The organism is Candidatus Acidiferrales bacterium, assembly GCA_035934015.1.
In the GTDB taxonomy this organism is placed as follows: Bacteria; Acidobacteriota; Terriglobia; order Acidiferrales; family UBA7541; genus DAHUXN01.
On record DASYYH010000011.1, the window covers coordinates 288,358 to 487,115 of the forward strand.

General features: G+C 55.4%; 171 protein-coding genes, 7 tRNA genes and 2 pseudogenes (1 of these 180 running past the window's edge). 61 read left to right on the plus strand and 119 right to left on the minus strand.

The window, feature by feature from the left end; all coding sequences use genetic code 11:
* Positions 1-331, plus strand: the 3' end of a protein-coding gene (locus VGR81_06305) for a M48 family metallopeptidase (GenBank protein HEV2288551.1). The gene continues 680 nt to the left of window position 1, outside the view; 331 of the gene's 1,011 nt are visible here — the last part of the coding sequence; the start codon falls outside the window, past its left edge; its stop codon occupies positions 329-331.
* 106 nt (positions 332-437) lie between these two features.
* Here the strand turns inward: VGR81_06305 and VGR81_06310 are convergent, their stop codons facing one another.
* Together VGR81_06310 and VGR81_06315 are read right to left on the minus strand one after the other, a co-directional pair.
* Positions 438-740 carry a DUF507 family protein gene (locus VGR81_06310; protein HEV2288552.1) on the minus strand — a complete coding sequence of 101 codons (303 nt, stop codon included), beginning with the start codon at positions 738-740 and terminating at the stop codon, positions 438-440.
* The gene (locus VGR81_06315) at positions 740-1,021 is read right to left on the minus strand and encodes a DUF507 family protein (protein HEV2288553.1); all 282 of its coding nucleotides are present in this window, start codon (positions 1,019-1,021) and stop codon (positions 740-742) included. The genes VGR81_06310 and VGR81_06315 overlap by 1 nt, the downstream gene beginning before the upstream one ends.
* Before the next feature lie 127 nt (positions 1,022-1,148).
* On the opposite strand from VGR81_06315, the gene VGR81_06320 reads away from it, so the two are divergent.
* Positions 1,149-1,224, plus strand: a tRNA-Val gene (locus VGR81_06320).
* Positions 1,225-1,249: 25 nt separating this feature from the next.
* Positions 1,250-1,326: transfer RNA gene (locus tag VGR81_06325), tRNA-Asp, on the plus strand.
* Positions 1,327-1,332: 6 nt separating this feature from the next.
* On the opposite strand, the gene VGR81_06330 is transcribed toward VGR81_06325, so the two are convergent.
* From VGR81_06330 to VGR81_06340, 3 genes are all read right to left on the minus strand, one after another.
* The gene (locus VGR81_06330) at positions 1,333-2,514 is read right to left on the minus strand and encodes a tyrosine-type recombinase/integrase (GenBank protein ID HEV2288554.1); all 1,182 of its coding nucleotides are present in this window, start codon (positions 2,512-2,514) and stop codon (positions 1,333-1,335) included.
* Between the two features lie 263 nt (positions 2,515-2,777).
* Positions 2,778-3,464, minus strand: coding sequence for a hypothetical protein (locus VGR81_06335; GenBank protein ID HEV2288555.1), 687 nt, complete (start codon positions 3,462-3,464; stop codon positions 2,778-2,780).
* Between the two features lie 512 nt (positions 3,465-3,976).
* A complete protein-coding gene (locus VGR81_06340) occupies positions 3,977-4,573 on the minus strand; it encodes a CHC2 zinc finger domain-containing protein (protein ID HEV2288556.1) in 597 nt (198 codons plus the stop codon).
* 399 nt (positions 4,574-4,972) lie between these two features.
* Here VGR81_06340 and VGR81_06345 point away from each other — a divergent pair, with 399 nt between their 5' ends.
* Positions 4,973-5,524 carry a hypothetical protein gene (locus VGR81_06345; protein HEV2288557.1) on the plus strand — a complete coding sequence of 184 codons (552 nt, stop codon included), beginning with the start codon at positions 4,973-4,975 and terminating at the stop codon, positions 5,522-5,524.
* A 27-nt stretch (positions 5,525-5,551) separates the two neighbouring features.
* On the opposite strand, the gene VGR81_06350 is transcribed toward VGR81_06345, so the two are convergent.
* The 6 genes from VGR81_06350 to VGR81_06375 form a co-directional block, all read right to left on the minus strand.
* Positions 5,552-6,190, minus strand: coding sequence for a hypothetical protein (locus tag VGR81_06350; protein HEV2288558.1), 639 nt, complete (start codon positions 6,188-6,190; stop codon positions 5,552-5,554).
* Between the two features lie 182 nt (positions 6,191-6,372).
* Positions 6,373-6,654 carry a hypothetical protein gene (locus VGR81_06355; GenBank protein HEV2288559.1) on the minus strand — a complete coding sequence of 94 codons (282 nt, stop codon included), beginning with the start codon at positions 6,652-6,654 and terminating at the stop codon, positions 6,373-6,375.
* Complete coding sequence (locus VGR81_06360) at positions 6,651-6,842, minus strand: hypothetical protein (protein HEV2288560.1); 192 nt, start codon at positions 6,840-6,842, stop codon at positions 6,651-6,653. The genes VGR81_06355 and VGR81_06360 overlap by 4 nt, the downstream gene beginning before the upstream one ends.
* A complete protein-coding gene (locus tag VGR81_06365) occupies positions 6,839-7,351 on the minus strand; it encodes a hypothetical protein (protein HEV2288561.1) in 513 nt (170 codons plus the stop codon). Before VGR81_06365 ends, VGR81_06360 begins: the two co-directional genes overlap by 4 nt.
* Positions 7,348-7,773: a hypothetical protein gene (locus VGR81_06370; GenBank protein HEV2288562.1), complete on the minus strand. Its 426-nt coding sequence runs from the start codon at positions 7,771-7,773 to the stop codon at positions 7,348-7,350. Before VGR81_06370 ends, VGR81_06365 begins: the two co-directional genes overlap by 4 nt.
* Positions 7,774-7,775: 2 nt before the next feature.
* A complete protein-coding gene (locus tag VGR81_06375; protein ID HEV2288563.1) occupies positions 7,776-8,639 on the minus strand; it encodes a hypothetical protein in 864 nt (287 codons plus the stop codon).
* 273 nt (positions 8,640-8,912) lie between these two features.
* Here VGR81_06375 and VGR81_06380 point away from each other — a divergent pair, with 273 nt between their 5' ends.
* The gene (locus tag VGR81_06380; GenBank protein ID HEV2288564.1) at positions 8,913-9,662 is read left to right on the plus strand and encodes a pseudouridine synthase; all 750 of its coding nucleotides are present in this window, start codon (positions 8,913-8,915) and stop codon (positions 9,660-9,662) included.
* 2 nt (positions 9,663-9,664) lie between these two features.
* On the opposite strand, the gene VGR81_06385 is transcribed toward VGR81_06380, so the two are convergent.
* Positions 9,665-10,294: a hypothetical protein gene (locus tag VGR81_06385; protein ID HEV2288565.1), complete on the minus strand. Its 630-nt coding sequence runs from the start codon at positions 10,292-10,294 to the stop codon at positions 9,665-9,667.
* A 275-nt stretch (positions 10,295-10,569) separates the two neighbouring features.
* Here VGR81_06385 and VGR81_06390 point away from each other — a divergent pair, with 275 nt between their 5' ends.
* Positions 10,570-11,961, plus strand: a complete 1,392-nt coding sequence (locus tag VGR81_06390; GenBank protein HEV2288566.1) for an amidohydrolase family protein — start codon at positions 10,570-10,572, stop codon at positions 11,959-11,961.
* Between the two features lie 24 nt (positions 11,962-11,985).
* Here the strand turns inward: VGR81_06390 and hemL are convergent, their stop codons facing one another.
* From hemL to ccsA, 6 genes are read right to left on the minus strand one after another with little or no spacing between them, the layout of a single operon-like run.
* The gene (gene hemL / locus VGR81_06395; GenBank protein ID HEV2288567.1) at positions 11,986-13,302 is read right to left on the minus strand and encodes a glutamate-1-semialdehyde 2,1-aminomutase; all 1,317 of its coding nucleotides are present in this window, start codon (positions 13,300-13,302) and stop codon (positions 11,986-11,988) included.
* Positions 13,303-13,326: 24 nt separating this feature from the next.
* The gene (gene hemB / locus VGR81_06400; protein ID HEV2288568.1) at positions 13,327-14,304 is read right to left on the minus strand and encodes a porphobilinogen synthase; all 978 of its coding nucleotides are present in this window, start codon (positions 14,302-14,304) and stop codon (positions 13,327-13,329) included.
* Complete coding sequence (locus VGR81_06405; protein ID HEV2288569.1) at positions 14,301-15,200, minus strand: uroporphyrinogen-III synthase; 900 nt, start codon at positions 15,198-15,200, stop codon at positions 14,301-14,303. The genes hemB and VGR81_06405 overlap by 4 nt, the downstream gene beginning before the upstream one ends.
* Positions 15,190-16,125: a hydroxymethylbilane synthase gene (gene hemC / locus VGR81_06410; GenBank protein HEV2288570.1), complete on the minus strand. Its 936-nt coding sequence runs from the start codon at positions 16,123-16,125 to the stop codon at positions 15,190-15,192. Before hemC ends, VGR81_06405 begins: the two co-directional genes overlap by 11 nt.
* Positions 16,122-17,462, minus strand: coding sequence for a glutamyl-tRNA reductase (gene hemA / locus VGR81_06415; protein ID HEV2288571.1), 1,341 nt, complete (start codon positions 17,460-17,462; stop codon positions 16,122-16,124). Before hemA ends, hemC begins: the two co-directional genes overlap by 4 nt.
* Positions 17,462-18,277: a cytochrome c biogenesis protein CcsA gene (gene ccsA / locus VGR81_06420; protein ID HEV2288572.1), complete on the minus strand. Its 816-nt coding sequence runs from the start codon at positions 18,275-18,277 to the stop codon at positions 17,462-17,464. The genes hemA and ccsA overlap by 1 nt, the downstream gene beginning before the upstream one ends.
* Positions 18,278-18,500: 223 nt before the next feature.
* Here ccsA and hemE point away from each other — a divergent pair, with 223 nt between their 5' ends.
* From hemE to hemG, 3 genes are read left to right on the plus strand one after another with little or no spacing between them, the layout of a single operon-like run.
* On the plus strand, positions 18,501-19,583 hold the full coding sequence (gene hemE, locus VGR81_06425) for a uroporphyrinogen decarboxylase (GenBank protein ID HEV2288573.1): 1,083 nt from the start codon (positions 18,501-18,503) through the stop codon (positions 19,581-19,583).
* Between the two features lie 3 nt (positions 19,584-19,586).
* Positions 19,587-20,993 carry an oxygen-independent coproporphyrinogen III oxidase gene (gene hemN / locus VGR81_06430; GenBank protein HEV2288574.1) on the plus strand — a complete coding sequence of 469 codons (1,407 nt, stop codon included), beginning with the start codon at positions 19,587-19,589 and terminating at the stop codon, positions 20,991-20,993.
* A gap of 27 nt (positions 20,994-21,020) precedes the next feature.
* Entirely contained in the window at positions 21,021-22,397 is a 1,377-nt protein-coding gene (gene hemG, locus VGR81_06435) for a protoporphyrinogen oxidase (protein ID HEV2288575.1), read from the plus strand.
* A gap of 19 nt (positions 22,398-22,416) precedes the next feature.
* On the opposite strand, the gene VGR81_06440 is transcribed toward hemG, so the two are convergent.
* Positions 22,417-22,917: an acyl-CoA thioesterase gene (locus tag VGR81_06440; protein HEV2288576.1), complete on the minus strand. Its 501-nt coding sequence runs from the start codon at positions 22,915-22,917 to the stop codon at positions 22,417-22,419.
* A 131-nt stretch (positions 22,918-23,048) separates the two neighbouring features.
* Between VGR81_06440 and VGR81_06445 the strand changes: the two genes are divergently transcribed.
* The 7 genes from VGR81_06445 to VGR81_06475 all read left to right on the plus strand — a co-directional run bounded on the left by VGR81_06445 (position 23,049) and on the right by VGR81_06475 (position 30,339).
* Complete coding sequence (locus VGR81_06445; protein HEV2288577.1) at positions 23,049-23,390, plus strand: tetratricopeptide repeat protein; 342 nt, start codon at positions 23,049-23,051, stop codon at positions 23,388-23,390.
* Between the two features lie 64 nt (positions 23,391-23,454).
* Positions 23,455-24,072 (plus strand): LON peptidase substrate-binding domain-containing protein, encoded by a 618-nt coding sequence (locus VGR81_06450; protein HEV2288578.1) that lies wholly within the window; start codon positions 23,455-23,457, stop codon positions 24,070-24,072.
* 58 nt (positions 24,073-24,130) lie between these two features.
* Positions 24,131-25,657: a hypothetical protein gene (locus tag VGR81_06455; GenBank protein ID HEV2288579.1), complete on the plus strand. Its 1,527-nt coding sequence runs from the start codon at positions 24,131-24,133 to the stop codon at positions 25,655-25,657.
* 15 nt (positions 25,658-25,672) lie between these two features.
* On the plus strand, positions 25,673-26,209 hold the full coding sequence (locus tag VGR81_06460; GenBank protein HEV2288580.1) for an isoprenylcysteine carboxylmethyltransferase family protein: 537 nt from the start codon (positions 25,673-25,675) through the stop codon (positions 26,207-26,209).
* Between the two features lie 2 nt (positions 26,210-26,211).
* On the plus strand, positions 26,212-27,498 hold the full coding sequence (locus tag VGR81_06465; protein HEV2288581.1) for a VWA domain-containing protein: 1,287 nt from the start codon (positions 26,212-26,214) through the stop codon (positions 27,496-27,498).
* A gap of 704 nt (positions 27,499-28,202) precedes the next feature.
* Positions 28,203-28,697 (plus strand): TlpA disulfide reductase family protein, encoded by a 495-nt coding sequence (locus VGR81_06470; GenBank protein HEV2288582.1) that lies wholly within the window; start codon positions 28,203-28,205, stop codon positions 28,695-28,697.
* A 325-nt stretch (positions 28,698-29,022) separates the two neighbouring features.
* Positions 29,023-30,339 carry a glycosyltransferase family 39 protein gene (locus tag VGR81_06475; protein HEV2288583.1) on the plus strand — a complete coding sequence of 439 codons (1,317 nt, stop codon included), beginning with the start codon at positions 29,023-29,025 and terminating at the stop codon, positions 30,337-30,339.
* Positions 30,340-30,942: 603 nt separating this feature from the next.
* Here VGR81_06475 and VGR81_06480 read toward each other — a convergent pair.
* The gene (locus tag VGR81_06480; GenBank protein ID HEV2288584.1) at positions 30,943-31,902 is read right to left on the minus strand and encodes a hypothetical protein; all 960 of its coding nucleotides are present in this window, start codon (positions 31,900-31,902) and stop codon (positions 30,943-30,945) included.
* 655 nt (positions 31,903-32,557) lie between these two features.
* Here VGR81_06480 and VGR81_06485 point away from each other — a divergent pair.
* Positions 32,558-34,159, plus strand: coding sequence for a hypothetical protein (locus VGR81_06485; protein HEV2288585.1), 1,602 nt, complete (start codon positions 32,558-32,560; stop codon positions 34,157-34,159).
* Between the two features lie 169 nt (positions 34,160-34,328).
* On the opposite strand, the gene VGR81_06490 is transcribed toward VGR81_06485, so the two are convergent.
* The 3 genes from VGR81_06490 to VGR81_06500 form a co-directional block, all read right to left on the minus strand.
* Positions 34,329-34,427, minus strand: a tRNA-Sec gene (locus VGR81_06490).
* A 69-nt stretch (positions 34,428-34,496) separates the two neighbouring features.
* The gene (locus VGR81_06495) at positions 34,497-36,965 is read right to left on the minus strand and encodes a hypothetical protein (protein HEV2288586.1); all 2,469 of its coding nucleotides are present in this window, start codon (positions 36,963-36,965) and stop codon (positions 34,497-34,499) included.
* Between the two features lie 164 nt (positions 36,966-37,129).
* Positions 37,130-37,711: a hypothetical protein gene (locus VGR81_06500; GenBank protein ID HEV2288587.1), complete on the minus strand. Its 582-nt coding sequence runs from the start codon at positions 37,709-37,711 to the stop codon at positions 37,130-37,132.
* A 254-nt stretch (positions 37,712-37,965) separates the two neighbouring features.
* On the opposite strand from VGR81_06500, the gene VGR81_06505 reads away from it, so the two are divergent.
* Positions 37,966-38,214 carry a DUF5763 domain-containing protein gene (locus tag VGR81_06505; protein ID HEV2288588.1) on the plus strand — a complete coding sequence of 83 codons (249 nt, stop codon included), beginning with the start codon at positions 37,966-37,968 and terminating at the stop codon, positions 38,212-38,214.
* Here VGR81_06505 and tsaE read toward each other — a convergent pair whose 3' ends face one another.
* The 16 genes from tsaE to VGR81_06585 all read right to left on the minus strand — a co-directional run bounded on the left by tsaE (position 38,215) and on the right by VGR81_06585 (position 57,795).
* Positions 38,215-38,679: a tRNA (adenosine(37)-N6)-threonylcarbamoyltransferase complex ATPase subunit type 1 TsaE gene (tsaE, locus tag VGR81_06510; protein ID HEV2288589.1), complete on the minus strand. Its 465-nt coding sequence runs from the start codon at positions 38,677-38,679 to the stop codon at positions 38,215-38,217.
* A 1-nt stretch (position 38,680) separates the two neighbouring features.
* A complete protein-coding gene (locus VGR81_06515) occupies positions 38,681-40,270 on the minus strand; it encodes an NAD(P)H-hydrate dehydratase (GenBank protein HEV2288590.1) in 1,590 nt (529 codons plus the stop codon).
* 91 nt (positions 40,271-40,361) lie between these two features.
* Positions 40,362-41,105, minus strand: a complete 744-nt coding sequence (locus VGR81_06520) for an SDR family oxidoreductase (GenBank protein ID HEV2288591.1) — start codon at positions 41,103-41,105, stop codon at positions 40,362-40,364.
* 106 nt (positions 41,106-41,211) lie between these two features.
* Entirely contained in the window at positions 41,212-43,203 is a 1,992-nt protein-coding gene (locus VGR81_06525) for a PP2C family protein-serine/threonine phosphatase (protein ID HEV2288592.1), read from the minus strand.
* 179 nt (positions 43,204-43,382) lie between these two features.
* The gene (locus VGR81_06530; GenBank protein ID HEV2288593.1) at positions 43,383-44,870 is read right to left on the minus strand and encodes an amino acid permease; all 1,488 of its coding nucleotides are present in this window, start codon (positions 44,868-44,870) and stop codon (positions 43,383-43,385) included.
* Positions 44,871-44,917: 47 nt separating this feature from the next.
* On the minus strand, positions 44,918-46,453 hold the full coding sequence (locus VGR81_06535; GenBank protein ID HEV2288594.1) for an amino acid permease: 1,536 nt from the start codon (positions 46,451-46,453) through the stop codon (positions 44,918-44,920).
* Positions 46,446-47,123 (minus strand): thiamine phosphate synthase, encoded by a 678-nt coding sequence (thiE, locus tag VGR81_06540; GenBank protein HEV2288595.1) that lies wholly within the window; start codon positions 47,121-47,123, stop codon positions 46,446-46,448. The genes VGR81_06535 and thiE overlap by 8 nt, the downstream gene beginning before the upstream one ends.
* Positions 47,124-47,134: 11 nt before the next feature.
* Positions 47,135-48,487, minus strand: coding sequence for an acetyl-CoA carboxylase biotin carboxylase subunit (gene accC / locus VGR81_06545; protein ID HEV2288596.1), 1,353 nt, complete (start codon positions 48,485-48,487; stop codon positions 47,135-47,137).
* A gap of 30 nt (positions 48,488-48,517) precedes the next feature.
* Positions 48,518-49,063 (minus strand): acetyl-CoA carboxylase biotin carboxyl carrier protein, encoded by a 546-nt coding sequence (gene accB, locus VGR81_06550; protein ID HEV2288597.1) that lies wholly within the window; start codon positions 49,061-49,063, stop codon positions 48,518-48,520.
* On the minus strand, positions 49,060-50,112 hold the full coding sequence (locus tag VGR81_06555) for a Xaa-Pro peptidase family protein (GenBank protein ID HEV2288598.1): 1,053 nt from the start codon (positions 50,110-50,112) through the stop codon (positions 49,060-49,062). The genes accB and VGR81_06555 overlap by 4 nt, the downstream gene beginning before the upstream one ends.
* 80 nt (positions 50,113-50,192) lie before the next feature.
* Entirely contained in the window at positions 50,193-52,958 is a 2,766-nt protein-coding gene (pilQ, locus tag VGR81_06560; protein HEV2288599.1) for a type IV pilus secretin PilQ, read from the minus strand.
* Positions 52,955-53,632 (minus strand): hypothetical protein, encoded by a 678-nt coding sequence (locus VGR81_06565; GenBank protein ID HEV2288600.1) that lies wholly within the window; start codon positions 53,630-53,632, stop codon positions 52,955-52,957. The genes pilQ and VGR81_06565 overlap by 4 nt, the downstream gene beginning before the upstream one ends.
* Positions 53,633-53,652: 20 nt before the next feature.
* Complete coding sequence (pilO, locus tag VGR81_06570) at positions 53,653-54,321, minus strand: type 4a pilus biogenesis protein PilO (GenBank protein HEV2288601.1); 669 nt, start codon at positions 54,319-54,321, stop codon at positions 53,653-53,655.
* Positions 54,322-54,323: 2 nt separating this feature from the next.
* A complete protein-coding gene (locus VGR81_06575) occupies positions 54,324-54,950 on the minus strand; it encodes a PilN domain-containing protein (protein ID HEV2288602.1) in 627 nt (208 codons plus the stop codon).
* Positions 54,947-55,990 (minus strand): type IV pilus assembly protein PilM, encoded by a 1,044-nt coding sequence (pilM, locus tag VGR81_06580; GenBank protein ID HEV2288603.1) that lies wholly within the window; start codon positions 55,988-55,990, stop codon positions 54,947-54,949. The genes VGR81_06575 and pilM overlap by 4 nt, the downstream gene beginning before the upstream one ends.
* A gap of 338 nt (positions 55,991-56,328) precedes the next feature.
* Positions 56,329-57,795 (minus strand): menaquinone biosynthesis decarboxylase, encoded by a 1,467-nt coding sequence (locus tag VGR81_06585; GenBank protein ID HEV2288604.1) that lies wholly within the window; start codon positions 57,793-57,795, stop codon positions 56,329-56,331.
* 215 nt (positions 57,796-58,010) lie between these two features.
* On the opposite strand from VGR81_06585, the gene VGR81_06590 reads away from it, so the two are divergent.
* The 6 genes from VGR81_06590 (at position 58,011) to VGR81_06615 (ending at position 63,679) form a co-directional block, all read left to right on the plus strand.
* Entirely contained in the window at positions 58,011-59,339 is a 1,329-nt protein-coding gene (locus VGR81_06590; protein HEV2288605.1) for an efflux RND transporter periplasmic adaptor subunit, read from the plus strand.
* A gap of 5 nt (positions 59,340-59,344) precedes the next feature.
* Positions 59,345-60,565 carry an ABC transporter permease gene (locus tag VGR81_06595; protein ID HEV2288606.1) on the plus strand — a complete coding sequence of 407 codons (1,221 nt, stop codon included), beginning with the start codon at positions 59,345-59,347 and terminating at the stop codon, positions 60,563-60,565.
* Positions 60,558-61,160: a hypothetical protein gene (locus VGR81_06600; GenBank protein ID HEV2288607.1), complete on the plus strand. Its 603-nt coding sequence runs from the start codon at positions 60,558-60,560 to the stop codon at positions 61,158-61,160. The genes VGR81_06595 and VGR81_06600 overlap by 8 nt, the downstream gene beginning before the upstream one ends.
* Before the next feature lie 403 nt (positions 61,161-61,563).
* Complete coding sequence (locus VGR81_06605; GenBank protein ID HEV2288608.1) at positions 61,564-61,947, plus strand: hypothetical protein; 384 nt, start codon at positions 61,564-61,566, stop codon at positions 61,945-61,947.
* Between the two features lie 141 nt (positions 61,948-62,088).
* Positions 62,089-62,162 (plus strand) — tRNA-Gly (locus VGR81_06610).
* 95 nt (positions 62,163-62,257) lie between these two features.
* Positions 62,258-63,679, plus strand: a complete 1,422-nt coding sequence (locus VGR81_06615; protein ID HEV2288609.1) for a sialidase family protein — start codon at positions 62,258-62,260, stop codon at positions 63,677-63,679.
* 327 nt (positions 63,680-64,006) lie between these two features.
* On the opposite strand, the gene VGR81_06620 is transcribed toward VGR81_06615, so the two are convergent.
* Entirely contained in the window at positions 64,007-64,213 is a 207-nt protein-coding gene (locus VGR81_06620) for a cold-shock protein (protein HEV2288610.1), read from the minus strand.
* A gap of 360 nt (positions 64,214-64,573) precedes the next feature.
* On the opposite strand from VGR81_06620, the gene VGR81_06625 reads away from it, so the two are divergent.
* Positions 64,574-65,734: a serine hydrolase domain-containing protein gene (locus tag VGR81_06625; protein ID HEV2288611.1), complete on the plus strand. Its 1,161-nt coding sequence runs from the start codon at positions 64,574-64,576 to the stop codon at positions 65,732-65,734.
* A 7-nt stretch (positions 65,735-65,741) separates the two neighbouring features.
* Here VGR81_06625 and VGR81_06630 read toward each other — a convergent pair whose 3' ends face one another.
* From VGR81_06630 to kdsA, 4 genes are all read right to left on the minus strand, one after another.
* Positions 65,742-66,545, minus strand: coding sequence for an SDR family oxidoreductase (locus VGR81_06630; protein HEV2288612.1), 804 nt, complete (start codon positions 66,543-66,545; stop codon positions 65,742-65,744).
* A gap of 9 nt (positions 66,546-66,554) precedes the next feature.
* Complete coding sequence (locus tag VGR81_06635) at positions 66,555-67,109, minus strand: HAD hydrolase family protein (GenBank protein ID HEV2288613.1); 555 nt, start codon at positions 67,107-67,109, stop codon at positions 66,555-66,557.
* Between the two features lie 95 nt (positions 67,110-67,204).
* Positions 67,205-68,203, minus strand: coding sequence for a KpsF/GutQ family sugar-phosphate isomerase (locus tag VGR81_06640; protein ID HEV2288614.1), 999 nt, complete (start codon positions 68,201-68,203; stop codon positions 67,205-67,207).
* On the minus strand, positions 68,203-69,042 hold the full coding sequence (gene kdsA, locus VGR81_06645; GenBank protein HEV2288615.1) for a 3-deoxy-8-phosphooctulonate synthase: 840 nt from the start codon (positions 69,040-69,042) through the stop codon (positions 68,203-68,205). The genes VGR81_06640 and kdsA overlap by 1 nt, the downstream gene beginning before the upstream one ends.
* A gap of 71 nt (positions 69,043-69,113) precedes the next feature.
* Between kdsA and VGR81_06650 the strand changes: the two genes are divergently transcribed.
* The 3 genes from VGR81_06650 to VGR81_06660 all read left to right on the plus strand — a co-directional run bounded on the left by VGR81_06650 (position 69,114) and on the right by VGR81_06660 (position 70,767).
* On the plus strand, positions 69,114-70,025 hold the full coding sequence (locus VGR81_06650; protein ID HEV2288616.1) for a CPBP family intramembrane glutamic endopeptidase: 912 nt from the start codon (positions 69,114-69,116) through the stop codon (positions 70,023-70,025).
* A 199-nt stretch (positions 70,026-70,224) separates the two neighbouring features.
* Positions 70,225-70,437, plus strand: coding sequence for a hypothetical protein (locus tag VGR81_06655; protein ID HEV2288617.1), 213 nt, complete (start codon positions 70,225-70,227; stop codon positions 70,435-70,437).
* Between the two features lie 120 nt (positions 70,438-70,557).
* Positions 70,558-70,767 (plus strand): hypothetical protein, encoded by a 210-nt coding sequence (locus VGR81_06660; protein HEV2288618.1) that lies wholly within the window; start codon positions 70,558-70,560, stop codon positions 70,765-70,767.
* Between the two features lie 46 nt (positions 70,768-70,813).
* On the opposite strand, the gene VGR81_06665 is transcribed toward VGR81_06660, so the two are convergent.
* From VGR81_06665 to VGR81_06690, 6 genes are all read right to left on the minus strand, one after another.
* Positions 70,814-71,809 (minus strand): hypothetical protein, encoded by a 996-nt coding sequence (locus VGR81_06665; GenBank protein ID HEV2288619.1) that lies wholly within the window; start codon positions 71,807-71,809, stop codon positions 70,814-70,816.
* 6 nt (positions 71,810-71,815) lie between these two features.
* The gene (locus VGR81_06670; GenBank protein ID HEV2288620.1) at positions 71,816-73,474 is read right to left on the minus strand and encodes a CTP synthase; all 1,659 of its coding nucleotides are present in this window, start codon (positions 73,472-73,474) and stop codon (positions 71,816-71,818) included.
* 195 nt (positions 73,475-73,669) lie between these two features.
* Positions 73,670-74,281 (minus strand): PEP-CTERM sorting domain-containing protein, encoded by a 612-nt coding sequence (locus VGR81_06675; protein HEV2288621.1) that lies wholly within the window; start codon positions 74,279-74,281, stop codon positions 73,670-73,672.
* A gap of 403 nt (positions 74,282-74,684) precedes the next feature.
* The gene (locus tag VGR81_06680) at positions 74,685-75,491 is read right to left on the minus strand and encodes a glutaminyl-peptide cyclotransferase (GenBank protein ID HEV2288622.1); all 807 of its coding nucleotides are present in this window, start codon (positions 75,489-75,491) and stop codon (positions 74,685-74,687) included.
* A gap of 270 nt (positions 75,492-75,761) precedes the next feature.
* Positions 75,762-76,811: an amidohydrolase family protein gene (locus VGR81_06685; protein HEV2288623.1), complete on the minus strand. Its 1,050-nt coding sequence runs from the start codon at positions 76,809-76,811 to the stop codon at positions 75,762-75,764.
* Positions 76,812-76,987: 176 nt separating this feature from the next.
* Complete coding sequence (locus VGR81_06690; GenBank protein ID HEV2288624.1) at positions 76,988-78,235, minus strand: MFS transporter; 1,248 nt, start codon at positions 78,233-78,235, stop codon at positions 76,988-76,990.
* A gap of 462 nt (positions 78,236-78,697) precedes the next feature.
* On the opposite strand from VGR81_06690, the gene VGR81_06695 reads away from it, so the two are divergent.
* The gene (locus tag VGR81_06695) at positions 78,698-81,148 is read left to right on the plus strand and encodes a S9 family peptidase (protein HEV2288625.1); all 2,451 of its coding nucleotides are present in this window, start codon (positions 78,698-78,700) and stop codon (positions 81,146-81,148) included.
* Positions 81,149-81,701: 553 nt separating this feature from the next.
* Here VGR81_06695 and VGR81_06700 read toward each other — a convergent pair.
* From VGR81_06700 to VGR81_06725, 6 genes are all read right to left on the minus strand, one after another.
* Positions 81,702-81,845, minus strand: a complete 144-nt coding sequence (locus VGR81_06700; protein ID HEV2288626.1) for a hypothetical protein — start codon at positions 81,843-81,845, stop codon at positions 81,702-81,704.
* 136 nt (positions 81,846-81,981) lie between these two features.
* Positions 81,982-82,374, minus strand: a complete 393-nt coding sequence (locus VGR81_06705) for a hypothetical protein (protein ID HEV2288627.1) — start codon at positions 82,372-82,374, stop codon at positions 81,982-81,984.
* A 9-nt stretch (positions 82,375-82,383) separates the two neighbouring features.
* Positions 82,384-83,259, minus strand: coding sequence for a hypothetical protein (locus VGR81_06710; protein HEV2288628.1), 876 nt, complete (start codon positions 83,257-83,259; stop codon positions 82,384-82,386).
* A gap of 294 nt (positions 83,260-83,553) precedes the next feature.
* On the minus strand, positions 83,554-84,933 hold the full coding sequence (locus VGR81_06715; GenBank protein ID HEV2288629.1) for an RHS repeat-associated core domain-containing protein: 1,380 nt from the start codon (positions 84,931-84,933) through the stop codon (positions 83,554-83,556).
* 103 nt (positions 84,934-85,036) lie between these two features.
* Positions 85,037-85,852, minus strand: a complete 816-nt coding sequence (locus tag VGR81_06720) for a tetratricopeptide repeat protein (GenBank protein HEV2288630.1) — start codon at positions 85,850-85,852, stop codon at positions 85,037-85,039.
* A 69-nt stretch (positions 85,853-85,921) separates the two neighbouring features.
* Positions 85,922-87,232: an RHS repeat-associated core domain-containing protein gene (locus VGR81_06725; GenBank protein ID HEV2288631.1), complete on the minus strand. Its 1,311-nt coding sequence runs from the start codon at positions 87,230-87,232 to the stop codon at positions 85,922-85,924.
* Positions 87,233-87,551: 319 nt separating this feature from the next.
* Between VGR81_06725 and VGR81_06730 the strand changes: the two genes are divergently transcribed.
* A complete protein-coding gene (locus tag VGR81_06730) occupies positions 87,552-88,790 on the plus strand; it encodes a hypothetical protein (GenBank protein HEV2288632.1) in 1,239 nt (412 codons plus the stop codon).
* Between the two features lie 30 nt (positions 88,791-88,820).
* Here the strand turns inward: VGR81_06730 and VGR81_06735 are convergent, their stop codons facing one another.
* The 7 genes from VGR81_06735 to VGR81_06765 all read right to left on the minus strand — a co-directional run bounded on the left by VGR81_06735 (position 88,821) and on the right by VGR81_06765 (position 97,553).
* Entirely contained in the window at positions 88,821-90,743 is a 1,923-nt protein-coding gene (locus tag VGR81_06735; GenBank protein ID HEV2288633.1) for a heavy metal translocating P-type ATPase, read from the minus strand.
* A gap of 27 nt (positions 90,744-90,770) precedes the next feature.
* Positions 90,771-91,658, minus strand: coding sequence for a universal stress protein (locus VGR81_06740; protein HEV2288634.1), 888 nt, complete (start codon positions 91,656-91,658; stop codon positions 90,771-90,773).
* Between the two features lie 137 nt (positions 91,659-91,795).
* A tRNA-Pro gene (locus VGR81_06745) sits at positions 91,796-91,872 on the minus strand.
* Positions 91,873-91,971: 99 nt separating this feature from the next.
* Complete coding sequence (gene ogt, locus VGR81_06750) at positions 91,972-92,574, minus strand: methylated-DNA--[protein]-cysteine S-methyltransferase (GenBank protein HEV2288635.1); 603 nt, start codon at positions 92,572-92,574, stop codon at positions 91,972-91,974.
* 15 nt (positions 92,575-92,589) lie between these two features.
* Positions 92,590-93,315 (minus strand): endonuclease III, encoded by a 726-nt coding sequence (nth, locus tag VGR81_06755; GenBank protein ID HEV2288636.1) that lies wholly within the window; start codon positions 93,313-93,315, stop codon positions 92,590-92,592.
* Positions 93,316-93,385: 70 nt separating this feature from the next.
* On the minus strand, positions 93,386-94,831 hold the full coding sequence (locus tag VGR81_06760; GenBank protein HEV2288637.1) for a sialidase family protein: 1,446 nt from the start codon (positions 94,829-94,831) through the stop codon (positions 93,386-93,388).
* Positions 94,832-94,877: 46 nt separating this feature from the next.
* The gene (locus VGR81_06765; GenBank protein ID HEV2288638.1) at positions 94,878-97,553 is read right to left on the minus strand and encodes a putative Ig domain-containing protein; all 2,676 of its coding nucleotides are present in this window, start codon (positions 97,551-97,553) and stop codon (positions 94,878-94,880) included.
* A 322-nt stretch (positions 97,554-97,875) separates the two neighbouring features.
* Between VGR81_06765 and VGR81_06770 the strand changes: the two genes are divergently transcribed.
* Positions 97,876-99,042 carry an MFS transporter gene (locus VGR81_06770; protein ID HEV2288639.1) on the plus strand — a complete coding sequence of 389 codons (1,167 nt, stop codon included), beginning with the start codon at positions 97,876-97,878 and terminating at the stop codon, positions 99,040-99,042.
* Between the two features lie 13 nt (positions 99,043-99,055).
* On the opposite strand, the gene VGR81_06775 is transcribed toward VGR81_06770, so the two are convergent.
* The gene (locus VGR81_06775) at positions 99,056-100,429 is read right to left on the minus strand and encodes a cation:dicarboxylase symporter family transporter (protein ID HEV2288640.1); all 1,374 of its coding nucleotides are present in this window, start codon (positions 100,427-100,429) and stop codon (positions 99,056-99,058) included.
* 238 nt (positions 100,430-100,667) lie between these two features.
* On the opposite strand from VGR81_06775, the gene VGR81_06780 reads away from it, so the two are divergent.
* From VGR81_06780 to VGR81_06805, 6 genes are all read left to right on the plus strand, one after another.
* Entirely contained in the window at positions 100,668-101,681 is a 1,014-nt protein-coding gene (locus VGR81_06780) for a carboxypeptidase-like regulatory domain-containing protein (GenBank protein HEV2288641.1), read from the plus strand.
* Positions 101,682-101,713: 32 nt separating this feature from the next.
* Positions 101,714-102,271, plus strand: coding sequence for a YceI family protein (locus VGR81_06785; protein ID HEV2288642.1), 558 nt, complete (start codon positions 101,714-101,716; stop codon positions 102,269-102,271).
* Positions 102,272-102,447: 176 nt separating this feature from the next.
* Entirely contained in the window at positions 102,448-103,422 is a 975-nt protein-coding gene (locus VGR81_06790; protein HEV2288643.1) for an ABC transporter ATP-binding protein, read from the plus strand.
* A gap of 1 nt (position 103,423) precedes the next feature.
* Positions 103,424-104,209: an ABC transporter permease gene (locus VGR81_06795; protein ID HEV2288644.1), complete on the plus strand. Its 786-nt coding sequence runs from the start codon at positions 103,424-103,426 to the stop codon at positions 104,207-104,209.
* Positions 104,210-105,736, plus strand: coding sequence for a Gldg family protein (locus VGR81_06800; protein HEV2288645.1), 1,527 nt, complete (start codon positions 104,210-104,212; stop codon positions 105,734-105,736).
* A 6-nt stretch (positions 105,737-105,742) separates the two neighbouring features.
* Positions 105,743-107,068: a DUF4340 domain-containing protein gene (locus VGR81_06805; protein HEV2288646.1), complete on the plus strand. Its 1,326-nt coding sequence runs from the start codon at positions 105,743-105,745 to the stop codon at positions 107,066-107,068.
* Positions 107,069-107,102: 34 nt separating this feature from the next.
* On the opposite strand, the gene VGR81_06810 is transcribed toward VGR81_06805, so the two are convergent.
* Positions 107,103-107,363 carry a hypothetical protein gene (locus VGR81_06810; protein HEV2288647.1) on the minus strand — a complete coding sequence of 87 codons (261 nt, stop codon included), beginning with the start codon at positions 107,361-107,363 and terminating at the stop codon, positions 107,103-107,105.
* Positions 107,364-107,632: 269 nt separating this feature from the next.
* On the opposite strand from VGR81_06810, the gene VGR81_06815 reads away from it, so the two are divergent.
* The 4 genes from VGR81_06815 to VGR81_06830 all read left to right on the plus strand — a co-directional run bounded on the left by VGR81_06815 (position 107,633) and on the right by VGR81_06830 (position 109,375).
* Positions 107,633-107,860 carry a hypothetical protein gene (locus VGR81_06815; protein ID HEV2288648.1) on the plus strand — a complete coding sequence of 76 codons (228 nt, stop codon included), beginning with the start codon at positions 107,633-107,635 and terminating at the stop codon, positions 107,858-107,860.
* A gap of 127 nt (positions 107,861-107,987) precedes the next feature.
* Positions 107,988-108,061: transfer RNA gene (locus VGR81_06820), tRNA-Gly, on the plus strand.
* Between the two features lie 129 nt (positions 108,062-108,190).
* Positions 108,191-108,682 (plus strand): hypothetical protein, encoded by a 492-nt coding sequence (locus tag VGR81_06825; GenBank protein ID HEV2288649.1) that lies wholly within the window; start codon positions 108,191-108,193, stop codon positions 108,680-108,682.
* A 93-nt stretch (positions 108,683-108,775) separates the two neighbouring features.
* Positions 108,776-109,375, plus strand: a complete 600-nt coding sequence (locus VGR81_06830; GenBank protein HEV2288650.1) for an inosine/xanthosine triphosphatase — start codon at positions 108,776-108,778, stop codon at positions 109,373-109,375.
* A 17-nt stretch (positions 109,376-109,392) separates the two neighbouring features.
* Here VGR81_06830 and VGR81_06835 read toward each other — a convergent pair whose 3' ends face one another.
* The 10 genes from VGR81_06835 to VGR81_06880 form a co-directional block, all read right to left on the minus strand.
* A complete protein-coding gene (locus VGR81_06835) occupies positions 109,393-110,631 on the minus strand; it encodes an MFS transporter (GenBank protein ID HEV2288651.1) in 1,239 nt (412 codons plus the stop codon).
* 135 nt (positions 110,632-110,766) lie between these two features.
* A complete protein-coding gene (locus VGR81_06840; protein HEV2288652.1) occupies positions 110,767-111,258 on the minus strand; it encodes an arsenate reductase ArsC in 492 nt (163 codons plus the stop codon).
* Positions 111,259-111,344: 86 nt separating this feature from the next.
* The gene (locus VGR81_06845; protein HEV2288653.1) at positions 111,345-112,178 is read right to left on the minus strand and encodes an arsenite methyltransferase; all 834 of its coding nucleotides are present in this window, start codon (positions 112,176-112,178) and stop codon (positions 111,345-111,347) included.
* Positions 112,179-112,204: 26 nt separating this feature from the next.
* Positions 112,205-112,564: a metalloregulator ArsR/SmtB family transcription factor gene (locus tag VGR81_06850; GenBank protein ID HEV2288654.1), complete on the minus strand. Its 360-nt coding sequence runs from the start codon at positions 112,562-112,564 to the stop codon at positions 112,205-112,207.
* 261 nt (positions 112,565-112,825) lie between these two features.
* On the minus strand, positions 112,826-113,161 hold the full coding sequence (locus tag VGR81_06855; GenBank protein ID HEV2288655.1) for a PilZ domain-containing protein: 336 nt from the start codon (positions 113,159-113,161) through the stop codon (positions 112,826-112,828).
* 132 nt (positions 113,162-113,293) lie between these two features.
* Positions 113,294-115,063 (minus strand): chloride channel protein, encoded by a 1,770-nt coding sequence (locus tag VGR81_06860; GenBank protein HEV2288656.1) that lies wholly within the window; start codon positions 115,061-115,063, stop codon positions 113,294-113,296.
* On the minus strand, positions 115,060-116,169 hold the full coding sequence (locus VGR81_06865) for a tetratricopeptide repeat protein (protein HEV2288657.1): 1,110 nt from the start codon (positions 116,167-116,169) through the stop codon (positions 115,060-115,062). The genes VGR81_06860 and VGR81_06865 overlap by 4 nt, the downstream gene beginning before the upstream one ends.
* A gap of 233 nt (positions 116,170-116,402) precedes the next feature.
* Positions 116,403-117,068, minus strand: a complete 666-nt coding sequence (locus VGR81_06870) for a response regulator transcription factor (protein HEV2288658.1) — start codon at positions 117,066-117,068, stop codon at positions 116,403-116,405.
* A 1-nt stretch (position 117,069) separates the two neighbouring features.
* The gene (locus tag VGR81_06875; GenBank protein HEV2288659.1) at positions 117,070-118,458 is read right to left on the minus strand and encodes a sensor histidine kinase; all 1,389 of its coding nucleotides are present in this window, start codon (positions 118,456-118,458) and stop codon (positions 117,070-117,072) included.
* 913 nt (positions 118,459-119,371) lie between these two features.
* On the minus strand, positions 119,372-119,689 hold the full coding sequence (locus VGR81_06880; GenBank protein ID HEV2288660.1) for a hypothetical protein: 318 nt from the start codon (positions 119,687-119,689) through the stop codon (positions 119,372-119,374).
* 341 nt (positions 119,690-120,030) lie between these two features.
* Between VGR81_06880 and VGR81_06885 the strand changes: the two genes are divergently transcribed.
* From VGR81_06885 to VGR81_06905, 5 genes are all read left to right on the plus strand, one after another.
* Positions 120,031-120,106: transfer RNA gene (locus VGR81_06885), tRNA-His, on the plus strand.
* A gap of 716 nt (positions 120,107-120,822) precedes the next feature.
* On the plus strand, positions 120,823-121,725 hold the full coding sequence (locus VGR81_06890; protein ID HEV2288661.1) for a DUF72 domain-containing protein: 903 nt from the start codon (positions 120,823-120,825) through the stop codon (positions 121,723-121,725).
* A gap of 53 nt (positions 121,726-121,778) precedes the next feature.
* Complete coding sequence (locus tag VGR81_06895; GenBank protein ID HEV2288662.1) at positions 121,779-122,393, plus strand: hypothetical protein; 615 nt, start codon at positions 121,779-121,781, stop codon at positions 122,391-122,393.
* 259 nt (positions 122,394-122,652) lie between these two features.
* Positions 122,653-124,866 (plus strand): DNA polymerase domain-containing protein, encoded by a 2,214-nt coding sequence (locus VGR81_06900; protein ID HEV2288663.1) that lies wholly within the window; start codon positions 122,653-122,655, stop codon positions 124,864-124,866.
* Between the two features lie 323 nt (positions 124,867-125,189).
* Positions 125,190-126,770: a hypothetical protein gene (locus tag VGR81_06905; GenBank protein ID HEV2288664.1), complete on the plus strand. Its 1,581-nt coding sequence runs from the start codon at positions 125,190-125,192 to the stop codon at positions 126,768-126,770.
* 213 nt (positions 126,771-126,983) lie between these two features.
* On the opposite strand, the gene VGR81_06910 is transcribed toward VGR81_06905, so the two are convergent.
* From VGR81_06910 to VGR81_07020, 23 genes are all read right to left on the minus strand, one after another.
* The gene (locus tag VGR81_06910; GenBank protein HEV2288665.1) at positions 126,984-128,897 is read right to left on the minus strand and encodes a nucleoside-diphosphate sugar epimerase/dehydratase; all 1,914 of its coding nucleotides are present in this window, start codon (positions 128,895-128,897) and stop codon (positions 126,984-126,986) included.
* A 56-nt stretch (positions 128,898-128,953) separates the two neighbouring features.
* On the minus strand, positions 128,954-130,087 hold the full coding sequence (locus tag VGR81_06915; GenBank protein ID HEV2288666.1) for a DegT/DnrJ/EryC1/StrS family aminotransferase: 1,134 nt from the start codon (positions 130,085-130,087) through the stop codon (positions 128,954-128,956).
* A 48-nt stretch (positions 130,088-130,135) separates the two neighbouring features.
* On the minus strand, positions 130,136-131,065 hold the full coding sequence (locus VGR81_06920; protein ID HEV2288667.1) for a transketolase C-terminal domain-containing protein: 930 nt from the start codon (positions 131,063-131,065) through the stop codon (positions 130,136-130,138).
* Between the two features lie 2 nt (positions 131,066-131,067).
* Positions 131,068-131,892 carry a transketolase gene (locus tag VGR81_06925; protein ID HEV2288668.1) on the minus strand — a complete coding sequence of 275 codons (825 nt, stop codon included), beginning with the start codon at positions 131,890-131,892 and terminating at the stop codon, positions 131,068-131,070.
* A gap of 16 nt (positions 131,893-131,908) precedes the next feature.
* Complete coding sequence (locus VGR81_06930; GenBank protein HEV2288669.1) at positions 131,909-133,630, minus strand: sugar transferase; 1,722 nt, start codon at positions 133,628-133,630, stop codon at positions 131,909-131,911.
* A 25-nt stretch (positions 133,631-133,655) separates the two neighbouring features.
* Positions 133,656-135,725, minus strand: a complete 2,070-nt coding sequence (gene asnB / locus VGR81_06935; GenBank protein ID HEV2288670.1) for an asparagine synthase (glutamine-hydrolyzing) — start codon at positions 135,723-135,725, stop codon at positions 133,656-133,658.
* 1,033 nt (positions 135,726-136,758) lie between these two features.
* The gene (locus tag VGR81_06940; GenBank protein ID HEV2288671.1) at positions 136,759-138,186 is read right to left on the minus strand and encodes a hypothetical protein; all 1,428 of its coding nucleotides are present in this window, start codon (positions 138,184-138,186) and stop codon (positions 136,759-136,761) included.
* A complete protein-coding gene (locus VGR81_06945) occupies positions 138,150-138,905 on the minus strand; it encodes a hypothetical protein (GenBank protein HEV2288672.1) in 756 nt (251 codons plus the stop codon). Before VGR81_06945 ends, VGR81_06940 begins: the two co-directional genes overlap by 37 nt.
* Before the next feature lie 785 nt (positions 138,906-139,690).
* Complete coding sequence (locus tag VGR81_06950; GenBank protein ID HEV2288673.1) at positions 139,691-141,064, minus strand: oligosaccharide flippase family protein; 1,374 nt, start codon at positions 141,062-141,064, stop codon at positions 139,691-139,693.
* 152 nt (positions 141,065-141,216) lie between these two features.
* Positions 141,217-143,151, minus strand: a complete 1,935-nt coding sequence (locus VGR81_06955; protein HEV2288674.1) for an asparagine synthase-related protein — start codon at positions 143,149-143,151, stop codon at positions 141,217-141,219.
* Positions 143,152-143,284: 133 nt separating this feature from the next.
* On the minus strand, positions 143,285-144,433 hold the full coding sequence (locus tag VGR81_06960; protein HEV2288675.1) for an N-acetylneuraminate synthase family protein: 1,149 nt from the start codon (positions 144,431-144,433) through the stop codon (positions 143,285-143,287).
* The gene (locus VGR81_06965) at positions 144,411-145,028 is read right to left on the minus strand and encodes a glycosyltransferase (protein HEV2288676.1); all 618 of its coding nucleotides are present in this window, start codon (positions 145,026-145,028) and stop codon (positions 144,411-144,413) included. The genes VGR81_06960 and VGR81_06965 overlap by 23 nt, the downstream gene beginning before the upstream one ends.
* Positions 145,029-145,576: 548 nt before the next feature.
* Entirely contained in the window at positions 145,577-146,542 is a 966-nt protein-coding gene (locus VGR81_06970) for an SDR family oxidoreductase (protein HEV2288677.1), read from the minus strand.
* A gap of 11 nt (positions 146,543-146,553) precedes the next feature.
* Positions 146,554-147,378, minus strand: a complete 825-nt coding sequence (locus VGR81_06975) for an SDR family oxidoreductase (GenBank protein ID HEV2288678.1) — start codon at positions 147,376-147,378, stop codon at positions 146,554-146,556.
* The gene (locus VGR81_06980) at positions 147,375-148,145 is read right to left on the minus strand and encodes an NTP transferase domain-containing protein (GenBank protein ID HEV2288679.1); all 771 of its coding nucleotides are present in this window, start codon (positions 148,143-148,145) and stop codon (positions 147,375-147,377) included. Before VGR81_06980 ends, VGR81_06975 begins: the two co-directional genes overlap by 4 nt.
* Positions 148,135-149,382, minus strand: coding sequence for a DegT/DnrJ/EryC1/StrS family aminotransferase (locus VGR81_06985; GenBank protein ID HEV2288680.1), 1,248 nt, complete (start codon positions 149,380-149,382; stop codon positions 148,135-148,137). Before VGR81_06985 ends, VGR81_06980 begins: the two co-directional genes overlap by 11 nt.
* 63 nt (positions 149,383-149,445) lie before the next feature.
* On the minus strand, positions 149,446-150,480 hold the full coding sequence (locus VGR81_06990) for a Gfo/Idh/MocA family oxidoreductase (protein HEV2288681.1): 1,035 nt from the start codon (positions 150,478-150,480) through the stop codon (positions 149,446-149,448).
* Positions 150,477-151,055 carry a GNAT family protein gene (locus tag VGR81_06995; GenBank protein HEV2288682.1) on the minus strand — a complete coding sequence of 193 codons (579 nt, stop codon included), beginning with the start codon at positions 151,053-151,055 and terminating at the stop codon, positions 150,477-150,479. Before VGR81_06995 ends, VGR81_06990 begins: the two co-directional genes overlap by 4 nt.
* Positions 151,030-152,091: a Gfo/Idh/MocA family oxidoreductase gene (locus VGR81_07000; protein ID HEV2288683.1), complete on the minus strand. Its 1,062-nt coding sequence runs from the start codon at positions 152,089-152,091 to the stop codon at positions 151,030-151,032. Before VGR81_07000 ends, VGR81_06995 begins: the two co-directional genes overlap by 26 nt.
* A gap of 13 nt (positions 152,092-152,104) precedes the next feature.
* The gene (gene pseB, locus VGR81_07005) at positions 152,105-153,148 is read right to left on the minus strand and encodes a UDP-N-acetylglucosamine 4,6-dehydratase (inverting) (GenBank protein HEV2288684.1); all 1,044 of its coding nucleotides are present in this window, start codon (positions 153,146-153,148) and stop codon (positions 152,105-152,107) included.
* A complete protein-coding gene (locus VGR81_07010) occupies positions 153,148-153,765 on the minus strand; it encodes a UpxY family transcription antiterminator (GenBank protein ID HEV2288685.1) in 618 nt (205 codons plus the stop codon). Before VGR81_07010 ends, pseB begins: the two co-directional genes overlap by 1 nt.
* 229 nt (positions 153,766-153,994) lie before the next feature.
* Positions 153,995-156,322 carry a polysaccharide biosynthesis tyrosine autokinase gene (locus VGR81_07015; GenBank protein ID HEV2288686.1) on the minus strand — a complete coding sequence of 776 codons (2,328 nt, stop codon included), beginning with the start codon at positions 156,320-156,322 and terminating at the stop codon, positions 153,995-153,997.
* Positions 156,309-157,310 (minus strand): polysaccharide biosynthesis/export family protein, encoded by a 1,002-nt coding sequence (locus tag VGR81_07020; GenBank protein HEV2288687.1) that lies wholly within the window; start codon positions 157,308-157,310, stop codon positions 156,309-156,311. Before VGR81_07020 ends, VGR81_07015 begins: the two co-directional genes overlap by 14 nt.
* A 665-nt stretch (positions 157,311-157,975) precedes the next feature.
* On the opposite strand from VGR81_07020, the gene VGR81_07025 reads away from it, so the two are divergent.
* Positions 157,976-158,671, plus strand: a complete 696-nt coding sequence (locus VGR81_07025; GenBank protein ID HEV2288688.1) for a hypothetical protein — start codon at positions 157,976-157,978, stop codon at positions 158,669-158,671.
* 186 nt (positions 158,672-158,857) lie between these two features.
* Here the strand turns inward: VGR81_07025 and VGR81_07030 are convergent, their stop codons facing one another.
* The 4 genes from VGR81_07030 to VGR81_07045 form a co-directional block, all read right to left on the minus strand.
* Positions 158,858-159,883: an SIS domain-containing protein gene (locus VGR81_07030; GenBank protein ID HEV2288689.1), complete on the minus strand. Its 1,026-nt coding sequence runs from the start codon at positions 159,881-159,883 to the stop codon at positions 158,858-158,860.
* 50 nt (positions 159,884-159,933) lie between these two features.
* Entirely contained in the window at positions 159,934-161,658 is a 1,725-nt protein-coding gene (locus VGR81_07035; protein ID HEV2288690.1) for a D-aminoacylase, read from the minus strand.
* Between the two features lie 40 nt (positions 161,659-161,698).
* Positions 161,699-163,216: a serine hydrolase gene (locus tag VGR81_07040; protein HEV2288691.1), complete on the minus strand. Its 1,518-nt coding sequence runs from the start codon at positions 163,214-163,216 to the stop codon at positions 161,699-161,701.
* Between the two features lie 231 nt (positions 163,217-163,447).
* Entirely contained in the window at positions 163,448-163,816 is a 369-nt protein-coding gene (locus tag VGR81_07045) for a hypothetical protein (protein ID HEV2288692.1), read from the minus strand.
* Positions 163,817-164,017: 201 nt separating this feature from the next.
* Between VGR81_07045 and VGR81_07050 the strand changes: the two genes are divergently transcribed.
* The 4 genes from VGR81_07050 (at position 164,018) to leuD (ending at position 170,336) form a co-directional block, all read left to right on the plus strand.
* Entirely contained in the window at positions 164,018-167,317 is a 3,300-nt protein-coding gene (locus VGR81_07050) for a DUF3857 domain-containing protein (GenBank protein ID HEV2288693.1), read from the plus strand.
* Between the two features lie 556 nt (positions 167,318-167,873).
* Positions 167,874-169,289 carry a 3-isopropylmalate dehydratase large subunit gene (leuC, locus tag VGR81_07055; protein ID HEV2288694.1) on the plus strand — a complete coding sequence of 472 codons (1,416 nt, stop codon included), beginning with the start codon at positions 167,874-167,876 and terminating at the stop codon, positions 169,287-169,289.
* 10 nt (positions 169,290-169,299) lie between these two features.
* Positions 169,300-169,494 (plus strand): hypothetical protein, encoded by a 195-nt coding sequence (locus VGR81_07060; GenBank protein HEV2288695.1) that lies wholly within the window; start codon positions 169,300-169,302, stop codon positions 169,492-169,494.
* A 200-nt stretch (positions 169,495-169,694) separates the two neighbouring features.
* A complete protein-coding gene (gene leuD / locus VGR81_07065) occupies positions 169,695-170,336 on the plus strand; it encodes a 3-isopropylmalate dehydratase small subunit (GenBank protein HEV2288696.1) in 642 nt (213 codons plus the stop codon).
* Positions 170,337-170,355: 19 nt separating this feature from the next.
* On the opposite strand, the gene VGR81_07070 is transcribed toward leuD, so the two are convergent.
* The 7 genes from VGR81_07070 to VGR81_07100 form a co-directional block, all read right to left on the minus strand.
* Positions 170,356-170,964, minus strand: coding sequence for a methyltransferase domain-containing protein (locus VGR81_07070; protein HEV2288697.1), 609 nt, complete (start codon positions 170,962-170,964; stop codon positions 170,356-170,358).
* 174 nt (positions 170,965-171,138) lie between these two features.
* The gene (locus VGR81_07075; protein HEV2288698.1) at positions 171,139-171,798 is read right to left on the minus strand and encodes a MarC family protein; all 660 of its coding nucleotides are present in this window, start codon (positions 171,796-171,798) and stop codon (positions 171,139-171,141) included.
* Positions 171,799-171,937: 139 nt separating this feature from the next.
* Positions 171,938-172,528, minus strand: a complete 591-nt coding sequence (locus VGR81_07080) for a hypothetical protein (GenBank protein ID HEV2288699.1) — start codon at positions 172,526-172,528, stop codon at positions 171,938-171,940.
* A gap of 75 nt (positions 172,529-172,603) precedes the next feature.
* Positions 172,604-173,158, minus strand: a complete 555-nt coding sequence (locus tag VGR81_07085; protein ID HEV2288700.1) for a hypothetical protein — start codon at positions 173,156-173,158, stop codon at positions 172,604-172,606.
* Positions 173,159-173,187: 29 nt separating this feature from the next.
* Positions 173,188-173,499, minus strand: a complete 312-nt coding sequence (locus VGR81_07090; protein HEV2288701.1) for a PilZ domain-containing protein — start codon at positions 173,497-173,499, stop codon at positions 173,188-173,190.
* A gap of 153 nt (positions 173,500-173,652) precedes the next feature.
* Complete coding sequence (locus VGR81_07095; GenBank protein HEV2288702.1) at positions 173,653-175,050, minus strand: amino acid permease; 1,398 nt, start codon at positions 175,048-175,050, stop codon at positions 173,653-173,655.
* On the minus strand, positions 175,047-176,504 hold the full coding sequence (locus tag VGR81_07100; protein ID HEV2288703.1) for a sodium:solute symporter: 1,458 nt from the start codon (positions 176,502-176,504) through the stop codon (positions 175,047-175,049). Before VGR81_07100 ends, VGR81_07095 begins: the two co-directional genes overlap by 4 nt.
* A 96-nt stretch (positions 176,505-176,600) precedes the next feature.
* Between VGR81_07100 and VGR81_07105 the strand changes: the two genes are divergently transcribed.
* Both VGR81_07105 and VGR81_07110 read left to right on the plus strand, forming a co-directional pair.
* The gene (locus tag VGR81_07105; GenBank protein ID HEV2288704.1) at positions 176,601-177,536 is read left to right on the plus strand and encodes a BadF/BadG/BcrA/BcrD ATPase family protein; all 936 of its coding nucleotides are present in this window, start codon (positions 176,601-176,603) and stop codon (positions 177,534-177,536) included.
* Entirely contained in the window at positions 177,526-178,323 is a 798-nt protein-coding gene (locus tag VGR81_07110) for a hypothetical protein (protein ID HEV2288705.1), read from the plus strand. The genes VGR81_07105 and VGR81_07110 overlap by 11 nt, the downstream gene beginning before the upstream one ends.
* Positions 178,324-178,735: 412 nt before the next feature.
* Here the strand turns inward: VGR81_07110 and VGR81_07115 are convergent.
* The 3 genes and pseudogenes from VGR81_07115 to VGR81_07125 form a co-directional block, all read right to left on the minus strand.
* Positions 178,736-178,858, minus strand: a pseudogene (locus tag VGR81_07115) (BtuF-related (seleno)protein).
* Between the two features lie 108 nt (positions 178,859-178,966).
* Positions 178,967-179,617: pseudogene (locus VGR81_07120) on the minus strand (hypothetical protein).
* Positions 179,618-179,622: 5 nt separating this feature from the next.
* Entirely contained in the window at positions 179,623-182,058 is a 2,436-nt protein-coding gene (locus tag VGR81_07125) for an exo-beta-N-acetylmuramidase NamZ domain-containing protein (GenBank protein ID HEV2288706.1), read from the minus strand.
* Between the two features lie 227 nt (positions 182,059-182,285).
* Between VGR81_07125 and VGR81_07130 the strand changes: the two genes are divergently transcribed.
* The 3 genes from VGR81_07130 to murA all read left to right on the plus strand — a co-directional run bounded on the left by VGR81_07130 (position 182,286) and on the right by murA (position 187,334).
* Positions 182,286-185,039, plus strand: coding sequence for a glycoside hydrolase family 3 N-terminal domain-containing protein (locus tag VGR81_07130; protein ID HEV2288707.1), 2,754 nt, complete (start codon positions 182,286-182,288; stop codon positions 185,037-185,039).
* Positions 185,040-185,128: 89 nt separating this feature from the next.
* Entirely contained in the window at positions 185,129-186,064 is a 936-nt protein-coding gene (murQ, locus tag VGR81_07135) for an N-acetylmuramic acid 6-phosphate etherase (protein ID HEV2288708.1), read from the plus strand.
* Positions 186,065-186,071: 7 nt separating this feature from the next.
* Complete coding sequence (gene murA / locus VGR81_07140) at positions 186,072-187,334, plus strand: UDP-N-acetylglucosamine 1-carboxyvinyltransferase (protein ID HEV2288709.1); 1,263 nt, start codon at positions 186,072-186,074, stop codon at positions 187,332-187,334.
* Positions 187,335-187,478: 144 nt separating this feature from the next.
* Here the strand turns inward: murA and pnp are convergent, their stop codons facing one another.
* From pnp to VGR81_07170, 6 genes are all read right to left on the minus strand, one after another.
* On the minus strand, positions 187,479-189,629 hold the full coding sequence (gene pnp, locus VGR81_07145) for a polyribonucleotide nucleotidyltransferase (protein ID HEV2288710.1): 2,151 nt from the start codon (positions 189,627-189,629) through the stop codon (positions 187,479-187,481).
* 220 nt (positions 189,630-189,849) lie between these two features.
* Positions 189,850-190,116 carry a 30S ribosomal protein S15 gene (gene rpsO / locus VGR81_07150; GenBank protein ID HEV2288711.1) on the minus strand — a complete coding sequence of 89 codons (267 nt, stop codon included), beginning with the start codon at positions 190,114-190,116 and terminating at the stop codon, positions 189,850-189,852.
* 162 nt (positions 190,117-190,278) lie between these two features.
* Positions 190,279-190,890: a GTP cyclohydrolase I FolE gene (folE, locus tag VGR81_07155; GenBank protein ID HEV2288712.1), complete on the minus strand. Its 612-nt coding sequence runs from the start codon at positions 190,888-190,890 to the stop codon at positions 190,279-190,281.
* Positions 190,891-190,904: 14 nt separating this feature from the next.
* The gene (locus VGR81_07160) at positions 190,905-191,321 is read right to left on the minus strand and encodes a 6-carboxytetrahydropterin synthase (GenBank protein ID HEV2288713.1); all 417 of its coding nucleotides are present in this window, start codon (positions 191,319-191,321) and stop codon (positions 190,905-190,907) included.
* Entirely contained in the window at positions 191,318-191,731 is a 414-nt protein-coding gene (locus VGR81_07165; GenBank protein ID HEV2288714.1) for a 6-carboxytetrahydropterin synthase, read from the minus strand. The genes VGR81_07160 and VGR81_07165 overlap by 4 nt, the downstream gene beginning before the upstream one ends.
* Positions 191,728-192,747 carry a glycosyltransferase gene (locus VGR81_07170; protein HEV2288715.1) on the minus strand — a complete coding sequence of 340 codons (1,020 nt, stop codon included), beginning with the start codon at positions 192,745-192,747 and terminating at the stop codon, positions 191,728-191,730. The genes VGR81_07165 and VGR81_07170 overlap by 4 nt, the downstream gene beginning before the upstream one ends.
* Positions 192,748-192,848: 101 nt before the next feature.
* Here VGR81_07170 and VGR81_07175 point away from each other — a divergent pair, with 101 nt between their 5' ends.
* Positions 192,849-193,370 (plus strand): TlpA disulfide reductase family protein, encoded by a 522-nt coding sequence (locus tag VGR81_07175; GenBank protein HEV2288716.1) that lies wholly within the window; start codon positions 192,849-192,851, stop codon positions 193,368-193,370.
* A gap of 93 nt (positions 193,371-193,463) precedes the next feature.
* A complete protein-coding gene (locus VGR81_07180) occupies positions 193,464-193,811 on the plus strand; it encodes a metal-sensitive transcriptional regulator (GenBank protein ID HEV2288717.1) in 348 nt (115 codons plus the stop codon).
* Here the strand turns inward: VGR81_07180 and VGR81_07185 are convergent.
* Positions 193,793-193,915: a hypothetical protein gene (locus VGR81_07185; protein ID HEV2288718.1), complete on the minus strand. Its 123-nt coding sequence runs from the start codon at positions 193,913-193,915 to the stop codon at positions 193,793-193,795. The two genes, VGR81_07180 and VGR81_07185, sit on opposite strands and share 19 nt — an antisense overlap.
* A gap of 176 nt (positions 193,916-194,091) precedes the next feature.
* Here VGR81_07185 and VGR81_07190 point away from each other — a divergent pair, with 176 nt between their 5' ends.
* Genes VGR81_07190 through VGR81_07200 form a run of 3 tightly spaced genes read left to right on the plus strand, consistent with a single transcriptional unit; the run spans position 194,092 to position 198,098 of the window.
* Positions 194,092-195,291 (plus strand): hypothetical protein, encoded by a 1,200-nt coding sequence (locus tag VGR81_07190; protein ID HEV2288719.1) that lies wholly within the window; start codon positions 194,092-194,094, stop codon positions 195,289-195,291.
* 10 nt (positions 195,292-195,301) lie between these two features.
* A complete protein-coding gene (locus tag VGR81_07195; GenBank protein HEV2288720.1) occupies positions 195,302-197,818 on the plus strand; it encodes a heavy metal translocating P-type ATPase in 2,517 nt (838 codons plus the stop codon).
* Positions 197,819-197,870: 52 nt separating this feature from the next.
* Entirely contained in the window at positions 197,871-198,098 is a 228-nt protein-coding gene (locus tag VGR81_07200) for a hypothetical protein (GenBank protein HEV2288721.1), read from the plus strand.
* Positions 198,099-198,758: the final 660 nt, after the last annotated feature.

A 198,758-nucleotide genomic window follows, 5' to 3' on the forward strand; every position in this document is an offset into this window, starting at 1 on the left:
GTTTGAAAAGGTGGAGGCAGAAGAGAAGAAGCAGCCGGGCACGATCCCGAAGATCTTCGATACGCATCCCCCGACACCGGATCGCATCGAGGCGGCGCAGAAGGAAATTGCTACGATTCTGCCGCCGCGCCAGGAATACATCGTTTCCACGTCAGAATTCGATCAAGTGAAAGCGCGCATTATTCAGATCGAGTCAGGCGAGAAGATTCAGGAGCTCCACGACCAAAAGCCGACGCTGAAGACCAAACAGGAGCAGCAAAAGGCTCAGCAGCAAGGACAGCAGCAAGGCCAGGGCGATGATGCGCCGGTGCTGAAGCGCCGTCCGCAATAGGAACTCGATCTGATTGAATCAAAAGGCGATCCGCAAGGGTCGCCTTTTTGTTTTTGGATCAATCCGACGCAGATTGCAAACCGCGGATTAAACTCGGGATGAATCTCTAGCGGCGTTGTTCAGCGGGGACGTCGGCAACGCCCATGCGTTTGAGTGACTCGGCGTAATAGCGGCGATAAAGGATGTCCCATTCTTCGCTGCCTTCGAGGATTTCCTTCTTCTGAGAAGCGATTTTGGCGCGAACTTCCGCATCCACCTGCTCTTCCTGTTTCAGCAATTCCTGAAGAATAGTGACGATTTCCTGCCGGATGGTGTCGCGATCTTCGACGAAATCGAGGTCATCGATTGTGACCAAAAGCTCGATGATGCGGTGAGAGAGGCGTACCGTTTTTTCGCGGCTCAGTCGCATTACCGGAGGATCAACTTCCTCTGGCGTGCGAGCTCGCCTTTCACTTTCTTATACATTTCCTGATAGGAGGCGCCCACTTTGCGCATTTCATCGTTGTGCTGCGCGAGGATGTCGCGGACCTCTTCATTCAAGCGATCTTCGACGCCCAATTCGTCATTCATTGTCTGGCGGACACGCTCGGCGAGATGCTCCGGCGTCTTCGTCTCGATCATTTGACGCTCGACGAGGCGCTTGACGATCTCTTTCGACATGTATCCCACGTAATCGCGAGAGAGTAGCATACGTTTTTTTGCTGCGACATCGAGTGTACTTGGCGGGTATCTGAACGTCAAGTTGACCAGAAGAAATGTATTCGAGTCAGCGCTAGAGACTCGTTGACCCTCGCCAGCGCTTTGGATAACATAGTACGGGCGGTTAGCTCAGAGGTTAGAGCATCCCGCTTACACCGGGAAGGTCGTGCGTTCAAATCGCACATCGCCCACCAGTGTTCATCATTCCGCAGAACATGCGGGGACGTAGTTCAGCCGGCTAGAACGCTGCCCTGTCACGGCAGAGGTCGCGGGTTCGAGCCCCGTCGTCCCCGCCATTTAAGTTATTGAATCGGCAACTCTTCATTTACGACAACCTCTCCAACATCCCCGGATTTGGGAGCAAGCGGGAGCAAAACCCCGGCGATTTTGCTCGCCAACCGACGTTGCGCTTCCGGCTGTGGCTGCGTGTACACCGAGAGCGTCACCTTCGGGTCCGTGTGACCCAACTGATTTTGCAGCGCCTTGATATTCTCTCCGGTCGCATTGCCCCACGTCGCGTAAGTGTACCGGAAACTGTGCCAGCCCACGCGCGGAAGCCCGGCCCGGTCACATGCCGGATAGAGCACGCGAGCACGGACATTCTCCGGGTTAAGCGCCGTACCCCGGCCCGACGAAAAAACGTAGCCGTTTGGATCTAAAACTTCCGGCTGAATTTTCCGCAAGGCTTCGAGCACGACGGCATCCACGAACACGATGCGACGCGATGCGCGAGTCTTAGGCTGCGATTGCTCTCCGTGGTAGTTCGATTCGCAAACGAGAATCGAACCCTCAGCGAAATTGACGCTTTTCCATCGCAGCCCGAACAACTCCCCGCGCCGCAGCCCGGAGAGCACGGCGACCAGAGCCATCGTGCGATGCGGCTCCGGCAACTCTTCGAGCAATCGGCGCATTTGCTCCGGCGAGAGCACGATCTTCTCCCTCACGTCGGCCAGCGCGGGCAACTGGACATCATCGGCTGGATTCGATGCGATGTAACCCCAACTCTTCGCAACGCCGAACATTTTCCGCAGACGATTCCTGACCGACAAGACCGTGCGCGGCGCAATCCTCTTCGAGAGCGAAGAGAGAAGTACTTGCACGTCTGCCGTCCCGATCTCCGGCAGCGCCAGCTTTCCAAGCGCGGGAATCAAGTACGCCCGGATTGTCCAGCGATAGCCGTTCGCCGTGGAAACGCGCAACGTCGGATAGATGTTCGGCTCGAAACGCTCCAACGCGAAACGCTCGAACGAGAGCATCACTTCCGGCTTGTGTCTGCCCTGATTTATTTCGGCCAGCCGTTCCGACAATCGCCGCGACGCCTCGCGCTTGCCGAGGTCACGCACAGCGCCCAAGACTATCGAGCACTGGCGACGGCGACGCGAGCCATCATCGGCGATGTAATCTTTTCGGAATCGGCCAACCCACACGGGATTTTTCCTTCCCCTCTGAAAAATCCAACCACCTTGCCATCTCGGACGTGCCACGGATTCCTCTTTCTCCGCGGCCCGCCTTGCTTCTGCGGGGCGAATGGTAGCACGCGCGTCAAGGCCAGTTACCGCCCGTAGACAGTTAGATGTATTAGAACAGCGCGAATTAGCCGTGCCTGATGCGCCGGGAAGCCCGCTGAGCGATTTTTCAGGCAAGGGTAGGGGTAGAGGACGGCCCCTTTCGAGCATTTCGCCAGCACCAGACACACCATCGCGCCGCCGCCCCGCAGCTTGCGCCAGTCGAATTGTGCGAGTCAGCGTCACGGAGGCCCGGTCCCGGATGGATCGAACGCGACAGCAACTCGCGTTTCAAATTCGGCCATGCGAACACTGACGGATGCCCGAAGTTTTTCTATATCCTGTCGCCCCTCGCGTTCTAGGTCATCAGCAAAAAACCATCCGCGCTTACCCGAAGGCTCGCCGAGAAGCGAACGACAAATCGGGCATGTGCCATTGAGCAGGCCCGCATCGTCGCCCGGCTCACGTTCGATTTTCGGATTGTAGAAGGCAGCGACGGCATGAACTCTACGTACACGGTCAAACGCAACTTCCAGATCAACAAGGCGCGACGGCGAAGCATCGAAAAATTTGCTCGGATATTTCAGGCAATGAGAAAGCGCCGCCTCGAAAGAATCGGCACGCTTAATCGAGATGATGAACGAGCCATCAGCGCGAATCTCAGCCCACAGACGCGACAATTCCCTTTGGGGAATCCGCAGGCCACAGTAGACGGCGTGCGCGTGTAGGTTCTGATTCATGCGTCCGAACTCGCAGCACCACAATGCACCGTACTCTTTGCGCGAGATTCCGAATTTCTTTTCGATGGCCCGAAACAGTTTCCGCACATCACGGTTGAACTCGCGCACTTCCTCGCTCGTCGGCATCCGGCCCAGCTTCTTTGTCGTAATGTCCAGTTTCGCCAGCACGCGCTCCCGATGGTCTGCCACGGAATGCTGCAACAATCTCTCAACTACCACGGCAAGACGGCTGTGCTTATTGAACAGTTCGCGGAAACAAAGAGGCCCGCAGGTAGAGCAGTACCGATTGAAACATCGGCACCGCTGGAAAAATCGGTGCTGCCGATTCTCGACGCAATCCACTGGCCGCGCCAGAATCCCGCACCATGCCTGACGGCGTGCCTTTCCTTTGAGGCCATTTTCTAGGAGCAGGTGCGCGTGCTCACTTTGACGTGGAGAAATGCGCGATGCGAGATGCGGGAGCCATTGACCGTTCGCATCGAAAGCCTTCGGCGTCGCCCGATCAGGATTTCCCTTCGGTTTCGGATGTGCGCGGTCATATTTTGCATCTCGCTCGCGCTCAGATTCAGCCGAAACGTACTCGCCATCGTCTTGTTTCCGACGAGCGCGTGCGAAACGCATATTGCGAGCACGCTCCTGACTCAGCACGAAAGATGCGTCGTGCCAAAGTTGCTCCGAAGTGTGAATTGTGCTCGACACAGTTATCCTGTTGTCTCAAGTAAAGAAGCCCGGTCAGCCGCGCACGCTGGCGGCGGGAGCTTACCAACGGGAATTGCACGCGGCCCGGCGATCTGGCGCAGCGCGATGCGCTTTCCAATCATGCTACGGGCCTTCGGCCCTACTGCCTTGCTTCGCAAGGCAGGCTCAGCCGCCTTCGGCGGCTTCGCAAAAAACGCTCGAACCTTTGACCCCTCGACGCGCGGACATACTTCGCCCGGCTTCCAGCGAAGAGATAAGTCTGCTGGATTCAAGGCTGCGAACTCGGCCACGCGACGGATCGCATCGGGGAATGCGCAGCTTGAGCGCAGCATCTCGAACGTGAACACGTCGCCACCACGCGAACAGCCGAAACAGTAGAAGAGATTCAGGTCAGGCCGGACGGCGAATGACGGATGACGCTCAGAATGGAATGGGCAGCGCATCCACAGATTGCGCCCGCGTTTGCGAAGCCGGATGTTGAGCGATACTTCGATGTACTCGGCCAGCGAGACGCGGGCTTTGACTCGCGCCGCCGACAGCATAGGCGACGGCAACTTTGGGGTTGCGTCACCGGACGTTTTGCGGTAATCGTTTCGCATCGGATTCCGAACTTACGGGCCGGGCTAGCGTCTCAACTAGAGCTTCGCTGCCCGGCCCGTTCCTTTCAAACTTCAACGACGCCGCGATCTACGGCGCAATTCCTTCCGCAATTTCCGAGCGTATCGCCGAAGGCCCAAAACCAACTGCGGAGGCGTATGCCTACTTTTCGCGGCCAACTCAACGCCATGCAGCCTCTCTCGCAAGGTCAATTTGTGACGCGCCATTTAAGTACCCTCCACCGCTCCGAATCTCGGATTGCTCCCGACATAGCAAAAGTTTAGAGCCTTTCGCCACGGACGCAACTGTTTTTACATATGGCCCTATTAGAGCCACCTTGACATTTTGGCCCCTCAGTGGCCATAATGAGTTGCGCGTGTTTATGGCAAAGGGGATAGACCATGACTAAAAAACTAAGCACACAAGATGCAAAGAACCGAATCGCGGAAGCTCTTTCAGACGCAACGGCAGGTCTATTCGGAATATCAGACAAGAAAGCAGAACGTGACTTCCGGGCAGCCCTCCAAGGCGAACCGCAAAACGAAACCTCCATCCTACAGGCAGCGTTGATCTACACATTAAACAAAAGGCTCAAGCGGAACCTTCAGCGCAGCAAAGGACAACGCATGTACAGTGAAGAAGAAATAGAGACCGTATGCCGCAAACTGAAAAGCACCGTGCCAGAGATGGCGACAGCCATCAGAAAGGGGTTCAAAGATATGCTGAAAGGATTACCACGACGTGGAGGCCCAGGACGCGGAGAGATTCTAAGCGCCGCAGAAAAAATGGAAGCGTGCGACCAGATCACGTTCCTCTTGAAACGAAATGAAGTCAAGAGATGGAGAGACATTTTCGAGAGCGTAGCGGAGCAATTCCGAACACGAGGCAAGAACGTCAGCGCCCGAACAATCAAACGCGCATGGGAAAGCAGGGAAAATCTCTTTACTGATTAAGCCCGCCAGCAAAACCACGCCAGATTCCTAGCGCCCAAAGATGGCTATGCGCTCGCGCTCCCATTCCTGACGCTGACGCCATAACTCGCGGCGACACTCTTCCGCTGCCTGCGGCTCGAAGTCTGCGGGCATCTCCGCTGGCGCGTGCCCGTTCCCGTTCCCGTTTGGTTTCGGATTAAGCAAGCGCGTGAGCAAGCCCGGCTGCGCTTGCCGCTTCGCTTCGGCCAGTTCCGCGCGTAGGCGCATGTTCTCTTCCGTCAATCCTTCGCGCTCGCGGCCCGCTGCGATGGAATCGTACAACCAGTCGTACTCGGCTTTTCCGCGCTCGAATTGAAACTGTTCTCCCGGCGACGCCAGCCCGCTTGCGATTTTGATTTCTAGTGCGGAGAGAAAATGGAATTGCACGCGCAGCCTGTCCAGTTCCGATAGCTCGGCCAGGCCCGCGCTCGGCGCGTATCGCGCCAGTTCCCGCGACGGCTCCGGCTCGACGCGCTCGACGCGACGCGCCAGTTGCGCGGGACGCGGCGGCTCCGGCGCGATCTGCCTCGCCGTTTCCCCTTGCCTGATTCCGGTTGCCGCTGTCAAGCCCTGATGCACCCGGCGATAGTGTCGGCGAACATCGGTTGAGCGCTCGCTCTGGTACGGGCATTGAGTGCATCGAAACATGGGCCTATTTTACCGCCCTTTTGCCTTTATCGTGCGCAATCCGTGCGTACGCACCGTGCGTAATACTCAATGCTGTGCGTATCATACTATACACTAGGTTGCGCAAGTGCTCATTTCGTCCTTTTCCGTGCGTATTGTCCTCAGATGCTCAGCCTGAGCGTGCGTACGCACGCGCTCAGAACTCAGCGCATGTATTTTTCGAGCCATGCCAGCCTGCCCCGGCCCTTGCGCGTGATGCGCCAGTACCGCGTGCGATACCTCTGCCATCGGTTCTCTGTCCACCCGGCCCGCGCTCGGACTAGGCTCCATTTCGCATACGCGGCCAGAGAGTGCATCACGCTCTCATAATCGAAGAGCCTCAGCGCCGCGCCGATCTGCGCCGCCGTCCGCTCGACGCCATCGGCCAGAAGCCGAAGCACGCGAATCTTGCGGCAGTTCCGCGTCGGCCTCGGCCTCGCGCTCATTCCGCGTCATCCTCTGGCGGCAGAGTCCGTGCGCTGCCGAAGAAGTATACCAGCGCCGCGAAACCGACAAACGCGACTATCGGCAAGCCCTCGCTGAACAGCCACGCGAAGATGCGCTGCAAGGGATTCGATTGCGTGGGCTGCGACGTGCGCGTGAGCAAGTCATCCGGGTTGCGAAGCACCGTCATGCGCCGCCACCTTGAACCTGTAATTCAGCATCGTACAGCGCCGACCGCGCCCACAGCTTGCGCGGGCTGCGCGGCCATTGAATTTGCCCGCCTCCCGGCGCTATCAGCAATCCATCGGGCAGTTGCCCGCGCACGCTCTTGGTCAGTTCGGCCCACTCATCGGACACGACGATTAGGCCCCTGTCCCAAATTTTTCCGTTCGACGTGGCGTTAAAGTTGCCCGAATTGATTTTGAAACTGAACGTGCCAGCGCCGAATGAGATAAGCTGCCAAGCGCCGTTCAGCACGGCATCGGTGCCAGTGAAGCCCGCGATAAACACCCACGTTCCCACAATCTCTACGAAAATGAACCCCGGCAGCACGGTAAACGAGATAGTCGCTATCCCGCCTGTCACGCTCGCCGCCGTGGAAACCATCGTGTTCGGAGTCTGATTCACTAGCAGCAAGTCATTGTCGCGCTTGCCGAAGATTTCGGTTGGTGCCGAATCTGTGACCGCTACTTTGCTCATCGTTTGGCCCCTTTCGTTCGCATCTCTGCCGTGATGATTACAGTCTGTTGCTCCGGTTGCCCCTGAAGACTCGCGTTGTGCGCGGCAAGGATTCCGTTCGCCGCGATCTGCGCCACTTGCGGAAGCCACCATATTTTGCGCTCCCACTTGTGGCGAGAGTGCCGCATCTTCTGGCCCACGATGTCCAGCGAAAACGCCATCGCGGAACCTACGGCGAAGTACGCGGGACGCGGTAATGCGGTGAACGTCCGGGCCACGGGGTCAGCTTCCCGGTTTCCGTTGTCCAGCACATGCGCAGTCGTCACCATGTCAGCCCACGCTGCGGCTTGCCCGGCAACGTCCAGCACGATTCTCTTTTTCTCTTGCCCGCTGGCCGGGATTGCCAGCGCGAGAAACAGCGTCGCTAGGATGCCCGGTTTCATTTTCAGTAGATCACCTTCGCGTAGATTCTGTACTGCGGCACCGTCGAACATCCGGTTGACGCAAGAGTGCTGATAGCGCCAATACCAACCGCCGTCCCTGCCTTTGCAACCTGCTCGATTTGATCTGCCGTCGCTGGCGATGCTCCGGTGCCCACGGAACCATTGCCAGTAATCGAAACCTGACTAAAACTGCCGCTGTTGAATCCTCCGGTTACAGCGCCGATTGACCATTGCGGAGTCACCGTGTTGCTCGAAGAACTGCATCCCACGCCCGCCGTCACTTGCACTGGCCTTGCGTCGAAAAACACGATTCCATCGGACGGCAAGCTTGCTACCAGATTCGACGTGCTGACGCTTGCGCCGAAATTCGTTGCTGCGCTCACGAACACGCCGACGTTTGCGGGAGTCAGGCAATTCAATGCGTTGCCGCTGGCGTCCACGCCGCTTGCTGCGCTGCCCGCACCGCAATTCGTTCCCGCGCTCGCCAGCGCCGTTGCCGTCGCCGCGTTCCCGGTTGCGTTTCCGGTGCCGCCGTTCGCTGTCGGCAAGATGCCGCTGACGCCAGCCGTTAAGCTAATCGGCAAACTCGGAATCGCGTTCGCAACAGCGTCGGGTTGCAGCGTGATTACCCCTGTCGCCGGGTTGAAACATGCTTGCTGCCGAAATTTTCCCGTTGCCGGGTTGAGCGATTGAAAGCCCGGCATGACGGTGCTTCCCGATGGACAGGCCAGCTCGATCTGGCCGGGCGATTGCGCCAGCACGATTGCGCCTGCGCCCGGCCCCGCGCCGAACAGCAAGACGTAAGCCGCGAGCATCAGCACGATTGCCAGCACCGCGATGCTTGTCAGAATGATTTTCGCTTTCATGGGTTCACCTCGATTGAAAATTTGGGAGCAACTTGGGAGCAAAAACGGCCGTTTTTGCCCCTAAGAGGAAATGCTAAGTTGCAGAAAAGCAAGGCAGGCCACAGCTTAGATTTGGCCCTGAAAATTCTGTCACGGCAGAGGTCGCGGGTTCGAGCCCCGTCGTCCCCGCCATTTTCTCAAACGACTTTGGCCGATTCGTCATTTCCGCAGTTCTTTGCGTCCCTCTTCCTGTAAAATTGCGTTCCCGACCTGCGTATGCGCGGCACATATCGCTTGGCTCACAAAGACAAAATCCGGCGCGTCGGATTGGCGCGCGCGCTTTCCAAGATGGGCTATTGCTCGCGCTCGCGCGCGTTTGAGTTGATTCGGGCGGGGCGCGTGCGAGTCAATGACACCGTGAAACGCGATCCGGAGTTTCCAGTGCGGTTTGAGCACGATCCGATTGAGGTGGATGGAAAAGAGATCCGCGTCGAAGGCAGAGTTTACCTCATGTTGAACAAACCACGCGGGATCATCACAACGGCCGCCGATGAGAAGGGCCGCGAAACGGTCTATGCAAAATTAGCGGACGGAATGGCTTGGGTTGCGCCCGTGGGACGACTCGATAAAGCGAGCGAAGGGCTCCTGCTGCTGACGAACGATTCCGAATGGGCATCTCGCGTTACCGCACCGGAGACGCATCTGGACAAGACGTATCACGTACAGGTCAATGCCATAGCCGATGCGGGGATAATCGAAAGACTTAAAAAAGGCGTACGGAGCGAAAGCGGCCAACCGCTGCGCGTGAAACGCGCAGAGATTTTGCGGCGCGGAGAGAAAAATTCGTGGTTCATGATTGTGCTCGACGAGGGGAAAAATCGCCAGATACGAAGAGTCTTCGAAGCGCTGGGGATCGAAGTTTTGCGCCTTGTCCGTGTGGCGATTGGGCCGCTGGCTTTAGGAGAATTGCCAAAAGGAAACTATCGTTCGCTCACAACCAAAGAAAAGCAAATGCTGGACAGTGCTATGGAACGCGGTGACTGAGTCTAGTGCGTGTGCGCCGTGTTGTAAGAACCGCTGAGGAGGAATGTCGCTGTGGCGAGCGATTGCGGAACCCACCAAACATGGCGTGTCCAGCCGGAGCTGTGCTCCATGCGGCGCGCGACGTAATCCAGGCCAAAAGGTACGACCTGAATCGCGGCGTAAATCGCATTTGAATTCGCGAACGGGCGCATAAGAGGGTCCGTCTCGATGCGCCCCTGCGAAATGGCGCGCCGAGTCGACCAAGCGTCAAAGCCCGCAGCACTGTGTTCGGCCGCTCCCAGAAAGAGCCATGCGCGTTCGTTGGGAATGACAGTGGGTTCTTGCTTGGGGCGAAACGCCGGAGGAGGCGGAAGATAGTAGTCGTATAGCGCTGCAGTCGCGGCCGAGTCGGGCTGGGCAGCTGCGGAAGAAGTTGTTAAGGATGCCGGCGATTTGGACAATTGCCTGCCGCCGTCAGGGACGGGCTTGGGACTGGCGTTGGCAACGGAGGCCGCATGGGCAACGCCCGGTGTCGCAGGCGCCGAATTATTTGAAGCGGTAGTTGAAATGGCTGTGGAAGGGGTTTGGGATGCCCTAGGAGCAACCGTAGAGCCCGGGAACTGAAAGAGCATCAATGCGACTGCGAGAACCATTACCCAATGCCTCCCAAGGACATTTGACACGCCTGGCGAACAGCTGAGCAATGGTACAGCCAGGGCACAGAGCTAGTACGTGCGGCGCTTTCAGTGACTTACGAAAGTACTAGCGACTCGACAGTCGAAAAATACAGAAGTCTTTTGTTGAATTGAAGAAATGATTTTCCACTGGCGGGGCGGGCCTGTGTTCGGATTTCTTTGCTTAATCCCTGGCATCCCTTTGGATTAGAATCGGCGCGCCGCAAAGAGTATCAGGAGGGCCAATGCGCCGCATGACGGCAATACAACTTTCGTTGCTCATTTTTGTGGTTTTTCCGAGCATCAGTTCCGCGCAAACGCCGAGGGAGGAGTTTGTCCGCGCTGGAAAATTGGTAGACGTGCATTCGGGCCGAATTCTCGACAACATGACCATCCTGATTCAGGGAGACCAGATCGACCGTGTGGCGAGGGCTGACGAAATTACGATTCCGGAGGGTGCGACGGTCATCGACCTTTCTCATGCTTACGTCTTGCCCGGGCTGATCGACGCTCATGAGCACATCTTCCTGACCGGCGAAGACAATGGCCGCTACGACGAGCAGCTTCTGAAAGAGTCGTATCAGTACCGCACTATCGAAGCGATCAAAAACGCATGGCGCGACTTGGATGCTGGATTCACATCAATGCGCGATTGCGAAACCGAAGGCGCAATGTACAGCGACGTGGACGTCCAAATGGCAATTTTCCGCGGATTGATTCCCGGACCACGATTGTGGGTCGCCACGCGCGCGATGTCTGTCACGGGAAGTTACCCTTTGCTGGGATATTCGCCCGAGGTCAATGTGCCGAGCGGAGTTCAGATCGTCGACGGACCCGATGAAGCGCGCAAGGCTGTGCGCCAACAGATCAAATATGGTGCGGACTTCATAAAGGTATACGGAACCGGTGGTTATCGATTTACCGCGGAAGGAAAAATGGTCAGCACTCCCACGTTCACGCCTGAGGAGCTGCAAGCCATTGTGGGCGAGGCGCATCGTTGGGGGCTTAAAGTAGCGTGCCATGCCTATAGCGATCCGGGACTGCGCAATTGCGTGGACGCGGGCGTGGATTCGATTGAACATGGGCTCGACTTGAGCGATTACGATATTCAACAGATGAAAGCTAAAGGAATTTGGCTTGTGCCCACGCTTTATGTCTACGAGCTTATTGCGAAAGAAGACTTGAAACCGTCGGATGGCGCCGCGAGCCGGGCGAGCATACACGAAGCCAGTTTCAAAAAAGCTCTCGCCGCCGGAATTAAAATCGCATTCGGAACGGACGCGGGACCGTTTCCGCATGGCACACAAGCGAAAGAGTTCGAATCCATGGTGAAGTACGGAATGACACCGCTGCAAGCCATTCAAGCGGCAACGCTCGGCGCGGCCGAAGTGATGGACCCATACGAACCTTACGGCCTCGCCAACGGAAAACAAGATGATGAATACTCAAACCCTCGTTTCACAACACACCTTTGGTCGAAAAGTGTCGGGGCGATTGATCCGACCAAATACGCGGACATCATCGCCGTGGATGACAATCCGCTTGATGACGTCACACAGCTGGAACATGTGAAATTCGTGATGAAGGGCGGAGTAGTCTACAAGAATGATTTTGTGAACCCGCCTGTGGATAAACTGATCCAGTAGGACAGTGCGCAGGGCAGTTAGGCGTCACTCTGGGAGCGCCGCGACCGTCCTGAGTGACTCTTTCGTTGCAACCACAGCGCGTTGGAGGTCGGCATCGCTGTGAGCTGAGGAAACGAATAGCGCCTCGAATTGCGACGGCGCCAGGAGCATGCCGCGTTCCAGCATGGCGCGGAAAAACGCAGCATAATGGCGGGTGTTCGATTTTTTCGCGCTGGCGTAATCAGTGACCGGTTGCGAAGCGAAGAATACCGTTGCCAGCGTTCCGGCTGAGTTCACCCGCGCTGGTACACCAGATTCCTGTACGGTGCGGCGTATCTCATCCATGAATTTTGCCGCGTGAACGTTCAATTTCTCGTAGAACTTTGGCACTTTCAGGAGCTTCAAGACTTCGATTCCCGCGCGCATGGCCAGCGGATTTCCAGAAAGCGTGCCGGCCTGATATACGGATCCCAATGGCGCGACATGATTCATGATATCTGCGCGACCGCCATACGCAGCGACGGGCAATCCGCCGCCAATGATTTTGCCCAGCGTGGTGAGGTCAGGCTCTATTTTGTAAAGTGATTGCGCGCCCCCATAACACAGACGAAATCCAGTGATCACTTCGTCGAAAATCAGCAGCGCCTCGGCGCGCCGAGTGATGTCGCGCAGCCCCGCTAGAAATCCGGGCTCAGGCATACCGACGCCCATATTCGCCGCGATTGGCTCGACAATCACTGCAGCGATCTTGTTCTTATGCGTAACAAACATTTTCTCGACGGCCGCCAGATCGTTATAGGGAATGCTCAATGTTAGTGCAGCGAGCGCTTCGGGAACGCCAGCACTCGAAGCGATCCCGAGCGTCGCGAGACCCGAGCCGGCTTCGGAAAGGAAACTGTCCGCGTGGCCGTGGTAGCAGCCGTCGAATTTCAAAATCAAATCGCGCTTCGTAAAACCGCGGGCAAGACGCACAGCGGACATCGTCGCTTCCGTGCCGGAGCTGACGAAGCGAATTTTCTCGATGGAAGGGATCGCGCGTTTCACACGTTCGGCAAGCTCGATTTCCAATTCCGTGGTGACGCCGTAGCTCGTTCCACGCGCGGCTTGCTCTTGAATCGCAGCGACAATCGCCGGATGCGCGTGGCCCAAAATCAAAGCGCCCCATGAGCCGATAAAGTCTATGTATTCGCGACCATCGACATCCCAGATGTGTGCTCCTGAAGCGCGTTCCACAATCAGTGGGTCGCCGCCAACGGAGCGAAACGCTCGCACAGGGCTGTTTACGCCGTCGACGAGCGATGCTTCGGCACGTTGTATGAGTTCATTGGTTTTCGAAATTTTCATGTCGGGGCGAGAGGCCATCAGTTTCGCTTCGCGGCGCGCCTTTCAGCAGGCTTTCAGCCAGCGCGCCACGTCCTTGGCATGATACGTGAGCACAATCGATGCGCCCGCACGCTGAATGGAAGTGAAGATTTCGAGCACGACACGTTTTTCTTCAATCCACCCGTTGCGCGCCGCAGCCTTCACCATGGCATATTCTCCGCTCACGTTATAGGCAGCGACCGGTACGTCAAACGTTTCACGGACGCGATGGACGATGTCAAGATAAGGTAGCGCGGGCTTAACCATGATGATGTCCGCGCCTTCTTCTAAATCGAGCGCAACTTCCTTCAGCGCCTCGCGCGCATTCGCGGGATCCATCTGGTAACTGCGCCGGTCGCCCGATTGCGGCGCGGATTGCGCGGCTTCGCGAAATGGCCCGTAAAATCCGGAGCAATACTTCGCGGCATAGGAAAGGATTGCCACATCGGCAAAACCCGAAGCATCAAGCTTCTGGCGTATCGCTGCGACGCGGCCATCCATCATGTCCGATGGCGCGACGATGTGCGCACCGGCGCGAGCGTGAGAAAGGGCCATCTCTGCCAGCAAATCCAGCGTGGGATCGTTGAGAATTTCATGATTGCGGATCACGCCGCAATGGCCGTGGCTCGTATATTCGCAGAGGCACACATCGGTAATGACCACCAAATCCGGACGCGCCTTGCGAATCGCCTCGACGCCGCGCTGCACAACTCCGGAGGCGATATAGGCTTCACTTCCCTTCTCGTCCTTATGCTCGGGCAAACCGAAAAGAATGACCGCAGGAATGCCAAGGTCGGCGACTTCACGCGCTTCTTCGACGAGCTTATCCACCGATTGCTGTGCAATTCCGGGCATCGAACTCACCTCGGCCTGCACGCCCGTGCCGGGGCAAACGAACATCGGATAAACAAGACCAGTCGTCGAGGGCCGTGTTTCGCGCACAAGGCTGCGAATCGCTTCATTGCGGCGCAGGCGGCGCGGGCGATGCATTGGAAAACTCATGCGTATTTTGCTCCTTGCGAATTTGCGGATCGCGTCGAACGCCGGAAATATTCGGCAATTGCATCGATCAGTGCATTCGAATTCGATTCCGTTGCTTCAATGGCGCATGGCAGCCCGCTCACGCGAATCGCCGCTGCCGTCGTCGGGCCAATGGCCGCGAAGGCCGACTTCGTCCCGAATTGCCGAAGGGCTTCCGAATCGATAGCTTTTGCAAAGTTCTGAAAAGCGGAAGGGCTGGCAAATATGAAGCAATCCGCACCGTTTTGAAGGATACCATTCATCGCCGGGCCGGCGAGCGACTCAGGCATCGAGGTGCGATAGGCGACGACTGGCGTGACTTTCGCCCCAGCTTCCTCAAGCACTTCCATCCAGTCCGCGGCGGCGCGCTCTCGCAAGGCCAAATCGCTGCGCGGAACGAGAATTTTCATGCCCGCCAATCCCTGAACAAATTCCACCGCGGGATTTCTCGCTTCCATGCCGGCGACGCTGCGAACACAGTCTTTGAAATTCGCGGCAAAGGTACGCCCAGTGCCCGCAGGGGGCACGAAATCCACAGAAAATCCCTCGTTGGCGGCGGCTTCGGCTGTGGCCGGCCCAATTGCTGCAACGCGATGATGGCGCGAACCTGGGGGAGCAGGAGCTAAATTCAAAGTACGCATGCGGCGGGCAAAAAATCGCACCGCATTCTGGCTGGTGAAAAAAAGCCAATCAAATTGGTTCAACGAACGAATCACCTGATCGAGAGGATCCGCATCGCTGACCTCGCGAAATTCGACGCACGGCAATTCGATCACCTGCGCACCGGCCGTGCGCAGCATGATTCTCAGACCTTCGCTCTGGCCCGCAGCGCGAGTAATCACAATGCGCTTGCCCGCAAGCGGCCCCTTAGCCTCCACCGGCGATCCTCCCAGCAATACGCAGCAGACGATCAGCTCCCGCATCGAGGAGCCGGCGCGCCAGGTCCCGGCCGATATGCTCAGAAGCTTCGGGAGAACCCACTGCCTGACGATGAATGGATTCGGTGCCCTCGACGTTGAGTACGCGAGCATCCAATTTCATTTGGCTGTTCTCGATTCGCGCCCAAGCTCCCAGAGGAATCGTGCACCCTCCCTGTAATTCATCCTGCAAGGCGCGCTCGCAACGAACAGAGCAAACCGTCGGCCAATCTTCGAGCTTCTCCAGAAATGGTTTATACAAATTTTCCTGATCTGCGCAGAATTCAATACCGAGCGCACCCTGTCCGGGGGCGGGGAGCATGATCTCATGCGCCAGAATTTCCGTGATTCGCGGCGACAAGCCCAAACGCTCGATCCCCGCCTTAGCAACAACGACCGCATCGTATTCTGCTGCATCAAGCTTGCGCAGTCGCGTATCCACGTTGCCACGAAGCGGAACAATTTCAAGGTCCGGGCGAAAAGCCCTCAACTGTGACGCGCGCCGGACGCTGCTTGTGCCAACGCGAGCGCCGGGCCGGAGCTTGGCAAGCGTCTCCCCTTTCCGTGAGATCAAGCAGTCCCGGGAGTCTTCGCGTGCGAAACCAATCGAAATCCGGCATGCGCTACAAAAGTCAGTGGGCACATCCTTCATGCTATGCACCGCTATGTCGATTTGCCCGCTTAGCAAGGCCTCTTCAATTTCCTTGATGAAAACTCCCTTTGCTCCGATTTCCGAGATTCCGGAGGAAGCGAAGCGGTCGCCAGCAGTCTTGATCACCACAATCTCCGATTCGACATCTGTTTCTTCCCGCAGTTTGGCGCGGACGTGCTCTGCCTGCCAAAGCGCAAGCTTGCTGCCGCGTGTACCAATTCGCAGCGGTTTCATGATTTCGGCTCGTCGTCAGAATCGCCAAGACCGAAAACCTCACGCAAAGCGGCGAGGCCTTCGACGCGCCGGTGCAGCTTTCGCGCCTGACGCAGACGTCCGGAAGGAACCTGCACGATTCGCTGGATGAGGTCTTCCGTCAGTTTTTCTAGCCGCGCGCGATCGTTTTCCGTCATCTCGCCCGCATTGGCAAAGTGCGACGTGAGCAGAGAACGCCGTTCCGCTTCAAGGCGTGCGCGCAATGCATCGAGCAAATTGGCAGCCTCAAGGCTCGATTGCCAAGAAAGGAATTTATCCACATGCTCGGCGATAATCGCCTCGACACGCGGCACCTCGCCTTCCCGGGATTTCTTGTTCTGTTCGACGATTTCGCCGAGATGGTCGATGTTGAAGAGATAGAAGTTGTAGAGGCCCTCGGCTTCGGGCTCGACATTGCGCGGCACGCCCAAATCGATGACGAACATGGCCCGGCCGGAGCGCGCCGCCATGCCAGCTTCGATCATCGAGCGAGTGAGCACGTGCTCCGAGCCAGAAACGGAAGTCACGATGATGTCGGGCTGTTCGAGCTGCCGCTCCAGATTTGCCCATTCGTGCGCATGCCCGCCCATCCGCTGCGCTAATTCCTGCGCTCGTGAGAAGGTACGGTTGACCATTCGCAGTTCGCCGATTCCCCGCAGCCGCAGATGCTCCACCACTTGCTCGGCCACGGATCCCGCTCCGACAATCAAAGCCTCGCGGCCCTTCAAATCGCCAAAGATGCGCTCCGCAAGCCTGACCCCCGCAAGCGCCACAGACATGGGACGCGTTCCGATTTCCGTCTCTGAGCGAACGCGTTTGCCGACTTCCAAAGCGCTCTGGAAAAGGCGATTCAGAACCGGCCCCGTGGAACCATTTTCGAGCGCGCGATTGTAAGCCTCCCGAACCTGGCCAAGAATTTCGGCTTCGCCCAGCAAGAGCGAATCGAGCCCCGACGCAACGCGAAACAGATGCCTGATTGCCTCGGGTCCGGCGTAACGATAGAGGCGTCCGTCGAGATCCACGGTCGAAAGCTTATGAAACTCAGCCAAAAACGAAGCCAACGCGGTCGGCGTGGATTCGATCGATTCAGAGGTCACTCCATACAGTTCACTGCGATTGCACGTCGAGACGATCACCGCCTCTTCGATTAAACCCAGACCGCGCAGTTCCGAAGCCGCACGAATCGCCTGCTCCGGTGTGAAGGCAACTCGCTCGCGAAGCTCGACCGGTGCCGTGCGATGATTGCAGCCAATGAGCGCAATTTCGACCCGTCCACCTGCGCCGACTTCAGCTCTTCCGCGAATGGAATCAGTGGTCATCAGTAGAAGCGATGAAAACGAGTGAAATAGACATTCACAATCGTGTAGCTGAAGAGCACAAGCACAAAATTACATGCGCAAAGAAATGCGGCACGCGCTCCACGCCAAGCCGGCGCACGCAAAACCGAAAGGTAAATGGCATAGATGACGACAACTGCAAGCGTCACCAAGACCTTCGGGTCAGCCACGGCGAATTGGCCGGTGAGATGATGTTCCCAGACAAAACCTAGCGCTGTTCCAACAAGCAATAAAACCAGGCCGATCCAGACGCTGGAGCGGCTCATGCGTTCGAGAACTTCGAGCGGCGGAAAGCGCCAAAATGCCAGTCCCAGACGTCCGCCACGCAGGACGCGATTCTGAAAAAGGTAAACTAAGCTCAGCAAGAACGAGATGGCAAACGCGGCGTAGGCCCAAATACCAATGGTGATGTGCAATGCAAAGAGCGCCTCATCGCCGACAGGCGCATGATGAATTGCCGAGGGTGCCACCGCCACCGCAACCACTAGCCAAAAAATGACGAAGGGCACGACTAGAGATCCCACAGCGCGCTGCCGATGCAAAATTTCCAGACCCAGATACGTTAGAGCCACCAGCCACGCAAAAAGAGACATCGAACCATACAAATCATCATACGGAACCGCGTGAATTACACGCGAGCGCTCCAAAAGCGCGAAATAGTGGACGACAAGCCCCAAAATCAAGAGCAGCGTCGCCAGTCTCCCGATCCAACGGCGGTCGCGAAAGAGTCCACCGGCATAGCACGCGAAGCTGGCGGCATAAAGAACCAATGCGGTGAAGTCCATGGTGAGTCTCATGGAAGAAGGACAAACCTCGCAATTTGGCTTGGATTCACCGAGTCAAAAACTCCACGATGCGCTGCAAATAGTCATCTTAGCGCCGATTGCAAGGAGCCACAACAAGCGGCTATCGCGAAAATGGCGTCAACGCAAACCGCGCAAAGCGAAGCTCTCGAGCGGCTCAGGGTGCGTGCGACGCATACAAATTCTTCTGATAAAATAGAAATAGGGATACTGCTCTATGAGGTCAGTGCAGTCATCGACGACTACCAAGAAGGATCTTTTCCTTCAAGCCGCTCGCGGCGGGCGTCCCGAACGCGCGCCGGTATGGATCATGCGGCAGGCGGGGCGCTATTTGCCCGGCTACCAGAAACTTCGCGAACGATATTCATTCCTCGAATTGGCCAAGACGCCTGAACTAGCGGCTGAGGTTTCCGTCGAGCCGTATAACGTACTCGATGTCGATGCAATCATCGTTTTTTCGGACATTCTTGTTGTCGCTGAGGCGATGGGCGTGCATCTCGAAATCAATGATGATGGACCGAAACTTGGAAAGCTTGTTCTCAATAGCGACGGAGTCAAAGCACTGAAGACATTTGACGCGGAACGTGAAACGAAGTTTGTCGGCGACGCCATTCGCGTCATCCGGCTTAACGCGGGACCAGACGTGCCTGTTCTCGGATTCGCCGCGGCGCCGTGGACGCTGGCTTGCTACCTCGTCGAGGGGCGCACGCGCGGCGAGCTTTCCGTCATCAAGCGCATGATGTATACGGAACCCGCACTGCTTCGAGAATTGCTCTGCAAAATCGCGGATGTCACAGCGCGTTATCTCAAAATGCAAATCGATGCAGGAGCCACGGCAGTGCAGATTTTTGATACCTGGGCCGGCGAACTATCTGCGCACGATTATGAAGAGTTCGGGCTTCGCCCAACTCAAGTGCTCATCGAAAAACTCGATCCCGGAAATACGCCTGTAATTCTTTATGCGAAGAATGGGGCGCATTTATTGGGCGCTTTGGCGCGCTCGGGAGCTTCGGTATTGAGCGTGGATTGGCGGACGGACCTGGCTGAAGCGCGCGCGCGCTGCGGCCCGAACGTCGCTCTGCAAGGCAATGTCGATCCAACAGTGCTTCTGAGCACTGAGCAAAACATCCGGTCTGCAGTGCGAGATGCGTTGAGCAAGACAAATGGCACCGGCCACATTTTGAATCTCGGTCATGGTATTTTGCCCGCGACACCTGTTGAGAACGCCAAAGCTTTTGTGGCCGCGGCGCGGGAACACTGCCAATCGGATGCAAAACGTGCTGCAAGAAATGTGGAATGAAACATGGGCGCCATACACCTGAGCTACGAAATGCCGGACCTCGAAGTCAGCGAGGACTTTCTCGCCAAGTATAACCGGCCGGGGCCGCGCTATACGAGCTACCCGACTGCGCCAGTCTGGGACGAAAAATTTGGCCAGACGGACCTCGAAGAATCTTTTGCCAAATCCGACTCTGCCGCCTCGCCGGCCTCGCTCTATATGCACCTTCCCTTCTGCGAGAGCCTTTGCCTTTTCTGTGCCTGCAACGTCGTCATACAAAAAGACAAAAAAGCCGCTGTCCCTTATCTGGAATCGTTGAAGTCTGAAATCGACTACGTAAGCCACTTTGTTTCACGCGAGCGCGAAGTCGTGCAATTCCATTGGGGCGGAGGCACGCCCACTTATCTTTCACCGGAGCAGCTCGACGACTTGTTTTGCTACGCGCGCGACCGATTTTCCTTTTCGCGCAATTCGGAAATCGGCGTTGAGGTCGATCCGCGCGTCACTTCGCGCGCGCATCTGGAAATATTGCACAGGCTCGGCTTCAATCGTCTCAGCATGGGCATTCAGGATTTCACGCCTGAAGTGCAAAAAACGATTAACCGCATTCAGCCCTATGATCTCACGCGCGATTTGGTCGCGGCCGCACGGGAACTTGGCTTTGGCAGTATCAACGTCGATCTCATTTACGGCCTGCCTTATCAGACTGCGGCGTCTTTTTCAGATTCCGTCGACAAAGTGCTGCAAATCGGGCCCGACCGCATCGCTATGTTCAGCTATGCGCATGTTCCATGGCTCAGGAAACAGCAAGGCTCATTCCAGGGCCATTTGCCCGAGGGTATGGAGAAGTTTCGCATCTTCAAAGCGGGCATTCGTAAATTCACCGAGGCAGGCTACATCTACATCGGCATGGATCATTTTGCACGGCCGGCCGATGAGCTGGCCGTGGCGCAGCGAGAGCGCACGCTCTACAGAAATTTTCAGGGCTACACGACAAAGGCTGGAGCTGATCTCTACGGTATGGGCGTGAGCGCGATCAGCAGCATCGGCGCGGCCTATGCGCAAAATGATCGCGGAATCGGCGCGTACCAATCGCGCGTGGCGGAGCACGGCACCGCGACGATGCGCGGCTACCGGCTGAATGCGGATGACCTGTTGCGGCGCGAAGTCATCACAAAGCTCTTGTGCCACGCCGTGATCCACAAACCTGAGATTGAGGAGAAGTTCCGGATTCGGTTTGACGATGCCTTCTCGAATGAAATTCGCGAGCTTGAGCCAATGCGCGACGACGGCCTTGTAATTCTTGACCGCGATGAGATTCTCGTCACGCCGCTGGGTCGCATCTTCATTCGCAACCTTGCTATGCCTTTCGACCGCTACCTCCGCGAGCAAAAAATGGATGCGCGGCCGCTCTTTTCGAAGACGCTCTAATATGCGTGCAGACCCTACGGCGCTTTCATGACTTCACGACGCCAGGCAATCGTTGTCGGAGCAGGAATTTCAGGGTTGGCGTGCGCGCTGCGGCTCGCAGAAGCCGGTGCCAGTGTTCGCGTGCTTGAGGCTGTTGGCAAAACCGGCGGCTTGATTTCTACCGTGGAGCAAGATGGATTTCTCTTCGAGGCCGGTCCCCAAAGTTTTCAGATCACGCCAGAACTCCGTGAGTTGATCCATTCGGTCGGATTTGAAAATGAAATCCTCGAAGCGCCGCCGCAGACGCCGCGATATGTACTGCTCCATGGCAAGCTCCGGCCCGCTCCCATGTCCCCTCCTTCCGTGCTAACGACTTCCCTTCTCACCATGAGTTCGAAGGCGCGGATATTCGGAGAGGCCTTTGGCCATTCGAAGCCGCCTACGGAAGATGAGAGCTTCGCCGATTTCGTGCGGCGAAAATTCGGCACTGAAATTCTGGAACACCTTGCCGGACCATTTGTGTCCGGTGTGTTTGCCGGCGATCCCGAGAAATTGAGCCTCCGCAGCACGTTCCCGACGATGGCGCAGTGGGAAGAAGAGTATGGCAGCGTGCTGCGGGGCGCAACAAAGTCACGTAAGAGCGGGAGTAGCAAGAGCGAACGGCCCACGCTTGCCGGATTCAAGCGCGGAATGGGAAGTTTTCTAGCGGCGGTAGCGATGAAACTCGGCCACTCTTGCGCCACGGGAGTGACCGTCAAGTCCATCGCGCGTGCTGCGGATACTCCTGGCTGGAAAATTGACTGCTCTGAATCCAGCCAAGGCGGAACCCTGCACGCTGATGCCGTCGTCCTTGCGACGCCCGCGTATGAAGCGTCTCGGTTGATGCAGAAGCTCTCGGAACCTCTTGCCGCAGCTCTGGCAGGCATTCCGTATGCGCCTGTGGCAGTTGTCTCCGAGGGATATCGCCGTGAATTCGTCGGTCACACGCTGAATGGATTCGGCTTCCTCGTGCCCCGAGGAGAGAAAATGCGAACTCTCGGCACGGTTTGGAATTCTTCTCTCTTTGCGGGACGAGCACCCAGCGGGATGGTGCTGATGACCAGTTTCACGGGCGGAGCACTGGATCCTGCCATTGTGGAAATGGAAGAAACCGAGATCGCCGACCTGATTCGCAATGAACTGGTCAAAATACTTCAGATCAGTGGTCCGCCCGCGGCGCATCACGTATGGCGTCATCGGCGCGCGTTGCCGCAATACAATCTTGGGCATGCGCAGCGAGTGAACGCAATCCGCGACGGAGTCGAGCCTTTTGCCGGGCTCTTCATTACCGGCAATTACCTCGAGGGGCCATCCATTGGAAGTTGTGTGGCGCAAGGATTCCGCGCCGCGAAAGAGGTTCAGGAGTATTTTCTGAGTCCGCCGTAACGCTCGCCGCGTTGTGTTTCTAGGAATTTGATTTTTTGTAACGGTGCGCAAGGCGAATCTTGCGGCGCTCGCCAGCCTCTCGCCAGCGTCGGCGATCTTCTTCAGTTTCCAGCAGCAGAGGCGGGATCGCATGCGTTTTCAAGTTCTGATCGACCGCAACATAAGTGACATATGCGCTCGAAGTATGCTTGCGCTCGCGCGTAAGAATGTTTTCGGAAAAAACCTTCACGCCGACTTCCATTGACGTGTGAAAGACGCGATTCACTTGGGATTTCAGCACAATCAAATCGCCGACGTGAATCGGGCTTCGAAAATCGAGATAATCAACAGAGGCGGTAACCAGATAGCTCCCGGAATGACGGTGACCGGCAATAGCTCCGGCAATGTCGATCAAATGCATCACGCGTCCGCCAAGAATATAGCCCAGCGGATTTGCGTCGTTCGGCAGCACGGCCTCGAGCATTTCCGAACGGGACTCACTTACAGCCTTCGCGGCAAAGGTCGCGGTTGCCGGAGCCATTGCGTGCCCTTCCGCTTTAGTGTGCCGGGCTGGATGACGCGCGACGCGTCCAGTGTTCTCCTTCTTTTTCAAGACTCTCTCCTGTGGCGGATTTTGCTTACCGAATCGAGGCCATTATAATACGCGACGTTATGGATACGGCCAAAGCGGCAGAAGGTTCTGCCAGGAACCGGCGCCAGATGCTCGAAGAATTCGTCGCCCAGCATCCGACGGATGCGTTTGGCCGCTACGGCCTGGCCATGGAGTGCCTGAAGGAGAATGACGCCGCAGCTGCAGAAGAAAATTTCAAGCAGCTTCTGTCCGCAACGCCCGAATACATCCCTGCCTATTTTCAGTACGGACGTATGCTCGCAACGATCAGCCGCACAGAGGAAGCCCGCAGGGTTCTCGCTGAAGGCGTTGCACGGGCCTCGAAATCCGGAGACGCTCATGCTCTCAGCGAGATGCAAGCTGCGCTCGACGACCTCGGCTGATTTTCCCAGTTGCTTCAACACGCAAAATGGGATTCTGCTATGCTAGGCGCGGGGCGCCGCTGAAATGAAGCCAACGCGCATTCCATTGTTTCCTCTGGATATTGTCCTTTTTCCAGGCCTGCCCTTGCCCCTTCACATTTTTGAACCGCGTTATAAATTGATGATTCGGCGCTGCCTGACCATGAAACTGCAATTCGGCGTGATTCTCACGCAAAAAGACGGAATTGCCACAGTCGGCTGTACGGCGGCGATCTTCAATCTTTTGCGCCAGGATGCCGATGGCAAGATGGATATCCTGACGCGAGGCGAGATGCCGTTCCAGGTCAAGGAGGTCTTCGACGACAAACCGTACTTCGAAGCTGCGATCGAGTGTCTCGATGAATCGCCACTTTCGTATCCTGCCGCATCCAAGGAACTGATGGATGCTTACGAGCAATGCTACTGGCTGCTCTTCAATCATGCGCCGGATGCGCTCGCGCCGAAATCGAAGGTTTCTCCGGCATACGCGATGGCCGGGTCGCTGCCGTTAGAGGTGGACGAAAAGCAGGTGTTGCTCGAAATGCGCAACGAGGGGGACCGGCAGGCGCATCTCTTTGAGAGGCTGAAGGAGTGGCTGCCGCAATTGCTGTACTTGAACGAACGTCGCGAACGAGCCCGCGGCAACGGACACGCGCTGAATTAGCACGGCATCGGTGGCAAGGGCGGTCGCACAGCATTAAAATGCTCTATGGAGATACACTGTGGCCAAAGAAGCTGCGCGGCAGATGCGGCAAGAGAGTCCAGACAACATGCAGACAAGACCTGGTTCTTTCGGCGAACTGAAAAAGAGCTCATGGAATGAAGCGCGTTGCAGTCAGCGCACGGTGAAGGACGAACTGCGCGAAAACATGATTCGAAAATTAAGCGCAGGCGAAGAACTTTTTCCGGGAGTCCGTGGTTACGACGACACGGTAATCCCGCAAATCGTTAATGCCATTCTTTCGCGTCACCATTTCATCCTGCTCGGCCTGCGCGGGCAGGCGAAAACGAGGATTCTGCGCGCGCTCACAGGTTTTTTGGACGAGGCGATCCCCGTAATCGCTGGCTGCGAAATCAATGACAATCCTTATCGCCCCATTTGCCGCGCCTGCAGAGACCGCCTTCGGGCCGAGGGAGATGCAGCGCCAATCGCCTGGCTCCCGCGCGACCGTCGCTACGTCGAAAAGCTCGCCACTCCCGACGTGACCATCGCTGACATTCTTGGCGACGTGGATCCGATCCGCGCGGCGAAAGGCGGCCACGATCTTTCCAGTGAATTGACGATTCACTATGGCATGCTCCCCCGCGCCAATCGTGGCATTTTTGCCATCAATGAGCTTCCGGATCTGTCGGGAAAAATTCAGGTGGGTCTGTTTAACGTGATGCAAGAAGGCGACGTGCAAATCAAAGGCTACCCGGTGAGGATGCCTCTGGATGTCCTGCTCGCTTTCACGGCGAATCCTGAGGACTACACGGCGCGGGGAAAAATTATCACGCCGCTCAAGGACCGCATCGGATCGGAAATTCGCACGCACTACCCGGCCACAGTCGACGAAGGCATCGCGATTACCTCGCAGGAATCGTGGACGAGTCGCGACGGTGACATGCGAATCGCGATCCCGAACTACATTCGTGAAATAGGTGAAGAAATTGCTTTTCAGGCGCGCGAGGACAAGCGCGTGGACCGGCGCTCCGGTGTCAGTCAGCGGCTGCCGATTTCGTCGCTGGAAAATGCGGTGAGCAGCGCGGAACAGCGCGCGATCCGCAATCGGGAGAAATTGGCCGTCGTGCGCGTGGCTGATATTTACGCGGCGATTCCATCCATGACGGGCAAATTCGAGCTCGAATACGAAGGCGAATTGCGCGGTGCGGAAACGATCGCGCGCGAATTGATTCGCTCCGCTATCGGAAAAACGTTTACGAGGTACTTCGCCGATACGAATTTGCAGTCCGTCGTGCAATGGTTCGAAGCTGGCGGTGAATTGAAAGTAGCAGCGGCTGCGAAAACGTCCGAGCATCTTGCCGAGCTGGAAAAAATCGAGGGTCTGTTTGACCACACGGCCGCGCTTGGCATTGGGCCCAAGGATGCCCCCGCAGTGCAGGCGGCTGCCGCCGAGTTCGTACTCGAAGGACTGTGGGCGCACAAGCGGATCAGTCGCAGCGAGGAGCGCGGATTCTACGCAGAGCCTAGGAAGGTTCCTGAGTCGCGCGATGCGCAGAGCCGCATGCCACGCCGCCAGTTTAACTGAGGAAGGGGGATAGCCATGTCTGAATCAAGACCGCTCCTCACGCAAACATGGTTCAATGCTCTGCGTACGGTCCTCTACGCCTCTGGTTTCATCTTTTTCTTTGCATGGATTGCGCTGCAGGTGCGCGCTTACGACAGCAATTTCGGATTTGCGCTTCCTGCTGCAACCGTCGCCGTCGGCATGGTGCTAATGATTATTGGCGCGACTCTGGGCATTTCCTGCGTTGCAACATTCGTTGTTCGCGGCCGCGGCACGCCGGCGCCCTTCGATCCGCCGCGCCAGTTCGTCGCCGTTGGGCCCTATCGCTACGTCAGAAATCCAATGTACCTGGGCGGTTTCACGCTATTGCTAGGATTGGCTCTTGATCTGCGTTCCGTTTCGATCGTGCTAATGACCATCGTCCTTATGTTTGCGATTCATTTACTCGTCGTTTTGTATGAAGAGCCTATTCTCAAACGCAAGTTCGATGGCCCGTACGAAAGTTATCTGGCAACTGTCAGGCGCTGGCTGCCGCGCGTCCCTCGCACCAGTGCAAGCTCAACTGCTCTATAGCCATGAAATACGTTCGCTATAAAAAATACGCAGGGCAGGAAGCCGACGACATCGACTTGCAGGAGCTCATGAGCCGCCTTTCGGATTTCCTGCTTCAGAGCGGTTTCGAATCCCAGTTCTACGGCATCTCCGAAATGGACCCGGAGCGTTCTTCCGAGCGAATGATGGAGCAGTTGCGGCAAGCCATTTTGCGCGCCCTCGAAGAAGGCGATCTGCTTTCTCCGGAAATGATGGAAGAGCTACTCGAAAATCCTGACCTCGCCCAGAATCAAAAGTTGCGCGACCTGGTTGAACAGCTCGTTGAGCGGATGACGCAAGAAGGTTACATCTCTCCGCAGCCGCCGCAAGTCACGCCGCCGCCTCAGCAAACTCCCGGCGGAGAGGTTGGCCCTTCGGGGCAGCAAGAGATCTCAGCGCGTTTCGAAGTCACGGACAAGGCGCTCGATTTCCTCGGATTCAAGACGCTCCGTGACCTGCTCGCTTCTCTCGGCAAAAGCAGCTTCGGCCGCCACGACACTCGCGACCTGGCAACGGGAATCGAATCAGGCGGCACATCCCGCCCGTACGAATTCGGCGACACTCTAAATTTGGACATCCCGGAAACTTTGTTCCACGCCCTCCGCAGGCAAAGCGTAAATCACGAGCCGGCTGTTCCTTTGGAGATCGATTACCAGGATCTGATGGTCCACCAATGCGAATACCAGAGCTCCTGCGCCACGGTCTTGATGCTCGATTGCAGCCACAGCATGATTCTCTATGGCGAAGACCGCTTCACGCCCGCCAAGCGCGTCGCGCTCGCGCTGTCGCATCTGATTCGCTCGCAGTATCCCGGCGATTCACTGCATTGCGTGCTCTTTCACGACAGCGCCGAAGAGATCCCTCTCGGGAAATTGGCTCGCGTTCAAGTCGGTCCCTACTACACCAACACGCGGGAAGGTTTGCGGCTGGCGCAACGCATCTTGAACCGCCAGAAGAAAGACATGCGGCAGATTGTGATGATCACGGATGGCAAACCCTCCGCGCTTACTTTGGAAGATGGCCGCATTTACAAGAATGCCTTTGGGCTCGATCCTCTTGTCGTGACGCAGACAATGGAAGAAGTTGCCAAATGCCGTCGCGCGGGAATCCTGATCAACACGTTCATGCTGGCCAGCGACTACACGCTCGTCCATTTCGTGCAAAAAGTCACGGAACTCTGCCACGGCAAAGCGTATTTCACGACGCCGTATACCCTCGGCCAGTACTTGCTGATGGATTACCTGCAGAAGAAAACCAAGCACATTCACTGAGAAAAACCTGAGGGGCACTTAGACGGGCCGCTTCGGCTGAACTCTGGCGCGATGGCCTGGCGTGCAAGCCATGACTCCAGCGCCGGTCGTAAATCACTTACAACGGTTCAGTTGGGCCTGCCAGGCTGCGCGCAAAAGCTTGTCAAAAAGCGATCCTGAAACCACGTATGGATCGGGCGCACCCTGGACTATCGAATCCAAGTCTCGTGGGTCGGAATGGTGCAGCGCCGCGTTGCCAAGGCTGGCCTCGGCATTTTCTGCCCTGCTCGTCTCCGGACTATACGTGCGCACGTACACCCTCCACAAAATCTTCTAAGCGCTCGATGAACGCCTCGATGGGATTTTGGAATTCGTAGCACGAATCAGAGTAGAGTGCTACTGAACTGTTTCTGAATTCTTCCAAGTCGCCGCCTGTACACCTAACATATTGAAATCGGAGCACTAAAGACAGATGCTGAACCGCTCTATAGTTCCCAACCTTCGGCGGCAAGAGCCCCTCCCGGCTTCCCCAAATCGATTTCGCTCTGTAGATGGCTGTGATGTGCGCACAACGGTCTAAGCGAACAATCGCATACGTCCTTTGGTGCTACTTCTGCGCGACACGACTCCACATGGCTTTTGCACGCTGCATCCGCTTTGCTACAATCAAATTAATAATGAGTTTAATGTGGATGATCTTCGGGCGTACCGGGGGAGGCAAAATAATGTCGAAGATTCAGCCTGGACAAATCGCGCCAACGTTTGCGCTCTCCGGCATGGATGGCCGGAATTACTCTCTGGCCAGCGCTCTCAAGAAAGGGCCTGTGCTCGCGGCATTTTTCAAGATCAGCTGCCCGGTTTGCCAGTTCACATTTCCGTTCCTCGAGCGAATGTATGAAGACTATGGCGACGAAAAGATGAGCTTTTGGGGAATATCCCAGGATAACGCAGCCGACACGCAGGAATTCCTTGCCGAATACGGTGTGAAATTTCAGGCGCTGCTGGATTCGGATGGATACAAAATCTCGAAACTCTATGGGCTCACAAACGTGCCCACATTGTTTTTGATCCAGCCAGATGGCAAGGTTCACATGGCATGTGTCGGTTTCGTTAAGAACGACATAGAGAAAATGGCCGCGCAGGCTGCGGTTGCGTCAGGCAAGCCCCTACAGGCAGTCTTCCATCGAGGCGAAAAGATCCCGGAATACAGACCGGGCTGAGGCTCGAAGCGCTAGGTTCCGGTCGGAACCTATCCATTCTTCAGACGTAGTCGTCTTCGGTCAGCGGTTTTTTGTGTTTTGCAGGTTTCAGGCGGCGGTCCGGGACAACACGTCCCGCTGGCGGAGCGCCCACTTTTTCTCTCGCCATTCGGCGGGCTTCAGTTCCCTTTTCGAATCTGGATTTTCTCTTGCGACGAGCCATTCAAACCGCCTCAAGTTCACCAAAATCGCGATCATTCCTTGTTGGATTCTACACTCACCAGGTTGTGGTATCCAAACACGCTGAATTTGCGTCACAATTCCTGCCATGCCACGAGCCCACACGATGAAAACCAAGCTTCGCGGAGCAGCGACTTCTCTCTTGTTGATTTTATTCGTTGCCGCCGGCTTCCGTGTCGGTTTCGCGTGGAACAATGCGCTTCACAATTCCCGTCATGCGCTCAGCGTCGTGCCGTTTATGTTCGAATCCGGAGATATCGCCGTCTCGCTGGCGCAGGGTCGCGGATTCAGCTCTCCGTTTCGCGTTCCCACTGGCCCTACGGCTTGGATGACTCCGGTCTATCCTCTGCTCCTCGCGGGAGTGTTTCGAATCTTCGGCGTCTATACCTACAACTCCTATGTCGCGGCGACGGGATTAAACATTCTGCTCGCAACACTCGTTTGCATCCCGCTATTTTTTGTGGGCAAGAGAATCGGCGGCACAATTCTGGGCGCCAGCGCCGCTTGGTTATGGGCCATCTTTCCCAATGCGATTCTCATTCCATTTGAAAGCATGTGGGAGGCGTGCCTTTCGGCCTTGCTCGCAGCAACAATCCTCTGGGCCACCCTTGCGCTTGCTGATTCACGTCGCATTCGTGACTGGGTTGCGTACGGCTTCCTCTGGGGATTTACGTTGATGACGAATCCAACTTTGGAATCGTTGCTGCCCTTCCTGTTGATCTGGCTCGCCTACCGCGCGTACAAAGAGAAGCGCTCGTGGCTCGTCATTGCGCGCCCATTATTGGCGCTCGCCGTTGCCGTTTTCTGCTGTATACCTTGGACGGCGCGTAATTATGATGTCTTCCACGCTTTCGTGCCGCTTCGCTCTGTTCTCGGTTTGCAGCTCTGGATGGGAAACAACGCCGATGCCAGCCCCATCTGGCTCGGGCAGTTGCATCCCATCAATGATTCAGCGGAACGGGAAAAGTACATCGAATTGGGCGAAATTCGCTACATGCGATATAAAAGAGACCAAGCGCTCGCTTACATGCGCACGCACCCTCGCCGCGAAGCCTATCTGATTGGAAACCGTTTTGTCGCCCTCTGGGCGGGAGGAACACCAAATCCCATAACGGATTTTTTCCGTGTTCGCGACGCCTGGTTTCGCTATGTCCTGCTGTTCAACATCTGCGTGGCCCTGGGAGCACTGGCAGGTATCGTCCTGTTAGCATGGAGGCGTAGCATCTACACGCTACCGCTGGCCGTTTTCCCCGTCGTCTTTCCCTTCGCCTACTATTTGACGCTGGCGGCGCCGCGCTATCGTTTGCCGATTGATCCCGTCGTAATCTTGCTCACGGCCATCGCGCTCGTCGCGTGCTTTCATCGTTTGCGCGCTGCTGATTCGGACGCCAGCCCCAACCAAAGCTTGCCTGTGAGCGACTAACGCAGCGAGACATCGGTCATCGAATAACCAATGAATAGGAAAGAATTGGAAATGAATTGGAAATGCCGCGCTGTCAGGCTTCCGGCTTACGCCGTTTTGGCCCGAGGCGCAGGATTCAGATGCCGCCAGGGAACGACAATTGGCCGTTCAAAGTGGGGTTGAGATGAGGGGAGTCCATTGAAATCCCTGATTTCACTTGTCAGGTAAGGCGCTTCTCGGCCACAAGACATGCACCAGATCACAAACCGCCACGGCTCAGTTGCGCTCGTCCGATTTGCAGTTGTGGTCTGAAGATTTGCTTCCCGCTCTGCGACTTGAGGCATCAGCGGTATCGGTTCACCACAATGAAGACACGAAATTCCTCGAAAATGCGCCCCTCCCGTCCCTTCACTCATACGTGCCCCTCCAAAGCTGCGATTGGTTAGCTTGGGAGGCAAATCATAGCCTCGCGCATGAGCCGTGTCCAGAACCCGACGACGAAATACAGCGGCTATGAATGAAATTTCACATAGCCTGCCAAATTCACGCTATCTTCTATTGTATCAATGGAATGGATGTTGGGCGAACGCTCAAAAAACCACATTTCCACAGCCTCCAGCTCTGCTACTTTTGCGTCCTCTTCATTCGCGCCAGCTCTGTCTCCGAGCCAACAAACCCCCATGCATTCCACGCATTTCCGGTCACCACTTCCCTGAAAAGTTCAGTTGCCCGCTTAGGATCGTGATCGTAGAGGTGCCAATTGCCAACGCCGTACGTTACCGTGTCAAACGAAAGCTCCGCCTCCGTGTCGTTCGGGTCGGCAGGCTTTGCTGGCAACACGGCCTGCTCCGTCAGCGCACCCTGATAAAACCGCTCCAGCCGCAAATAAAAGAGCAGGTGCGGCTCCGTGTTCTTCACCTCCGGCGTGATCCGCGCGAGTGCCTGCGCCGCCTCTTTGGTCCGGTCCGCGCGCCGCAGCGAGACGTACAGCCAGTTTGTGCAGTCAATCAAGCTGTCATCGCTTTTCGCCAGCGCCGCTGCTTTGGCAAAGGCGTCCGCGGCCGCGCTGAATTGCCCCTGAAAATAGTGCGAAAGCCCCAGATGATAGAAAGCGTCAAGTTTAGTCGGGTCAAGCGTCGCCGCATGTGCCAGGTCGCGCTCTGCGCGCATGAATTCGCGCAATCCCAGCTCTCTGTGTCCGCGCTCGATATAAAGATCCGCATTCTTCGGTGCAAAAACCAGCGCCTTGGTGCAAGTCGCAATGGCCTCGCGATATTGCCTCCTTCCCGCTTCTGCTTGCGAAAGCGCCAGGGCAAGGCTCGCGTTTTTCGGGTCCGCGGCCAGCTTCTTCCGCGCCGCAATGACGCCATCATTATCCGCCTGCGCGTAAAGTCTGCGCCCCAGTTGCGACATCACTTCAAACGCGCCGCGTCCCGCCGCCTGCGCCGCCCCAGCCTTCGTCTGCGGACGAGGCCGCGTCGGCAGCCCCCATGCCACGCACGCCCCCAAAAGCATAAGACACGCCATCAGTTCCATCGCCAGCTGCGCCGCTGCTGACACGCCCACGCCTCGCATTTCGCCCATCGTCCTCATAAATCCTCGCTTCCCTCGCGTCCGCTCACTTTGACTCTAATTCGACATCCCCCGCGGCGCACATCATAGTCCCCTCATCTATTTTCGCCAAGAAGTTGCACCGAACGATCCCGCCCGGGCCAGGATCACGCCCAGAGCCCCGGCCAGCATCTTACGAGCCCGCCTGCCCAGCGGTGGAAATTGTCGCGTCGGACCATCAATTTTCCTTGACCTCTTGTTAACTCTATGGTATATAGAGCTTTCGGCTGGCATTCCGGCCGAATGAAAATTAAGGGGGAGAAGAAAAGCGGGCCGCGAAGACGCGGCCTTTTCGCTTTTTATGCGCTTTCTAAATTCTAATCGCGGTACCTATGAAGAATTAGAACTCGGCCTAACTTACACAAAACAAACACTCGGACCCATTTCTAATCGCGGATTTTTTCGATTTTTTGAGATTCTGTCGTCCCGTTTTCGGACGCCTTTCCCATACACGCACACTTTCGCCGCCCTCCATAATTTTTCTTGCATGCGAAACGCAACAAACGTTGCATTCACTCCTTGTTCCGTGTACGTTGTTTCTCGCCAAAATTTTGAAAACAGGGAACAAAATTTAGCCAAGTCGCGTTTATCCCAATACGGAACCCATCTCAACAACTGGAGACACTTGATGCGCAGACTTATTTTCTGGTTCGTCGCTTTGGTAATTGCAATCCCGGCCCTGCCGATCCTTGCGGCCCACGCGCAATCCAAGGAAGCCGCTGCGCCCCCGGCCGCCACTGCCGCCCCGGCCAATCCCAACGAATTTAAAGTTGAGCAGCAGAAGACCAGCGGCTCTGTCACCATAGAAGGAAAGGTCGTTAATTACGACGCATATGCAGGCACTATCGTTGTGCACCCGAAGGGGTGGGACGATGTGCCGCAAGACCAGCCCAAGGACGACAAGAACCCGCCCGTCGAAGCCAGCATGTTCTACGTCGCATACATGAAGTCTGGTGTGGACCCATCCACGCGCCCTGTAACGTTTCTTTATAACGGCGGCCCCGGTTCATCGACCGTGTGGCTGCACATGGGCGCCTTCGGACCGCGTCGAGTAGTCACTGCGGATGATACGCACACGCTGCCCGCGCCATATTCGGTCGTCAATAATGATTTCAGCTTGCTCGATGCCAGCGACCTCGTGTTTGTGGATGCGCCCGGAACGGGTTTTGGCCGCATCGCCGGCCCGAACAAGGAAAAGGCGTTCTACGGCGTAGATCAGGATGGACATGCATTTGCCGAATTCATCGCGCAGTTCCTGGCGAAGTATGGCCGGTGGAATTCGCCCAAGTATCTGTTCGGCGAAAGCTACGGCACAACTCGCTCCGCCGTACTGATCGCCATGTTGGAAGGCGAATACGACACGGACTTCAACGGTGTGATGTTGCTCTCGCAAATCTTAAGCTTCGATAACAGTGTCGATGGCCCGGAAGGCAACCCGGGAATGGATTTGCCCTACGAACTCGCGTTGCCGACCTATGCCGCGACCGCTTGGTATCACCATAAGTTGCCGAACGGACAGAAGGATTTGGAGCCTCTGATAAGCGAAGTCGAGCATTTCGCGATGAACGATTACGCATTGGCGCTGGAACAGGGTTACACGCTGCCTGCCGAGCAGCGCCAGGCGATTGCTGAAAAACTGCACGAGTATACCGGCCTGCCTCTCGATTACATCTTGAAAGCCGATTTGCGCATCAGCGGCGGCGAATTCGAAAAGACGCTTCAGGATGCGAATGGCCTGACTACGGGCCGGCTCGACACGCGCTTCTCCGGACCCACAATGGATCCTCTCAGCAAGGAAGCTGAGTATGACCCTCAATCCGCCTCAATCAGTTCGGCATATGTATCTGCATTCAACGACTATGTGCGTAAGAATTTGAAGTATGGCGAGGACAAAACGTACAAGCCTGAAATCAACCCTGGAAGCTGGGACACGAACCACAACGGCAACCCGGCGACACCGAACGTCATGATTGATCTGGCTGAGGCGATGAAATACAACCCCAATCTAAAAGTGATGCTGAACGCGGGTTATTTCGACCTGGCCACGCCGTTTTTTGAAGGCGTGTACGAAATGCGCCATCTGCCGATTCCCGCGTCGCTGGACAAGAACATCGAATTCAAGTTCTATCAGTCCGGCCACATGGTCTATGCACACGAACCTTCGCTGAAGCAGTTGCATGACAATGCGGTAGCATTCATCGAGAGCACTGAAAACGTCAAAGGAAAGTAAAAGTAGGCGTTCTGGGAGCCCTCGGCGACCCTGAGGGCTCCCAGCAGTTTTTCGTCCGCACACGACTTCTTTTCGCGTATCTAAATTTCCGCTTTGCGAAAAAAGCAACGCAGAGAATCCGCGATTCATCGAAGAAACAGTCGTCTATATTTAGAGTTTGGGCAGAATCTGGCGGAAGCGTGTGGGAGTCGAACCCACCATTCGACTCGCGAAGAGCCGAATCGCCGGCTTTGAAGGCCGGGACAGTCACCGGACCATTTTCGCCTCCGGAAAGATTATAAGGGGCGCGCCTCAACTCGCAAAGCGCTCACGAATTGAACACCGAAGCGACGCTGGCTTAATGCTTTGCTGCGGCGACCTTCTTGCGGGCAAGCTCGAGCAGTTTCGGATGGACGCAAACTTCAAAAAAAGGCCGATTGGTGGGGCCGCCGACTTTGCCCCCAGCTTGCAGCTGCCGAGTCATTCCGCGGCGAACCACAATCGGTTCCAATGAATCTCCGAGCGGCAATTCTCCATAGAAAAGTTGCGCGCGATCTTTGCCCCAGGGCATGGGGAAGTTTCCTTCGAGTGGAAACAGCGAAATTTCACTCGTCAGTTTCTGAAAGCCTTCTTCATTTAGCTCGATTCCATTCATGTTGTAACGCATTAACAGCTCGTCGCCCTCTTCTTCGCCTGCTCCTTCCACGACGACCGTTTGCAATGAAAACACGCGAAATGGCGATGGATTATCAGTGAGGAGACGGCGCGCCATTTTGGCGCAACTGGAAAGGCGATCCGAAAGATTCAGCGCCTTTGAAATCATAATCTTCGAATCGCCATCCGACCATACTGATGGCGCGGAATTCTGGAAAGCAACGCCGACACCGAGTTCGAGCCTCGGCAGATTGCTCGATTCCGCCTTCGCATTATAAGCCTGGGTCACTTCGATGATTTCGCGCGCCAACACGCAAGCCTTCGCGACGGCGCGCTGGCTCGTCCGGTTCGATTCGGTCTCATAGATGGCGAGAATAATCGCATCGCCCTCCAAAAATACTTTGGCGGCGCCGTGACGATCCAGCAGGCGCTTCACGGGCTCGTGAAGCGTCAGGCTGAAATGCGATGCCGGATTCAACCCGCGCGACAATAAATCCTTTGTGATTTCCGTCGACCCGCGCACATCGGCTTTGATGACCACGTGCGACACGACGGGATCATCAGTTCCGCGCCGCTCATCCGGAAACACAAATTCATAAAGGCTGTTATTTACGCGCGACAGTTCGCGCTGCCGGTCGGTGCGCACCAGATTGACTTTTTCCAGCCACGCCGCGACGTGCTGGTAATTCCGCCGGTCACGCCGTAGCCGCATCAAATCCTGCGCAAAACGCAACGCGATGGCGCGCGAATCCTCATGAGAGTAACGCCGCAGATTTTTCGCGGTTTCCTCGATGCGCTTCAGTGAAAAATTCCGCGCCGGAAATTGACTGAGAATCTTCTCCACGCGCTTCAACTCATCCTTCGAAAGCAAAGCGCGCTTCAACTGCTGCAAATGGACGGGCGGGCAAAAATCATGATGCAGCTTGACGACTTCGTAGCTCGCCAGCATATATCCGAGAAGTTCGTGTTCTTCCAGACGGTGATGCCATTCTTCGAGCAGGCGCTCACGAACTTCTGCCTCCCCTGCATGATTGCCGCTCCCCGACGGATCGAACAGGCGGCGCGCGTTCTGCGGCTCACTCAGATAATCGCCCAGCCGATTGCGGAATTCCTCAGTAAGAAAATCCACCTTCTGTTTCGCGGCTTCCAGTTCCGGACTGATTTCTGCAAGCTTAAATTCCAAATCCGCCTGCCGGCGCCGCAAGACGGCCAGATTGGCTTCCATTTCCGCCCCACCGCGACGCTTGAAAATTCCTGGAAGGAAGCCGTCACCTCCGCCCGCCTTTCTGAGCACTTCTTCCTGTTCTTCCTCCAGTTTTCCGAGTTCCGAGCGCCTTGCCAGCGCTCTTTCCACGAGTTTTCCATAGGCTTCATGGGCGCGGCGTAATTCTTCGGAGTTTGCGTCTGTCACCACAAAATCGCGGAGAAAATCGACTAACAAACCCTCAAAATTTTCAAAGCGGTCTGGATCGTTCAAGAAATTGCCGAGTAGAACGTAATGCTCGAGGAAAAGATAGTCGTCTGTTCCGTTTTCCACGAATAACAGCCGGTTGGTGAAAAGCTCGTAGGTATCTGCGAAATCTTCGCCGAAAAATGCGCGCCGTGCCTTGGCAAGAACGCTCTCGTCGAGCTCCTTCAAGATGTGGAAAAGCGTCTGCCCCGCTCGACGAACGACGCTCTTGCGATTCGATTGCAACTCCGCCAACTGCGCCCTCTTTACGTGTGCTTGTTCACTATGCTCGAATGCGGAGCCGCGCGACCGGATGTGCTCCTTGCACTCCACAATCATGCTGGAAAATTCGCTGACGATTTCCTGAATGAAAAACTTCAGAATCGCGATGCGCAGGATCAGGTCGTACTCGATGTTTTTCTCGAATTGCGCGCGGGTGATCCCCGATTGCAGAAGTTCACTGAGCAGCTTGCGAAACTGTGCCGAGTCCGGGGGCCGTGTGGTGCGCGCCTCGAAACCGAAAAACTGCTGCAAATTCGCCGACTGACGAACTAAATCACAGATATATTGCCGGGCGATTTCCAGAAATCGCAGGCTGAGGTAAACGTCATAATGGATGTTGTCGACGCCGGGGGTAAGGGAGGCCAAACGCAGTTCGGCCGTATAGGCTTCCAGCTTCAAGCGAGCCGGACGAGCCGGCGATGAGATAGACGTTTCCGGCATGCGACGCTTCTGGCCTTACATCTTCGACTTTAACAGAACGCGCCCGTACCTCGACTGCTTCCGCCCTGCTCGTTGCCCAATCGTTTAACGACCAAAGGCGACCTCGCACCCCAACCAGGTTAGCAAATCCCGCCTCGGGACACTGTCCACGCTCTGCGCGACTCTTACGGCAGAAACTCCTTGGGAATCGAATTTCCAGGCCGCTCTTCGTCCCAAAGATCGCAGACGATCCACCAACGCTTGCCATCGTAGAACAATTCGAGGCTGTTCACGCCGCGCCCGATGAGCGGCCCGTTCGCAGTCCGCCTCATTACGTACGTGCTCATTACGTGCGCGATCGTTCCATATCTTGTGGTGACACGATGGATTTCCTGCTCGTAGAATCCCTGCGAGACTACCGAAGCGTTGTACTTATCGACGAACTGCTGATGACTCATGATCTCGTGATACGGTTTGCCATCTTTTGTCACGTCCGTGGAAATGAAAAGAACGCCGGGGACATAAAGCGTGCTGTCCCTCGACCATTGCCTTGGCTGGCCGGCGGGCCCGCTGACCACATCGTAGAATGCTTTTATAATGCCATCCATCGTCGAGACATCTTGCGGGCGCGGGGCGATTTTTGGCACGAGAACGTGAGCAGCTTTTGCACCAAGCCGCCCTTGCCCGTGCGCATTCACAGGAAAAATGAATGACACGGCAATCAACAGGAACAGGGTTTCGCGAATGTAGCGTGCAAATTTCAACATCTCTTGAGCCTCCAATTTCCTCGTAAACTTCTGGCGCGGGACTGACTTCACACCATGGGACAGATTGATTCGATTTGCCGCGTCGATGGTTGCCTACGGGCGGTCTGCAAAGCAGGGATTGCGTGTTAAGAACCAGCAGAATCGATCGAATGGCAGGCCAGCTCAGCTGAGTCGCACAACTCACGCGCGGCTCTTCTTGCCACAGAGTTTCTTTGCCTCGCGTTTTCTTTATGAGAAAGTTATATCTATCGGCGATGATGGAAAATCAGCCCACAATCGAGCAACACAACTCCACCTCGCAGTGCCTTTATCTCAGCAGTTCCGGAGAGCGCTGCACGCGCCCTGCTTACGAGGACGGCTTCTGCGACCGACATGGCAAGTCGACAACATGGCTCTCCGGCAACCAGATGCCTCGAAAGCTGGCGGCCCTGCTTATCGGATTGGCGGTGATCTGGCCGATTTTGCAGGATTTGTGGAACGCGGTTCGTCACCTGTTTCACTAGCTACTTTGAGGTCTTGCTACTCAGAGGAGAATTACCGGAGATTTCCTCGACAGTAATTTTGCGAAGTTCCTCTCCAGAGTGCTCCAGGCCGATCCGCAGAACCGGCCAGTCTGTGCGCAGACGCATGCGCTCCGGCCACTCGACAACGACGACGGCGGGCTCAATGAATAGATCTTCCAGCCCCAACGAATCGAACTCCTGCACTTCGCTCACGCGATACAGATCGACGTGATAGACCTTCACCGCGCCGCTGAAGGCGTGCACCAGCGTGAACGTCGGACTCGTAATTTCCTCCTCTGTTGCCGCACCCAAACCGCTGACAATCCCCTTTGCCAACGTCGTCTTCCCGGCGCCGAGTTCGCCTGTGAGCAATACGAGCAAAGGTGGCCGCAGACGCGCGGCGATCTCCCTGCCCTTGGCGATCGTTTCTTCGGTGGAATGTGAAAGGATTTGGTCGGCAGCCATATCACAGCACTCGGATTGTGTCGCGAAGCTGCGCCAGCGCTGGCGCAATCATGCGAATTACGTCCGACGCGATCAGCGGCCCCTCGCCAAATTCTTCTGCCGCCAAGTCGCCCGCCAATCCATGGAGATAAACGCCCAAAGTCAGCGCAATCTCCCAATTGTGAGCGCCGAACTGGGCTGTCACTCCCGCTAACATTCCCGTGAGGACGTCGCCCGTCCCGCCCGTCGACATCCCCGGATTCCCTGTTGAATTGATCCAAACGCGGCCATCCGGCGCGGCGATCACTGTTTGATGCCCCTTCAGGATCACAAAAGCCTGCCAATCCGCTGCCGACTTACGCGCGATCTCCAGCCGCTGTGCCTGAACATCCTTCACACCTAACCCCAAAAGGCGGGCCATTTCGCCCGGATGCGGGGTCAAGGCCAGCATTCCGCGCGAATTTCGCAATTCGCCGGCGTGCCCTGCGAATGCATTCAGGCCGTCAGCATCCAAGATGCTCGGCACTTGCGACCTGCCCGCGATTACGGATCTCACGAATTGCTGCGTTTCGTCATGGGTCGTCAGGCCAGGACCTAGCGCCAGCACGTTTTTTCCTTGCATCAGTTTTTCGAAGACACCGGATTCAACGACGTCGCGCGCAACCGTTCCCGCCCCCGTCGCGTGCAGAGGCTCGGTCATAATTTCGGGTGCGAATCCTGCCACAGTGGCAAGAACTGGCTCTGGTGTAGCCACCGTCACGAGACCTGCCCCCACGCGCAAAGCGCCTTTGGCCGCTAAAACCGCTGCCCCCGCTTTGCCGACCGAACCTGCCACAATCAGCACATGCCCATAAAGCCCCTTATTTGACTCAGCGCTGCGGTGAAACGAAACATCTCGAAATTCCCAGGGCTCAAGCCAGCGCACGTTCGTTTTTGCAATCTCTTCGATTAATTCGCGTGGAGAACCAATATCGGCGACGGTCAAGCGCCCGACGAAAAATGGCGCTCCGGCGCCAAACATCCCTGTCTTCGGTGCAGTAAACGTCACAGTACAATCGGCGCGGATTGCTCCGCCGGGCGCTTCTCCCGTGTCGCCCGACATCCCCGAAGGGATATCCACGGCGACCACGCGTGTGCGCGGACCATGGGCGTTGACGTCTTCAATTACGTGAGCGAGCAACCCCTCTACTCCGGCGCGCAAGCCTGTGCCCAGAAGTGCGTCAACAACGATTCCAGCACCAAGAGCTGCCTCTCGTACTGATTCCCAATCCGAAACGCTGCGAATTACTTGAGGCACGATCGAAGCACTGGCCAGCCGCTTAAAATTTTCTTGCGCATCACCATGAAGCTCCGCCGGATCGGCGAAAATCAAAACGCTCGGGTTCGCGCCCGCCTCTTTCAGCTTTCGCGCAGCGACAAACCCGTCGCCGCCATTATTTCCCCGCCCGCAAAGCACGGCGATGCGGCACCCATCCACCGGCGCAAAACGCGAAGCAATGAATTGTGCAACGCCTGCGCCTGCATTTTCCATGAGCGCCAGGCTCGGCACACCGTGACGTTCGATCGTCAGGCGGTCGACCTCGCGCATCTCGGCTATGCTTAGAATTTTCATCGCTTCAAAAGGCAGCGGACGTTTCGCCGCGCGTGTCCCAGTTTATCGTGACGCAGCGAAATGGGAAACCACGGATCGGAGGGAAGGCCCCTTACAACATCCAGCCGCCGGAAACGCTGAGGGTTTGGCCTGTGATGTAATCGGCGGACTCATCGGCGAGAAACACGACGGCGGAGGCAATGTCGTCGGCAGAAGGAGGCCGGCCGACGGGAAAGCGCGCGTCGTGCATTCGGCGAGCTTCTTCCAGTGAGAGTTCCTTGTCATCAATATTCGGCGGATTCACAACATTTACCGTGATGCCATTTTTCGCTTCCTCCACGGCAAGAGAACGCGAAAAAGCCACCATGCCTGCTTTTGCTGCGGCATACGCAGAAATCGTCGCCTGGCCGAATGCGCGCTCCGCTCCAACCGCTCCTAAATTGACGATGCGGCCCCATCTTTGCCGTCGCATCGCCGGCAGCGCTGCTTTACTCATATAAAAAACGCTCAACAAGTTCGAATCCAGCACGCGCTTCCATTCTTCGATCGTCGTTTCCGCGACGGTACCCCAATTGAAAATCCCCACGTTGTTGACCAGAACGTCGAGCCGCCCGTAGTGCTCAAGTACAGATTGCACAAGCGATTCCGCTCTGGCTGGGTCCGTAACGTCCGCTTCTACCGCAAAGCAATCGCACCCCATCGCTTGCAGCTGCCGAAGCGCATTCTGCGCTGCCGCCTTATTGGAGCGGTAAGAAATGGCCACGCGTGCGCCCGCGCGTCCCAATCCCAGCGCTATTCCTTTGCCGATGCCACGGCTTCCGCCGGTCACAAGCGCTACTCGTTGCCGCAAACTCACCCCGTTACCCCTCCACGCGATTGCTGAACCCAAACACGGTACCGAAATCCGCGTTTCTTGCCAAGCCTTGCCGCTCCGCAAATTTCTGCAAAACTGCTTTCAGCATCTACCGAAACCGTGCCACGATCACCGTCATATCGTCGGCTTGCTCTGGGGTGCCCGCCCATTGTTCGACCGATGACAGCAAGCCTTCAGCCACTTGTTCCACTGGAGCATCGCGCAACCTCAGAACTTCATTGGCCAGCCGCACCGCACCGAACTCTTCTCCGTAAACATTCTCTGGTTCGAGCAGGCCATCACTAAAGCCTACGAATAAAGCACCGTGCTCCGCCGGCACAGTCACTTGCCTATAGTCCGCGTGATCAAAAAGTCCTACGACCGTGCCACCTTCATCCAACCGCTTCACGTTGCCATCTGTGACAAAGAACGGAGCGCAGTGCCCCGCATTTGTATAAGAAAACGATCGCGAGCTCGCATCGTACTCCGCATAAAACAGCGTCGCATAACGGTCGTCGGAAGTATTGAAAAAAAGATGGCGATTCAAAACCTCTACAACCTGCGCGGTGGTGCGATGCCCGTTCGAGATGGCCTGCCCGCGCAGCGCCGCCTGCAAACTGGCCATCAGTAGAGCCGCTGAAATTCCCTTTCCGCTGATATCCGCAATCGCCAGTCCCAGCTTCGATGAATCCAATTTAACGAAATCGTAGTAATCCCCCGAAACCACGCGCGCCGCCCGGCAAATCGCTGCCAGCTCGAGACCTGGCATCTGCGGCAGTTCTCGCGGAAAAAGCTGCTCCTGCACCTCGCGCGCGATCGTCAGTTCGTTTTCCAGTTTTTGCCGCTGGCGCTGTCCTTCGATAAGTTCCGCGAGCGATCCGGTCATCGCGTTGAACGACTCCGCCAGCGCACCCAATTGATCGCGCTGGCGCACATGAATCCGGTGCCGAAAATCTCCCTGCCGAACATGCCGCGTCGCTTCATAGAGGTCATCAACAGCTGCAGTGATTGTGCGCGTCAGGACGATTCCCGTGATAAGCGCCGCCACTTCGAGCGCAAGAAAAAAGAATCCGATGAGAATCAGGATGACGACAAGAGGATCGCCTAATAGCCCCAGCGAAGCAAACAGCCGATGATTTACTTGTGACGGCCGCAGCGAAAAGCCCGCAATCACTGGCATTGTGTCGATCGTCGTGCCATTTTCATTCAGCAAGACGGCATCCAATGTCGAACCGCCGGATATTTCGAAGTCATACCAGCCGCGCCTGGGCTGAACCGCGCGCAGGCTCGCCACTTGCCCAGCTCGAACCATTCTCCGGCCATTCAAACTCAGAACGTCAGCAGGACGATCCGAATTCGTCGCTGGCCGGAATGTGGTGAGTTGAACAGGCCCGAGATCCGGCGCAAGCCCTTGCAGCAGTGCCGAAGTCACGGGCACGCGGACATAAAGCTCGCCTTCCGACGAGTCGCGTGTGCCGGAAACAACCGCCTCAATCCATAGGCTGCCGCCGGATTGCACCAATCCGGAGAAGTTGCGCACAGGCCGCTCGTTCGACCCAATGGCCGCGGCAGAAGTAGGAAGATGGACATCCAGTCCCGGAAGCTCCTTGCGAGCGTGCTCCAGCAATGCCGAAATGCCCGGCCCTTGCACAATGGATTTCGGCTCCTCGAACACACCTCGCGCGCGATTGCTTTCGAGCGCGCTTTCCACCGTTCCTGCAATCCCCGCAACCTCACTAATTCTCTCGTTCAAATCGTCCTGCAAGAGATGCGCGCCAAATTGGAAGTACATCAGGTAAGCGGAGAGAGCTACCATCGCAACGAGAAGCACGACCGGAACGACAGCGATGAAAACGTAAGCTACGATGAGGCGATTCCGAAGGCCCCAGAGAAGGCGTTTCCGCGCCCAACGCGCAAAGCGCACTAGCAGGTAACCAGCAGCCACGACAAAGAGTACAACGAGCCACGCGCCAAGTTTCGAGACGTAGCTCCCGAGCCGTGTAGTCCACGCCAGAATACAGAAAATCGCTACGGCTGCCGCCGTGCGATCCGTCGGCGTAGTCGTCCTCCAGAATGCGTGCACGCGGTGGAGCGAAAACACGAATGTCCTCAGTCGCGACTCCTGCGCCGGCCTGTACACTTAATGGCCGCGGAGTCGCACCCTATAATTTAGACAATATTTGCCTAGGAAAGAAAACAATCGTACATGCTGACCACACAAAGCTGCTCGAAGTAGCGAATGCTTTCAGCTCGACCACCCGGTACGTATTTCTGCCACCGTTACTTCGCGCTCGCTGATGGGTTCCGGGACAGACTTAACTGCACCGTGCTGTGCTTCCGACTATAGGTAAAGTAAATAGTTAGCCCGAAGACGAGCCAGCACCCGAAGACGATCCAAGCTGGGGCATCGAGCGACAACATCAATGAGAGGGATACGATGATTCCGAGAATTGGCACTACAGGAACCCAGGGTGTGCGAAACGGCCGCGGCACATCAGGACGTTTCACCCGCATGACCCACACACTGAGGCAAACGATCGTAAAAGCCAGAAGGGTACCAAGACTGACAAGCTTCGCAAGAAAAACAATATTGAAGAACGCAGCGAGAAAGGCAACGAAGCATCCGACTACGATTGAGGTGATGTACGGCGTGCGAAAACGTGGATGAATCCTTCCCACCCATGGCGGAAGGAGACCGTCATGCGACATTGTGTAAAGAACGCGCGATTGCCCCAAAAGCATGACCAGCATAACGGACGCCAGACCTGCAATTGCTCCCAAATCCACGAGGAAAACACCCCATTGAACACCAATCGTGGCCGCTCCATCAGCAACTGGAGCAGGAGTATTCAGAGTAGCGTAGTTTTTTATTCCGGTGAGAAGGCCAGAGACAATGATGTAGAGAATTGTGCAGATGATGAGCGAGCCAAGGATGCCGAACGGCATGTCTTTTTGAGGATTTCTTGATTCCTGAGCAGCGGTAGAAACCGCGTCAAAGCCGATATACGCAAAGAAAACGACACCAGCGCCACGCATGATTCCAGACCAACCGAATTGTCCAAAACTACCCAAGTTCTTCGGAATGAAGGGGTGCCAGTTCGCAAGCATGTGCGACCAATTGGCAAAAGCAAAAGTCAACGCAAGACCAATGAAGATAAGCACCACGGAGACCTTGACCATCACTGCACCACTATTGAAGTTGGCCGATTCGCGCACTCCGACCACGAGAATCAATGTGATGATAATAATAGCCGCCATCGCGAAGATATCCACCTGAACCGGGAACGTGTGGCCAAAAAGCGAAACGCTTCCCTTCGGCGTGGGATTAAAAGGGACCGTGACGCCGAAGAAGTGCAGAAATCCACTGACGTAACCGCTCCAGCCAACAGCGACAGTCGCGGCTCCAAACGCGTACTCCAAGACGAGCGCCCAACCAATAATCCAAGCGACGATTTCGCCCATCGTCGCATACCCATAGGTATAAGCGCTGCCCGCAATGGGGATCATGGATGCAAATTCGGCGTAGCAGAGACCCGCAAAAACGCAACCGATGCCCGCGATTACGAAGGACAGAACGATTGCAGGACCCGCAAATTGCGCTGCCGCTGTGCCAGTCAAAACGAAAATTCCCGCGCCGATGATCGCTCCGATGCCGAGAGTGACCAAGTTGATGGGCCCCAGGGACCGCTTGAGCGAGTGCTCGCCCGTGTCCGCGGCCTCCGCCATGATCACGTCTAGCGGCTTCTTGGCTAAGAGTTGGCTGGCCATTCATCTCCTCCGTCCGTTGATTTTTGCTCTATGATGTCCATTCCTGTTTATTCGGTTGCTGAGGCTGTTCGATTTCGTGTCACCAATTGCCAGACCAGATAAACCGGGAGGCCGACCAAAACGATGATGAGCCCCGGCCACGTGTTTTGCGGCTTATAACGCAACAATTGCACTTCCAAGAACAGCGCCATCGCAATATAAATTGCCGGAAGCACGGGATACCCGAAAGCCCGGTATGGCCTCTCCATCGTTGGCCGTGTTCGCCGCAAGACAAATATCGCCACGAGGGTCAGGATGTAGAAAATCAGCTCGGCGAAGATCAGAAAATCAAGGAGCTGGTTGTATGTGCCCGAAAGGCACAAAATAGAAGCCCAGGCGCACTGCAAAATCAGCGCAACGCCAGGCACACTGTGCCGATTCACCCGCCCGATGGATCTAAACAGCAAACCGTCTTTCGCCATTGCGTAATAAATGCGCGCTCCGGCAAGAATCAGTCCATTATTGCAACCAAAACAAGAAATCAGAATCGCCAGCGCCATAATCACCGCGCCAATCGGTCCAAAAATTACCTGCAATGCAGCGGTCGCCACGCGTCCGTCCGTTGCGAACTGGATTCCGCGTGAAAGAATCGAAGTTCCATTCGGGTCGCCAGCCATCGGCAGAATTCTGAGGTAAGCGAAATTCGTGAGCACATACAGCGTTGTGACAATCACCGTCCCCAGGAACAAAGAAAGCGGAAGGTTCCGCTCCGGCCGCTTTACTTCCGCGGCTGTGAACGTAATGTCGTACCATGCGTCGGACGAAAAAAGCGCTCCAACCATCGCGACACCAACCACCGTGGCCGTCGCAACCTCCCACGTGCCCACGCCCGGAGGATAAGCGTGCTGCACGGAAAGCCCTGCGTTTCGCCAGAAGTTATGGAAGTTTGCAGCGATCGATTCCGCGCGCGAAAAAATGATCCCGATGATGACCAACGCGGCCAGCGTGACAATCTTTACGCTGGTAAAAACATTTTGAACGATCTTGCCCAGGCGAAGCCCGCGCAGGTTGATCCACGTCAGTAACACGATGGAAAGGATGGCCAGCAAGTTTTGCCGGTTCAAACCCAGCTCGTATGGGCCCAGCACGCCAAAACTGAATTTCCATGGCCCGAAAGTCCCGAACTTTAAAATCCATGCTGTTGGAGAAAACCACGGCATGAACACGCCGGTGAACTTGGCAAACGCGATAGCCACCGCCGCAATCGTCGCGGTTTGAACCACAAGCAGCATCGTCCAGCCATACAAGAACCCCCAGAGCCGTCCAAAGGATTCTCGCAAGAAAACATACTGGCCGCCGGCGTGCGGCATCGCCGCTGCAAGCTCCCCGTAGCTGAGCGCGCCGATCAGCGTCATTACACCGGACATCACCCAGACCATGATCAGCAAGCCCGGGCTCTGCACCTGATTGGAAATATCTGCGGAAACGATGAAGATGCCGGAGCCGATCATCGATCCGACCACAATCATCGTCGAATCGAACAGGCCGAGCCCCTTCACAAGCTCGGGAGCTGTCTGCTTCAATGATGCGGCCCGTTCAGCCATTCTTGTTGGCTCCAGCCTTCGAATGGAACACGGAGTTGCCGCGCGAGTTTTCTCTTACTTCTGCTGCAATAGCAAGGAATTCTTTTGCGCGCGTTGCCGGATCACTGCTGGAGATCAGCTCGCGAACCACGGCAATCGAATCTGCACCAGCAGCATAAACTTCAGCAGCACGAGATAGGGTTATGCCGCCAATGGCCACGATTGGCTTTCGCGTCAGCTTCCGCGCCTCGCGGATCAACGCCGTGCCAACGACGGGATCCGGCTTCTCTTTTGTCGAAGTTGCAAAGATCGGGCCAATCGCAATGTAATCCACGGACGTTTTCGCCGCGGCGCGAAACTGCTCCAAATTATGTGTCGAAACACCCACCCAGCGTCCCGAGCCACAGACCCTGCGGGCGTCTTCTGGTGTCAAGTCCCGCTGTCCGACATGCACTCCTCCCGCACCCGCCATTGCCGCAATATCGGGCCGGTCATTCACAATGAATCGCGCATTGCGGCTTGCCAGGGTCTCGGCAAGCGCCGAGCATGTCCTCAGATACTCGCGCGATGACAATCGCTTGGCCCTGTATTGAATCAACTCCACACCGGCGGCCGCCAAAGTCTTGGCGCATCCCGCTGGCGCGCCATTTAATAGTTCGTTATCCAACACCGCATACAGAGGAGGAAACAAACGCGCGTCTCCTATTTAACCGCAGCCGCTTCGTAGCGGTCGAGAAAATGCGTGTCGAGCCGCCCAGCGATGAAATCCGCATCTTCAAAAATCTTCTTATGTAGCGGAATCGATGTTTTGATTCCCTCGATCACGAACTGATCGAGTGCCCGCGACATTCGTGCGATGGCTTCGGCTCGGTCGTCTCCAAACGCTACCAATTTCGCCACGAGCGAATCGTAATACGGCGGCACAACCGCCTCGGAATAGAGCGCGGTATCCACGCGAATCCCTGGGCCGCCTGGAACGCGAAACGCCGTGATTCGGCCCGCCGAAGGTGCAAACGTCACCGGGTCCTCGGCATTGATCCGGCACTCGATTGCGTGGCCGTGGAAGTTGGGCTTCCGCAGCACGGCATCCAGTTTCTCGCCCGCCGCAAGCCGAATCTGTGCCTTCACGAGATCCACGCCGGAAACCATCTCTGTGACGGGATGCTCCACCTGAATCCGCGCGTTCACTTCGATAAAATAAAGTTCGCCTGAAGCTTCATCCCGCAGAAATTCCACCGTTCCCGCATTTGAATATCCAAGTTTCGCCAGCGCCTTCGCCACGCGGTTGCCCATGGCATCGCGCGCCTTCGCATCTAGCGCGGGCGAAGGGGATTCCTCGATGATTTTCTGGTGTCGCCGTTGAATTGAGCATTCGCGCTCCCGGAGATGCGTCACATTCCCGTGCTTGTCTCCAATCACTTGGAACTCGATGTGCCGCGGCCGCTCGACGAGCTTCTCGATGTATACGTTCGGGCTGCCGAAGGCCTGCTGTGCCTCGTTTCGCGCGGTTTGAAATGCGGAGACAAGTTCGTCACGTTTGCGCACCACGCGCATCCCGCGTCCGCCACCGCCCTCCGCAGCCTTGATAAGCACCGGAAAGCCGATCTCCTCGGCTAGTTTCTGGGCCGTCTCTTCGTCCGGCACCACTCCCGGGCTACCGGGAATGATCGGCAACCCGGCGGCGGCCATTTCACGCCGCGCACGATCCTTCTCGCCCATCATGCGGATCACTTCCGGAGAAGGCCCAATAAACGTGATGTGTGAAGCCTCGCAGACTTCCGCAAAATTGGCATTTTCTGAGAGGAATCCGTAACCCGGGTGAATGGCGTCCACATTGGTGATTTCCGCAGCGCTGATGACATGCGGAATATTCAGGTAACTCTCAGAAGAACGCGGCGGTCCGATGCAAACCGCTTCATCGGCGAATCGCACATGCAGTGAATTGCGGTCAGCTTCCGAATAGACGGCAACCGTCTGTATCCCAAGCTCTTGGCATGCACAGAGCACGCGAAGCGCTATCTCGCCTCGATTGGCAATCAGAATTTTTCGAAACATTTTCCCCTGAGGAAGGCTCCCCAGTCTCAATCACTGTTTCCGGCTGGGATGGATTGCAAAAAGAGGCTCGCCATACTCCACCGGCTGCCCGTTTTCCACCAATATGCGCATAACTTCCCCGGCCACGTCGGCTTCAATTTCGTTCATCAATTTCATGGCTTCAATGATGCACAGAACCTGCCCGGTATTCACGCGATCCCCGACGCGAACAAAGGGCTCCGCGTTAGGGCCTGGAGACGCGTAAAAAGTGCCGACAATGGGGGATTTTATGACGTGAAGATTTTCCTTGTTGGTATCGGGAGCAGGCTGCGGCACGGCAGCAGATGCCTCGGGCTGAACAGATCGCGCCACCACGATTTCCGGCGTAGGTTGGGCCGCCCGAAATGGAGTTCCTCCGTGGAACTGGGCTTGCCCTTTGCGAAGCCGGATCCGCACAGCACCGTTCTCGAATTCAAACTCCTCGAGGCCATGCTCGCTCATGAAATCAAGGATCTTAGAGATCTCGCGGAGATCCGGTGATGGCGAATGCGAAGATTGTGAGCCTGACGAACTGCTTTTCTTGCCTTTTGCCTTCATCCGAGTTCGATCAGCTCCCGTTTAGCCTGCGTCAGATACTCAGCACCCGTTTCCGTCAAAACCACGTCATCCTCAATTCGGATGCCGCCCTGCCCCTCAAAATAGACCCCTGGCTCGAGGGTTACCACCATTCCCGTTCGCAGGATCGACTTATCCCCACGGCCTAGCCGAGGTATCTCATGGACTTCCAGTCCAAGTCCATGTCCGGTGCTGTGGATAAACTTATCGCCTAGCCCAGCGCGCTGGAGAACCCGCCTAGCTGCTGCATCCACTTCTCCGCCACGCACGCCCGGCTTCAGCGCCAATCGCGCGGATTCCTGCGCTTCGAGTACGACCTTGTAGCGCCGCTTGATCTCCTTCGGCGCCCGCCCCACGAAAACCGTCCGCGTCAGGTCACTCGAATAACCGCGGAGTATAGCACCCAGGTCAAAGACCACCAACTCGTTTTTCTTGATAGCCTTCCGGCTGGCGCGGGCGTGCGGCAAGGCCCCTCGCTCCCCCGATGCGACAATTAACTCAAAGGCGGCGCCCCAGGCCCCCCTGCGCCGCATACGGTACTCAATCTCAGCCGCCAGATCCGACTCCCGCACTCCAACCTTTACCAGTGGCAATATATCGTTCCATGCCGCGCAAGCGATTCCTCCGGCCTCGCGGATAATCTGTATCTCTTCGGCATCCTTGATCGCACGCACCATCTCAATCCGGCCATCCCAGGCAAACCACTGTATCCTCTTCCCGGCCATCCCCTCGAGCGTGCGCTCTTGCATGACCGTGAGCCTAACGGCCTCAAACCCAACTCGGCGCGCCCGGATGGCCTTTAATCGCTTTGCGGCGCCCGCCAGGAGCGAACCCCGGACAATCTGGACCTTGGCCGCGGCCACTTCCTCTCTGACTTGGGTTGTGTAGCGAGTATCCGAAATGAGAGTGGCGTCGGAAGGGGTCACTACCAGAATCGCCGAACTACCAGAAAAGGAGGTTAAGTAGAAGACGTTCGGAAGATGGGTTACCACGAAGGCGTCGAGGCCCTCGGCACCCATCTGCTGCTGCAAAAGAGAAAGGCGGGTCGCTTGACTTACATGACCCGCCTTTCGAGATTCGATTGCCAGTCCCGAAATTCTTCCCTCCCGCGCTACATGGGAAGGATACGAGGAGTAATGAAGAACAGCAACTCCGTTGTATTGACGGAGACTATTCGCTCCTGGAACAGATGCCCGATGATCGGCAGGCTGCCCACGAACGGGACCTGGTTGATATTCGTTTGCTGGTTGGTGACAAACACACCGCCAATCATGACCGTCGCACCGTCGTTCACGAGCACCTTCGTATCCTCCGCCTGGGTGTCAAGAGCGGGGATACCCTGAATTCGTGGAATCGAAGGATCGATCTGCGTGTTCTCGACGTGGAGAGTCATGAAAATGGTGCCGTCCTTCGTAATTTGCGGGGTCACCTGCAGTTCGAGCACTGCGTCGACGAACTGCACAGAAATCGTATTGTTGATAATCGTCTGAATCGGAATCTTGGTTCCTTGCTTAATCGTAACTTCCTGGTTGTTTTCAGCCACGATCTGCGGCTTGGAAAGCAGTTTACCAACGCCCTTGGACTCAGACGCGCTGATGATTTCATCCAGCGCGAAATTGGCCGAAGAGAACGCATATGATATGGCGCTCGTCGGTACGGCTGCTCCCAGGTTCGAAACCAGCGGCATCTGCACCGCCGTTGCACTGCTGCCTGAGGGGGCGGAAGTTCCTACAATGACCGGGGGCGCTGGAAGCGGTGGCACGAAGCGGCTGATGGGGCTGGTGCCCACACTCGTCGCTCCACCAAAAAGGTTGCGTCCGTTTGTCGCGGAGCCAGCAAATCCGAACTGGTTGCCAATGTCCTGGGCGAAGTTGCGCTGCGCCTGAACGACTCGCGCCACGATCTCCACCTGCTGCGTCCGCTGATCAAGTTCACGGATCAAATTGTCAACTACAGGGAATATGGTTGGAATGTCGCTGATAATCAGCGTGTTCGTGCGGTCGTCCGCGAGCACGTCGCCCCGCGGAGACAGGAACTTCTTGACTGTGCCGACCAAGTCAGAGGCTTTGGCGTAGCTAAGCACCTTGGTAGTCGTCACCAAATCCGCAGCTTCGACTTCCGCCTTCGCCAGTTCCTTGGCTTCGTCGGCCTCTTTCTTGATGGTTTCCTTGGTCGCTATCCGTAGAACGTTACCGTCGAGCTGTTTGTCCAAGTCGTTGTTCTTCATTACGATATCGAGCGCCTGATCCCACGGAACGTTGTCCAAAACCAAGGTTAGCGTGCCCTTCACGCTAGGATCCACGACTACGTTCAAACCGCTGATTTCATGAATCAACCGGAAGAAATCCTGCAAATCAACGTTCTTCAAATTCACCGAAATCGGCGCACCCGTGTATTTTTCTCCGCCCCCCTGAATGGGCTGTATCCCCGCGGGAGAATCGGTGGCTGCAGGCGAGGCGACAGCGTTTGGCTGTTGCGGCGTCGCGTCTGCGTTGGTAACCATCGCCGAAGGCACGACGGTCGGCGCGTTAGGGGCCGCACTCGCAGGCGCTGCTGGCTGTTGCGCTGGCGAGGCTACTGCTTGCGATGCCGCACTATCCGGCTTCGCGGCATCCTGCGCCGTTGCCGTTTCAGTTGAATTGCTTGGCGAGGCCGCGGCATTTGGCTGCTGCGGCGCCGGATTTGTGCTGGGAGCCATCGCCGGAGACACAGGCGGAGCCGCTGGCTGTTGCGCTGGCGAGGCTGTCGCTTGCGATGCCGCACTATCCGGCTTCGCGGCATCCTGCGCCGTTGCCGTTTCAGTTGAATTGCTTGGCGAGGCCGCTGTTGGAGATACAGAGGGCTGAGCGGGCTGGGTTGCTTCCGCTGGATTCGTTGTAGGATTGGCCGGTGAGCTTCCACTCTGGCCAGAATTCGAGTTTGTTTCAGGTTTTGCCGTGGCCGCTTGCGCCGAAGACGCATCAGAATCCGCAGCCTTTGCGGCGCTTTCCGAGGCCAGCGGCGGAACTGCAGCTGCTGGATCGCTCGATGGCGCTGGAGTTATAGCAGCCGGGGCGGCTGATGGAACCGCGGAGGCCGCCTCGGGTTGGAAATCCACCGCGATGCCGCCGTCCACTTGCTTGACCTTATACGGCGCCGTATTGGAAAGGTCGATAACGATTCGCGCGACTTGAGGCGAGAACTGTCCTGCGCGTACATCGCGAATCGGTTCGACATTGCTCGAAATCTTGTGCGGCCCTGCCATGCGCGTGCCGGGGAAATCCAGCACAAGCCTGTCCGGCTTGCTCAATCGCAGTTCTTGATGGTTGAGTGAACCTGACCCCAACACCAAAACTTCCGCGGCATCATTGCTCTTGACGATAGAAATCTGCTTTATCGCAGACAGCGCGGCTGTTCCAGGGGCGTCGACGCCCTTCAGCGAGGTCGGCACAACACGCGGAGATTGATCAGCATTGGAACTCGCATCCGAGATCCCGCTTTTCGATACGATGATTTGCAATCCGTCCTGTCCCTGCCGGGTAATTTTGGGAGTAGCTCCGTCGCCGAGCAAAATCTCTAGCCGAGAAACGGTCTTGTCTCCATCCTGGTATTGCTCGAGCCTGTAGCTGCGCACAATGTCTGTGCCCAAAACCTCAGACGCATCCGCGGTCGACGCAGCCACGCCCTTCAGGTCAACATAGTAGAGGTCCGGGCTCGGATGATGAATCGTGTACTGGAACGGTCCACTGGCTTTAGCGTCGAGACGCACGACTCCTTGACCGATTGCTGACGTCACATGCACCGTCGGGCTCGAATCCGCCCGGAGTGCGCTTGTCGGAATCAGGAGGCTCGCCGCCGTGAGGCAGGCAAGCCCAAACGGCTGCCAAATCTTGCTCATTGCTCGTCTCCTGCAATCGGGTAGAGTCGTTTGGTCACTTCGCGTTGCACCACCCTGCCAAACGCGTCTTTGCTTTCCTGCTGGAACGTAATTTGCCCAAGCTCGATTTTTTCCACTACACCGTCGAAAATATGGTCTCCGGTGTGGAGAAAATAGACGTGATCCTCGGGGTTCGCCACTACGGCGACAAAACTATCCGAAGTCCTTACCATCCCTTGGAGCCGCATCGTGGCTACCTGCAAACCGGCGATTCCGGGCGGCAGATTCCCGCGTCCCGCACCAGGCTCGGAGGTCTTCACCAATGGCGCAAAGGGGTCCCGGGTATGCATGGCCTCTTCCACGGCCACAGGCGGCGGAGGGGGCAAAGGAGCTACAATTTGAGGTGTTTGTGGCGCAGCCACGACCTTAGCGGGCAGCGGCTTCTTGGGCTGAGCTTTGGTCTCGACTCTCTTCGCCGGCGCACTCTTCCCAAGGCTGACTTTCTTTCTTACGATCGGTCGCGATGTCCGCTTTTGGGTCACCTGCATCCCAGAACTCGTCTTCGTGGCAGGAGTTTTCGAGGCCTGAGGCTTCGCCGGAGTTCTCGGGACTTGCTGCGACCCTGCCATGGATGCGCACAACAGCAGCAGCGCAAGAAGCGTAACGAATCTCATAAATGGTTGCAGGCGTTTCATGTGTCCTTGTCCCATTCCACTTAGTGATTCCCGGCCATCGGTGCGCTCGGCGCCTTACCGCCAGCTGCGCTGCCGGAACCCGATGCCGTACCGTCCGTCGAGTTTGTGAAAAATGTCGTAATTGTGAATTGAGCCGTTACTGTCGTGCCCGGTGTAGTCCGAAATTGTGTGGAAGCGCCCCCGTTCTGGCTCACTTGGGACAGCTTCATGTCTCCCACATTGATGATCCGAGAGAGGCGCCCAAGCCGCGTGAAAAAATCAAGAAGAGCGAAATAGGGGCCGTCAACCGTGAGCTTGAACGGCATGGCGTAATGGTATTGCTGCGACACGACCGGTTGCGTTTCGATCTTGCGGATCATGACTCCTGAGGCGCTCGCTGCGGTTTGCACCATAATGATGAATTGATCGACTTCTTTGTTTTCAGGCACAATTGCCTGCAGCGTCTCCAGTTGTTTCTGCAGTGCCGTCATCTCTCCCTGCAACTCAACCCGTCGCTGTTGGTACACGCGCAGCGATTGCACATTCGCATCGAGAGGTTTCAATCTTGCGTTGGCATCGTCCACAGCCACACGTTCCGCTTGCACTGGCGAAAACGGCATGTATAAGCCGGCGAGGACCAGCACGATCGCCAGCGCCAAGAACACCAGAGCTTGAATTGGCCACGCCATTTCCTTGAAAGAAGTCGCCATGATTAGCTCTTCCCCGGCCGTGCTGCTGCCGCAGGGGTTGTCGAAGCTCCCGCACCCGATTTCCCGGCCGCGTTCACGTTTGCCGTCATCGCAAACGCATATGTCTGAACGCCCTTGACGATGTCATTCTCGGTCGCCGTCTTGATTTCAATCTGACCGAAATACCCTGACCGCTTCATCTGCGTGATGAAGTTCGCGATTGCTGTGATTGAAGCAGACTCGCCCGTGATATTCAGAGAATCCCCGTTGCGCTCAAGTTCTGTCAGCCACAATTGGTCGGATCGGCTAACGGTATTCGCGACCATTTGCAATAAATCCTGGCCACCGGAACGCCCGGCCTGCAACGCTTCAATCACGTTGATGCGCTGCTGCAGGACCGTTTTTTCCTTCTCGTAGGTTTCCACTTCGGTCTTGGTCTGTTGTAGTCTGGCTTGCTCCGCTTGCAGACTCGCTATGCGCGCCTGAATACCGGTAAGTTCGGTTTCTTTTTGGTGGTACATCACATAGAGCACCACGCAGGCGAGCAATATGGAGGCTGCAAACAGCACCAGTCGCAGCGACGACTCCAGCGGAATCGTCGGCCCGGTTGTCTTCGGCCTTTCCTGACCGAGGAGGTTGATCCGAATCATGGGGTATCGAAGCTCCTCAGCGCCAAGCCGACCGCAATAGCCAGCCGCGGCGCCATCTCCCGAATTTTTTCTTCATCATGCCGCCCCGGATTCACCACAATCTTCCGGAACGGGTAAAGCTCTTCGACCGGCATCCCAAATTCTTCCCGCAACAAATCCAAAAGGCCAGGCACACGTGCCGTTCCCCCCGCCACTACGATCCGGCGAATGTTTTCGCCGCTGGCCGTAGCGCGGAAAAAGTCAAACGTCTTTTGAATTTCCAAAATCAAGATGTCCGATACCGAACGCAGGATCGACGTCCGCTGCTCCTCAGTTATGCCCGGAACAGTTCCGCCCATCTTCAATCTCTCGGCGTCTTCGAAGTTCAGGTCGAGTTCCTTTTGGAGCGCGTCTGTGTACTGATTGCCACCCACCGAAACGTCGCGGGTGAATAACGGTGTCCAGCCGCGAATGATATTGATGTTCATCACGCTCGCGCCGATATTGAGCAGCGCCACTACCTGCGCCGGGTCAGGGTCGTAATTGATCTCGAAGCAGTTCTCCAGCGCAAAGGCGTCAATGTCCACAACCACGGGAGCCTTCCCCGCCTGCGCCAGCACGTTTGTGTGGTTTAGAATTTTGTCCTTTTTCACTGCCACCAGGAGAACGTCCATCTGGCTTTCCGTGGTTTCCAAAAGCTGGTGACTCAGGTTCACGTCTGCAATGTCGAAGGGAATATGCTGGCTCGCTTCCGCCTGCACGCGATCGTAGAGCTCTTCCTCGGTCATCAACGGCATGGGCACGCGCTTCACGATCACAGAGTGCCCGGAAACGGATGTGGCTACGTCCTTTATCTTGATCTTCTGCGTGTCAAAGATGGCGCTGATCCGTTCGGCGACAGCCGGCGCGTCCATAATCGCGCCGTCCACTACGGTATCTTGCGCCAGCGGCTCAATCCCGAAGTTGATAAGCTCGTACCCCTGCTTCGTCTTCTTGAGTTCCACCGCTTTGACGGAGCTTGACCCGATATCCAGCCCGATCAGAGATTTCGATTTCCCCATCCCGAACATCGTGTCGCCCCTCAATCAATGGCTTCTGCTGCCGCAGTCTCCACAAGACCGCTCAATTCTCGCGGCCGCTAGAAGCAATTTTTCTTTGAAAGCCCCAATTACTGCTCGACCCACCCCGGTCTCATCGAGCAATCACCCATACTGAACTTACCAGTACTGCTGTACCCCTTATCCACTGCAGCGAATTCACTGTCAAGCGAGCGATTCGCTCGGTGTGCAGTTGGTAATGCCCGACAGTCACGATTTAAATAGAGGAAAGAGAAGAAGTCTATGGACTTTCCCGAAGAGCGTGCGAAAAGTGAACCTGTTCTAGCGGACAGGATTTGCCACTATGTTAGACGCGAAATGTCAATTCCCATAGTTTTCCACAGGGCGTCAACCCGCGACTTCGTCGCGTCGTCCATACGAATCTCATCCGGCCACGGCCGCGCAAATCCCTCCGCTGCCCATTTGCGCGTCGCGTCGATGCCCATCTTCGAACCAAAATCCTGCATGCGAGACGCGTGTTCTAGCGTATCCACCGGACCAAGTACGAATTCGATATCGCGCTGCGGGTCAATCGCGCAAAGCGTCTTCCACAGAACTTCACGGCCGTTCTGAACATTCACGTCGTGATCCACCACGACCACGACCTTTGTAAACATGGCCTGCCCCAACGACCAGATTGCGTTCATGATTTTCCGCGCATGGCCGGGGTACGATTTGCGGATAGAAACGAGCATCAGGTTTTGAAAAATACCTTCCGCCGGCATCGCCACATCCACAATCTCCGGGTATTGCATCTTCATTACGGGGAGGAATATGCGCTCGACCGCGTGTCCCATGAAAAAATCTTCCTGCGGTGGAGGGCCGACGATCGTCGTCAGATAGAGCGGGTCCTTGCGGTGGGTAATGCACGTAATGTGAAACACGGGGTACTCGCCTTCGAGCGAATAAAAACCGGTGTGGTCGCCAAAGGGGCCCTCTGTGCGCATCTCAGAAAGGTCTACGTACCCTTCCAGCACGATTTCTGCATTTGCTGGGACTTCCAGATCCACAGTCTCGCACGCAACCATCTCTACCGGAGACCTCCGCAGGAACCCCGAAAACATGAATTCGTCCAAATCAGGCGGCACGGGCAAGATGCCAGCCAGTGCCGTCGCCGGATCGGCGCCAATCGCCACGGCAACTTCCAGCCTTCCCTTTCCGTGGCGCGCTCGCGCACTCCGAAAGTGCTCGGCTCCATGCTTCTGGGTCTGCCAGTGCATTGCAGTCGTTCGCTCGTCGAAAACCTGCATGCGGTAACATCCGACGTTTCGCTTGCCTGTCTCCGGATTCTTCGTAATCACCATCGGCCAGGTGATATATTTACCCCCGTCCTGCGGCCAGCATTTCAAAATTGGAAAATCTGAAAGCGAAAACTCATTCTTGAGAATTACTTCCTGGCATGGCCCCGATTTAACCGTCTTTGGAAAAAACGAGCCTAGTTCCGCTAACTTTGGGAGCATTTTCAGTTTGTCGAGGAAACCCTGCGGCGTCTGCACATCCAGAAACGACCGCACGCGACTGGCAACTTCGTCTAAATTCTCCACCTCCAGAGCCAAATTCATTCGCCGCTCACTTCCAAGGAGGTTGATTACCACCGGTATGCGTGATCCCTTGGGGTTCTCAAAAAACAAGGCCGGACCGCCCGCTTTCGTCACGCGGTCGGTGATTTCTGTAATCTCCAGGACGGGGTCGACTTCAGCGGTGATCCGCTTCAGTTCGCCCTCTTTTTCGAGCCTGCCAAGGAAATCGCGCAAGTCGCGGTAAGCCAACGTCCCTCCTCCAACTCAATAGGATGGCCAACTCAGGCTGCTCAATGTAGCATGGAGAAAGCTGGCGATGAAGGGAAGCCTCAGCTTGACGAAGATGAAACCCGGCACGCCTGCCTTGCGTCCTTACTTATGTAGTGTCCAGCGGAAAGACCTCTAATCTGCCAGGTTATTGGTATCGGCCGCGAGAATTCTAAATCGAGGAAATGAACTAACCCATGTCCGTACGAGAGACCTACCAAAAGCACAAGGGCCTGACTTGGCTCGCCGTGATCGTCATCGTTGCCGTCGTCGGCATCGGCGCCGTGATGAAGGGCCGCTCGAAAGATGTCCGCTATATCACCATGCCCGTCAAACGCGCAAGCATCACCGCCATGGTGCAGGCTACGGGGACCATTAATCCACTCACTACAGTGCCTGTCGGCTCATTCGTCTCCGGCACCGTTCAATATATTTTTGCCGACTACAATACTCAAGTTCACGCCGGCGACGTGCTCGCACAGCTGGATCCTACGATTTACCAGGCCCAGGTAACCACGGCGCGCGGCAATCTCGACAGCGCAATTGCTAACGTTAAGAACCTCGAGGCGAGCATCATCGCGGATCAGGCCAACGTCGACAAACTGAAAGCCACGGCCGTGTACGCTCAGGTGAATGCCAAGCGCATTGCAGATTTAACGCAGCAGGGCGTCATCTCTCAGGATCAGGACGATCAGACGCAGGCAAATTACATCGCCGCCAATGCTTCAGTGAACCAGGCGATAGCTCAGGTCAATCAAACCAAGGCGCAGCTCTCTCAGGCGCAAGCTCAGGTCATTTCCGCAAGGGGAAATCTGCGACAGGCGGAAACCAATCTCGAATACACGACGATCATCTCTCCTGTGGACGGCACCGTCGTCGCGCGCAACGTCACGGTCGGTCAGTCCGTCGCCGCATCTTTACAAGCCCCCAACGTATTTACCATTGCCCAAGACTTGACGCGCATGCAGGTGTATGCGGCCACAGATGAATCCGACACAGGACAGATTCGCGTCGGGCAACCGGCTACATTTCAGGTCGACGCGTATCCAGCTCAGACGTTCACGGGCCGCGTCAGCGCCATTCGCCTGAATGCTTTCACCGTGCAAAACGTCGTTACGTACGACACCATCATTGATTTCGAAAATCCGGAGGGTAAACTTCTGCCCGGCGAGACGGCCTATGTCACGATCCCCACTGGACACGCAAGTGACATTCTCACCGTGCCGAATATCGCGCTTACCTTCACGCCGCAAATTCCGGCCAACCAACTGCGCGACCTTTATACACGCTACAAAATTCCTCCTCAGGCTACGGTCTCTCACGTCGGAGGTGTGCAACTTGTCTGGAAGCTAGACGCAAATAACCAGCTCATTCCTGTGGCGATTCAAACGGGCATCACCGACTACACCAGTACGCAGGTAATTTCCGGCGATTTGAGGGAAGGCAGCTTGGTCGTCACCGGTGAACAAAATCTTTCCGGCGGCAGCGGCACGCGATCGCCCTTCGGTGGTCCTGGGAGGCGGTAAGAACCGTGGAAGCTGGCGAAATCGTTCGCGTCGCTCTCAGGGCGCTGGCTCGCAACAAAATGCGCACCGTGCTCACCATGCTCGGCATCATCATTGGCGTGGGTGCGGTGATTTGCACCGTCGCCATCGGAGAGGGCGCTTCCGACCAGGTCCAGTCGCAGATCGAAAGTCTCGGCGAGAATATGGTTTTCATATCCGCTGGCAGCGTGAACAAAGGCGGCGTCCACATGGGAGGCCAAGCCACAAAAACTCTGACTGTGGCTGACGGCCAGGCCATCCTCGCTGAAGTTCCCTTCATCAAGTGGTTTTCACCAAGCGTCGGCTACAGCGGCCAGATCGTGTACGGAAATAATAACTGGTCCACGCACGTCAGCGGCATCAGCCCCGATTATCTTAAGATTCGTCATTGGGCTTTGTCCGCAGGTGGCGCTTTTTCCCAGCGCGATGTTGACGCGGCATCCAACGTCTGCCTCCTCGGCCAGACGGTCGTGAAGAACCTCTTCTCCCCAAGCGAAGATCCCGTGGGAAAAACGATCCGCATCTCAAGTCTTCCCTTTCAAGTGGTCGGCGTCCTCGCGGCAAAGGGCAGTTCGCCATTTGGCGGCGATGAAGACGACACGATTCTTGCCCCGTATACCACTGTGCAGAAGAAGCTTTCAGGGATTAGTTGGATTCAGTTTATGATGCTCTCAGCCGACTCTGCGGCCGACATCCAGCCCGCGGAAGATCAGATCTCTGCGCTTCTTCGCCAGCGCCACCATTTGCGGCCGAATGAAGACAACGACTTCATCATCCGCAGCCCCACGGATTTTACCGCCGCGCAGACGCATGCGAGTGACGTCATGACCATTCTCCTTGCCAGCATCGCTTCCGTTTCGCTCCTCGTCGGCGGCATCGGTATCATGAACATCATGCTCGTCAGCGTCACCGAACGTACGCGCGAAATTGGAGTTCGCATGGCTGTTGGCGCCACGGAGTCCGACGTGCAGCGCCAGTTTCTCAGTGAAGCTATGGTATTGAGTTCTATGGGCGGGCTTGTGGGGATTGTCGCCGGCATTTTCGGTTCCGTTGCCGTCTCTGACATGTTTCACTGGCCCACGCACGTTTCTCCGGCGTCCATTGTTATTGCCGTCGTCTTTTCTGCATTCGTGGGAATTTTCTTCGGGTATTACCCAGCGCGCCGCGCTGCACAACTAGACCCAATCGAGGCTCTTCGCTATGAATAAAGCTATTCGTATTTCCGATTCTCTCTTGCGATTTTTGCTGCCGGTTCTCGCGCTCGCGGTTGCTCTTCCAGCGCGCGCTCAGGCTCCCCAGAATCCGAAGAATGCGCGCGGTGAGCAGTTCTTCATAATTTCATCGGTCAATCTGCCGAAACACGAGATCGTCTTGATGGCCCCCACTCAGTTGACGCTGGTTGCCGGCACGACGAGTCTTTCTGAATATGTCGGCGGCAAGGGTCAGAAGCTCGCTGAGAAGGATCTTAAAGCCGGCGATACGGTCTGGGCCATTATCAAAGCAGGAAAAAACGGTCAATTCACTGCGGTCAGAATCCGCGAAGGCTCCATGACCCCTGCGGATCTTCAGAAGCTATATCTCAGCCATCCATCGAACGTCGTGGCGCCGCTCCCATCCACGATGCAATCTGCCGCTCCGCTTACTGTGGCACCACAGGTCAATGCCCAAAACTACGCACACACGTCGAACCCATCCGCATTGAGTGCAACGCCGGGTTTGATCCATCCGGATACCCATCACGAAGGTTTGGCTCACCCACGCACGCATCGCCACGGCCCGGGCGACAAGCCTCGCAACTCCTAGCCGAAGAACTGTCGCGCGTGAAGGCCGATCATCTAGCCCATCTTGACCCGCGCTGGAACACGCGTTTCGTATCGAGGCACTTCCCTGCATCGGGACTTGCAAGCGCAAGGTACTGCTCCCAATTGAAAATCGCTTTTTGTCAATGAGCCTAAAAAACTTACGGCCCCCAGTGTGTCACTTTTTCATAGTACTCAAAGGCCTCGGCGCAATATTTTCTGCCTTTCCCTTTGGCTATTTGGGTGCACTTACATGCATTGCGCACGCGGAGCAGGTATTTGATCTGCACCGCGGCGGAACGCAAAGCCATGATTAGGCATAACCACATCGCCCGGCCGTATTCGTTGAGCAAGCTCACCGAGGGAGCTCGCACTGCGCCTTCTCGCCTTGCGGCTATTCAACCTAAATGATCCCTGTTGCGATTCTTATGCTCTCGGGCATGGCTCTGGTGCAGTTTTTCATGTCCTATGCGCGTTCAATCCTGGCCTCCTATGCCATGGCGGAAATCGCGCCGGCTACTATGAACCTTGTTGGCGCTCAGGCTTCCGAGATTCGTGGCCAGGAGTTTCATCGCCTCCTCAATCTTGTGCGCCTCGCACCGAATCCCGGCGACGACAAATGGGACCTGCGCATCGTGCGCTCGTATTTCAGCGTTGTGAACGTGATCGGCGGATTGGCCTGCCTGTTTGCTTCCTCCGTGTGCCAGTGGCGTGAACGCGAATCGGACCTCTGCTCTAAGTTCGCGCTCGCGGTACTCGACCGTCGCATCGCTGCAGTGGCCGCGCGCTGAGCGGGCAGGCGTTCATCTTCCTGCGTTGGGGTTCTTCATTGTCCGGCTTCCCCATCGATCGTTAAGACTTTTTTTCATCCACAACGCCGAACGCTTGAGACTGTCTCCGTGCGATGCTATCCTTTCGTGTCTGCCTTTTGGGCGGGAGTGGTTCAGTGGCAGAACGCGAGCTTCCCAAGCTTGAGATGAGGGTTCGATTCCCTTCTCCCGCTCCAATGATTCCGGCCAAATCGCTTTCTTCAGGGTGATACACTTGCGCCGCACCGAACGATCCGGCGTCGCCGTCCCGCGAAATGCCAAAGGTGGTCACATGCCCAGAACAAATCTTCGTGGCTTGTTTTTCGCTATCCTCGCTTTTACCGTATTTCCCGCGCAAGCCCTCCGCGCGCAGACGTCGCTCCCGCGCGCTCCCGGCGCGCACATCGTCAATATTTCTCCTCCCGCTGTCCATGCCAGCGAGCCTTCCATCGCTGTAAATCCAAACGACCCAAGCCAGGTTGTTGCCGTCTATCAGCCGGCATCAGTCGCTTACTCCACCGATGGAGCACAGACGTTCACCCTTGCGGATCTCCCGCCCGTTCTCGGCTGGAGAGGTGGCGGAGATGTTTCTGTGACGTTCGACAACAAAGGCCACGTTTTCCTGTCGAGCCTTCATTACGATCATCTCGGCGCGGCGTCCTATTGGGCCTATGGCGCAGGCCATAACGGAATCTTTGTTCGCCGCTCTCTCGACGGCGGCAAAACGTGGGAAAAAGACGCCGCCACCGTGAAAGCTACCGATGGCACGCAGTCGCTCATGGAAGACATGCCGCGCATCTTTGCCGACAACAATCTTCATAGTCCCTACGCAGGAAATCTCTACATCGGCTGGATCGAATGGCAGCTCAATCAATCCATCATTCTTTTCGCTCGTTCCACGGATGGCGGCAAGACTTTCTCTGCTCCTATGCGCATTAGCACCCACGCCGGTCTGCCGCGCGACGACAACGGCGCTTTGGTCAGTTTCCTCGGCGTCGTCGGCGCCGACGGCGCCATTTACGCTATCTGGAACGACGGCCTCACGATTGCCTTCACCACTTCGCACGACGGCGGAAAAACGTTCGCTCCTTCGCGCTCGATCATCGATGTCGCCGCTCCTTATTTCGGCGGAGCAACCGGTATCCCCGGCGTTGCTCGCGCGATGGGCTTTCCGCAAATCGCCGTCGATGCCCGGCCAGGTAAATCTGGCGGAAATTTGTACGTCACGTGGAGCGATTTCCGAAATGGCGATGTCGACGTGTTCATCTCGTCCTCAAAAAATCGTGGCCGCACATGGTCTCCAGCCATGCGCGTCAATACCGATCCGATTCACGATGGCAAAGACCAGTTCTTCCAATTCCTCGCCACCGATCCAATTACCGGCGACGTCTACGTCCAGTTTTACGACCGCCGTGACGATTCTGCAAACCGCAAGACGTGCTTCACTCTCGCTCGTTCCATCGACGGCGCGAAGACCTTCACGAATTATGCCTGGTCCGCCGATCCGTTCGAGGGCTTTCAATCTTTCCTCGGCGACTACACTTGGCTCACCGCTTTCAACGATAAAATTTATGGCGTGTGGACCGAATCCACTCCGCCTCCGCCGCCAGATCCTTCCGCGCCTCAAGCCGCACAGGGATTCCGCGGTCTGCGTGGAGGGACGGTCGTCCGCGTCGGCTTTGCCGATTTTTCGCAAGCCGCGGTTCACCGCTGAAAAGGTCTACCGCACTTCGATGGGTTCGCTCACCGAAGGGGACGTCCAGGCAAAATCCGACGCCGATCTCAGGAGAATCATTGTCGAAGGGAACGGCCGCATGCCGCCCGTGAAGCGCCTCTCGCACACAGACGTCGTCAACGTCATCGCATTTGTCCGGAGCTTCAGGAGCACAGGAAAATAATTCTGCGCAGCGAAGTCACTGAGACGGAGGGGAGGAACTGGAATAGAGATTGTGCGCTATGCTCGCTCTGAGCCTCGGCAAATGCGCTACAAATAAAAAATGGGAGCCCGTGGCCACAGGCTCCCATTTTCTTTCGTCACAAATTATAGGCTGGTGACGTTCGCCGCTTGCAAGCCCTTCGGCCCGGACACGACGTCGAATTCGACCGCCTGTCCTTCGTTCAGCGACTTATATCCCTCGGATTGAATCGCCGAGAAGTGGACGAAAACATCTTCGCCCGACTGGCGCTGGATGAACCCGAACCCCTTGCTCGCATTGAACCACTTCACCGTTCCTTGTTCTTTAGACACTTTGTATTTCCTCTTCTTTTTTAAGCTATTTGCGTCTCGAACGCCTCCAGCCGTAAATCAAAAAAGGCCGCGAGTTTGTAACTCGCAGCCCCTTTCATCGAATCCAAAGGTTTTACAAGATCAACAAACGCAACCCTACTCTACCACAACCACGCGCCCCCGCAAAGCGATTTCTTTGAACGATGGCGACTCAATCCGAATTCTTCTGATCGTGATGCAAGCAATCAGAATTCAAACAGACCCGCTCTCCTTCGAACTTTCTTGAGCCTCTCCCCACAAGTTAGACCTTTTTTGACTGGAACCGCCTTCCTTTTTCAGGCACATTCTTTCTGCATCATCTCTACGGGAGTTCGCGCTCGAATGCGTCGAATAGTGTTTCATCTCGGAAAGATTTTACTGTTTTTCGCCTTCGCCTTCTTTTCCGTATCGGCACGCGCACACTCCCCGCAGCCAAGCTCGTCTCAGTCCTCTGACCAAATCGGCGCAATTTTTTCCAGTCTTGTCTCTCCGCAGGAACCCGGCCTCGCCGTACTAGTCCGCAAAGATGGGCGCACAATTTTCGAGCGCGGTTATGGCATGCGCGATCTGCGCTCAGCCCAACCCATCGACTCGCGCACAAATTTCCGTCTCGCCTCGTTCACTAAGCAATTCACCGCCATGGCCATCATGCTCCTCGTTCATGACGGCAAATTGCATTACGACGATCATCTCACCGATATTTTCCCCGAATTCCCCGCCTACGGCCGCACCATCACCATTCGCAATTTGCTCAATCACACCTCGGGCCTCGTCGCCTATGAAGATTTGATGGACAGGCAGTACGCCGGAAAGTCCTGGCAGGAAATTCCGCAGATCTCGGACGCGGGCGTTCTCGCGCTCATGGAACAGCAAACGGGAACGAAATTCCCTCCCGGCACACAGTGGGAGTACAGCAACAGCGGCTATTGCGTTCTTGCGATGGTCATCGAGAAAATCTCAGGCATGCCTTATGCCGATTTTCTGCGCCAGCGGATTTTCGCGCCGCTCGGAATGGACCATACCGTCGCGCACGTCTACGGCAAAGATATCGTTGCCAATCGCGCCTACGGCTACACCAAAGATTCTGGCATCTGGCTTGAAACCGATCAAAGCCCGACTTCCGCCACTCTCGGCGACGGCGGCATCTATACCTCTCTCGACGATCTCGCCAAATGGGATGACGCGCTTCGCAATCAAACTCTGCTCAGCGCCGCCGAATTTCAGCCCGCCATCACTCCCGAAAATTCCGCCGCCGTTTTGCCTTCCGCCGTCGACGATTTGCCCAAAGCCGCCGCCGGCAAACCTTTCGCTTACGGCTTCGGTTGGTTCCTCGATCCTTATCGCGGTTACGCGCGCATGTGGCACTACGGCAGTTCCATCGGCTTCAACACCGTCATCGAGCGCTTCACCGAAAACAATCTCACCATCATCATTCTCGCCAATCGCACCGATCTCGACCTCGCCGCTCTCGCCCTCCGCACCGCCGACCGATACCTACACTAGAAGGATGCTACTGCCGCCGCTCATAAACCTTGAGACTCGCATATCCCGGGTCTGCCTCTGGAATCAGCGCTGGGGCTTCGCCATTTCGTAGGACGAGCACTCGGCCAGCCAGCAAGTCGTCGGTGATCAAATCGACCACTGCTTGCGCAACTTCCTCGAGGCTCAAAAGCGACGCTGGAATTCGCGGATCGCGTCTCTCCTTTGGCGTCAATGCCTCCCAGTAAGTTTTCACTTCGGGCGTCGCGATCCATGCAGGGACGAGGCAATTCACGCGGATGTTTTCCGTCCTGCTCAATCCAGCGAGAGTGGTTGTCAGGCGGAGTACTCCGGCCTTCGCGGTGTCATAAGCCGGTGCGGGCGAATGATCCTTGCCGTGGCTTAGCGCCGAGGTTGAGCTGACGTTGACAATCACACCACCTCCGCGTTTGCGCATCGCCGGCACGCCAAATTCCAAGCCGTAAATCGCCGAGATTAGGTCACCGTGAATCGTCTCATACCATTGTTCGATGGGTGCTTCCGGATGGTACGGCACACCTGAGGCGTTGTTAATCAAGATGTCCACTCCTCCGAACTCCTTCTCGGCGAATGCCATCAGCGCCTGCATGTTGCCCCTCACGTTCACATCGCACCGGCAAAACTTTGCACGCCCTCCTGCTGCTTCAACCCGCCGTACAGTTTCCATGCCGCCCGTTTCATCTATATCGGACACGACAACGTGGCAGCCTTCCGCAGCCAGTCGGCGCGCTTCCGTGCGGCCCGAACCTTCGCCGCCCGAGCCGGTCACTACCGCGACTTTGTTCTTGAGATTCACGTCGGCAACCTACGCCAGCGCCTTCGGAATCGCCGCTTCCCACTTCCCTTGCGCTTTCAAAATCAGCTCGACCACTTCGCGCACCGCGCCTTCTCCGCCTTTCGCTCGCGTGACGTAATGCGCCGTGTACTTTACCTCGGCTGTCGCATTCGCCACGGCAACCGCCAGCCCCGCGCGCGCGAGCAGCGGCAAATCCGGCAAATCGTCTCCTACGTATGCGACTTCCTCGTCCTTCACTCCTGCGCGCCGCAAAATCTCCTCGTATGCTGCCGTCTTTTTCGCCTGCCCCTGATAAACGAATTCAATTCCCGCTTCGCGCGCTCGCTGACTCACGGCCGGCGTATTCCGCCCGGTAATCACGCCGCTCCGCAATCCCACAATCGACGCCAGCTTCAGCCCTGCTCCATCGTGCGAATGGAAAACTTTCATCTCCGCAACGCTGCCATCCGGAAAAGCCTGCAAGCACACATTTCCCTTCGTCAGCACGCCATCCACGTCCATCAGCAGCAGGCGAATCTTCTTCGCTCGCCGCTTCACTCCCGCCGACCTTTTCTTTCTCGCCATTGGAATCTACGTTGTCATTCCGATGAAAATGCGACCAGCATCCGAGTAGGCTTGCCCGCTGTGGCGGGAATCTGCAGTTGCATTTTGGTCGGCATCTAGAACAACTGCAACGTCCACAAATCGTGCAAGTGCACCACACCCTCGACGCGCCTCGCCTCATCCACCACAATCACCGCCGTAATCTTCTTTTCTTCCATCAACCGTAGCGCGCTCGCCGCCAGTTCCGTGCCCTCGAGCGTCACCGGAGTTTTCGTCATACATTCCGCTGCGGTCAAATCCAACGCTTCCTTCTTCCGCTTCTCCATCAGCCGCCGCAAATCTCCATCGGTCACAACGCCGAGTAGCTTCCCGCCGCCGTCTGTCACCACCGCGAGCCCCAATTTCTTGCGGCTGATTTCGTAAATCACATCCGGAATTGCCGCCTGCGGCCCCACGCGCGGAATCGCCTCACCCGTATGCATCACCGACTCGACGCGCCGCAGCTTCGCGCCCAGCCTTCCCTTCGGGTGCAGCGCCGCAAAATCTTCTTCGCGGAACTCGCGCCGCTCGAGCAGCGCAATCGCCAGCGCGTCGCCCATCGCCACCGCCGCTGTCGTCGAAGCCGTCGGCGCCAGATTCAGCGAGCATGCTTCTTCTTTCACCGCGATATCCAGTGTCACGTCGCTCGCCGCCGCCAGCGTCGAACGCCCGTTCCCTGTCATCGTCACCAGCCGAATCCCCAGCCGCTTGATCGGTTCGAGCAGCGCGAGCAACTCCTCTGTCTCGCCGCTCTGCGAAATCGCCAGCACGACGTCTTCGCGCGTCATCATGCCCAGGTCGCCGTGCAACGCCTCCGCCGCATGCAGAAAAATCGAAGGCGTTCCCGTACTCGCCAGCGTCGCCGAAAGTTTCCGTCCGATCAGTCCCGATTTTCCGAGGCCCGTCACCACCACGCGCCCGCCGCACGCGAAAATTAATTCCACCGCGCGCTCGAATCGTTCATCGAGCCGCGCAATCAAATCCGCAATCGCCTCCGCCTCGATTCGCAGCACGCGTTGCGCCGCCGCCAAACTTCCGCGTGCTTTCGCTGGCTTCGCAGCCTTCGACATCTTCATTACTTTTCCCATTCGCGCACCATCGCCGAAATCTTCATCACCCGTTCCACCAGCGGCTCGAATTTTTCCAGCGCCAGCGCGTTCGCTCCGTCCGAAAGCGCCTCTGCCGGATTGTCGTGCACTTCCATAAAAATTCCGTCCACGCCCGCCGCCACGCCCGCGCGCGCCAGCGGCTCGATGAACTCCGGCTGCCCGCCGCTCGATTTGCCCTGCCCGCCCGGAAGCTGTACCGAATGCGTCACGTCAAAAACCACCGGAAATCCTAGCTTGCGCAGAATCGGAAACGACCGCATGTCCACCACCAGATTCTGATATCCAAACGATGCTCCGCGCTCCGTCACAATGATTTTCTCGTTCCCCGTGCTCGCGATTTTTTCCACCGCGTTGCCCATCTCCCACGGCGACACAAACTGTCCTTTCTTCACGTTCACCGCTCGCCCCGTTTCCCCCGCCGCGATCAGCAAATCCGTCTGTCGGCACAAGAACGCCGGAATCTGAATCACGTCGCAAACTTCCGCCGCCGGTCCTGCTTGCGATGTCTCATGCACATCCGCCAAGATCGGCAGCCCGAATTTCTCTTTCACCTTCGCCAGAATCCGCAGCCCTTCCTTCAGCCCCGGCCCTCGAAACGAATTCACCGACGATCGATTCGCTTTGTCATACGACGCTTTGAAAATCAGCGGCACATCCAGTTTTCGTGCTGCCGCCGCGAGCCGCTCCGCCATCGTCATAGCGTGCTTTTCACTCTCGATGACGCACGGCCCCGCGATCACGAAAAGGGGCGCGCCCGCTCCCATCGCAATCTTGCCTACCGAAAATTTGTGCCTCTTCTCGCTCATCGCCTCATTTCCACGCCTATCATGCCCTAACATTGACTCCCGCGAGCACAAAAAGATACTCTCTCGGGGCCATGTCTCTGCGCCGAATCTTCCTGACCGACCGTGGAATCCGTGCCGGCTGGCGCTTGCTCATTTGGCTCGCGATTGTTTTCGGCATAGAATTCGTTCTCTACTACGCTGTCCAACAGCCGCTTCATGTTTCGCCCACTAGCACGACCCCCGGCAATCATTCCTTCCTGGACCCTGCCTGGAGCCTTGTCGTCCAGGCTTCCGATCTCATCTCTGTCCTCGTCGCCTCGCTCATTCTGGCTCGCATCGAACACGCCTCACTCAGCGACTATTACATTCCAACTCGCAATATTTTCGGCCGCCAGCTCTGGGTAGGTTCACTCTGGGGCCTTCTGGCTGTTTCGCTTTTGATAGGACTCATCGCTGTTTTTCACGGCTACCGCATTATCGGCCTGGCCATCCACGGCCGTCCGCTTGTTCATGCTGTTTTTTGGTGGCTGATCCAGGCATTCGCTATCGGCTTCTCCGAAGAATTCCTTTTCCGCTCTTACTTGCTCCGCACTCTCGCGGATGGCATCCGTTTTTGGCCTGCCGCTGTCCTGATCGCCATCAGCTTTGGTTCTCTTCATTATTTTTTCAAGTCTTACGAACGCTGGGAAGATTTCGCCTGCACCGCCCTTTTCAGCCTCTTCTGCTGCCTCACGATTCGCCGCACGGGCTCCCTCAAATTCGCCATCGGCTTCCACGCCGCCTTCGACTGGGGTGCGATATTCTTGTTTTCTGGAAAAAATGGCGGCGAGTTTGCCCCCGGCCATCTCCTTCAAACTTCCTGGACCGGCCCCGACTGGCTCACCGGTGGCATGCTCGGCCCAGAAGCCAGTTGGTTCGTCTTCCTCGTTATCGCACTCGTCTTCCTTCTCTTCCCCCGCTTCTATCCTTCATCCTCCTCCAATCCGACACCGCAATCTCCCTGACCTTCCCGTCCTTTCGTCCAATTAATCCACTCAGCACAGCTTTCGTCGCCGTCCTTGCTCCGCAAAATCGTCCCCGTGAAAATTGAGTCGAGGTATTTTCATGCACTGTCCTCGCTGCAAGATCGTGCTGCCGGACCACGCATTTTCTTGCCCAAAATGCCGTACCGAATTCGCTTCATCCCGCCGTGGGAGTTCGCATTTGCTCCGAACGGTTCTCCTTCTTGTCTTGCTTGTCGCTCTGGTAGTTTGGGCGTATCGTTCCGGACGTTTCCACAATCTTCTCAAGTTCGCGCCCTTGAAATCCGCACACGCCGAATCCATCCCCGGCGCACGCTTTCGCATGGGCGCCAGCAGGTTTGCTTCCTTGCGCTCCACCGTTGTGGATGCCGCCGCAACTCTGCATTACTCCTAGCAGTCCATCTCGTTCAACTCTCGCGCAACCGCCTGCCGCCTGCGCCAAACCGCAAGAAGCTTGATTCCTCGCCATTTTTTTCGTATTAAGGGGTTATAGATTGCCCTTCGGAGGTGCCTCATGCGTGCGGATCGCGTCGATGTTTCCTGGGATGCTCAAAAATCGCAGTGGCTCGTTCGCATTACGAGTGGCGAAGAGGTTCTCCGTCGCCACGTGAAGTTGCCGAACAACGCCGATGCTGCCGCGCTTCAAGCCGCCGCGCGGCAGACTGTCTCCGACGAAGGCTACGAAGTCGACCCGTCGCAAATCACCGTCGCCCGCTCCGCCTAACGCACACCCCGTGCTGGCGGAAATCCATCCTCTGTCGGTTGTGCGCTTACTTAACCTCGAAGACTTCTACCTTGGCGTCTCGAATCAACGCGAGTTCGTGGCCGTCTGGCGAAAGAGCTGGCGGTAAAACAGTTGGGGAGTGTCGAGGGTCCCAATGCATCTCAAATAATTGCTGTCCCGAATCCGTATCAAAGACTCGCACGCGAACGAAATTGTACGGCCTGCTGCTGTCAATATCCAAAAAATTCACGATTCTGTTCCATCGCGTATACGACTCCTCGACGGCACAAAATCGCTCACCAGAGCGATTAGCTACCACCGTTGTCTCATATTGAGCAGTAACCGGAATCGAATATAAAACGCTGCCGCCCACTCTCTGAATTGGCACTTGTCGTACATCACCTTCTCCGATCTCGGCCACCGTGTCGTGATTTATCCATTCGTGGCCGTCGAACAAAATCCCTCCCTTGAAAATATCCACTTTGAGATTCGACGGCGCAGGGTGGTTCAATACTTGGAGCGTCGATGCATCAAGCAAGTCGGTTTCGCTTCGCATGTTGCCGCCAACGAGCAACCTCGTTCCCCCAGGAAGCACGCGAACAGGGCCATAAGTGGCGAATGGCGTTCCGCAAATTAGCTGAGGCGTGCAGACATGCAAACCCTGCCGATTGAGAACCACGAACTGATCATCCTGAGTCGCTTGCACGGAGCTGTGACTCTTTTCGACCGCGTACAATGCTGTCCTGACCACCTTCTGCTGCTTAATGTCAAATAATAGGAGCTTGGACGGGGGTTCGTCATACTTGAGCGGATGAATCGGAGCCGAACTCCCATCATTGACACTGACGAGTAGAAGATTGTCGGAGAGAAACTGTACTTCCGTATAAGCGGCGACACCGCCGATCCTTTGCTTATTCGGGAAACCATATGGACCAAGGTCACCAACGAGAATAAGCTTCCCGGTCTCTTTTCCGGCGGCCACTAGCGAAATTGCTGCTACGGTGAGAGCCGCAATTAGGACAGCCGCGATGCGGGTGAACATAGCAGCTTAGTCCGCGGATGTGGCAGGGACGTGGGCCGCTCGCTGCGGCGCGCTCCGTTTCTTGCGATGTTCGACAGCCGCTCCAATAAACGCCGCGAACAGCGGATGCGGCGCGAGTGGCTTCGATTTGAACTCCGGATGGAACTGGCAGCCTAAAAACCACGGATGGTCCGGCGCCTCGATAATCTCGACGTACACTCCGTCCGGCGTCTTTCCCGTGATTTTGAATCCCGCCGCCTTCAGTTGCGGCTCATAGTCGCGATTGAATTCGTAGCGGTGCCGGTGCCGCTCGGAAATTTCCGTCGCGCCATACGCGCGCGCGGCAAACGAATCCGCGTCGAGTTTGCACGGCCACGCGCCCAGTCGCATCGTCCCGCCCATTTCGTCCACGCCGAGCAGTTCGCGCAGTTTGTAAATCACGCGATAGGGTGTCTGCGCATCGAACTCCGTTGAATTTGCATTCGTCAGCCCTGCAACGTGCCGCGCATATTCAATCGTCGCGCATTGCATTCCCAGGCAAATCCCCAAAAATGGCAGTTTCTTCTCGCGCGCATACTGAATTGCAAAAATCATTCCTTCGATCCCGCGCTTTCCAAATCCTCCCGGCACCAGAATCGCGTCCATGTGCCGCAGCCGTTGCTCCGCCATCTCCAGTGACTCGATTTCGCTCGACTCCACCCATTCAATCGTCACGCGCGCGCGGTGCGGCAATCCTCCGTGCATCAGCGCCTCGCGCAAACTCTTGTACGCATCTTCGAGCTGCACATATTTTCCGACCACGCCGATCCGCACTTCGCCTTCCGGATGCTCCAGCCGCTCCAGCATCGCCAGCCACTTCGACATATCCCGAGGCCCCGACTGCAAATGCAGCAGCCGCAAAATCTGTTCGTCGAGTCCTTCCGCCACCAGCGACATCGGCACTTCGTAAATATTCCGCACATCCGGCGCGGAAATCACGCTCGAAGCCGGCACGTTGCAGAAAAGCGCGATCTTCGCCTTCAGCTCCGGCGCAATTGGATGATCGCTGCGGCACAGCAAAATATCCGGCTGGATTCCGATGCTCAGCAATTCCTTCACGCTATGCTGCGTCGGCTTCGTTTTGTGCTCGCCCGCCGTCGGAATGAACGGGACCAGCGTCAGGTGCACATAAATTGCATTCTCCGGCCCCAGCTCCAATCGCATCTGCCGTATCGCTTCCAGAAACGGCAGCGACTCGATGTCGCCCACCGTTCCGCCGATTTCCACGATCACCACGTCCACGTCGTCCGCCACTTTGCGAAACGCCGCTTTAATTTCATCCGTGACGTGCGGAATCACCTGCACGGTTTTTCCCAGATAATCTCCGCGCCGCTCCTTCGCCAGAATCGACTCGTAGATTCTCCCCGTTGTCCAATTGTGATCGCGCGTCAGTTTGGCATTTGTGAAGCGTTCGTAGTGTCCCAGGTCGAGGTCCGTCTCCGCGCCGTCATCCGTCACGTACACTTCGCCGTGCTGATAGGGCGACATCGTTCCCGGATCAACGTTCAGGTAGGGATCGCACTTCTGGAGGGTGACTTTCAGGCCTCGCGATTCCAACAGGCAGCCCATCGAGGCCGCCGCCACTCCTTTGCCGAGAGAGGAAACCACGCCACCCGTTACAAACACATACTTCGGGCGCGTTACCAAGGCTTCCGCGATTCCTCCTGGCTAAGGTAGGCGCAACTCGTACAAATCATTATCGCCGTCTCGCCCGCTGCTGTCAACGGAGAGTTTGCAAACAAAACTTCAAATCAAAAAATTTCTCGCGAAAAATGTGCGCGCAATAAAAAAGCCTGCTTGCAATTACGCAAGCAGGCTTCCTTGAAAAAAATCTGTCTAGTTCTAAAGGCCAAGCCGGCGGCGAACCACGAAGCCGAGCCCGAGAAGTCCGGTCCCGAGGAGCGCTAATGAGCTAGGCTCCGGAGTCGGGAACGTGCTCGTCGTAACGGCCAGCGACTCGCTCCACGGAGTCGTCAGCACGCTGCCAGTGGCGGATACGTCGAATCCAATAAAAATCGTCCCTTGCGCCACCGAAGAGTAGCTGTAGCTCAGCGGGCCGGTAAAGGTCCCCGTCCCCAGGCTCACTAGGGCGATGTTATATCCGCCAGACGACGGGCTGAATGACTGCGTCGAGGGATAGTTGTGCTGATTGTCCACGAAGCCCAAGAAGTTGCCTACGGTGCATCCCGTCTTTACCTTGCTAGTGCAAGGAGTGCCCTGCCATGCGCCAGAGCTGGAAGGCGTCAGGATCGCGATGTAGGCCGTCCCGCCGTTGTACTTACCATTTGACATGATAAGGTCGAAGGTCCCCGATGAGCTCGTCGTCGTCTGGATCCCGCCCGCCGCACACGTTATACTGGTGCACTGTATCTGCAATGGGTCGGCGCTTGACCTCATCGCCCCCAGAGAGACGGCAACCGCCGCCGCAGCCAACATGAACAAAAACTTCCTCATCGAAAGCACCTCGCACGAAATTTAAAAATACCCTGCATGACAACCTCGCAATCCGTGTTCCAAAATTGCGGCATATCGCGATTTTTTTGCCAAACTACTAAGCCCTTGAAATGAAAGCGGTTAATCAATCGGCTAGGTAAGTTCTAAAACTCATGCGAAACTTACGCATACGCAAAGACTTTCACCTTCAGGAGACATTAATTCCAAAGCCTTGCATAGGCTCGACTGCTCTCAGATCGCCGAAGAAAACCTGCAGGAAGGCTTGGTCCTTGAATTCATCGAATTCATCTGATTCGACTGGGATTGGGAACTCGCGTGGACTCGTCGGAAGCTAAACAAAGAGCGGCCCGGAGCAAAAATGCCTTCAGTGCAACCCCACGTCGTGCCGCGGCATGGCTCCACTCTAACGCCGGCTCGCTTTCTTCCTCACAATTTGTATCTCAAACAGCGTCGGCCAGAGCTTTCCAGTCACGAAAAGCCGGTCGCTCTTCGCATCGTACGCAATTCCGTTCAGCACCGCGTCCGAATTTGCCCTCTCATTCTCCGGAAGCAGCCCCGTCAGGTCGATCCACCCCGTCACGTGCCCATCCTGTGGCGAAATGATCGCGATGTAATCCGTCTGCCACACGTTCGCATAAATCTCGCCGTGAATGTATTCCAGTTCATTGAGGTCGTGGACTTCCACTCCCCCATCGGTCACATCAATGTGCCTCACCTCGTGGAAATCCTGCGGGTCTAGAAAATAAAGCGTCGAACTGCCATCGCTCAAAATCAGATTCGTTCCGTCTTGCGTTAGCCCCCAGCCTTCCCATGGATACTGAAACGTCCGCAGCAAGCGGAAACTGGCGCGGTCGTAGACAAAGCCCGTGTGCGCCTTCCACGTCAGTTGCACGAGCGTATTTCCCCAATTCGTCAGCCCTTCGCCGAATAAATTCTGCGGCAAATTATATTGCTGCACGACTTTTCCGCTTTTCAGCTCGACCTTCCGCACCGAAGATTTCCCGTTCAATCCAGTGCTCTCGTAAAGAAATCCGTCCAGATAGATCAATCCTTGCGTGAACGCCGCCGGATCGTGCGAATACGTGTGCACGATGCGATATCCGTACTTCGCGGCTTTCTTTTGGGCGTCGTGCGCGGTCGCCGGAAAGAAAATGAAAATCGAAATGACCAAGAAGCAGGAGAAAATCGTGACTCTGTTCGCGTGGCTCATTTCGGCATCGCTAAATTATCAGATGCCGCGTTCCGCTTCTACGTAAAACCCAAAGCCGGTGATGCGGCGCTCGAAGTTTTCTTTACGCGACAGGCTAGGCGTAAGCGTATTGTCAGCGACCTATATTCTCGTGGGGGCTGCGAAGTCGCTGAAAAGGACCGCAGGAACCGTTCTCTGTGGGCAAATTTGTGGGTAAGAATTCTCGCGTTGCAACCACCCACTGTGACTGGGCGATGGATACTATCCTAACTGGCTTGCAGACCGTGCGCTTTAGCTGTTCTTTAGCCGTGGCAGCAGAGTCAGCGCGTTGTCGCGCCCAATCAGTCGGAGATCATCTTCGGAGAAGCCGAGTTTCATCATGCCTTCAGCGGTTTCGGCGAGGGGTACGAATGGATCGTCGCTGCCAAAAAGAATCTGTGTCGTGGGAACGAGACTGGTGAGTGCCGCAATAGCTGGTCGAAAGGCAGTACCAGCGATGTCGTAATGGAGGCGTTTAAGTTCGTATTCGATTCCGTTGGGGGCTTTGTCGGCGATGTTTTTAGTGGCGTATTGGTGCATACGACCGAGCAGCATCGGCACGTTTCCGCCCGCGTGCGTAAAGATGAAGCGAATATCGGGGAACTTCGCAAATGTACCTGTAAACAGCAGATTCGTGACCGCACGAGCGGTCTCTTGGGGAATCTCGAACATATACGGAGAGACATCCGGCAGCAATGTGCGGCAGCACGAGGAGATGGTCGGATGCACGAAAACGACGGATTTGCGCCGATTGAGTTCCTCGAAAACTGGCTGGTACTCGGGATGACCCAACCACTTGTCGTCGTAGCTGGTGATTAGATGAATTCCGTCCGCCTTAAGCACGCTATAGGCGTAGTCGATTTCGCGAAGGCTCGTCTCGGTATCTGGAAGCGGGAGGGCGGCAAACAGACCGAAGCGCCCCCGGTGGCTCCGTACCACATCGGCGGCGTATTCGTTCGCTCGCCGCGCCGCGCCCGTTGCCGCCTGTCGGTCACCGAACCAAAGAATACTCGATGTGACAGACAAAACAGCCGTCGCTACTCCGTGCTTGTCCATCACTGCTAGTGCTTGCTCCGGAGTCCAGCTATAAATTCGGCCGCCGCCCGCAACACCCGTGCCTTCTGGATGTTCAGCAAAATAGAAAGGCGGGACGAAGTGATGATGTACATCGATCAGACCGCTCTTCGGGGCGGGCGCTGTTTGCGCAAAGACCGACATGAAACGTCCAGCGCCAGAAAATGTCAGCGCACCTAATCCCGCTGCATTTTGCAAAAAGCTGCGACGGCTGTGTTTGATGTCCACGGGAACCTTCCTCGCCCGGCATTCTACCTCAAAGATGCGGATCAGTAAGCGGCAGAGAGAAAGCGCTCAACATTAGCTAATTACCTTCCCGGCCGAGAGCATCTGTTTCATCTTTTGGACTCGGCGGGCGCGGAAGCACGCCAGACCTTCTAGCTAGTTTGCAGCTGTCAATTGTTTCATGGGATCGTGCTTGCGCGTGCCATGGCGTGCGAATCTGCAACTCGGCGCAATTTCAAACCGTAAGCCATGAAAACCACAGCAACAACTCCAAACACGAGCAGGTTGGCTCCGGCATCAATCCAGAGCAGCCCGTGCATTCCGAATCTGCCGAAGCCAAAACCATCGAGTCTGATCATGTAGAGGAGAGGGATCGTCACAATCGCGTTGAGCACGCTATACAGCGTACTGGCATCACCGGTTTCGACTCCAACAATCTCCACGACTAACGCCGTGCTTCGCGCCCAACACAAGCCTTGCGTCACCAAGTAAAGCGCCGTTCCAGCCAGATAGATGGACGGCCGATTTGCCACCAAGAGCACGAATGCAGCAAGGGCGTTCGTCAGTCCCGCTGCCGCGTAAGTAAATCTTCGATCCCAGTTGCCGGGAATCAGAGCGCCACCGAGTGATCCCAACGCGAGCAATGCTCCTCCACCCACGCCATTCATCCACATCACGCCGGATGTGCCCACCCCGTAATGCGAGGCGACCGCAGGCAGAAGGATCTGGGCAGCGCCCGTTCCGCCTGGTGCAAGGAGAAGAAGGGTGCCCCATCGGCGCTCCGGGGAGCGGACAACCGCCCATAACTCTTTGCCGATTTGAGGAAGGCGGCCTTGGAACCATGCAGATGGCTGGGGCGAGGGTTCAGCTATGGTGAAGGCCACAAGTCCCGGCAGAGCGACCAGAATCGCGACACATACTCCGACAGTAGCTACAGGCACGCGCGCTGCAAGCCAGAGAATGACGGCTGCGCCGAGCGCACCTCCGCCTAACTGCCCTGCCATCATCCAACCCGCGGCTTTCGATTGAGCCGATTCCGATAGAGTCTTCACGATCAGTCCGCCGCAAGCTGCCCCAACTAAGAAAGTGATGAGACCGCCAGCGAGGACGAGCGCAGTCATCAGAATCAAATGCGAAGCGCCGATCAACGGGAAATATAGGCAGGCAGAAAGGGCGGTGCCAAAACTCGCGAGCACCAGCCAAGTCCTGCGGCGGAACTTGATGTCCACGATGGGGGCAAAGAGGAAGCCGATGACTCCGGGCAGGTTGATGATCGAACTGATGCTGGCGATCCGATCCACCGGGACGCCAGCCTGCGCAAGTAGCAAGGGAAAGGCTGTGAAGTTGAAGCCGACCACGACGATACCGAGAGGCAGGATCAGTAGGCTGAAAAGCCAAGGCGAAGGTGGCTTGCGCAGTTCGCGCATGGGCAGGAATCATACCAGTTCTGGGGTCGTCCCAAGCTCACTGGACGAGATCAGAACTTGCGGTGCGGAATGAGCGCCGAATCGCCGCCGATCCGGTGCCCATCTCAGTACGCGCGAATCAGACACGGAAGCTGATCCGCATTGGCAGCCCCAATCTCTTTGGTTGTCATTCCGAACCGGCCGCATTTCGGCCGCGTGAGGCATGCTCGCCGTGGCGGCAATCTGCTGTTGGTTTCGAGAGTGCCTATCCTGCTCGCCCCGCTCGCGCCTGCCCGCCATGGCGACCTCCCGAGTCGCGCTATTCCCGGGTGGATGTTTGAATTCTCTGGCTCGTAACACACGCAATCAATATTCAAACTGACTCTTGCCGTACACCTGTTCGCACGCCTCACTGATTTTTCGTGACTCTCGTCATTTCATGGGTAAAAATGCCGCGGTCATAATTTTCGTGAGGAGCCTTGCATGGATCGTGAATCTCGCATTTCGCGCCGCCTCTTCCTGCGAGCCACTGCCCTGACCGGCGCCGGCGCGGCTATCACTGGCGGGCTTTCCCCGTTCCGCGAATTGGATGCCGCCGTTCCTACCCCTCCTGTTTCATCCGCCGGTTCCCAACAATCTTCCGCTCTTCCTCCCGCCTCTCTCAACGAATGGATCGAGCACATTTTTTCCTCACGCGAATTTCTCGGCGAACGTTTCGGCCCCGCGCGCTGGGATGAAGGCGGAAAATCCTTCACCATCCTTGAACGCTCCCTCGACGATGGCGAGACGCAGGAGCTTGCGCGCTACGAAACTGCAACCGGCGCGCGCACCGTCCTTTTCTCTTCCGCCGATTTGATTCCCTCGGGCGCGAAAGTGCCTTTGCCCGTGGACGATTTCCAATGGTCGCAGGACCGCGAGAAACTCCTGATCTACACGAACTCTGCGCGTGTCTGGCGCGAAAATACGCGCGGCGATTATTGGGTCCTCGATCGCCAGTCAAAAAAATTGCGCAAGCTCGGAGGCGACGTCGCCCCATCCACACTCATGTTTGCGAAATTTTCCTCCGATGGCTCTCGTGTCGCGTATGTTCGCGCGAATAATATTTATGTCGAGGAGGTCGCCTCCGGAAAAATCAAGCAGCTCACCCCCGACGGCAACGAAACCGTCATCAACGGCACATCTGACTGGGTCTATGAAGAAGAGTTCGACGTGCGCGATGGTTTTCGCTGGAGCCCCGATGGCCGCACCATCGCTTTTTTCCAGTTTGATTCCAGCCCCGTCCGCGAATTTTCCATGATCAACAATCTCGGCGCAGGCTTTCGCGACCCGGTCACGCAGATTCCCTATCCGGAATTCGGTGTCTATCCAAAGGTCTGGACCTACCGCATTCCTTCCGCCGGCACGCCGAATTCCAACGTTCGCATCGGCATCGTGGACATCGATAAGGGAAACACGAAATGGCTCAACGTCGTCGGCGATTCGGAAAAATCCTATCTCCCGCGCATGGACTGGACCGGCAACGGAAATGACATTCTTCTCCAGCACATCAATCGCCGCCAGAACCAGGATGATCTTTATCTCACCGATGGCCATAGCGGCCACACGCGTCAGATTCTCCGCGAGGAAGACGCCGCTTGGGTTGACGTGAACGAAGATACGCGGTGGCTCGCAAAATATAATGGCTTTCTTTGGGTCAGCGAGCGCGATGGCTGGCGCCACGTTTATATCGTTGCGCGCGATGGCAGCGGTGCGCGCCTTGTCACGCGCGGCAATTTCGATGTCATCGAAGTTCTCGCCGCCGACCCTGCGCAAGACTTCCTCTACTTTATTGCTTCGCCGGATAATGCCACGCAGCATTTTCTGTTTCGTACGCGCATGGACGGCAGCGCTGCGCCCGAGCGCCTCACTCCCGCGAGCATGCCCGGCGTGCATCACTATGATATTTCTCCGGATTGCCAGTGGGCGTTTCATTCGTATTCGTCCTTCGATGTTCCGCCGATCACCGAACTCATCAGCCTTCCCGATCATCGCGCCGTGCGCGTGATGGCCGGCAATGCAGCATTGCTTGAGAAAATAAAAGTTCTCGTCAAGCAGCCTGTGGAATTTTTTCAAGTGGATATCGGCGAAGGCGTGACGCTCGATGCGTGGATGATCAAGCCCGCCGATTTTGATCCGTCGCGCAAGTATCCGATTCTTTTCAACGTCTATGGAGAACCTGCGGCGCAAACGGTTCTCGATGCATGGCATGGCGCTGGGAGCTTGTATCATCGCGCCATCGCGAATCACGGATATCTGATCGCCTCCGTTGATAATCGCGGGACGCCCGCGCCGAAAGGACGCGCATGGCGAAAAATAATTTACGGCGCCGTCGGCGTGCTTTCTTCGAAAGAGCAAGCCGCGGCTGTGCGCGCGATTGCGAAAGATCGCTCGTACGTGGATATGGATCGCGTTGGTGTGTGGGGCTGGAGCGGCGGCGGAACAAACACTTTGAATTTGATGTTTCGCTCGCCGGAAATTTATCGCGTGGGCATGTCCGTTGCGCCGGTTCCCGATCAGCGCATCTACGACACAATTTATCAAGAGCGCTACATGGGATTGCCGCAAGAAAATGTCGACGGCTACAGAGCAGGTTCGGCAATTAATTTCGCGGAAGGATTGCAAGGAAGACTTTTGCTCGTGCACGGCACCGGCGACGACAATGTTCACTACGCCGGATCGCAGTTGCTCGTCGATCGCATGATCGAACTTGGAAAATCTTTCGACTTCATGACGTATCCGAATCGCACGCACGGCATTTCCGAAGGCGCGGGAACCACAGTGCACATTTTCAAACTTCTCGCGCGGCATCTCATCGCGCATCTTCCTGCGGGGCCGGCGCCGCGAACGATGACGCTGTTTCTGAACGAAAAAGCGAAACAGGTTTCGCGGGGATAATTCAAGAAGGCGATTTTCAATTCAAGGCCGAAAAGAGACAAATTGGCCTGGTCGCGTTATTGATTACAAAGAACTTAAGGAAACTCGCCGTAAATTGGCCTGTATGATTTTCCCCTGAATTGGACTGGTTGAGTGATTTTTGAATTTTTGTGTTTTGGGCATTCGCGAGGCGCGATGCGGCGGCGAAGTGTGCGAAAAGGCCCATAAAATGGGCCTCGCAGCGATGCCGGTGAAAATCATGCGATGATTTCAATGTGCGCGGAATCGGCAAAATGCAAAGAGACAATTCTCCAAAAAATGAGGAAATTGGGATTGCACAATTTTGGTGCAATTTGTCACTCGGACTGAGGGTGTGGTCAAACCTGCGATATGACAGGCCGCGGGAATCGAAGCCATACCATTGCAAGAAGGACGACCTTCGGCTCTTCCGTCGTCAGGGTAAACGGGTGAAGGGCCGAAAAGGAAGGAATCGGAAACGACTCCCGCGTCGTACCCTTCGACTGCGCCCGCCGCCCGCCTAGGCGGGCACGCTCAGGATAAACTCGGGTGTAATTCACGCACCCGACGAAGTGGTCAGTTCGTTTTCCGCATTGTACGTGAAGGTTATGCCGCCGGTGCCCGGAATCGTATCGAGATTCCCCGCCGCATCGTACGTGTAGCCGCTGATTTGATTCGCCGTGGTCACGCTGATGCTCAAATTATCCGGCTGCCCGCAGGACGAATAGCCCGATACTTTCGCAATCGTCAGCAGATTTGCCCAGGCATCGTAGCCATACTGCTCGCTCCAGCAATTGGTCCCGCTGGTATTGGACTCGTCGAGAATTTCTGTTCCTCTACGTTAACGAACGGTCGTTGCCGCTCTTGGCGTCGCTCTTGGCTTGCCGCTTCTCGATCCACGCGCCGCGAAACCACGTGACAATGACGAGCACCAGTAGGATGATCCAAAGCGGATTGTGTTCGTTTAGAAGTCCGTGATCCAGCGCTAACCCCAACCCCGCAAAGGCGCAAGCCCCAAGTACAACGTCCGCCCGCCTCGGGCCGGTACTCCCGTGGATGAAGAAAATCATCCCCAGCACGACGCCATTCATGGCACCACCCCACGTGTCCGCCAAGGGATTGCCCCACACGCCCGACCCAAGATAAAAAGCGTCCGCGAAACAGATGCCTGACAGCATTAAAATGATCCAACCGGGAAGACGAAATCTCATTTGATCGCCAGTCGCCATTCGATGGTCCTACCTATCCTCCAATGCCTTCACCAGCTCTATGGCGGCCACATGGAGCTCCAGGGAAAGTTTGAAACCTTCATACTCTTGCGCCACAGGAAAGAAGAGACCTCCAACTTCGCCAACCTTGAAGAGGTACTGAAATGGGTGCGCCTTGGCGTCGGCGGCGACGGTACCTGGGAAGCGAGCCAGTGTTCCTCTGGTATCCATATGGCTGAAGTCCGTTCCGCCGAGCGTGCGGGTGGCTTCGGCCGAGGTCAACGTGCGCGAAGAGTTGATCGCTTGCGTTGTATACTGGTCGCCCTTCATGGTGAATGCTGTTCCCACGGTCTGGGATTGGCCGCTAATCAGGTTTCCCGCCGAGTTGAACTTATATGTCTGCGTTGTCGCGGTCGTCGTCATGGTGATCGAGCCGTCCTTGTTCGTCGTTACATTCGCGTCAGTGCTGCGCAGCGTGACGGTCGTGACGCCATTCTTGTCGGTCTCCACCGAAAGATTCTGGGCGTTTTGGGTCGAAGATTTGCCCGTGCCTGTGCCGGTTTTTTGTCCTTCGCCTGTGGTGGCGGCAGGGCTCGGTGCAGCGGGCGTACAATTTTGGAGCGAACCTGGCAGCGCCTGCCCGCACGAAGGAGGACCATCATGCCCGTCGAGATCGGCGAAGGTCTCGGGGTTATCGCTGACCATGGCGTACAGGTTCAGCGTCTGCGGATTCGTCAGATTCGCATACGGCACCGCCTCGGGAACGGCACGGCCTATCTCCCAGGCTCCCCTTGCCGGGGACCTGGGAGCCCTTTTTGCCGCCGAAATGAACCGCCCAATCGTCGAATCGTTGTAGCGCGCCCCAAAGTTGTCCAGCCCCGTCTCCGCGTCGCGTTCCTTCCCCATGAACTTGAACGCCGGATCAAGCTGTCATCTTCCATTGGGCGCTAATGGATTAGCCCGGCGTTCTGGAGCTGCCGTCGGGCATTCCATCCGCTTGGCGGGCGACTACGAGTGCTCCACCACGGCATCCCTTGCGCAATCCATTTCTCCCGGAGTGCTGCATGCGACGTATCTGCATCGTCGTAGCCAAATTCGGTCCCACAGCAGGGACAAATTTCGTAAGTGGGACATCCGTGCTCATCGTATGGTGGGCCATTCAATCCGGTAAATCCGCACACCGGACACTCGGTCGAAGCCCTACTGCGCATTGAAGTAAGCCAGTCCATTAGTTGGCTTGAAGAACGTTCGAATGGCTCCGCTCTTACTTATGACTCCAAATTCGTTTGTGGCAGGATTATACCTGAGGATGTCGCCGTTCGGCCTGACCTTCTCGAGGACGCCTTCTAGCTTAGGTCCACTCAGGAAGTCTTTTGCGAGCGCTTCGTACTCGCCTTCGCTTTTAGCTCCAAATTCAGCGCCGTGTTTCTCAAAGTGCGCGGCGAGGCTTGAATCGTCGGCGAAGCCCGCTTCAGCTGCCTCACCTGCAGTGCCAACGCTCTCCCCCACGGTTTCAGCGGTGGCTTCTGCCACATCGCCCGCCACTTCCTCAGGTCCTGCGGCACCATCAGTCGCAGCCATAATCATAACTTGGACGACAACTTCGGTTTTGTGGTGTGTCAACCAGTTCCAAGTGCGCTTCCAGAAACCGGGCTTCTTCTGCTCCTTCGCTTTTTGTTGGTCAGATTGTACGTTCGCATTTGCGCCTGCAGCCTGTTGCGAATTAGAAAGCTGCTGCCCGTCGCCTGTGTTCGACGGCGCAGGAGGCCCGTCACCTTCCCGAGCCGCCTCGGTTTGCGTACTTCCTGCGCAAAAATCGACCCAGCACAACCCCTCAGTTCCCGACAAATGCCCATCGAGATCCGCAAACGTTTCCGGGTTGTCGCTGACCATGGCGTAGAGGTTCAGCGTCTGAGGATTGGTCAGGTTCGCATACGGCACCGCTTCGGGAACACTCGACCAGTCCGCCGAAATGAACCGCCCAATCGTCGAATCGTTGTAGCGCGCACCAAAATTGTCCAACCCCGTCTCTTCGTCGCGTTCCTTCCCCATGAATTTGAACGCCGGATCGTAGCTGTCCTTGAACTGATGCGCTCGCCCAAACGGATAGTAGTCCGAGTCAAATCCCTGACTCACTGTTCCCGAAGAGGATACTTCCTCCAGCTTGCTCGTCGATCCCAGATGATCGTCAAAGAACCCCAGCACCGTCGATGTAGGCGTGTACACCGAAATGCGCGCGCCATCGAAAAAGATATAATCCCGCAGCATCCCGCCCGTCAGATTGGTTTCTTCCAAAGGAGCGCTGTTCAGGCCATACCAATACAGCGTGCCGCTGGATTTTTCGACGCGGTTGCCGTCGCCATCGTAGGTGTATGTCACCCCCGCCGCCGATTTGATTTCACTCTCGGCGTTATAGCCGTAGGTGTTGGTCCCGTCGGTCAGCATGTTGCCCGCCGCGTCGTATGCCGCGCCGGTGAACGAAAGCTGATCCTTCGTTGTGGCAGAGACGCTCAGATTTTGTTCGGCCAAGCGAAAGATACTGAGCAAAACCGCACCCTTAAACATTGAAGGGTGCGCCACCCACTTCGCAAAATCCCGTTGAACGTATCGCGTAGCCTGCGCGACCCGCCTGGTACAAAAACTCCGGGGCGCTCACCCGGGGCAGGTCGTGATCTTTCCCGCTCTAGCCTTGATTGGCTAACTTGCTGTACTTCGCGGCTTCGTCGTACTGCCCGAGAGCATGGCAGGTAGCCGCGAGCCATTCATAGATGTTTCTGCGAGACGGATCCCTCTCCTCTTTCAAGGATAGGCAAGTTTCAAACTCCTGTCTTGCCCATCCGTGCGACTCCTGCTCGAAGTAAATGATTCCCAACCTATAGTGTGTTCTCAGTTCCAATGCACCAGACACACCCAGATCGAGAGCTTCCCTAAACCGTCGTTTTGCCTCGTCCAACTGGCCAAGATCGAGATAACAGAGCCCAAGGGAATAAGAAACCCAGTCCCATGCCGGCTCATAGGAAGCGGCCGCTTCGAGAATTGGACGTGCCTCGGCTGAACGATTCAATTGCACTAACAAGATTCCACGGAGGCTTTGAAGGTTCTCGTAGGTGTCCTTTGCCTCTAGCTCTTGCAACGTGTCTGCACAATGCGATAGAAGCCCCTCGACACGTCTGAGTGCCTCTTCGCCACGGAGTTGGTCAAACAACAAGCGCGATTCGTGAAAGCCAAGAAACACATAGGTTGGACTGCACTCAGGAACGAGCGGATAAGCTTGCTTCAACGCCCCCCAAGCCTCCTCGAAACGTCCCATCAATCTGAGACAGACGACCTCGTTTGCAAGCAAGGTAGCTTTTTCGTTGGGGTCCGACGCGAAATGTGTCAGCTTGCGTATCTCGTCGAGAGCTTCGGCGACGTGACCTGAATCTCTCATTGCAACGGCAAGGTTGTAACGATCCCAATTGACTTCACCGCTTGGAACTGTTCCTTGATTCTCAGGCATATCTTTTCTTTCTATTATTCTGCTTTGCGGACTCTGAGCAAGAATACTCTCCGAAGACCGGCCTGTGCCCTAGGACATGCATGGCGGTGCACCCGGTCCACTGTTACACGGCGGCCTCACCATGACCGGAACCACCAATCTTCCGGCAAAATTGGCAACGGCAGTGGCGAATCGTGCGATGAATAACGTAATCCTCTCGAACCTTGTAAGCTCTTCGACGGGTTTCTCACCAAGTATCTTTGGGGCCGGTCGATTGATTTTCCGAAGTTCCGGTTTCGTTTCTTCTTGAGGTCGGAACGTTTTCTGTTTTGCGGCGTTCCCTGCGGGATTTGCCGCAGGTGGAAGCCTTCCCGGAATGTTTGTACTCGAGGAGGGCTGATTCTGCTGTCCGTTCGACTGTTGCTGGCCAGGCTGCTGTTGATTCTGAACCTGGCCTGCATCTTGGTTCTGATTCGGGTTCTGCTGTTGGGCCGCATTTGCGTCTGCCGCGTCCTGCGCGGCAGTCGCGCTTGGAGATTGCGGCTGGCTGTCGCCGCTCGTGTTCGAAGCAGGGTCGTTCCCGCCTGTGGTGGCGGCAGGGCTCGGCGCGGTTTTCGTGCAATCCTCGTTCGAACCGGGCAGCGTCTGCCCGCACGAAACATGTCCGTCGAGATCGGCGAAAGTCTCCGGGTTGTCTCTGACCATGGCGTAGAGGTTCAACGTCTGCGGATTCGTCAGATTCGCGTATGGCACCGCCTCGGGAACGCTTGACCAGTCCGCCGAAAGCCATCTTCCTAGCCGCGATGTGTAATACCGCGCTCCAAAGTCGTCGTTGCCCGTCTCCGTGTCGCGTTCTTTGCCTTCGAATTTGTAGTTCTGCGTGCAGGTGTTGGTGATGTCGCGCTCCCCGCCAAACGGATAAAAATCCGCATCGTAACAAACCGACGTCTGCCCCGCCTGGACCGATCTCCCAGGCTCCCCTTGCCGGGGACCTGGGAGCCCTTTCTGCCGCCCAGGCTCGACTCGCCGTCGACCTGGGAGGCCCCGTTGAGTACGCGAACTCCGCAGCATGTCCTCTTCGTAGTAGTAGATTGTGCCGCTCGTGACGTTGCGCATGGCCACGCGCTTGCCGCCGAAGAAGACATATTCGTTGGTGATCGTCCCGCTGCTGTTCGACTCGTCGAGGATTTCCGTTCCCGCGCCGCCTGGACTGAGCGAAGCCGAAGTGTACCAATAAATCGTGCCGCTGGCCTTCTCGACGCGGTTGCCGTCGCCGTTCCTTCGGCTGCGCCCGCCACGGCGGGCAAGCTCAGGATAAACTCCGGTGTACGTCACGCTCGCCGCCGATTTGATTTCGCTTTCGGCGTTGTAGGCGTAGGTGTTGGTCCCGTCGGTCAGCATGTTGCCCACCGCATAATAAGCGAAAAGCCCCACGCTCCCAAACCGAGCATGGGGCACACAGAAAATCTAAACATTAAAGTCTGCGCCACCCGACCAAGGCGCAAAATTTTGCGGCCGCGACATTGAAATCATTTGAACGATGATTGGGAAAACGGTTATGGGGACGAGCCGAAACGTATATACTGCGCTTTCTCGGAATGGCAAAAAGCGAATTCCGGATAAATACGTCTTCGTCCGGACCTCTGCGTGCCGTAGAACAAGCAACAGCGGGTATTCGTCTTCAAGCTCTTGTCCACTCAGCATTGACGAGGTTTATTGCATGGAAACGGGACGGCGACTTCCCCCGATCTGGTTAATGGGCCTGTCGAATGCTCTATTTGGGCTCACGGGCGGATTCTGTGCTGTCATCATTCCTGATCTCTTTGCCGCCCATGGAATTCCTGCCGGCCACATTGCCAGCGTCACCGCGCTCATCCTCTCACCAAGCTTCTGGGCATTCACTATCGCTCCAATGCTCGACGTACGGCTCAGCAGGCGAACGTATGCCTTGATTTTCGGTACCATCACGGCTTTTACCGTCGGAATCACTGTTGCTTACTCTAACCGTTCCGGCCTTGTGGAAGCGGTCATGCTCCCCGGCTTTCTTGCTGCGAGCCTGTACTCGGGCGCGGTTGGCGGTTGGATGGGAAGCCTAATCAGCAAAAAGCAGGATGGTGAACTCGGCATCTGGTTTTCGGTAACAACAATCGGCGCAGGCGGTCTGATGATAGCCCTTTCCGGAGAAGTGCTGCAACGGTTCAACGCAACCCTGTCCGCAATTTTGATAGGGGGAACGATCCTGCTTCCGATGGCATCTTTCCTTGCGATTCCATCGCCACCGGCCGATCGCCGACTGGCAAGCGAGAGCTTCGGCCGCTTCTGCCGCGAAGTTGCTTCTCTGCTGCGCCGGCGGGAGGTGCAGACTGCACTTCTTCTCTTCCTGCTTCCGGCAGCTTCGTTCGCGCTTACCAATATTCTGGGAGGAATGGGAAGAGACTTCTCGGCCAACGAACGAACCGTGAGCCTTTTTGCCGGAATCGGCTCGACAATCGCCGGCATCACCGGCAGCTTTCTTCTGTTTCCCCTCGTTCGCCGCATGGCACTTCGCCCGATTTACCTGAGCATCGGTATCGTGGGCGCGCTTTTCACGCTCAGCCTGATTGCTCTACCGCACACGCCCGGAAGTTTCGCAATCGCGATCACTGGCGAGAACCTCTTTCAGGCGCTGGCATTTTCGGCCAGCAATGCGATCACCTTCGAGGTGATCGGCCCAAACAATCCATTTGCCGCGACGCTTTTTAGCCTTCTGTTGTCGGCAATCAACCTGCCCATCATCTATATGCAATTTCTTGATGGGCGCGGATACGATCGCGGCGGTCTGACGGGCAGCTACGTCACGGACGCGAGTCTCAGCATCAGTGCCTGCCTATTGCTCGCCTGGCTTTTATCACGCTGGCGCAGGAACCAGAAGCCTGCCGGGTCTGTTTCTTTCGCGCCGGTTCCTGATGATGCCGATTGAATTGATCGGGAGTGCGCGGAGAGAGCCCGTTCAGAAATCCGCGAGCGCCTTAAATGGCAGAGCGACGCGCACAGCATTCAAGACGGCGAGCAGGTCGATGACCTCCTGCACGATGGCTCCTTCGACAGGAGGAAGGTAGCCAAGCGAAGCAGCGAGCATGCCGAGCACACTGAGAGCCATGCCGCCGACCGCGCTCTGAAGCGCGATATGCCGCATCCGGCGGCCGATGTGCATCAATTCATCCACTTTGGCAAGCGAGGTTTCCATCACGACGGCGTCGGCGGCTTCCGCGGTAATGTCGCTGCTCAAGCCAAATGCCACGCCCACAGTTGCCGCCTGCATCGCTGGGGCATCGTTGATTCCATCGCCGACAAAAAGAGTTTTCTGGCGCCGAGCTTCCTGGCGAACGATTTCGACCTTTTCTTCGGGACTTTTCGCGGAATGGACGTCCCTGATTCCGACAAGGTCCGCCAAATAGCGAACCTCGGAATCGCGATCGCCGGAGACGAGCATGACATTATTGATGGCGTGACGCGGTTTCAAATGAGCCAAGAAAAGGCGGCTCTCCTGGCGCGGCGCGTCGTGGAAGTGAAATGCGGCAGCGAAGTTGCCGTCGAGAAATACCAAACATTCCAGGCCGGGTACAACGGGAGGGAGACTTACGTTCTGTCGCGCGAGTTTGCTTCGACCTGTTATCAGGATTTCCCGGCCGTTGACGGTGCCGCGGAGACCTTCGCCGGGACGCTCGCTGATTTCCGAGGCTGGTTCAGGGGACAGCCCTTCGGCCCGAGCGGCTTCGAGAATGGCCGCAGCGAGCGGATGCTTCGAATAAACCTCCAAACTGGCGACGAGCTGAAGGACATCCTTACGCAGATAGCCTGGAACGCAGGTGATTTCCCAAAGCGCCGGCCGGCCATAGGTGAGCGTTCCAGTCTTGTCGAAAATCAACGTCCGGCAGCGATCGATTTCCTCGAGAACACCGGGATTTTTTATGATGATGCCGCGACGCGCGGAGAGTGAAATGGCGCCGATAACGGCAACAGGAATGGCGATCAGCAACGGGCAAGGCGTGGCGACAACCAGCACGGCGAGAAAACGATGAGACTCGTGCGTCAGCGCCCATGCAGCAATCGCGAGAAGGAGAGCAATGGGGGTGTACCACGCGCCGAGCTTATCGCCGAGGCGACGGAGCCGCGGGCGCCTCTGCTCGGTCTCCTGCATGACGCGCATGATGGTTGCGTAGCGCGAATCGACCGCGAGCTTTTCGGCGCGAATGGTCAAAGCCGACTGGCCATTGACCGCGCCGGAAATCACCAGAGAGCCGGGTATCTTCGAAATTTCGAACGGTTCACCGGTCAGGTAAGCTTCGTCCATACTTCCGTGACCCGCGATAACGACTCCGTCCACGGGACAGATTTCGTGGGGGAAAATGATCAAGAGATCGCCTATGGCGACATTTTCGAGGGCCACATCGGAGATGCTCGAACCGGATTTGCGGTGAGCCACTGAAGGTATCCGCTTCGCCAAGGAATCGAGGACCGAGGATGCGCGGCGCGAAGCGAATTGTTCAAGAGCCGTGCCTCCCGAGAGCATCAGGACAACAATGACTCCCACGAGGTATTCACCCAACAGCACAGAAGTGACGATGGAAATCCCCGCGAGCAAATCGGAGCCGAATTCGCGGTGCAGAGCTTTCATCGTCAAGGTGAGGACGAGGGGGATTCCACCGAAAAACAAGACGACAAAAAGAGGAGAAAGATAGGCTGCGGGCGCCGTTTCCAAGACGTAACGCAGAAACAAGTGAAGGAGGATACCAGCAATTGTCAGAGCGGAAATCGCAGACGCGCTTTGCCAGCGAGCAAACAGCCGCAGCCCTGCTTCGCCGAAATGCGAGCTACTTTCGCCGCTCTTCTTTAGCGCAGGCTTTCGCTCGACGTTTGGTGCCGAAGCCACGATCTGGCGTTAGTCCTTGCGGCGCCACTATCTGATGACTTCGACGGAGCAATGAGCGTGGAGCGCCACGGATTCGGAAACGCTGCCCATAAGGACGCGGTCGATACCGTGCCAACCATGAGAACCGAGAACAATCAAGTCCGCGCCCCATTCCTTGGCCACATTGAGGATGACAACGCGAGGATCGCCCTCTGGCGCCGCATCGCTATCGTCAATTTTCATTCCCGCAGCTTTCAATACATCGCGGGCTTCGGCGACGGCAGTGCGCGCGCGGCTGCGCGCTTCATTCCATACTTCGACGAGCAGGCTCTCGGGATAAGCCGGAGAAGAGGACCAGGCTGCCATTTCCGTGCCCAGGGCGAGCAATTCAACCGAACTGACGAGCTTGACTTGACTGCCCGCAGGCCAGGGACGACTCGCAACAGACTTGACAGCTGCCAGAGAGTACTCAGAACCATCTGACGCAAGAAGGATTTTCATCGGATTGCCCGAAGAGCGAGGCTTCTTAGGATCGCAGCGGACGATTTCAACGGAACAATGGGCGACGCGAAGCATGGCTTGCGCAACACTGCCGAGGAGGAAGCGCGCTATCGCGCCCTGACCATGCGAGCCGGCCATGATCAAGTCGGCTCCCCATTCCTTGGCATAATGCGCAACGGCTTTTCTCGGAAACCCGACGAGGACTTCGGTGCTGATTTCACGCCCGGGGCGGGACAGCCTTTCGACAGCGTGCGTGACCAAGGATTGCCCTATGAGCTTGTCTTCTTCAATCAGCGCCGGGAAGGCCGCCATGCCGGTGACATCCACGACGTGAACAACACAGAACTCTGTGGCGGGAGGCCAAGGGCGCACTGCCGCCTCACAAATCACGTCTTGCGAAGCGCGCGAAGTATCGATCGCCAGCAGGATTTTCATTTTCGCACCTCTCATCGCATCAAAGCGAAGCGTGATGCCTGGCCCCGGGACCCGAATTTTAGCAGAAGTTTGGCAGGAGGACACGCAAGTCAACAGTGACGGGCGTCACAGGACTATGTGACAGGCGTTCAGAGGAGTGGTCGGGGCGTGGAGATTTGAACTCCAGACCTTCTGCGCCCAAGGCAGACGCGCTACCAGGCTGCGCTACGCCCCGACGTGAAGCGCGTAATAATTATACTTCACTTGTGGCTGCGGATGCTGTCCCAACCGGATTCACCGCCGGATGCATACGGTGGATATTTCGGCATTGGTGTCATCCACTTCTCAATCTGATGGATGGCGAAGAGATTGGTGGAGCTTCATAGAGAAACTGTTGCTGCGAGGACACGGCGGCGCACTTTTCGTGTTCGAGAAGCCAGCGCTTGCGCTCGAGGCCGCCGCCATAGCCGGTGAGAGAACCATTCGCGCCGATGACGCGATGGCAGGGCACGACAATCGGAATGGGATTCGAACCGTTGGCGAGGCCGACGGCGCGAACCGCGGCGGGACGGCCAATCTGACGAGCCAACTGCGAATAAGAAACCGTCGTGCCACAGGGGATTTTTCGCAGCGCTTGCCACACCCTGCATTGAAAAGGCGTCCCGGCCATTTGAACGGGGATGGAATCGATCGCGGCCAGGTCTCCCGCAAAATAACGACGGATGGCGGCCGATAAGCCGCCGGGATCGCGGGCCGCCTCGAGCTGAAAATCATTTTTGCCATAGTGGAGCTGCAAAAAGCGGAGGGTGCGCGGTTCGTGTTCGGTCCAATCGATGGCGCGCAGATTTCCGGCGTGGTCGGCGACGATGAGCATCTGGCCGATGGGCGTTTCGAAGCGATCAATCAGCAAACGCAAAATTTCACCCGCGAGCGTCAAATTGCGGCGCGGAAATCAAACCGTTTTGTCCCTGGAATAGCAAAGGCGCTCAAGATTGCATTCGAGGCAGCGCGGCTTGCGCGCCTGACAAACGCGGCGGCCATGCCAGATGAGCTGATGGGAAAAAAGAATCCAGCGATCCTGGGGAATGACTTTCATCAGGTCCTGCTCGATCTTTTTGGGATCGGCATTCTTTGTCAGATCAAGACGCTCGGAAAGGCGCTGGACGTGCGTATCGACGACGACGCCGGAGGCGATGCCGAAGGCCGTACCGAGAACGACGTTTGCGGTCTTGCGCGCGACGCCGGGAAGGGTAAGCAATTCGTCCATGGTTTGCGGGACTTTGCCGTCGAATTCCCCGACGATTTTTTTGCTGGCGCCGATGATGGATTTCGTTTTGTTGCGGAAAAACCCCGTGGAGCGAATGTCATTTTCGAGCTCGGCGGGATTCGCATAGGCAAAATCCTTGGGCGCGGGATATTTCGGGAAGAGAGTCTTTGTGACGATATTCACGCGCTCGTCCGTGCACTGCGCGGAAAGGATTGTGGCGACCAACAAATGAAACGCGCTGTCGTGATGCAATTCGCATGTCGCTGCCGGATAAGCCTGATCAAGCTTTTCGAGAATCGCGCGGACGCGCTTCGGATTCGCGCCACGAGCGGAGGATGACGCGGCACGAGATTTAGGAGCGGCTGAGGCCTTTTTCCGTTTCGCTTTCGGTTTTGCGCTTTTCCTTGCCATGGGATTCGCTTGAGAAATATAGCACAACCACAAAAACGGCTGAGATGCGAACGGCTGGCTTTCACCGACCTTAGTTATTCGCTTCGCCGAAATCGGCGGTTCCTACGCGAACGATGGTGCGATGAGTTTCAGCGCTTGCCGACGATTTTGGAATGCCTCCGGCAGCGACACTCTTCTTGGGCGCTTCCTCGGCCCAAATACCATAGACGCGCCCGCCGAAGGCGGCGATTCCCGTGTAGTCGCCGATAAAATTATCGCGAGCTTCGAATAGCTTATCGGTCCAAGCGTAATTCTGGAAAGTCTGGCCGCCATCGGCGGAACGCGCGAGGACGACGGCGGTTTTTCGGTTTTCCGTGTCGTCGCGACGGTCGTAAAAAATGACGTAAGCGTCGCTCGTTATGGGATCGACGGCCAGCCACTGGAAAAAATGATCGGAGCCGTCGTGAAGCGGATCAGAATTGACGCGCACGGCAGAGGACCATGAAGCGCCACGGTCATTCGACACCGAGACGAAAACATCCACATCGCCATTGCGGTAATCGCTCCAGGAGACGAACAAGCGGCCACTCTTCGGGTCCACGGCGAGCTGAGGAAAACCATTGGCGCGCGAGACATCATGGACCTTGAAGTAGGACGGAGCGTTGCGGAGGATGATTGCAGAAGGAGCGAAGGTTTTTCCGCCGTCTTTCGAAAACGTGAAAGCAATGTCGTCGCCATCGGCCCAGACGGCATAGAGCGTTCCGTCCGGAGCGACCGCGCCGCTGAACCCTTCGACATCGCCATTGTCGTCGCGCGGCAGGCCTTCCTGAGAACTGATTTCGATTGGCGCGGACCAGGTTTGGCCGTCGTCTGTGGAGCGTGCGAAGAGAATCACGGACTTCGTGAGCGTGAATTGCGTCCACCCAACGTAGAGATTTCCGGCGTAAGCCCCTTTGGTGTCGTCGGCGACGATGTAGGGCTTGTCCTCGAACGGAATACCCGGCTTGGTGGGATGCGCAATCACAGTAGATGGGTTTTTGGCCCAGCTTTTCCCGCCATCGAGGGAGCGGCGGACAAAGATGCCGTTGCGCGTGGCGCCGCGCGCCCAGTAGTCCTGGCTTCCGAGCTTGTCGAAGGCGATGTAGCACAAGAAAGCGTGACCTTTGCCGTCGTATGCGACGGAGACGTCTCCGGAAACACGATAATTTTCGGGTGCAGTTCCAGACGCGCGACTCCAGTCCTGGCCGGCGTCGAGCGAATATTCAATGGTTGCGGGAACTTGAAAAGCGGCCACCAGTTGCTGAGGATCGCGGGGATTCACAGCAATGGAAGGCTCGTTGAAAAATCCGGGCTTGGAGGTCAGATCCGCCAGATGCGAATCGGGAGGCGCTAACAAAGATTGCGCGAAGGAATGGCCCGCCGGAAAGATGAAAAGCGAAAAGGAAGCGAGGAGCAGAAGCCACCCGGTGCGGACTAAATTGCGGATTACTGCACCGCCTCCGCTCAAACGAGTCGATCGTGTTTTCGCATTGAACACTAGCCTGCGTGTTTGAAAGCTCAAAACAAATGCACCGACGGCCAAGCTAATGCCTTAGAAAGAAGACTTGAGGATGGAGGTCCGTGGCTGCGGACGGTATCGCGCGAATATCCGACGGCGAGAGAATATACAAAACGAACTGCGTCGGGACTCCCGTGGTCGAGGTCAGATTCAATATTCCGCGCCCGTTCGAAGCGATCGAGTAGGACCCTGTGAAGCCGATATTGCCGCCGGGGTTCAAGATGTCACCGCCCTCATCGAATTTGCCGATCATACTTGAGACTCCGTCGGACAAGAGCGAGCCGGTGAAATCGAGGCCAGATTTGTCCGTAACCGCTGGCGTGCCAATCAGAGGAGGCCCGAAACTGAAGTAACTGGTGGCCGAAGCAGAATTGAAAGGCCCGGCAGACTGCGATTCGACGACACCGCCAGATGCTTGCGCGTCCTGCCCGATAACGAAGCCTTCGTTGGGCGAAATCAGGTAGAGGACGGCGACCTGGCTGCCAATTCCGGTAAGCATCGCACGGCCATTGGGTGCGACCGAGTATGAGCCGGTTGAATTGGAGTTTAGCGCGACCGTTCCGGCGCTATTGGAATCGGACGCCAAGCTCACGGAAGTTCCGCCGCTAGCCGATAGCAAGCCACCGAGCACACTCGATTTTCCGGCGGAAGTTTGACCCATTTCCGTGACAACCATCGAACCGTTAAGAGAAGTGGCATCGAATGAAGGCTGCGTTTGGAGTATGGCTTCGCCGGTGGTCGTAGGAGTTGAAGGAGCGAGCGCATCCATGCCCGCGAAGAGAACATCCGAGGGACTAACCATGTAAAAAACAAAATTGAGCGTTCCGTTTGGCGTAGTAATCGATGCCGTGCCGCGCCCGTTCTGGCCCACCAAGAACGTACCCGTGACACCTGTTAGATAGGAATTTGCCGTGCCTCCATCGTTCACGTCGGCATTCCCATTCTGAAGAAGGCTCACGCCATCGGCACTGAGCACTCCGGTTTCAACGTATCGGTTTCCGGAGGAATCAGGGCCCGCGAGTTCAAAGACATAATTCCCGCTAAAATTCGATGGCGAGAAGATCAGGTTATCTTGTTTTCGCAAAATGCCTGTGCCGTACATTTGAGAGTTGTCGGACTCGACAAACTGAGCGTCGCCGGCCGCGTTGAGAACAAAACGATATGTCGAACTGACTCCCGCGACATTCAACGTGAAGCTCCCGCGACCGTCGGATCCCACGGTATAGGTGCCGAAGCTAATTGCGTTGTCCTGACTGGGGCCGGGCGTGTTGTCGTTCTGAGTGATTCCAACGTCAATGTTAATATCCTCGAAGCCCTGCACGACATGGCCACCGCCATCAAAGGTGAGCGTCCCGCCAATCATGATGGGAGCGTCACTCGCCGCGCCATCGAAACCATTGAAAGTGAAAACGTAATTGCCGCTGAGAAGCGCATCATTTGTTGGCGAGGCGGCCACGGCTAACGTCAGCGTCTGCGAAGCCTGCTGCGCGGGAGATTCCGAGTCCGTTACCTGCACGGTGAAAGTATTCGTGGAAACAGCCGTTGGAACCCCGGAAATAACCCCACTGGAGGGATCCAAGGAAAGGCCTGAGGGGAGGATGCCGCTGGTGACGACCCAAGTGAAAGGACTGATACCGCCTGTAACATGGATGGGAACGCTATAGTCTATCGCCGTGTTGGCGGAAGAGAGCGTGGTCGTGGTGATTGATAAAGAATTCGGAGCGCCAACGGTGAGCGTCAAAGGTTGCTGAGCAACCTGCGCAGTTCCATTTGGCGGCAGAAGAGAAGAATCCGTAGCTTGCAGGGTAAAGCCAAACGATCCTTGAGTCGTTGGCGTGCCTGAAACCTGCCCGGTTGTAGGCGCCAAGCTGAGTCCGGGAGGCAGAGAACCGGCAATTATGGACCAGGTTACAGGAGGAACGCCGCCGACAGCAGCAAAAGGAAAGTTATAGGGACTGCCCTGCGCAGCATTGGGCATTGAAGTTGTACCGATCGAAAATGGAGGCGCGGCACCAACGGTGATCGTGTACGTCTGCGAGGCGGTGAGCGGAGGCGTGCCCTGGTCGGTGACTGTGACCGTAAAAGTGTAGTTCCCGCCATCAACTGTCGGCCGGCCCGTGAGAAAGCCATTCGTATTCAGGTGGAGACCGGGCGGGAGCGAACCGCTGGATATCGTAAAAATAAGAGGCGAAACTCCCCCATTGGCGATGATTTGCTGGCTGTACGTGGCTCCATTGAGCACGCCCGGCAAAGAGACCGTAGCAATAATGGGAGCCGGATTGACGGTGATATTTATCGTGGTGGTGGCGGAGTTGTTCACGTTGGCCGTAATCGTCAGAACGACAGTCAGCAGCTTGCCCGTGGACTTGGGAGCCACGTAGGTCATGGAGGTGGTTGTTACATTGCTGAGAGTTCCGCAGGCAGCAGCGGAGCAATGCGGACCGGAAAGACTCCAAGTCACTCCGGAATTGGTCTGATCGCCTGGAACGAAGGCGGTAAAAGGGATTGATTGACCCTGGTCAACCGACTGGGGCGCATTGGGGCTCACCGCGATGGAATAAAAGGCCGAGCCACCGCCGCAGCCTGCCAGCAGGCTGCCAGCCATCAGACCGCACAAAGCTAGCCACAACGAGCGCTTCTTCATTTTCTTTCGCTGGCGCGCATCAAGCACGTCATTTTGCTGCGATGGGCAATCCATCATTCGATTTCTAATTCTGCCATCTGGAAGGCCGGAATGGCTTGATGGCGTCATTCCTGGCATAGGGCAGGCGCTGAAGTCTCGCACACACAAAGCAAACAATTTAAATAACAAAACGACGCGATGGTGTCAACGCGCATCTTCCATCTCACGAAAAACAAGACTCTTACAAATCGTTATTGCCGGAGACGACTCGCTCACCGCTCCGAAGATTCGGCATCCGTCCTAGCCGTTGTGGATGCAAGTCCATTCGTTCTCGTTGCCCAAGGAAAACCGAGCGACTCACACAGGCTCCAGCAAAAAATATTTCCTGTAGACTGTATTTGTGAGCCATGAAACCTGGCAGCTATCCTATCTGATTATTTTCCGGTTGATGCGCAGTTTCGCGGCGGGCATCATCATTCTCGTTCTTCCTTACTACGTCCTGGGCTACCTGCACTATTCGGTCTATACACTTGGCGTGCTTTACGCCGCCGCGACTCTGGCCACGGCAGTTTTCGCGCTGCTTTTCGGGTTTCTGACAGACCTCTGGGGGCATAAGAACACCCTTTTGCTCGTGGGCCTCCTTCTTCCAATCGGCGCGATTCTCGCTTTTGCTTCCGGCCGGCTTCCCATTTTATTCATCGCATCTATACTCGGAGGATTTTCGGCAACGGGATCGCGCGCAGCAGGAAGCGTTGGCGGCGCGGCGCAGCCGATTCAAAGCGCCGTGATTGCGGATCTGACGTCCCTTCAGAATCGCACATTTTGGTTTTCGCTGTTCACATTTTTGAGCGGAGTCGTCAGCGCCGCGGGCATGCTCTCGGCGCGCTTGTTCAGTCCGCGCGATGCATTTCTCGCTGCGGCCGTGGTCAGCGGCGCGGGCTTGGTGTTTCTTCTACCAATGAAACTTTCCATGGGTGGAGGCCGCCTGAATTCTCTACAAAGCAGAAAAGTCATTGGCAAATTTTCGCTGACCGCAGCGGTGAACGGCATTTCTCAGGGACTTGTGATGCCGTTTCTGATTCCCTTCTTCGTGATCGTTTATGGCGTGCCGAAATCGCGGATGTCCGTTTACGGATTTGGCAGCGAATTGATAGCCGCAGTCGCAATGCTCATCGCGCCTGCGCTCGAACGCCGATTTGGATTCGTCAAAGGAGTCGCCGTGACACGCGGGGTGGGAGCACTGCTTTTGCTGCTTCTGCCGCTGACGAGAATTTTTGATCTCGCGCTCGTCGTGTACATGCTTACACCGGCGCTGCGCATCGCGGCCATACCGGCGCAACAGACAGCGCTCACGGCGATGGTTCACGAAAACGAGATGGGACGCGCCCTGGCCATGAATCAGGTCGCGCGGCTTACGACATCGGCCGGAGCTGCGGGATTCACTGGATATATGTTCGATTTGTCGGACATCGGATTGCCCTTCTACGCGTATGCGGCCATAACGGCGGTGAGCTTGGTTCTCTATTTTCGATTTTTTGGGGCGAATCCGGAATTGCGGGCGGAATAGCAAGAATTCCTGATCAGGACTGCTGTGAAAGTGCGGAGGCGGGCGGGAAATCGCCTTCCCATTGGGCAACGACGACGGTAGCCAGACAGTTGCCGACCACGTTGACAGCGGTGCGAACCATGTCCATTAGCGGGTCAACGGCAAAGAGAAGATAGAAGGAATCCATCGGCAAGTGAAATGAAGTTGCGGCTGCCAGGACAATGACAAGTCCCGCGCGAGCAACTCCGGCTGTGCCTTTGCTTGTCAGGAGCAGGGTCAACATCATCAGCGATTCCTGCGCAATCGTCAGATGGATCCCGGCGGCTTGAGCCATGAAGATCAAGCCGAGCGATTCATAGAGGCTCGAACCCGTGAGATTGAAGCTGTATCCGGTCGGCATTACGAAGGCCACGACGCCCCGCGGCACACCGAGGTTTCCCATGTTCTCCATGGCACACGGCAGCGCGGCTTCTGAACTGCTGGTCCCGAAAGCAATCGTGGCTGGTTCGGCGATGGCGCGGAGAAATTGGCGCAGCGGGACGCGAACGAACAGAGCGATCGGCAGGAGAACCAGAAAAACAAATGCAGCCAACGCCACATAGAGAGTGGCCAATAGCTTGAGCAGGGGCAGCATGACTCCCAAGCCCAAACGCCCCGTCGTGAACGCGATGGCACCGAAGACACCGACGGGGGCGAGGTACATCACAATATTTGTGAACTTGAACATCGTCTCGGAAAGGCTCTCGGCGAAGGAAAGCATCGGCTTGCGCTTTTGTTCATTTACGAGCGCCAAGCCCATGGCGAAAAGGATGCTGAAAATCACGACCTGCAAAATCTGACCTTCGGCAACTGACTTCGCGATATTTTCCGGAAATATATTGAGAATGAGCTGCGCGGGTGTTTGCATGGGCGTCGCGACGGACTGCGATGCGGCTGCGGCAGGCAACTGCACGCCGAATCCGGCGCGACTCACATTGATCGCGATTACGCCGATGATCAAAGCAATGGTCGAGACAATTTCAAAAAAAACCAAAGATTTGACCGCCATACGACCGACCTTCTTCAGTTCCGCGTGTCCGGCGATCCCGACGACAAGCGTTCCAAACAAAAGGGGCGCGATGATGACTTTGATCAACCGGAGGAAAATTGTGCCGAGGACTTGAAACTGAACCGCGGTCGCGGGAGCGTCGTGACCGAACTCAATGCCGGCAAAAAGACCGACGAGAATCCAAAGCGTGAGAGAACGCCGAGCTGTTGCGTAACAGGCAAGGAGAACTATCGCCATGCAGCGCGTGGCCACAAGAACCAAGACGGGAATGCGCAAACTAGCGGACTGGCCGGCAAGCGTCAGTAGAGCGGCTAACACGCACATGGCAAGAAATGCGGTCCGAAACCGGTTGCTGGCCATGGGAAATTACCTTCCCGACCGTATTTCTATTCGTCGTATGATTGCGCCGCCCACTGGCGGCGAACGTTATGCTTTCGGCGAGCGCATGTCAATCCCGAAGCGCTGGTGAATTCGATAAACAGGAGAGGCAACCTTATATTACTGAGCTGATTCTGTGCGAAGGGATGCAGATGATATTTCGAGGGGAAGATTGGAATCAGTTTCAGAACGCGTGCGGGGAGGTGTTTTTCGAATGCTAATGAGCTGGCTTCGAAGGCTCGCTTTAACGGCAATCGTCGCACTCTCGCTCTTTGCTCCCAAATGGTCGCAAGGTCAGACGACTGGCAGCACATTATCAGGAACGGTTACCGACTCTGCCGGAAAACCGGTTCGCCATGCAAAAGTCACGGTAAAAAATGAAGCTACCGGCGAATCTAGTGCGGTGCAAACCGATGAGTCCGGCGCATATCAGATGCGGAATATGGAAGCCGGCGACTACGAGGTTACCGTCAGCGCGGATGGGATGGAAACGAAAGTCACAAAATTGACGATTGCGGCAGGCATCGACAAAACGCTCGATATCGCTCTGAGCGCCGCGAGCACGCCGCAAACGATCCAGAATGGCAAACCAGTAGCGCCGCCAGAACAAGGGGCGAAGACGCCCGCGGGCGGAACGGAACCTTCGCTGAGCGATCTCGGCTTTCCATCCACCGAGGTTCAAGGAAACGCAAAGGAGCAGGCAAGGTTGGACAAGCGGTCGCACATGCTCCAGATCCACCAGCGTTTGGGCCTGATCACGATCATTCCGCTGACCGCGACAGTCGTCAGCGGCGCGTTTGCCGGCGGGAAGGTGACGAGCTCAAGGGATCGCTATTTGCATGCCGCGCTCGGATCAGCAACGGCGGGACTGTATATTGCAAGCGCGTCGTACGCGATCTTTGCTCCGAAAATACATGGGACAAAAGCAGAAGGACCCATTCGCTGGCATAAAGCGCTGGCCTGGATTCATGGGCCGGGGATGATTCTGACGCCGATTCTCGGAGAGATGGCCTTCGTACAACGAAGCAGCGGAAAGAAGGTTCACGGGATAGCCAAGTTGCACGGTCAGGTGGCCATTGTCACCGCCGCTGCGTATGGAGCGGCGGTTTTATCTGTGACGATTAAATCGGGAAGCGTTTCGCGGTCGGCAAAGAAGGTCGCCGCGGCCTTCGGCCTGAAGCGGTCGAAGCCGATCGAAACCTATACCGACCGAGAGGCTTCGGGGAGTCAATGATTGCGCGAAACGAGCAAAAATATGGAGGGGCCTTGATTAAGAGGAGGCTTGCAAAGAAGCAGATTGCGATTTCGTTTCTATTCTTAGCATTCCCTCTGCTTGGTTACGCAGACGGGCAATGGGTCCTCAAACAATCGACGCTTACTTATCATATGTCGCATCCGCTTCATGAAGCGGACGGGGTTAGCCACGCGGCGCGCGGCAAGGGCGATTGCCAAGGCGGTGAGTGCAATTTCCTGATCGCCGCGCCCGTGAAATCATTCGATTCGGGCGACAGTAATCGCGATCTTCACATGATCGAAGTGACGCGCGGCGCGGAATTCCCGATGGTGGTTGTCCGCGCGCAACTGCCTGAGGCCGAAATCAAGCCTGGAACGATCCACGCCGACCTGGAGATACAGTTTGCCGGGCAGACGGTTCATTACAAACAGGTGGAATTTCAGCTAGTGAAAGAAGGAAACGATATCAAAATGACGGGCACAATTCCGGCGACGGTTTCGGATTTCAAAATTGACCCACCGAAACTTCTGATGATTCCAATAAAGAACGACATTCCGGTACACGTGGAGATGACCTGGAGTCCACAGTAAACGAAGCGGGATCCATCTGCCTAAAACGGCCGGCTTTTCATAGTTCTTCAGGGCGGTCTTGGCGTCCTGGCGCAAGTTTTAGTATAAAGATGGGTTCGAGTTCGCGCGTTATAAGCGTCCGGCTGGAGCGCGGACGCCTGAGGTGTGAATTGTACGACTTACAGGGAGGTGGCTGATTGATTGAAGTACAAGACTTGACGAAATCCTTCGGAAACAAGACCGCAGTCGATCACATTTCATTTACCGTTAACAAAGGCGAAATTTTAGGTTTTCTCGGCCCGAACGGTGCGGGCAAGACGACAACCATGCGCGTGCTGACAGGCTATCTGCCGGCAACGACAGGAACGGCAAAGATCGGCGGCTTCGATGTGTTTGACGATTCGATGGAAGTGCGGCGCCGAATCGGATACTTGCCGGAAACTCCACCGCTTTATAGCGACATGACCGTTATCTCGTATCTGGACTTCGTGGCGCGGATCAAGAACGTGGCGGCAGAAAAACGAGCGCAAAGCGTGGAATCCGCAATGGCCATGACCAATATTTCGGATAAGCGCGACGAATTAATCAAACGCCTCTCGCGCGGGTATAAACAGCGCGTGGGGCTGGCGCAAGCGATTGTGCACGACCCGGACGTCATCATCCTGGATGAGCCCACGGTGGGGCTCGATCCGAAGCAAATCATAGAAGTCCGCAATCTGATCAAAGGCCTCGCGAGAAGCCACACGATCATTCTTTCGACGCACATCCTGCCGGAAGTCAGCATGACGTGCGACCGGGTGGTCATCATCAACGACGGGAAAATTGTTGCGGTCGACACGCCGGAAAATCTTACGCATCAACTGAAGGGCGGAGGGCGCATCCGAGTGGAAGCGCAGGCGCCGGAAAAGGCGCTCCGCGATGCGCTAGCAGGGATCTCGGGTGTGCGAAAAGTGCAAGTCGAGTCTGCTGCGTCTTCCGGCCGGATGATCGCGACGGTGGAAGCGGAGCAAGGGAAAGATCTGCGAAGCCAGATCGCAGCAAAGATCGTGGGCCAGGGCTGGCCGCTTTATGAATTGCACGGCGTGAGCTTGAGCCTTGAAGAAATTTTCCTGCAACTCACTACTGAAGATCCGGCGCGGAAGACGCCGTCGAAATCGGAGGAGAGAAACTGACATGCGCGGGTTTTATGCCATTTATCGCAAGGAAATGAGCCATTATTTTGTATCGCCGGTCGCTTACATCATCGTCTTCGTTTTTCTCGTTCTGACGGGAATTTTTTTCACGAATGCATTGGCCGAGGTGAACAACTACGCAAACACAATGGCGATGCAGAGCATGGAAATGGGACAGACGGCGAGCGTGGATGTGCCCAGCCTGGTGCTGCGATTTTTCCTCGGAACGATTGGGATCGTCGTGCTGTTCCTGACCCCAATGCTGACGATGGGAATTTATTCAGAAGAACGCAAACGCGGCACGATGGAATTGCTAATGACGTCGCCGATCACGGACGCGCAGATCGTGCTGGGCAAATACTTCGCGTCGCTGAGCCTTCTGGCCATTATGTTGGTGCCGGCGATTTTTTACATGTTCTATTTATTCGGCCACAGCGACCCAGCGGCGCCATGGCGGATGATTCCCGGAGCATTTCTCGGGTTGTTTCTTCTGGGAGGAGCGCTGCTGGCGCTGGGCGGCTTCATGTCGTCGCTTACGGAAAATCAGATCGTCTCGGCCGTATCGATTTTTGGAATTTCATTGGTTCTCTGGTTATTGGATATTTTCGCGCAAGGCAACGGGGCAATCGCGCAGGCGCTGCAATATGCGGCGATTCTGAAACACTTCGATCCCTTCGTCCAAGGCGTGATCGACACGACGGGGCTGGTGTTTTTTGGAAGCTGGATTTTCCTGGGTATTTTTCTGACCTTGCGAACGGTCGAGTCCATGCGCTGGAGGAGAGCCTAGATGAAACTGGAACGCAAAGAACTGGCTCAACTCGGCGGCGTGCTTGGATTGGTGCTTCTGCTCAGTGGATATATTCGGTACACCTCGCGAGAGATCCTCGATGTCCCCTGCGACGTGCTGCTGATTACCGGCGGAGTGCTTCTCCTCGCGTGGATTGTTCTCGATTTCCGAAGCCTCATTGGATTTTTCTCGAAGCGTTCTTCGAAGCTCGGTGCAAACACAGGAGTGCTCATCGTTGCTGTAGTGGCTATCCTGGTTTTTCTCAATTACCTGGGCTTCCGGCATCACAAGACGTTTGATTTGACGACTGCGAAGTTGTTCACCCTTTCGGATCAAACGAAAAAAATCGTGGAGCCGATTAAAACAGACGTGAATATTTATTTGTTCGACAAGGCCGGCAATCCGGAAGTCCAGCAAGTACGGGATCAGATGTCGGATTACGCGGATTTGAATCGCCACATTCATTTCGAAGTCGTCGATCCGACGGAACAACCCGGCATGGCGAAAGAATACGGAATCACGGAGATGGGCCAACTGGTCGTCGTGAACGGCTCGCACACGGAGCACGCACAAACCACAACCGAGGAAGACATCACTTCTGCGATTCTAAAAGCGATTTCGACCACGGTGAATTCCGTTTGCTTTCTCGAAGGACACGGCGAGAAATCGATCACGGATGAAACCCCCAAGGGGTTCAGCGGCGTTGCGGACAAATTGAAAAAGGAAAACTATCTCGTAAGCTCCGTCAATCTGGTGACCTCGGACAGCGTTCCCAGCAGTTGCAGCGTGATTGTCGACGCGGGCCCAGCGAAGTCTTTGTTTCCGCAAGAAACGCAGATGATTACGAAATATCTGGAAGGCGGGGGAAAGGCGCTGCTCCTGCTCGACCCCGGAACGAATTCCGGACTCGATTCACTGATGAGCACGTGGAATGTGAAGGTTGGGGACAATTACGTGATCGACGTGAGCGGAGTGGGACGGCTGATTGGAACGGGGCCGGGGATTCCTCTGGTGGTCAATTACGGGCCGAGTCCGATTGTAAAAGGCTTCGAGAACATGATGACGTTCTTCCCGCTGGCGCGCACGGTATCCGTCGCGGATCAATCGAAGGCCGATCCACAGACGGTTGAGCTGCTCAAGACTTCGGCAGCAAGCTTCACGGTGCCGAACCTTGGGAATGGAACCGTGAAATTCGATCCAGCAAAAGACGAGCGCGGCCCGCTTTCCTTGGGCGTGTCCGCGGAAAACAAATCGGGCAAGAGTGATGCGCGATTGGTAGTCATCGGCAACTCTACGTTTGCGACCAATCAATGGTTCGATCAGCAGCGCAACGGCGATCTTTTCTTCAATGCCATCAACTGGCTGACCGAGGAAGAGAACCTGATCTCGATTCGCCCGAAAGAGCCGACGAACCGGCGCGTCACGCTAACCCAAGCTCAGATGACGGAGTTGAGTTGGTTCAGCATGGTGATTTTGCCTCTGCTGGTGATCCTTGGCGGAATCTATATCTGGATCAAGCGGCGGTAACGGGCCATGAAAAAGAGCACATTAGTGGTTCTGGCTCTGGCCATCGCGCTGGGTGCGTTTGTTTATTTCTACGACAGCAAACACAACGCCGCGACGCCTTCCGAGGAAGCGTCATGGAAGACGGCGTTTACCGTAAAAGCGGATGACATTACCGGACTAACATTGAAAAGTTCGAGTGGCAATACTGCGCTCGCAAAGCAGGGAAACTCGTGGATGATCACGCAGCCAGTCGAAACGCGAGCCGATCAATCAACAATCAGCGGCATCGTAAATGATTTGAGCGGACTGAAAATCCGGCGTTCGTTCGCACCGAGCGACAATCTATCGAAGTATGGGCTCGATCGGCCCGCCATTACGATCGAGTTTCAGCCGAAAGGCGGCACGAAACACACGATTATGCTGGGCAACAAGGATTTTTCGGGCAGCGTAGTCTACGCGCAAATCGATGGAGGAAAGGACATTGACACGCTTCCTGTTTCACTCCTCGACGAAACGACCCAGCCGCTCTCAAAACTGCGCGACTCAGCGATCCTGGATTTAGACGGGGCAGATATCAGCGACATCACTCTGGATGATTCCAGTGGCAAGATCGGTCTGGCAAAGCAAACGTCGGGCTGGCAGATTACAAGCCCAAAGCAACTCGTTGCGGATTCCAGCGTCGTGAGCTCTTTTACGAGTTCGATATCCGGCGGCAAGTTTACGGACGTTGCCAGCGAAACGGCAAACGACTTGGCAAAGTACGGTTTGCTTCACCCGGCGATTACGCTAGACCTGAGCACGGTGAAGGGACAGAAATTTCAACTGCTCGTCGGAAAGAAGAACGCTGACAACAACTACTACGCGCACGACCCGTCGCGGCCGATGATATTTGTCGTGCCGTCGAGTCTCTACGACTCGATCAACAAGACGCTATTCGACTTCCGCGACAAAACGATTCTGCATTTTGATCCGACGGCGATCACGAGCGTACAGGTCCAGAACAGCAATGGAACAATCGAATGTTCGCAAGGAAAAGATGGCCAGTGGACAATAGTCCAGCCCGTGGCCAGCAAGGGCAAATCCGTCCAAGACTGGAAAATTCTGGACCCGATCGAAAATGCCCGCGCGACGAAGATTTACGACTCGCCGACGGCAGCCATTTTGCAGCGCCTGAAGAAGCCCGCGATCACCATCTCACTGACAGAGAAATCTGGCAGGACAACGACGGTCGAAATCTCGGCAGCGGCAGGTGATTCTGTGTATGCACGTACGTCGGCGTCACCGGAAGTCTACGAATTGAAGACACAGATCCTGAAAGATCTGGACTTCAAGGCTGCGGATTTGATTTTGTAGGAATATTTTATACGACGAGGTTGTTACAGACGGATTACACCATTTGAACGGCGGCGTGCACCTCGTCGCCGGGAACGCCCTCCTTCGGCCATGCCGCCAGAAGGAGGATTTTCCCGGAGATGGGCGAAATGTGGATGTAATAGATTTCGGAGCCGCTTTCGACCTCATAAAAATCGGGCCGCTTCGGATCGGGTTCAACGCGCGCTCCGCCGGCCAGCAGTTGCCGCAGGATCTCGACTCGTTCCTGCGAATGATGCCGGGGGTCTTCAATGTGCATTGTTTGTTCGAATCTCATCACCATGGCCCTTACTCCCTTCCCCCCTATTGCATTCTCCCTACTTTGAAATACGCTTTCAGTACCACAAAAGTTCCACCAAATATGGTAGTTCTTGCTCTTTCTGTTAGACGCGGATATGTAAGAAAGGTATCAAGGAAAAGAAGAGATATTTCCTGGGGACGAGGCCCGGCAGCGCTGGGTGCCTGGCGGACAAGCCCGTTGATTAACTTGGGACTTGCGCGCCGACGCCGAAGTTGCCATACTCCGGCAACCTGGACAGGACACTTGTGAAGAAAAAGAAGAAAGCAAGCCCGAAAGCCAAAAACAGGAAGGGCGCCTCGCATTTCAGCCGTGACCGACGCCGGAAACATCATCATTGGCAGGTGACGGTTTATTATCACGACGGCGAGAAGTTCGCACGGGTCTATATTGACCGCCAGCGGGCTACGCGCTTTGCCGACCGGCAAAAGCGATCTCCGGTTGTGAAATCAACGCGCATCCTGGAAGTCAATTAGAAGACTCTTCTCCGAGAAGGGCTCTCTTGACGCGCTGATTACGGCGGCGCGCGGAGGTGTCTTCTGGGGCTTGTCCGCCCATGAGCGGGCATGTTATAAAAGATATTGCTGTGGGTTTTGCGTTTATGCGGCCGTAGTATAGGGGTAGTACGACAGCTTGCCAAGCTGTAGGCGGGGGTTCGAGTCCCCTCGGCCGCTCCAGAATATTTCAATCAAGCCGTTTCCGCTTCTGCGACGTCCAGCTTGACTCCTTTCGATGTGAAGTTTTTGGTGTGCCTTCCGTTGCCTTGCTCATTCCCCCATGCTAGAGTTTGCTCTGCCTGGACCCTCATGCTTGCTTATCTCTGCGGACCCATCGAATTTGCCAATGGCGGGGGGAAACTCTGGCGCCAGAAACTGACTCCCTTCCTGCGAGACCACCTCGGGCATCGAGTCTACGATCCTGCCGAGGATGAAAAGAAGAACCTCACAGATGAAGAAGTCGCGCATTTCCGCGAATGGAAATTGGCCGACATCGAACGATTCCGGCGTGTAGTCCGCAAAATCATTCATTTCGATCTCGACCTGATTGAGAATAAGGCCGATTACGTCGTCTGCTTCTGGGGCGATTCGAATTCGCAAAGCGGAGGGACCCCCGCAGAATTGACCAGTGCATACCGCAAAGGAATTCCGGTGTATATGGTGACTCCGCTTCCCCATGAACAGATCAGCGGATGGATGCTCGCATGCGCGGATCAGATATTCGCGTCGATTGATGACCTGAAGAATTTCCTCAATGCTCGCTACGGGCGCGAAAAGCAGTCGCAACTCTGGAAAGTATAGCGCGGGATTTTCACTTGCGCGCTGCATCAAACATCGAACCTCAAATTTCGATGGGCTGGCGCAGGCGCATTCTTTCACTGTAATATCTCGCCGATGGACAAGATCCTCGTCGCTGTAGGGAGCACGCGTCGCCCGAAGCTCGACGCCGTCCGCGAAGCGCTGCAGATTTTTGGCCCTTCGCTGGATCCCAGCGCGCCATTCGAAGTGGTCGGGGTTGAAACTGAGAGCGGGGTAAGCCATACGCCGCTGTCGCGACTAGAATTGATGGCGGGCGCTCGCAAGCGTGCCGAGGCGCTGGCCAAGCGAGCGAGAGAAAGCAATCTACCGTGGAAATACTTCGTAGGGCTGGAAGGCGGACTGGACGTAGTCGTGGACAAAGCGGGCGGAGGCCGTTCGCGGCTGGTATTTCTGGAAAGTTGGGCCTACGCGCTCGGAACGACCGGCCGAGGCTCTTTCGGCCAGTCCGGCGCAGTTATGGTCCCGGATGAGTTAGTGCGGCAAGTGATTGATGAAGGCGTCGAGCTCGGGATGGCCATCGACACCTTCGCGGGAGGCAGTGGTATTCGCGATTCACAGGGGTCGTGGGGCGTCCTGACTCGCAACTTCATCACGCGGCAGGCTGCTTTTCGCATCGCGGTAATCAACGCTTTCGCGCCGTTCTTTAACGCCACGCTTTACAGTTCTTCACGCTGAACTTCGTTTTTTGGGGGTTATCCGCGGCCGCCGGCGATTCGCGCGGCTTCGGGCGAACGCAACAACTTCAACATGGCGACGACGCCCATCGCGGGTCCGGGCGCCAAAAGCGCAAAGGCCCATGGCCAGCCATGCGCTTCACGAACGATTGGCACAAGCCAGATTGTCGCGCAGGTCAGCGTGAAACCGACGGCCAGCAGGAGGGTCAGCGCGGTGCCTACATAGCGCTGGTCAGGGATCTCTGTCATCATGGTGGAAAATTGTGCCGAGTCGCCGACCACGGAAAAACCCCAAACGATTCCAACTGCGAGCATCAGAGCGAACGAATGCGGGGCGATGAACCCAATGAGAATCGCGCAAGAACCACTTGTTGCCATGGATGCGGCTGCGGTGCGCGTACGGCCCCAGCGGTCCGCGATGTCCCCTCCGACCCAGCAACCAATGGCTCCGATGCCAATCGTCGCGAATGCTGCAAAGGCAGCGTCCCGAAGCGGAGCGTGCGCTCCCGTGGCGCTCAAGGCATCTGCGTAAAATGCGGCGCACCACGTCCACATGGCGTAGAGCTCCCACATATGGCCGAAATAGCCAAGCGTCACAAGCCGCACGCCGCGATCGGCTAACATCTCGAGGCCTTCGCGCGGGTTGAACACTGCGCCAGGAAATGCATACGGCCCGTCGTGGCCTCCCCACTCCGCAAGAAAGCCGCCGACAAGCGTCAAGGCCGAAGTTGCGAGGATAACCCAAGTCCAGTGGGCGCCGCCGAGAGCGTTGAGAAGGTGAGGCAGCGCAGCTCCGAGTGTCAGACCGCCGACCATCACTCCGAGGGCCGCGCCACGCTCGCGGCGAAACCAGGTCGCCATGGCTTTTAGGCTAGGCGGATAAACAAGGGCGAGCGCCGCACCGGTCGAGAATCGCAAAGGCAGAGCAGACGCGATGCCGTGGCTCGTCAGAAGCGCCAGATTGAAAATCGCCGCCGCTCCTCCGCCGATGAGCATTAGCCGGCGCGGCTTCACCAAATCGGCGAGATTAAAAGCAGCGGAAATCAAAGCGCCGAAAACGAAACCGAGCTGCACGGTGATCGTGAGCCATGCGGCCGCGGATGAACTGACTCCCCATGCCAGGCGTAATTGCGCAAGGACGGACGACGCCGAAAACCACGGACTCATTTCCAAGAAAGTGGCAGTGGCAAGCACAGCCAGCGCGCGCCACCGTTCTTTGGGCGCGTCGTCAGCGGTTATAGCGGAGACAGTAGCCATAGTTTTCGCGCCGGCAAAATGCTTCCCCATCATATCTCTATCTTTGGAAGATCCGAAGAGCGCGGGCAAGAGAATGCCAATTCCCATGAACGTGCTAATGCGGCCGGCTCCCTCGCCCGACTGACTCTATCATTTTCATCGGCGGCCGATTCTCTTGATTTCACGTTTGATAGCCGATTGGCCGAGGCTCATGAGCGGCAAACTGAGGAACAAACCTATTCTACGATCGAGAACCATGAAAGCATCGCGATAAGCCTGCTCGACTTGTTTTGGCGAGCCAGCAACGGCGGCAGGATCAGGGATACCCCAATGTGCGGTCATGGGGTGGCCGAGCCAGACGGGACAGATTTCTTTTGCAGCGTTATCGCAAACGGTAAAAACGAAATCGAATCGCGGCGCGTCCGGCCCCGAAAATTCATCCCAACTTTTGCTTCGGAGGCCATCTGTCGAAAGGTGAGCCATCTCGAGCTGACGGAGCGCTTCCGGACGGACGTATCCAGCCGGATGGCTGCCGGCACTATAAGCTCTAAATGTGGGCGACCCTTTGTGGTTGAGAATCGCCTCTGCCATGATGGAGCGGGCGGAATTTCCAGTACACAGGAAAAGCACATGGTAATGGCCTGACATTACCCGAACATATCTCCGGTTCGCTGATACCCTTCAACGGGTCGAAACAATCCGATTTGCAGAAGGACTCTCCAGGATATCTTTGACTAAGCGATCGGCTTGACGCCGCGAATGAATGCGCTCATGAATTTTCCATCGACCTCGGGCGCAATGGTGTCGCCATCGATTCCAGCAGAAGACAAGAACTCGCGCGCATCGGCCATGCGATAAATGCGCGTCGGCTCAATCGAGGTCTGCTCGAACCCCACAGCGGCAAGTTTGCTGATGTAAGCGTTTTCATCAAGGGCCCCTGCCACGCATCCGATCCATAGCAGAACGCTTTGACGGATTTCGGGGCGAATCTCTCCGCGCGTCACTACATCCGAAACAGCAAGCCGTCCGCCAGGTTTGAGAACGCGAAACGCTTCGCGCAAGACGCGGTCCTTATCCGCAGACAAATTGATGACGCAATTCGAGATGATTACATCCACAAAATTATCCGGCAACGGAATATGCTCAATCTCGCCTTTGAGGAATTCGACATTCTTCAGGCCCGCTTTTTGTTTGTTTTCGTTTGCGAGCGCCAACATCTCATCAGTCATATCCAAACCGTAGGCTTTTCCGGACGGACCTACACGCTTCGCCGAGAGCAGGACATCAATGCCACCGCCCGAGCCCAAATCCAGCACGACTTCTCCGGCGCTGAGCTTCGCCAGAGCGGTCGGATTGCCGCACCCCAGCGATGCCAGCAGCGCTTCCTCAGGAAGATCATCTGTCTGCAAGGCGTCATAAAGCCGGGAAGTGATTGGATCGCTGCAACAGGCCTCCGCAGTGCCACAGCAGGAGCTGCCCCTGCTTTTGACACGTCGGGCGGCCTCGCCATATTTCTCTTTTACCACTTCCCTTACGTTCGCTTCGTCCGGAAACTGTTTCCCATTCATTGACAATTCTCCTGTGATTCCCTAAGTTACTGGCAAACTTGAATCACTTCGTCGCCATTGAGAGCTTTCGTTCGAGTGCAACATTCCGCATACAAAAAGCTGAGGAGTTCCCTCAGCGCCACCGTATTCGCCGTGTAGCGCAAAAATGTACCCTCCCGCCGTACCTTAACGAGATTTTCGGACTTCAGCTTGTCCAAATGATGCGAGAGCGTGGAGTTGGGAATGCTCAGCCGATCCTGTATATCGCCGACCACCAGCCCATCCGGATGCGCCGTCAGCAAGATTTGCATGATGCGCAGCCGCGGCTCCGTGCCCATTGCGGAAAACATGTCTGCATAACGCACGACATCGTTGACTTCTATGCTGAGTTGGTTTTGGCTGACCATAAACTCGACCTCTTGAGCCGTAGATATTCTTCGATATTTGCAGAAATATAGAATATTGTCAAGCGCAAACTTTCGAGAGATATTGCGGGTCTAATCGCAGAAAGGGGATTCAACACTCCAACAGAAGGAATTGATAGGATGGATTTTACGGACCGTTTGGAGATTGGACGTTCAAAAAAAATTAGCCGGCGGACGTGGCTGAGGGACCCGCATCCGCCGGTTGTTTCTCACCCAACTCCGAAAAGGATGGGCAAGAACTTGTTATACGAGCACTTCCCCATCTCGCAGGAACTCATAGCGTTCAATAGCTGCAGCCACGCCAATGTCCTGTTCTCTTTCTGAATCGGTGCGCACGACATGCCCGAGACAACGAACCTTTACGGGGCCCGCCATTGTGACTTCATGGGGGAGGGTCATGACGATCTCTAGAGGCGCTCCGCTTTTCAGATCTTTGGGAAGAAAGAAATATAGCCCGCGGGAACTGACTTCACGCGTCTCCGAGGAGGCCTCTCCGACGGATGCTTCGCTGGTCCAGCGAACCTTCAAGGGCAATCGCATTAGAAAACGACGGCTGGTTCTACGCTCTTTTTGCGCCAAAGGACACCTTCCGCATTTGCTACTACCTCCAGCTTAAGCGCCATCGTCAAATAGCCTCAATAGACTGCAAGGTACATTTTGCCGAGAAGCGACGTAGTACAAAGGTACTAGGATGGCCAAATCACGGGAAGTTCAAGAGTTACGGTAGGCGCGCAGAATGTCCTCGAGGGAAACCACACCTTCGAGTTTATCTGTATTGGCGCGGTTGACGACGGGCACAAGCGGCCAATCGCCAATGAGGCGGAGAGCCTCGTCCAAGTGCTGGTCCGGGTAGAGCTGCGGCAAAGGGCCGCGTGAGGGGATTTCAGGCGCGGCAGCCCCCACACGAATCCCTTCAGGCTGGCGCTTGAGATCGTCGCGCGACACGATTTGCCAATCGTTACCGCGCCTCCAGAGCAGGAACGAGGCAGTGGGAGAGGAAGCTGATCCCGTCTGCAATAACCTGCCGCCGTCATCCTCGCGCCAGACACTCCCTTCCCCCGGTCGCATGGCATCCTCCACACGCAAGGCATTCTGCTCGCGCAGTTCCTCGATGGAGGGAAGAAAAAAGCCATCCTGCCGGGCAAGAAAATCGAAAAGCGGGACCTTCTGATAACGATGGGAAATGAAGTAGGCAATCATGTTGGAGATAATCGCTGGGACGATGATGGAGTAGTTTCCGCTGACCTCGAGAACCATGAATACGGAAGTGATAGGCACGCGCAGGAATCCCGCAAAAAACGTTCCCATGCCAACCAGAGCAAATGCGGCAACGGATTCCACTGGCCTGTGGACGACGTAATGCTCGAAGCCTCCTACAGCGCCGCCAAGCATTGCGCCAATGAAAAGAGTTGGTGCAAACATGCCACCTGGCGTACCACTGACGAAAGAAATGCCCGTTGCAAGAATCTTGAACAACGCAAGCAGGAGCAACATGCGCCAGACAAACTGGTCATGGAGAACCTGGTCAATGATCGGATACCCGCTACCCATCACCTGGGGCAGCCAGAGGCCAATCGTGCCAATGAGGAGCCCGGCAATGGCCGGCTGGAGATAATGCGTCCAACGCGGGAGGCGCGTCAGCCTTGGGCGCGTATAGGCGATGAATTTCAAGAAAGCGAGCGCCGCGAAACCGCTGATCACACCGAGTACGGCGTAGCCGATGAGCTCAACTGGACTACGAAATTCGATGGCTGGCACTCGAAACATAGGTGCATTGCCCAAGAATTCGCGCATGACGACGACGCTCGAAATGGCCGCCAATATGACTGCACCCAAGACTCCGCCGCTCCATGTGCCGATAATTTCTTCGATTACGAAAATGACCGCGGAAATTGGTGCATTGAACGCGGCAGCGAGGCCGGCCGCAGCGCCGATTGGCGCGATCAAACGCTGCTTTTCGCGAGATAGTCTGAGACTTCGCCCAAGAGCGGAAGCGATTCCCGCACCCATTTGCAAGGAAGGATCTTCGGGGCCCAAGGATTGCCCGCTTCCGATGGCCAGAGCGCAAGTGACGAATTTTCCAATCACGGTTCGGAAAGGGACGTACCCGTCGAAAATAAAGACGGCGGCTTTTGTCTGGTTTACGCCGCTGCCGCGCGAGCGTTTGAAAATGCGCAAGACAAGCAGAGCCACGCCAATGCCGCCAAGCGTCGGCGCAAGAAGAACGCGAAGATATGAAGGCTGCATGGAGGAACCAAGCAACCAGAAACGCGTCCACTCAATTGTGATCCGGAAACAGACGACAACAAGACCCGAAAACATGCCGATAATCACGGCGAGCAGGAGGAAAAGCTGACCTTCCCGTAGCGTGAGAGCTTTCCGGCGCCAGATTGTCCACAGCCGTTCCAAGCGGCTCCTCTCGCGCGAAACCCTCGGGTCAGGCAGGGACGGAGCGAGAATGTCGCCAGGTGTCGCACTCATTGCTGCACGTTCCGTGGGGATTTTCCTATCAAGACCAAAGCTTGATCGAGCCCTTCTAAAGGCCCGCACTGCTGCGACGCAAGATCCTCAATGCCAAATACAAGGCTCATTGTTGCATCGACCAATCCTGGATTATGACGAAAGCCGGACGGCGTCAAAAGTGGCCGTAAGGAGACTGCTTTGGCATAAAAGGGTGAAAAAACTGAAGTTGCAGACTTATTGGTTAGATCGATGCCTTTGTCTTCGGCGCACGACTGCAAGCGCATGAGAGCCTGTTCGAAATCGTGGCGCACGCGAACCTGGCGTTCTTTAGCGCTGAGTCCGGCGATATAAGGATTCCATGCGAGGATGAGTCTGGACATCTGGAGCGGCGCGGTAATGCTTGGGTCGTACTTTCGAAGATGGGAAGCGCGCTCTAGATAGGATTCTGCCAGGGAATAGCGGCCGAGTTGAAATGCGGAGATACCAGCGCCGTGGAGAGAGCCTGCGGGCGGACTCGGCGAGGCGAGCGCGGCGCGAAATTCGGTCAGCGCACGGTTCGCGTCACCGACCTCAAGAAATAGGTCACCCGTTTTCTCTTCAATGGAGGATTCGCCTTCGCGGGGAATGTCCGAAGCGAGCGCGATAAGCTCCGATTCAGCATTGGAGACATCATGACGCGAAATCAGAAACTGGCAAAGCTCGAGACGAGTCTTCACGCGATTCGTTTCGGCTTCGTCAGGCCAGACGCCGTAAATCGCGCCATGATAGTAGCGAAGGGCATCCGCCTCTGAGCCGCTCGCGACCGAAATTCGAGCAAGCGCTAAGTTAACGGGCGCGTTGGCGGGAGCGTGAGCGAGGATTCCGAAGAGATACGAACTCGCTTCGCTATTGTGGCCGGTGGCAGCCAAAGCCAGCGCGAGCCGCAACTGAATTTCGTCGTCGTCAGGCGCATAGACAAGGGCGTTGCGGAAATCGGCAAGAGCTTGGGTGGCATTTCCCAACTTCAGTTGCTGTTCGCCCGAGTCAAACCATTGCTGGCCGAGCGCGGCTAATTTCTGGTGGAAACCCTTCGCGACAAAACCAGTGACAAAGAAGAGAGCGACCAGAATCACGACGCAAAGCAAAATGACGGTTTCGCGGGTGCGTAAGAGAGGAAGCAGCGGCTCCCCGCAGTGCGGGCACTTGGAGACTGAATCAGATAGCGGGTTCCCACAGTGGGCGCACGTACGTTCATTCTGATTTTCAGCCACCGTTGACATCAGTTAATAGAATATCGCGGAGAACACGCTCTGAGGAAAAAAATTCTCCGTCGAGCGAAACGTAAGGAACGCAAAGTTCGAAGAAACAGAAGCGAATCTCAGGTCTGATCGATCAGACGATGATGAATGGCGTAGAGCGCAAGTTCAAGCCGATCGGACACGCCGAGCTTGTCAAAGATGTTGTGGAGATGGTTCTTCACCGTTTGTTCGCTAATAAAAAGCTTCTCCCCGATTTCCCTGTTGCGAAATCCCTGAGCGACGAGCTGAACAATTTCCTTTTCGCGATCACTAAGGAGCGGCTTGTCGCGGCGCTGGCCGGTTTCTGCGGAACGCTTGAACGCATCGATTACTTCCGCCGTCATGCGATTGTCCAGCCAGATTTCGCCTTCACTAACTTTCTTGATGCTCTTAAGGAGCAAATCGCTCGCCGACTGTTTCAAAACGACGCCGCGCGCACCCAGACGCATGGCGCGAACAACGTCACGGTCGTCTTCGGCTGCAGTCACAACGATAACGCGCGTAGAAATCGAATCGAAATTAATCTCTTCCAGCACGCCCAGTCCATCTTTCTCTGGCATGCGCAAGTCCAGAAGAAGGATATCTGGCTTCAACTTCGCGAGCATACGGATGCACTCGTTGCCATTGGAGGCTTCGCCGACGATCGTCACTTCGTCGGAACCTTCAAATAGCTTGCGCAGACCATCGCGGAAAATGGCGTGGTCGTCAGCGATCAGAACGCGGACAGGCGATTTGCCTTTTGTCATCTCAGTTCAATGGGATTTCAATTGTTAAACGCGCACCGTGCCCTGGGTTCGACTCCACCGTCAGGACACCCCCAACGCTTCGCGTCCGCTCTTTTATCGAGATCGGACCCAGGCGCAAGCGGTCCAGTTCCTCACTGTTGTACCGGCCCGAAAAACTGAATCCCTGCCCATTGTCGTCGACGACGAGGAAGATTTTCGTGTCGTCTTGCCATAGTTTTACCACGACGTGGCTCGCGCGTGCATGCTTTTTTATATTATTGAGTGACTCACGATATATCTGGAAAACTTCGCGGCAAACACGGTCCGGAGCGCGCAAATCGTTCTCTTCCAAGAATAAATCGACGGCAATGCCGGATTCCTCGTGGCAACGCTCTGCGAAACCGAACATCATTTCCCGCAAGTCGGCGCTTTCCAGACGCAGCGGCCGAAGGTCCTTGACCATTTGGCGAAGCTCCTCCCCTTCCTCGCGGACGGTTTTCTCCAAGCCTGCCAGGTCGGTGCTTACTTGATCCGGGAACTGGGGGAGCTTACGGCGCAGAACGCCGAGCTGGATATTGAGACTCAAGAGCGTCTGAAGAATGCCATCGTGAAGATCGCGCGAAATGCGGCTGCGCTCTCCTTCCACGGCCCTCGTCCGGAGATTTCGGAGAAGGAAAACATTTTCGAGCGGAACGCTGAGTTGGCGAACGATCCGCTCGAAAAGCCGCAGGTCACGGCGGGTAAAATTTCCTCGAGAATTGATCAGCAACATGCGGCCAGCGGGATGTCCTGAAGACAGCACGGTCACAGCCATCACAGAGCGCGCGCCGAGCTGCTGTCGAGCCGTGGCTGGCGGAGCTTCCATCTCTTTCCATGAAGCGCCGGTATCTCGTTCCCAGCCAAACCCCTTCCCTGCCCCGTCGAGCGAGTTCCAGCAAATCGTATGCGACAAGTCCTCCGCGAAATGAGCCCCGGCGCCGGAGAGCGGAAGAACTTCCGGTGGAATTACGTGGCGACGATCCTGATCAGCTTTCCAGACAAAAAGCCGCTCGATTTCTTCATCACATATTGCCAGCGCGGCGCGTTCGCAATCGAATTCGCGGGCCAGTTCGCTCAAGACGAGACGGACAGATTCAGCGACACCTTTCTCTACGCGTATCGCACCGAGCAGGGATTCGATCAACCGGTGCTCGCTGATGAGGGTCCGTTCACGAATTCCGAACCACGTGACACAAAAACCGGCGAAGTACGTCGCCAAACCGAGCCCCAAGCAACGAATTATCCCGGAGCTTTCTTGAAACCAGATGGCACGAACAGTTACGGCAACCGCGGCGCCGACGCTGAGAAGCGCTGCATCGCTGACATAGAGACTGTTGGGTCGTGTCTGGAACGGGGAAACTTTCGCACTCAAACGTCCCCTTGCCGCCAAGGCGAACACAGTGAAGATGTAGAACAACCAGAATGGAGGCAGGGTCGGGGTCAGTGCGATAAAAACGGCGAGAACGACGGCGTCAAGTTCAACAGGAATACGGACCCGTTGAAAACGAGAGACATTCTTAATGCTTAGAACCGCAAGGGATGCGATCAAATAGATAGATAGAAAAACAACTGGGGTGCGGCTGGAGCTCGGAGCAGTCTCCTTGAGAGCCAATAAGGCGAGCAGGAGAGCGACTGGGCGAGCCACGCTAGTGAATTGCCCAAGCTGGCGATGTTCAAATTTTTCGGCTGGCATTTTGAACAGCGAGCCCCCCTTAGAAAGTCTAACAAGACGCTTCAGAGCCGCAACGGGCGGGTGCTTACCAGTAACGGAGAAAAGATCAAGAAAATTGATTCTCACCATGTGTAAGATTTGACATGGGGTGGATAATCGTTTGGACAGAAGCTTGCGCGGCCCGTGAGTAACTACGGTCGCGCCCGAGGAAACGAGCGCATTGCCTGAGCGGTATACGCAAAGAGAGACGAGCCGCATTGTCGGAGTAGATCCGGGCCGGTTGCGCTACTGGCAACGACTTCGCCTGGTTACACCGTGGTCCCGCTGGGGTGAGCATTTTTACAATTTTCGCGATCTCGTGGCCCTACGTTCAATCAAGTCAATCACAGAATCGAAAATACCGGCCAGAAGGCTTTCGCGCGCCGTAGCTATCCTACGGAAGAGCCTTGGGCCACAAGATGCAACGATTGGTGAGCTTAAACTCTTCGCCAGCGGACGGGAAATCGCCGCGATTCCGCCGAATGCCGCAGGCAGAGCTATCGAACCCCTTACGGGACAATTGCTATTACCCTTTCACGCTGTGGTGGAGAGGCCGAAGATCCACCAAATGGTGTCACGAGCCGCGGATGAACTGTTTGAGTGGGCGGTGCGTTGCGAGGCCCGGCGTGATGGGCTGCATGAGGCAATGCATCTTTACCGCCAGGTGATTGAGATGCAGCCGAAATGGTGTGAGCCACATGTAAATCTCGGCTGCGTTTTCTATCAGCTTGGAGAGCTGGAAAACGCTCGAAGAGCTTTCTTGGACGCTCTTGCACTCGACCCAGGGAACGCCATCGGTCACTTCAATTTGGGCTGCGTGCTCGATGAACTGGGTGAGATGAGCGAGGCAATTCAGCATTTGCGCCGCGCCACCGAGATCGAACCACAGCATGGCGACGCGCACTTCAATCTGGCATCAGCATACGAAAAGCAGGGACAGAAGAAACTCGCCCTGCAGCATTGGATATCCTATCTTCAAATCGAATCGAAGGGACCGTGGGCAGATTATGCGCGCTCGCAGTTGGAGAAGAGCCAAAATCCCCGGATTCCGGCCGCGCCAATCCCCTTTCGCCCGCTCGATCCTACGTCCAAACCTTCCCGATCGTAGCAAGCTGAACCGGACCGCAGTGGCAAGTTGCACAGGAGACGATTTGCCTTTCGGGACGTGCTGCGAATAGGCGCGGAGCCGTCTTTCACTGAACAGCACTGCGTGCTATGATTGTTTTCTCGTCGGTGAGCGTAGCTCAGTTGGTAGAGCATCGGTCTGTGGCACCGAACGTCGTGGGTTCAAATCCCATCGCTCACCCCAATTAACTTATTGCACCCAAGCAACTTGCGAATTCTCTTTGGTCGCTTTGGTCGCATCTGGTAGCAATTCACCGGCAACTTTCTCCGCAGCTTCGCGGTGTTCATTGCCGATCACGTGCGCGTAGATGCCGGGCGTAGGGTTGCGTAATTCGTATTGCATAACAGCGTGAGCGCGCCCGGTTCCGAACCCTACTAAAACACGCTTGGTCGTACTGCCTCCACAATAGCTGACCTCCGCCGCCGAGAGCCACCATGTTCCTGCGGACTGTTTTGAATTGGATGTATTTGGATGTAAACGAAGTGATACTTTTGAATGGGTGGCTGTATTGCAATGCCGCTGCGTCACTCTGTTGAATGGATGCGACGACCGTCGTCCCATTGGAATCACGACTGAATTGCGCGACCCATAGGTTTCGTTGGCTTTGCGACTACACCGGAGTTGTTAGTGGGAGGACAAACATATTCGCCAACGCAATTTTGATTGCTCTCGAATAACCTATTTTTCTTCTGACAGTGGATGTAATTTCCCAGAGAGTAATCGCAAAAGAGGTTGAGAATGTGAAGCGGCCTTCGATGCAACATCATGCTTGATGCGTAGACTGTATAAACGGACGGGCACCGCCAAAGCCAGAGCGAGCCGATTTGGATTCGGTGAGTGTCACAACAGTAGAGCGGCGATGGAAAAGTTCGATGACTGATGCCGCGAACCGGAAAGCTATGCGAGAAACGCGAGACGCAAATTGCGTTCGGATAGGCCCCGCAGGATGGTCGTACTCGGATTGGGCTGGAATCGTATATCCAGCGCCTCGGCCAAACGGATTCCACGAAGCGACGTACCTTGCCGAATTTTTCGACACAATCGAGATCAACACATCCTTCTATCAACCATTACGACCTGAGCATTGCCGGCAATGGATTGAACAGGTCAACTCGAATTCCCATTTTCTCTTCACAGCAAAGCTCTGGCGGAAGTTTACTCACCAAGACAAAACGACTGGCGAAGACGAGAAAGCTGTTCGCGCAGGTTTCGATGTATTGCGCGATGCGGGGAAACTTGGCGCGATACTGCTGCAATTCCCTTTTTCGTTTCACAATACACATGAGAATCTCGCTCGTTTGAAGCAACTTATCAAGACTTTCAAAGAATATCCGCTCGTTGTCGAGGTACGGCACTCATCGTGGACGAAAAGAGAATTCTACGAACTGTTGCAGGAATACCGCGTCGGATTCTGTAACATAGATCAGCCGATCATCGGACGTTCAATCAAACCAAGCGAGCAGGCCACGTCAGCTATCGGGTATGTACGTCTGCATGGACGCCGTTACGATACGTGGTTCAGCGATGATCCAACTACTCCATCGGAAGAACGGTATAACTACCTTTACTCAGAAGCGGAACTCGAACCGTGGACGGAGCGCATTCGTTCCGTGGCCAGCCATGCGAAAACCACTTTTGTCGTTACGAACAATCACTATCAGGGGAAAGGCGTGGTGAACGCGCTGCAACTCATCCATTTGCTCACAGGCGCGAAGGTAAAAGTACCGGAACCACTTCGCAAAGACTACCCTGACCTTGACAGTATTGCCGACGTACCGCCGAAAAATCCGACGCTTTTCTAAGTATTTGACTTTCGCTTTTTATTCGTCTACTATCGTTCCGCATAGAGCGCCGCATGTTTTCAGCCGTCCTGCAAATCGAGCCAGATTTTCATACGAAGCCGTGGACGCTTCCAGTACGCGGAGTGGCCCTTTTTTACGGATGCCCGCAAGTCCCACGGTTATCACATTATTTTTTGCCACGTGCGATCACGGAAGGTAAGCAGGTGCTCTATCTGGATGGCGCAAATCAATTTGATCCGCTATTGCTTGCCCGTCTTGCTCGGCAGCGTGGATGTCTACCGTCAGAATTCGACAGCCGCGTTCGGATTGCTCGCGCCTTTACCTGCTTTCAGCTAACCGAGTTGCTCGTTCGTGTACCCCGTTTGCTACACACCTTTCCTGCCGATGTTGTGATTCTCACAGCCATGCCGGAACTGTATTTCGATGAAGACGTGAGGGAAGCGGAAGCCATTGCGTCTTTTCACCGAGGACTACATGCGCTGCAACAACTGGCAGGCCGTTTGCCTCTCGCAATATTTTCCGATCCGTCCTCGTTCGCTACCCCGCGACGAAAACTTTTCGAGAACATGAAGGCATATGCTGGGCAAGTATGGAAATTCATCGAGCATGAGAACAGCGCGCTCACTATTAGCAATGAAAAAGCCACCTTGCTCCCTATGAGGGATTAAATAATGGGCCGTACCGTCCCCACTTTCGCCCAGCTTCTCGAACAAACCGCTCAACGATGGGCGAAGTTTCGCCGCGCATTACGGCAGGAAGATCAGAAACATTTCGACCATCTTTTTTTACGCGCTCGCTGTTACACCCAAGCGGCTACGTATCAATGCAACGACAATCCGATGGAAGCGATTCTATTGTCTATCGTACTCGATCAAGAAAAGCGCCTCTCGGCACTGGAAAAACTATTCGATGGCAAGAGGAACGGCGATGCAACTCGAAGGCTGGATATTCGATCTCTACCCGTGCTCACAGGGAATGACGTTGTGGCTTCTGACTCCGAATCAGACCGCGCACAAACTGATTGACGCCTCGTTTCGGCCCGCATTCTACGTTCACGCGCAAGAGCCAACTCTGCTACAACTCGCTCATCTGCTGACATCTCAGTTTCGCGTCGAATGCAATCGAGTGGAGCGCGTGGACATCTGGCAGGGGAAATCGATCCGCGTGCTCGAAGTATCTGTCTGTGATCCTCTATGCTTCCGTGCTGCTGCGGGAGTAGTTCAGCGCGCAAATAAGGAGGCTCGTCTTTACGATTCAGACTTGATGTTAGCAACGCTCTACTGTTGGGAGAAAAACGTTTTTCCATTGGCGCGTGTGGCGGTGGAAACGAACCACGAAGGCAGAATTCTTTCGCTCACTTGCGGCGACGATCCGTGGACGTTCGATTATGAACTTCCACCGCTGCGTATCATGCAAATGCGCCTTGCCGGACTCTCACGCGTCAATCCGTCGCATGGCCGCCGTGGAGAACTCGAAATCGAAGCAGATGGCGAGACACACGTGCTTGATGATGCCGACATACCGACTGCGGAAAATCTAGCGCGTCTTGTGAAGCAGTACGATCCTGACGTGCTACTGACAGATTGGGGCGATTCAACCATCCTACCCTTGTTGCTCCGTCAGGCCGAACAGTATCGAATCCCGCTCGAATTGAACCGCGATCGCGATGCAACAATCGGTCGCAGCCGCTCCCGCAGTTTTATGAGTTGCGGGCGAATCCTGTTCAAAGAATCGGCCACTACGCTTTTTGGCCGTTTGCACGTGGACTCCTCAAATTCATTCATGGCAAGCAAATGTGAACTCGCCGGACTGTGGGAATTTGCGCGAATCACGAAGTTGCCCGTTCAATACGCCACGAGAACGACCGCTGGGACAGGCATTTCTTATATGCAAATGGAACTGGCGTGGCACGATGGCGTGCTAATCCCCGCGCAGAAAGCTGAACCAGAGGATTTGAAATCGCCCGATGAATTGCTCGTTGCCGACCGTGGCGGACTCGTATTCACGCCGAAACTGGGATTTTTCGAAAACGTCGCGGAACTGGATTTTGTGAGTGAATATCCGTCCATCATGGCGCGATTTAACATTTCGCCAGAAACAGTGAATTGCCCATGCTGTCCAGATGCCTCTCGCGTGCCCGAACTCGGCTATCGCATCTGCCAAAAGCGGTCAGGCATTACCAGCCGCGTCGTTGCCCGGCTCATTGAGCGGCGCGTGGAATTGAAAAGGCTGATGCGCCAAGCGCCCGCCGATTCCATTCAGCGATACAGGTTGCAGCGTGAGTCTTTGAAATGGCTGTTGGTTTGTTGCTTCGGCTATACGGGCTACAAAAATGCACGCTTCGGAAAAATCGAAGCGCACGAAGCCATCAATGCTGTGGCGCGAGAGACACTGCTTCTTGCGAAAGAAATCGCTGAAAGTCGCGGTTTCGAGTTGATTCATGCTCTAGTGGACTCGCTCTATGTCAGGAAAGAACGCGCCAGCCGTGCGGATTACGAACGACTTGCCTGTGAGATCGAGGGCCGCACGGGACTTCCATTAGCAATAGAAGCAATCTATCGCTATGTAGTGTTTCTCCCGTCTCGGCAATATGCAGATGTTCCCGTTTCGAATCGTTTCTTCGCTGTCAGTGAGAGTGGCGAACTGAAAATTAGGGGTCTCGAATGCCGCCGCCATGACACGCCGCCGCTGATTGCACGAATGCAGCAGGAAATTTTGGCAATTTTGGCCGAGGCCCACGACTACGACAGTTATCGCCAAAAGCTCGATATTTGCCGCATCATTTTCAGTTGCTATCAGGAAAGACTTACGAGCGGCGATGTCGCTATCGAAGAATTAGTTGTGAGCAAGAGGATGACACGCGAGCCGCGAGACTACAGCAAAGCGAACCTCACAGCAATTGCCGCGCAGCAGTTGTATGGGAATGGCGTAAAGCTCCGGCCCGGTCAGAATATCGAGTACGTCATAACAAATGTTCGTGCCGCTGTACCTAACGACCGCGTGCGTGCTTATGCGTTGTGGGAAGGATGGCGTGGCTACGACCGAGAAAAATATCGTGACATGCTCTGCGAAGCGTTTCAATCCTTCGACGAATCGTTGCGCAAACATCCATTATTGGCGCACTCGAATCAGTTTTCCTGACACCGCAAAAACTACGTCAGCCGCGCACGTCCCTTTGCACTCAGCCGGTATTCCAGATGCGGAATTGTCCGGTGCAAGAGCAACTGATAGTCCGACAATTTGCGAAGATACTGGTAGGTGCGTGTCAGCGAGTCACTTCGACAGCGCCGCGCAATTTGAACTCGCCGCCGTGCGGTTCGAGCGCATAGTGATACAAAGACTCCACTGGAAGATGCTATCCTGTTCGCGCAAGACTTTGACTTCTCCTCTGCAGACTCGATAGAATCCGTGCGCCATTGGCATATAGCCTGTAGAAGATATCCTTAACCAAGAGGAGTTGGACGATGAAGAGGACGCAGAGTCCGAGCACGGTTGTGATTCTTTTCAGCACATTCTTATTCTTGTTCACCTCGTTCGCGCTCACAACGAACGCGCAAGAGCCCTCGAACGAATCGAAAAGCCAGCAAGCTAAGCCTGCGATGCAGGATGAAAATGCAAAGGAGCAATCATCCGTAACCGAGCACAGCATTCGCATCGGCGGGCAAACGATCCCTTATAAGGCGACGGCGGGAACGATCATTTTGCGCAACGACAAAGGGGAGCCAACCGGCTCGATGTTTTACGTTGCGTACGCGCGCGATGACGTAAAAGATTTAAGCCAGCGGCCGGTCGCGTTCTTTTACAACGGGGGCCCGGGTTCGTCGACAATGTGGCTGCACATGGGAGCATACGGCCCCAAGCGCATCGTTACAACCGATGCCGCGCCGACTCCTCCGGCACCATACAAGCTTGTGGATAATGAATATTCTCTGCTCGACGTGACCGACGAAGTCTTCATCGACGCGATGGGCACAGGATTCAGCCATGCCATTGGCAAAGCGCAAGACAAGGACTTTTGGGGCGTGGATGAGGATGTCCGCGCGTTTGCGCAGTTCATCATGACTTATATCACGGAGAACAACCGTTGGAATTCGCCAAAATTTCTGATCGGAGAAAGCTACGGAACCTTCCGTTCAGCGGCGCTGGGAAATTATCTGCAATCAAGAGACAACATGGATCTGAACGGGATTGTGCTGATGTCATCCGTGCTGGATTTGGGCACGATTTCGTTCTATCCGGGCGAGGATCTCGCGTACATCCTTTATGTTCCGAGCTATGCGGCGACGGCCTGCTATCACAAGGTCATGAGCTGTCCCTCCGACCTGAACGGATTTCTCCAGCAAGCACGACAATTCGCGATGACGGACTATTCAAACGCGTTGCTGCAGGGAGACCGCTTGAGCCAGAGCGACCGCGACAGCATCGCCGAGAAACTCTCGCATTTCACGGGCTTGAGCAAGGACTATATTTTGAAGTCTGACCTGCGCGTCAGTCTGCCGCAATTCATGCAAGAGCTACAACTTGCCAAAGGCATGACGACAGGCCGACTTGATTCTCGATTCTCAGGCTATACGATCGACCCGCTGGCGGAATATGCCTTTTCCGATCCGCAATCGAGCGCGATCAGCAGCGCATATACGGCGGCGTTTAACGAGTACATTCGGAAAGACCTGAAATTCGGGCAAGGAATGACATATAAACCAGCTGCCAACTTCGCAGGCGCAAGCTGGGATTGGAAACACGGCGGCCGCGGGGGCTACGGCTTCCCTGGTGCGCCAAATGTCGAGCCAGATCTAGTCCAAGCGCTGGTCGACAACCCTAACTTGCGCGTCGAGGTAGAAAACGGAATCTTTGATCTGGCGACTCCGTTCTTCGAAACAGAATACACAATGGACCATCTCGGCCTTCCGGCCGCGCTTCGTAACCACATTACACTGAAATATTATGACGCGGGTCACATGATGTATGTGAATGACGCGGCACACGCCAAGTTAAAGGCCAACGTCGCTGCATTCATTGAGAATGCGCTAAAGGAGCAACAGTAACATCTCGCTTGCCTCGCGGGCCGGCTTTGCACTCGATAGCAAAGCCGGCTCTTTCTGCATTTTGTATTTCTCTCTCCACTATATTTTGCCTATTTAGCTAATGGGCCGAATAGGCGCGTGTGCGCCACAGCCATATTCGGACTCGATGGACCGAAGATTACTATCCGTGCGAGAAGAGGGACGACCCTGCTGACTTACGCGGGATCGAGGTTGCTAACGTATGCCTGCGGACTGACGGAAGAATTGAGGTGTCATCTTTTCCCGGGCAACGGTTTTTCGCGGATGGAGCGCGGGTTGAAATGTATATTCAGGGACAATTCCTTTCAGGTGTGCACGCAAGGCGAGATCCGAATCTGTTACGAGCGAAGCCTGCAACGCATTGAGTTGTATTTCGAGGCGACGCCAATCGAAGGAATGACTGTGCACAGCGTGAATCATGGGATTGGGCGTTTCAGAGATGACCTCAGAAACAGAGAATAACTGTTCATTCAATTTTTCTCCGGGCCGCAATCCGATGAAGCGAATCTTCGCGCCGGCCGCCGAACCGCCCGAGAAACGAATCAAATTCCGAGCCAGATCAAGGATACGTATAGGCCGACTCATATCGAGAACTAAAATATCACCGTGCCTGCCAAAGCCGCTTGCGTGAAGAACAAGCGAGACAGCTTCGCGAGTCGTCATGAAGAATCGCGTGGCCTCGGGATGTGTCAGTGTAAGCTCCTCGTTGTTGCGGATTTGTTCCTGAAAAATCCGCACCACACTGCCTTTCGACCCCAGGACATTCCCGAATCGAACAGATATGCACCGCATGTGGCGACTCGATCGGCACATCAAGACCAACTCGCCGACCCGCTTTGTCGCCCCCATAACTGTCGTCGGCTCTACCGCTTTGTCAGAAGACACGAACACAAAAACATCGCAGCCGGAAGCGTCGGCCGAATCGAGAACGTTTAGAAGCCCGAAGATATTATTCTTAATCGCCTCACGGACGTTAGATTCCATGACGGGAACGTGCTTATAGGCAGCCGCGTGAAAAATAATATTGGGGCGGCGCTCATCACAAATGCAGCGTATCCGTCCAATATCCCTCACGTCCGCCACGCAATAAATGATTCGCGCCGAGCCACGGCACTTGGCGAGGTCCATCTGAAGATAGAAGATCCCTGTTTCGGATTGATCCAAACAAACGAGCTCGCCTGGTGAATATTCCAGGATTTGGCGGCACAATTCAGAGCCAATGGATCCGGCCGCACCTGTCACCAGAACTGTCTGGCCTTGAATTTGTTGGCGAACCGAAGCGAGATCGATGTCAACTGGATTCCTTTCTAAAAGATCACGTAGGTTCACATCTCGAAGCTGATGAAATGACGGCCTCTCGACCATCAAGTCCTTTAGCGGAGGCATAGTTCTGAAACGAATTTTAGTATTCTCACAGATCGCAACAATCCTTTGCATCTGCGCGGAAGACGCCGAGGGAATAGCAATCAGGATTTCGTCGACGGGGTGCTTTTCGACAATACGAGGCAACGCGCCGATTGTTCCCATAACGGGCACGCCTTGTACCTTGAGGTTTTGCTTCGTCGGATCGTCGTCAACGCACGCAACGACCCTGTAATTCTCCCAGTCGTGCTTCACTTCTCTGATGAGCATCTGCGCTGCAAACCCGGCACCGACGACGGCAATTTGTTTTGGCGAAACGATATTTTGCTGGACCGAATCCGCCAGAGCGCGCGACATGAAACGCATTCCAGCAAGCAATCCGAGCGTAATTACGGGTTCCAAAACGTAAATCGAACGAGGAAAATTCGTGGCTCGCAAGACAATATAAATCGCACAATAGAAACCGCAAGAGCCCGCGATCACAGCCTTTACAACATCAACAATGTCGCTGATGCCCGTGTACCTCCACCAACCATGCATTAATCCAAAAGAGGAAAGAGCCGCAAGGCGCATCGCAATCAAGATTGGCACGGCGACGAGTAACAGACCGCGATTGGGAATCGCAAAATCAAAGCGCAGCGTCCACGCAAGAACAAGCGAAAAAGAAACAAGAAAGGCCTGGAATAACGCGATGAACCAAAGACTTCGCTGCAGGAGAATTCGCGACAGACTCTTAGATAGTTGCATGCTTAAGCCAGGGAAAAAACGTCGCACAAAGAGAAGCCATTCCAATTCGTATCAATTTAGGCGACCCCAGCGGCGTGTGTGCGCTCGCGGCAATAGAACTGCCGAATGCAATCAACCACGATATCAGTCTGTTCAAATGTGGTTTCCGCGCTCATCGGAAGGGAGAGTGCTTCGCGGCATATTCGCTCAGTGCGCGGAAGTTTTCCGACCTTCAGTTTGAGCGCTCCATGCTCCCACACGGGCTTTGGCCAGTGCACCAGGGTTTCCACGCCGTGACTTTTCAAGTGGTTTCGTAGCCGATCGCGATCGGAAGTGCGAATCACATAATTCTGGAAGACATCCGTTTGACACGATTCATCAAAATGCGGCAAATGCAACCCTTCAACATCTTGCAGTCCGGCGCGATATCGCCCCGCGATTTTGCGCCTGTGCGCGATCCATTCTGGCAAATGTTTCAATTTCACGGCTAATACGCTGGCCTGAAGATTGTCGAGAAGAGCGGTCTGGCCGTGACAATGGTATTCACCGGTTTGACGGTCTTCACCATTGTAGCGGAGTCGCCGAATCATTTGCGCGACATCGGGATTGTTGGTCGTGATGGCGCCTCCGTCACCGTACCCTCCAAGGATCTTAAACGGATAAAAGCTGAAGCATCCAGTGAGGCCAATCGAACCGGCTTTCCGCCCGCGGAACTGCGCTCCTAGGGCCTGTGCCGAGTCTTCAATGACAACCAGATTGTATTTTTCTGTGATCTCCGTTATCCGGTCCATTCGACATATACGACCATTCAAAAAGACGGGGATGATCGCTTTTGTCCTTGGGGTTATGGCGGATTCCAGTGCGTCAACATCCAGATTGTAGTCTTCGCCTACGTCCATCAAAACGGGTTCGGCGCCCACATTGACAATCGCAGAAATTGTCGCGACAAATGTGTGCGCGACCGTTATGACCTCATCGCCGGAGCCAATGCCAGCTGCTTGCAACGAAAATTGCAGCGCGTGGTAGCCGCTATTCAATCCCACGGCGTATTTGACGCCGACGAAGGCCGCAAAATGCTCCTCAAAATCGCGAAGTTGCTGGCGGTCAATCAAATCGCCTTGAGTCAGGCAATTGACGATCGCGGCGTCGATTTCCGGCTTTAAATTCCGGTACTGCGTCTCGGGGTCAACGAAGGGAACGATGTAAGACATGGCATCTCGACACGCGAATGCGAACACAAAGAAACAGCCAACGAACTATCAGCAGCTGAGGCTCATTCCCAATGAGGTAGAAAGAGTTTGCACGACGCCTTTCACTGACAAAGAGCAAGATTCCCTAAGAAATTCTTGACTGCCGGCCATCGGACTAAACATCGGCCCAATTCCAAGACGCTTGAACAGCACGTGACGTTCGCAATTTTCCGCAAGAACTTCGGCCACCGCGCTTCCTAAGCCCCCGATGATGCTGTGCTCTTCGAGCGTGAAAATCGCTGATGTCTCTTTTGCAGCCGCGACTATCGCCTCCGTGTCCAGCGGTTTGATCGTGTGCATGCTCAAGACTCTCGAACGAATGCCGTTTACTGTGAGAGAGGCAGCCACATCGACTGCTATGTGGAGCATGGCCCCGGTCGTGACCAGCGTAAGGTCGCTTCCCTCCGCCACTTTGATGGCTTTACCGATGCGAAAGTCCACTGGGGTCTCATGTACGTTTGGTTCTCCGGACCGGCCAAGCCGCAAATATGCGGGCCCATCGCGAGCAATGAGCGCACGCGTCGCGCATTGGGCTTCGACTGGATCGCCTGGAGCAACAACCACCATCTGAGGCAACGCGCGCATTACCGCAATGTCCTCTGTCGCATGGTGACTGGCACCTAAAGCACCGTACGCAAATCCCCCTCCCGTGCTCACGATTTTTACATTGGCATGGTGATGGCAGATATCGTTGCGGATCTGTTCCAAACAGCGGAGAGTCGGAAAATTTCCGATCGAATATGTGAAGACCATCTTGCCGCAAAGAGCCATTCCCGCAGCAATTGATGTCATGTTCTGCTCGGCCACGCCGACATTTATGAAACGCTGGGGGAATTCTTTCGCAAAGGGATCGACCACGCCGAAACCCAAATCTCCGACGACCAAGTGGATCCGCTTGTCCCATCTTGCCAATTCTAAAAGCGTCCGAATGAATGCCAATCTCATCGCCGAGCAGTCAATTCGCGGAGCGCTTTCGCGAATTCACTCTCATTCGGAGCGCGATAGTGCCACAGAAGTTGATTTTCCATGAAACTTACGCCCTTGCCCTTTGTTGTGTGGGCAATCAAACAACTCGGATAGCCGCGCTGGAATGGGACCTCCCGCAGCGCGCACTCGATTTCTTCAACATTATGACCATCAATTTCTCGGATGGTCCAATGGCACGCCCTCCATTTTTGAGCAAATGGCTCTAAAGCCAACGTCTCATTTACGCTACCGAGACTCTGAATTTTGTTGTAGTCGATGATGGCTGTTAAATTATCGAGCTTATGATGCCCTGCAAAAAGAATTGCTTCCCAAGTCGAACCTTCGTCGCATTCTCCATCGCTCAAAAGCGCGAAGGCGCGGAACGGCCTTGTTTTCTCTCGGCCCACCAAAGCCATGCCGCAAGCCAGCGGGAGCCCGTGCCCGAGAGAACCGGTCGAGACTTCCACACCGGGAACAAAGTGGCTGGCGTGCCCCGCGAGGCGCGACCCATTACGATAGAATGTTTCCAACTCGCTTACGTGAAAAAATCCTATTTCCGCTAGAACGGCGTACAGCGCTGCACATGCGTGTCCCTTACTAAAAATGAAGCGGTCTCGATCCTGGCAGTCGAGGTCGTCGGGATTGATGCGAAGAATCCTCCCATAGAGGACCGCCAGAAGTTCCGCTACGGAAAATGAAGAACCAATATGCGAACTCTTCGCCGAATGAATCATTTGCAGCGCGCGAATCCGGATAACACGGGCGAGATCAGAAAGATCGCCGTGACGTGAGAAGTTCACTGGCACTTGTCCACAATCAATTTGCTTTGAATTCAAATGGCCCATCATTGCCGCGAATATGGAGAAGAGCCTTTGCTGTAGCAAAGAGAATTCTTAAATCCGTGAGAAGCGAGTGATTTTCAGCGTATTGCAGCCCGAGCCGCATTTTTGCGGGGCGAATTTTTTCGCAGTACGTGCGGTGAGGTTCGGCACTTCCCGCCAGTATTTGGCCTTCATTGCGAAACCTTATAGAGGCCCAATCTGTCATGCCGGGACGCAACATGAGCAGTTTGCGCTCCGCCGGAGTGTAGAGCTCAACTTCAGAAATTACTTCAGGGCGCGGACCCACTAGGCTCATCTCGCCTTTCAAAACGTTGAATAATTGAGGTAATTCATCCAGCTTGTATCTTCTGAGGACTCGTCCAATATTGGTCACTCGTGGATCGTCATTTGGTGTTGATGCACCGCCGAGTGCTTCCGCATTCGGGATCATCGTGCGGAACTTAAGAATACAAAATGGCACGCCGCCGCGCCCCACTCGCTGCCCCTTGTAGAGAATCGTGCCAGGCGACGCGTATTTAATCGCAAGCGCGACAAACGCCAACACGGGGAGAAGAATACAAAGCAAAGCCAGCGAAATTGCAATATCGAAAACCCGTTTTGTCATGACGGTGCCTGATCTTCGAAATTGTCCGCCCCCTAAGCGACTGACTTTCATTTGCGATGCCTTACGGAAAGATAAACCTCGGGAAATCACCGTCGCCAATCCCCAGAAAGATCCGAAACCATACGCGAGGTGACGAGCTGCAAAAACGAGAGGCATGACCAAAGCGGTGCGATGATCGCGCGACTGTTGCGCTGCGTGAATTGACGAGAGAACATTGGTCGCAAGATAGAGATAGAGAATGGCCACAAGAGCCGTTTTGGCCCAAGGCAGCCAGATCCCACATATGGCGCTACAGACGACGAACGCGAGATACGCAGCCGCTGTCAAATGGCGCCAGCGAACAGGGGCTCCATCGCAGTATATAAACGGGAGGACTGACCACATCCCGTCTCGAAAATTATGCCGACAAAACGACCTGATGTCCGAACATGCGTAATAATATGACTTGATTGCGGGCTCGAGAAAAACCGTTCCGCCGGCGCGTCGCAGCCGTTGATTGAACTCCAAATCTTGCGTTCGCAAGAGCTTTTCATTGAATAATCCGACGCGATCAAATATTTCTCTCCGATAGCAACCGCCAAAAACAGTGTCCGTGAAAAGCGGCCTCGTCGCGCGAGTCCGGAATTTTGAATTCCCTACCCCGAAGGGATGACTCATCACGGCCGCAATTGCTCTTGCCATCGGAGTGTGACGAGAAGGGAGTGTCTCCATCGCACCGCCAACGTTGTCGCCCCCGGACTCTTTCATCGCGGTAATGCATAGCCGCAAATAATCCGGCGCAATCCGCGCGTGTGCATCGACGCGGCAGATGATTTCTGCAGTGGTTTTCCTAATGCCAAGGTTCAATGCTGCAGCCGCGCTTTTCTTTTCGTTACGCATTGCCTTTACAATGGTGAACTGTCGAGCAAGGTCACAAACAATCGGCCAGGTACCGTCGTCGCTCATGCCATCTATAATCAGGACCTCCAAATGGTCCTTTGGGTAATCGTTGGCGACCACGGATTCGACGCATCCCCTAATAAAGTTCACTTCGTTTCGGCAGGGAATGATTACCGCGACGCGCGGCAATGCGCACGCAACGATCGGAGGCAAATTGCTTTTCTCTTCGATTCTGACGTTATCTCACTGCTAAAGCAGGCTCTGAAATCGCAGTCTGTGTTTGAACTTGCTTCAGCCAAATGCCGGTCGTGACAATTTTGAACCAATCGCAGGCAGTCAGTCCTAAACTGCCGTTCCCACTTCGGAAAGATTTGAAGTGTCCATACAGACGGGCCATATCGAAGAATTCGGCGAGCGGCGAATGCTTCTCCAAGAGCGTCTGTTCTGTTTGCTGGGCCAGATCATTTTTGAACCAGTGCTTCGCCGGAGTATCGAAACCGTTTTTCTTCGTTCGCCAGCACAGATCTACCGGTAAGCTTCCGCTCATGGTATGGCGGAGCGAGGATTTCGTGTAGCCGGATTTGAGTTTCGTGTGAGCCGATGTAGCTAGAACCAATTCCACGAGCCGGTGGTCCAAAAAAGGCATCCTCGCTTCCGTACCAGCCGCCATGGAATTGCGATCCTCCCAATGGAGCAAACACGGCAAGCTCAACTCGCTGAGATCCTTCCACAGACGCACATTGAGACTTTCCCCCTTCCCCAAGTCCATTCCCTTTGTGGCGCTGCGCCGGAAGTCCCAATCGCTGAAATCCCATAAACTCATAGCTGGTCTTCGCAAGAATGGCGGGAGATATTTTCGCCCATCGGCATAACTCCACTTACTCAGACCATTCCTGAAAAAATAGCTCGCAGCGGCAGCTCCAAAGCGCAGCAAAAGTCCGCGAGCCAACAATGTCTCGAGCCAGAAAAAGTAGAACTTATTGTAGCCGGCAAACAATTCGTCGCTGCCCTGTCCACTAAGAAGAACTTTAGTGCCATGGGCACGTGCACTTATAAAAACTTGCCAGGATGCAAATATTGAAGCGCCGCCTGCAGGTCCATCCTGGTAATAAACGAAATCGTTGAGCTGATTCCAAATCGTGCCGCCCGTGAGCGACAGTTCGATGTTATGAATACCAAAGTGCTCGGCAGCAGATGCAGCTTCAGAGGATTCGTCCTCAGGATGGCCCAGAAACGTCATCGTGTAAGCAGAAAGTGAGGTCGACGAGGTCAGTTGAGATGCTGCAACAGCGCATATTACTGCCGAGTCCAATCCACCCGAGAGACACACCCCAGCCGGAACGTCGCTCCTCAGCCGCAGCCGGACGGAATCGTAAAGCAACTCAGGGAGTCGCTTTTGAAAGCGCTCATCGCAGCTCGTGTCCAGATCATCCGCGACTTCAGGCCGCCAATAACACTGCGGTCGTTGTAATTTCCCGGCGTCGAGTTCAAATTCCAGAAAATGCGCGGGACGAAGTTGTTTTGCATACTGGAAGAACGTCCGCTCGTCATGGTCCTGAACAGATAGAAACATGAAATCCGCGAGGGCGGTTTCGTCGACATCGCGTGGAAATTTCGGATCGTTGAAGATTTGCTTCAGTTCGGAGGCAAAAACAAACTGGCCATTCCGATGAAAATAATAGAGGGGTTTTTCGCCAAATCTGTCACGCGCTAAGAAAAGTCGTCGCCTCAATCCATCCCAAATGGCGAAAGCAAACATGCCGTTCAGCTTCTGTAGGCACGCTGGTCCCCACGCGTCGTATGCCGCCAGAAGCGTCTCTGTATCACTATTCGTCTTGAAGCGATACCCTGCTCCCAACTCGGCACGTAGCTCAATGTAGTTATAGATTTCTCCGTTGAATACGATCCAAAGATCCGTACCAGACAGATTCATTGGCTGGCGACCAGATTCGGAAAGATCGAGAATGCTCAGGCGTCTGCATCCTAGGCCCACGCGGTAGTCGCCGAGCCGGTCACTCTGCTCAAGGTAGCGCCATCTTCGATGCCTTGTCCCTACTAACCGAGCGGGTGCGAGATTGACGAACCCCCAATCATCTGGGCCGCGATGACCTGCCAGATGAGTTCCCGACCATAGCATCGCTGGATCAACTCCGCGGTCCGAAGCGATACCGAATATCCCGCACACTATCGAATTACGCTTCCTATCTCTTCGCCCATAGCAGGAAGATATTCGCGCATGGACAAATTTGAACAGAGGTGTTTGGCGGCAACGGGAATAATATCCTCGGGAAGAATTCTGCGAATGCACTCACACGGTGTCCATCGACCACGAAAGCAGGGATGGCAAGATGTCTTCGGACATATCGCGATCGCGCTACGATTTATGGGTGCGCGGCGGCTCGCTGAAGTGGGTCCAAAAATGCTGATCGTCCGCGTACCTACGGCAGCTGCCATGTGCATCAAACCCGTGTCCCCAGAAATGAAGAGGTCGCAGCGTTTAAGCATCGAGAGAGTCTTTCGAATGTTCCACTTTCCCGTGCCCTCGATCCACGGAACATTGCCGACGATGCCGTGAGCAGTTTCCGCAGCATTGCGCTCCCTAAATGTACCGAAGCTTATAACACTGAGGTTTGGGGTTAGGCGGCAAAGGGCGCGGATACAGGCTCCGAAGTTTTCGGCCGGCCACGATTTCGAGGGTACGACAGACGAGCATTGAACGCCCACAATCGGTCCGCGGCCTTGTAAGCCAGCATCTCTTGTTTCCCGCAAAGCCCACGCCGATTCTTCTACAGAGGTCCGGATTGACGGTGGAAGCAAAGGTGGATCGAGACCTATGGCCCGCGCAATTTCATCTTGAGTTGCGGGGAACGGACGCGTCCAGCTTGTCTCCACAGAATAAGTCAAGAACCAGCTGACAGGGGGCGATGCTTCACCGATCGCGTGACGCGCGCCAGTTGCTACTTTCAGGGCTACAAGTTTCGCTGCAGACATTTCCGGGGGACAAACGATTAAATCTGACCTTCGCAAAAGCGAGAGCCAAAGTCGAAGGAGTCCGGAAGGGTTTCTGCGGAGATGTTGAACAAAGTACGGAACCATTATAAGGTTTTCTTCCCGCACTAAATCGTAATGCTCTCGCGTTGCAAAAAGGACTTTGACTGGCCACTTCCCTTCTGCCCGAACACAGATTGCCTTGAGCAGTGGCAGGCTCTGCACGACGTCCCCTAGCCCCTGTGTATCAACAAAGAGGATGCCGCGATCCGGTCGGATGCGAATCTTGGCCTGGCCGACGCGCAAATAGTTTTTGCATTCATCTGTGGACAAGTCAGTTTTTTGCGTTGTATTCAGGTGCGGATCGACCAGCTCTCATTCGATCGCAGCGTCAAGCGGGGCGAAGCAAAACCAGCATGCGCATGAATGGAAAACAGCTCTGTTACTTTGGCAATCAGACAGGCAGTGACGATCACCGCATAAGCGAAGAAAAGCGTATATAGCGTTCCCAGAATTCCCTCGTCAGCGGACAAACCGCCAAAAACGACAAAAAACATGTATCCCACGTGCCAGTAAAGCGAGCCATGGGTTCGCGTGGCCCAGCGGCGAAGCAAACTTAGAAAAATGGCCGCAGCAAATAAATATTCGGTCAAGCTAGTAAAACCAGAGTCAGCAAGAGCTGATCCGACAAGAGTCGGCGCGGGAGTTTCGGCCGGGTACGTGTGATAATCGGAATAAATCATGTAGCCAAGGCCGCGAAACGGGTGATCCGGCTTGTTTGGATCAATCAAGCGGGGAAGCCAACTCGTCAACGCATAGACTCCGACTCTAGAACCGCGAAACAAACTTTGATTGTCGGGCAGAACGTTGACGAACTGGCAATAACCGCGATAGAGGCTGTCATCACCCCAGCGCGTCGCGGTGGTCGCACGCGCAAGTTTGAGAAAATCCGCAATAGTCGTTGCTCCTTGTGACTGGCGGGTCAACACGCGAGGCAAAAACCAGGTTTTTGCTCCCGCACCGAAGAATACGATCACAGACACAAAAACCATAAGGCGAGTGTTCCAAAGCGACTTGAATAGAGCGCGGTTATAGACATAAAGAGCTATGCCTGCCCATAGAATCGGCTCCTCAAGTCCGCCCTTATTCGTGCGCAGGAAAAACGAAATGCACATCATAGCCGTCAGAACGACCGCAATGAGAGACCTTCTTCCACTCAAACTGGGGAGCGTGAGCGCCAAACCGAAAACGGCAATGTCCGCTCCTCGATACCAAAATCCTCCGAATGGTATTGCTTCATCCCGGAACCTATTGAGAGCGCCGTAGAAGTTCGGAGCCGAAGTAGCTCCTACAAGAAACAACGCGATAACGCCTAGAATTACGCCTACTACTGTGATCGCGATTCCTATATGCCACAGCTTATGGAGATCGGCCCGGCTCAGATCCTGCGCAATGGGACGCGGATTACCATTCGCTAAAAGCAATCCAACTATAAGAACGACGAGGCCAAGGATGTGCACTTCCGTCGGGTAAAGTCGAAAAGCAAATTCGCGATATCCAAGGGGCAATGCGGCAGGCGAAAGCATGTAGCGGAAAAGGAGGTCGACATTATCTGTGAGCACCGCCATCCCCAGATAGGCCATGCAAAAACCCTCGGCCGATACGAGGCTCCATTTCCGAATAATCAAAGCGATCAAGCCCAGATTGACGAGCGAGAGCGCGCAAAATTCGATTATTTCCACTGTCAGATGGCAACGAACACCGGGGCTCGCGACGGGCATCGCGATGCAATCTCGGATACGATCGCAGCTCCAATTTTCTGAATGTTTGCCCTTGCAAGGGCTGCAGGGTTGCGGACCGGGTCGCCCCACTCCAGGTAGTACGCGGATTCCAGAAACGACCAGACGAATTTCAAAAGCAGATCACGATTCGGTCGGAAATCGTACAGGGCCTTCGATAGCAGCCCGGGCAATTCCGCAATGCTTTGGCAATGATAAACAAGGCCGCAGAAACCGTAGCAAAGCGAGCCAAGCGCAACCACCGGTTTTTCGTAGAGGATGGATTCCCATGCACTGCTTCCGGTAATTGTGACAACCGCGTCCGACTGTTGAATCAAGTCATGACTATCAACAGAGGGGGACAGCAATCGCACATTCGGCAGTTTTTTTATTGCGCGATAGTAGCTCAGCTTTCGCTCGCCTTTCATACCCGGATGTTCCTTCACCATTAGCCGATAGCCGATTGGCAAGCTTTTACCGATATTCTCGATGATTGCCATCTGATTCGTGCAAAAAGGCGCTCGCACGTCCGTCGTGAATTCCGGCTGAACGTGCAGCGGGAAATAGATCTTGGGACCGCTCGCAATCCTGCGGTCGAAAATTGCGGCTTCGCTTACGACGTGTCTGGAGATTCGGACTGTGTCTTGCCATACTGGCTGCCACGGAGGTGACCCATGGTACGAGCCCACCTCGAATTTGCCATCCTCGAGGAAGGTCTGCACTCGAAATGGGATTCTTGCGCCTCTTCTCGCCAGATCTCGCAATCTAGGAACCAGCGGCGAGTGCTGTGCCCATCCGAGAAAAGGGGCTTTGATCTTCTGCCGCCGGAATCTGTGCACAAACTGCGTAGCTCTGTTTGCCGCTTCATGGCTCAACGTGCGCGTTTTCACTGTCTCAAATCGCTCTCGCATGGAATGCCACAAACCAGCAGGCCCATCTAAAAAGAAGAAATGATTCGCCACCGGGGCAGGATACGGCAACAGATAAGAAATGTTCCTTCGCCGGGCCACACACCAAGCAATCCATTCCGTAGCACAGGAGATCTCTCCCAGTATCGCATCCATCGGTGCCCGGTCTAAAATGTGCTCCCAGAATCTGCGAATGCCTTCCAGGGTCCGAATTCCACGTTCAAATGAATAGGTGCTGATAATTCGATCGGCCGAAAGCATCATATTCATGCCTTGGCATTCGTGCTGATCCTCGAATTCGCGAAGTGACTCAATGCTCGTTTCCAAATTGAAACCGGAGATAAAACTCTTCAGCCACGCCGCCAAATTGAATACTTCATTGAATGCGCCACTCGCATCGAGCATCCGGAAAGCAGGAGATGTAAAGGCCACCGCGCTGACGTCACAGCCGTGGCCTTCCCTGAGCTCTCGCGCAATGGCGGGGAAAAAGTATCGGTACTCGCCTTTGCAGATCAGCAGTATGTTCATTATTTTGCGAGAGGTTGAATCGCCCCTGAAATGTCAATCGAAGTACGACTCGGAATGTGAATGAATTAGGCTCACGGCATCGCCTTTTTGAGACGTCGCAGGTCGCTCAAAGTCATATACCGAGTAACCCACAGGCATGCTAGAAACACCCCACCGCCTGCAAGAATCCGCGCAATGCTGTCCAAGAGTGTCGCCATCGCTGGGTGCCAGACGACAGCAAGAATGTACACACCCAGGGATGCAGAACTGATTTGCAAAACCCACGTCGGCCGAAACGTTTGCCGGAACAGTTTCCAATGCATGGCGATCAGTATGGCTGCTCCGCCGGCCGTCGCGAGCAACTGGCCGACCGCGGCGCCGACAATGCCGATGCGAGGAACAAGCAGCACGTCAAAGCCGACGATCGCAATACCACTCACGGCCCAAAACACAGTTGTCGTCCAGACACGGAAGTGAACATTTAGGATCACCACGTAAAGAAGGATAAAAGCCATGAAAATCCCTTGCACGCCGAGAACGGCCAGCGTCGAAGCCCCCGGCGCAAAATCATGCGACGCGACAGTTCTGAGAATGTCGTGCGGGAAAAACGCCATGAGCCCCGCGACCCCTGCACCAAACCCGAAGACAAACTTCTGGACGCTCTCAAATCGATTCCGAAACGACTGCTGGTCGTTCTGGTCATGGAGCGCCGACAATTCCGGGAACAAAACGTCATTGATCGCGCCAGTCGAGAAAAACACTAATGCCGAAATCGCAAAACAGACGCTGTAGATACCCACTTCTTGTAGTCCCAAGTAGCAACTGACAACATATTTGTCCGCGCCCAAAGACAGTGTCGATGCTAAAACACCTGGCAGGAGCGGCAGGCCGTAGCGTGCATATTTTAAAAATATGTGCCGCGATGGCCTGACAATCCGCACGCCCTGCCGAGCACGTAAATAGACCATCCCACCGGCAACGCTTAGCGCTGCGATGGCCACATAACTCCATGCCGCTGCCGCCACGCTTTCAGCCACGTAAGCGACCGCGATAACAACGAGCGTCTCCGGGATGAGCCGCGTCAGACAAAGATATGCCCATAATCGATTTTCTCGCCGCGCCCGCAACAAGTTTTTTATTTCTTCAAATATGGAATCGAAGAATAGAGCCGCGATTAATGCTGCGAGCAAGATGCCGCCGCTCTGATAGGAATGAAACGCGCGCCTGACAAACACGCCTGAAAAACAGACGAGTGCGATCCCAACAATCAGCGCAACTCCGCTGACCATCGCGAACACCGTAGAAATCGCTTCGTTCACTTCCGAAGGCTTTCGATTCCCGCTCAAGAAACGCATCAATGACGAGCCACAATTCATTGTGGAGACGGTCATTGTCATGCTGAGAGTCACAATAAAAAGCGACCATGCCCCAAATCCGGCCAGTCCCAACGTACGCGTTAATACCACCAGCCACAAATATGTCCGTACCTTTCGAAAAGGGAGAGGAAGATTAGAGAAAACGATATCTCGCGCAAACTTGCGTCCCGCCTCCTCTTCAATGGTTTGGCCGCATCCAAGAACAGCGGTGTCATAATCAAAGGCGCGTTTTGTGAAAGTGTTTATGACTGAACTCGCTCAAGCTTATCTCTGAATGGTACTGCCGCGCCGGATAACCGAGCACTGCATGTCTGTACCCCAAGCATGCGGCTCCACATTTCGAGCGCGCCCAAGCGTGATATAAATTTGTAATTGACGCTGGGCGCGCCGCTAAGAAAAGCTTGCAGTTGGCTGAACAGATAGCGCTCATCAATCACGCCGAAAATGCCGGGCGCTTGACAGAAAAATGTCGGCACGGAAAGAATGCCGCGAAAGTACTCGCCAAGAGTTCCGCGTAGCAATAACTCGTCAAATGAAGCTGCGGCTTTTTCTTTTCGCCCATGACTAAACCATTTACGACGCCGTGGGCGAGCCATATTCGGTTTCTTAAGTTGCGCCCGGATCACATGCTTCGGCTCCCGATATAGCGCGCGCCCCGAACTAGGCAAGCTCACAAAAAAGTTCACTACGCGCGAATCTAGAAACGGCATCTCGGCCCTGGCACCACCGAGGCGAAGCGCATGGAACACGAGCCGAGTGTCGAGATGGAGCATCGCCATGTCCATGCTCAATTCGGTCATCGCGCAATAGAAATCTCCTTCTTCGAGGCGTTCGATGAGTGGCCGAACAAAACAGTCCGAATACCAATCGGCCACGCATTCAAACCCAGAAACAGTGAGCGCCGGGAAGTACTTCCGCGATCTACCCGGCATCTCCCCATATCCAAACATACGTCCATCATAAAAGTGTTCTGCGTTGGTTAGACCGTCTAGAAGGCTTTCCAGCATCCAAGCGACTCGCGAACCGGCGCATACTCGCACCATTTCAATGAACCATTTGCGGAATTGGTCCGGCATTCGCCTTGTCGAGTTTTGCAGAAGTGGCAACAACTTTAGAAAGTTCGCCGAAAACAATCCTCGGCGAAACAAATAGCCCAGCGATGGCCCCGTGTAATTGTTGTCTGCCAGGGTGTCCGCCATTTGGCCCGAAAAAACGCCACACCCTTTTCCGAACACTTGCCGTTGGCGAATCCCGAACCGATAAAACAGCGGAAGCGTGATGCGCGTCCCACCGACCCACGATTGCACGTTCAACTCCCATTCGTTCGGTAATGTCTCGTCAGATGGGTCCAGAACAACCGCTTCGTGAGAAATCCCAAGCGCCTCCGCTAAGGCATGTGCTATGCCAATCTCTCTTCTGCTTCCATCGTCAGTGGCGACTCCGCCAGTAAGTGCGAGGATTTTTTCCTTTTGACGCTCTGCGACGAGATTTGCAAGCAGCGACGAGTCCGTTCCTCCGGAAAGCAAGAGCCCGGCATGGCCCATTTGGCGCGGCTCGACGGCCCGTCTGAGCAAAGGCAAAAACTCGTGTATCGCTTCGGAATTGGATTTCAAATCCCAAGTCCGAGACGGGTGCCAGTAGCGTTCAATCGTGACGTTTGGGCCCCGTTCACTGATTTCGCATTGAAGGAACCGCCCGCGTCCGATTGTTTTGACTTCGTCAAACAAGGTAAATGACGCAGGCACAAAACCTTCGTGGGCCAGAAAAAACGCTGCGGTCAGTGGGTTGATCTGTGTCGCAGCATCCATTAGGTATTGTGGGTGAGACGCGAACCGCAGCGCCGCTTGATCCGCGCGAATGAAAATGTCCTCGCATCCATACTTGTCCACGACGAGAAACACCTCGCGGGCAACCGGATCTGAAACGAGCAGGCAGAAATTTCCTTCCAGCAGAGCAAATGCCTCCGTACCATGATTCGCATAAAGGGCCCCAATCAATTCACAAATATTTCTCGGATCGGCTCTGCGGACCTCTGTGCCTTTGTCAAATCTGGCGTCGCTGGCAATGAATGGCTGGCCCCAAACGAAAATGTCGAAAGGATCTGGACCCTGACGATAAGATTTCCAATGACTTTGCGGCCACCCATTGATTTCACGCGCGAAGACTTGTATGTGCATGCCTTCATACTTCCGCACGCACTCCGTAGACTCTTCCCGGGGAGCGTCGCCTGTGGCAACTTGCCATAGACTTTCTCCGATCGCTCCCCAAAATGCCGGGAAATTGTTGGGCGTTTTTTTCACCCGATGCGTCTTACGACGAGGCTTCCAGACTGATACTTCTTGCGAAGTCCGATTTCTCGCTCTTCAAGGATTTCCGAACTGGCGCAGTTTCTCCCATAAAATGAGCCCATGTAAAATGTTCGCCTTTTTTTGCGGGACGGAGCAGTCGCCGACCAAGTATTTTGTCAATTTCGTACGGCAGAATTGCCCCGAGTGGCGCTGGCCGCAACACTTCCAGATCGCATCGTTCGATGACCTTTCCTGTAGAAAGATTACAGGCCGCACGAAGGCATCTCCGTTGCACGACCACAGTTTTTCGCTCGTTCTCCGTGACGCATTTTTCCGGAGATCCTAGAGCGCGTTCCATCTCCCGCGTCCGCTCGACCATCTCATTCCACGTTTCCGGCGTCATAGAAAATCCGTGGTCGGGCCCAGCTCGATTCGTATCGTCCGTGAAATGCTTTTCAATAATTCTCGCTCCCAGTGCCACGGCTCCGAGCACCGCAGCATGGCCTGGAGTATGGTCCGATAGGCCGAGAACCGCGTCGGGAAAACATTTACCGTAGCTCTGTAGAACGTTCAAATGGACATGATCGAAACAGCTAGCATCTCCTGTGTAATTCGTGTTGCATTGCAGAAGAGCAAATTGGGAATTCCTGACTCGAATGACCTCCATCGCGCGCTGCACTTCACCCATGTTCGAGGCACCGGTTGATAGAATCACTGGTCTGGTCCGACTGGCGACATTCTCAAGCATCTCTGTCCACGTAATGTCTCCGGAACCGATTTTGTAGGCGGCAACATACGGAGCCAGCAGATTCACGGCCTCGAAATCATATGGGGTGGACAAAAAATCGATCCCCTCATGGTCGCAGCATGCTTTTAGTTCAGCGGTCCACTCCCAAGGAAGCGACGCTTCCTGGTAAACCTCATAGACAGATTTTTGCCATTTTGCCTGATGCCCTAACCGTCCATCGAGTGCGCAAAATCCAAAATCGCTGACGATTTTGGGCGCACGAAAATGTTGAAACTTGGCGGCATCCGCGCCCGCCTGCTTAGCAAGCCGGATGAGCCTCGTCGCTCTATCGAATGAACCGTCATGATTCGCAGCAATATCCGCGATGAAATATGATGGATTTCCGTCTCCTATCGTTCGTTTACCGATTCTGAAGCTCGGCATCGGAATGTTTCTCCTTCGCATGCTTGTGGTGGAGCAACGTCTCGTAGGCGCAAAGAAGTTGTTGTGAATTCTCGTCCCAATTTGCCCGCGCCTTCACGATGTTGACATTGGTTCGTCCCATCTGTGGCCATAGCTCCGAGGAATCCAGAGCTTTTCCAGTCGCAGCGACGAGCGCACCAATATTCGCCGGCAGATAAAGCCAGCCATTCGTTTCATGTTTGACCCACTCCCTGTTTCCGCCTGCATCGGCCACGACAACCGGCAGTCCGCATCCCATCGCTTGCAGAAGGCTGATCGAGCTTCCATCGCAAGGCGCCGCGCTGACATACAAGTCCGCCTCCGCGAAATAGTCCGGCACGAGATCTTCAGGAACTTGGCCCGCCAAGTGGAATTTCTCCGCGATTCCACGCGACTGGACATATCCGCGGACTTCGGGCATCAGGCTACCGTCGCCAAGCATCAGCACCCGGATGTCTGGCTGCTGGTTTACAATACAAGTCATGGCGCGCACGAAATCCATCGCGCCGTGACTCGCCTCAAGTGCGCGTGCGCTAACGACGACCTTGCAGTCTTCCCAACCGAATATCTTTCGCAATCCGAGTATTCGACTTTTACCGCGAAGATGGCTTTGACGAATCCCCCAGGGAAAGCTAATTATCTTGTCGCGTGTGAGCAGCCCCAGCTTGGAGATCTGCTTTCGAACGGCCTCGCAGTCTCCAATCGCCATGTCCGCGCGCCTCAATACGAATTTTGTGAGACCCTTCATCCAAAAGGATGAACTTGCAGTAGACAGTACGTCCGTCCCCCACGATGCAATCAGTAGTGGATGAACACCCGATGACGCTGCGAAAAAGCCGCATGTCTGTACAGGACCGGCGTGTATAAGATCAGGCCTGAGAACCTTCACAATTTTGCGAAAGCACATCGCCGCACGAACCCAGCTCCACCGGAAAGCTCGGCAATCTTTTTCGCAAAGCGGCGAAAGCGTATGGATCCCGACAGGAATGGGCTGTGCTTCGACGTGAGTTTTTTCAGGGGCACAAGGGAGAAACCACACTTCGTGCTCCGAATGGGCAAGTAGCTCGAGAAATCGATAATCATGCGTCGAATAGGCTTGTGACACATAGAGAATCCGGGCCACAGTTACCCCACACTTGTCATCGCGAGAGAATTGGCTCTTCGGTTCATGAGCCGCGCGATTCCCCCCTCGTCGGTCATTTGGTAGAAAGACCGCAAGCCATCTTCAACAGATGGCATCTCTCGTCCCAGAAAGCCGGTTACTTTGCTGACGCATAATGTCGTGTTTCGCGGCCGTCGCGCGTCAAGGGAAGAAGCACTGACGGAAACAGGTGTTATCCCGTTGGAATCGAGATTGAAGATGTTTGCCAGCATTCGAGCATACTCATATTTGGAGCAGCTATCCCTCGCTCCGACGTGGAAGTTTCCGCAAGCCTTGCGCGCGACCAATTCGAAAATGATTTTAGAGAGAGCATTCGTCAAAAGCGGGTTGAATCGAACATCGCCGAACGCATTAAAGCATTCCTTCCGCAAAAGCTTTCCCAGCATCCATTCGCCAAGACTGGCTTTCCCTTTTTTCCAACTCTGTCCATAGAAGTTCGTTCGCACAATCAGGGCTCTCGGCATCCGTTCGCGCACGATTTCTTCTGCTGCAACCTTAGTCCGCGCATATTCGTTCAATGGATGCGCTGCAGCATTCTCATCGTAGTCGCCTGCACCGCCATCAAACACCGAATCGCTTGAAATGAAAACAAACTGCGCGCTGTGAGCCTCAGCCCAATGCGAAACTGTTTTCGTCGCTTCGACATTCACTTTCCATGCCTCAGCTCGCGCTTTTTCGCAATAATCAACATTTGTCATCGCTGCACAGTGGATGATTGCTTGCGGCCGCAAATCACTCAAATGCCGCGATGTCACATCTGGATTTGTCAGATCAAAAAAACGTTGCGTAATTCCCATGTCAGCCTTGGTAGGTACATGCGAAACACCAATCACGTCATAGGAATGAGCGGCGCCATAACGAACCAGACTTGAACCTAAGAGGCCTGTTGCGCCGGTAATCAGCAGTTTTACCAAGCGGATGATTTTCAAAAACGGCGGAGTTACAAAGCTGTGTATCCGCCGTCGACCAAAAGGTTCTGTCCCGTGACGTACGCCGACGCGTCAGAGGCAAGAAATACAGCGGCGCCGGCGATATCATTCGCGCTGGCCATGCGTCCCAAGGGAACGCGTCGCGCATAGTTCAGGACAAATTCGACAGGCATCCCGGCCGAAAACAGCCCGCCCGGACTGAGCGAGTTGACTCTCACCCCGCGTGATCCGAAATAAACAGCTAGGTAGCGCGTCAGTTGGATCATGCCCGCCTTGACGAACCCATAGCTCGGCGGATTCGTCATTTCGCTGTGCCCGTCATAAATCCGAAAGTCTGGGCTGACCACGCCATAGATCGAAGCCACGTTCACAATGCTGCCGGCGCCGTGCTTCGCCATCACTTCGCCGAAAACCATGCACATCCGATAGACTGCCTTGGCATTGATGTCGACCGCCTGCGCCCACTTTTCTACGCTGTGCTCACAGAGCGGCTCCGCGTGCACAGAGACTGCATTATTGAAAAGCACATCGATCCTTCCCCACTTCAGCTCGATCCTTGATGCAACGCTTTGAACCGAATCATTTTCAGATGCGTTGAGAGCAAATCCATGCGCGTCAAAATCCTCTCTACTGAGAACCTCTGCATACTCCTCGCATGTTTTTTTGTTTCGCGAAGCAATGATTACCGTCGCCCCCGCTTCCGCCAACGCCCTGCTAATCGCGCGCCCATATCTCCCTGCACCTCCCGTAACTAATGCGACGCGACCCTTCAATGAGAATAAATCTGGAATGGCGCGGTTTTGTGCCGCAGGCAAGACTTTGAGTTGCGCGTTCATATGATAAAAGCCTCGTGCAGATCGGAATTCAGTTCTGCAATTTGCGGATTGGCATCCAGAAAGTCGATGATTTCCGCGAGGGTCATGTCGTCGCGGCCCTGAAAATGGCGATAGATTCGTCCTTGAACTTCGAGGTCTGCGGCGTAGTCAACGGTCAAAAAGTAATGACGTCTCCGCAGATGACTTGGCACAGCCATTTTTACGCATGGAAATCTTGAGGAACTGTTCCGTGCAAACGACATAAAGCATTCACGCTCGCTCGGCGATCTGAGTTCGCGGTCGCACTCCTCCAAGACATGACGCGACACCAATTCCGCTCCGGTCCCATAGGGATAGCCGTCGCGATGAGCGTTGTGAACGATTGACAACGATTTATTATCCACCCGGTCGCCGGAGTAGAACTTTTCGATCATTTCGTCAATTCCAGCGGGATCTGTGAGCGGATTATCGCCTGTGACGCGGACAAATGCGCTCCACCCTCTCCCGGTGACTGCGCCAAGCAATCTTGTCGTCAGGTCTTCCTCCGGCCCGCGGTGCACCTCGATTCCCCATGCGCGACAGGCTTCTTCAATCGCATCGTCGTGCGCGCACTGTGAAGTTGCCACGGTCAAGCCTTCTGCATTTCGGCAGAACCTCATCCGGTCGCACAATCGCCGCAACAGTGGCTTCCCTTCGATATCGAGGAGAGCCTTGCCCGGAAGGCGCTTCGATGCCATGCGTGCTTGGACGATAATTCCGACACCTTCCGCCCTATGCCTACGCGGCATGGCTGCACGAATGCGCTTGCTCCATCACTTTCCGAATGGCATCGGCGATGTCGTCCATGTCCGCCTCGGCGGCCGGAAAGCGCACAACCCCCGTAGCTATCAATTCGAGTTCGTAAAGTCTCTCGGCCACCGGGCACAATCCTTTTTCGTATCGCGCGTCCCCTTTGTAATGCTCAAATGCGAAATGGTTTCGCTGTTGATAGAGCGGTGAGAGATATAGCGGCCTCACGTAACCTGCGCTCATCGGGATACCCTCCGCATTCATAGCCTTCACGAACATGTCGCGCGTCATCCCGATCCGCTCCTCCTCATACTTCATCGCGTACACGTAGTAAACGTGCTTCGCTCCTGGCACAATCTTTGGCGTGATCAGTCCGCTGAGGCCGACTAACCTCTCAGATAAATAATTCGCCAGGTCAATGCGGTACTGATTCAACTCGTCCAGCCTCTCCAACTGAACAATCCCCAGAGCTGCTTCGATTTCAGTCATCCGATAGTTCCATCCGACCATGCTCGACGAGTAGCTTCGTTCCTTTTGGTTGTCGGCAATCATTTCCCCGTGATTGCGAACCATGCGCGCAAGCTCCGCGATTTCTGCCCCGTTGGTAATCAGCATACCGCCTTCGCCGCAGGTGATTGTTTTGCTCTCGGTGAACGAAAAAACGCCGCAATCGCCGAATGTTCCGACGAAATGTTCGTTGTACTCCGCACCTGGCGCTTGCGCGCAGTCTTCAACCAATGGGAGGCCATGTCTCCGCGCGACTTCTGCAATTTCTTTCAGATTGGCGGGATGACCAAACAAGTGCACAACAATAATTGCTTTCGTTAGAGGAGTGATCGCGCGTTCGACCGCTTTTGCGCTCAATCCGAATGTCTCATCTTCAATGTCCGCGAAAATCGGAATCGCATTGTGCATGAGAGCGCAAGTCGCCGTGGATGTGAAAGTGTACGGAGGGACGATTACCTCACTGCCGGGCGTGACGCCCACCGCGACCACGGCTGCATGCAAAGCCGCCGTCGCGGAATTGAACGCCACCGCATATCGCACTCCGTGGTACTCCGCGAATCGCTTTTCAAATTCCTTGATTTTCTCGCCGCCCAGGAAATATTCCCCGGGCGTTGCGATAAAAGTGGACAGTTTTCCGCTTTCCAGGACATCCAGGACAACTCGTTTCTCCTTCTCAGTGATAACTGGGTGTGCAGGAAAAGGCCTTGACCGGATCGGTTCGCCGCCCAACAGTGCGAGCTTCCGTTTTGAAAGTCGATTCAAGAAAAGCCCAATTTCAAATGTTCATCGAGGCTAGCGCGATGCAGCACTCAGTGTTTTGGTCACATGGAGCAATGGAATGCGTCTTCGTCCATTGACGGCAGATTGATGCAACGCGCAAATCACTTCGAGCGCGGCGCGGCCGTCTTCACCGCTGCTGATTGGCTTTTGCTTTCGCTCCAGGCAATCAATCAGGTGCGCGACGCCGTAGAGCAACAATTCATGGGAGGAACTGGTTTTGAATGGCATTTCGGCCGAAAAAAGCTCGCTATAACCCGAATATTTCTCGCTCTCGCGGACCTCTTCGAAATCAGCTTGAAATCCGTGCGCGCCGACGCGCAGCCGCCCTTTCGTACCGAGCAGTGTAACCTCAAAAATCGTGTATGCCCTCACATCACATGCCTGAATCACGGCCAGTGTGCCGTCGTGAAATCCGAGCCAGGCATCAATGTTCGGATCTGCATCATTTCTCGAGGAATTCGCGCTCACGCTTCCTTCGACCCAATTCACATCTCCCAAATAGAATCGAAGAAGATCAAAGAGGTGTGTCCCTGTGTTCGCCACGCCTGCCGTGTAATAGCATGTAACTTGCTGCAATCGCCCCAGCTTTCCATCTTTCAGGCAGCGAGCAATCTGTTGGTGCATGGGATCGAAGCGCCGCTGATGATCAACGGCAAGGATTACGCCGTGCTCATCGCACAGCCGAATCATCTCTTCAGCCGCATCCAGCGAGTCCGTAATGGGCTTTTCGCAGAAAATCGCTTTGATACCGTTGGCGGCTGCGGCGAGCGCAATTTCCGCGTGCGAAGCACTTGGCGTGCAAATTGAAAGGATGTCCAGATTCTCCCGCTCCAGCATCATTTCGACATCCGTATATCGTCCTTCCACTCCATACTTGCCGGCATAGCGAAGCACATTTTTCTCTTCAAGATCACAAAGTGCCGCGAGCTCAACCCCTGGCATACGCCAGTACGCGCCCGCATGAGTGCTGACGTGTTTTCGCTTCGGATCGTCATCGAAACCGCACCCGATTCGGCCGCACCCGACGATACCCGCGCGCCACATCATTTTTCTTGCGCAGCCAACTGCGCGTAACTCTCGCGGAGCTGTTCGTATTCGCTGCGCAATATGCTCATACGGATGGCATCGTAATACCGGAAGTTCCTGTACTGTTCCTGCCGCAGCACTCCTTCACGCACGAATCCGGCCTTTTCGTATGCCCGCACGGCTCCCGCGTTCTCGCTGTTGACGCCCAGCCATACCTTGTTCAGATTGAGCTTCTCGAATCCGTAGACAACCATCAGTTTCGTACATTCCGTGCCGATTCCACGATTCCAGAATCTCTTATCGCCAAGGAAAATACGGAACTCTCCAGTCCGCGTCACCCAGTGAATCCGGTATAGGCCCGTGGTTCCCAGAAACGTGTCCGTGCGCTTATCGCAGATGGCAAAAACGATCTCTTCCTGATTATCGCGGTTGCGTTCCCATTGCATCACAAGCGTTTCGACGTTCGATGCTACGAGCCCCATGAAAAGCAGCCGCGTCGCTTCCGGATCGTTTAAATATTCCACCATCGCCGGCAGGTCGCCCCGCTCGTAGCTTCTCAGATAAATCTGCTCACCGGCGAGAAACTGTGCGCCCAATGGCTTCCTCCCACAAATCCAATCCTGAGAGAGAGATTGGCAATCGCCATTGCATTGATTGTTTTGCCTCCTCAGCCAGAATGAGCGACTGGACAGCAGTCTCCCCATCGATCAGTGGTGTGTCCTTCCCCTCTAGGCAATCGAGGAAATGGCGCATCTCCGATCGATACGTATCCTCAATCGTCGTGCCGATATCTGTCGAAAACCATTTTTGCGAAACGCCATCAAACCATCGCAGCGATCGCGCAAACAAATTCCCCGCGATTCTCCCTCCCGTGCCGGTCACTTCGAACCATCGCTCGGCCGGCCTCTGCACAAAATCGAGATGAACCGAGACGACCTTGTCTGCATACGTAATGGTGATCTCCGCCGTATCCTCTACATCAATTTCCAGGTCGCTGTATTTCCCCCCCGCGGAGTAAATGCTGTCAGGCCAGCCGAAAAACCATAAAGCGATATCGATCTCGTGTATCGCGTCCAGAATCACCCCGCCGCCGAGACTCTTGCATGCGCCGTATCCCGCGCGATAGTCCTCTAGCGGATGGCGCCACGGCAAATAGGAGCCGAAGTGCAGTCGCGCGCCTGTGACCGTGCCAATTCGCTTCTCGTTCAGCCACTGCTTCGCTGTATTGAGCAACGGATCAAATCGGAAATTGTATCCAGCTAAAAGCAGTCGCTCTTTTTCAGCCACTTCATGCAAAAGGTCGGCCACGCCGTCTGTCGAATGCGAAATAGGTTTTTCGATGAACAAATGGCAGTTGTGCCTGAGCGCTTCGAATGCAAGCTCAAGATGCAGCCCGGTCGGCGCACAAATCACAGCCGCGTCTGGCTCTGCCTTAAATGCATCTTCGAGCGTATGGAATTCTTCCATTTGCAGCTCGCGCCCAAGACTCTCCGCTCTTTTCTCGTCCGTATCGAAGAGCAGGACATCCTCCACGCCCAGTTCGCGAAGGACCTTCGCATGTCTCTGCCCAATTGAACCGCACCCTATAATCAGCAGTCTCGATTTTCTCGAATCGTTGCCTCGCAAAACCATGCTCGAACTCACCCTATATAGCTGCTCCGACCGCTCGAACAATCCTTGGCATTTTTTGGACAGTGGCGCAACCACCGAGCTTCAACCCGCGCAGAATGCAGCGCATCTCTTCGCGGCTGAGCCACTGAGCATTTGTATTACTACTGTATTCGAACCGGTCATCACATGGCTTCCCGGCTTTCCAGTTTTTCTTGTCCCACCAAGGAAAATCAGGTTGAATCACATAAAAATCCGCCATTTCCGTGGTGTTTCGGGCCTCGTCCCCTGGGATCATTATCTCGTGCAGTTTCTCACCCGCTCGAATGCCGATGACTTCAATCCGGCAATGCGGCGCAATCAGTTCCGCGAGGTCGCTGATCCTCATGCTTGGAATTTTGGGAACGAAAATCTCGCCGCCATGCATTCGTTCGAGGGATTCCGCAACAAATCGCGCGCCTTGTTCCAGCGTGATCCAGAATCGAGTCATGCGGTGGTCCGTGATGGTGAGCGTCCCGGTTTTTTGCTGTTCCCAGAAGAATGGGACCACGCTGCCCCGGCTCCCAACCACGTTTCCGTAGCGCACGACGCTCATGCGCGTCGCTCCCCCGCCTGAGTAGGCGTTCCCTGCAATGAAGAGTTTGTCCGAGCACAGCTTGGATGCCCCGTATAAATTGATAGGATTAGCCGCTTTATCTGTGCTCAGGGCAATCACGCGCTCGACTCCGCAATCGATCGCCGCATCGATTACGTTCGACGCACCAATTACGTTCGTCTTGATTGCTTCAAAGGGATTGTATTCGGCACACGCCACCTGTTTTAGAGCGGCTGCATGCACGACGATGTCCACGCCATGAAAGGCCCGGTAGAGTCGCTCCTTATCGCGGACATCGCCGATGAAGTAGCGGATATTCGGCCCATCGAAACCCTCCGATCTCATCGTGAATTGTTTCAGTTCATCACGGCTGAAGATGATTAGCTTTTGGGGGGCATACTTCGCCATCACGAGCGAAGCGAAGGCTCGCGCGAAGCTGCCCGTCCCGCCGGTGATCAGAACTGTCTTTTCGCGCCAATCGATCATCAAGCGAACCTCAGAACGTTCGCGCCGACAGCTTCTTGTCTTCCTTTTTCGATATTGATATTCAACGCTCGAACATCAGCGGCATCGATATCAACAACGATTGATTTCATTATCAGATCAATGGACAAAATCAGCCGATAGGCGCCTTTTCTTCGCAGGAGAACGCCTTCCAGCCCCGCAAGAGGCCCGCGAATAACTCTCACGTGTCGTCCAACGGTCAGATAAAGATGAGGCTGAGCATTCATTCCCCGTACAAGACCGCCGCGCAAGATGTCAATCTCTTGCTCTGGCAGAGCTACGGGCCTGTCTCCAAACCCCACGAGCCTCGCAACTCCGGGCACTCGCAAGACACAAAGTCGATCTCGCAGGGAAATGCGCACAAAAACGTAGCCGGGAAATAGCGGCAACTGCAGACGTACCTTCCGGTCCCTCCATATGTGGATGGCCTCATGGAGGGGAAGAAAGCTTATCAGCCCGCGGTTTTCCAGTTGCGAGGCGACTTTTTTTTCATGATTCGCTGACGTGTAAATCGCGTACCAGCGCAGATCAGTCAGCGCGTTTGCCTGTCCCAAGTTTGCGTCTTTCATCTGAAGTGGGCTCAAAGTTGTTGCAGCCATTGAATCTCCTCCAAGTCTCGCCTTATTTCGTAGGCGAGCACAGCTCCGCCCCGTGACCTACAGGGTCAAATTGCTCAACTCCTTGTTTTTCAGCGCTTTGCAGCTACTCTAGGCTCGCCTTCGTTGCCAACTTCGGCGTTCTCAATCCGTTGCCTAGCCCCACTCTCGTGGAGAACACACGGCGCAGCAGGACGTTACTTACCCCACGGACTCCTCAATCCCGGTGCTTCTACGCACTCGCTCTGTAGCGTTCATTCGCATACTGCTCGCGCGCTCTGGAGTGCCGACGGTAATGCGAGCTGGCTCTGCGAGCATCAAAATCGTTCAAGACAGCTCCTATTAGGCTTGCTCCTGCATCGGACAAAGAAGCGAGCGTACGCTGCACAACCTCACGCGGTGTAGCCCCTCCTTTAACGACCATTACCGTTCCCTCGACAATCGTCGCCAGAATCCTCCCATCGGTGGCATTGAGCAGTGGCGGGGTGTCCACCAGCACGAAGCTGTAGTCCATCATCGCTTCGCATAGGAGAGCCTGCATTCGGTCTGGCAGAAGAATTTCGCTAGGATTTGCTGGCTCCGGGCCGCTCACAAGACACTCAAGCCCTCTTTCGCGCGTTGGCTGAATGAACTTGCGCCAGGATTCTCCGGAAGTAAGATAGTTCGCGAGCCCTGCGGAATTTCCCAGATTGAAAAACTCGTGAATGCTTGGCCGGCGCATGTCCGCATCAATGATCAGCACTCGTTTGCCGATTTGCGCCAGCGAAATCCCCAGATTGCTGCAGACGGTCGTCTTCCCCTCCTCAGAATCGGCGCTCACAAATGCCAGAGAGCGGGGTGGCCGTCGCGCGCTCGAAAGCAAGACCGAGGTACGCAGTCCGCGAAACGCTTCGCACAGCTCCGATTGCACCATTAACCGAGTATCGATGAGAACTTGGCCATTGCCGGACTTCGTGCGAGATACGCTTGTTCCGCCAAGCGCCTGCGCGGTGAAAGTCGGCTCTGGAAGCACCCGTTTTTGTCCATTCTTTTTCCGAAGCAATGACCGCGGTATAGCCGCAAGGGCAGGTGTGCGAAGGAAATGTTCCAAATCGTCTGGCGATTTGAGAGTGTTGTCCAGATGTTCCTTCAAGAACGCAAGCGTTACTCCCGTTCCCAGCCCGAGCAGCAATCCTAGCGCGAGATTCATGGCCACTCGTGGTTTTACAGCGCTCGTTGGCGGCGCGGCGCTGTCCACAACGCGAATGTTGCTCGCGTTTAGCCCTGCGGAAACTTCCGCCTCCTTAAGTCGCTGCAAAAATCCCTCATAGAGCTGTTTATTGATGTCGGCATCGCGTTTCAAAATGTTGTATTGCACCGATTTTTCGGCGATGACGGCCGCTTCTTTTTGTTGCCCCTCGAACGCTGCTCTCACCAGCGCCTCGCGATGAACCGCTGCAAAGTATTCGTTGGCAATATGCCGGATTGCCTGATCTCGTCCCTGGGTGAGGAGTTGCTTCGTTCGATCGATCTCGTTCTGTAGCGCTTTCATCTGTGGATAACCGGGCTTGAACGCTGCGGCCAGCGCCGCCTGTTGTCGCTCCAAGTCGCCAAGCTGGCTCGTCAGGTCCTGCGTCATTTTGTTGTCGAAGACCCCCGGTAGGGAGCGGTCGTCGTTGCCCAGTGCCAGCTTGTAGAGCGATTCTTTCGCGAATCTGTCTGCCTGCGCCTGCGTAAGTTCGTCCTGCAACTGGCGCAATCTTTCGTCGACAATGTTTTCCGTTGTTCCCGTGTTGTTTTCGAGATAAAGCAGATCGTTCGCCTGCGCATATTGTTGTAGCGCGTCCTCGGATGCCTCCAGCTTGGTCTTCAATTCGCCGATTTGGCCGGTGAGCCACGTAGAAGCCCGCTGAGTGGCCTCCCAATGATTTTGAAAATTCTGCTCAATATAACTGTCCGTCAGAGTGTTCAACACCTTTGCCGCCAGTTGCGGTTCGTAGGCGTCAAAAGTAACGCGAACCAGGCGGCTCCGCTGGATCGGCATGACGTTGAGCCTTTCTTCAAATCGTTGCAGCACTTTCTGCTCATGTCCGCTATCGGTAGGCAGCACTGCTACGCGCTTTCCATCTCGTATTGCTGAAATCGCTTTGCCGGGATTGAATTCGGATGTCTGGTCGAGCCGCAACTTCTTAACCACGTCTTGAGCCAGGCTATCGCTTTGTAAAATCTTGTACTGCGTTTCCAGATAATCGTCGCTGGTGTTTTCAACCTGAAAAAGATTTTGAACAGTGGCTATGTTGGGATCCTCTTGCTCGACCTCCACCAGGGTCTTCGCCTCATACAAAGGCTTCTCTTTCAAAGTCACAGCCAGCACGAAAAGGAAAATCGCAAGCAATGCAAACAAAATCGTCCATCGTCGTCTCGATGCCACTCCGAGATAAGCTCGCAAATTCTCTGCGTTCCCCTCGCGCACGTATCCCAGCGTTCCCGGCAGATCCTGCATCCGCAATCCGCCCTTCGACGAGCCTGATCCGAACAATTGAATTTGCTGCGGTTCGATCACACCTTCACCTATAGACAATCACGCCTGCCGCAATCGTGATTGCTGCTTCCGTCCCGCGATACAGCGCGGATTTGGCCGTGCTATTCGGAACAAAAATGATATCTTTGGCATGCAGCATCGGGTCCGGCGCCTTTCCAGAAAGAATTCGTTTGAGATCAATTGGGATTTCCGCCCTCGCGCCCGTAGCTTCATCCGTACGTATGATCCGAGCGCGGCTGGCCGCCGAAGTGCGGGTCACACCCTCGGCAAGCGCAAGCGCCTGCAGCACCGAGATGGTATCGCTAGCCTTGAGAACAAATCCTCCGGGTTTATGCACTTCTCCAACCACGTAGACGATTCCCGCCTGTGGCACTTTCACAATGTCGCCCGGATAAACCAGAATGTTGTATCGCGCATCGCCAGAAGAAAGCAGGTCTTTCAAATCAACTTGCATTGACTTCGTATCCTTGCTCTCCATTTCGTTCTGCGATGCATGTCGCACAAATGTATTGCTCGGCGAACTCGCCGCCACCTGCAAAGAACTCGAAGCGGAGCCGGCGCCAGCAGGCGTCGCATACTCTCCGTGGCGCATGACAATCACTCGATTCCCCGCATCCTCAGTCAAGCCCTGCGCCATCGACAGCATTTCGATCAGCGTCTTGGGATCGCTTATCTGATAAACTCCCGGCTTTCCCACGGCCCCGAGAACCGCAACGGGATGGCTTTGTACCGCAGCCAGAAATACGGTCACTTGCGGGTCGTTCATATACTTCTGTCGCAAACGGTTTTCGAGTTCCGCTTCGAGCCCCCGGGGTGTCAGCCCTGCCGCCTGGACTTCCCCCACAAGCGGCAGAGAAATCTCTCCTTCCGCGGATACGCGGACTGTTCGGCCAAGGTCCGGGGCTCCATAGATGCTGATATTCAGCAGATCTTCAGCGCCGATTCGGTAGTCACTCTCAGATGCTTCGTCGCTTGGCTTTCCCAACCGCGTTTGCAGTTCGGCGAGCCTCTGGTTGTAATCTTGCATGGAACTTCCGTGGGGACTCTTGGAACTCTGATTTTGGAATGAGAGTGGCCTCGGTTTGCTATGTGATGACGCGCCGAGAGATAGCAGCACCAGTCCCGTCAATATCAATAGACACGCGATGTGTGCGCTCGCCTTCCGGCGATTTCCTGTGGAACTGAGTATGGTCATTGCTGAACTCAACGCGGATCGCGGTCCAATCCGCCCGTATTTTCCCGTACCAGTGCTCAAACTGGCCGCCACCGGCCATCACAAATTGATGGTCGCCCCAGACGCCGGCAGGAGGCAATTTGGGCGGCTTTAATAACGCGCTCATTTACGGTATACAAGCGGCAACAACCGACAATGAGCGGCAACAAGCGGCAGCAGGCGACACGCCACCCGAAACGATTGTTCCTTTTGAACTTGACTTTCAGGTTGTCCTATACTAAATATTACCTATTAATATATACAACTAGCCAAACGATCGATAATTAAGGAACAACTTAGTGGCGGCGACGAAGCCAACCCAGCCAGGCGACACATCGAGTCCACCTACCGCGGTGGACCGCCTCGATAACTGGAAAAGTATTGCCCATTATCTTTGCAGGGATGTCCGCACCGCCCAAAGATGGGAAAAACACGATTCCCTCCCCGTCCATCGCCTCCCGAACTCTAAGCGCGGGGCTGTGTACGCATTCAAAACCGAGATCGACCAGTGGTGGGCCAGCGATCATCATCGTAAGAAGAGGGAATCCGGCGGGTCCTTCGCTTCAGACTCTCCAGAGGTTGTGCGGCCTTCCCATCGCACTTCTTATCTTCGGCCGGCAATCTACGTTTTTCTCATCGCTGTCATTATTGCTGCGTCGCCAGAAATGAGCCGCATCCTGGTGCGGCCATCGCGCCCTCACCTCGATCCGAACCAGGGACAAGCCACGCTAGTTATTCTTTCATTCGCGAACCATTCCAAGGGCGGCGTTGGCAATCGCTTCGCGCAAGAACTGGGAGAGTCACTGACTCACAAGATTGGCAATGGCCGCGGTCTGCGAATTATCACGGTCTCTTCGGAGATCCCATACCTCGCAGCCGGTGAAACTTTACATGAGATCCCTTCGACACTTCATCCCCAAGCTCTAATTCGAGGCAGCGTCCAGTTCGTTGGGGGGAAATCTAGCGTTTCCGTAGAATTAGTTGAGGGCGCAAATGGCTCGCGCCTTTGGGCGCATCAATATCAGCAGAGCGGTCCTGACCTCTCTTCTTGTGAAAAGGCTCTGATTCCCAGGATCACGGCGGAATTGGAGCCTGCCATCATGTCTGTCCTCGGCGGACGCGTGGCCGGCTCCGTCTCTTTTCCTTCGGGCCAAACCTCACAGCCCCACCAATAAACGGGAGGCTGTCTCATAAATAGCCTCAGCCCCAACATAAAACGGCTTCAGGGGGGCGGAGCTTTAGCCCTGGCGTAAACCATCCGAAAAAATGAGGACTTCAGGCCCCACAGTAACACTCTGGATCGCTCTTGATATTTATCAGATGGCTGCTAGCAATTCAGCGATCGCCGGCGTCTCAAAGAATTAGAGCGTCCGTGTGATGATCCTCAACGACCTCGGATTGTCCGGGTCGAATCCTTTCACTTCGGCTAGATAGGCCGCGAATAACTGTCCCGGAATGATGTACGGGATTGCCGTAAAAATCTCCGGAAACCTCCCCGGTACCCGGACCACGCGCGTCAACCTAGCCAGTGACACTCCCTCTGAGGAAATTGCCAGTATTTCTGCGCGCAGCCGGCGCAAGCGTTCAATCAATGCCCGCTGTCCTGCCAATGTCTTCCCTGGCGGCGCGAAAAGAAGCACGGGGAAGTCGCGTTCAATCATGGCAATCGGCCCGTGCAGAAAATCTGCCGAAGAAAACCTCTCCGCCACGACGTAGCAGGTCTCCATCAGCTTCAGCGACAGTTCGAACGCGTTCGCATAATTCATTCCGCGCGCCACGACCGCGCATTGGCGCATATACCGATACCGCTCCACCTTTTCTTTGATTTCAGGAGCGAGTCTCAGTGTTTCGCGCGCGTGGCCGGGAATTTCGCTGACGTCATCGAAGGCGATCTTGTGTCCCAGCGCGGAGGCCAGCAGGTAAAGAATGAGCAGTTGTCCCGTGTAGGTCTTCGTTGCAGCAACCGACCGTTGTTTTCCAGCCCTCACAAGGAATGTTTCGTCCACAATCCGTGCCATGGACGACTTCGCTTCGTTTGTCACTGCAACCGTATAGGCGCCTTCGACGCGCGCCTTTTTCAAAACATAATTGATGTCTGTTCCTTCACCCGATTGCGAAATTCCAATCACCAGCGCCTGCCGCAAATCCAACCGCGCTCCGTAAAGCGTATGGACCGACGGCGCACACAAAGACACCGGGATCCCTGTGGTGATTTCCAGCAGATAGCGTCCAAAAAGCGCTGCGTTGTCCGATGTCCCACGCGCTACAAGGACGATGAAGCGAATGTTTCGTTTTGAAATGAATTTCTTAAAATCTACTGCGTGGTCTCGTTCCTTCGCGAAGGTCAATTGCAATGCCTTCGGCTGCTCCCGAATTTCTTCTATCATTCGCGACATCTGATGTAACGAATCTCAGAATCCTTCTCCGAGCCCTCCTGTCATTCATGCCAGCCCGGTCCGCGCAACGGCCTACCCGCGGTCACGCCGGTCAATTTCCCATCTGCAAATTCTAGCTTCCCATTTACAATCACATACTCCACGCCCGCCGACTCCTGATTCGGGTCGGTATATGTCGCTTTGTCGATGATCGTCGCCGGATCGAAAATCGTCACGTCCGCAAAAAACCCCGGCTTCAGGAGCCCGCGTCCCGTGAGATGCTCCTCCTGGGCCGGCATAGAGGTAATTTTTCGAATGGCTTCGGGCAGCGGCATCAAATGCAAGTTTCGAACGTAATGTCCCAGAAATCGCGGCATGGAACCCCACGCGCGCGGATGGTTGTGCGGCTCATAAAGCGGCCCATCGAGCGCAGTTTCATTGGCATCGAGCCCGATGCTCGTCCATCGCTGTTTCAATCCGTACTGTAGGTCTTGCTCATTGGAAATGAAATAGAGCGCGCCCGTCTGCGCTCCATCCGCAAGAATGAAATCGAACATGGCGTCGAGCGGATCCTTCTTCTCCGCTTCCGCCATTTGCGCCACAGTCTTGCCGTCGTATTTCTTCAGGTCTGGATTTACGACACCGGAAATCATCACGCCCGAAGGTCCGCCGCTATCGAAATACAAATTCTCCCAACCCGGATGGTCTGCGGCCATCTCCGCTTCGATCCGTTTGCGAACCTCCGGGTCGCGCAGTCGTGCCAGCAGTTTGTCAACCCCGCCGTCCGCCACCCATGGCGGCAGGCATGACGCCAGCGCCGTCGCTCCTGCGAGATACGGATACATATTCGCCGCAATATCCAATCCCGAATCCCTCGCCGTCTGAATTCTGCCCACCACTTTCGGCATCGAGCCCCATCGCGATTTTCCACTCACTTTGAGATGGAAAACTTCCACCGGCAAATGCCCTTCACGTCCGATGCGAATTGCCTCGTCGAGCGCTTCCATTTCTGTTTGTCCTTCGCTGCGCATGTGCGTCGCGTAGATCCCGCCATATTTCCCCGCGACGCTCGCCAGCGCAATCAACTCACCCGTTTTCGCGTAATGCCCCGGCGGATAGATCAGCGCCGTGGAAATTCCCATCGCGCCCTGCTGCATCGCCTGGGCCACAAGTCCTTTCATTTTTTCCAGTTCATCTGCCGTCGGCGGCCGGTCACCATCGCCAATCACAGCCTCGCGAACTTGCGCCGCGCCGACGTATGTCCCCAGATTCAACGGCGTACCGGATTTCTCCAGCCGCGTAAAATATCCCGCGAGATCCGTCCAATCGACCGTCAAATGGAATTCATCGAGAAACGGTTTCATCGGAGTAAGTGTCAGAGTGTCCTGTGGTGCAATCGATTGCCCCTCTCCGGTGATTTCCGAAGTAATCCCTTGCGAAATCTTGCTCAGCGAACGGTTATCAATGAGCAGCGAGCTCTCTGACTGTCCCAGCATGTCGATGAATCCCGGCGCTACAACGTACCCGTTAGCGTCAATCACGCGCGTTGTCGTAGCGCCGTCCAATTTGCCGATCGCCGCAATGTGGTCCCCGCGAATTCCAATGTCGGCCGAAAACCAGGGATTGCCGGTGCCGTCGAGAATATGTCCGCCTCGAATAATCAAGTCATACGTTTCGGCATTCTGTCCCGCGGCATGAACCGGCCGCCGTAGGATGGAAAACTCCGTTACGGCCGCAAAAATTCCCATGACCAGGATCGCCGCGCCGATCGCTACGCTTCGTTTCATTTGCGCTCCTTTATTGCATGCTCAGAAATCTCGCTGCACATCAGTTCCCCGCATTTGCCACGCGCTCGAAATCCAAACCCAGCGTCGCTAGTTTTGCCACATTTCCATCGTCGTCAAGGTTGAACGTCACCGGCGTCACGCCTCCCAGGTCGCCCGCGTTCGCCACAAATGTGTCGTATTGAAAGTGCGTCAGTGCCGCTCGGACGGAATGAAACTGGAGAGTCAAATGATCGCCATCCACGGAAACAATGGCGTCGCCGTACGCTTTATTCCGATACGTTCCGGCATACGCTGCCAGGTCGTGCGTGGCTTTCGCGTTAGGATTTCGCTTTGCTTCCCACTCCTGCGTCTCCTTTTCATCCTCGCTCGCAAATGTCGCCGCGACTTTCGCGAAATGCGCCGTCCAGTCCTCGTCGGGAAGCTGCAGCAACTGGTCAATCAAATGGTATGCCAACCCCGCGCGCACCGGATTATGATCGAGATTGCTCAGAATCACGAAGCCTGTATGAATCTCCGGAATCAGCACGACCAGCGAAGCAAATCCATCGATATCCCCAGGGTGCATCACTAATTGGTGTCCGCGATAGTCGCCGATAAACCAACCCATCCCATAAGTCAATTGCATCGATTTCGGAAAGAAAAGGTCGAATTCGCCGCCCTGCGGTACGACGATTTGCGGAGTATGCATTTGCTTCATGCTTTTCTCCGAAATCAATCTTTTCCCATTCGCCACACCGTCGTTCAACTGCATCGCGATCCACTTCGCCATGTCCCCCACGCCGGCATTGATTGATCCGGCGGGCGCAACGTTGTCGATGTTCCGCCACGGGATCACGGCCACGGTCCCGTCCGGCTGCTTCATGTGCGGTGTGGCATGATCCGTCTCCCGCTGCGCGTCCACGGCGCTGAAATCCGCTCCGCGCATTCCCAGCGGCTCGAAAATGCGCTCGCGAACAAAATCCTGCCACGTTCCTCCGCTCGCTTCTCCTACGGCATAGCCGGCCGTCGCATACATCACATTTTGGTATTGAAAAATCGATCGAAATCCAGCCGCCGGTGGAATGTAGCGAACCCGGCGAATGATCTCGGGCGGCGAAAAGGTCGAGCCATACCAGAGCAAATCCGTCCCGCCCATTCCTGTGCGATGTGTCAGCAAATCCCGCATGGTCACGTTTTCATCCGCCAGCGGATCGTATAAATGAAACCAGGGAATGTAGTCATCCACTCGGTCGTCCCAGTGCATTTTCCCTTCGTCAACGAGAATCGCCGCCGAAGCCGCCGTGAACGCTTTCGTACACGAGCCGATATCAAACAGCGTCTCCGGCGTCACGGGTTGCTGCGTGTTGATGTCCCGCACGCCAAAGCCCTTCACGTACACCGCCCGGCCATTCTGCACAACCCCAATCGCCATTCCCGGAACTTTGTATTGCTTCATCGCGTTGGTGATGAAGCTGTCGAGCGAGATCCATAGCGCCGCGTCGCCTTGCGCTTGCGTCACGACCGAAATTCCCAGGAAGCACACCACAAGCGAGATCACGCGAGCCAGTTGTTTCGTCATTCCTCTTCTCCTATTCGCATAAGAGCGCGCATGTTATCACAGAGTCCGCACGAAGGCCGTCGCGCGAAAGAAACCGGCCAAAGTCCGTCAATAACGTGCGAAACGCACATAATCCTGTCGGCAAGCGCTGTGCAGCACAAGGTCCAGTCGTTTAGTTCCACTCTGCCAAAAATAAAAGCGGGCAGAACCGAAGTCCTGCCCGCTCCGCTTTCTCAATTTTCAAATTTCGCTTCAGCTTGCTGGTTTGGCCGCCGTCTTGGCCATGATCATCTTCACAGAAGTCACATGGATCGTATCCCCATCGACCGTCCCGTAGACGCGCACATGATGCGACGCGTGCTCGGCAACCGCCGACTGCGGATCGAGTTGATAGATCTTTTTCGTGTAATTATCGTAGAGCACCAGCTTTGACCCGCCAGCGACGCACTTCTTGATGCACGCTTCGTTCGTCGCCATCTTCATACCCATCGGCGCGCACTTGGCATCCATGACGTAGCCAGCGCGGAACGTTGTTTTGGCCGTCTGAGCCTTCTGTGCCGCCAGACCAGCCCCTGCCGCAAGCAAACATACTCCCAACGACAATACTGCACGCTTGATCATGTCTCTGCATCCTCCTCAGCCTAAGACATTTATCGGTCGTTTGTAGGCCGAATTCACTGATACTCTTGCACACCTTCAGCCATTTGTCCACTTGCGCGCCATTCTCAGATAGCGCAAGACATACTTTGAGGACTCCTTATTATTTCTGGTACGCTGGTGATATTGCAATCGCACGCTACTCTGCGTTACTCTCCTGCCAACATGAAATCTAGGTTAGCTGGGATTCTCCTCGCTGCGGTTGTCGCTTATTCTTCTTCAGTAGCGGTTCGCGCGCAGCAACCTCCCGCGCAAGCTCCCTCGTCGGGCTCGACGAAAGCTGCTCCGCCGGACTACAGCAAGGAAGCCGCCGTCGTCGAACAGGCGCGCATCAGTTTTCGTTTTGAAAATGACGGCTCAGGTGTCGAAGACCAGTATGCCCGCATTCGCATCCAGGGCGTCCAAGCCGTGCAAAACTGGGGCCAGTTGATGTTCGAATACAACGCTTCCACGGACAAGATCCATGTTGTATTCATCCGTGTCACCAAACCCGATGGTCATGTGGTGACTGCCGGGTCCGATGCCGTGCAGGACCTGAGCTCGCCCGTCGAGCGCATTGCCCCCGTTTATACGGACATTCGTCAGGTACACGTCACGGTCCCCGATCTGGGCGTCGGTGACACACTCGAATATCAAATCCACACGGACTCCGTTCAACCCATTGTCCCCGGTCAGTTTTTCATCAATTGGAATGCGAACAAAACCTACATCACGCTCGACGAATCATTTCAGGCCAACGTCCCGCGCGACCGTGAGATTCACATCAAGACTTCAAACGGCATCGCTCCACCTAAAATCGAAGATCAGGGCGACCGTCGCATCTACACTTGGAAATCTTCCTTCACCAAGCGTCCCGACGACTCCGGCGACACCACAAAAAAGACGAACAAGAACAGAGCTCCCGAGATTCCCGACGTACAGATTTCGACTTTCGCCAGTTGGCAGCGGGTCGGCCAGTGGTATGCGACCCTGGAAGCGCCTCGTGCTGCTGTCACTGATGCAATCCGTGCCAAAGCAGATGAATTGGTAAAGGGACAGACGACCGATCTCGCCAAAGCCAAGATCATCTACGACTACGTCTCAAAAAATATTCGTTACGTCAGCCTTTCCTTCGGCGTCGGCCGTTACCAGCCTCATCCTGCCGCAGACGTTCTCTCCAATCAGTATGGCGATTGCAAAGACAAGGCAACTCTCCTCGAGGCCCTTCTCGCTGCCGAAAAAATTCAATCGTATCCAGTTCTCATTAATTCATCGAGTAAAATTGATCCAGACATCCCCTCTCCTGCGCAGTTCGATCATCTCATTAACATCGTCGTCCTGGACGGCAAACCCGTTTGGGTGGATAGCACCCCCGGCGTCTCGCCCTTCGGCTTCTTGTTGCCCCAGCTTCTCGACAAGAAAGCCCTGGCGATTCCCTCCGCCACAACCTCTGCTCTCGAAGAAACTCCTCAAAATCCTCCCTTCATGCCCGAGCTTGACCTCAAGCTGGGAGGTAAAGTCGATTCCATCGGCGGTTTCCAAGGTACCCTCGAACTCTCCGGTACTGGCGAATTTGCAGTCGTGACGCGCGGCGTTCTCCGTACCGTCCCGCAGAATTACTGGCAGAAGGTCGCTGAAAACCTGTTGAAGGAATTGATTGCCGCGCAGGATCCGAAGGTGAGTGATTTTCACTTCACGGGCGTCGACGATCTCGACCAACCCATCGCTATCGACATCAGTTTCTCAACCTACAACTTTATCGACCTCAGTAAACAAGACATCGCGTTTTCTCTTCCCGGCCACGGTATTGATCTTAACGATGTCGATCAACCCGACGAAGGTTCTACCGACCCGCTCAAGCTCGGCGTCATTCATGATGAAACTGAGTTCTGGAGAATCATATTCCCTTCGCAAATCAAAGTTGCCCTTTCGGTCCCCATTCACGTCACTCGCGATTACGGCGAATATGAGTCCGACTATTCTCTGTCCGGCAACACCGTCATGGTCGAGCGCCATCTGATTTTGCGCAACGCCAAGCTTCCTTCCTCGCGCTACAACGATTTTGAGGCTTTTCGTAACGCCGTCACCTCGGACGAAAACCAGAAGCTCGCCCTCACCAATTCATCCCCGGGCTCTGGCGCGATTCCCGCGGAGATGTCTGCTGACGACCTTTACAATGCGGGTTTCGAAGCAGAAAACAGCCGGAACTACGCTCATGCAGCCCAGCTTTTTGCTGCGGCGGGCGCAAAAGATCCCGACCACAAGAACGTTTGGAACGCCCTCGGCCACGTATATAATGAAATGCGAGATTACGCCGACGCTGTCCCCGCGCTACAGAAGGCCATTTCAAAGAATCCGTATGACGACTTCGCATACAACAATCTTGGCAACTCCTATGAAGGGCTCGGTCGCTACGATGAAGCCGAATTGCAATTCCAGAAGCAAATCGAGGTCAATCCGCTCGATCGCTATGCGCACGCCAATCTCGCCGGCCTTTATCTTCAACAGAAAAAATACGAAGCCTCCCAAAAGGAATTTCAGACAGCTCTGAAAATCACTCCCAACAATTTCAATCTCAACGTGGGTCTGGGCTCCGCCGATCTCGGCTTGCATCAGGATGATGCGGCTCTCGCCGCTTTCCATGTCGCGCTGGAAAAGTCGCCTTCCCCAATGACCTGGAACAACGTTGCCTTTTATCTTGCCGACAACAATTCCCATCTCGATATCGCGCAGCAGTATTCTGAAAACTCCATTCGCGCCATCGAAGCGCAATTGAACGCCGCCTCGCTCGGCACCGTCGGCCCCACACAGGTTGGTCTGGTGCAAGTCATCGCAACCTTCTGGGACACCATGGGTTGGATCGAGTTCAAGCAAGGCAATTTGACGGCGGCGGAGAGTTATATTCTCTCTGCCTGGCTCATCATGGACGATGCGAGCATCGGTGATCATCTCGGGCAAATTTATGAAAAACAGAACCGCCGCGAAGATGCAATTCATGCCTACGCGCTGGCTTTAACTTACCCGAATCCGCCGGTCGACACGCGCGGCCGTCTGGCCAAACTTGTTGGCGAAAGTCGTGCTGATACCGCAATCTCCTTCGCCCACGCCGACCAGCGCCGTGAGATCACTATTGCCAATCCGCAGAAGCTCGACGGCTCCGCCGAGTTTTGGGTTCTTCTCACTGCAGGCACTCCGTTGCAAGGATCGGATGGCTTAAGCGCAGAAGTTGGGGATGTCAAATTCATTTCTGTAGTTAGCGATCCATCAAAACCGGCTGATGCCAAGCTGACTGCCGCACTGAGAAATTACTCCGCTTTACTTCTCAAGGCGAAGTTTCCGTATCATTTCCCCGTCACTCAGGCGACCCAACTGATCCTTCGCGGCGTTCTTGCGTGTTCGAGCGCTACCAATTCGTGCACATTCGACCCACTTCCGGGAGACCAAGCCATCCTTGCAACTGTCGCTTCTTCCTCCCAATTGCAATAGCGAACTGCACCCACCGCCGTCCCAATCCACGACCACTCCCTCTTGACCTCTATTTCGAGAGTGCTAGCCTCTTAGTGAGGTGCCGTGAGACAAATGGACATGCCCACAGCCCGTGCCGCAGCAGTCGCAGCCAAGCCCTCCGCGTCGTCGCGCGCGGCAGACTCCGCCCTAGCGGTCACGCATTTGCCTGTGCACTTTGCAGGATTCCACTCTGTCTCTAGGTGCCGTTTTTCGCAGTCGTTGGCTCTTTGGCTTGGATTCTGGCATCGGGGCTTGAACTGCCTTCAAAGCGGAAAACCGTCCGCAGGGGATCGCAAGTTGCCATTTCTAATCGCCACACGTCTGAAATTAGAATCGCCCGTAACTTATAGAAAACAAAGGCTCGGTCAATTTCTAATCGCCACATTTCGCACCCTATTTCGTTTTGCCGTTTTTACGCTCAGTTTCGTTCCGTGCGTCTTCTCGAGTCTCTTGCAACGCCCGGATTTCCTCCTTCGTCCAAATCGTTTCGCATTGGCGGCGAATTACTCGCCTGTTACAATAGGATTATAAAATTATGTCTGCGCTCACTCTTTACGAGAAGATTTGGAACTCTCACGTCGTTCGCGAAGTTCCCGGCCAGCCCTCCCTGATCTATATCGACCGCCATCTGATCCACGAGGGCACTTCTCCTCAAGCTTTCTCAGGGCTTAAGGCTGCTGGCCGCAAAGTCCGCCGCCCGGAATTGACCTTCGCCGTGATGGATCATTCCGTCTCCACGAAGAATCGTGACCTTCCTGTCCTCGATGCGGATGCCAACGGACAATTTAAGGCCCTCGCAAAAAATTGTGCTGAAACCGGCGTCCGTCTTTTTGATATGCACAGCCACAACCAAGGCATCGTGCATATCATCGGACCCGAACTGGGAATCACGCAGCCGGGCTTCATGATTGTTTGCGGCGACAGCCACACTTCCACGCACGGTGCGATGGGCGCGCTTGCCTTCGGCATCGGTACCAGCGAAATCGAGCACGTGCTCGCCACGCAGTGCCTATCGCAATTCAAATCGAGAACCACGCGCATTGATGTGAAAGGGAAACTCGGCAACGGCCTCGCGTCGAAGGACATTATTCTTGCGATCATCGGAAAATTGGGGATCGCCGGCGGCAACGGCCACGTTTTCGAATACACTGGCGAAGCAATTCGCGCGTTTTCGATGGAGGCGCGCATGACCATCTGCAATATGTCCATCGAAGGCGGCGCGCGCGCCGGGATGGTCGCGCCGGACGAAACGACTTTCGCATATCTCGAAGGCCGACCCTTTGTCCCGCGTGGAAAAGATTTTCAGGAGCGTGTGGAATACTGGAAAACTTTGCCGTCCGATCCCGGTGCGAAATTCGACGAAACGGTTGAGCTCGATGCTGCCTCGCTCGCTCCGCAGGTCACTTGGGGCACGAATCCCGGCATGGTCACGGACATCACCAAGCGTGTTCCCGACCCCTCCCTCTTCACGAACGAAAACGACCGCAAAGCCGCCGAGCGCGCCCTAGTTTACATGGACTTGAAGCCCGGCACGCCCATCACCGACATTTCGCTCGACCGCGTTTTCATCGGCTCCTGCACCAATTCCCGGCTCGAGGATCTCCGTCTGGCCGCGAAGCTCGTTGCCGGAAAGCACGTCGCAAAATCTTTGAAACAGGCGCTGGTTGTTCCGGGCTCGCGCCGCGTGAAAGCGCAAGCCGAAGAGGAAGGTCTCGACAAGATTTTCGTCGCCGCTGGATTCGAATGGCGCGACGCCGGATGCAGCATGTGCATCGGCATGAACGACGACGTTCTTCAGCCGCACGAACGCTGCGCCAGCACATCGAATCGCAATTTCGAAGGACGCCAGGGCAAAGACGGCCGCACGCATCTCGTCAGCCCTCTCATGGCCGCCGCAGCAGCGATCGAAGGCCATTTCGTCGACGTCCGCAAATGGCGCAACGGAAACTGAGGAGCCGCTTATGAAAACATTGAAGTTCACATACTGGAAAGATGGCAACTATTACCTGGGATTTCTGAACGACTATCCCGACTATGAAACCCAAGGAGAATCCAAAGAGGAATTGGTCAGCAATCTCAAGGATTTGCTTGGCGATATCGAATCGGGTGAAGTTCCTTACATTCGCAAGGTGGAAGAGTTAGTTGTCACCGAATGAAGCGACGCGATCTCGTACGGAAGCTCGAGGAGCGTGGCTGCGTTCTTGTTCGACACGGCGGGAGCCATGATTGGCACACAAATCCTAAGACGAAAAAATCTCAACCAGTGCCGCGCCACAATGAAATCCATGAAGGACTCGCAAAGTCCATCCTTCGGAAGCTCACGAGTGAATGATATGAGATTTGACGAAAGAGCAGAATGAAACCATTCACAAAACATACAGGCTTGGCGGCGCCGATGGACCGCGTCAATGTCGACACGGACCAAATGGTGCCCAAGCAATTCCTGAAATTCCTGACGCGCGAAGGCTACGGCAGCGTCCTCTTTTACGACTGGCGCTATTTACTCGGTGAAAAGCCGAATCCCGATTTTGCGCTGAACAAGCCGCGCTACAAAGGCGCTTCGATCTTGCTGGCGCGCGCGAATTTCGGATGCGGCTCCAGCCGTGAACACGCTCCCTGGGCCATCGGTGATTACGGCTTCCGCGCCATCATCGCGCCGAGTTACGCGGACATTTTTTACAACAACTGCCTCAAGAACGGCATCCTGCCCGTCACGCTTTCGGATGCCGACATGGATGAACTTTTTTCGCGCATCGAAAAAAACGAAGGCTACACGCTCACCGTCGATTTGGAAAATCAAACCGTCAGTGACGGCAAAGGTTTTCAGCGCTCTTTCGAAATCGATCCCTTCCGCAAGCGCTGTTTGCTCAAGGGCCTCGACGACATCGGCCTGACGCTCGAGCACGAAGCCGACATCGCCGCCTACGAAAAACGCGGCCTCCCCATCCCGCACATGATCGATCCGGTGGACATCAAGTTCTATTCCGAACCGAAGTGAATTTTTGTTCTCGGTTTTTTTAATGCTGAGAAGCAACAGCCATCTTGCAGGTGAAAACGCAGGCGGGCGGAAGATTTCGCCAGACTATTTTTGATTGCACGGAGCGAAAATAGCGGCTGAGCGTTGGCCGCAGACTTAACCGCCGCAGGCGCCCGTTGGCGAACTGCAGTCCATGAATGTATTGGTATTGCGTGAGGATTGTATCTTCATGCACGAAGGGCATGAGGCGCTGGAAAATGGTCTGGCGCTGGTCCTCGGACATAAAGCCCAGTCCGAGCGACGAGACTACCGCGTCGACCCGTTCGTAGCCCCGCTGCTTCAGCTCGGCATCCATGTTGGCGACATTCGCATTGATAAGCACCAGCCGGGGGTCTCTGAAGCTCCTTTTCAAATGCCGCCAGAAACGGAGATTGATCTCGAAGACGATCAAAGTGGAGGATGACGGCAACGCATTGAGCAGGGATTGCGTGATGGCGCCCGTTCCCGCGCCCAATTCGAGAACGACACGCGCGCGCGTGAAATCCAGCGGTGCGAGCATGGCGGAAGCGAGATGCGATGAACTCGGCGCGATGGCTGCCGTCGTATAGAAGTCAGCCAGCGCTTCCGCAGCGAATACGCGAAAACTCATGTGTCGGCGATCCACGCGTTAATATACGCAAATCTGGGAGCCGGGGTTCCAGACTCTACATCCACAACAGCTTGCAATATACACCAAGTGCGCGTTGGCGGCAGTCCGCTTTTCTTGGCAAGTTCATATTCGCATCGCGCAGCAATCCAAGGGGAGGCTCCTCTGCGCAGACCGCTATTGCGGGATGGGAGGTTTAAGAAGGCCGAAATCGATGAGGCCGTTGGCGACGAATTGCACAGCCAGTGCTACGAGAAGCAAACCCATGAGGCGCATGAGAATGCGAATTCCCGTTTGGCCCATATAGCGCCCCACACGATCCGCACCCGCTAAAACCAGAAATGCAGCTATCGATGAAATGGTGATTGCCGCGTAGACAACACCATGTTGCCACCATGTGTGCGATTCCCCGATAAGCACCATCACCGTGGAAATCGCGCCCGGCCCAGCGAGCATCGGCATTCCGAGCGGAATAATGCTCGCGTCTTCTTTTGCTGAGCCTTCTTGAGTTTCTTCCGGAGTGGTGCGCTGGCCGGATTGTCTTGCCTGCAGCATATCAATACCGATCTGGAGAAGAATGATTCCGCCAGCGATTTGGAAGGCGGGGAGAGTGATTCCGAATAGCTTGAAGATTAAACTGCCAGCGAGCGCGAATGTGCAGAGGACAATGCCGCAGGTCAATGCGGAGCGCTGCGCCATGCGACGGCGTTCACTCTCCGGAAAATCAACGGTCATCGAGAGGAAAAGCGGAATCACGGCGAACGGATCTACAAGGAAAAAGATAGACGTGAGAGCCAGGAGCGCGAATTCGAAGAATTGGGTTAGGGAATGTGGCATCTGCGAATCGCCCTTGTGTCGTCTTTATTTCATGTCGCGCAGCGAATTTGCCGAGCGCAAACGTAGCATTTTCGCGCCCGTGTGTATAGTCGCACAGCCATCATTATAAAAAAATCACATCGCGGCGGGTGATTTATGCTTACGATCTCTCGCTTGATGGCGACCAGGCGGAACGGCCGCGCCATAACAGCCAAGCGAGCGTTGCGCACATGCCGCACCAGCCGAGTGCGCGAACGACAGCGGCGATTTGCGTATCGTGATTGACAACGTGGACGCTAGAAAAAAGATAAAACCAGTCGTGAATGATGTAGCCGCTGTCACCTGCCGTGACTAATGGCAGTTGCTGAGTACGAGCATCGGCCATATAGGTCGCGATGGGCAAGAACTGTTCAAAGAAAAAAAAGGCGCAGAATGCTGTGCCGGTGACATGGCGCTTGAACGCAAAATAGACCGCGAGGGCAAATGGAACAAAAAGCTGCATGAACGTGCCACCGGCGATGTAAAGCCATTGGCTTCCGAACCAGCGAAAGAAAAGATGCCCGCCTTCGTGAATGGGGACGAAAACAACATCGATCATGAGTAAAGGACCCTGATGGCGATAGGCCTGATACAAAAACAACAAATAGAAAATCAACCAGACGGCGAGCGACCAGCGCGCAACAGGATTCCAGTCATCCGCGAGAGCATCCAAGAAAGGCATGCGTTCTGTGAACGAGTCGGGTAGACGCATTCGAAGCTGCATCTAATCTATCGCGATAAACAGCATGGGAGATAGCCCACAGCGGGAGGCGTGCACGATGAGGAACTACTGGTCGTAGATGCCGAAAATCCAGGGAATGCCGACGAAGCCGCCCTCGACGCGAACTTCGACCAGCTGGCCCTCGCGGAAGCGGTCGAAATCCTGGCGCGAGACAGCGATGCGCTCGACTCCACGGCCGTCGCGCCAGGAATCTACGATAAGTTGGTGCATCGGCAGAAGACCGGGCATGGCGAAGCGGCTGATCACGCTGGTCTCGTGATTCTGCGGGGAAGAATGGTCCAGCGAGCCATTGATGAATAACAGCGCGCCAAGCAACCACGGAACTGGAACGAGAGCGCGGAAGATGCGTTTGAGCAACTCGATTTCCTGGCCGCGAATCGAGAGACGTTCAACCCACATCGCAAGACCAACCGTCGCGAAAAATACGACGCCGATAAAGATGAGAATACCATCGAGTTCCAATGGAGGATAAAGGACGCAAGGAACGAAAAATGCGATGGCACCAACGAGAAAAATACCCAAGCGATTGACAAGGTCACGGCGGACCGAACGGCCGGCCTCGATGGAGTTCAAGCCGCAATGACCGCAAATGTCGGCCACGCGGTCGGCTCCGCAGTTGGCACAATGGGTCACGGATGGGAAAGTTTCCAGATGAGATGATTGAGATTCATTCTAGATTCCTGACTCATCCCCGTAAACTCAACCACCATCCCCGAATTGGCAACGGCCCGGCGCACGATACATTTTACATTGAGAACTTCAGGAAGCAGAACGCGCGCGGAAAATTCCGCGCGAGCCCAAAGCGGCTCTTGGGTTTCCAAGTACATTCCGGACAGACTGATATCGCGCAAGGTAGCGTTGATCGTCACGTTACCCCATGCGATTTGCACCGTGGCTTTGCAAGCGTAGCGCTCGTGACGACGCCGCTCGGATCCGTCCACTCATCCACCACTAAAGGTAAGATTAGCGCCCCAGAGAATCCTCGAAAGTGATGCTATGCGCGCACCTGTGGGGTGTCAATGATTATCAACAATTTGTGAGTAATAATTACCGGAGCCAAAGGCACATAACATAGCGACATCCCCGGGCAATATCTATCGTGAACCAGTGCGGAGTTGTTCGGACCAGGAACGATAGAAAAACAACCCCGAGAGAATCAACGCGAGGCCAATGAAGGAACGAATGGGCATAGCGATCAATAAATTCACGGTAAGAGCAATGGCACCGACTACGAAAAGGATCGGAATGATGGGATATCCCCAGGTTTTGTAAGGCCGCATCATACTGGGATCTTTGTGCCGCAACCAAATAACACCTGCAGTTTGCAGGCCATAAAAAATCCACTGTGCGAAGACATAGAGGTTGGCGAGCTGCTCAAATGTTCCCGTGAGAGCGAGCAAAGAAGCGATGGTAGCTTGAAAGAAAAGCGCGGGCACGGGCGTGAGAAACCTGGGATGCACGCCGCGGACGGCACGGAAAAACAATCCGTCGCGCGCCATGGCGTAATCCACGCGCGCGTTGGTCAACACTGAGGAATTGATGGAACCGAGCGCGCAGAGCATAGTCGCAATGGCGATCCAACTAGCGACATTGTGGCCAATGGCCTTCGCGACGACGTCGGCAGCGACAAAGGGTGAAGAGGCGACTTTGGCGAAAGGTAGGACGTAGAAGCAGACGGCGCTCATTCCCAAGTAGAGTGCACAAACCACCAGAACTCCGGCGAAAAGTGAGCGCGGAATATTGCGACCAGGGTCCTTGACCTCGGAGCCAACCATAGTGAGATTGGCCCAGCCGTCATAGGCCCAGAGCGCAGCAGCCATGGCCGTGAGAAAACCGGAGATGCTGGCGACGTTCGATCCCGGGCCGGGAAATGGATGGGAATTTGCATGACGTGCGAACGCAAACCCCAATGCGATAACGGCAAGAATTGCGGTGATTTTGATGACTGTGAGGGTAATCTGAATTTCGCCGCCGAGTTTAACGCTCAAACAATTCACCAGCGTGACTACGATGATGACGGCGACGGAAATGACTTGAGCCCAGGTTATGGCGAGTGGAACCGAATGGCTCGCCAACAGTGGAACATGCCAGACGAATATTGGCGCGGCCAATGCAGGGAAAAGAAAGCCTGCGAAACGGGCGAACCCTGCTGAAATTGTCGCGATGGCTACAGGACCACCCAGAACGGAATTCATCCAGCCGTACAAAAATCCCCAGACGCGCCCATAGGCGCGATCCAAGTACGCATAGGTGCCGCCGGCTTCGGGCATCGCTGCGCCCAACTCGGCTGCGCTCAGAGCGCCAAAAAGTGTGAGCACGCCAGCAATGATCCAAACCAACGTGACCAAACTCGCAGAGCCTGCCGATCGTGCCATCTCTGCGGGAACGATAAAGACGCCGGTGCCGATCGTCTGACCGATGACGATGGCGACAGCGGCCACCAGGCTCAAGTCACGGACCAAATCGAGCGGCTTTTTAGCGTTTGTGTTCATAAGGCGGCATCAGTGCCGGGATCGGAACTCAATTTTCTCGTTGCGCTCACAAGCGAGCCGACAGCGAAGGTGATGAGCGTGCCAGCAAGAACGTACCACGTCCAGGCCAACGGAGTGAAACGTTTGACAGCGATCATGCCGAGAAGACCAGCACACATGCCCACGATGGCGCCGCGGGCGGTGGCGCGATGATTCCAAATTACGAGCAGAAACGCTCCGAGCAGGCTTCCGTATGTGATTGAGGCGATCGTAAGGCCGGCGACGAGCACAGGCCCCCAGTGAATCAAGCCGAAAAGGCCGAGGAGGGCACCCCAAAAAACCGTCCACCAACGAGAGTGGCGTAATTGTCTGTCAGGGTCAAACGCGGAAACACCGCGCCAGGCTGAGAAATCGATCATGCTGGAAGAAGCAAGAGAATTGAGCGAACCACTCGCATTGGACATAGCCACCGCGAAGATTGAGGCGAGGACGATGCCGACGAGGCCCGCGGGCATTTGCGTGACGATGAATTCAGGGAAGATGCGATCTGGATCATTACCGGGAATCCCAAAGGGTATGTGCTGCCGATAGACAAATAGCATCACGCCGATGACGAGGAACAGCGCAAATTGAAAGAAAATAATCACTCCGCTTGCGAGCAGAGCTTTCTTGCTGTCGCGCTCGTTGCGCGCGGCAAGAAGTCGCTGAACCATGGTTTGATCCGTGCCGTGACTGGCCATGGTGAGAAATGTTCCTCCGATCACACCGGACCAGAACGTGTAGCTCTGCGTAAGGCTGAAATGGAAATCGAAGATGCGCAGTTTGCCGCCGGCGGCCGCGGCGGCATGAACGACTCCTGGCCAGGCAGCCGGAATGCGATGAAGCAAAAGGAAAAACGCGGCGACGGAACCTGCAATGTACAGGAAGAATTGCATCACGTCGGTCCAAATGACGGCGCGCATGCCACCCTGGAATGTGTAAAAAAGGGTGAGCAAAGTGATTACCAGGACTGAGACGCGATCGCCGGTGCCCAGGATGATGCTGACAACTTTTCCGATGGCCGCAAAGCGGACGCCCTCCGCCAGAGCGCGGGTGACGACGAAAATACTTGCGGCGGCGGATTTCGTGCGAGCGCCAAAGCGTTTTTCAAGGAGCTGGTAGGCAGTATAAAACTCGCCGCGAAAATACTGTGGTATTAGAATAATACAGAGAATGACGCGAGCCACCAGATAGCCCACCACGAGCTGGAGAAACGCCATGTCGCCGCCATAAGCGATGCCGGGCGTGCTGATGATCGTGAGTGTGGAAGTTTCCGTGGCAACGATGGAGCAGGCTAAGGCCCACCACGGAGCGGTGCGGCCGCCAAGAAAATAATCACGGATGGTATGCTGGCCACGGCGGTAGCGAGCACCGAATACCGTGACGCCGACGAGGTAGAGAACGATGATGGCAAGATCGATTGTGCCGATGCGCATGGGCGATGCCGGTGAAAGGGGCCGATGCTAACTGGCTTGTCTCGCGAGTGTCAAGCAAGGTAAGAGTTGCCGCAAGTGGAAGGAGCGAGTAAGGCCATGGCGATTTTCCTCGGTTTCGACGCGGGAGCAACTAAGACGGATTGTGTTCTGATCGACGGCACGGGCCGGCTTTTGAGTGAAGCGCGCGGAGGGGGAGCGAATCCACTGCGTTCCGGTTTTGCGAAGGCGTGCGGCGTGCTGGGCGAGTCTGCACAGCGTGCGCTTGCAGAGGCGCATGAGCGAGCGGAATCGGTTCGGGCGCTCTGCGCGGGAATTGCTGGCGCGGGAAGACCGCGTGTCGCGCGGCGAGTTCAGTCGTATTTCAGCCATGCGTTCCCGCAGTCGGTGATTCGCGTCACGACGGATATCGAGATTGCACTGGAAGCCGGACTAGGCGAAGACGCCGGGATTGTTGTGATCGCAGGGACAGGCTCGGCGGCGTGCGGGAGGAATTCCGGCGGACAATATGCGCGGGCCGGCGGCTGGGGTCCGTGGATTGGAGACGATGGCAGCGCGTACGATATTGGACGTCGGGCCGTCTACGCCGCACTTCGTGCACGGGACAGCGCAGCGCCCGCTTCGAGTTTGGCCGAGAAAATTCTTCTCGCGGAGAAGGCGCGCGACTGGGACGTGCTGATCGAACGGGTCGCGAGGCGCGCGGACAAAATTTTCCCTCAGCTTTTTGCGGTCGTGCGTGAAGCCGCGGATGAAGGAGACGCGATGGCGCAAGAAATTTTGACGACTTCGGCGAAATCGCTAGCGACACTGGCGCAAAGTGTAATCGAGAAATTGGGCATGAGGGAGCAGGTGTTTTCTCTGGTGAAATCTGGCGGAGCATTCGGACACTCGACGCGCTTCGATTCGGCGCTCGAAGACGAAATCATGCGGGTCGCACCGGGCGCGCGGCCAGCATCGCTACGCATTTCACCGGCGCGAGCTGCTGCTGAAATGGCCCGCAAGAGTCTCGGAAACGTCGCGGCGCATGGAGCCTGACTCAAAGCGGCAAATCCACGAGGCGAAGACAGCGTCGAGCGACGCCCTGCGAGCATTTCTTCACGAAACAAACGAAGAGATTTTGACCGCCATTCTCACAAATCCGAATTTGACAGAGAGTGATGTGTGCATTGTGCTCGAACGGCTGGAATTGACGCAGTCCATTCTAGGGGCGATCGCACAGCATCCTTCGTGGAAGAAAAATGAAGGCGTCCGGGTGCGTATGGTGAGGCATCCGCACTGCCCGCGGCGCATCGCGATAACCTTACTGCGACAGCTTTTTCTCTTTGATTTGGTCGAGGTGAGCTTGCTGCCCTCGGTGCCGGGAGAAATTCGACGGCTTGCGGAAGAGGTCCTCTTGCAGCGGCTTCCGCACTTGCCGATTGGAGAGAAACTGACGCTGGCACGGCGTGGGACGGCGCGAGTGGCATGCGGAATTCTTGGAGAGGGGCATCCTCAAGCGGCTTCCCTGGCACTGAATAATCCGTTTCTCAACGAAGCGCAAATCCTCCGTGTCCTAGCGCGCACTGGGGTGCATGAGCGCGTGGTCGCATCCATAGCGAAACATCCTCGATGGTCATGCGAATATAATGTCCGCATGGCGCTCATCCGGCATCCCGCAGCGCCGCTTGCTGCCGTGATGCGATTTTTGCCCGACATTACGATGCGCGATCTGCACGAACTCTCGGCGGCTGCGACATTGCCGGAGAATCTGCGCAGGTACATTCGACGAGAAGTTGCACGACGAGGAGGGGCTAAAGAATCACATCGAACCGTCGAAAAATGACTCCGGTGCGGTTCCTCGGCGAGGTGTGCGGTAGAAAGGAGAGAAGATGGCAGGAACGGCGAAGCGCGTGAATATGAAATGGTACATCGTGATTGCGGGAGTGATTTTTGTCGCACTGCTCGCGTATTCATCATTCCATCAAAGCGTTTACCGCTACCAGGTGTGCGTTGATTTTCACGGGCGTTCGCACTGTGCGGAAGCTTCCGGTACTAAACGCAGCGATGCGATTCGCACGGCGCAGGAAATTGACTGCGAACTCGTCGCGAACGGACGTGAAGAGAATATCTCCTGCCTGGATCAACAACCTTCCAGTGTGCGAGCGATTCCACCAAAATAGTTTGCTACGGCCGACGAGCTCTCGTGCTTGGCGATCCAGTTCCGCAGGCGGTGCGGAAGGATCGACGCGCGGACGAATCAACGGTGGCTTGCCGACTGCCTCGGGCGGGAAATCGCACTCATGCGTGCCACTAACAACAGAATCGCCGAGGCCGAGTGCATAGAAAATTTCCGTTGCGGAGGAAAGAAGCGAGACGATGCGCTTAGTGCGAGTTTGCCTTCGCGGGGTTCGCGGCTCAAGTTCAAGGTAAGGCGCGTGCGGTTGAAACCGGGAGAAGTCGGCAAAGACGAAGCCGTCGCGATGGACAACTTCACCGGCCTCTACAGAGATTGGAGCAGAAAACATCGGGCCGGCACAGACAAAAGTGTGAAATTCTCCATTTTCGCCACACGGATCCACAGAGGCAGGCAGGTCGGCCAGGAATTGCGAATCGAAAGCGCGGCCTGCGAAACTGGCATCGAGTTTCTTCGGATCGACGCACGTAATATAGGCGCGGAGGCCATCAGCAATCATTTCGCGCGCGAGAAACTCGGTATCGCGGCCTCAAAGAGGGAATACAGGGATCACGTGGCATTTCGCGAGATTTTCTTCACGATACTTGCGGATATCCTCCAAGAAAAGATCGCCGAAGATGACGTGCGTCACACCTTCAGCGCGAGCTTGAGACAGGGCAGCAGCCATGGCGTGCTCGTAGACTTCGTTGGGACACGGCGAGGGGATGGGAGCTTTCACGAGATGTAATCCCGCAGCTGCAGCTTGGGCTTCGAGGAGCGTTTCACGCACCGCGTGCATGGCGACGCGACTGTAGGTGCGATTCACAGTGGTGAGCAGGGCGACGACCTCTAAATCGCCGCGCTGGCGCGCAACATGCAGAGACCACGCACTATCCTTTCCGCTGCTCCAGGCAAGCCAGGCTTTTGGTTTACTCTGATTTGCTTCGTTGCGCGGTACGGCCATGCGATTTAGTCGGGGTAAATCAGGTATTTCGCGCGCATTTTGCGAAATTGGTCGAGATTATCCTGCCAATCCCATACGATGCGGGTAGGCGCCTCTCCAGATTTCAGTTTGGCGATAGTGTCGGCGTTGCCGATTAGCTCGATCATCTTGTCGAGCGAAAAGTGATCCGGGTAGAGCTTGTGCAGCGCCACGGCGATTTGCAAGCCCATGAGCATGGAATTCAGCGATGCGCGATCTGTGATGACGAGTGAAATCGCCTGGCAGAACTCGCCCGCGTAAAGGCCGGAGGTTGGCGTGAATTGCGTAGGAACGAAACGCACGCCAGGGACAAAATCGTGATTGAGCTCATCGGCGAGCTGAGACGCGTTAACCCATGGCGCGCCGAAGAGTTCAAATGGAGTATCGGTGCCTCGACCGACGGAAACGCCACCTGCTTGCAGAATTTCTATGCCGGGATAGAGAAGCGCGGCGTTGAGTGAACGCAGATTGGGAGAAGGTGCGATCCATGCAAGATCCGTCGTTTGGAAAGGATCCTCTCGATGCCAATCCTTCATGGCGACGACATGCAAGTCGGCACCGATTTTGTTTTCGGCGTTGAACATTTGTGCGAGCTCGCCCAGCGTCATCGCATAGCGAATGGGCATAGGGAAATAGCCGACGAAGTTCAATTTGTCGCGATCGAGCATGGGGCCCTCAATGGTGATGCCATCAAGAGGATCGGGACGGTCGAGAACATAAAATGAGATGTGGTGCTGCGCAGCCGCTTCCATTGCATAACTCATCGTGGTGATGAAGGTGTAGAAACGCACGCCCGCGTCTTGAATATCGTACACAAGGGCATCGATACCCTGCAGCATTTCGGGAGTGGGACGCCTCGTCTCGCCGTAGAGACTATAAATGGGCAGGCCGGTGGCAGCGTCCGTGGTCGAAGAAACGCTTGAATCGGCTTTGCCGAAAATGCCGTGCTCGGGACTATAAATGGCAACAAGCTTCACACCAGAAGCGTGTGCGAGAACATCAATCGTGCGCTTACCGGCGCGGTCAACGCCAGTTTGATTGGTGATGAGGCCGATGCGCTTGCCTGCGAGCGGTGCGAAATTTTCCTGCTCGAGGACGTCGATGCCGGTGGACGTTCGGTCGCTGCGATGGTAAATACCGTCGAGGCCGTAGGGGCGAACGGTATAGATGCTGCGCTCGACCTCGGAAGTTAAGTCATGAGTTTCGCCCACATTGAGGGCCGCGGCGACGACGGTAGCCACCTTGGCGCGGAGGCTCGATATCGCTGGACGCTCATAGGGATGGACAGCGTTGGTCAGCAAAATGATGAAAGTCTGGCTTGATGGATCGATCCAAACGGATGTGCCAGTGAAACCTGTGTGGCCATAGGAGCTGAGTGGGAAAAGGTCTCCGCGCGGCGAGGAATAGGCCGTGTCGATATCCCATCCGAGGCCGCGAACGTTGGGACTCCAAGGAGGCGTTTGCGGCGTCGTCATTTTGTGAACCGTGGCCGCTGAAAAAATGTGACCTGGACGGCCCGGGATGCGGCCGCCATCCAGAAGCATCTGACAGAAAATTGCCATGTCATCGGCGGTGGAGAAAAGTCCGGCGTGACCGGCCACGCCTCCAATAGCACGCGATCGCGGATCATGGACGACACCGCGCAGGACGTGCCCAAGACCCGAACCAGGCTTCGCTCCGGGCGGGAGATCGACTTCTTCGGTGGGTGCAATTCGCGGAATCCATGATGCGGGTGGCAAAAAACGAGTATGCATCATGCCAAGCGGCCTGTAAAAATTTTCCGCCGCGTATTCATCGAGGCGCTTGCCGGTGAGATGTTTTACGAGCTCGCCGAGTAGAATGAAATTCGTGTCGCTATAAATGAAGCGATCGCCGGGAGGGGCCATCAACGTCTCGGTGTCGATTTCCTTCATAAGTGCGCCTTCGCCCAGAAGCGCAGCGGAAAGAGGCGGATCGGGGGCAAAGCCGGAAGTGTGGGTAAGGAGCATGCGAATTGTGATTTGGGATTTGACGTCGTCTGCGCCATTCCCGGCGAATTCGGGCATGTAACGCACGAGCGGATCATTGAGGCGAATCTTGCCCCGCTCAAGAAGGCGCATAATCGAGGGCGTGGTGGCAAAAAGTTTGGTGAGTGAAGCGAGATCGAAAATCGTGTCGACGGTCATGAGCTCGCGATGAGGAATCAGCGCACGGTAGCCAAAGGCTTTGCGATAGATAACGCGGCCGCGATGGCTGACGAGTAGGACGGCACCGGGAATTTCGTCGTGGGCAACAGCATCATTGAGGATTGAATCGAGGACGGAAAGACTCGCGCCAGGCTTTCTCACCTGCGCAAGAGTTTTTGCCTTCCGCGCCTGCGCTAACACGGGTTGCACAGCGAGGGCGGCAAATGAGAAAAAAGCAACGATGCGAGTTTGAAACATCAATCGAGTGGATTTATTGTGTGCCATAGAACCGTGTGCTATATACAGCCGCAACATGCAAGCGTCAATGGTTGAATGCGCGCCAGGAGAACGAGCGGCACCCTGAATCGAATTGATTTTACACTCATGCGATCATGACTCCACGCACTACTGCCAGAAAAAAGAAAATAACGAAGCGACCCAAGGCGCAAAGCGGGGGAAAATGGGTTGAAACGACGCTGAAGAGAATGATGCTTGAGGAGAAGCTCGGGCAACTCGTGACGGTCAATTTTTGGGGCCGACTAACTTCGGTCGAGAGCTTTGAATATAAAGAACTCTTGCGGTTAGTCCGAGAAAAACATGTCGGTGGGATCATGGTGCAAGCGCGACGCACTCCGACAGGAATCGAGCGCAGCCAAGCGTATCCGACGGCGGCGCTGGCCAATGAGCTCCAGCAAGTGGCAAAAATTCCTCTGCTTGTTGCCGCTGATTTTGAGAACGGCACGGCGATGCGACTGTCGGACGGAACGGCATTCCCTACTGCAATGGCAGTTGCGGCCACAGGGGATGCGCACAATGCATATACGGTCGGCAAGATCACTGCGCTCGAGGCACTGGCAGCGGGAGTGAACTGGGTTTTCGCGCCCGTCGCGGATGTCAATGCAAATCCCGAAAATCCGATCATCAACACTCGGTCATTTGGTGAGGATCCTCAGCGCATTGCGGAATTTGTGGCGCAATATGTGCGTGGCGTTCAGGAGAACGGTGCTCTGGCAACGGCAAAACACTTTCCCGGCCACGGCGACGTGAGCGTGGACTCGCATCTGGCACTGCCTGTGGTCCCGCACCGCCTCGATGAATTGAATAAGATTGACCTGTTTCCTTTTCGCGCAGCAATTGACGTGGGCGTCGCGACGATCATGTCAGGACATCTCGCTGTGTCAGCACTGGAACCTGAGGGAGATGTGCCGGCAACAGTGTCGCGTCGCGTGCTGACGAACGTGCTGCGAAAGGATCTGAGATTTGCAGGAATTGCTGTGACGGACGCCCTCGATATGGGCGGGATAACAAAAATTGGTTCGTCTGCGGAGATTGCCGCACGCGCGATTGCAGCAGGCATCGACATGCTGCTAATTCCTCCGAACCCGGATGCGGCCATCGAGGGACTCCGGCGAGCGGTCGAGTCGGGCGAGTTGCCGCTGGGCCGAGTGGATGAGGCCGTGCGGAGAATATTGCGAGGGAAACTGCGGCTGAACCTCGACAAGCGACGAATGGTTGATTTAAATCAACTCAGTGCTGCCATTGGCAGGCCGGAATATAAAGCAGCTGCCCAGGAAATTGCTGATCGTGGAATCACTTTGTTGCGCGACGGCCAGAGGCTGCTGCCCCTCGATGCGAGGCGGGCACTGCGCGCGCTGCTTATTGTTATTTCCGTGGACCCCGATCCGTATCCGGGTGCACTGATCGAGAGTGAATTGCGCGAGCGGGTGAGTGAATTGCAAGTTATGCGCGCGGACGCGAAATATGCGCTGGCTGGCACTGCGCAACTGCCTAGCGCGGAAACTTATGATGTCGTTATCGTGGCCGTGTTCGTCCGTGTCGCGGATCGCAAAGGTTCGGTAGATCTTCCGATGGCGCAGGTTGCACTAATCGACAAAGTGCTGAGCACAGGAAAATCTTCGATCGTTGCTTGCTTCGGCAGCCCTTACGTCGTGGGGCACTTTGCGAATGTGAAAACGTGGATTGCCGGATTTGGAACGCAAGATGTGGTCCAGCGAGCGATGGTTCGGGCGATGTTTGGACAAATTGATATTCGCGGCAAAGTACCCGTGCGCATTCCAGGAGTTGCAAAACCGGGAGACGGCATGGAACTCGCGGCAAACCCTATGCGGCTCGAATGCGCGGGAGCCGCAATCGATACTCAACTGAAACCAGCATTCGATATTTTGAAGCGCGCCACAGAGGAACGTGCGTTTCCAGGAGGCGTGCTCGCCGTTGGGCATCAGGGAAAACTGCTTGTACATCCGTTTGGGAAACTGACCTACGACAAGAAAGCTGCCAAAGTAAGCACCCAGACGGTTTATGACCTGGCATCCCTGACGAAGCCTGTCGTGACAACTTCTGCTGTCATGGTGCTCACCGCCAAAGGGCTGCTGGACATTCACGCACCCATTTCGCGTTACCTGAACGAATGGCGAAACGGCCCTGATGTGAAGCTACGCGAGAAGGTGACCGTGCGCGACTTGCTGCTGCACACCTCAGGATTGCCAGCACATCGTGAATTTTACAGAACCGCGAAGGGGTCGCAAGATGTGCTGAAACTTGTTTGCATGGAGCCGCTGATCGCCGAGCCGGGAACGAGAATCGAATACTCGGACCTGGGCTTTATGCTGCTTGGGAAAATCGTCGAGCGGATTTCGGGCAAAACTCTTGATCAATTGGCGAACGAGAGGATTTTCACCCCGCTGGGGATGGAGCATTCGTGGTTTTCGCCGCCGCGAAACTTGCGCCTGCAGATTGCGCCGACGGAAGACGATGCCGCTTTCCGCAAACGGCATTTGCGTGGCGAAGTCGATGACGCAAATGCTTTCGCGATGGGCGGAGTCGCAGGGCACGCGGGTTTGTTCTCTACAGCTCAGGACCTGTCCATTTTTGCGCAGATGATGCTGAACGGCGGTGTGTATGCGCATCGGCGAGTGTTTCCGCGCGCTATAGCGAGCGAATTCACGAGGCGCGTGCACGTGGGCAATTCGGCTCGAGCGCTTGGCTGGGACGTCCCGACCGAAAATTCGTCCAGTGGGCTTTATTTTTCTCCCCAGAGCTACGGCCACAATGGATTCACGGGAACCTCAATATGGATCGACCCCCAAAAAGAGCTGTTTGTCATTCTGCTCACGAATCGGGTTCATCCCTTCGCGTCCAACGACAAGATTCGCGAAGTGCGCCCGGCCCTGCACAACGCTGTCCTTGAAGCGCTGGTTTTAGCCGCCAAAGAAAAGTAGGATCCCTAGATGACTGGCACGTCGCAATCCTCGCACGTTCCATCCATGTTGACGCCGTGGTTGCTTTATGGACGGTTATAATCCCTCCTGTGAATTCCGCCCGATCGCGATACGCTAGAACAGAGAAGTCCAACCCGCGTTCGCGGAATCTCGATCTGAAAACCACGCGGGAAATTGTACGGATTATTAACCGCGAAGATACCCTTGTTGCGACTGCGGTAGAGCGGGAGCTTCCGAAGATCGCGCGGGCCGTGGATGAGATTGTCGTAAGGCTGAAAAAAAACGGCCGGCTGTTTTACATAGGAGCAGGAACAAGCGGTCGGCTCGGGATTCTGGATGCATCGGAATGCCCGCCGACGTTCGGTGTGCAACGGACGATGGTGCAAGGAATCATTGCTGGAGGGAAACGAGCCATTACAGAGTCCGTCGAGGGCGCAGAAGACGACGCGAACGCCGGAGCCCAGGAGTTGCGAACGCGGAAATTGACGCGACACGACGTTGTCGTCGGCCTTGCCGCCAGTGGATCGACACCATTCGTTCTTGCTAGCCTCAAGTTCGCCCGCAGGCACAGAGCGTACACAATTGCGGTCACCACGAACCGAAAAACCCCAATTTCGCGCGCGGCGCATTTGACGATCGCCCCGCTGACGGGACCGGAAGTCATCGCCGGTTCGACGAGGATGAAATCGGGAACGGCGCAGAAGATGGTGCTGAACATGCTTTCTACCACGGCGATGGTTCGTCTCGGCCACATCTACGACAATTGGATGATCGATGTGGCGAAGACAAATCAGAAGTTACGGCAAAGAGCGCTGAGGAATCTGGCTGAAGCCACGGGTACGACTCTGTTGACTGCGAGACACGCACTGGGTCAAGCAGGAGACGATTCGCGTGTGGCGGTGGTGATGCTGAAGGCCAGGCTGGATGCGAGGACAGCGCGAGCCAGATTGGCGGCTTATCATGGCAACATACGTGAAGCCATTGCGAGTGCGGGTCGCTCCGCGCGTGTCGCGGCGCAGAACTGAGAAGGCGATGGACCGATTCAAAATCGAGGGCGGGAAGCGGCTGGAAGGAACCGTGCGGATCAGCGGCGCCAAGAATGCTGCTCTTCCGATCATGGCCGCAGCGCTATTGACCTCGGAAAAAGTCCACCTCGACAATGTGCCGCGCGTACGCGACATCATCACGATGGCAAAGCTGCTGGCGCACATGAAAGCGCACGTCGTCGCGCAGGATCTTCCGCCATCCGCGATGACTATTCAAACGGAAGAGATCTCACATACGGAAGCACCGTACGAATTGGTGAAGACTATGCGGGCGTCTGTGCTGACGCTGGGACCGCTGGTCGCGAGATTTGGTTATGCGCGTGTCTCGCTCCCTGGGGGATGCGCGATTGGCGCACGGCCGATCGATTTGCATATCCAGGCCCTCGAAAAAATGGGGGCAAGTATAAACATCGACCACGGATATGTCGAAGCGCGAGCCAACCGGGTGCGCGGCGCGGAGATTCATTTCGACAAAATCACCGTTACTGGAACGGAAAACATACTGATGGCAGCGACGCTGGCCGAAGGAGAGACGGTACTGACCAACTGCGCGCGCGAGCCAGAGGTGACCGATTTAGCTGACCTACTGATCAAAATGGGGGCAAGAATCGAAGGCGCAGGCACATCGATGATTCGCGTGCATGGCGTTGCGAAACTCCATGGCGCGACGCACAAAGTGATCCCCGACCGCATCGAAGCTGGAACTTTCCTAGTTGCAGGAGCAATTACTCGCGGCGAGATTCTACTCACTAACTGCGAGCCAAAACATTTGAGCGCCATCATCGGCAAGCTCCACGAGTGTGGCGTTGAGATTACTCCCGAAGGCGGCAGCAGTCTGCGCGTGCGAGTCCCCGCAAAGCTGCGCGGAGCGGACGTGACAACGGAGGAATATCCCGGATTCGCAACGGATATGCAGGCGCAGTATCTGGCGCTGGCGACGCAAGCGGAAGGCACATCCGTCATCACGGAGACAATTTTCGAGAATCGATTCATGCATGCAAGCGAGATACTACGCATGGGCGCAAATATAGAGATCGAAGACCGCAAGGCCATCGTCCACGGACCCACGCCGCTGAGTGGGGCGACGATCATCGCTTCGGATTTGCGCGCGAGCGCGTCGCTGGTGCTTGCGGGGCTCGTTGCCGACAACACAACGTATATAGACCGCGTCTATCACATCGATAGAGGATACGAGAGGATTGAAAACAAACTGCGCGCGCTGGGCGCGCGGATTGAGCGCATCAATTAGGCGCAAATCCAACAGACGCGTTGCCGAGTTCTTTGATCGCTTCGAACCGTTCTGCAAACAGCCGTTTCCGACCAGAAAATAAAAAGGGAAGCAAAATTGCGCTTCCCTCTTCGCCTTTTATATGTTTACAGCTGCGGGCAGCTGTCAGCTAGCAGCTTCCGCAGCCGATGCCTGGCCACCGTTTGTTTGCTCAGGAGTCTTTTGCTTTTCGCGAGCCTCCCGCAACAGAGCTTTGCGGCTCAGTTTGATCTTATTGCCTTCGATGGCGAGAACCTTCACCATCACTTGATCGCCTTCCTTGAGCGCATCGCGCACGGAGCGGATGCGTTGTTCGGCAATCTCACTGATGTGCAGAAGTCCATCCGTGCCCGGAAAGAGCTCAACGAATGCACCAAATTCGGCGATACGGACCACTTTGCCGAGATAAGTCTTGCCAATTTCAGCGGTGGCAGTAACCATGCGAACGCGATTGAGAGCCTCTTCTGCAGCCTTGCCGTTGACGCCGAAGATGTGCACCGTGCCGTCGTCGAGGACGTCGATTTTGCATCCGGTCGCCTCAGTGATCGCACGAATATTCTTGCCGCCGGGTCCGATCAGGTCGCGGATTTTGTCCGTAGGAATCGTGAGTGTGGAAAGATGTGGTGCGTAGACGGAAATCTCAGTGCGCGGGGAGGAAATCGCGGCTTCCATTATGTCGAGGATCTCCAGTCGTGCCTTGCGCGCTTGTGCGAGCGCCTCGCGCATCATGGCGATGCTGACCCCGGTGACCTTAATATCCATCTGCAGCGCGGTAATTCCCTGCCGCGTGCCCGCAACTTTGAAGTCCATGTCGCCGTAATGATCCTCCGCACCGGCGATGTCGGTGAGAATCGCGTACTTATCGTCTTCAACGACCAAACCCATTGCGATACCGGCGCACGGTGCCTTAATCGGCACGCCGGCATCCATCAGTGCGAGACAGCCACCGCAGACGGAAGCCATCGAGGACGAACCGTTCGACTCGAGAATGTCCGACACGACACGGACCGCATACGGGAACTCCGCCTCCGATGGAATGAGGTTTGCAAGCGCACGCTCGGCCAATGCGCCGTGGCCGACTTCGCGACGACCTGGTCCGCGAAGCATTTTCACTTCGCCGACAGAAAACGGAGGGAAATTGTAATGCAGCATAAAGCGTTTGAAGACGTCTTCCTCGAAGAGCAGATCGAGGCGCTGCATGTCGTCTTTCGTGCCGAGCGTGACCGTTGCGAGGGATTGCGTTTCGCCACGCGTGAAAAGTGCCGAGCCATGGACGCGAGGTAACAAACTGATTTCGCAAGTAATTTGCCGAATTTGATCGAATGCGCGAGCGTCCGGTCTGCGGTGTTTCTTGACGACATCATCGCGGAAAATGCGTTCGCGGAGCCGTTCAAACGCACGAACAGCCAGTTTGCGTTTGTCGTTTTCTTCCTCGGGGATAGCTTCCAGCATTTCCTTTTCGATTGTGGAAACGCGAGTATAGCTTTCGAGTTTGGGGTACCTCGCGGTATCGAGCGCGTCATGCAGGCGTTCGCCATACTTTGACTCAATCTGCTTGGCGAGCGCCTCGTCGAATGCTGGTGGCGTGACCTGCGCCTTTTGCGGCTTGATCACGTTGTGAAGTTCGCGGATTGCACCAATGATCTTCTTGATTTGCTCGTGTCCGAAGGCAAGCGCATCGGCGACAGTTTCTTCAGAAACTTCGAGCGAGCCGGCCTCAACCATCACGATAGCTTCTTCCGAACCCGCCACAACAATATTGAGCAGACTCGTTTTCTGTTCGGCGACTGTCGGATTGACGGTCAAGCGGCCATCGAGTAAACCGACGCGCACGGCGGCGATAGGATTGTTAAAAGGAATGTTCGAGCAATAAAGCGCAGCGGAAGCCGCGGTAACGCCGAGGACATCGGGGTCGTTCTCGCTGTCGGCAGAAAGCACCATGCTCACGATTTGCGTTTCGGTTGACCAGCCCTCTGGAAAGAGCGGACGGAGCGGACGGTCAATCAGCCGCGAAACAAGAATCTCGCGCTCGGTCGGCCGGCCTTCCCGCTTGAAAAACCCGCCGGGAATTTTCCCGGCGGAGTAGGTGTACTCGCGATAATCGACAGTTAACGGGAGAAAATCCTTTTCAGTTGCTTTGCTATCCATGCACGCGGTCGACAAAACGACCGTGTCGCCATAACGAAGCACAACGGCTCCGTTGGCTTGACGGGCCATCTTGCCCGTCTCGAAACTCATCTGGCGTCCGCCAATTTCCACACTAGTTTGATGTGCCATTCCAATTCACCTTCTGCGTCCGGTATGCCGGAGCGTTTTCACGTTACAGGAGAAAATTCCTGCTTTTCAGGAAGAGATCACAGTTGAGGAGCATAAAAAAGGCTACGCGCTTGCGGAATAAGGTTTGCGCACACAATTACCCACGCGGCCCCACAAGTCAATTCGATGCGGAGAAGGTACTTCCGGATGGGAGTGCAATCGGCTTTCTGAATAAGCCGTCCTATTTGCGCAAACTAAGTCTCTCGACAATCTCGCGGTACCGATCTGGGTCGCGGCGATTCAGGTATTCCAAAAGCCGACGGCGGCGATTCACCATCATAATGAGGCCGCGCCGTGAAGAATGATCCTTTACGTGGGATTTGAGATGCGTGGTCAAATAGCTGATGCGTTCACTGAGAAGTGCAATCTGCACTTCCGGAGAACCGGTGTCCTTCTCGGCCCGCCGGTATTGCTCGATGACGCCTATTTTGGCCTCGCTCAACTCAATTCCCTCCTGAATCTCCACACCCTGCTCTAAGCGTTGTCTCTTCCGTGTCCCAAAAAGCGTAGCACAGATGAACGCAAGTTTAATAGAAGAATTTTATTTTTTCATGATTCAGATGGTGTTGCCGCCGAAAGCATAACTTCACGGCCAAAAGTGCTGGACCGGTTATGTATGCTTCCCGTTGACGAGCGCCAGAAATTCGTCGCGCGTCTGTTTGTTCTCGCGGAATGCACCCAGCATGGCGCTGGTCACTGCGGACGAGTGCTGCTTCTCAACGCCGCGCATAACCATACAAAGATGCTTCGCTTCGATAATGACGCCGACTCCCTGCGGACTAAGCTTCTGCTGAATGGCTTCGGCGATTTGGTTGGTCAGGCGCTCCTGAATCTGCAGGCGGCGGGCGAACATGTTGACCAAGCGCGCAATCTTGCTCAGACCTATGACTTTCTTTGATGGAATGTAGGCAACATGGCATTTTCCGAAGAATGGCAGCAAGTGGTGCTCACAGAGACTGTGCACTTCGATGTCTTTGACAACCACCATCTCGTCATAGCAGACGCTGAACGTCGCGCCATTCAGCAATTTGTCGGAGTCTTGCCGATAACCGCTCGTCAAATAGCGCACGGCCTTCTCAAAACGCTCAGGCGTGCGGCGCAGACCTTCCCGATGGGGATCTTCACCGAGCAAGACGATCATGCGCCGAACGAGATCGGCAATCGTTTCTTCACCGGCTCCTGCTAAACGTATGGTTTCCGTTTCGGTGATTTCTTTGCTCATTTAAACTCCTTGGCCTACTCGTGCTCATCAACAGTATATTCAAAGCTGTTCTTCGCCGTTTCTTCGATCCGCACGCGCACAAGGCATGCATGTGGAAAACCAGAAAGCCGGCGAAAGATTACACGACAGAGATTCTCCGTCGTTGGGACGCAATCGCGAAATTCTGGGACCTCTTCGTTTAAGTACACATGATCAAAATGGTCGAGCACTTTCTCTCGAACAAACCTGTCGAGGTCCGCGAGGTTCGCGATCATTCCTGTCGCTCGATTTACCGGTCCGCGAACGCCCACTTCGACCGTGTAATTGTGCCCGTGACTATGAGGATTTGCGCACTTGCCAAAAATCTTGGCATTCTGCTCGTGCGTCCATTCCGGACGAAATAGCCGATGCGACGCCGGAAACGAATAGCGGCGATTCAGTGAGAGCTTCACGCGCTGTTCCTCACACAATCCACGAATAGATCCGGAGACTCATACAAGCGAATCCGATCCAATCGACCGTGATGGATCTTGGGCTCAAGGATTTGCCATAGCGCAGATGCGATTTCCTCGCACGTCGGGATCTTGCCAGCGAGCTCCGGCACTTCGTAATTCAAGTGGCGATGATCCAGGCGCTGCATGACTTCACGGTCGAGAATTTCCTTGAGTTCCTTCAGATCCAGAATCATTCCAGTTTCCGGGTCAGGCTCGCCGGCGATTGTCACTTCCACAACATAATTGTGCCCATGGCCGTGCGGATTGTTGCACTTTCCAAAGACTCGGCGATTCTCTTCAGGGGACAGGTCGGGATTGTGATAAAAGTGCGCGGCAGAAAATTCGAGTTTTCGCGTGATGCGCATCATGGTTCTTTAACGAGATATTTTCTCCCCTTCCAGGTCACCTCACCGCGATTATATTTGCATGAGGAAGCGCCCATTGCCACAGCGTAGAGAATAACCGCTGGTACGTAGTATAGGATGAACCACAGGGAATAACGATTCGCGGTTAGTTCGCGACTGTAGAGGGCATGCCTCACCAGGAGATCAGTGAATCCGATTACTACAAGCCACCTGCCAAGCTCGCCGCTTAGCAGCAGTCCAGTCCCGATTAGAGCTACGGCGAGCCAAGGAACGATTTTCAAAAATTCTTGCAATATTGCGCTGCGAGTTCCACCGAGCAGAAGGTAAAGATTTTTCGTCCAGCCTTCCCACATGGGGCGCAAGCCTCGGTACATTCGCGTGCGAGCGATTCCCTTTCCGGTTGCAAAATAGAGGTGCAATCCGGCCTGCTTGATCCGGTGCGCCAAAGCGACATCTTCGAGCACAGAACTTGCGACGGAACGGTGCCCTCCTATCTGCTCGTACGCATCGCGGCGAATAAGCAAGAACTGGCCGTTTGCGGCAGCATCTGCCAGAGAAGGATTATTTACACGCGCGAAGCTAAATTTTCTCGAAAGCCGGCAATAGATAAACGGAATCAAAGCGCGCTCGGCGAAAGTCTTGGTGATCTGTTCGGGAGAATACGAAACGAGCGCCGCGTCGTGCGCGCGAACATCTATAAGAGCGCGATGCGCCGCTCCAAGAAGAAGAACCGTGTCTGCATCGGTGAACAAGAGCCATTCGCTGCATGCCGCCTGAGCACCAGACCAAGCGGCAAAGTTCTTGCCAAGCCAGCCATCAGGAAGTGTATCCGCATCGAGAACTTTCAATTGCGGTTGGGTTTTCGAAAGGCCACGCAAAATTTCGCCTGTGCGATCCGTCGACGCGTCATTGACGATGATAATCTCGGCGATTTCTGGCTGTGCAGCGAGGCTCGTTACGCATGCCTCGATATTCGCTTCTTCGTTGCGCGCCGGTACGATTGCAGAGATTTCAGGCATCGCTATGCGATGAGAGAAAGAAATGGAGCTGGTCAAGCAAAACAACCCAAGACTCATGAAAAATATATCACACTGGTATAAAATGTTAATCCAAGGCGAAAATGAAAAGGAAAATCCTAAGTGGAATTATGCTGGGAGCTGTCGTCGGGCTGCTGATTTTGTTTGCTATGCCCAGTTACAAGTACGGCGAGGCGAGTCCAGCAGGATCCATGGCAAAACCATTTTCGTTTGAATTGAATGGGAGCCCGGAACAACTTTCCGATTTGCGCGGGAAGGTTGTCGTGCTCAATTTCTGGGCGACATGGTGCCCACCTTGCGTAGAGGAAACGCCTTCTCTGGTCGCGCTACAACGTGAAATCGGCCCGAAGGGCGGCGTAGTGCTAGGCATCAGTGTCGACAGCGATGCACAAGTTTATGCGCAATTTCTGCAGACGAATGGAATCGACTATCCGACCTACCGCGACCCAGACTCGAAAATACCCTCGGAATACGGCACTCTTGTTTATCCCGAAACGTACATTATCGATCAGCGAGGAAAAATCGCCCGCAAGCTCGTCGGAGCGCAGGATTGGATGAGCCCCGAAATGACGGCGTACCTTAAGTCCCTTCTCGGCAAGAACTAGTCTTGCACGGGCGTGGCCTTCTTAGTCGCGGTGCGTCCCTTTGACATAGGGGGAGGGGGTATGTTATTTTAGTTTCGAGGAAAAATGCTTTCGATGAAAAACGAGCACGACAGGCGCGCCGAATGTGGCTGCGAAACCAAAATACGCGGGAGGAAAGCTGTCGCTGTCGACCCTGAGATCCGACGCACAAACTTGAAGAGACTGCGGCGAATTGAAGGGCAGGTGCGCGGTTTGCAGAAAATGGTCGAGGCGGACCGTTATTGCGCCGACATTCTTGTGCAGATTTCATCAGTGCAAGAAGCGCTGCGCGGAGTGGGGCGAAATCTAATGAGGAACCACCTGCGACACTGTGCGACCGATGCTATTCGCAAAGGCGGGGCGCGACATGCAGAGGCGGCGTACGATGAACTGCTTGACTTAATCTACAAGTATTCGCGATAGAGGAAAATTTCATATGTGGGCAAAGAAAGAATCTCGGTGCGGAAGGCGTCGGCCGCGGATCGTTTGTCGAATGGCCCCAGTTGCGCTGGCCCTTGCCGTTTCATTTTTCTCTCCCGCTGCGAAAGCGGGGCGGAGCTGTTTTTCGAAAAGCATGGGCGCGGATGAATGCACATTGCTATGTATGGGAAAACTGCCGAATGAAGACAGACTTAGCCCCGAGACAGCCGGGATCGCGAGTGAAATTATGAAGCAGAATGCCTCAATAACCAGCATGAAGGGCATGACAATGCTTCTGCCGGCGGCTGCGGAATTGCTGATGCAAGAGGCTTCGGGAACAAGCATGAATCCGCTCTCTGCGCCTATGCCAATGCGCATGCTCTCGCGTGGGAACTGGAATTTGAATTTTATGGGCGATGCATTCGTAACGGACACGCAGCAATCCGGTTCGCGAGGCGCCGACAAACTTTATTCCACGAACGTTTTCATGGGATCTGCGGAGCATGCTGCTGGCAGCGGCGCTTTCGTTTTCGATTTGATGCTTAGCTTAGAACCGACGACCATCACCGATCGAGAATACCCTCTACTTTTCCAAACTGGTGAGACTGCCTATGGTGAACCAATTGAAAACGGTCAACATCCGCATAATTTTGTGATGGGAGCCGGCGTGCACTACGCGCGGCCCTTGGGCGAAAATGCAATTGTTGAAGCATATTTCGCGCCAGTGGGCGATCCCGCGCTCGGGCCCGTCGCGTACCCACACCGCGCTTCCGCGGCCGAAATTTCGCAAGCCCCGATCGGCCATCACTGGGAGGATTCGACCCACATTTCATACGAAGTTGCGACGATCGGTGTGAAATACAAAATTGTACGCCTCGAAGCGAGCGGCTTTCATGGAGGCGAACCAAATGAAAATCGCTGGAACGTTGGAGCTGGCGTGATGGACTCGTGGTCAACTCGGTTGTCCGTATTTCCAACGCGGAATTGGGCGGCGCAGGTTTCTATCGGAAGGCTGATGCAACCGGAAACTCTTGAGCCGGGAGATGTCGTACGCACCACAGCATCTGCGGAATATTCGCGGCCCATGGAACGCGCCGACTGGTCGACGAGTTTCGTTTTCGGGCGCAATCACAATACCTTAACTGACTTGGGCACAAATGCATTTTTGCTTGAGTCGGTATTTCCACTCACTGAAAGAAATTTTCTGACGGGACGCTGGGAATCCGTCGATAAAGATGAATTGTTTGCTGCGGAGCCGGCCATCGAGCAGCAGTTGCAAGATACGGCGGGCATGACGACATTCCGTATCGATGCCTACACGCTTGGCTATACGCACTATTTTCCGCTCTTGCCTTCCCTCGAAACCGGCATCGGGGCAAATTTCTCAACGTACACGCTACCTACGGCAATCGTTCCCTATTACGGCGCACATCCTCTGAGGGTGAATTTCTACCTACACTTTCAGCTCAGGCCGAACAGGTGATGCTCGACAAATGAGCAGCGAACACATATCCGCATCGGGACCTCCAGCCGAGCAGTCCAATCTCGCGATCGATCCTGTCTGTGGCATGCGCGTCGATCCGGCAAGAGCGCGCGCTGTACGTGAATACCTTGGCAAACCCTATTATTTTTGTTGCGAAGGTTGCGCGAAGAAATTTACAGATGCTCCAGAAAAGTATCTCGCCACGCAGCGGGCGAACGCATCGATGGTCACGATTGCGCCCATGCGACCCAAACCTGACGCTGCGCCTATTGCCGGAACCATGGCTGCACAATCGGGCACGGGGGCCAAGATACCTGCTGGAGAAATTTATGTTTGTCCGATGGATGCGGAAGTTCGTGTGAACCAACCTGGGCCCTGTCCAAAATGTGGCATGGCTCTTGAGCCGTTGACCCCGCCTGCACTCTTGCAGAAAATCGAATACACCTGCCCTATGCATCCGGAAATTGTTCGGGGCGAACCTGGTACATGCCCCATCTGCGGCATGGCGCTCGAAGCTCGCACCGTGCAGGCGCGCGGGGAGGCTAATCCGGAATTCGCTTTAATGAAGCGTCGCTTGTGGATTAGCGCCACCTTGACCGTACCGCTTCTTATGTTTGCGATGATGGGGCATGCATGGAAAGCTTCGATTTCTTCGTCAATTAGCGCGTGGATTGAACTTGCTCTCGCATCGCCCGTCGTGCTTTGGGGCGGGTGGCCGTTTTTCGAACGGGGCTGGACTTCCCTTCGCAATCGCAGTTTGAACATGTTTACGCTGATCGCCATGGGCACGGGTACAGCGTATGTCTATAGTTTCATCGCGATCATCTTTCCCGGCATTTTCCCCAACCAATTTCGCGGCGCGTCCGGCGCGTTGCCGATCTACTTCGAGGCTGCGGCAACGATAACGGCGCTCGTGCTGCTGGGCCAGGTGCTTGAATTGCGTGCGCGTGAGCGTACCGGCGGCGCGATTCGCGCCTTGCTGCAATTGGCTCCAAAGACGGCACGTCAAGTGGAGGCAGATGACACAGAAAGAGACATCCCACTTGAAGCAGTTCACCGTGGCGATCGTCTGCGCGTTCGCCCTGGCGAAAAAATTCCTGTCGATGGAGCTGTTCTGGATGGCGTTAGTTCGGTTGATGAATCGATGATTACTGGCGAGCCGATTCCAGTCGAAAAAGTCGCTGGCAGCCGTGTGGTGGGTGGGACAGTAAACGGAACCGGCAGTTTTATAATGCGTGCGGAGCGCGTGGGGAGCGAAACTCTGCTTGCGCGGATTGTGCAGATGGTCAGTGAGGCACAGCGCAGCAGGGCGCCAATTCAAAAGCTCGCCGACAAAGTCTCAGGATACTTTGTGCCTGTGGTAATACTGACCGCCGTGGTTACGTTTATTTGCTGGGCTTTGTTTGGTCCTTCGCCGCGTTTTGCGCACGCAATGCTCAATGCTGTTGCGGTCCTTATCATCGCCTGCCCATGCGCCCTTGGCTTGGCCACACCGATGGCTATTATGGTCGGAACTGGTCGTGGCGCCGCTGTCGGCGTTCTCTTCAAGGATGCCGAGGCCCTTGAGATTCTGGAGCGCGTCGATACGCTCGTTTTCGACAAGACCGGCACGCTTACCGAGGGAAAAGCGCAGGTCGCCGCGATCCAACCAACGAAAGAATGGAACGCTAAAGATGTTTTGCAGTTTGCGGCTGCCGTGGAACGGGCAAGCGAACACCCTTTGGCCGCAGCCATTCTCGCTGAAGCTGCGCGGCAAGAGCTGCAAATCGAAAGCGCTGTTGAATTTCGCTCATTCGTCGGTAAGGGAATAACCGGCCGAGTCGCTGGGCATCAGGTCGCTCTCGGAAATGCTGCGCTCTTGCGAGAGATGGGTATTGAACGAGACACTTCAGTAGCCAGTAAGGACCATGGGGACCAAACGCTTATTTTCGTTGCCATCGATGGGCGCGAAGCCGGCGCAATCGCCATTGCCGATCCTATTAAAGAAACGACGCTGGAGGCGATTGCGCAGCTTCGTAAAGAGGGACTGCGTCTTGTCATGCTCACTGGTGACAGCCGCGAGAGCGCGGATGCTGTCGCGCGCAAGCTTGGTATCCACAAAGTTGTTGCCGAACTTCTTCCGGAGGATAAGGCTAGAGTCGTGAAGGAATTGAAGTCGCAGGGACGTAGTGTCGCCATGGCTGGCGACGGCATTAACGATGCGCCAGCGCTGGCTGCAGCCGATGTTGGCATCGCCATGGGTTCAGGCACGGATGTTGCTATCGAATCGGCGGGAATGACGCTCATAAAGGGCGATTTGCGGGGCGTTGTCCGTGCGCGTCATCTGAGCGAAAAAACTATGCGCAATATCCGCCAAAATCTCTTCTTCGCCTTCGCATACAACAGCGTAGGCATACCAATCGCCGCAGGAGTCTTATATCCATTTTTCGGGTTACTATTGAGCCCGATCATCGCCAGTGCGGCCATGACGTTCAGTTCTGTTTCTGTTATTGCCAACGCGCTTCGGCTCCGGCACACCTCTCTATGAACTGAGAATCTGCGCCATTCGCCGCACAATTTTTCTTTGCTATAATGCGGGTATGACATTCATGCGCATGACTTATAAATTGCAAGAGCCTCTGAGGAACGAACAGCTGCGCGCGCTGGCGCAATTCGCAAACACGTATGGACTGCAGACGTTTCGCCTCGACGAGAAGAAAAATTGGCTGCAGTTTGATTACGACGCGTCACGGCTCAAGGAAACTGAAGTCGAACACGTGCTGCGCATGGCGAAAATCCCTGTGGTTGGGCGAGTCATGCAAAATTAAGTGAGTGGCAGCGTCTTCGGTCTTTGTGAAGAAAAATGGGGCTCCCGCTTGGGATCGGCAGCCCCGAAAGGCCACGTTCCGATGATCCGGCCTAGGCGAGACCAGATCTTGGGGTCATCCATCCTAGCTTCCCTCTCAGAGGCAGGTGGGAAACGTTTCTCAAAGCTCCGTGGCCGAGCCCCTTCCTCCTCTGCCACATCGCGATGAGCCACGTTGTGGAACGCGACCCACAATTCCTAAGAGCAAACCTTCTGCCAATGGCACAAGGCTTTCTTTGGGCTGTCGCGAACTGAATCGAAAAGAGTTAGCTGTAATAGGGGTTGGCCGCCTCCTTCCTTGAAACTTCAAATTGGGAAGTTGCTCCCAGTTTTGTATGATCTTTGAAATCCCATTCGTGCTTGTGCTCATCAAGCATTTTGTTCTTGCGATTTGCGTGGAAGCTCCAATTTCATAGATTATGCTCCAAACTAGACGCAAGCTATTCCTGAGCTTCTGGTCCGGCACGGCTCTTGGGTCTTCATGGCTCTGTTGACATCCTATGAAAAAGGCGTCGATGCTACAGGCGATACAAATTGAAACTCAAACCGAGCAGCAGGGCTTGACGGCCTTGCATGCGCAGCGTGCGACCGGGTGCGCGAGCCGAGAGTTTGCGTTTCACCG

Excerpts from the sequence above, each read along its gene's own strand:
- VGR81_06310 (HEV2288552.1), bottom strand. The coding sequence starts at position 740 with ATGCGACTGAGCCGCGAAAAAACGGTACGCCTCTCTCACCGCATCATC.
- VGR81_06315 (HEV2288553.1), bottom strand. The coding sequence starts at position 1,021 with ATGCTACTCTCTCGCGATTACGTGGGATACATGTCGAAAGAGATCGTC.
- VGR81_06340 (HEV2288556.1), bottom strand. The coding sequence starts at position 4,573 with ATGCGAAACGATTACCGCAAAACGTCCGGTGACGCAACCCCAAAGTTG.
- VGR81_06345 (HEV2288557.1), top strand. The coding sequence starts at position 4,973 with ATGACTAAAAAACTAAGCACACAAGATGCAAAGAACCGAATCGCGGAA.
- VGR81_06350 (HEV2288558.1), bottom strand. The coding sequence starts at position 6,190 with ATGTTTCGATGCACTCAATGCCCGTACCAGAGCGAGCGCTCAACCGAT.
- VGR81_06355 (HEV2288559.1), bottom strand. The coding sequence starts at position 6,654 with ATGAGCGCGAGGCCGAGGCCGACGCGGAACTGCCGCAAGATTCGCGTG.
- VGR81_06360 (HEV2288560.1), bottom strand. The coding sequence starts at position 6,842 with ATGACGGTGCTTCGCAACCCGGATGACTTGCTCACGCGCACGTCGCAG.
- VGR81_06365 (HEV2288561.1), bottom strand. The coding sequence starts at position 7,351 with ATGAGCAAAGTAGCGGTCACAGATTCGGCACCAACCGAAATCTTCGGC.
- VGR81_06370 (HEV2288562.1), bottom strand. The coding sequence starts at position 7,773 with ATGAAACCGGGCATCCTAGCGACGCTGTTTCTCGCGCTGGCAATCCCG.
- VGR81_06375 (HEV2288563.1), bottom strand. The coding sequence starts at position 8,639 with ATGAAAGCGAAAATCATTCTGACAAGCATCGCGGTGCTGGCAATCGTG.
- VGR81_06385 (HEV2288565.1), bottom strand. The coding sequence starts at position 10,294 with ATGGTTCTCGCAGTCGCATTGATGCTCTTTCAGTTCCCGGGCTCTACG.
- VGR81_06390 (HEV2288566.1), top strand. The coding sequence starts at position 10,570 with ATGACGGCAATACAACTTTCGTTGCTCATTTTTGTGGTTTTTCCGAGC.
- hemL (HEV2288567.1), bottom strand. The coding sequence starts at position 13,302 with ATGGCCTCTCGCCCCGACATGAAAATTTCGAAAACCAATGAACTCATA.
- hemB (HEV2288568.1), bottom strand. The coding sequence starts at position 14,304 with ATGAGTTTTCCAATGCATCGCCCGCGCCGCCTGCGCCGCAATGAAGCG.
- hemC (HEV2288570.1), bottom strand. The coding sequence starts at position 16,125 with ATGAAACCGCTGCGAATTGGTACACGCGGCAGCAAGCTTGCGCTTTGG.
- hemA (HEV2288571.1), bottom strand. The coding sequence starts at position 17,462 with ATGACCACTGATTCCATTCGCGGAAGAGCTGAAGTCGGCGCAGGTGGA.
- ccsA (HEV2288572.1), bottom strand. The coding sequence starts at position 18,277 with ATGAGACTCACCATGGACTTCACCGCATTGGTTCTTTATGCCGCCAGC.
- hemE (HEV2288573.1), top strand. The coding sequence starts at position 18,501 with ATGAGGTCAGTGCAGTCATCGACGACTACCAAGAAGGATCTTTTCCTT.
- hemN (HEV2288574.1), top strand. The coding sequence starts at position 19,587 with ATGGGCGCCATACACCTGAGCTACGAAATGCCGGACCTCGAAGTCAGC.
- hemG (HEV2288575.1), top strand. The coding sequence starts at position 21,021 with ATGACTTCACGACGCCAGGCAATCGTTGTCGGAGCAGGAATTTCAGGG.
- VGR81_06440 (HEV2288576.1), bottom strand. The coding sequence starts at position 22,917 with ATGGCTCCGGCAACCGCGACCTTTGCCGCGAAGGCTGTAAGTGAGTCC.
- VGR81_06445 (HEV2288577.1), top strand. The coding sequence starts at position 23,049 with ATGGATACGGCCAAAGCGGCAGAAGGTTCTGCCAGGAACCGGCGCCAG.
- VGR81_06450 (HEV2288578.1), top strand. The coding sequence starts at position 23,455 with ATGAAGCCAACGCGCATTCCATTGTTTCCTCTGGATATTGTCCTTTTT.
- VGR81_06460 (HEV2288580.1), top strand. The coding sequence starts at position 25,673 with ATGTCTGAATCAAGACCGCTCCTCACGCAAACATGGTTCAATGCTCTG.
- VGR81_06465 (HEV2288581.1), top strand. The coding sequence starts at position 26,212 with ATGAAATACGTTCGCTATAAAAAATACGCAGGGCAGGAAGCCGACGAC.
- VGR81_06470 (HEV2288582.1), top strand. The coding sequence starts at position 28,203 with ATGTCGAAGATTCAGCCTGGACAAATCGCGCCAACGTTTGCGCTCTCC.
- VGR81_06475 (HEV2288583.1), top strand. The coding sequence starts at position 29,023 with ATGAAAACCAAGCTTCGCGGAGCAGCGACTTCTCTCTTGTTGATTTTA.
- VGR81_06480 (HEV2288584.1), bottom strand. The coding sequence starts at position 31,902 with ATGGGCGAAATGCGAGGCGTGGGCGTGTCAGCAGCGGCGCAGCTGGCG.
- VGR81_06485 (HEV2288585.1), top strand. The coding sequence starts at position 32,558 with ATGCGCAGACTTATTTTCTGGTTCGTCGCTTTGGTAATTGCAATCCCG.
- VGR81_06495 (HEV2288586.1), bottom strand. The coding sequence starts at position 36,965 with ATGCCGGAAACGTCTATCTCATCGCCGGCTCGTCCGGCTCGCTTGAAG.
- VGR81_06500 (HEV2288587.1), bottom strand. The coding sequence starts at position 37,711 with ATGTTGAAATTTGCACGCTACATTCGCGAAACCCTGTTCCTGTTGATT.
- VGR81_06505 (HEV2288588.1), top strand. The coding sequence starts at position 37,966 with ATGATGGAAAATCAGCCCACAATCGAGCAACACAACTCCACCTCGCAG.
- tsaE (HEV2288589.1), bottom strand. The coding sequence starts at position 38,679 with ATGGCTGCCGACCAAATCCTTTCACATTCCACCGAAGAAACGATCGCC.
- VGR81_06515 (HEV2288590.1), bottom strand. The coding sequence starts at position 40,270 with ATGAAAATTCTAAGCATAGCCGAGATGCGCGAGGTCGACCGCCTGACG.
- VGR81_06530 (HEV2288593.1), bottom strand. The coding sequence starts at position 44,870 with ATGGCCAGCCAACTCTTAGCCAAGAAGCCGCTAGACGTGATCATGGCG.
- VGR81_06535 (HEV2288594.1), bottom strand. The coding sequence starts at position 46,453 with ATGGCTGAACGGGCCGCATCATTGAAGCAGACAGCTCCCGAGCTTGTG.
- accC (HEV2288596.1), bottom strand. The coding sequence starts at position 48,487 with ATGTTTCGAAAAATTCTGATTGCCAATCGAGGCGAGATAGCGCTTCGC.
- accB (HEV2288597.1), bottom strand. The coding sequence starts at position 49,063 with ATGAAGGCAAAAGGCAAGAAAAGCAGTTCGTCAGGCTCACAATCTTCG.
- pilQ (HEV2288599.1), bottom strand. The coding sequence starts at position 52,958 with ATGAGCAAGATTTGGCAGCCGTTTGGGCTTGCCTGCCTCACGGCGGCG.
- VGR81_06565 (HEV2288600.1), bottom strand. The coding sequence starts at position 53,632 with ATGAAACGCCTGCAACCATTTATGAGATTCGTTACGCTTCTTGCGCTG.
- pilO (HEV2288601.1), bottom strand. The coding sequence starts at position 54,321 with ATGGCGACTTCTTTCAAGGAAATGGCGTGGCCAATTCAAGCTCTGGTG.
- VGR81_06575 (HEV2288602.1), bottom strand. The coding sequence starts at position 54,950 with ATGATTCGGATCAACCTCCTCGGTCAGGAAAGGCCGAAGACAACCGGG.
- pilM (HEV2288603.1), bottom strand. The coding sequence starts at position 55,990 with ATGGGGAAATCGAAATCTCTGATCGGGCTGGATATCGGGTCAAGCTCC.
- VGR81_06590 (HEV2288605.1), top strand. The coding sequence starts at position 58,011 with ATGTCCGTACGAGAGACCTACCAAAAGCACAAGGGCCTGACTTGGCTC.
- VGR81_06600 (HEV2288607.1), top strand. The coding sequence starts at position 60,558 with ATGAATAAAGCTATTCGTATTTCCGATTCTCTCTTGCGATTTTTGCTG.
- VGR81_06605 (HEV2288608.1), top strand. The coding sequence starts at position 61,564 with ATGATCCCTGTTGCGATTCTTATGCTCTCGGGCATGGCTCTGGTGCAG.
- VGR81_06615 (HEV2288609.1), top strand. The coding sequence starts at position 62,258 with ATGCCCAGAACAAATCTTCGTGGCTTGTTTTTCGCTATCCTCGCTTTT.
- VGR81_06625 (HEV2288611.1), top strand. The coding sequence starts at position 64,574 with ATGCGTCGAATAGTGTTTCATCTCGGAAAGATTTTACTGTTTTTCGCC.
- VGR81_06635 (HEV2288613.1), bottom strand. The coding sequence starts at position 67,109 with ATGGCGAGAAAGAAAAGGTCGGCGGGAGTGAAGCGGCGAGCGAAGAAG.
- VGR81_06640 (HEV2288614.1), bottom strand. The coding sequence starts at position 68,203 with ATGAAGATGTCGAAGGCTGCGAAGCCAGCGAAAGCACGCGGAAGTTTG.
- kdsA (HEV2288615.1), bottom strand. The coding sequence starts at position 69,042 with ATGAGCGAGAAGAGGCACAAATTTTCGGTAGGCAAGATTGCGATGGGA.
- VGR81_06650 (HEV2288616.1), top strand. The coding sequence starts at position 69,114 with ATGTCTCTGCGCCGAATCTTCCTGACCGACCGTGGAATCCGTGCCGGC.
- VGR81_06660 (HEV2288618.1), top strand. The coding sequence starts at position 70,558 with ATGCGTGCGGATCGCGTCGATGTTTCCTGGGATGCTCAAAAATCGCAG.
- VGR81_06665 (HEV2288619.1), bottom strand. The coding sequence starts at position 71,809 with ATGTTCACCCGCATCGCGGCTGTCCTAATTGCGGCTCTCACCGTAGCA.
- VGR81_06675 (HEV2288621.1), bottom strand. The coding sequence starts at position 74,281 with ATGAGGAAGTTTTTGTTCATGTTGGCTGCGGCGGCGGTTGCCGTCTCT.
- VGR81_06680 (HEV2288622.1), bottom strand. The coding sequence starts at position 75,491 with ATGAGCCACGCGAACAGAGTCACGATTTTCTCCTGCTTCTTGGTCATT.
- VGR81_06690 (HEV2288624.1), bottom strand. The coding sequence starts at position 78,235 with ATGCGCGAACTGCGCAAGCCACCTTCGCCTTGGCTTTTCAGCCTACTG.
- VGR81_06695 (HEV2288625.1), top strand. The coding sequence starts at position 78,698 with ATGGATCGTGAATCTCGCATTTCGCGCCGCCTCTTCCTGCGAGCCACT.
- VGR81_06705 (HEV2288627.1), bottom strand. The coding sequence starts at position 82,374 with ATGGCGACTGGCGATCAAATGAGATTTCGTCTTCCCGGTTGGATCATT.
- VGR81_06710 (HEV2288628.1), bottom strand. The coding sequence starts at position 83,259 with ATGGGGAAGGAACGCGACGCGGAGACGGGGCTGGACAACTTTGGGGCG.
- VGR81_06720 (HEV2288630.1), bottom strand. The coding sequence starts at position 85,852 with ATGCCTGAGAATCAAGGAACAGTTCCAAGCGGTGAAGTCAATTGGGAT.
- VGR81_06725 (HEV2288631.1), bottom strand. The coding sequence starts at position 87,232 with ATGCTGACCGACGGGACCAACACCTACGCCTACAACGCCGAAAGCGAA.
- VGR81_06730 (HEV2288632.1), top strand. The coding sequence starts at position 87,552 with ATGGAAACGGGACGGCGACTTCCCCCGATCTGGTTAATGGGCCTGTCG.
- VGR81_06740 (HEV2288634.1), bottom strand. The coding sequence starts at position 91,658 with ATGAAAATCCTGCTGGCGATCGATACTTCGCGCGCTTCGCAAGACGTG.
- nth (HEV2288636.1), bottom strand. The coding sequence starts at position 93,315 with ATGGCAAGGAAAAGCGCAAAACCGAAAGCGAAACGGAAAAAGGCCTCA.
- VGR81_06765 (HEV2288638.1), bottom strand. The coding sequence starts at position 97,553 with ATGATGGATTGCCCATCGCAGCAAAATGACGTGCTTGATGCGCGCCAG.
- VGR81_06775 (HEV2288640.1), bottom strand. The coding sequence starts at position 100,429 with ATGGCCAGCAACCGGTTTCGGACCGCATTTCTTGCCATGTGCGTGTTA.
- VGR81_06780 (HEV2288641.1), top strand. The coding sequence starts at position 100,668 with ATGAGCTGGCTTCGAAGGCTCGCTTTAACGGCAATCGTCGCACTCTCG.
- VGR81_06795 (HEV2288644.1), top strand. The coding sequence starts at position 103,424 with ATGCGCGGGTTTTATGCCATTTATCGCAAGGAAATGAGCCATTATTTT.
- VGR81_06800 (HEV2288645.1), top strand. The coding sequence starts at position 104,210 with ATGAAACTGGAACGCAAAGAACTGGCTCAACTCGGCGGCGTGCTTGGA.
- VGR81_06805 (HEV2288646.1), top strand. The coding sequence starts at position 105,743 with ATGAAAAAGAGCACATTAGTGGTTCTGGCTCTGGCCATCGCGCTGGGT.
- VGR81_06810 (HEV2288647.1), bottom strand. The coding sequence starts at position 107,363 with ATGAGATTCGAACAAACAATGCACATTGAAGACCCCCGGCATCATTCG.
- VGR81_06825 (HEV2288649.1), top strand. The coding sequence starts at position 108,191 with ATGCTTGCTTATCTCTGCGGACCCATCGAATTTGCCAATGGCGGGGGG.
- VGR81_06830 (HEV2288650.1), top strand. The coding sequence starts at position 108,776 with ATGGACAAGATCCTCGTCGCTGTAGGGAGCACGCGTCGCCCGAAGCTC.
- VGR81_06835 (HEV2288651.1), bottom strand. The coding sequence starts at position 110,631 with ATGGCTACTGTCTCCGCTATAACCGCTGACGACGCGCCCAAAGAACGG.
- VGR81_06840 (HEV2288652.1), bottom strand. The coding sequence starts at position 111,258 with ATGTCAGGCCATTACCATGTGCTTTTCCTGTGTACTGGAAATTCCGCC.
- VGR81_06845 (HEV2288653.1), bottom strand. The coding sequence starts at position 112,178 with ATGAATGGGAAACAGTTTCCGGACGAAGCGAACGTAAGGGAAGTGGTA.
- VGR81_06850 (HEV2288654.1), bottom strand. The coding sequence starts at position 112,564 with ATGGTCAGCCAAAACCAACTCAGCATAGAAGTCAACGATGTCGTGCGT.
- VGR81_06860 (HEV2288656.1), bottom strand. The coding sequence starts at position 115,063 with ATGAGTGCGACACCTGGCGACATTCTCGCTCCGTCCCTGCCTGACCCG.
- VGR81_06870 (HEV2288658.1), bottom strand. The coding sequence starts at position 117,068 with ATGACAAAAGGCAAATCGCCTGTCCGCGTTCTGATCGCTGACGACCAC.
- VGR81_06880 (HEV2288660.1), bottom strand. The coding sequence starts at position 119,689 with ATGCTGTGGTTCGATCTCGGTGGCGCGGCGCAAATGCTGAATTGCCTC.
- VGR81_06890 (HEV2288661.1), top strand. The coding sequence starts at position 120,823 with ATGCGAGAAACGCGAGACGCAAATTGCGTTCGGATAGGCCCCGCAGGA.
- VGR81_06895 (HEV2288662.1), top strand. The coding sequence starts at position 121,779 with ATGTTTTCAGCCGTCCTGCAAATCGAGCCAGATTTTCATACGAAGCCG.
- VGR81_06900 (HEV2288663.1), top strand. The coding sequence starts at position 122,653 with ATGCAACTCGAAGGCTGGATATTCGATCTCTACCCGTGCTCACAGGGA.
- VGR81_06905 (HEV2288664.1), top strand. The coding sequence starts at position 125,190 with ATGAAGAGGACGCAGAGTCCGAGCACGGTTGTGATTCTTTTCAGCACA.
- VGR81_06910 (HEV2288665.1), bottom strand. The coding sequence starts at position 128,897 with ATGCAACTATCTAAGAGTCTGTCGCGAATTCTCCTGCAGCGAAGTCTT.
- VGR81_06915 (HEV2288666.1), bottom strand. The coding sequence starts at position 130,087 with ATGTCTTACATCGTTCCCTTCGTTGACCCCGAGACGCAGTACCGGAAT.
- VGR81_06940 (HEV2288671.1), bottom strand. The coding sequence starts at position 138,186 with ATGCCCGTCGCGAGCCCCGGTGTTCGTTGCCATCTGACAGTGGAAATA.
- VGR81_06955 (HEV2288674.1), bottom strand. The coding sequence starts at position 143,151 with ATGCACATACAAGTCTTCGCGCGTGAAATCAATGGGTGGCCGCAAAGT.
- VGR81_06960 (HEV2288675.1), bottom strand. The coding sequence starts at position 144,433 with ATGCCGAGCTTCAGAATCGGTAAACGAACGATAGGAGACGGAAATCCA.
- VGR81_06975 (HEV2288678.1), bottom strand. The coding sequence starts at position 147,378 with ATGAACGCGCAACTCAAAGTCTTGCCTGCGGCACAAAACCGCGCCATT.
- VGR81_06980 (HEV2288679.1), bottom strand. The coding sequence starts at position 148,145 with ATGCCGCGTAGGCATAGGGCGGAAGGTGTCGGAATTATCGTCCAAGCA.
- VGR81_06990 (HEV2288681.1), bottom strand. The coding sequence starts at position 150,480 with ATGATGTGGCGCGCGGGTATCGTCGGGTGCGGCCGAATCGGGTGCGGT.
- VGR81_07000 (HEV2288683.1), bottom strand. The coding sequence starts at position 152,091 with ATGGTTTTGCGAGGCAACGATTCGAGAAAATCGAGACTGCTGATTATA.
- pseB (HEV2288684.1), bottom strand. The coding sequence starts at position 153,148 with ATGATCGATTGGCGCGAAAAGACAGTTCTGATCACCGGCGGGACGGGC.
- VGR81_07010 (HEV2288685.1), bottom strand. The coding sequence starts at position 153,765 with ATGGCTGCAACAACTTTGAGCCCACTTCAGATGAAAGACGCAAACTTG.
- VGR81_07020 (HEV2288687.1), bottom strand. The coding sequence starts at position 157,310 with ATGCAAGATTACAACCAGAGGCTCGCCGAACTGCAAACGCGGTTGGGA.
- VGR81_07030 (HEV2288689.1), bottom strand. The coding sequence starts at position 159,883 with ATGATAGAAGAAATTCGGGAGCAGCCGAAGGCATTGCAATTGACCTTC.
- VGR81_07035 (HEV2288690.1), bottom strand. The coding sequence starts at position 161,658 with ATGAAACGAAGCGTAGCGATCGGCGCGGCGATCCTGGTCATGGGAATT.
- VGR81_07040 (HEV2288691.1), bottom strand. The coding sequence starts at position 163,216 with ATGACGAAACAACTGGCTCGCGTGATCTCGCTTGTGGTGTGCTTCCTG.
- VGR81_07045 (HEV2288692.1), bottom strand. The coding sequence starts at position 163,816 with ATGATCAAGCGTGCAGTATTGTCGTTGGGAGTATGTTTGCTTGCGGCA.
- VGR81_07050 (HEV2288693.1), top strand. The coding sequence starts at position 164,018 with ATGAAATCTAGGTTAGCTGGGATTCTCCTCGCTGCGGTTGTCGCTTAT.
- leuC (HEV2288694.1), top strand. The coding sequence starts at position 167,874 with ATGTCTGCGCTCACTCTTTACGAGAAGATTTGGAACTCTCACGTCGTT.
- VGR81_07060 (HEV2288695.1), top strand. The coding sequence starts at position 169,300 with ATGAAAACATTGAAGTTCACATACTGGAAAGATGGCAACTATTACCTG.
- leuD (HEV2288696.1), top strand. The coding sequence starts at position 169,695 with ATGAAACCATTCACAAAACATACAGGCTTGGCGGCGCCGATGGACCGC.
- VGR81_07070 (HEV2288697.1), bottom strand. The coding sequence starts at position 170,964 with ATGAGTTTTCGCGTATTCGCTGCGGAAGCGCTGGCTGACTTCTATACG.
- VGR81_07075 (HEV2288698.1), bottom strand. The coding sequence starts at position 171,798 with ATGCCACATTCCCTAACCCAATTCTTCGAATTCGCGCTCCTGGCTCTC.
- VGR81_07080 (HEV2288699.1), bottom strand. The coding sequence starts at position 172,528 with ATGCGTCTACCCGACTCGTTCACAGAACGCATGCCTTTCTTGGATGCT.
- VGR81_07095 (HEV2288702.1), bottom strand. The coding sequence starts at position 175,050 with ATGAACACAAACGCTAAAAAGCCGCTCGATTTGGTCCGTGACTTGAGC.
- VGR81_07100 (HEV2288703.1), bottom strand. The coding sequence starts at position 176,504 with ATGCGCATCGGCACAATCGATCTTGCCATCATCGTTCTCTACCTCGTC.
- VGR81_07105 (HEV2288704.1), top strand. The coding sequence starts at position 176,601 with ATGGCGATTTTCCTCGGTTTCGACGCGGGAGCAACTAAGACGGATTGT.
- VGR81_07110 (HEV2288705.1), top strand. The coding sequence starts at position 177,526 with ATGGAGCCTGACTCAAAGCGGCAAATCCACGAGGCGAAGACAGCGTCG.
- VGR81_07125 (HEV2288706.1), bottom strand. The coding sequence starts at position 182,058 with ATGTTTCAAACTCGCATCGTTGCTTTTTTCTCATTTGCCGCCCTCGCT.
- VGR81_07130 (HEV2288707.1), top strand. The coding sequence starts at position 182,286 with ATGATGCTTGAGGAGAAGCTCGGGCAACTCGTGACGGTCAATTTTTGG.
- murA (HEV2288709.1), top strand. The coding sequence starts at position 186,072 with ATGGACCGATTCAAAATCGAGGGCGGGAAGCGGCTGGAAGGAACCGTG.
- pnp (HEV2288710.1), bottom strand. The coding sequence starts at position 189,629 with ATGGCACATCAAACTAGTGTGGAAATTGGCGGACGCCAGATGAGTTTC.
- folE (HEV2288712.1), bottom strand. The coding sequence starts at position 190,890 with ATGAGCAAAGAAATCACCGAAACGGAAACCATACGTTTAGCAGGAGCC.
- VGR81_07165 (HEV2288714.1), bottom strand. The coding sequence starts at position 191,731 with ATGATGCGCATCACGCGAAAACTCGAATTTTCTGCCGCGCACTTTTAT.
- VGR81_07170 (HEV2288715.1), bottom strand. The coding sequence starts at position 192,747 with ATGCCTGAAATCTCTGCAATCGTACCGGCGCGCAACGAAGAAGCGAAT.
- VGR81_07175 (HEV2288716.1), top strand. The coding sequence starts at position 192,849 with ATGAAAAGGAAAATCCTAAGTGGAATTATGCTGGGAGCTGTCGTCGGG.
- VGR81_07180 (HEV2288717.1), top strand. The coding sequence starts at position 193,464 with ATGAAAAACGAGCACGACAGGCGCGCCGAATGTGGCTGCGAAACCAAA.
- VGR81_07185 (HEV2288718.1), bottom strand. The coding sequence starts at position 193,915 with ATGAAACGGCAAGGGCCAGCGCAACTGGGGCCATTCGACAAACGATCC.
- VGR81_07190 (HEV2288719.1), top strand. The coding sequence starts at position 194,092 with ATGACAATGCTTCTGCCGGCGGCTGCGGAATTGCTGATGCAAGAGGCT.
- VGR81_07195 (HEV2288720.1), top strand. The coding sequence starts at position 195,302 with ATGAGCAGCGAACACATATCCGCATCGGGACCTCCAGCCGAGCAGTCC.
- VGR81_07200 (HEV2288721.1), top strand. The coding sequence starts at position 197,871 with ATGACATTCATGCGCATGACTTATAAATTGCAAGAGCCTCTGAGGAAC.